Raw genomic sequence first — 230,686 nt, 5'->3', positions numbered from 1 at the left:
GCCGGCGGGCGGGGTGGGCCTGAACGTCGGCCTCCAGGACGCCATGAACCTCGGCTGGAAGCTGGCCGCGGTGATCCAGGGCCGAGCGGGGACCGAACTGCTCGACACCTATCACGCCGAACGTCACCCGGTGGGCCTGGAACTGGCCGGACACACGCTGGCCCAGGGGGCGCTGATCACCCGTTCGACGCCGGAGACGGCCGCGCTGCGTGGCCTGCTGAACGAGGCCATCACCACGGGCCCCGCCTTCTCCGGGATGCTGGCCCGCAAGCTCTCCGGCTTGGACGTCGTCTACCGGTCCGACGACCCCGCCGCCCACCCGCTCACCGGGGCCCGTGTCCACGATCCGGCGGGTGACGGAGTGTTCCCGCTGCTGCACGACGGTCGTGCCGTCCTCCTCGTCACAGGGGAGGAACCGCTGGACACCGAGGTCACCGACCGGGCGGCCGAAGCGGGCATCGCGGTCCGCGCCGGCGGCATCGCCGGCCCGGGCGGCCCCGGGTGGTCCGGAGCCACGGCGGTCCTCGTCCGGCCCGACGGACGCGTCTGGTGGGCGACCGGGACGCCGCCCGGACAGCAACTGACGGCAGAGATCGCCAAGGCGCTCACGGAGGTTCCTGCGGTCTTCTGACGCAGGCCGCCCGCGCGCGGCCGGCCCCGCCGACTGGTCGCGCGCGGCCGGGGCCTCCGGCCGGCGGGGGTGGGGCAGACGGCGGGGGAGGCGTGGAACGGGCGGGATTCGGCGCGCCACGGCCGCTCCGTGCCCGGCGGCCACAGCCCGGCCGCCGGGCCGGGTGTACCGCGCCGGGCAGGGTGTACCGCGCCGTCTCTTCCCCGGACGGTGCGTCCGGCGGCCGGACCGCCGCCTCCGGCGCGCCGGTCCGGGTGCTCTCGACGGGAAAGGCGCGCAGCCGTTCCCGGCCGGCCGTGAACACGGTCAGACGCAGGCCGGACGGCGGCAGTTCGGGAGGCCCCGCCCGGCACGCGGGCGCCGGCGCCGCATCCCCGTCCGGGGCCGGTGTGCCCTCCTCGGCCGCGGGCCAGGGCGGTCAGAACTCCAGCACCAGCCGGCCGCGGATTCCGCCGCGCTCCAGGAGACGGTGTGCGGCGACGGCTTCTTCGGCGGGCAGGGTGCGGGCCACCCGCAGGGTGAGCCGGCCCTGTTCGACCTGGATCCGCAACCGCTCCAGCCGCTCCACGTCGCCCAGGTACGAGGTGAGCACCGCCGTGCGGTTGCGGATGGCGCGGAGCCGCAGTTCCTCGGAGGACCCGACCCCCACGCTGCTGGAGAGCGTGCCGCCCTCCCGTACGGCCAGGGAGGCGCTCGCTCCGGCGCCGACGGTGTCCACGAGCCCGTCCACGCCGCTGGGCACCGCCCGCAGGATGTTGCGGCCGATGTCGCCCGCGCGCGGCACCACCAGGTGCGCGCCCAGCGAGCGCACGAGTTCCTCGTCGTCCGGCGAGGCGACGGCGACGACCGTGAGCCCGTCCGCCCTGGCCAGCTGCACCGTGTAGCCGCCCACGGCCCCGGCGCTGCCGGTGACCGCGACCGTCCGGCCCGGCGCGAGGCCGACCAGGTCCAGGGCGAGCCGGGCGGTGAGCCCGTTCATCGGCAGGGTCGCCGCCTCGGCGTGGCTGGTGCCCGCGGGAGCGAGGGCGACCTGCCGGGCGGGCAGCGCGACGTACTGGGCGCAGGCACCGCCGGTCGCGCTGGTGGGCACGGCCACCGCCATCACCCGGTCCCCGACGCGCAGACCGGTGCACGTTCCCGGGCCGATCTCGTCGACGACACCGGCGGCCTCCGCGCCGAGCACGTACGGCGGCCGGAGGGCGCAGGCACCGGTGAAGCCGCCGCGCAGGAGCCGGTCTCCGGGGTTGACGGTCGCGGCGTGCACCCTGACCCGCACCTGTCCCGGGCCCGCGTGCGGCTCGGGGACGTCGAAGACGTCGATGACCTCGGGGCCTCCGAAGCAGGTGACGCCTACAGCTTTCATGTTTCTCTCCAAGGGGACGGGCCGTGCCGGAACGCGGGGGTGACAGTCGCTGCGGTGCACGCCGTCGAGCCCGTACGTGCCCGGTGATCCGGACGGTTCCGGGCCCTGACGTCCTCGATTGTGCCGTGACCGACCGGCACACGTCCTCAGTCGGTCGACGGTGAATGTGTGTTTCTCCGCTGAACCTTGAGTTCCGGTTGCACGGCACACCGCCGGCCCTCCGTCACCCACTTTCGTCACTGGCTTGACGGGTGACGGAAGCTCCTGCCATGATTACGTCACCGCCTGAACGGGTGACACGAAGTCGAAGGGTCACCGGGGAAGGAGGCCCGACCAGCACACCCCGCGCATCACTCGCGAACCACGTACAGGGAGAACCGTCATGGCCGTCACCTACACCGCCCGCGTCGACGTCACCGGCGAAGGCCGCAACGGCGGCACCGCCCGCTCCGCCGACGGCCTGCTGGAGCACACGCTGGCCATCCCGAAGGAACTCGGCGGCGCCGGGGACGCCACCAACCCCGAGCAGCTCTTCGCCGCCGGCTGGGCCGCCTGCTTCCTCGGCGCCCTGCGCCGCGCCGCCGCCATGCGCCACGTCAGGCTCACCAGCACCGCCATCACCGCCGAGGTCACCCTCACCCACGGCGACGACGGCGAGTTCACCCTCTCCGCCGTCCTCAGCCCCGTCCTCGGCGGCGTCGACCAGCACACCGCACAGGAACTCGCCGACGCCGCCCACCAGATCTGCCCCTACTCCAAGGCCACCCGCGGCAACATCCCCGTCACCATCACCGCCACCGCCGCCGCCTGACGCGTCCCGGAAAAACCGCGGCGCTCGCGTGAACCCGCGACCCACCACCGTGCGTTTACCAGATGAAGGCTCCTGCCCCTCCGAACGGGGAGGCAGGACGCGGGAGGTCTCCACGGTTCCCCCGACCGGAGAGACCACCCGCACGGCTCCCGTCTGCTCTGAGCCGTGGGGGCGGGCAGACGGGACGGGGGCCCGGCGTTGTGCCGGGCCCCCTGCCCCTCACGACGGTACGGCGGGCGCACCGCCGCGCGGCGCAACCGTCAGCTGTGCCACCAGTGGCGGGCCAGCACCCGTCCGACGGCACCCGCCATCGCACGCTCGCCCGCCGCGTTCGGGTGCACCGGAGCGGCCGGCGTCTCCGGCGCGAACGTCTCGATCCAGCGCTCACCGGTGGGCCGGCACAGATCATGGCCGACGGTCGGGGCGTACGTGTTCACGTACTCCGCGCCGCCGCGCCGCGCCTGCCGGGCCAGCATGCCGTTCAACTCCCTCTCCTTGTCCCGGAGATAGGAGAAGTCACCGGCGGCGAGCGGCACCTTGGCGCTGGTGCAGCCGACACCGTCGTCCGGGAAGAGGTCGGGGTAACCGACGACCACGACCCGGGCGTGCGGGGCCCGGCGGTGGATGCCGCGCAGCACTTCCGCGATCTTCGGCGCGGTCCGGGCGACGGCGTCCGAGACCTGGTCGGTGCCCTGGCCGGTGAGGTACGACCGGCAGGGGGCGCCCGCGGGGTCGGAGGCCGACAGCTTCGCGCACGTGCCCAGCACGGTCGAGAAGCCGATGTCGTTGCCGCCGACGGTGAGGGTGACCAGGTCGGTCCCCCGGTCGAGGGCGTCGAGCTGCGGGGGCACCGAGCCCTGCGGGGCGGCCATGTCCGCGGTGGTCGCACCCGAGCACGTGACGTCCGTCAGCACCGCCCGCGAGGAACGCGCCACCAGGGAGGCGTAGTTCTGGTCGGAGCGCAGACACGTGCTGTCGACCTGGGTCGGCACGAGCGGCGCGGAGGCGTACGAGTCTCCGAGGGCCACGTAGTCGACGCGGTGCCGGGCCTCGTGCCGGGCGCCGTCGGAGTCACTGGCCGACGCGGTGCCGGCCGACGCCAGGGCCGAGACGGCGGCGAGCAGGGCGGCACCCGCCGTCAGGGAGCGCCGCGTGGCGGAAGCGGTAAGGAGTCTCCTCAAGATCTGTCCTTTCGTGATCGACGATCACTACTTCACACGGAGCGGAGCCCCGGAAAGTGCCGGTGGCCCAGGTAACGAATTGGTCGCCGTGCCGCGGGCGGGACGGGCGGACGTGTGCGCGCCTGAGAGTCGAATGGCTTAGGTGTGCGGCCGCCGCCCGGGTGGACGGGCGGGTGTACCTACCCGTGTCCGACCGTCATGTGACGGATGCGGGGGTCTCGGACGTGGCCCACAGTGAGGGAAACACCGAGCCTCTCGTGCGGGTCTCCGGCCAGAAGGTTCGCCCCGGTGGCGAACACGAGAAGCGTTCTGCATCAACACAGTCAGCACAGTTCGACATTCATCTGAAAGGTGATCACTCGTGATCAGCATCAAGGGTCTGCGCGGTCGGCGGTTCGTGACGGGCGTCGCGGCCATGGTCACGGCGGGTGTCGCGGTCGGTACGTTCGCGGTCACCGCCAACAGCGCGCCGGAGCGGACCGACGCCGGCCGGCAGCCCAAGCCGACCGTCGTCCTGGAACACGGCGCCTTCGCCGACGCCTCCAGCTGGAACGGCGTGATCGACAGACTCCGCGCCGACGGCTACCCCGTCGTCGCCGCCGCCAACCCCCTGCGCAGCCCCAGCACCGACGCCGCCTCCCTGCGCAGCCTCCTCGACCACATCAAGGGCCCCAAGATCCTGGTCGGCCACTCCTACGGCGGCTCCGTCATCAGCCAGGCCGCCACCGGAGACCGCGACGTCAAGGCCCTCGTCTACGTCGCCGCCTTCCTGCCCGCCCCCGGCGAGACCGCTCTGGAACTCACCAACAAGTACCCCGGCTCCACCCTCCCCGACGCCCTCGACCCGGTCCCGTTCAAGAACGCCGACGGCACCACCGGCACCGACCTCTACATCCAGCAGGACAAGTTCCGCCACCAGTTCGCGGCCGACGTCCCCCGCGACCAGGCCGCCCTCGCCGCCGCCACCCAGCGCCCCATCGCGCAGGCCGCCCTGGAGGAGAAGGCCACCACCGCCGCCTGGAAGACCATCCCCAGCTGGGACATCATCACCACCCAGGACCTCAACATCCCGGCCGCCGCCCAGCGGTTCATGGCCGAGCGCGCCCACGCCCACACGACCACGGTCGCCGCCTCCCACTCCGTCGCGGTCTCCCACCCGCACCTCGTCGCGGGCGTGATCGAGAAGGCGGCTCGCGCCACCACCCGCTGACGAACCTCCCGGCACCCGCCGGCGGTCAGCCGCGGTCAGCCGCGGCCGGCCGGACCGATCAGCCGGCTCGAGCGATCACCCGCCTCAAGCAAGCACATGCCCCAAGCAACGCAAGGAAGAGAGAACACCCCCATGGACATGAAGCTGGAAGTCGTCGTCCTGCCCGTGTCGGACGTCGACCGCGCCAAGCAGTTCTACACGGAGCGGATGGGCTTCCGGCTCGACGCGGACTTCCCCGTCCAGGACGGCTACCGGGTCGTCCAGGTCACCCCGCCGGGCTCCGGCTGCTCGGTCATCTTCGGTGACGGCCTCACCCAGGCGCAGCCGGGCACCCTGCACGGCCTGCACCTCGTCGTCACCGACATCGAGGCGGCCCGGAAGGAACTGGCGGGACGCGGCGTCGAGGTCAGCGAGCCGTTCCAGGACGTCACCGGCATCTTCCACCATCCCGGCGACGCCGACCGCGTGCCCGGACTGCACCCCGAGCGGGCCAGCTACGGCTCGTTCGCCTCGTTCGAGGACCCCGACGGCAACCAGTGGTTCCTCCAGGAGGTCACCGAGCGCGCCCCCGGCCGCTGACCCCGCCACCCAGCCCCCGAGGGGGCGGCCCGCCTCCCTGGCCGCCCCCTCGGGCCGTACCTCCCCAGGGCCCGCCCTCGCCGTGGTCCCGCCGCCCCGCACACCCGGCAACACACCACCGGAGAACCAGTGACGACCGAGAACACCCGCATCTACGACGTCGTCGTGATCGGCGCAGGACCGGTCGGCGAGAACGTCGCCGACCGCACCACCGCCGCAGGCCTGAGCACGGTCATCGTGGAGAGCGAACTCGTCGGCGGCGAGTGCTCGTACTGGGCCTGCGAACCCAGCAAGGCCCTGCTGCGCCCCGCCCTGCTGCGCGCCGACGCGGCGAAGGTCCCCGGCCTGAACCCGGCCGTCGCGGGCCCGTTGGACACCGCGGCCGTCCTCGCGCACCGCGACCGCATGTCCGCCGACTGGAACGACGACGGCCAGGTCGACTGGCTCAAGGGCGCCGGCATCGAACTGGTCCGCGGCCACGGCCGGCTCGACGGGCCCCGGCAGGTCACCGTGCACTCCCCCGATGGGGAGGTGCTGCACCTGCGCGCCGTGCACGCGGTGGCCGTCTGCACCGGCACCCGCGCCTCCCTCCCGCCGCTGCCCGACCTGGACACCCTGCGCCCCTGGAGCAGCCGCGAGGCCACCAGTTCCCCGCGCGTCCCGGACCGGCTCGCCATCGTCGGCGCGGGCGTCGTCGCCGTCGAGATGGCCACCGCCTACCAGGCCCTCGGCTCCCGGGTCACCCTGATCGCGCGCGAGGCGGGACTGCTGACCCGCATGGAACCCTTCGCCGGCGAGATGGTCGCCGAGAGCCTGCGCGAGGCGGGCGCCGAACTGCGTCTGAACACCACCGTCACCACCGCGACCCGCGAGGGCGGCCCGGACGGCGAGGTGCACCTCACCCTCTCCGACGGCAGCCGGCTCGTCGCCGACGAACTGCTGCTCGCCACCGGCCGGGCACCGCGCACCGAGGACATCGGCCTGGACACGGTCGGCCTGGTCCCCGGCGGGTGGATCACCACCGACGACTCGTTCACCGCCACCGGCGTCCCCGGCGACTGGCTCTACGCCGTGGGTGACGTCAACCGCCGCGCCCTGCTCACCCACCAGGGCAAGTACCAGGCCCGGATCGCCGGCGCCGTCATCGCGGCGCGGGCGCAGGGCGAACCCCTCGACACCGCGCGCTGGGGCCGCCACACCGCCACCGCCGACCTGGAAGCCGTACCGCAGGTGGTGTTCACCGAGCCGGAGATCGCCGCGGTGGGCCTGACCACAGAAGAGGCAGAACGCACCGGCCGCCGCGTCGACGTCGTCGACTACGACATCGGCCTGCTCGCCGGTGCCGTGCAGCACCGCCCGGACTACCGCGGCAGGGCCCGCGTCCTCATCGACCCCGAGCGCCGTACCGTCGTCGGCGCCACCTTCGCCGGACCGGGCGTCGGCGAACTCCTGCACTCCGCCACGGTCGCCATCACCAGTGAGGTCACCGTCGACCGGCTCTGGCACGCGGTCCCCCCGTTCCCGACCATCAGCGAGGTGTGGCTGCGGCTCCTCGAGACCTACCGGGGCTGACACACACCCGCCGTGTCACACGTCGTCTGTATGGTCGGTGCGGCCGGCCCGGGGCCGGCCATACACACATGTGACGCGGGGATGGAGAAACATGAACGGACTGAGGTACTGCGAGCGCGTCGACCTGGCCCTGGCGGCCGGGGACCCGCAGGCCGTGCTCGACGTGGCCGTGGCCGCCTGCGAGGCCAGCCGGGGCTTCCTCGGCATGGTCTGGGGAGAGGTCGTCGAACAGCTCGCCGGCCAGCCCGCCGCGGTGCGAGAACCGCTGGTGGCGGCCATACCCGCCCGGCTCGGACCGGCGGACCGAGGACTGCGGCACGCGCTGCTGTACCTCTCCCTCGTCCTCTCCCGCGACCTGCCCGGCGAGACGCTGGCCGCCGAACGGCGCGAGGCGCTCGCCGGCACCGGGGACCGCTGGCGGCCGCTGGGGGAGAGCGTGAGCTTCGCCGAGGCCGAACTCGACGCGGGCCGCCCGCTGCCGCCCGCCGTCGTCGCCGCCTTCCGGCGCGGGGCGGAGGACAAGTACTCCGGGCTCCAGGAACTGGCCGCCCGGATGACCGAGCCCGTGCTCGACGTCGGTGAGCAGTGGGCCGAGACGGCCATGGCCGACGTCCTGGCGCTCCGCCCGGTCTGGCGGGACCTGCTCGCCCACGCGGCCACGGCCAGGACGGCCAAGCCCACCGCGGCATGGGAGCGCAAGGGCGGCGCACTCCTCGACGAGGCCGGCCCCGAGGCGTTCCGGGCCCGCGCCCTGTCCTGGCTGGCCCTGGCCGGCCGCCCGCGCACGCTGACCCTGCGCCAGGACTTCCATGACGCCCCGGTCAACGAGCTGTTCGACCCGTTCAACGCCAACGCCCTGCGCGGCATCGCCTGGCTGCTCGCCCGCACCGAACCGTGCGAGGAGACGGCCGCCGCGCTGGGCGCCCTGGTCGACACGGCGCTGCGCGTGGTGCCCCACCACGGCCCGTGCAGTCCGAAGGTGGCCAACGGCGCCGTGTACGCGCTCGCCCGCCTCGCCGGACCGGACGCCGGCGAGGAGCTGCGGCGCCTGGCCCGGCGCACCGCCTACAAGAGCACCCTGCGGCAGATCGAGGCCGCGCTGGCGGGGATGGCGTCACAGCCGCAGTGACGCCGCCACCGGCAGGTGGTCGCTGCCGGTGGCAGGCAGCGACCAGGCCGACCGGGGACCGACGCCGCGGACCAGGATCTGGTCGATGCGGGCCACCGGGAACGCGGCGGGCCAGCTGAAGCCGAACCCGGCGCCCGCCTCGGCCTGCGCCGAACGCAGCCGGGAGGTGACGGGCGCCAGCGCCCGGTCGTCGGTGGTGCCGTTGAAGTCGCCCACCACGACGACACGTGGCAGCGGTTCGGCGCGCAGCGCACCGGCCAGCCGCAGCGCCGACGCGTTCCGGGCAGCGGCACCGAAACCCGAGGCCGGCGTGAGGCGGACCGACAGCAGATGGGCCACGAACACGGCGACCGGCCCCTTCGGGGTGCGCACGGTGGCCCGCAGCGCGCGCGGCCACGGCGCGATGTCGACCGGGCCGCCGTCGGTGACCGGGTAGCGGCTCCACAGACCGACCGTGCCGCGCACCACCGCGTACGGGTAGCGGGTGGCCAGCACCTTCCGGTAGGTGTCCGTCGCGTCGCCCAGTTCCTCCAGGGCCACCACGTCGGCGCCCGCGGCGGCCAGGGCACGGGCGGTGCCCGCCGGGTCCGGGTTGTGCTCGTCGACGTTGTGCGTCAGCACGGTCAGGTCGCCGCCGCCGGCCCGTCTGTCGACCAGGCACCCGCCGAACAGCGAGCACCACACGGCGGCGGCGACCGCGGCGGCCACCACCGCGGTCGCCGACCGGCGCAGCAGCGCGCACAGCAGCAGCACCGGCACGACGAGCGCGGTCCACGGCAGGAAACTCTCGACCAGGCTGCCGAGGTGCCCGGGCCGGTTCGGCACGAGGCCGTGGCCCGCCATCAGCAGGACCACCGGCAGAGCGGCGGCGGAGGCGATCCGGCCCCGCCGCCATCTGCGGGAGACCTCCGGGGAACCCGGGGCGTCCGGCCCGCCCGGGTCCTGCGGGGCACCGGAAGCGTCCGTGGTGTCCGATACGCACGGCGTCCGCGACGCGCTCACCGGGGCCGCCATGGCGCGGCTCACCGCTTCCCCGGCGCATTGGCCGACACCCAGGCGCGTACGCCCTCGACCAGCGAACGGCTCCTCTCCACGGCGGCCTCCAGGCCTTGCCGCGGACCGGAGCCGGCCCGCTGGTGCAGGACCACGCCCAGCACCAGCCGTTCGTGTCCGTCCCGGTCGGGCGCCTTCGCCGCCCACATCAGGTTGCCGCCCGCCGGGGTGCTGGAGCCGGTCTTCAGGCCGATCACGCCGTTCTCGCCGAGCAGTGTGTTGGTGTTCCGGATCTCCCCGGGGATCCCGGGCACGGTCGTGGACGGCATGGCGACCACCGACCGGAACGCCGGGTCCTTCATGACCTGCCGGGCCAGCCTCAACTGGTCTGCGGACGTACTGGTGTTGGCCGGGCCGATGCCACTGGCGTCGACGTACGCCGTGTTCCGCATGCCCAGCTCCCGGGCGGCCCGGTTCATCTTCGCGACGAACGCCTCCTCGGACCCGGCGTCCCAGCGGGCCAGCAGCCGGGCGATGTTGTTGCCGGAGGGGATCAGCATCAGCTCCAGCAGCTTGCGTTCGCTCAGCCGCCGCCCCGGGTCGACCCGCGCGGTCGACTCGGTCCCGGACACGGACTCGTCGGCGGCCCGCTGGTCGACCGTGATGTCGGGACCGGCCCCGTGCTCCCCGAGCGGATGGCCGCGGAGCACGACGTAGGCGGTCATCACCTTGGTGACACTGGCGAGCGGTACGGCTCCTTGCCCGCCCCGCGAGCCGAGGTCGCCCCGGGCGCCGAACCCCTCGACGGACACACTCGTCTGCCCCTCGGCGGGCCACGGCAGCGACGGCCGCACCGGGGCCGGTCCGGCCGCGGCGGTGTCCTGGAGACCCTCGCCCCCACGGGTGACGACAGCGAGCACCACCAGGGCGGCCAGCGCCGTGCACCCCGCCGCGCAGGCCGCGCCCAGGCGTCCTCGCGACAGACGCCGCGGCCGGGACGGCCGCCCCGGTCCGGGGGAGGCGAGCGCCGCGGCCGGGCGCACAGCGGGCTCGCCGCGAGGGGGGACCGGGCACATGGGAACGCACCTCCAAGGGGCAGTGCGTGACGTTCACGCATGTCAGCCACCTTGCGGGGCGAGGTTCTCCACCAGGGCGACGCGGTGTGTCCGTCGGCGCTCGCCTCTGTATCCGCCGTGTATCAGCGCCCGCCCGCACCCGTCCGGCGGCGGGTCACGGAGGCCGGTGGGGCACGGAGGGCGGCGGGGACAGGCGAGGCCGGGGGGTCAGGTGCGGGGCGGCGGGTCAGAGAGGGCGGCGGGCAGCCGCAGCGTGGCCACGGCCCCGCCCCCGGGGGCGTCGGCGAAGTCCAGCGACGCCCCGATGACCTGCGCCTGCCCCAGCGCGATGGTCAGCCCGAGCCCGTGCCCCCGGCCGCGTTCGGCGGCCCCCGTGCGGAACCGCTGCGGCCCGTGCGCCAGCAGCTCCGCGGGGAATCCGTCCCCGTGGTCGCGGACCGTCACCGTGGTGCCCGCGACCCCGACCTCTACGGGCGCCCGGCCGTGCCGGTGCGCGTTGACGACCAGGTTGGCCACGATCCGGTCCAGGCGCCGCGGATCCGTCTCGACCGGTGCCACCTCGCTCGCCGTGAACCGTGCCGCGAGGCCCGTCCGGGCCAGCGAGTCCGCCACCACCTCGGCCAGCGGCACCGGCCGCAGCTCGGCCCGCTCGGCCCCCGCGTCGAGCCGGGAGATCTCCAGCAACTCCTCGACCAGCGTCCGCAGTACCGCCACCCGGTCCCTGACCAGCTCGGTCGCCTCCCCGTCGGGCAGCAGCCCGCTCGCGGTGACCAGTCCCATCAGGGGCGTACGCAGCTCATGGGCGACGTCGGCGGTGAAGCGCTGCTCGGTCCGCAGCCGGTCCCGCAGGCTGTCCGCCATCGCGTCCACGGTGGCGGAGATCTCGGTGATCTCGTCACCGCGTCCGCGTCCGCCGCCCCCGTCGGCGGTGCGCGCCTCCAGGTCACCGGCCGAGATCCGGCGCGCCGTCCGCGCCACCCGCCGCAGCCTGCGGTGCGGCAGCTCGGCGGCGAGCGCCGACAGCGGGACGACCACGGCCAGCGCGAGCAGCGAGTACTTCCACATGTGCCGGTCCAGCGCGTTGCGGGAGAGCAGGTCGAGGGTCATGTCGACGTTCACCGCGTAGGGCTGTCCCCGGTACTCCCGCACCGCCCACATCCTGGGCCTGACCGGGTCGGGGTCGTACCAGGTGGCCACCGGCTCGTGCGGCTGCCCCTCGCGCAGCCGCCGCAGCAGTTCGCCGGGCAGGGCGTCGGCGCCCAGCACGTCCCCGTCGCCCGGGACGCCGTCGCGTGCGTAGTGCTCCAGGGCGACGGACAGCGCGTTCTGCGCCTTGACCGAACCCTCGTGCAGCGACCGGTCGCGGGTGCTGCCGTGGACCAGGACCCCGATGGTCAGGGCGACGGCGCAGCAGGCCACCGCCACCAGCAGGGCGATCCGCCAGCGCAGCGAACGCCAGTTCAGCAGCGCGCGCACACCGTCCACGTCAGCTCCGCCGCAGCTTGTAGCCGAACCCGCGGACCGTCTCGATCCGTTCGGCGCCGATCTTCTTGCGCAGCCGCTGCACGCACAGGTCGACCACCCGGGTGTCCCCGTCCCAGCCGTAGTCCCACACGTTGCGCAGCAGCGTCTGCCGGTCGAGGACCACTCCGGGGCTGGCGGCGAACTCCAGCAGCAGCCGCAGCTCGGTGGGGGCCAGGGCGACCGGCTCCCCGGCCCGGAACACCTCGAGACCCGCGGTGTCGAGGGCCAGGTCACCGAAGACCAGCCGGGTGCCGTCCGCGGGAGCGGCCGCCACGGGGGCGGCGGCCGGCGCGCCGCCGGCGCCCGCGCTCAGCGACGTGAACGCCGCGCGCCGCAGCAGCGACCGGATCCGCGCCACCAGCACGGAGGTGTCCACGGGCTTGACGACGTAGTCGTCGGCGCCCGCCTCCAGACCGGAGACGACGTCCAGCGCGTCACCGCGCGCGGACATCATCAGGATCGGCGCCGTACTGCTCTCCCGGACCCGGCGGCACAGCCCGATCCCGTCCAGGCCGGGCAGCATCACGTCCAGCAGCAGCAGGTCGTGGCCGCCCTCGCGGAACAGCTCCAGCCCGCTCAGGCCGTCCGCGGCCGGGGCCACCCGGTAGCCGTAGCGCTCCAGGGCGAGGGCGACGGACCGGCGGATCACCTCGTCGTCCTCGACGAGCAGGAGGGTGACGGGGGCCTCGGCGCCCCCGCCGACCGGTGCAACTGGCATGTTCTTCCATCCGGACGTAGGTGCGGTCCGCACCCGGCGCGGGTACGGGCCGTCCCATCATGCCGCGCGCCCGGACCTCACCGGGCCGCCGGTCCCGCCACGCGCGGTGACACCGGCCCGCCGGCCGGCGCGCGGGTCCCGGCGGCGCGGCGCGCCCTCGTCCCGGTGCACGCCACAACGGAACCCGGCCCCGCGAGGTTCACCGGACCGGGGTTTCCCGGCCCACATGTGTCCGTAGCCGAAACCTTGTCGACATGTGACTCGGAAACGTGCTCCTGAAGTGGATCACATGTGACAGGGTGCACGGTGGCCGATCGGTCACCGCACATCCGGAGAGAGACACATGCAACGTCCAAGACGCCACCCAAGACGCCGCGGCAGACGCACCGGGGCACTCGCCTCGGCCGTCGTCGCCCTCGCCCTGGCAGCGCCCGGCGCCACGGCCGCCCCCCTCGCCCGGCCCACCGTCACCGACGGCGCCGCCCGGTCCACCCCCCTCTACAAGGACACCAGCCGCTCCTTCCAGGAACGGGCGGCCGACCTCGTCTCCCGGATGACGCTGGACCAGAAGATCCGCCAGCTCATCACCAACGACGCGCCCGCCATCCCGGCCCTCGGCGTCCAGGGGTACACCTACTGGAACGAGGCCCTGCACGGCATCCAGGCCCTCGGCAACGGCAAGAACGTCGGTACCGGCAGCTCCTGGCCGATCAAGGCCACCGGCTTCCCCACCAGCCTCGCCACCTCCATGGCCTGGGACCCGGACCTCCAGTACCAGGAGGGCTCCGCCATCTCCGACGAGGCACGCGGCTTCCTGGACAAGTCGCTGTTCGGCACCGGCCAGAACAACCTCGGCTCCTCCGCGGACAACTACGGCTCCCTCACCTACTTCGCGCCGACCGTCAACAACGACCGCGACCCGCTGTGGGGGCGGCACGACGAGTCGTACGGCGAGGACCCCTACCTCCAGGCGAAGCTGGGCGGCCAGTTCGTCGACGGCTTCCAGGGCCAGAAGAGCGACGGCACCTCCCTCAACGGCTACCTGAAGGCCGCCGCCACCGCCAAGCACTACGCGCTCAACAACGTCGAGGACGGCCGCACCGGCATCAGCTCCGACGTCAACGACACGCAGCTGCGGGACTACTACACCAAGCAGTTCGCGAGCCTCATCGGCGAGGCGCACGTCGCCGGACTGATGACCTCCTACAACGCGATCAACGGCACCCCGGCGGTCGCCGACACGTACACCAACAACGAACTCGCCCAGCGCACCTACGGGTTCGGCGGCCTCACCACCTCCGACTGCGGCGGTGTCGGCACCACCTACAAGCTGCCCGACGAGGGCCACGACTGGGCGCCCGCGCCGTACACCACCAACGGTTCACGCGGCAACCCGCTGTGGATCGACGGGAGGACGGGCGACGAGGTCCGGGCCCCCGCGGGCGGCCAGGCCATGGCCCTGCGGTCGGGCAACGACCTCAACTGCAGCGGCGAGGAGATGACCACCGCCAACGTCATGGAGGCCGTCCGGGCCGGCCTGCTCTCCGAGGGCGTCATCGACACCGCGCTGGTGAAGGTGTTCACCGTCCGGATGCGGACCGGCGAGTTCGACCCGCCGGGCAGCGTGCCGTACACCTCCATCGACAAGTCCGTCATCCAGAGCGCCGACCACAAGGCGCTGGCCGCCAAGGCCGCCGACGCCTCCATGGTGCTGCTCAAGAACAGCACGCTCGCGGCGACCGGCCGCCCGCTGCTGCCCCTGAAGGCCGCCGCCGTGAACAAGGTGGTCGTCCTCGGCAAGCTCGCCGACACGGTCAGCCTCGGCAGCTACGGCAACGCACCCGACCAGCAGATCTCGATGCGGCAGGGCATCACCGACGCCCTGAAGGCCGCCAACCCGGCCGCGTCCGTCCTCTACGACGCGGCCGGCAGCAGCACCACCGGCACCGGCCCGGTGACGCTCAGCACCGCCACCCAGGCCGCCGTCAAGGCCGCCGACCTGGTCGTCGTCGTGGCCGGCACCGACCAGGACACCGCCTCGGAGGGCAAGGACCGCACGAGCCTCGCCCTGCCCGGCAACCAGAACGCCCTGATCGACCAGGTCGCCGCCCTCGGCAACCCGAACACCGTCCTGGACCTCCAGGCCGTCGGCGCGGTGGACATCGCCGCCCGCCAGTCCAAGGCCGCCGCCATCCTCTTCAGCAGCTACAACGGCCAGAGCCAGGGCACCGCGCTCGCCGACGTCCTCTTCGGCAGGCAGAACCCGCAGGGCCACCTCACGTTCACCTGGTACAAGGACGACTCCCAGCTCGCCGGGAAGAACAACTACGGTCTCACCCCGGCCCAGAGCGACGGAAAGGGCCAGACCTACCAGTACTTCACCGGCACCCCCACCTACCCCTTCGGCTACGGGCTCAGCTACACCGACTTCGCCTACTCGGCCGCACAGGTGGACAAGACCTCCCTCACCGCCGACGGCACGGTGAACGTCTCCTTCGACGTCACCAACACGGGCGACACCCCCGGAGCCACGGTCGCGCAGCTCTACGCAGCCAACTCCTTCACCGTCTCCGGGGTGACGATGCCCAGGCAGCGGCTCGTCGGCTTCAAGAACACCGGAGTCCTCGCCCCGGGCGAGAAGACCCACGTCACCCTGCCGGTCGCCGCGTCCGACCTCAGCGTCTGGAACCCCGCGACCTCCCGGCAGACCGTGTACCCCGGCGCCTGGGCGCTGCGCGTCGCCTCCGACTCCGCGACCGTGCAGAGCACCGCCACGGTGAACATCACCGGCACCCTCACCCCGAAGGTGCGCACCGTCACCGTCCAGCCCGGCCAGGTCGTCTTCCACGCGGGCGACACCCTCGACCTGACCGGCAAGAACCCCTGGATCAAGGACGACACCGACCCCGCCAGGGAACAGCGGGACACCTCGATCACCGCCGACCACATCGTCGAGGCGGTCAACAACGACCAGTCCTTCACGGACCTGTCCAAGGCGGCCGTCCAGTACTCCAGCAGCGACCCCACCGTGGCCACGGTCAGCTCCTCGGGGCTGCTCACCGCCGCGTCCGACGGCGTCGCCACCATCAGTGCCACCGTGGGCGGTGTCACCGGCTCCACGGTGATCGTGGTCAAGGACGCCCTCGCCCTCAAGACGGCCGCGCTGACCCAGCCCGGCCAGACGACGACGGCGACCACCACCCTGACCAACGGCACCGGCTCAGCGCTCACCGGCGTCACGGTGGCCCTGCCGGCCCCCTCCGGCTGGACCGTGCAGGCGACCACACCGGCCACCTTCACCAGCGTCGCCGCCGGCACCGCCGTGACGACGACCTGGCGCGTCACCGCCCCGTCGGGCGCCGCACCGGGCAACGTCCCGCTCACCGCGACCGCCACCCACACCACCGGCACCTACACGGCCGACGCCACCCTGCGCGTGCCCTTCCCGAACCAGAAGGCCGCCTACACCAACGTCGGTGTCACCGACGACGGCGCCCCCGGACCGGGCAAGTACGACGGCGGCGGCTTCAGCTTCTCCGCCCAGGCCCTGGCCGCCGAGGGCCTCGCGCCCGGCAGGTCCTTCACCCATGACGGACTGACCTACCAGTGGCCGGACGTCCCGGCGGGCAGCCCCGACGCCATCGACACCCGGGGCCAGGCGGTCGCCCTGTCCGGCTCGGGCAGCGAACTCGGCTTCGTGGGCAGCGGCACCAGCGGCCCGCTCCAGGGCGTCGGCACCATCGTCTACACCGACGGCACCACGCAGCAGTACGGTCTCAGCTTCTCCGACTGGTGGGACAGCACCAACGTCGCCCAGGGCAGCGACCTGCTCAGCAGCTTCCCCTACATCAACGGCAGCGACGGCAGGCACGACCAGAAGGTCAACCTCTTCGCCACCACCGTCCCCCTGGCACCGGGCAAGACGGTCCAGGCCGTCGTCCTGCCCACGTCGGACGACCCGAACGCCGGGGCACCCCAGGGCCACGTCTTCGCCATGACCATCGGCGGGACCGCCCACACCCCGGCCCCCCAGCCGGACGGCCCCGTCGGCCACATCACCGGCCTCGGCTCCAAGTGCGTCGGCCTGGCCGCCGGACCCGCCGCCGGAGTGCAGGTCGTCCTGCGTTCCTGCGACGACACCGCCTCCCAGCAGTGGGCCCTCGGCGCGGACAAGTCCCTGTGGAACCAGGGCAAGTGCATGACCACCGAGAACGGCGGCACCGGCAACGGCACCCGCGTCGTCCTGGACTACTGCGACGGTTCGAAGGAGCAGCAGTGGTCGGTGGATGCGGCGAACGGGTATCTGGTGAATGCCAGGTCGGGTTTCTGTCTGGAGGATGCGGACGGGAGTACGGCGGACGGCAATCCGTTGATCATCTGGGAGTGCAACGCGGGTGACGTGGGTCAGAAGTGGAAGGTGCCGTCGGATGTCCCGGTGTCGGGTCCTTCGGGGCGGATCGCGGGGTTCAACGGCAAGTGTGTCGAGGTGGCGGGGGGTGCGTCGGCGGATGGTACGGCGGTGCAGTTGAACGCCTGTGGTTCGTCGTCGTCGCAGTCCTGGACGGTGGCGGGTGATGGCTCGTTGCGGGCGTTGGGCAAGTGCATGACGGTGGCTGGTGGTGGTACCGGGGACGGTACTGCGGTGCAGTTGTCGGCGTGTTCGGGTGCGGGGTCGCAGAAGTGGCAGGTGCAGGGGAACGGGACGCTGGTGGGTGCGCAGTCGGGCAGGTGCCTGGATGCGACGGGTCCGAGTTCGGCCAACGGCACCAGGCTTCAGATCTGGGCGTGTGCGGGTTCGGACAATCAGATCTGGGGGGTTCCGTCGTCGCGTCCGACGGGTGTGGTCAGCGGGTACGGCGGTAAGTGTGCCGAGGTGGCGGGTGCTGTCTCGGCGAACGGTACGGCGGTGCAGTTGAACACGTGCGGGTCGGGCAGTGCGCAGTCCTGGACGGTGGCGGCTGATGGCACGCTGCGGGCGTTGGGCAAGTGCATGACGGTGGCCGGGGGCGGTACGGCGAACGGTACGCAGGTGCAGTTGTCGGCGTGTTCGGGTGCGGCGTCGCAGAAGTGGCAGGCGCAGGCGAACGGGACGCTGGTGGGTACGCAGTCGGGCAAGTGCCTGGACGCGACGGGACCGAGTTCCGCCAACGGCACCAAGCTCCAGATCTGGACCTGTGCGGCCTCCGACAACCAGCTCTGGAAACTCCCCGCCTGACAGCCCACCGCCCCACGGCGGCAGGCAGTACGACATCTGAGAATCGGCAGGAGAAGAGGAAACACGTGTTCTCATGGCACAGACCTGTGCCCGGTCGGCGAGGCCGCACGGTGGCGGGTACGGCACTCGCGCTCGGCCTGGTCGCGCTGACGACGCTGGGCCCGGTGGCGCTCGGCCCGGCGGTGGCCCAGGCGGCCCCGGCGGGCGCCGCCGCCGACACACCGGTCGTCGTCGACGGCGGGACCGTCCTGCCCGGCCGGGTCCCCGGCAAGGGCGGGGCGCTGGGGGTGACGTTCGGGTTCTCCGACATCACCCTGGCGGGCGGCCCCTACGAACAACCGGTCAACCACAACTACAACCGGCCGATGTACGAGCCGAAGGCCTCCGACCCGGACTCCTTCTGGGACAACTACGTCGAGGAACTCACCACCGCCGGCGTCGACTTCGTCGCCGTCGACCTGCGGGGCTTCGGCCCCGGCAACGCCGTCCCCGACGGCGCGGGCGACCCCAGGGCGCTCACCCCGCTGGTCGACGCGATCAAACGGCGCGGTGTCGCGGACCGGCTCAAGATCGCGGCGCTGGACGACACACCCGCCACCCTCACCGACAAGAAGAACCGGGCCGTCCACCACACCGGCGGCTACACACCCCCCTTCGACATCGGTGACGCGGACGGCACCGGGGAAGGCGGCTACCAGTACTTCTGGGACAACAACCAGCGCGAGTTCTTCTCCCGCATCCCGGACGACATGCTCTACAAGGTCGACGGCCGCCCGCTGATCTACGAGTGGTCGGTCAACGACTTCGCGTTCACCAACCAGGGCGACGGCAACCTGTCCAAACTGCTCCGGTACGCCCGCTCACGCGCGAAGACGGAGTTCGGCGTCGACCCGTACTACGTCGTCGACAGCAGCTGGCCGGACCGCGATCCCAGCGTGATCTCGCAGATCGACGGCATCAACAACTGGTTCGTGCTGCCCCAGGGCTCCTCGACGGCCACCTACCAGCCGGTGATCGACAACGGCCAGCTGAAGTTCGGCGACGGCTGGGACTACCGGACCTCCGACGGAGCCGGGGACTACAAGAACACCTACCAGTCGTCCTCGCAGGCGGGCGCGGCCGTCACGTACTCCTTCATCGGGACCGGCGTCCAGTACCTGGCGCGCACCGCGCCGGACCAGGGCAGCGTCGACGTCTCCGTCGACGGGCAGACCCCCGTCACGGTCAGGCTGAACACCGGCAGCGCGCTGAAGACGCAGCAGACCGTCTTCGAGAAGTCAGGGCTGACGGACGGCACGCACACCATCAAGGTGGTGAACAAGTCCACCGCACCGGCCACGGTGGACGGCTTCCGGGTGCTCACCGGCCGGGCCGCGTCGCTGAACGGCCGCCAGTACGGCATCGCCACGCCCGGCTTCCGCGTCGTCAACAGCGACACGAACATGATCATGGACGCGGACCACGGCAGGAAGCTCAGCCAGACCCTGGACGCCACGGTCAACGCGGGCGCGGACATCACCCTGGTCGAGGGTTTCACCGACTGGGAGGAGAACGCCATGCTGGCGCGTACGGCCGACGGCACGTACGAGGAGCGGCTGACCGACTACCCCAACCAGATGATCGACACCCTGCGCCGCTACTCCACGGACCCCTTCCCCACGGAGTACAAGGTCGAGGCGGAGACGGCGGACGCGTTCGCCGGGGCCACCGCGGGCAACTCGTGGAACACCTATCGCAGCGGTGACATCGATGTCCAGAGCACCGGTGACACCGGTGGCGGCTGGAACGTCGGCGACATCGCGCCCGGCGAGTCCCTCACCTGGAACAGCCGGCCGTTGCAGGGCACGGTGAAGCTCGCCGCCCGGGTGGCCACGCCGAACGACGGCGCCCAGGTCCGCTTCGTGGTGGACGGCAAGGCCGGCCCCACCGTCGCCGTGCCCAGCACCGGCGACTGGCAGAAGTACACGACGGTCGACGCGGGCACGTTCCAGCTCCCGGCCGGCAGGCTGCACACGGTACGGCTGGAGTTCCCGACCGGGTCGCTGAACGCCAACTACTGGACGGCGAGCACGATCGCCGCGCCGCCGGCCCCCGCGCCGGTGGGCCCGACCGGCCCGATCACCGGGATCGGCGGCAAGTGCGTGGACCTCGCCCAGGGCAGCGCGGCCGACGGCACCCAGGCCGTCCTGAACACCTGCGCCGGCAGCGGCACCCAGACCTGGACGCTCGCCCCCGACGCCTCCGTGCGGGTCCTGGGCAAGTGCCTCACCACCGAGAACGGCGGGACCGCCAACGGGACCCGGGCGCGGATCGCGTCGTGCGACGGTTCGAGGGAGCAGCAGTGGTCGGTGGATGCGGCGAACGGGTATCTGGTGAATGCCAGGTCGGGTTTCTGTCTGGAGGATGCGGACGGGAGTACGGCGGACGGCAATCCGTTGATCATCTGGGAGTGCAACGCGGGTGACGTGGGTCAGAAGTGGAAGGTGCCGTCGGATGTCCCGGTGTCGGGTCCTTCGGGGCGGATCGCGGGGTTCAACGGCAAGTGTGTCGAGGTGGCGGGGGGTGCGTCGGCGGATGGTACGGCGGTGCAGTTGAACGCCTGTGGTTCGTCGTCGTCGCAGTCCTGGACGGTGGCGGGTGATGGCTCGTTGCGGGCGTTGGGCAAGTGCATGACGGTGGCTGGTGGTGGTACCGGGGACGGTACTGCGGTGCAGTTGTCGGCGTGTTCGGGTGCGGGGTCGCAGAAGTGGCAGGTGCAGGGGAACGGGACGCTGGTGGGTGCGCAGTCGGGCAGGTGCCTGGATGCGACGGGTCCGAGTTCGGCCAACGGCACCAGGCTTCAGATCTGGGCGTGTGCGGGTTCGGACAATCAGATCTGGGGGGTTCCGTCGTCGCGTCCGACGGGTGTGGTCAGCGGGTACGGCGGTAAGTGTGCCGAGGTGGCGGGTGCTGTGTCGGCGAACGGTACGGCGGTGCAGTTGAACACGTGCGGGACGGGCAGTGCGCAGTCCTGGACGGTGGCGGCGGATGGCACGCTGCGGGCGTTGGGCAAGTGCATGACGGTGGCCGGGGGCGGTACGGCGAACGGTACGCAGGTGCAGTTGTCGGCGTGTTCGGGTGCGGCGTCGCAGAAGTGGCAGGCGCAGGCGAACGGGACGCTGGTGGGTACGCAGTCGGGCAAGTGCCTGGACGCGACGGGTCCGAGTTCCGCCAACGGCACCAAGCTCCAGATCTGGACCTGTGCGGCCTCCGACAACCAGCTCTGGAAACTCCCCGCCTGACAGCCCGCTTCACGGGACAGGACGGTGTGCACGGCGCCCCGGGCCATTGGCCCGGGGCGCCGCGCCATGTTCCGAAGCACCCGTCGTTTCGACGAGCGAAACATATGTATGTGAGGCAGGCAGTGGGGTTCGGGAGAAATGTGTGCGAAAGTGTGAGTCCGTAGAGAAAGGTGTCTGCCGTGGCGGGTGTCGAGCAGCGTTCCCTGAAGAGCAGCAACCCCCTGCTGTCCCGGCGGCGGTTCGAACGCCGGGGCGGGCGGAAGACGGCCGCCGGTGACCGGGGTACGCAGGTCGAGGTGGAGGCCGGACTCGCCGTGGGGCGGGAGCGGACCGGCACCGGGCAGGACACCGAGCCGGGGTCCTCGCCCGACCCCGGCCCCGAGCCGTCGCCGTGGCCCGTCGCGAACCTGCTGACCATGGACGCCGTGGTCTCCCGCGCGGCCCTCACTCTCGCGACGGCGACCCTGACCGCCGTGCTGGCCTGGACGGTGCCGCCGGTGGCCCCGGCCGGCACCGGCTGGTCGTACGGCCTCGCGGGCGCCGCCGCACTGCTCGTCCTCGCCCTGGTGCTGGTCCAGTACGCGCGCAGCCGTCCGTCGGCGGCGCTGGCCTTCACCCACGCGGTGGGGCAGGGGGCCTTTCTGGGCGTGCTGTCGAACACCGTCTGCGCCCGCGTGGCGCCCGGGGCGTGCGCGCAACTGGTGCTGGGCACGATGACCGCCTGCGCCGGTGTGCTGGCGGCCCACCGGCTGCGCTGGACGCGTATCGGGCGCCGGGGCCGCGGGCTCGCCGGGGCCGGGGCGCTCGGGCTGGTGTTCCTGGCCGCCGCGGACCTCGTCCTGCCCGCTCTCTCCGACGCGGAAGGCCTCGGTCTGCGCAGCGGTGTCCCCGGTGTCCTCGCCGGCGTGGTGGGCGTCGTCCTGGGCACGTCCTTCCTGGCCCTCCACCTGCGCCGGGTCCAGCACGCGCTCACCCGGGGGGTGCCCGCGCAGGAGGCGTGGCTCGCGGCCTTCGGCCTCACGCTGACCCTGGTGTGGCTGTACGTGGAGACCGTACGGCTGCTCACCCTCGTACCGCAGGACGACCTCTACTGACCGTGCGCGGACCCCGAGCCCGGGCCCGCGCGGGCGGTCCGGCCGTCAGGTGCCGCGCGGCCAGGAGACGGCGGTGGCGGCGGTCGCGGCGGTGACCGAGGCCAGCCGCGCGAAGTCCAGCGTCGCCGGAACGTCGGTCGCCCGGTGGTAGTGCGGATTGCGGAAGTTCGCCGTGTCGGTGAGCATCAGCGCCGGGATCCGCCGGTTCCAGAAGGGCGCGTGGTCGCTGCGTCCGAGATGGCCGGCGGGCGGGACGGCCAGGCCGATGAGCAGGCCCAGCGGGCCGTCGGGCCGCGGGTCCCGCAGCAGGATGCCGCGCACGCCGGGGGAGGCCGCCGCGGCGGCCCGCTGCCAGTGCGCGGCCGCGGCGGCCGAGGAGCGCCGGTGCACCACGAGCGTGAAGTCACCGCGCAGGCCGTCGGCGCGGGTGGCCGCCGCCGCCTCGGGGAAGGCGGTGGCGAAGCCGGGCGGGAGCCGCTGGCTGCCCGGTGTGTCGTCGAAGCATCCGACCGACTCCAGGCAGATCATCCCGGCGACGCGGCCGTCCCGGCCCAGTTCGCGGGCGGCGTGCCGGGCGCCGATGAGGCCGAGTTCCTCCATGTCGAACACGGCGAGGGTGACCGCAGGCGGCCGGGGGAGCCGGGCCAGCAGGCGCGCGGTCTCCAGCACCACCGCCACTCCGGAGGCGTTGTCGTCCGCTCCCGGGCTGCCGTCGACACTGTCCAGATGCGCGCCGACCAGCACCGTGGGCCCCGCGAGGGCGCCGGGCAGGGTGGCGATCAGGTTGGCGCCGCGCAACCGGCGGTGCAGGCGGGGTTTGAGGGCGAGCGCGCGATGTCCGTGCCGGTCGGTCGCGCCGATCCGCCACCGCAGGTCGAACGGCTGCCGCTCCACCTGCCAGCCGGCGTCGGCCAGTCGCTCACGGACGTACGCCTCGGCGCGCTCCATCGCCCGCGGCGCGCGCCGGCGGCTGCGCGGCCCGGCGGCGGTGAGGAACTCCACGTCCCGGCGCAGCCGTGCGACGTCCGCGTCCGCGAACGGCCCGGTCCCGCCCGGGGCGGGTGTGCCCTCGTCCATCACCACTCCGGGTCTCGGCAAGGTGTGTCGTACGCCGAGAAACCTAACACTCCCCGCACCGTGGGCGCCCCGCACACCTGAGTGCGGGGCGCACCCGGGAACCGGCATCTTCGGAAAGGCCCGGCTCTCACGCGCCGGTGTTCAGGGTGTCGGCGGGCCGGCGCCGGACGGCCCGCGAGGCGGGCACCGCGGCCAGAGCGGCGGCACCGGCGACCGCGGTCACGGCGAGCAGGGCCAGGAAGAGCGGGGAGGGGCCGGCCGCGATCCCGGCCCCGATGCCGCTGGAGCGTCCCTGGGCGTCGATCAGCCAGTGGGCGAGCGGCAGGCCCACGGCCGTGGCGAGCGCGACGGCCGCCAGTGCCGTGCAGGCGGTCGCCGTCACCGTGATCGCGCAGACCTGCCGGGGCGTCAGTCCGATGGCGCTCAGGGCCGGCAGGTCGCGTTCGCCCTCCCGGACGGTGCTGCCGATCGCGGCCAGCAGCTCGATCAGCCCGATCAGCGCGAGGACGCAGACGAGACCGGCGACGAGACCGCGCAGGGCGGACAGCCCGTCGGCGGGGCTGGGCACCGGGTGCACGTCCAGGTGTCCGTGCCCGGCCCTGGCCAGCGCCGCGCCGACCTGGTGCGGATCGGCGGCCGGGCGCAGGCGCACCTGGTAGAGGGTGGCGCTCAGCCCGGGGTCGTTCTCGCGCAGGGTGTCCAGGGAGGTGGAGATGACCCGTCCGGCGTTCGCCGGTTCGATGCTGCGGCCCACGATGTGCAGCACCTGCGGCCGGCCGGCCACCGTCATGCGGACCCAGTCGCCCACGTGCGCGTCCAGCAGGTCGAGCAGGCCCTGGCCGGCGACCGCCTCGTCGGGGCCGTGGGCGGCGCGGCCCTCGGCGACGCGGTACGGGTAGGGGTCCTGGCGGGTGCCGAGGCCGCGCAGGGCGATGGTGGACGTCTGCCCCGGTACCAGCGCCGCCAGTTGCACCCCCGGGTAGACGGCGGCCACGCGGGGCTCACGCCGGAGCACGGCGCGGGTCTCCCGGTCGTCCAGCGTGCCGTCCGTACGGACCGTCAGCGAGGCGGGCAGTCCGAGGCGTTCGGGGTGGCCGTGGAAGCGGTCGATGGTGGTCCAGGCGCTGGTCGCGACCACGATGAGCAGCAGCGGGAGGGCGAACCTGCCGACCGTGGCCAGGGTGCGCCGGCGGCTGGTGACGGTCCGGTGCCAGCCCAGCAGGACGCCGGGCGGCAGCCGCAGGCCGAGGGCGCGGCGCGCGGCGCCGGTCAGCCGTCCGCCGGACACCGCCGTGCGGCGCGGCACCGGTACGGGCGGTACCCGACCCGCCCGCCAGGCCGCCAGGCCGGTGACGGCGCCGATGAACAGGACGGTGCAGACCGGCACCGCGAGCAGGGCGGCGCTGTGACCCGGCAGTCCCTGCCACACGCCGACCGCGTCCCCGAGCCGCCCCGGGACACGCGGCCCCAGGCCGCGGACGAGGACCGCGGCGGCCACCGATCCGAGCACGGCGTACGCCACGTGTTGCAGCAGGAAGATCCGGACCACCTGACCGGGGGTGAAACCGATCGCCTTCAGCACGGAGATGTCGCGCAGGTGCCCGCGGATCCGGGCGCCGATCGCGCCGTGCACGGCGAGCCCGGCCGCCAGCAGCGCCGCCACGCCGAACAGGCCGAGCACCTGACCGAGCAGCCGGTCGTCGCCCTGGGCCTCGGCCCGTGCCTGCCGCCAGGTGGAGACCTCGCCGACCACACCGGCGCCCAGCACGGTCACGGCCCGCTGGACGGCGTAGTCCGTGTCGTCCGGGTCGGTCAGGCGCAGCCCGACGACCTGGCCGCCGCCGTCACCGACCGCGCCGGGCGGCGCCCACACCAGCCCCGGCTGCTCGCCCGGCCGGTAGCGGGGTGCGGCGCTCTCGGCGACGCCGACCACGGTCAGGGTGCGGGCGGTGTCGGGCAGGGTGAGCGTGTCGCCGGGTTCGGCGAGCAGGGCGCGGGCGAGGCTGCTCTCCAGGACGACGCCGCCCGCCTCCCGCGGGTCGAGCCAGTGGCCGGAGACGAGCAGGGGCCGGTCCACCGACGGCGGCGCCGGGGTCCCGCGCAGCTCGACGGAGGCGCGCACCCCGCGCAGGGACACGGTGGCGAACGTGTCGGTGTAGGGGCCGGCCACGGCCTGGACGCCGTCCAGGGAGGCGAGGCGGCCGGTGTCGGCGTTCTTGACGGTGTGGATCCACACGTGTGCGCCGCGGGACTGTGTGAACACCCGCTGCCACGGGTTGGTGGCGTAGCCGAACAGCGCGGTGGCCAGCAGCAGCGAGACGACGATGCCGGCCGTGGCCAGCACGAGGAAGAGGGCCTCACCGCGGTGGGTGCGCAGATCGGAGTGGGCCCAGCGCAACGTGGCTCGCACGGTCTCAGCCCTTCGGACGGGTCGGATGCCGGGGTGCGCCGCTCATCGCGTCCGCTCCTTCAGCTCCAGCACACGTGTGATGCCGCCGGTGCCCGGGGCGGATGTCCCGTCCAGCTCCGCGTCGTCGGCTATCCGGCCGTCGAAGAAGCTGATCACCCGGTCGGCGGCGCTGGCCAGCCGGGCGTCATGGGTGACGAGCACGATCGCCTGGCCGCGCCGGTGGAAGCGGGACAGCAGCCGCATCACCTCGCGGGTCCCCTTGCTGTCGAGGCTTCCGGCCGGCTCGTCGGCCAGGAGCAGCGGGGGGTGGTTGACCAGGGCGCGGGCGAGCGCCACCCGCTGCTGTTCGCCGCCGGACAGTTCGCCCGGCATGCTGCGTTCCTTGCCGTCGAGCCCCAGTTCGCCGAGGAGTTCCTCGCGCTCGGCGCGGGCCTGCCGGGGGGTGCGGCCGGCGAGCAGGGCGGGCAGTTCGACGTTGTCGGCGACGGACAGGCTGGAGACCAGGTTGAAGAACTGGAAGACGATCCCCACGGTCCGCCTGCGCTCCTGGGCCCAGCGGGCCTCGCTGTAGGAGTCGGTGCACCGGCCGTCCAGCCAGATGCTTCCCCGGTCCGGCCGTTGCAGCCCGCCGAGCAGGTGGAGCAGGGTCGACTTGCCGGCCCCGGAGGGCCCGGTGACCGCCACGAACTCACCCCGCCCCACCGACAGGTCGACCCCGCGCACGGCGTGCGCGGGCGCCCCCTCGCCGTAGTGGGTCTTCACCAGCTGCTCGGCCCGCAGCACGGGGGGTTCGGCGGTCTGTTCCCCGCGAGAGCGCCCGTCACTCATGGCGGTCGTTCACTCCTGGTCCTCCAGTTCCTCCTGACACCGCTCCAGCCAGTCCAGATCGGCCTGGAGGTGCAGCATGGCGCCCTCGATGAGCAGCTGGGCGATCCGGTTCTCCCGGTCCTCGGCCGCGGCCAGCCTGGACAACTGACGCATGGTGTTGAGGTACTGCCGCCGCTGCTGGTTGATGAGGGCGATCTGGTCGGCGAGGCCGGTCTGCGGGGCGAGGACGAGCTTCATGAAGAACTCGTCCCGCACCCGCGGTTCGTCCTCGGGCTCCGCGAACCAGGTGCGCAGTTCGTCCCGTCCGGCGTCGGTGAGGTGGTAGATCTTCTTGTTGGGCCGGCTGGACTGCTCGACCTGCTCCCCCTGGATCAGGCCGGTCTTCTCCAGGCGGCCCAGGGTCACGTAGATCTGGCCGACGTTCGGCTGAGGGTACGCTGAGCCGAGCAGTTGCTCAAGGTCCTGCTTCAGCTCGTAGCCGTGTGCCGGGCCGCGTGCGAGAAGGGCCAGGAGGGGCAGGCGCACTCGTGCAGTCCTCCTAGCCTTGTCATCTGCCTGTTGTGCTCCAGACTCTAGTATCGCCCATACCTAACGGGTATACATGGGCTGACGCTCGGCGAAGGTGCCGGCGCCGGTGTGCAAGGAGGAACCTATGCGGTGGATACGGGCCACCGGTAGGGGTCTTCTCGCACTGGTCGTGGTCATGACCGGCTACCTCGCCTCGGGCGCCCGCGCCGAGGAGGGCGGCGGCAGCACGCGCGGACCGCTCACCCTGGCCACCGCGGGAGACCTCACCGGCTATCTCGGGCCTCTCCTGGAGGGCTGGAACAGGACCCACCCCGCGGAGCGGGTGACGCTGGTCGAGCTGCCCGACTCCGCCGACGAGACGCACGCGCAGATGGCCACGGACCTGCGCGGCGGCGACCGCAGCCGCTTCGACGTCCTCAACATCGACGTCAACTGGACCTCGGAGTTCGCCGCGGCCGGCTGGATCCGCCCGCTGCCGGCCGGACGCTTCCCGCTGAAGTCCTTCCTGCCGCCCGTCGTCGACACGGCGACCTACGACGGCCGTCTGTACGCCGTCCCGTACGTCACCAACGCCGGACTGCTCCTGTACCGCAAGGACGTGCTCGCGAAGGAGGGCGTGCCGCCGCCGCGCACCTGGGCCGAGCTGGAACGGGACGCCAAGACCATCGCGCCCGAGTACGGGCTCGACGGCTACGCGGGCCAGTTCCTGTCCTACGAGGGCCTCACCGTCAACGCGGCCGAGGCCGTGTACTCCGCGGGCGGCACGATCCTCGGCGAGGAGGGCCGGCGCGTCACCGTCGACTCGGCCGCGGCCCGCGAGGGCATCGGCTTCCTGGCGCGCGGCCTGCGCGAGGGCTGGATCCCCCGGGCCGCGCTGTCCTACAAGGAGGAGGAGTCCAAGCAGGCCTTCCAGGACGGCCGCCTGCTCTTCCTGCGCAACTGGCCCTACGCCTACGCCGTCGCCTCCGCCGAGGGCTCCCCGGTCGCCGGGAAGATCGGCGCGGTGCCGCTGCCCGGCCCGGACGGACCCGGCACGAGTGTGCTGGGCGGATCCGACCTCGCCGTCAACACGCATGCCCGGCACCCGGAGTCCGCCGAGCGCCTGATCCAGTACCTCACCGGTGAACAGGTCCAGCGGCAGGTTCTCACCCGGGGAGCGCTGCCCCCGGTCCGGGCGGACCTGTACCAGGACCCGGAGCTGGTGCGGCGGTTCCCCTACCTGCCGACCCTGCGCGCCGCCGTGCTCGCCGCCGCGCCGCGCCCCAAGAGCCCGCGCTACGACCAGGTCAGCCTGGTGGTGCAGGCGGTCGTCCATGACGCGCTGACCGGGCAGCAGACGCCCGAGCAGGCCGTGCGCCGGCTGGCGCGGGAACTGGACGACATCACCCACCGCTAGTCACACCTCCTAGTTACTTGTTAGGTAACGCGGCCATAACACCCTGCCGTCGTACGTCCCGTTTTGGGGCGTTTTCACGGAGGTAACTTCCCAGTAGTCTCGGCCACTTCGTTGACAGCTGCCTGAAACACATACATAACATGCATGCACAACGACGGGCTTTCAGAGACAGGTCAATCATGTGAACAGGCATCGTTGGTGGCGTGACGCCGTGATCTACCAGGTGTACGTCCGCAGCTTTCTGGACAGCACCGGTGACGGCGTCGGCGATCTGGCCGGGGTCCGCGCGGGGCTGCCGTATCTGAAGAAACTCGGGGTCGACGGCATCTGGCTGAGCCCCTTCTACCGCTCCCCGCAGCACGACCACGGCTACGACGTCGCCGACTACTGCGACGTCGACCCGCTCTTCGGCGACCTCGCCGAGTTCGACCGGCTGATGACCGCGGCCCGCCAGCTCGGCGTCAAGGTCCTCCTCGACATCGTCCCCAACCACTGCTCCAGCGAGCACCCGTGGTTCCGGCAGGCGCTCGACTCGCCGCCCGGCAGCGCGGCCCGCGCCCGCTTCCACTTCGCCGACGGCCGCGGGCCCGGTGGTGCCGAACCGCCCAACAACTGGCACGCCATGTTCGGCGGCCCCGCCTGGAGCCGGGTCACCGAGGCCGACGGCCGGCCCGGCCAGTGGTACCTGCACATGTTCACACCCGAACAGCCCGACTGGAACTGGCGCACCCCCGAGGTGGCCGCCGAGTTCGACCGCGTCCTGCGGTTCTGGCTGGACCGGGGTGTGGACGGCTTCCGCATCGACGTCGCCGCCGGGCTGTTCAAACACCCCGACCTGCCCGACTCACCCGACCCCGAGGCCGACGCCCGCACCCGTGACTCGGTCAACCCGCTCGCCTGGAACCAGCCCGAGGTCCACGACGTGTGGCGGCGCTGGCGCTCCCTGTGCGAGGAGTACACCGCCCGGGACGGCCAGGAGCGGCTGCTCGTCGGCGAGGTGTCCGTACCCACCGCACGCGAACACGCCCGGTACGTCCGCCCCGACGAACTGCACCAGGCGTTCTTCTTCGACCTGCTCAGCGCCCCCTGGGACCCCGACGCGTTCCGCAAGGTCGTCTCCGAGGCCATGCAGGACATCGCCGGCACCGGCTCCACCGTCACCTGGGTCCTCAACAACCACGACCAGGTCCGCACCGTCACCCGCTACGGCGAGCCCACCCCCGAGGGCAGCGGGCTGGGCGCCGCCCGCGCCCGCGCCGCCGCGCTGCTGATGCTCGCCCTGCCCGGGGCGGCGTACATCTACCAGGGCGAGGAACTGGGCCTGCCCGAGGTCGTCGACCTGCCCGACGACGTGCTCACCGACCCGATCTTCCACCGCACCGGCAGCCGGGCCCGCATCCGCGACGGCTGCCGGGTCCCGCTGCCCTGGTCCGGACAGGCGTCCCCCTTCGGCTTCACCTCCGGCACGGAGAACGCCAAGCCGTGGCTGCCGCAGCCCGAGTACTTCGCCGAATACGTCACCGACCGCGCGCTCGCCGACACCCGGTCGTTCTGGCACCTCTACCGAGAGGGCCTGCAACTGCGCTCCGCGCTGCCGCAACTGGGCGAGGGAACGCTGCGCTGGCTCGACACCCCGCCCGGGATCCTCGCCTTCACCCGCGGCGACGGCCTGGTCTGCGCCGTCAACTTCGGTACGGCCCCCACCCCCGCCCCGGTGCCCGGCACCCCCCTGCTGGCCAGCGGGCCGTGCCCGCCCGGTGTGCTCGCCGGCTCCACCGCCGCCTGGTGGATCACCGACCCCGCCGGCCTCTGAGTTTTCCGTCAGTCAGTTCCCCACCCCTGAAGGGACATCAACGATGATGCGACGACGTACCGCACTTCTCACCGGCTGCACCGCACTCGTCCTCGCCCTCGGCGCCACCGCCTGCGGCAGCGACGACCCCGTCGCTGCGGGCGGCGGCAGCAAGGCGCTGAGCGGCCAGACGGTCACCGTGGCCGGCGTCTGGACCGGCAGCGAGCAGAAGAACTTCCAGAAGGTGCTGGACGCCTTCACCGAGAAGACCGGGGCGAAGACCCAGTTCGTCTCGACCGGCGACAACGTCTCGACCGTGATCGGCAGCAAGATCGAGGGCGGCAACGCCCCCGACGTCGTGATGGTCCCGCAGGTCGGAGTGCTCCAGCAGTTCGCCCAGAAGGGCTGGCTCAAGCCGCTGTCCGCCACCGCCCAGCAGTCCGTCGGCGCGAACTACGCACCCGTCTGGAAGAAGTACGGCAGCGTCGGCAACACCCTGTACGGCCTGTACTTCAAGGCCGCCCACAAGTCGACCGTCTGGTACAGCCCCGACGCGCTCACCCAGGCCGGCGTCCAGCCCCCGGCCACCTACGCGGACATGCTCAAGGCCGGGCACACCGTTTCCGACTCCGGACTCGCCGCCTTCGCGGTCGCCGGCGAGGACGGCTGGACCCTCACCGACTGGTTCGAGAACGTCTACCTCTCCCAGGCCGGACCCGAGAAGTACGACGCGCTCGCCGCGCACAAGCTCAAGTGGACCGACGCCAGTGTGGTCGAGGCGCTGGACACGCTCGGCAAGCTGTTCAAGGACAAGCAGCTGATCGCGGGCGGCCAGAAGGAGGCCCTGAACACCGACTTCCCCGGCTCGGTGGAGAAGGTCTTCGGCCCCAAGCCCGAGGCCGGCATGGTCTACGAGGGCGACTTCGTCGCCGGTGTCGCCCACGACCAGTTCGGCAGGACCGTCGGCAAGGACGCGAACTTCTTCCCGTTCCCGCCGGTCGACGGCGGCAAGGCGCCGGTGGTCAGCGGCGGTGACGCCGCCGTCGTCCTCAAGGACGGCAAGAACAGCAAGGCCGGCATGCAGCTCGTGGAGTACCTGGCCACCCCGGAGGCCGCGGGCGTGTGGGCCAAGGCGGGCGGCTTCCTCTCCCCGAACAAGGCTCTCGACCTCGCCACCTACGGCGACGACGTCACCCGGGCCACCGCCAAGTCCCTCATCCAGGCCGGCGACTCCGTCCGCTTCGACATGTCGGACCAGGCACCCGCCTCGTTCGGCGGCACGAAGGGCGTCGGCGAGTGGAAGCTGCTCCAGGACTTCCTGCGCGACCCGTCCAACCCCAAGGGCACCGCCGCCCAGCTGGAGGCCGCCGCGGCCAAGGCGTACCAGGGCCAGGGCTGATCCGACATGACCGCCACCACACTCACCAAGGAGACGGCGGCGGGTCCCCCGCCGCCCGCCGCCCCCGCCGCCGGTGCCCGGCGGCTGCGGCGGCGGGGGCGGATCATCGCCCTGCTGTTCGCCTTCCCCGCGCTGCTCCTGCTCGGCGCGCTCGTCGTCTACCCCGTCCTGTTCTCCATCGGACGCAGCTTCTTCGACGCCTCCGGTGACCGCTTCGTCGGCGCGGACAACTACACCGAGATGTTCCGCGACCCGGCGACGCTCAAGGCGATCCGGAACACCGTCATCTGGGTGGTCGTCGCCCCCGCGCTGCTGACCGGGCTCGGCCTGATCCTCGCCGTCCTGGTGGAGAAGGTCCGCTGGGCCACCGCGTTCAAGCTGCTGCTGTTCATGCCCATGGCCGTGTCCTTCCTCGCCGCCGGGATCATCTTCCGGCTCGCCTACGACCAGGACCCCGACAAGGGCGTGCTCAACGCGGCGGCCGTCTCCGTCCACGACGCCTTCAGCGGCACCTCGTCCTACCCGACGGCGCGGGCCCGCACCGGCCCTGGGGAACTGACCCGGGGCAGCGACGGCTCCTACACCACCGAGGCGGTCAGGCCCGGTTCCGCGGTGGCGATCCCGATGGTCGGCGTCCTGCCCAAGGACCTGCCGAAGAACGCCGCGCCGGCCTACCCGGCGAGCGCCCGCGGGCCCGTCTCCGGTGAGGTGCGCGGCGTCGTCTACCTGGACTTCACCCCCGGCGGGGCGGGCACCCCGGGCAAGGTCGACCGGCGGGAGAGCGGCCTGCCCGGGATGAAGGTCGAGGCGGTGAGCGGCGGACGCACGGTGGCGAGCGCCACGACCGCGGCCGACGGCTCCTTCCACTTCTCCGGTCTGCACACGGGCTCGTTCGTGCTCAAACTGCCCGCCTCCAACTTCGCGCCGCCCTACCAGGGCATCTCCTGGCTCGGCCCGACCCTCGTGACACCCGCCATCATCGGCGCCTACCTGTGGATCTGGACCGGCTTCGCGATGGTCCTGATCGGCGCGGGCCTGTCCACACTGCCCCGTGACACCCTGGAGGCGGCCCGCATGGACGGGGCCAACGAGTGGCAGGTCTTCCGGCGCATCACCGTGCCACTGCTCGCGCCCGTCCTCACCGTGGTCTTCGTGACGCTGGTCATCAACGTCCTGAAGGTCTTCGACCTCGTCTACATCATCGCGCCCGGCCCGGTGCAGGAGGACGCCACCGTACTCGCCACCCAGATGTGGCTGGTGTCCTTCGGCGGAGGCAACAACCAGGGCCTGGGCAGCGCGCTCGGGGTGCTGCTGCTGGTCCTCGTCATCCCCGCGATGGTCTTCAACGTCCGCCGTTTCAAGGAGAGTCAGCGATGAACGCGGTCAGGAGGGGCCTGGGCAACGGCCTGGTGCAGGCCTTCCTCGTGGTGATCGGCCTGATCTGGCTGACGCCGCTGGCGGGGCTCTTCGTCTCCTCGATGCGCTCCTCCGAGGACACCGCGAAGGGCGGCTGGTGGACGGCCCTGACCAGCCCGGGACAGCTGTCCTTCGACAACTACTCGTCCCTGCTGGGCAACGCCGGGATCACCCGCGCCTTCTGGAACACCGTGCTGATCTCGGTGCCGGCGACCGCTCTCGTCGTCGTCCTCGCCGCGCTCGCCGGGTACGCCTTCGCCTGGCTGGACTTCCCCGGCCGCGAGCCGCTGTTCCTGCTGGTGGTGGCCCTGCTGGTGGTGCCCGTCCAGATCGGTCTGCTGCCGGTCGCCAAGCTCTTCGGACAGCTCGGCCTGTTCGGCACGATCCCCGGCGTCGTCCTCTTCCACGTGGCCTACGGTCTGCCGTTCGCGGTGTTCCTGCTGCGCAACTACTTCGCCGAGATCCCCAAGGAGATGCTGGAGGCCGCCCGCATGGACGGCGGCAGCGAGTGGCGGATCTTCGTCCAGCTCGTCCTGCCGGTCGGCCGGCCGGCCATCGCCAGCCTGGCCATCTTCCAGTTCCTGTGGGTGTGGAACGACCTGCTGGTGGCCCTGCTGTTCGCCGACAGCTCCTCCCAGCCGCTGACGGTGGAGCTCCAGTCGCAGGTGCGGCAGTTCGGCAGCAACATCGACGTCCTCGCGCCGGGCGCCTTCGTGTCGCTCGTCGTACCGCTCGTGGTGTTCTTCGCCTTCCAGCGGCACTTCGTGCAGGGCGTGATGGCCGGGTCGGTCAAGTAGGAACCCGGCCCCGCAGGGGGCACGCGGTCCGGGCGGGGGCGGAGGCACACGGCCTCCGCCCCCGCCGCGTTCACCGGCAGGGCGCGGCGGGCCGCGGGCCGGTCCCGGACGCGCGGCCGCGAGGCCGCGGCTCCGCGTCGCGCGAACCGGAGTGAACCCCCGCCCCTCCGCACACGTTGATTTTGATGAGAAGGATCTTCGGTGTGCCGCACAGAGGGACAGGGAACACAGTGAAACTGCGCAACAAGCGCCTCGCCGGTATCGGTCTGACCGTGCTCGCCGCGGGCGTGACCGTGCTGGGCACGACCACGACGGCGTCCGCCAGCGAGCCGTGGCAGGTGGGTGTCTGGAACGTCGGCTCGGACTGCAACCCGTCGAAGTACGAGTTCTGCGTCTACACCGACGCCAACTACCAGGGCAAGTCGGTCGGCATCCGCTGGGGTGAGAGGGACACCTACCTCAACATCGGCACGGACATCGGCAGCTCGATGAACAACAGCATCTCCTCGGTGATCAACAACACCAACTATCCCTGGGCGATGACGGACGTGCCGAAGACGGACGGATACGTGGATCTCCGCGTGCACTCCTACCACCACCTGGCGAACCTGGCCGACTTCGGCTTCAACGACCGCGCGTCGGGGCTGTCCATCTGGAAGGAAGCGGGAGCGGGCACCTGACGGACCCGCTCCGGGCGCCCGCCCGTCACTCGCCGTCGGCCAGCTCCAGCTCGATCACGGGCAGCAGGACGTCGGGGCGGGTGACGGGCAGGGTCAGCGTGAGGGTGCCGGCGGGCTGCCCCGGGGGTGCCATGTTCACGTGCTCGTGCCCGGCGCCGTCCTGCTCGTGGAAACCGATCTCCGAACCGTCGTGCAGCAGTTGCGCGTAGCGCACCCGGCCCGCGAGCCCCGGCAGGTGGAGGTGCCTGAGCGGCCAGGCGAGCAGGTGCACGTAGAGGCGGCGTCCCGCGCGGGTGCAGAGCGTGTTGGCCGGCGCCGCCGTGCCGCTGGGCCCCGCGCCGCGCACCGAGCGCTCGTGCAGGGCCATCCAGTCGCCGATGGCCCGCAGCGTCTGCCGGGCCCGCGGGTCCAGCGCACCCCTGCCGGTGGGACCCACGTTGAGCAGCAGGTTGCCGCCGCACGCCACGGACTCCACCAGCATCCGCACCAGCAGCGCCGGGTCCTTGTACTCGTGGTTGTCCCGGTCGTACCCCCACGAGCCGTTCAGGGTGTGGCAGGCCTCCCACGTCACCGGGGAGCCGTCGCGCTCGAGCGGGCGGTCGGGCTGGTACTGCTCGGGTGTCACGTAGTCGCCGGGGATGCCCGACCGGTCGTTGACGAGAATGCCGGGCTGCAACGAGCGTGCCATGGCGAGCAGTTCCTGCGAGCCCCACTCGCGAGGGCCCTTGCCCGGGTAGGTGAAGTCGAAGAAGAGCAGGTCGATCGGGCCGTAGCCGGTGAGCAGCTCCTCGACCTGACCGTGCAGGTAGGCGCGGTAGCGGGCCATGTCCCGGGGCTCCCGCGCGGCCGGGGTGTCGCGCAGCGGGTGGTGGGCGTCGACGGTGAAGTCCGGGTGGTGCCAGTCCAGCAGCGAGTAGTACAGACCGACCCGCAGCCCCTCGGCGCGCATCGCTTCGGCGAACTCCCGCACCAGGTCGCGGCCGGCCGCACGCTGTGAGGTGTACGAGGTCAGCGCCGAGTCGTAGAGGCAGAACCCGTCGTGGTGCTTGGCGGTGAGCACGGCGTAGCGCATGCCGGCCGCCTTGGCCGCGCGGGCCAGCTCGCCCGCGTCGAACAGGTCCGGGTCGAACCGCTCCAGGTAGCGGTCGTACGCCTCCTGCGGCATGGCCTCCCGGCTGCGCACCCACTCGTGCCGGGCGGCGAGGCTGTACAGGCCGAAATGGACGAACAGTCCGAAGCGGGCGGTCTCGAACCACCCCGTGGACGCTGTGGGCACGGGCACGGCAACTCTCCTGGCACGGTCGGACGTTCTCACCGGTCCGTTGATGTCTACCATCGAACAGCTCTTCGTGCGGCCGGCCCGCGGTGCGGGCGGTGAACGGCCGGCGGCCCGCCCGGAACCCGACAGGCTCCGGGCGGGCCGCTCCGGCTCTCAGCTCGCGGGCAGCCGCCAGGTCTGCTGCGCGGAGCCCGCGCAGGTCCAGATCTGGAGCCTGGTGCCGTTCGCCGAACTCGCGCCCGTCGCGTCCAGGCACCGCCCCGACAGGGAGTTGACCAGGGTGCCGTCGGACCGCGGCGTCCACTTCTGTCCGGCCGAGGTGCTGCACACCTGGAGGACGACCGGGGTGCCGCTGGCGGTGCCGTCGCCGGACACCCCCATGCAGTCGCCGAGCGTCTGCAGCGTGCCGTCCAGGGCGACGGACCACTGCTGGGACACGCCCGTGCCGCAGGTGTTCAACTGCACCGGCGTACCGGCCGCGTTGGTGGATCCGGAGCCCGCCAGGTCCACGCACTTGCCGCCGATGCCCGTCACCCGTCCGGCAGGACCCGGTGCCGGCACCTGCCAGCGCTGGTTGTCCGAGCCCGCGCAGGCCCAGATCTGCAACGGCGTGCCGTTGGCCGAGCTGGGGCCGGTGGCGTCCAGACACGTGCCCGACTTCTTCGACACCAGCCCGTGGTCGGCGGCCTGCTGCCACTGCTGGGCGGACGAGCCGTCGCAGGCGGCGAGCACGGCACGGGTGCCGTTCGCGGTGCCGCCGCCGCTGAGGGCCAGGCACCTGCCGAGGACGCGCACCGTGCCGTCCGGGGCGAGGGTCCACTGCTGCGAGGTGCCGGTGCCGCAGGTGTTCAACTGCACCTGCGTGCCGGGCGCGTCGGTGGAGCCGGAGCCCGCGAGGTCGGCGCACTTGCCGCCGTAGCCGGCGATCCGGCCGGTGGGTCCCTGCACGGTGGGCAGCTGCCACACCTTGGCGTCGGTGACCGGACCGCAGTTCCACAGCCACATCAGCGCGCCCACGGCCGACGAGGTGTCCTTGACGTCCAGGCAGCGGCCGGACAGGTCGTTCACCACGCCGCCGTCGGGTCCCGCGTGCCACCGCTGCGCCGCCGAGCCGTCGCAGATCTCCAGTACCACCTGGGTCCCGTTGTCCGCGGTGCCGCCGCCCTCGGGCGTCATGCAGCGCGAGTCGAACAGGCGCAGCGTGCCGTCCTCGGCCACCGTCCACTGCTGGGACTCGGCGGTGCCGCAGGTGTTCAGCTGGAGCTGGGTGTCCGGCGCCGCGCTGGAGCCGGCCGAGTCGGCGCACATGCCGCCGATGCCGGTGAGGTGCCCGCGCGGCCCGGCGGGGACCGTGGGCGGATCGAACCGCTGACCGGTCACCGAGGCGTCACAGGCGCGGGTGACCAGGGGGGTGCCGTCCGCGGTCGCCGACCCGCGCACCTCGGCGCAGAGTCCGGAGGCCTGGTTGACCAGGGTGCGGCCGGAGCCCGCCCGCCACTGCTGGACCGCGGAGCCGTCGCAGGCCGCCAGCACCAGGGCGGTGCCGGGCGTCGAGCTGCGGCCCGCGGGCATCGCGCACTTGCCCTGCACCCACAGCGAACCGTCCCGGCCCGCGATCCACTGCTCGTCGGCGCTCCCGTCGCAGACGCCGGTCTGCACCGCGGTGCCGTTGGCCAGGCCGCCCGCGTGCCGCACACAGGTGCCGCCGACCGCCGCGAGGGTGCCGACGGGTCCGGCGGGCGCGGGGGAGACCGGGAAGTCCAGGCCGATCGACGTCCTGCCCAGGTGCCGGGGCAGCACCGCGGGCACGCCGCCCACCTGCTGGAAGGGGAGCGAGGTGACGGGGGCCGACTGGCGTTCGATCAGGTAGGCGTGCCCGGCGCGGGCGGGCAGGGTGAACTGCGAGCCGGCGGTGAACGGCACGACCGTGCTGCCGTCGGCGGCGTCCACCACCCCGGCCGGCTGACCGGGCCAGGGGTTGCGGGTGACGAAGGAGGCGTCCCGCCCGGCTTCGAGGACCACGGTCACCGGCGTGCCGCCGCGCGTCTGCACGTCCACCTTCGCGCCGTCGTGGACGGTCACCGTGCCGTCCACGTCCCAGTCCGCCGGGACGGCGGGGGCGATGCGCAGCACGTCGTCGTAGTCCTGCACGAGCGCCTCGTTCACCGCCGCGGCGATGACCCCGCCGCTCTCGCTGTACGGCTCGTTGCCGCGCAGCACGTTGTTGTTGGCGGCGAGACCGGAGGGGTACAGCTGGTTGGTCACGTTGTAGAGCAGCCCCTCCTCGACCGCGTCCGCCTTGCCGAGGCGGGCCGCCTGGAGGGCGTCGAAGCTCCAGTTCGCGTCGTTCGGGTACTGGCGGTGCTCGAAGGTCCGGTCGGCCAGCGTGTGCAGGTCACCCGAGTCGCCGATCAGGCCGTAGGGCCAGACCGGTTCCAGGTCCAGGTTCTCGGAGTTGTGCGTGGGCGCGGTCGGCTCGGCGGAGACGGCGATGACGTCGTCCCCGGAGGCGTCCGCGTCCGGGCCGAGGACCTTGGTGTGGGTCGCGGCGTCCGTGCGCGGCAGCGGCGGCAGCTTCTTCTGGACGGCCGTGAGCTGCGTGACGAGGTCCGCGTCGGTGCCGAGGGCCTTCGCCGCCGAGACCACCACGGGGAACAGCGCCTGCATCGCGGCGACGTCCGTGACGGGCTCCTTGACGTCCCACTGCGTCTCGTGCGCGTTGGCCCGGGTGTGCAGCAGGCCGTCGGTGCCGGTGGTGGCGTACGACAGCAGGAACCGGGCGCTGGAGCGCATCAACGGGTAGGCGTCCTGGAGGAACGCCAGGTCGCCGGTGGTCCGGTACTGCTGCCACAGCGCCAGGGAGACTTCCGCGCCGGTGCTGACCGTCTGCGCGTTGTACGAGGTCACGCTAGCCTCGCAGGAGGCGTTGCCGGTGCCGCCGTCGAAGTAGCCGTTGCCGTTGAAGCGCATCGTCTCCGGGACGCACGCGCCCGTGTGCCCGGGCATGTGGTCCTTCGTCCACGCCTCGATGGCGGCCAGGTTCGACGTGTAGAGCCGGTAGAACGGCGTGTTGAGCTGCCCGGCGCCCGAGGTGAGGTTGGCGGCGGCCTGCATCCGCAGGTTCCACCACCAATAGCTCGCCGGGGACCAGTCGTGCTTGTCGCGGGAGAAGGCGAACAGGTCCGCCACCCCCGCCTGGGTGCCCGGAAGGCTGCCCCGGTTGCTCGCCGCCGCCTGGTAGAGGTGGACCGTGCGCAGGTTCTCGACGTACGGCCCGGTGCCGTCCGCCGACTCGATCTTCATCGTCCCGGTCTTCGACCAGAAGTCGTGCCACCAGGCCAGGTGCGGATCGAGCAGGCTCGCGCCCGGCGCGGTGGCGTCGCCGCCGAGGTAGGACGTGGCCGCCGCGGTGGCGTCGCCGCCCGCCCAGTGGGGCGCGGCCACGACGACCCGGAAGCTGCCGTCGGCGGCGGGCTTGAACGACACCCGCACCGAGTCCCCGTCACGGACGGAGGACGTCACCTCGCGGCCCGAGGCCGTGATCGCGAGCAGACTGCCGTACGTGTCGCCGGTGCCGCCGGTGCCGGAGTCCTGCCAGGTCTCGGCGAGTGTGGCGAGCGGCCCCGACGCGGCGGCCGAGGGCGACCGCCCGTCCCACAGGTCCCCGTCCACCGTCTGCGGGGTGTCCGGATCCGCACCGGTGACGTCCACCACCAGCTCGTCGCGGTCCGCGCGGGTGTAGACGGTCGCCGTCATCCCGCCGCCGCTCTCCCTGAGCACCCCGTCGTACAGGTCGAGCCGGGCGGAGAAGTCGTCGGCCCCGGTCAGTGCCTTCAGCCCTGGGACGGACACCTGGCCGGGCGACTTGCGGTCCGGGAACGTGTCGGCGCGGTTGAGCTGGGCCGTGAACCCGTTCGCGGCCCAGACCGCGGCGCCCAGTACGCCGTTGCCCAGCGGCATCGACTCGGCCGGCTCGGTGCCGGGCCTGCCCAGCACCACGTCCGAGCGGCGCACGACACCGGCCCGGTCCACCTGGAAGGCGCCGTTCTGCCAGGCCGTCGTGGTGGTGGCGGCGGTCCGCGCGGTGGCGGTCCGGGCGCCGGCGGCCGTACCGGCGCCGGCGGCGGAGGCGGGCAGCAGGGCCGCCAGGACAAGGGCGGTCAGCGCGCCCGGCAGCAGAGCCGCCCGGAGTGCTCCGCGGGGCCGCCCTCGGGAGGCCTGTGTAATCTCTCTCACACCTCGTGCAACGTGTGCGTGCACGCCCGGGTTCACATCCGCCCCGCTGACGTCCGACACGTGCTGACCTGCGCGGGTACGTGCCGCCCGGCAGGACTGCTGCGTCATTTGACTGGGGGTGCCGCCCGCCCGGCGGGTCACGGTGCCCGGCCGCCGCCGAAATCGTGAGTCATCAGACGGATACCGTCCGGGCCACGGACGCCGATCCTCGGAGAGCGGCCCGGCACCGCGCGGACGGAGCCGGCCGGCGCCACCGCCGGCGCATCGCGTATCGAAGGGAACACCCATGGCGTTCATCACGGTCGGCCAGGAGAACACCACCGACATCGACCTGTACTACGAGGACCACGGCACCGGACAGCCGGTCGTCCTCATCCACGGATTCCCGCTCAGCGGCGCCTCCTGGGAGAAGCAGTCCGCGGCGCTGCTCGACGCCGGCTACCGCGTCATCACCTACGACCGCCGTGGTTTCGGGCAGTCCGGCCGCCCCACCACCGGTTACGACTACGACACCTTCGCCGCCGACCTGAACACGGTCATGGAGACGCTCGACCTGACGGACGCCGTCCTCGTCGGCTTCTCCATGGGCACCGGCGAGGTGGCCCGCTACGTCGGCACCTACGGCACCGCCCGGGTCGCCAAGGTGGCCTTCCTGGCCTCGCTGGAGCCCTGGCTGGTCAAGAACGAGGAGAACCCCGAGGGCGCGGCGCCCGCCGAGTTCTTCGAGGAGGTGTCCCGGACGGTGAAGGCCGACCGGTACGCCTACTACACCGAGTTCTACAAGGACTTCTACAACCTGGACGTCACCCTGGGCACCCGCATCAGCGAGGAGGCCGTGCGCAACAGCTGGAACGTGGCCGCGGGCGGCGGCGCGTACGCGGCCGCCGCCGCGCCGCTGACCTGGGGCACCGACTTCCGCGCCGACATCCCCAAGGTCGACGTCCCGGCCCTCATCCTGCACGGCACCGCCGACCGCATCCTGCCGGTCGAGGCCACCGCGCGGCCCTTCCACAAGGCGCTGCCCGCCGCCGACTACGTGGAGGTCGAGGGCGGCCCGCACGGCCTGCTGTGGACCCACGCCGCCGAGGTCAACGAGGCGCTGCTCGCCTTCCTCGCCAAGTAACCGGCGGACAGGGGGCGTTCCTCGCCGGCCGGCGGACAGGTCGTTCCCCGCCGGACCCTCGGCGGACAGGCAGCGGCGGGCCCGGCGCACGGCCGGGCCGGCCGCTCCCTCCCCGCCACGTGCGGACGGACCGCTCGGTGGTGCGCCGCCCCGGGGCCGTACGGCGGCCCCTTCAGACAGCAAGCACACATTCGTCAGCAGTGCGGCTGGCGCGGTGCGCGCCCCCGATCGGCGCGCGCTCCCCCCGGACGGAGAAGGAACAGCACATGTCCAAGGTCTGGTTCGTCACCGGCGGATCCCGCGGTCTGGGCCGCGCGATCGTCGAGGTCGCCCTGGAGGCCGGTGACCGCGTGGTCGCCACGGCCCGTGACACCGCACGGTTCGACGACCTCGTCACCCGGTACGGCGAACGGGTGCTGCCCGTTCCGCTGGACGTCGCGCGCAACGACGAGGTGGTCCGGGCGGTCCGGCAGGGCCTGGAGCACTTCGGCCGGCTCGACGTCGTGGTCAACAACGCCGGCTACGCCGACATGGCCTCCGTCGAGGACGTCACGCTGGAGGACTTCCGCGCGCAGATCGACACCGACTTCTACGGGGTCGTGCACGTCACCAAGGCCGTACTCCCGGTCCTGCGCGAACAGGGCTCCGGCCACATCATCCAGGTCTCCTCGGTCGGCGCCCGGGTCACCACTCCCGGACTGGCCGCCTACCAGAGCGCGAAGTGGGCGGTCAGCGGGTTCTCCACGGTCCTGGCGCAGGAGGTCGCGCCGCTCGGCATCAAGGTCACCGCCCTGGAACCCGGCGGCATGAACACCGACTGGGCCGGGTCGTCCATGACCGTCCCGCCGGTCAGCGAGCCCTACCGGCAGACGGTGGGCGCCTTCCTCGACATGCTCCGCTCCGGGGAGGCCGCCTCGCACCTGCCGTCCTCCGAGCCGCGCCGCGTCGCCGAGATCGTCCGGGACCTGGCCGGGCGCGAGGACGCCCCGGTGCGTCTCCTGCTGGGCGCGGACGCCGCCCATGTGGCCGAGAGCAACGCCCGGGACCTGGCGGCCAGCGACGCGCGCTGGCACGACGTCACCGTCTCCGCCGCCCACTGAGGTCCTGGCCGGCCGTTCGCTGGGATCGCGACCGGCCGTTCGCCGGGGTTTCGACCGGTCGCCCGCTGAGGCCGCGACCGGCCGGCTCACCCGCGGCGGCTCGGCGGGCGGTGCCGGCCGGTGACGGTGGCGGCCGGCGGGTGGTGCTGCCCGGCGGGAGCGCCCGGCCGTCGCACGCGCCTCCCGGATCCCAGGGCCGCCGTGCCGCGCGACCGGCTCGCCCAGGGCCACATCGCAGGCGGCGGCGCCCCCTCCTCGCAGGTCGGCCGTCTCACCCGTGGCCGCCTCGTCCGTGGCCGTCGCTCTGGGGGCCGGCCTTGTCCGTGGCCTTCACTCTCCGGGCCGTCTTGTGGCCTTCACTCTCCGAGCCGTCCTGTCCGTGGCAGTTCCGCCGCGCCCGCCGTCCGCCGCTCTCCTGACTGGGTGTCACGCCCCTGACCCCGTCCGCTGCTCCCCCGACTCTCCGCACCGGTGCTGACTCCGTCCGCCGGTGCGGACGTGTCTCCACCCCCGGGATCCCTCTCATGCGAGGGCACCGTCCCGGCCGTGTGCCCGCGGCCGTCCGAGTCCGTGCAGGTAGGTGCTGACCACCACGTCGGCGGCCCGGGCGGCGCTGAGGTGCGTCTGCCGGCGGGCGGCCAGCTGGATCAGCTCGGGCAGCAGCGGCCCGGCCCATCCGTCGGGCTGGTCGGGACGGAGGAGGCCTTCGTCGGTGGCGCGGTGCAGGAAGGCGTCGACCTCCTGGACCGAGCGGTCGCGGCGTTCGCGTATGCCGTCGTCGGCGAGCATGCGGGTGAGGTCGACGGGCCAGGTGCGGTTGACGGTGATGATGTTCTCGACGTAGCGGTGCAGGGCGACGGCGACGGGGGCCTCGCGCAGCCGGGCGTCCTCGATGGCGTTCTCGATGGCTTCCAGGCGGGACAGGTGGATGGCCGCGAGGAGTTCTTCGCGTGAGGCGAAGCGCCGGTAGACGGTGCGCCGGTCGACCCCGGCCTCGGCGGCGATGCTCGCGATGCTCGCGGCGGGGTCGGCGGCGAGCATCCGCGCCCCGGTGGTCAGGACGGCTTCCAGGTTGCGTGCTGCGTCGGCTCTCATTCCCTAAAAGTACCTCTAGTGAGGACTCTGATCCCTTGATTCGTCACTCTTATGCGCTGTTAACGAGAAGAAGTGCTACAGTCTAGTGACAGATAAGCGATCGACCGCAGGATCCCCGATCTCGCGGTTACCAGAAGGAGCGGATTGTGATGATCACGTACGACCGGCTGTTCGTGGCGGGTTCCTGGACCGAGCCGAGCGACCCGGAGCTGCTGGAGATCCTGTCGCCGCACGACCGGTCGGTGATCGGGCGGGCGGCGCAGGCGCGGCCGGCGGACGTGGACCGTGCGGTGGCGGCGGCCCGGGCCTCCTTCGACGCGGGTGTCTGGTCGACGGTGGCGCCCGCGGAGCGGGTGGCGGTGCTGCGCCGGTTCAACGCGCTGCGGGAGGAGAACGCGGAGCGGATCGCCGAGCTGATCTCCATGGAGAACGGATCGGCGCTGTGGTTCACCCGGGCGGGCCAGCCGGGCCTGACGCGGCAGGCCAACGCGTACCTGAAGGCGGCCGAGGAGTTCGGCTGGGAGGAGACGCTCACGCCGTCGGACCCCGCCTCCCCGTTCCGCAGCGTGGTGCGCAGGGAAGCGGTGGGCGTGGTGGCGGCGGTGATCCCGTGGAACTCGCCGTTCTCCTCGGCCACCTCGAAGATCATCCCGGCGCTGCTGGCGGGCAACTCGGTGGTCCTGAAGGTGTCGCCGGAGAACTCGCTGAGCATGGGCTTCCTGGCCGAACTGCTGGAGCGGGTCGGGCTGCCGGAAGGCGTGGTCAGCGTGCTGCCCGCCGACCGGGAGACCAGCGAGTACCTCGTCTCGCACCCGGACGTCGACAAGATCGCGTTCACCGGCTCGACGCGGGCCGGGCGCCGGATCGCCTCCATCGCCGGTGAGCAGCTCAAGCGGGTCTCCCTGGAGCTGGGCGGCAAGTCGGCCGCGGTGATCCTGCCGGACGCCGACATCGCCAAGGCGGTCGCGGGCGTGAAGTTCTCCTCGCTGCTCAACAACGGCGAGTCCTGCATCGCGCAGACCCGCATCCTGGCCCCCCGCGAGCGCTACGAGGAGGTCGTGGCCGGCCTCAAGGAGCTGGTGGAGTCCCTCCCGGTGGGCGACCCGAACGACCCGGACACCTTCATCGGCCCGATGATCCGCCCCGACCAGCAGCAGCGGGTGCGCGACTACATCCAGATCGGCATCGAGGAGGGCGCCCGCCTGGTCACCGGCGGCCCGCAGATCCCCGAGGGCCTGGAGAAGGGCAACTACGTCACCCCGACCCTCTTCGCCGACGTCGACAACTCCATGCGCATCGCGCAGGAGGAGGTCTTCGGCCCGGTCCTGGTCGTCATCGCCTACGACGACGAGGACGAGGCCGTCCGCATCGCCAACGACTCCGAGTACGGCCTGTCCGGTGGCGTCTGGTCCTCCGACGAGGCCCACGCCCTGGCCGTGGCACGGCGGATCCGGACCGGAACCGTCACCGTCAACGGCGCCTCGATCGGCTTCGACGGCCCCTTCGGCGGCTTCAAGGCCAGCGGCATCGGCCGCGAGTACGGCGCCGTGGGCCTCGGCACCTACACCGAGTACAAGACCGTCACCGTCTGACCCGTCCGGGACACCCGCGGCGCCTTCCCGGACCCCCTGCGGCGCGCGGCCGGACCGGACGACACCTCCGGCCGCGCGCCCCTCACACCTCTCCGGTCCCTCACACCTTTCCGGTCCCCACACCTCCCCGGCCCTCACCCCTTTCCCCTCCGTCCCCCTTTCCGCTCCCTCCCCGAAAGATCCTCCGATGTCCAAGGCACAGCAATCGCCCGCCCCGAGAACCCGCGGTGTCGCCGCGGCCATGAGCGCCCTCATCCTCGCGGTCCTCCTCGCCGCCCTCGACCAGACCATCGTCTCGACCGCACTGCCCCGGATAGCCGAGGACCTGAACGGGTTCGACGACATCGCGTGGGTGAGCGCCGCCTACCTGCTGGCGTCCACCGCGGTCACCCCGCTGTGGGGCAAGCTCGGCGACATGTTCGGGCGCAAGCGCCTGTACCTGGCCTCCACCTCGGTCTTCCTGATCGCCTCCGTGGCCTGCGGTCTGGCGCAGAACCTGCCCGAGCTGATCGCGGCGCGCGCACTTCAGGGCGTGGGCGGCGGCGGCATGATCGTGCTGACCTTCGCGCTCGTCGGTGACATCGTCGCGCCCGGCGAACGCGGCCGGTACCAGGGCATGTTCGGCTCCGTCTACGGTGTCGCGAGCATCGTCGGACCGCTGCTCGGCGGCATCTTCACCGACCAGCTGTCCTGGCGGTGGGCCTTCCTGATCAACCTGCCCATCGGTGTGGTCGCCCTGGTCATCGCGGCGCGGGTGCTGCCCGCCGGCACCAGGGGAGCCAGGGCCCGCATCGACTACCTCGGTTCGCTGGTCCTGGCCGCCATCGCCACCGGCATCGTCCTCGTCACCTCCTTCGGTGAACGCTGGGGCTGGACCTCGCCGGCCATCCTCGGCCTGATCCTCGCCACGGCCGCCCTGGCCGCGGTCCTGGTCCCCGTCGAACGGCGTGCCGCCGCCCCGGTCCTGCCGGTGACCATGCTCACCTCCCGTACCGTGGTGTTCTCCTCGCTGATCGGTTTCGTGGCCAACGCCGCCATGTTCAGCGTGCTGGTCTACCTGCCGACCTACCTCCAGGTCGTCGACGGCGTCTCGGCCACCCTGTCGGGTGTGCACCTGCTGCCGCTGGTCGCCGGCCTGGTCGTCAGCCAGTCCCTCGCCGGCCGCTGGGCCGCCCACGCCGGACGCCTGCGCCTGATCCTGGTCTCCGGTCTGCTCGTCAACCTCGCCGGGCTGCTCCTGCTGGGCACCATCGGCGCCGCGACCGGCACCGCCCTGCTCAGCGTCTACTTCCTGATCACCGGCGTCGGCATGGGCATGGTCCCGATGGTCGTCCTGACCACGGTGCAGAACACGGTCCCGGCCGCCGACCTCGGCGCGGCGAGCGCCGTCGTCACCTTCGCCCGGTCCATCGGCGCGGCCTTCGGCGTAGCCGTCTTCGGAACGCTGCTCTCCACCGGCTTCGCCCACGGCGCCCGCGCCCTGCCCACCGGCGGCGGTTTCGACCCGTCCCGCCCGGACACCATCGCCCACCTCCCCGCCGCGCTGCGCGACACCGCCCTGGACGCCTTCGCCCACGCGACGAGCACCGGATTCCTGTGGATCGCGCCCACCCTCGCGGTCGGGACCGTCCTCGCGCTCGCGCTCAAGCGGTCCCGGGACACCGCGGTCCCGGCGGCGGGCAGCGCCCCCGCCGAGAACGCCGACGACCGGGTGGCGGTCTCCTGAACGGACGGACACGCCCCCTGACGACAGCACGGCACGGCAAGCGGGACCGGACCCTCGGGTCCGGTCCCGCTGCCGTGGAGGGATCAGGACGCGGCGCCCTGGGACCGCCTGCCGGTGCGGGCGATCAGCCACATCAGGTAGGGGGCTCCGACCGCGGCGGTCAGGACGCCGACGGGAAGCTCCACCGGGTGGAAGAGGCGGCGGGCCAGCAGGTCGGCGACCACGACGACGAGCGCGCCCGTCAACGCCGAGGACACCAGCGGGATCTGGGAGGTCCGGGTGAGCCTGCGGGCGATCTGCGGGGCGAGCAGGGCCACGAAGTCGACGGGGCCGGTGGCACCGGTCGCGACGGAGGTCAGGACCACGCCGAGCGCGGTGAGCCCGAGCCGGACCGCGTTCAGGCGGATGCCGAGCGCGCGGGCGGTGTCGTCGCTCAGCGCAGCGCCGCGCTGGGCGCGGGCCGCCCACACCACCGCCGGGACGGAGCAGAGCAGGACCAGGGCGAGCGGCGCGGCCTGGTCGTAGCCCCGGCTGTTGAGCGAACCCGTCAGCCAGACCTTCGCCTGCTGGGCCACCACGACATCGCCCTTGGTGAGCACCAGCTGGGTCAGCGAGCCGAGCGCCACCGACACCCCGATGCCGATGAGCACGAAGCGCGAGGCGTGCAGCCCGCGCCGCCACGCGAAGACGTACACCAGCAGCGCGGCGCCGAGCCCGCCCGCGACGGAGACGTAGGGCAGCGCGTCGTACCGGACGAGGCCGAAGCTCATCGCGGTCACCGTGGCCAGTCCCGCCCCGTGGGTGACGCCGATGACGTCGGGGCTGGCCAGCGGATTGCGCGCGACCGTCTGGATCGTCGCGCCCGCGATGCCGAACGCGGCGCCCGCGAGCAGGCCGACGACGAGGCGGGGCAGCCGCAGCGTGCCGACGACGAGTTCGTCGGGGCTGGGCTGCCCGAGCACGACGCGGATCACCTCGCGCGGTGCGGTGAACGACTCACCCGTGCACAGGTACGCCACCGCCGCGCACGCCAGCAGGGCGGCGAGGCCGGCCGCGACGAGGGCCGCCCGGCGGTGCACGAGGACGCTGGCGCGCCGCGCGCGCAGCACGGCGTGTCCGGCCGGGGCGAAGGAGGCCGGTCGGGTGCGGTTCACGCGGCCACCGCCGCACGGCGTCGTACGAGGGCGATGAGGAACGGCACGCCGATCACCGCGGTCATGACGGCCACGGGGACCTCCGAAGGGGGGAAGACGATACGGCCCAGCACGTCGGAGCAGAGCAGCATCACCGGCCCGAGCAGGGCCGACAGCGGCAGCACCCAGCGGTGCGAGCTGCCGACCAGGGCGCGGGCCAGGTGCGGGACGGCGAGGCCGGTGAAGGCGATCGGGCCGACCGCCGCCACCGCGGCGCCGGTCAGCACGGTGGCCGCCAGTGCGCCCAGGGCGCGCACCCGGACCACGCGGTGGCCCAGCGCGCGGGCCGCCTCGTCACCGAGGGCCAGGGCGTCCAGACCGCGGGCGAGCACGGCCACCAGCACCGCACCGGCCAGCAGGAAGGGCCAGACCTCGGAGACGACCTCGCCGCCGCGCCCGTCGAGTGAACCGACCTGCCAGAAGCGGAACTCGTCCATGACATGGGCCCGGGTGGTGGCGACCGCGGAGACCACCGAGGCGAGGAAGGCGTTCATCGCGGCGCCCGCGAGCGCCAGTTTGACGGGGCTCGCCCCGCCCCGGCCGCCGCTGGCGACGGCGTAGACGGCCACGGCCGCCACCACCGCGCCCGCGAACGCGAACCAGACGTAGCCGCCCGTGGTGCGCACGCCGAAGAAGGCGATCGCGCACACCACCCCGGCCGCGGCGCCCTGGCTGACGCCGAGGACACCGGGTTCGGCGATCGGGTTGCGGGTGACGCCCTGCATCACCGTCCCGGCGAGGGCGAGCGCGACGCCCACCAGGACGCCGAGGACCGTGCGGGGCACCCGCAGCGCCCGGACCACCTGCGCGTCGTCGCTGGTGCCGCCGTGCAGCAGTGCCTGGAACACCGTCGCGGGGGCGATCTGCCGGCTGCCGACCGCGAGGCTCAGCAGGACGGCGCCCAGCAGCATGACCGTCCCGGCCAGCAGCCAGGCCGCTCGGCGGCGGTTGGGGGGCGACATGGGCCGCGCTCACTCTCTCTCGTCAGCGGTGCTTCACCGGCGGTCTCTCGTCGGCGGCCTGCTGCCCGGTGGTACCGGCCGCCGGCGGCTCAGCCGGTGGTGGTCTCAGCCGGGGCGGTCCGCGCCTTCGTCCGGCTCAGGCCGTCAGGTGCTTCTGGAGGTCGTCCAGGACCGAGTCGGCGGCCGTGACACCCAGTCCGAGGTACCAGGTCTCGTCCGGTACGTCGTAGGCGTGGCCCGCCTGGACCGCCTTGAGGTTCTTCCACAGCGGGTTGCCCCGGGCCTTGCTGCGGGACGTGGCGTCCGGGTTGCCGTAGACCCCGCTGAAGATGTAGTCGGCGTCGGCCTTGTCGATGTTCTCGGCGCTGATCTCGGCGGCGAGGTCGGCGATGTCCTGGTTCTTCGGACGCGGAACGCCGACGTCCTTCAGGATCGTGCCGATGAACGAGTCGTTGCCGTACAGCCGGATCACACCGTTGGGCATGTAACGCACCATGGACACGGTCGGCTTGTCGGCGCCGAGCTTGTCACCCAGGGCCTTGGCCCGCTTCTCGTAGGCGGCCAGGGCGGCCTTGGCCTGGGCGGTGCGGTCCAGGGCCGCGGCGTTCAGGAGGTAGTTCTGCTTCCAGGTGAAGCCGGGCCGGATGGAGAAGACGGTGGGCGCGATCTTCGACAGCTCGTCGTAGGAGTCGGCGGCACGCAGTCGGCTGCCCAGGATGAGGTCCGGCTTGAGGGCCGCGATGGCCTCCAGGTTGAGGCTGTTGATGGTGCCGACGCTCTTCGGCGAGCCCGCCCCCTTCAGGTACGAGGGCAGGTGCGGGGACCCTTCGGTGTACGCCACGCCGACCGGCTGGACGCCGAGGGAGACCACGTTGTCCAGCTCGCCGACGTCCAGGACGACCACCCGCTCGGGGCGCTTCGCGAGTTCGGTGGTGCCCATCGCGTGCTTGATGGTGCGCGGCCACTGACCGGGCTTGGCGTCCGTGCCCAGTGCGGCGGTCTTCTCGGCCGCGCTGCCGAAGTCCTTGCCGCCCTTGGCCACCGACTTCGATCCTCCGCCCCCGGTGCTCGAGGAGCTGGAGGAGGAGTTCTCCCCGCCGGAGGAGCCGCTGCCGCACGCGGAGACCGACAGTGCGGCGACGACAGCGAGGGCGACGGCGACGGGGGCGCGGCGGCGAAGGGACATGTGCACTCCGATGAGGACGGGTGAGCAGTAAGTAAGGATAGGCTCACCTTACAGGACCTTCCGGGTCTGCCATGAGGTGCCTGTGCCCTCTCACCTGCACACCTGCCCTCCCTGGTGCCGTTATGCGCCGTGCTTCGTCCAACTTCCCCTGGAACGACTGGAGTTCATGGCCGGTCGGCCGGCCGGCCCGGCGGGCCCGGTGACATCGCGTCCGGGCCCACCGGGGCGTCCGGGACTCAGGCCTTGGCCGGTTCCGGCTGGGCCTGGGCCTGGGTCTGGGCCTTGACGGCCGGGGCCTGCTCGGCGGCGTCGTTCGCCGTGTAGAAGACCGACGTGCCCTGCTTGGTGCGGTGGGCGTGGTTCTTGGCCACCAGCCCTTCCAGGGTGGTGCGCACGACGGTGGTCTTGATGCCACGGTCGGGGTGCGCCTGACCGAGGGCGGTGGCGACCTCCGCCGCCGAGCGCGGCTCCTTCTGCTCGCCGAGGTGACGGCGGACCAGTTCGACCAGCGTGGGCTGACCGGCGGCGGACTTGGCGGCCGTGGACTTCTCGGCCGTCTGCTTGCCGGCCGTGGTGGCCTTGCCCGCGGTGGCCTTGGCCGCGGCCGGCTTGGCGGCGGCGGACTTCTCGGCCGTCGCGGACTTGGTGACCGTCGCGGACTTGGCGGCTGCCGCGGGCTTCTCGGCCGCCGTGGACTTGGCTGCTGCCGTGGCCTTCTCGGCCGTCGCCGGCTTCTTGCTCGCGGCTGCCGTGTCAGCGGTGGCCTTCTTGGCCGTCGCCGGCTTCTTGCCCGCCGCCGGCTTGGCGGCGGACTTGGCCGTACCCGTCTTGGCCGAGCCCGTCTTTGCCGCACCGGTCTTGGCGGCGCCGGACTTGGCCGTAGCGGCCTTGGCGGTGGCCGTCTTGGCGGTGGCCGCCTTCGGGGTGGCCGTCTTGGCGGCGGCGCCGGCCTTGGCCGTGGCCGGCTTGGCCGCGGCGGACTTGGCGGTGCTCTTGCGGCGGGGCGCGGGCACCGTGCCGGTGTTCGTGCCCGCGCTCGCCCCGGTGTTCGCGGCAGGCGCCGCGGCCGGCGCCTGCGCCTGCTGCGCCGCGGACGTGCCGTTCTGGGCGAGTGCCTGCCGCATGTTGACCAGCACGTCGTGGTCACGCCGCAGGACCGACAACTGCTCCTGCAGCGAGGCGATCTCGCCGCTGACGCGCTCCTGCTCCTTGAGGTTTCGCTCCAGGTCACCGGTCACCTGGGCGGTGTACTGCGATGCCAGATCGCGTGAAGCGGTGGGTTCAGGCATGGTGTTGGCCTCTTCTCGTGTTGCCCCGGTCGGCTGGGACGCCACTTGGCGTCGAATTGTGGATTATGGGCCATGTGGCTGGTGGCAGCGTAGTGGATGGTGCGAGGAGTGGCCTTTCACAGTTGACGGGACGCCTCCCGCGGGAGGTGTCTCGACCGTTCCCCGTGCGAGGGTGAACATGCCTTCCGGCGGCCTGTGGTCAGGACGGACCGGCGGTGTCCTGCCGGTGTTCCACCGCACCGCGCGGCGCCGGGACGGACGCCTTCGCTGTGTCCTGACGTGTGGGTTCCGCGGGCCCCTCGGGGCCCCGCGCGCGGACCAGGCGCAGCGCCAGCGGCTCGGTCCAACGGGCGGTCAGCGGGCCCATGATGACGAGGATCAGCACATACGCGGTGGCCAGCGGGCCGAGCGAGGCCTCGGTCCCCGCGGTGACGGCGAGCCCGGCGATGACGATGGAGAACTCACCGCGCGCGACCAGCGTGCCGCCCGCCCGCCAGCGGCCCTTCACCGAGACACCCGCCCGCTTGGCCGCCCAGTAACCCGTGGCGATCTTCGTCAGGGTGGTCACGGCCGCCAGCGCGAGGGCGGGCAGGAGGACCGGCGGGATGTCCGCCGGGTCGGTGTGCAGGCCGAAGAAGACGAAGAACACCGCCGCGAACAGGTCGCGCAGGGGCGCGAGCAGATGGTGCGCGCCCTCGGCGACCTCACCCGACAGGGCGATGCCGACCAGGAACGCCCCCACGGCGGCGGAGACCTGGAGCTGCTGGGCGACACCGGCGACCAGCAGGGTCAGGCCCAGCACGACCAGCAGCAGCTTCTCCGGGTCGTCACTGGAGACGAACCGGGAGATGTGCCGGCCGAAGCGCACCGCGAGCAGCAGCACCAGCCCGGCGACCCCGAGGGCGATGGCCAGGGTGACACTGCCCGCCGCCAGACCGCTGCCCGCGAGCAGCGCCGTCACGATCGGCAGGTACACGGCCATGGACAGGTCCTCGAGGACGAGGATGCTCAGCACCACGGGTGTCTCGCGGTTGCCGAGCCGGCCCAGGTCGCCCAGCACTTTGGCGATGACGCCGGAGGAGCTGACCCAGGTGACACCGGCGAGCACCACGGCCGCCACGGGGCCCCAGCCCAGCAGCAGCGCCATGAGGGCACCGGGCAGCGCGTTGAGCGTGGCGTCGACGAGACCGGCCGGGTACTGGGTCTTCAGGTTGGAGACCAGGTCGCTGGCCGTGTACTCCAGACCGAGCATGAGCAGCAGCAGGATGACGCCGATCTCGGCGCCGATCGCGACGAACTCCTCACTGGCCCCGAGCGGCAGCAGCCCGCCCTCCCCGAAGGCCAGCCCGGCCAGCAGGTACAGCGGGATGGGTGAGAAGCGCAGCCGCCCGGCGAACCGGCCGAGCAGTCCGAGTCCGAGGAGGATCGCGCCGAACTCGATGAGGAAGACAGCGGTCGAGTGCATGTGCTCACTCCCGCCCGAGTATTCCGGCGGCGGCGTCCACGCCTTCCAGGGTGCCGATGACGATCAGCACGTCACCGCCGGCGAGCCGGAAGTCGGGGCCGGGGGAGGGCACCGCCTCGGCCCGGCGCAGCACGGCCACGATGGACACCCCGGTCCGGGTGCGCATCTGCGTGTCGCCGAGCACTCTGCCGTTCCAGTACGAGGTGGCGGACAGTGTGATCCGCTCGGCCACCAGCCCCAGTTCGGTGGTCGACAGCAGGTTCGGACTGTGGTGCGTCGGCATCAGCGCGTCGATGAGGCTCTCCGACTCGCCCGGTGTCAGCCGTACCGACAGCGCGCACGCGTCGGCGTCGTCCTCCCGGTACGCGCTGAGCGTCCGGGTGCCGTCCCGGTGGGCCACCACCGACAGGCGGCGTTGCTCGCGGGTCGTCAGGTCGTAGCGCATGCCGATGCCCGGCAGCGGTGTGTTGCTCATGCGTGCAGCTCCCACGCTCGTCTCCCTCGCTGGTCCCATGCGGCTTGACTATTTCTTTGCCAACCGCCCGGGACACCCTAACGACCGGCTCCGCCGCGCGGCGAGGCCGGTCGCCGCGCGCCGGAGGACCCGGGCGGGGGAGCGGGGGGAGGGAAGCGGGGGAGCGGGGGCGAGGACGTGCTCGGCCGGACTCTCAGGCGTTCGGGTCGAACGGGATGCCCGCGGGCATGGAGTGGGCGAGTGCGTACGCGAAGTCGCCGTCCCTGATCTTGATGGTGGCCGCGCCGAAGTCCGCGCCCATCAGCTTGTCGCGGAAGCCCGCGGGGTAGCCGTTCCACCCGACCAGCCGCGGGTAGAACCAGCCGCCCGTGACGTTCTCCGGGGGTTCGTCGTTGCTCCCGGCGAACCGGAAGCAGTGCGTGGAGATGCCGTCCTTGTGGTAGACGATCTTGGGGTGGGTGCCGTCGAACCGCACCGACGAGGCGGACGCCACCTGGTAACCGGAGTGCTGGGACACGGAGACGTACTTGACCTGGTTGTCGTTGATCCAGACCACGACGTGCTCCCAGTCGTGCGTGTGCCCGATCGCGGCCGGGCCGAGGGTGGCCTGGTCCTTCTCGAAGTAGCTGGCGTACATGACCGCGCACCAGCCCTGGTCGCACTTCTCCCGCGAGTAGGTGTTGGCGTTGGCCAGTTGGGCGTAGTCGTGGCAGTGGCCGTTGACGTCACCGCCCAGCCGCAGCCCCGGATTGAGGGTGCCGTCCGCACCGATGGCGGCCGTGGCGTAGCAGCCGTCGCCGTCGTAGTCGTAGGCGGGCGAGAAGGTCTGTTCGAGGCCGTCGGCGTTCTGCGGCAGCAGCGTGAGGACGGCGGCGTCGGCGTGCGCGGGGAACACCAGGGAGACCAGGGTCAGCACACCGAGCAGGGACAGGAGCGGGACGCACCGTCGGCGCATGAGGGGATTCCTCCCAACTGGCAGGAAGGGCAGGTGAGTTGGTGCCCCATCAAGCTGGCACAGGGCGGGGGGAGGTGCAAGGGTGCCCGGACGCTCCGGCGCGCCGGGCGGTGCGCGGGCGCTTAAGGTTTCTCCTGAAGCATGTTTGTATGGCACATGTTTGTGTCAGGTGTCCGCGTACTCCCAGCAGAAGGAACATGCACATGACTTCGTCACCCCCCGCCTTTCCGGCCGACCGTACGGCCGGATGCCCCTTCGACCCGCCCGCGCTGTACACGGAACTGCGGCAGCGGGAGGCTCCCGCGCGGGTGCGCATCTGGGACGGGAGCACCCCGTGGCTGGTCACCCGCCACGACGACCAGCGCGCGGTGTTAGCCGATCCCCGCTTCAGCGCCGACCCCTCCCGGCCCGGCTTCCCCTCGCCGAGCGCGGGTTTCAAGGCCCAGGGAGCCGCGGAGATCCAGGCGTTCGTCACCCAGGACGACCCCGAGCACGCGCGTCAGCGGCGGATGCTGGCCGGGCACTTCACCGTCCGGCGGGTGACCGCGCTGGCACCCCGGATCCAGGAGATCATCGACGGCCTGCTGGACCGCATGGAGGCGGCGGGCCCTCCGGCCGACCTGGTCGAGGACTTCGCGCTGCCGATGCCCTCCCTGGTCATCGGGGAACTGCTCGGGGTGCCCCCCGAGGACCAGCCGCTGTTCCAGGACGCGGCCCGCGCGATGATCGCCCGGGACAGCACCGTCGACGAGTTCACCGCCGCCCGCGCTCAACTCGCCGCCTATTTGGGTGAGTTGATTGCCTCCAAGGAGCGGTCGCCCGGCGACGACCTGCTGAGTTCCCTGGTGGTGGAACGGGTGCGCGGCGGCGAACTCGACTCCGCCCTCCTCGTGGAGATCGCCGTGTCCCTGCTGGTCGCCGGGCACGAGACGACCGCCAACATGACGGCGCTCGGCACCCTCGTGCTCCTCGGCGACCCCGCCCGGCTCGCCGTCGTCCGCGACAGCCGCGACCCCGCCCGGGTGGCGTCCGCCGTCGAGGAACTGCTGCGGTACCTCACCATCACGCACAGCGGACTGGCCCGCGTCGCCACCGAGGACGTCGAGGTCGGCGGCCGGCTGGTCCGTGCCGGTGAGGGAGTGATCCTGGCCAACGCCGCCGGCAACCGTGACGCGGCCGTCTTCACCGACCCCGACCGCTTCGACCCGGCCCGCGCCGACGTCCGCAGGCACCTCGCCTTCGGACACGGCGTCCACCAGTGCCTCGGACAGAACCTGGCCCGCACCGAACTGCAACTCGCCTACCCCGCACTGCTGCGCCGGTTCCCGGACCTGCGCGTCGCGGTGCCCGACGACGCCGTCGCGTTCAAACACGACATGCTCATCTACGGCGTCCACGAACTGCCGGTCACCTGGTGACGAGGCCCCCGCACGGAAAGGAACACATGCACCACCCCCGCACCCCCCACCAGGACCGCTCCGCGCCCGCCGGTCCGCCCGTACCCTTCGACCCCGAACTGGCCGCCTTCCTGGACGGCCCCGCCGTTCCCCCCGGCGCCGAGCCGTCCTCACCCGCCGACGTCCCCCGCTGGCGGGCCCTGCTCGCAGGCACCTCGCCCGACCCCACGGACGAGGAACTGAGCGACGGCGGCGCCTTCGACGTGCACGAGCGGCGCGTGCCCGGCCCCGCGGGAGCCCCCGGCGTCCCGCTGCTCATCGCCCGCCCCGCCTCCCTGCGCGAGGGCGCCCCCGTCGTCTACCACCTGCACGGCGGCGGCATGATCGGCGGGACGCACCGCACCGGACTCGCGGGCGTGCTCGGCGAATGGGCGGCGCCGCTGGGCGCGGTGGTGGTCTCCGCCGGGTACCGGCTCGCGCCGGAGCACCCCTACCCGGCCGGCGTGGAGGACTGCTACGCGGGCCTGGAATGGGTGGCCCGGCACATCGACGGGTTCGGTGGCGACCCGCGGCGGATCGTGGTGGCCGGAGGCAGCGCGGGCGGCGGACTCGCCACCGCCGTCGCCCTCATGGCCCGTGACCGCGGCGGTCCCGCCCTCGCCGGTGTCCTCGCCATGTGCCCCATGCTCGACGACCGCAACGACACGCACTCCGCCCGCCAGATGACCGGCCGCGGCGTGTGGGACCGGCACGCCAACGACGTCGGCTGGGCCTGTCTGCTGGGCGAGACCCGGGGCACCCCCGGCGTCCCGCCCTACGCGGCGCCCGCCCGCGCCACCGATTTCGCAGGGCTGCCGCCCTTCTACATCGACGCGGGCGCGGCCGAGACCTACCGTGACGAGGACGTGGCTCTGGCGGCGTCCCTCTGGCGGGCCGGCGGCGACGCCGAACTGCACGTCTGGTCGGGCGGCTTCCACGGCTTCGACCAGATCGCCCCGGACACCGCCGTCTCCCGGGACGCCCGCGCGGCCCGCGTGCGCTGGCTGCGCCGCGTCCTGGCACGCTGACCCGCCCGGGCGGCGTGCGCGGGGCCGAGTGCGGGGGCCGCGCGGTCGGGCTCCGTGCCCGGGTTGCGTACGCGGACTCCGTGTCCGGTCAGGACTTCAGCGCGTAGAAGTGCATCGGTGAGTTCGGACGGAAACCGATGCGCGGGTAGACGGGCGCGCCGGCGGCCGTCGCGTGCAGGGTGGCGCGGGTCAGGCCGGTGGCCCGCGCCCCCTCGTGCAGCGCCTTGCGGGTCACCGCCTCGCCGTAGCCGCGGCGCTGCCGGCGGGGGTCCGTGGCGACCAGCGCCACGAACAGCCGGCCGTCGGCCTCCACCGCCGCCGCGCACGCCACCGGCACTCCGTCGCGCAGCGCCAGGTACGCGTACGCGTCGTCCTTCCACAGCCTGGAGCCGAGGAGCCCGTCGCGGCCGTCCTCCAGCGGGAAGCCGTAGGCCCGCGAGTTGAGGTCCGCGTACGCCCGGAGCTGGTCGTCCGTGGTCACCCGTGCGAAGGTCAGGTCGGGGTGGACCGGATCGGGCAGGGGCAGGACGTCCCCGGCCATCCCCGTACCGGGGAAGGCGGGTGCGAGCCCGGCCCGCCCGGCCGCCGCCGGCAGCGCCTGCCGGGCACCCTCGTCGAGCAGGTCCTCGAAGACCCACAGGAAGCCCGGGTGCTCCTTGCCCCGCATGACGTCCGCAGCCCGGCCCAGCCGCTCCGCCAGGAGGTCCGCGTCCGCGCCGACGTCCGTCAGCGTGACGCAGTTCCAGAAGGCGAACCGGCAGTCCGCCCAGCGCACGGCGATCCCGGGTAAGTCCCGTACGTCCGCCTCCGGATCGCGGTCGAGCACCATCATGCGCCACACCGCCGCGAGCTGCTCCATGGATTCGACCGACTCGGCGAGATCCGCCACTGCCCCACTCCCTTGCCTCGACGTGCGGGAATCGTCCGAGTACAACACGGCCACCGCCCGCGCCGCGGTTCACCACGACGCCCCCTCCGGTCCACCGGCGGGCCGCGCTGTCAGTGGTGGCTGCGACCCTGTTGCGTATGGACGAGCAGGACTTCATGCGGGGCCGGGTCTACGGGGCCGACCACGAGGACGCCGCGCCCCGGCCCGGGCGCCGCTACGCGCAACTGGTGGCCGGGCCGCTGGACGGCCTGCTGCTGGACGTCACCGACCGGCCCGCGCACACCCGCGCGGACAGTGTCGTCCTGCCGACGGAGATAGGCAGGTACGGCCCCGGCGGCCGGACGGTGTACGCGCCCCGCCCCGCCGACCCCGGCCGCTTCGACTGGCACGGTGACCTGCCCTGAACCCGCGCGGGCCGGCCCCAGGCGCACCCGATCGTTGCGGGCACGGAATGTCGGGTCCGGCACCGGACCCGCTGCCTAGCGTGGTGGGCACAGGAAAGGAAGGAAGGGGACCGGGAGTGCTGGAGCGGCTCAACCAGGCCATGGAGCACATCGAGGACCACCTGTCGGAGTCCGTCGACGTGGCCGCGCTGGCGCGGATCGCGGCCACTTCGGAGTACCACCTGCGCCGGATGTTCTCCTCGCTCGCGGGCATACCGCTGTCGGAGTATGTACGGCGCAGACGGCTCACCGTCGCGGGTGCCGAGGTGCTCGCCGGACGCGACTCGCTGCTGGACATCGCGGTGCGCCACGGCTACGGCTCGGGAGAGGCGTTCGCCCGGGCGTTCCGCGCCATGCACGGCGTCGGGCCCGGCGAGGCCCGCCGTACGGGTGCCGCACTCGTCTCCCAGCCCCGGCTGTCCTTCCGTCTCACCGTCGAAGGAAGCAGCAGCATGCGATATCGCGTAGTGGACCGGCCGGACTTCGCCGTCGTCGGGTACAAGGCCCGGCTGCCCCTGGTGCACCTGGGACCCAACCAGCCCATGATCGACTTCATCCGCGGACTGGGCCGGCCGGCCCTGGAGCGGCTGGAGAAGCTGTCGGACCAGGAACCGCACGGTGTGGTCGCCGTCTGCGACGGCCTCGACCCCTCGCGCGCCGAGGGCACCGAGTTCGACTACTACCAGGGGGCGATCACCTCCGCCGCCGTCCCCGAGGGCATGACGTCCCTGGCGGTCCCGGCCGGTACCTGGGCGGTGTTCACCACCTCCGGCCCGGCACCCGAGGCCATCCAGATGCTGTGGCACGACGTCTTCACCCAGTGGTTCCCCTCCAACCCGTACCGCAGCCGCCCCGGCCCCGAGATCCTGCGCACCCGTGCGCAGGAGGGCGGGACCGGGGCGGACGCCGAACTGTGGCTGCCCGTGGAGCGGGAGGAGAGCTGAGCCGGGGCGGCGGCCGGACGGGGGCGCGCCCGTCGCGGTGAGGCCCGTGCGGTTCAGGGCAGCGGGGTGCCGCGAGCGGCCACCCACAGCTCGTACCACTCCTCGTGGGAGAGACGCGTCTCGCCGCTCACCGCGTCGGCGCAGGCACGGATGCGCTCCGGGCGGGTGGTGCCGACGACCGGGGCGATGCCCGCCGGGTGGCGCTGCAGCCACCACAGCAGGACGGTCTGCGGTGTCGTCCCCTTGCGGCGGGCCAGATCGGCGACGAGCCGGCCGGCCGGAGTGTCGTCGCCTTCGGTGAACCGGCCCCGGGCCAGCGCGCCCCACGCCTGGAGCCGGATGCCGGCCGCCGCGCAGTGCTCGACCGTCCCCGGCGGCCAGCCGGTCCCGGCCGCCGCCGGGGTGTTGAAGAGCACCCCGGCCTCCACCCAGTCCCGGTGGGCGAGGCTCATCTCCAGCTGGTCGACGACCAGCGGCACCTCCAGCCGGGCCTGGAGGGAGGCGATCTGCGGCCCGCTCATGTTGGACACGCCGAACTGCCGTACCAGGCCCTGGGAGCGCAGGGAGGTGAGGGCCCCGGCGATCTCGTCGGGGTCCGCGAGCGGGTCGGGCCGGTGCAGCAGCAGCACGTCCACCGCGTCCGTCCGCAGCCGTGCCAGGCTCTCCTCCACCCGGCGCACGATGCTCGCGGCGCGCAGGTCGTAGTGGCCCACCCGGTCACCCTCGGGCAGCCGGATACCGCACTTCGTCTGCACGGTGATCCGCTCGCGCAGCCCCGGCGCGCGGGCGAGCACCTCGCCGAAGACGGCCTCCGACTTGCCGAACCGGTAGATGTCGGCGTGGTCGAACGCCGTGATGCCCGCGGCCAGGGCCGCTTCGACGGCCGCCTCGGCCCGCCCCACGTCCTCGGCGGTGTACGGCAGGGTGTCCCAGCCGCCGCCCAGGCCCATGCAGCCGTACAGCAGCCGGTGCGCGCGGATGTCGGGGGGTGCCGTCATGGCGGTCTCCGTCGGGTGAGAGGTGACAGACAGGAGGAGGGGGACGGGAAAGAGGGATGGGGGAGGGAGGAGGGGGAGCGGTGGTCGCCGGGACGGGTCAGGCGCTCAGGGCGTCGGCGAGCATCTCGGCGGCGGCGAGCACCGGCAGCTGCGTGTTCGCGGCGGGCACCGTCGGCAGCACGGAGGCGTCGGCGATCCGCAGGTCCGCCACGCCCCGCACCCGCCCCTCGCCGTCGACCACGGCCAGCGGGTCGTCCTGCGGCCCCATGGCGCAGGTCCCCACGGGATGCCAGTAGGTGCCCACCCGCTCGCGCAGGTCCGCGTCGGACAGTTCACGCGCCGGCACGCCGCCGCCGGCGGGCGGCCCGGCCAGGGAACCGAGGGCGGCGGCCAGTTCCGCCGCCTTCTCCAGCCCCGAGCGGAGCACGGCGACATCGTGGCCGTCCGGGTCGGTCAGGAACGCCGGGTCGATCTCGGGCGGATCAGCGGGATCGGCCGAACGCAGCCGGACCCGGCCGCGGGAGACCGGCTTCAGGAGGAAGGCGGACACCCCGGCCTCGTACTCGCCCGGCGGCAGCTTCCCGAACAGCGGCGGCCCCGCCGTGGGCAGCAGGTGCAGGTCCCACGCCCCCTCGGGGCAGCGCTCGCTCGCCGCCCTGACCAGCATCCGGCTCACATAGAGTTCCCCGGCGGCCTCCTTGGCGGCCAGCGCCGCGTTCAGCGCGGCCGTCGGGGACAGCGGCAGGAACACCCCGGGCTGGTCGGACAGGTTCGCGCCGACCCCGGGCAGGTCCGCCTCGCAGCGGATGCCGTTCTCCGCCAGGTGCGCGGCCGGGCCCAGGCCGCTGCGCAGCAGCACGGCGGGCGAGCCGAAGGTGCCGGCCGCCAGTACGTACGTACCGGCCGTCAGCGTCGCGGGCCCGCCGTCCGTGTGCACCCGCACGCCGTGCACCCGGCCGCCGCGCACGGTCAGCCGGTCCACCAGGGCGCCGCTGAGCACCGTCAGGTTGGGCCGGGCCCGCGTCGCCGGGTCCAGGTAGGCGAAGGCCGCGTTGCGGCGCAGGCCGTCCACGGCGTTCAGCAGGGGCCGGCCGCGGCCGGGGCCGCCCTCGGCGGAGCCCATGTCGACCTCGGCGTAACCGAGCCGGCGGGCCGCATCGAGGGCGCCCTCGCTCCACGCGGACAGTTCGCGGTCCGGGACCGCGCGCAGCCCCATCCGCTCCACCGCCCTGCGCCGGTACGGGTCCATCGCCGGGACCGACCAGCGCTCGCCGCCCGCGCGGACCCACTCGGCGTGGTCGGCCGGTGAACCCCACGTGTTCCAGCAGCCGTTGATGCACGAGGAGCCGCCCAGCACGCGGGCGCGGATGCGGTAGAAGGCGGTGTGCCGTTCCCACACGTCGTCGCGGGGAAGGGCGCGCGCGTTGCGCACCTTCTCAGGCCAGTCCCGCTCCCGGGGACCGTAGTCCGGGCCCGCCTCCACGAGACAGACCGAGCGGCCGGGGTCCTCGCTGAGCCGGGCCGCCAGCACGCAGCCCGCCACGCCGCCGCCGAGGATGACGACGTCGTAGCCGGAGGGGATCGATGAGCTTGCCATGGCTGCTCCCATGAGGTGTCGTCGTCGGGTGAACCGCGGGGTGAACGGCGGGGTGAAGGGCTGGACGAAGGGCCCGCGGCGCCTGCGCGGTGACCGCGGGAGCCTTCGGCCGGACGGGAACGCGGGTGCTACGACCGCACAGGGCCCCTGTCCGTGCCCGCTCCCGTGTTCGCTTCCGTGTCCGTGTCCGGACCCGTGCGGCTGCCGGTGAAGGCGGGCGCCAGCAGCCGGGCCCCCTCCGCCACGCCCCGCACGGTGATCTTCTCCGTGGCCGGCAGCGCGGGCAGCACCTCACTGGTGAGGCAGGCGTTCGCCGGGCGGGAGGCGTAGCGCGTACGGGCCCGGGGCACCGGGACGACCAGGCCGGGCGGTGCTCCCAGGGCCCCGGCGATCACCGCCGCCCACTCCGCACGGGTGACCCGGTCCGGGCCGCCCAGGTGCAGCACCGCGGGCAGCGGGTCCGCGGTGCGCAGCAGGGCCGCCGTCACCTCGGCCACGTCGGGCAGGACCACCGGCGTCGTCCAGTGGTCGTCGGGGGCCTCCACGCGCTCGCCGCGCAGCAGCCGGTGGGCGCAGACGGCGAAGAAGTTGAGCCACTTGCCCGCGTCGGCGCCCTCGTGACCGTAGACCAGGCTGACGCGGAGCGCGACGGCGCCCGGGGACCCGGACAGCAGCGCCTGCTCGGCCGCGAGCTTGGCCCGGCCGTAGGCGTTGGCCGGGCTCACGGGCGTGCTCTCGGTGTTGTGCGCCGACGTGCCGTCGAAGACGTTGTCGCTGGAGATCAGCACGATCCGCGCGTCCCGGGCCAGGGCGGCGAAGTTCTCCGCCACGGCGACGTGCGCGGCCCGCGCCTGCTCGGGGTGTTCCTCGCACCAGGTGGCGTCGGAGGGGCCGTGCACCAGGACCACGCGGTCGGGGCGGACCCGGGCCAGGAGCCGGCCGCAGGACCGCCGGTCGGTGGCGTCCAGCGCCTCCCAGCGCGCCCCGTACGACTCCGGAGCCGGGACGGGGCGGCGGCGCGAGGCGAGCGTCACCGCCTCACCGGAGGGGACCAGCCGACGGGCGAGGGCGGAGCCGATCAGCCCGCTGCCCACCACGAGCGTGCGCGCCGCGCCCGCGGCGCCCGGCGCGCGGACGCTCGCGGTGCCCGGGACTGGGACGCTCGCGGTGCCCGGCGCCAGGTGACCGTCGGCGGTGCCCCTCGCGGGGCGGTTGGCGGTGCCCCCCGCGAGGCCGTTCACGGTGCCCCCTGCGAGGAGGGGACCGGCGTGCGCTCGGTCAGCAGGCGGCCCGCGCCGATCAGCCCGTGGTCGTCGTCGGCCACTCCCAGCGACACCATCGCGTCGACCTGGCCCGCGTCCAGGCCGAAGCAGCCGAGCCGGGTCAACTCGCCCACCAGGAGCCGCCGGTAGGGCTCGCCGACGGCCAGCGCGAAGCCGCCCATCAGGATGTAGCGGCACACCCCGATCGACGTGAACACCGCCGAGATCGCCTGGGCGAGGTGGGTGAGCGTGCCGCGCAGCACCTCGGTGGCGAAGGCGTCGCCCTCGCGGACCGCGCGGGCCGTCGCCCGGTTGTCGATGTCCTCGGCCCGGCCGCCGCACAGCTCGGCGAGCCGCGAGCGGCCGAACCCGGCCGGATCGGCGGCGGCGGCCCGCCGCGTGGCGGCCAGCACGCCCCGGCCCGAGGCGATCGCGCCGAGGTGACCGCGCCCCCCGCAGTCGCACGGCGGCGCGTCCGCGGAGACGTCGCACACCCAGTGGCCCAGCTCCCCGCCGTGGCCGTCGGCGTCGACGAGGACCTCACCACCGCGGAACACCTTGTTGCCGATGCCCGAACTGACGGTCAGCAGACAGAAGTCGCCCGGTTCGGTGGCCGCGTACCGCCAGGCCGCCGCCGTCAGGTCGTTGACGACGACCGCCGGTGCCCCGGTCCGTTCGGTGAGCAGGTCGCCCAGGGGCAGCGGGTCGCCGCGCCTGCCCCAGACCGTCGGGGCGGCCAGGACGAGGCCGCCCGCCGTGATGGGACCGGCGAAGGCCACCCCGAGCGCCCGGGGGACACGCCCGCCGGTGTGCGCGCCGACCTCCCGCACGATCTGGTCCACCACCCGCCGCTGGAGCACCGGCACGGGCGCGCCGGGGTCGCGGTGCATGCCCTCGACCGGCATCCGGCGCACCCGGGACAGCACGCCCGTCGCCGGGTCGTAGGCGCCGATCCGCAGCGTCGTGCCGCCCACGTCGAGCACGGTGAAGGTGTTGTCGTCACGCGTCATGGGCCCCGTCCGCCCCTTCTCCGTGCGCCGCCCCGCCGGGCCCGTCGCCCCGCTCCTCGCCCGCCGCCACCTCGAAGACGAGCAGCCGCAGGTCCTCGTGGCCGGAGTCGTTGCGCAGGCCGTGCTCCCCGTACGGCTCGTTGACGACGACGTCGCCGGGGCCCACCCGGAACTCCGTGCCGTCCCGGTACATGAGCCCGCCGCCGTCGAGCACCACGTACGTCTCCCGGTCCGCGCCGTGCCGGTGCCGGCCGATCGAGGTGCCCGGCGGCAGCACCGCGAGGTCGATGAACTCCGCGCCGGGCGAGCCGGACCGGCGGGCGAAGAGGCGGTGGGCGAGGATCGTGCCGACGCCGTCGTGGTCACGCTCCTTGCCCGTCAGCAGCTCCCGCAGATTGACCACGTTCTCGTCAGGCATCGCGCCGCTCCCCTTCCGCGCCCTCGCGCCCGGTGTCCGGCGTGCCCGCGTCCTCGGCCAGCGCGCCGAGCGCGGCCACCAGCACGTCCCCGGGCACGTCCTCCAGTTCCTCCACGAACGCGGCCTTGCCGATCCCGGTCGGCACCACCAGGTGCAGCTTGCGGCCCCGCCGCTGCCAGGACGCCCGCAGCGCCTGCGTCATCAGCTCCGGCGTGCACGTCCGCGGGTCGAACACCGGCAGCCCGATCCGGCGCAGCAGCTGGACGATCCGCTCGCAGGTCTCCTCGTCCGCGAGGCCCAGCAGCCTCGCCACGTGCGCGGACAGCGCCATGTCGACGGCGACGGCCTCACCGTGCCGGAGCCGGTGCTCGCCCGCCGTCTCCACGACGGGGCTGAAGGTGTGGCCGAAGTCGACGAGCCGGGCGAGGTCGTGCTCGCGCAGGTTCGGGCACAGCTCCTCCATCATCAGCCGCATCGACGTGCGCAGGACGTACTCCTCCAGCTCGCCGTGCGGACGGTCCGCGCCGCTTTCGCCGGCCTGCCCGCGGAACACGTCCGGGTGCCGCTCCAGCGTCCGGAAGAGGTCCTCGTCGAGGATCACGGCCATCTTCACGATCTCCGCGAGGCCGCAGCGGATCTCCCGGGACGGCAGCGTCGCCAGGAAGGCGGGGTCGTTCAGGGAGGCGTGCGCCGGGTGGTAGGCGCCGAACATGTTCTTCGTGTGCAGCGCGTTGACACCGGTCTTGACGCCCACACCCACGTCGACCTGGCCGACGAGGGTGGTGTTGACCTTGATGTAGCGGATCCCGCGCGCGTAGATGGACGCGGCGAAACCGACGACGTCCGCGACGATGCCGCCGCCGACCGCGAGCATCACCCCGTGCCGGTCGAGGCCGTCCGCCTTGGCGACGGCACACACCTGCTCCACCGAGGCGAGCGTCTTGCGGTGCTCGCCGGTGGGCAGGACGTGCAGGGTCCACTGGCCCGGCCGCACATGACGGTCCAGGTAGGCGCGTATCCGGGCGCCGTAGAGCCGGTCGACGGCCGGGCTGACGTAGGCCACCACACGGCGGCCGTCGACGGCGTCGGCGAGCAGGGTGTTGTCCGCATCGAGCACTCCACCGGCGAGGTCGACCCGGTAACGGGTGCCGTCCGGTGCCCTCAGATCGAAGCCGCCGGCGTCCTCGCGGACCCCCGCGAGCGGCTGGCCGACCCGGTCAAGAACCTGGCCTGACATCTGTCTCCTCAGTCTTCCTCGGTCTTCTCACACGTATTACTGGGTTCACATGTCTCGCGGGATTCCGCGTCACGCTGACCGAGGGCCGCGAACACCCGGGTCAGGGCCGGCACGAGGGGCCGGCCGGGAAGCTCCTCCAGCGGGACGGGGCGGCCCCGGTCGTCGCTGACGGGCAGCCGCCAGTTGGGGTGCACCGACGACGTGCCGGGGATGTTCTGCGGGCGCAGGTCACCGGTGGCGTCCGGCAGCCACACGCCGAGCAGCCGGGCCGGGGTGCGGCACAGGAACCGGTGGAGCGCGACGACGTCGCCCTCCGGGTCCGGCAGCAGCCCGAGCCGCTCCAGCTCCGCCAGCCAGCCGTCGCGCTCGGCGGCGGCCTCGGCCTTCTCCTCGGCCTCCGGGCGGGTCAGCAGGCCCAGCCGGGAGCGGAGGTCGACGTGCTCGCCGCTCAGCCAGGCGGCCGTGGTCGGCAGGTCGTGCGTGGTGAGCGTGGCCAGGCAGTCGGCGCGCCACCGCTCGGGCGGCAGCGGTCCGTGCCGCCCCTCGGAACCCCCGAGGTACTCGAACCGCTGCACGGACGTGCCGAGGACGCCGCGCGCGTGCAGGAACTCCCGTACGCCGGCCTCCACCGTGCCCAGGTCCTCGCCGATCACCGAGGCCCCGGCCCGGTGCGCCTCCAGCATGACCGTGCCCAGCATCGCCTCGGCGTCGTAGCGGACGTACGTCCCCTCCGACGGCGGGCGGCCCTCGGGAACCCACCACAGCCGGAACAGCCCCATCACATGGTCGATGCGCAGCGCGCCCGCGTGCCGCAGACCCGCGCGCAGCAGCCGTGCGGCCGGCAGCCAGCCGGTCGCCGCGAGCCCGTCGGGGCGCCACGGCGGCTGCCCCCAGTCCTGGCCGTGCGGGTTGAAGTCGTCCGGCGGTGCGCCGACGCTCATCCCGGCGGCCAGGCAGTCCGCCAGCGCCCAGGTGTCGGCGCCCTCCGGGGCCACCCCGACCGCGAGGTCGTGGATGAGCCCGATGCCCATGCCCGCGCCGGTCGCCGCGCTCTGCGCGGCGGCGAGCTGCTCGTCCGTGATCCACGCCAGCCAGCGGTGGAAGTCCACCTCGGCGGCCAGTTCCTCGCGGGCGCGGGCCACGGCGGGCGAGCGCGGGTCGCGCAGGCCGGCCGGCCAGGACCGCCAGGCACCGCCGTGCACCTGGGCCAGCGCGCACCAGGTGGCGAAGTCCGTCAGGTCACGGCCCTCGCGCGCGGTGAACGCGGCGAACGCGGCGGCCCGGCCGGGCGTCAGCGGCACCTCGTGCACGGCGCGCAGCGCCTCGTGCTTGAGCGACCGTACGGTCTCCCGGTCGATGAGCGCGTCACCGCGCAGCACGGCCTCGTTCAGCGTCCGCGCCCGCTCGGCGCACCGCCGGGCGCGGCGGTGGGCCTCGCCGGTGAGGTACGCGTACTCCGGTACCGCCTCCACCCGTACGTGCATCGGGTCGGGGAAGCGGCGGGTGCCGGGGCGGTAGGGCGACGGGTCGGGCAGCGGTCCGGGCTCGACGGCGTGCAGCGGGCCGAGCTGGACGAAGTCCGCGCCCAGGGACCGGCCCGACCAGGACGCCAGTTCCGCGAGGTCACCGAGGTCGCCCATGCCCCAGGAACGGCGCGAGAGCACCGAGTACAACTGGACGAGGAACCCCCAGTGGCGGCCCTCGGGCACGGGCAGCCGCTCGGGCACGACCAGCAGCGGCGTCGACGCGTCGCGTCCGCGCACGCTCACGTGCAGGGTGTGCCGGCCGATCGGCAGCGGGCCGGACAGGCCGGCCCGGCCGCCGCCGTCCTCCAGCTCCACCTCGGCCACCGCCCCTTCGGGCAGCGCGGGCCGGGCCGCGTCCGCGCCGCGCAGCACGACGCAGTCGGGCAGCAGCCGGGCCGCGGCGCGCGAGCGGTGGGCGGCCAGCGCGGCACCGGCCGCCGAGTCCGTCGAGGCGTCCACCCCGCAGGCGGCGAGCACGGCCACCAGCGTGTCCGGCGACACGGCGACCCGCCGGCCCCGGTCGGTGGTGTACGCGGTGGAGATCCCGTGGGCACGGGCCAGTTCGCGCAGGGCCTCACTCATGCGCCACGCTCCGGCACCGGGCGCGGACGCGGCGACTCCCCGGCCCCGCCGGTCGCACCGCCGTCACCGGTCGCACCGCCGTCACCGGTCGCACCGCCGTCACCGATCGCCCCGACGTCACGGGCCTCACGGACGTCAGCGGTTGCACCGACGTCACGAGTCCCACCGATGCCACCGGTCTCCTGCGCCGAGCCGAAGAGGCGTTCCAGGACGACGGCGACGCCGTCCTCGTCGTTGGCCGGGGCGATCTCGTCGGCCATCGCCCGCAGGGCCGGGTGGGCGTTGCCCACGGCCACCCCGTGCCCGGCCCAGGCCAGCAGGGGGATGTCGTTGGGCATGTCGCCGAAGGCGACCGTCTCGGCGGCGGTGAGCCCCAGCAGCTCCGCCGCCCGCGCCACCCCGGCGCCCTTGGTGGTGCCCGGCGGCAGCACCTCCACCATGCCGCGCACCGAGTGCACCACGGTGACCTCGTCCCCGCACAACCGCCGGGCCTCGGACTCCAGTTCGTCCTCCGGGACGTCCGGATGGTGCAGGACCAGCTTGTCGATCGGGTCGGTCCACAGCAGCCCGCGGTCGGTGGTCACGTCCCAGCCGTGCCGCACCCGCTCCCCGAACCGCGGGGTCACCTTGAACCGGCTCTCCGGCGGCGCCGTCACCACGCCCAGCTCCAGCGTCCCGAGCGCGGCCTCCACCCGCTCGACCACACTGCGCGCCAGGTCCAGGTCGAGCGAGGCCGAGGTCAGCAGCCGGTCGGCGCCGGCGTCGTAGAGCTGCGCGCCCTGCCCGCACACGGCGAGGCCGCGGTAGCCGAGCGCGGCCAGGTACTGCTTGCAGGCCGTGGCGGGCCTGCCGGTGACCACCAGGTGCCGCGCCCCCGCCTCCCGCACGCGCGCCAGGGCGCGCAGCGTCCGCGCGGACACCGTGAGGTCGTCGCGCAGCAGCGTGCCGTCGAGGTCGGTGGCCACGAGCCGGAACGGCGGCCGGGCCGCGCCGGCCGGTCCCCCGGCGGACGCGGCCCCCCGGACGGTCGTCTCGGAGCCCTCGGAGCCCTCGGAGCCCTCGGCGCCCGAGGCGCCCTCGGAGGTCACCTCGGCGGTCTCCTCCGGTCCGCCGGCCGTGGCGGCCACCTCGATGCTGTCCCAGGTGACCCGGCCCGAGGCGAGGGTGAGCATGACGAGCAGGTGCCGGCCGACGGGCGGTCCGTCCAGGGTTCCCCGGAAGACACCGTCCCCGGCCGGGGCCAGCGGGGCCAGGACGACCCCGCTGCCCGCCGGTACCGCCTCGTCGGAGGCGGCGGCCTCGGCACGGGACTCCAGGTCCGAGGCCCGCACCGTGCCGGTGACCGCCACGTCGACGTGGCGCGCGCCCGGATGCGTGTACGTGACGTGCCAGCGGCCCGCCGCGTCCTGCCGGGTCCGGCACCGCCCGCGCAGCCGCGCCGCCCAGTCCTGACGGCCCGCCGCCCGCGCCACCCGCGCGCACCGGACGAAGTCCGCCCGCGCGTACGCGGCGGCGAACAGCCGCTCGCAGGCCGCCTCGTCGAGCGGCGCGCACCGCCCGTACGCGTCCACGTCGCCGAGCGCCGCCGCCGACCGGGCCACCAGCGCCCGGTGCTCCGTCCAGGCGGCGGCGGGCAGCGCGTCGAACCAGCCGTACCGTACGGCGTCCTGGACCGGGTACGGCCTGCGGCGGCCGGCCAGCAGCTCCGCGAAGGCCGCCAGCCGCAGGTCGGCGCTGTGCCGCCAGGTGAAGGACCGCGCGGTGGCGCGGGCCCGCTCGGACAGGCGGGCGTACGCGTCGCGGTCCGTGCGCCACAGCGCGGCGGCCTCGCGTATGCGCGCGGTGAGCGCACCGGCCAGCGCCGGGTCGTCGTCGCGGAAGGAGCCCGGCAGCGCGAACCCCGTCGACGCCGGGTCCCCGGGCGGCAGGGCGTGCCCGAAGTGGGCGGTGACGGTCTGCGCGGTGGCCAGCGGCACCGCCCCGCACGCCATGGCCTCGGCCTGGGCGATGAGGAACCCGTCGAGTTCGTACTTGGAGGGGAAGACGCAGAAGTCCGCGCAGGCGGCCTGCTCGAACAGGGTGTCCTCGCCGGCCAGCCGCCAGTCCAGGTGGACCCGGTCCGGATACCGGTCGGCGACGGCCTGGAAGTGGGCGTTCGCCGGATCGGGCGCCGCCGCCCCGCCCCCGCCGGTGGCGAACCGCAGGACGAAGCTCACCTCCGGATCGGCCGCCAGGACCTCCTCGACCGCGCGCATCAGCTCCAGCTGGCCCTTGTGGTGCACCGCGTACCGGGCGGCGTGGTAGAAGACCGGGCGCGCCGGGTCGAGGCCCAGCGAGCGCAGGACCGCCGCCCGGTCGACGGCGCCCGGATCGCGGGCCAGCCAGCTGTCGGATATCCCGCAGCCGCCCATGAGCAGCTTGTCCGCCCGCTCGCGCACCATCCGCGCCAGCGGCAGCGTCGCGAACAGGCTCTCGAAAGGCGTGTCGCGGAAGGTGGCACAGTGGTCGCGCTGGCCCGGCGAGACGAAGTCGACCAGATCGGCGTGGGCCATGATCAGCGGCAGGAAGGAGACGTGGTCGGGACCGTACTCGACGTGCATGCGGGTCCCGGCCAGGGCCCGCGCCATGGTCGCCTCCGCACTGTCCTCGGCGGGCGGCCGCGCGTCCGGCGCGTCCAGGTCCGCCTCCACGCCGAACAGCGCGAGCAGCCGCTCCACCTGCGGCCGGTACACCTTCTGCGTCACCGGCGCGTTCGCCGCGACCGTGCTCACGGTGCGCAGCAGCGGGTCACCGGCGAACAGCGGCGGCAGCAGGTAGTGGTAGTACGGCTCGAAACCGTGCACCACCGCCGGGCCGCCGCCGAGACGGCGGCGGACGAAGTGGGCCCCGGCCACCTGGAAGACCAGCGGTTTGAAGTGGGCCAGGTCCCGGCCCTCGGTGCCCGGCGGCGGGTACAGCCGGTCCGGCAGCAGGTCCAGGAAGGCGTCGGACAGGAAGTAGACGTCCACGCCCTCCAGCCGCAGCCGGTGCGCCCGCGTGGTCAGGTCCAGGGTGATCTCCGAGGGGTGGCCGGGCCACACCTTCGGGTCCAGGACGAGCGGCACCCGGTGCTCGTGGACGTAGTCGAGTTCCTCGATCGCGTGGTCGCGGCGCAGCGCGCCGAGCAGCCCGTGGGCGGGCGTGACCAGCGAGACCCGGTGGCCGCGCGCCGCGTACTCGCGCGAGAGGTTCCACACCAGCGGCGACAGCCCGCCCCGCATGAGCCGGTTGTCGAACCCGCCGCACTCGAAGGCGAAGTGGATGATGTGCATCGCGTCCGCGGGCGCGTCGTGCGTCCGTGTACCGTCCGTACGCCGCTCCTCGGGTGTCCGTGTCCCGGTCGGACGCTGTGTGCCGGGTGTCCGTGTCCCGTGCATGCGCGCCCGCCTCATCCCAGTGCCGCGGCGGCGCGCGCACCGGCGGCGCGCAGCTCCGGCAGGTCGATGAACTCGGTGTGGGTGCCCACGCTGCCGCACACGAACGCGCCGGCCACCGAGCCCGCCAGCACACACTCCTCCAGCTCACGCCCCTCGAAGAGGGTGTGCAGGAACGCCGTGACGAACGCGTCGCCCGCGCCGTTGGTGTCCACCACCGGCCGCTCCGGACGCACCGCCGGGAAGTGCCGCACCCGGTCCTCGCCGCGCACCAGCAGGTGGCAGCCGTCGGCGCCGTCCGTGGCGACGACGAACCGCGCCCGGCCCTCCTCGACGACCGAGCGCAGCACCGCCTCCAGCCGGTCGTGGACCGCCGCCGCGCTCAGGAACACGTAGTCGGAGGCGAGGGCGTAGGTACGGTGGTGCGGATTGCGCCCGTCCCAGTCGTGCAGGTCCGTCGAACTGGTCACGCCCAGGCGGTGGATGTCCTCGTACATGTCCTGGTTGTGGCCGATGATCGACAGGTGGACGTGCGCGGAGCGCTCCAGGAACGGCAGGTAGAAGTCGCGCGGCAGCCTCAGCCCGGCGGGGTGCCGGCCGTCGTAGAAGGAGAACCGCCGCCCCTGCGGGTCGACGAGGTTGGCCGCGCGCGGGGTGCCGTGCGGGGAGACGACGTGGCTGAAGTCCAGGCCGTGGCGCGCGTAGTGGTCGAGCACCATGCGGCCCTGCGGATCGTCGCCGAGGAAGTCGATGAACTTGGTCCGCAGGCCGAGCGTGTGCCAGCCCAGCGCCACCCCGTTGCCGGTGTGCCCCACGTAGTCCCGCAGCGGCTCCACGAACACCGAGTCGCCCGGCGGCACCCGCAGTTCGTCGACCCGCACGATGGTGTCCACGCCCACGCCGCCGACCACCAGCACGTCGTAGTCGCTCGTACGCCGCTCGTCCGCGGCCTGTCCCGAGACGGTCATGCCCTCACTCCTTCGGTGACTTGCTGGACGTGGCCGTCCTCCAGGACGACCGCCCCGTCGATGTCCGCGCCCGGCGCCACCACGGCACCGGGCAGCAGCACACTGCGCCGCACCCGCGCCCCCGCGCCGATCCGCACGCCAGGGAACAGCACGCTGTCCTCGACCAGACCGGCGTTGACCAGGTCGGCCGGGACCAGGCAGGCACGCACACCGGCGGCCTCGGCCACCCAGTGCCGGGCGGTCGCGGGGCGGACGGTCAGCGGCATCTCGGTCACCGGCAGCGGCGCGCGCGGACCGGCGGCCAGCGCCAGGTGCGCCCGGTGGTAGCGCTCCACGGTGCCGATGTCCTCCCAGTGGCCGCGCACCTCGTGCCCGCGGATGTGCTCCCCGGCCGCGAGCATCGCGGGGATCACGTCCCGGCTGATGTCGTGCTGCCAGCCGGTGCCGTCCAGCGCGGTCAGGTAGCGGCGCAGCACGGCCGCGTCGAACACGCAGAACGCCGCGAAGACCAGGTCGGAGGTGGGGTTCTCCGGCTTCTCCACGAACTCGGTGAGCCGGCCGCGGCCGTCGAAGCCGACCATGCCGAACAGGTGCACCCAGCGCGGGTCGATGCGCTGGTAGGCGACGGTCAGCGCGGCCCCGGACGCCCGGTGCGCGGCGACCAGCGGACCGTAGTCGTAGCGGTAGACGTGGTCGGCGTGCAGCACCAGGACGTGCTCGGTGCCCTCGGTGAAGACGTACTCCGCCTTGCGGATCAGCGCGTCAGCGGTGCCGCGCTCCAACGGCCAGGTCCGGGCGGGCAGTCCACCGGGCAGGCCGCCGGCGGGGGCGGCCCGGTAGGCGCTGTCGTAGGGCCCGAAGTGCACCCGGAAGCCCGGCCGGGCGTTCCACACCCGGTGCAGGTCGTCCATCAGCAGCCGCTCCTCGTACTGCGACAGCAGCAGCACCTCCGGCAGGCCCGAGGCGCGGGCGTTGGCCAGGCTGAAGTCGATGAGCCGGCAGGCGCCGCCGAAGGGGACCAGCGGCTTGAGCCGGCCGGTGCCCAGCGGTCCCATGCGCCGGCCCTCGCCGCCGGCCAGCAGCACCGCGCGCACGCCGCGCAGACCGGCTCCGCGCGGGTCATGGGCCCGGGGATCAGACATGACGCACCTCGTCCCAGGTGACGCGGCCGGAGGAGAGGGTGAGCAGGAGCTGGGCGCCGTCGGCCGGTGCCTGGCCCGTGAAGACGCCCGGTGCGGTGCGCTCCAGGGTGGTCACCTCGGGCAGGGCCCGGTCCGAGCCCCGCCGCGCGCCGACCACTTCCACCCGTTCGGCGTGCGGCAGCCGGTACTCCAGACGGGTGCCGCTCACCCGCCGGCGCTCGCGCAGCGCGGTCACCTCCGCGGGCGGCACGGCGCCGGGGACGCGGGCGAGGACCCGCTCGCAGGCGGTGAAGTCGGCCCGCAGCCAGGCGGCGCGGAAGATCAGGCGGGCGGCGTCCGCGTCGAGCGGGGCGTGGCGCGCGTAGGCGTCGAGGTCGCCGTGGTCCACGGCGGCGTCGGCGGCGGCCTGCCGGTCGTACCCCAGGTCGTCGGGGAGCAGGTCGAACCAGCCGTGCTTCAGGGCGAGTCCGGGGGACAGGGCCGGCGGCCGGCCCTCCCACAGATCCGTGAACGCGGCCAGGTGCAGGTCGGCGCAGTGGTCCCAGGTGAAGACCCGGGCGACTGCCGAGGCCCGCCGCGACAGCTCCCGGTAGCGCTCCGGCTCCGTCGACCACAGCGCCGCCGCCTGGCGGATGCGGTCGGCGAGCGCGGCGACCAGCAGGTCGTCGTCCTCCGCGAAGGACCGGTTGACCGCGAAACCGGTGGTGGTGTCAGGCCCGTCGGCGTGCCGGAAGTGCTCCATGCCGCGCTGGTCGGTGGCGATGGGCACCGCTCCGGTGGCCATCGCCTCGCCCTGCGCGATGAGGAAGGTGTCCATCTCGAACTTGGACGGGAAGAGCGCGAAGTCCGAGGCGGCGGCGTACGCGAACACCCGCTCCTCCGGCACCCGCTCCCACTCCAGGTGCAGCCGGCCCGCGTGCCGGGCGGCGACCTCGTGGAAGTACGGGTCGTCGATGCCGGCGCCGGAGATGCAGCGGATGACGAAGTTGGCCGCCAGGCCCTCGCCGAGCACCCGGTCCACGGCCCGCACCAGCTCGACCTGGCCCTTGTGGTGGACGGCGTAGCGGGCGTTGTGGAAGAACGTGGGCAGCGCCGCATCCAGGCCCAGGCCGCCGAGCACCTCGGCCCGGTCGACCCCGGCCGGGTCCCAGGCCAGCCACTGGTCGGAGATCGCGCAGCCGCCGACGAACATCTTGTGCGCGTTGCGCCGCACCACGTCGGCGATCGGCAGCCGCCGGAACAGCGCCTCGAAGGGGGTGTCCCGGAAGGAGGCGTAGAAGTCGAGCTGGCCGGGGGAGAGGAAGTCGATCAGGTCGGCGTGCTCGGCGGTCAGCTCGTAGAGCGCCACGTGGTCCTGCGGGTAGGTGTAGTGCAGGTGGGTGAGCTGCTGGTACTGGACGACGGCGGCGGGCACGTCCGGCTCGGGGTCCGGTCCGGGCAGCTTCACGTCCACGCCGAGCAGCTCGAAGAGCCGCTCCACCTCGGGCGCGTACACCTTCTTCGCGATCGGCATGTTGCTCTGCACGTTGCTGACGACCAGCTTGGTGGGGTCCGCGCGCAGCGCGGCCGGCAGCAGGTGGTGGTAGTACGGCTCGTGCGCGTGCACGATCGCCCGTTCCTGGCCGAACCAGGCGCGCAGGAACCGCACGCAGTCCACCTGGAACACCAGCGGCTTGAAGAAGACCAGGTCCCGTCCCTTGGCGGAGTAGGGCGGGTAGAAGGTGTCCGGCAGCCGGTCCAGGTACTCGTTGGACAGGAAGTACAGGTCCACGCCGTCGAGCCGGATGCGGTGGGCGGTGGTGCGCAGCGGCAGCCGCACCTCGGACGGGAAGTCGCGCCACACCCGGGTGTCCAGGGCCACCGGCAGTGTGTAGGTGTCGTCGTAGGGCAGGTCCTCCACGTCGTAGCGGCGGCGCAGGTCGTCGAGGCGGCCGTGCGCCGGGGTCACGATGGAGACCCGGTGGCCGCGGGCGGCGAAGGTCCTGGAGAGGTTCCACAGGTAGACGGAGGTGCCGCCCTGCAGGAAGGTGTGGTCGAAGCCGCAGCACTCGAAGTACGTCTCGATGACGTGCATCCGGGGCGCGGGGGAGGTGCGGGGCGGCCGGGGCGCGTTCACGACGGTCATGTCCTCGCGGGTGTCGTCGGGGCGGGTGTCGTCGGGGCGGTGTCCGGCGCCAGCGCGAGCGCGTGGCGCAGGTCGATCGCTGCGTGGTAGGGGCGGGCGTGGTCGTGGTTGTAGCCCAGCTCGTGCAGCAGGCGGCGCAGGTAGAGCAGGCGCCGCAGCGGGCTGTCGGGGGCGGGGCCGAGCAGCAGGCGCAGCACGTGTGCGCGCCAGGTGTCGGCGGTGCGGAACACGGCGTCCACCACGGCCCGTCCGCCGGGCGGCAGACCGTGGGCACCGTCCGGGGACGCTTCGCCGGAGACCTCCAGGGAGGCGTACATGGTCAGGGTGGAGTCGATGCCGAGCCGGCGGGCGCTCTCGAAGGCGGCCTCGTCGGCCGTGAAGTACTCCAGCGCGCGCTGGACGGCGACGAGGTCCTGGAGCGGCGACTGGGCGGCGTAGGCGGGGTCGTCGGGCGACACGGCGGGCGTGGACAGGTCGATGACGCTCATCCGCCAGGGGGCGCCGTCGGTGTCCTGCTCACCGCACAGCAGGTGCGACAGGTGCAGGTCGCCGTGGCACGGTCCGGCGCCCGGCGCCGTGTCCGCCCCGGCGAACTCCTCGCCCAGCAGGGCCACTTCGCGCTCCAGGGCGGCGAAGGCGGCACGGCGGGCGGCGGACGGCAGGGGCGGCCCGTCCCCAAAGTCTCCGGCCGGGTGCTGCGCGGCGCCCGCCAGGCCGGCCAGCCGGCGCGCGGCACGCTCCAGCGCCTCGCCCACCGGATAGCCGGCCGAGGGCGCGCCCAGGAGCGCCGACAGGTCCCGGTGGAAGGCGCGCAGGAAACCGCCGGCGGCGCGCAGGTTCTCCTCCAGGGGGCGCAGGTGGGCCCGGACGAGCCCTTCCGGTGCCGCCTCCCGCCCGGTCAGCCGCGGCCACAGGGAGCGAAGGTTCTCCCGCAGCGGTACGTCGATGCCCCGGCCCGGCGCGTGGCGGTACAGGATGCCCAGCGGGTGCAGGGTGCCGCGCACCGGGTCGGTGTACGTGTAGTCGCCGGCCCACTCGGGGGTGTGCCCGGTGCCGCTCATCAGCCGCAGCAGCCCGGGTTCGCGGACGGTCTCGTCCAGCCGCCGGTAGGTCTTGTGGATGTGGGCGAGGCCGCCGATCTCCACCAGCGACAGGGCGTTGGAGGACCAGCCCTGGTCGAACGGCAGCCGCCGCACCTCGCCGGCCGGGAGGCCGGGCGCCCGCCGGAACTCCAGGACCCCGCCGCGGGCGGTGCGCAGCGGTGTCCCGGCCAGCACCCGGCGCACGGCCGCGAGCCCGGCGGTGGCGTCCCCGTCCCCGCCCCCGTCTCCGGGTCCGCCGTCCGGCCCTGCGGTCCGTACCGGGACGAAGAACCGCTGCCCGGACGCCGGGCCGCCCACGGCGGCCACCACGAGCAGCAGGTCGTGCGGGCCCAGCACCGCGTGGTCGAGCCGCTCGAAGCGGTCGGCGGCGCGGGCGTCGTGGGACATCCACGGGGCGTCGCGCAGCAGCTCCCCGAGCTGCGCGTCACCCGGCACCAGCACGCTCGCCTCACTCGGCTCGCTCGACTCGTTCGACTCGCTCAACTCGCTCAACTCGCTCAACTCCCGGTCATCTCGTAGGCGTTGACGCCGCGCCGCCAGACGGCCAGGGCGACGGCCAGGGCTCCCGCCGTCACCACCGGCAGCCACACCACCAGTCCCGTGGCGCCGGTCAGCAGGTAGACGCACGGCACGTAGGAGGTGAAGGCGAAGGGCAGTACCCAGGTCAGCAGGGCACGCAGCGAGGAGTGGTAGATGTCCAGCGGGTAGGCGGCGAACTCGGACACCTGGCTCGCCGCGTACATCGACGGCAGGCTGGTCACGGTCCAGAAGGACAGCGAGGCGAAGAACAGCTTCACCGCGGTGTGGATGAGCGCCCCGCACAGCACGAGCAGCGGCGCCACGGCCCACTGCAACGGCGTCAGGTGCAGGTCCAGTTCGCTGCCGGTCCAGCCCACCAGGGCGGCGCCGACGATCAGTTCGCCCAGGCCGTCGGGGTGGAAGAAGCGCTCCGACAGCAGCGAGAAGAGCGGGTTCACCGGGCGGATCAGATAGCGGTAGAACTCGCCGCGCTGCACGAGCTTGCGGCCCAGTTCCCACAGCTGGTCGGTGAAGAGGTGGTCCAGGCCGCGCGGCAGCAGCGAGAAGCCGAGCAGGAACAGCACCTCGTGGTAGGTCCAGCCGCCCACCGCCGGGACCTGGCGGAAGACCAGGCCCACCACAGCCGTCTGGAGTCCGACCCGCACCAGGAACGCACCCGCCCCCAGGGCGAAGTCCATCCGGTACGCGGTCAGCCGGTGCAGCCCGACACCGCCGAGGAAGAACGCCAGGCGCACGTGGCGCCACACCGTCCGGGTCATCCGCCGAGCACCTCCAGCCGGCTCAGCGAGGCCCGCCACAGCACGGTGGTGAGCACCGTCAGGGCGGCCACCCAGCCCAGTTGCCGGCCGAGCACGTCCGCCGCGCCCGTCCAGCCGTCGTAGCGGCCGAGCAGCAGGGTCAGCGGGGCGTCGACCATGCCGCGGAAGGGCAGCGCGGAGGCGAGCGCCGCGAGCGGGCCCGGCATGAGCGCGATCGGCACCAGCTGACCGGCGAAGAAGGCCACCACGCTCTGCTTCACCATCCGCACCCCCCAGGTGTTGGTGGTGAGGAAGCCGGTCATCCCGGTCAGCAGGTTCACGAAGAAGGCGAGGAGGACGGAGAGCGCGGCCGACACCAGGAACAGCGGCACGTCCGCCGGCCGGGGCACGGTCAGCGGCACCAGCAGGGCGAACAGGACGAGCACCGGCACCCCGACCAGCACGGCGTTGGCCGCGACGACCGGCAGAGAGGCGAAGAACCGCACCACGGGGTAGCTGACCGGCCGCACCAGCATGACCGCGACGTCACCGCGGTACACCTCGGCGGCGACCTCGTCGTCCACCCGGTTGGCGTGCAGCACCTGGAGGACCTGGGCCATCAGCAGGTAGGTGGTGATGCCCTCGGCGGTGAAGCCGCCCGGACCGCCGCCGGGCGGGGCGTCCGCGTACACCGCCCGCCACAGGAAGACGGTGACGGCGGCGCCGGCCGCGGCGGTGACCCCGGTCATGACGAACGTCGAGCGGTACTGGAGCAGGGACTGCAGGCCGCCGGTGGCGAAGGAGAGGTAGGGGCGGACGCGTCCCAGTGGGCCGGGGCCGCGGACCTTCCCGGGGCGGGGCGCGCGGCCGGACGCCGGGGTGTGTGCGGATGCGGGGGTGTGCCCGGGTCCGTGGCCGGACGCGGAAGCGGGTGCCGAGCCGGTCATGCCGGACCACCGTCCTCCCCGACGCCCCCGCCCGGGACGGAGTCCGTGCGCGGGACGCGGTCCGTGCCGGGGACGCCGGCCGGGACCGCCTCCCGCCGTCCGCCGCCGTAGATCTCGCGGAGCACGTCCTCCAGGTCCGGTTCGGGCGCGTAGCAGTCCGCCAGGTCGAAGCGGTCCAGGAGGAAACCCAGCACCTGCCGCGAGGTGAAGCGCTCCACCGGGTACTCCACGCGGATCCGGCCGTCCTCGCCGGGCGAGGCCGTCACCCCCGGCAGTCCCCGCTCGATGTCCGCGCAGGCCGCCGCGGGGGCGGGGCCGCCGCGGTGGTCGAACACGACCGAGCGCCGGTCGGCGCCGCGCAGCAGGTCCCGGATGCTGCCCTGGTGCACCACCCGCCCGCGGTCCACGACCAGCGCGCTGTCGCAGATCGCGGCGATGTCGGTGATGTCGTGGCTGGTGAGCACGACCGTGGTGCCCAGCTCCCGGTGGACGTGGTTGACCAGGTGGCGCACCGCGTCCTTGAGGACCATGTCCAGGCCGATGGTCGGCTCGTCCCAGAACACCACCGCCGGGTCGTGCAGCAGGCTCGCCGCGATCTCGGCGCGCATCCGCTGGCCCAGGCTGAGCTGGCGCACGGGTGTGCCGCCGAGGGCGTCGATGTCCAGGAGTTCCCGGTACAGGCCGAGGTTGCGGTGGTAGACCGCGTCGGGGATGTCGTAGATCCGGCGCAGGATGCGGAAGGAGTCCGGCACGGACAGGTCCCACCACAGCTGGCTGCGCTGGCCGAAGACGACGCCGATGCCGCGCGCGTTGAGCTGCCGGTGCCGGTACGGCTCGATGCCGCCGACCAGGCAGCGCCCGCTGGTGGGCGTCATGATGCCGGTGAGCATCTTGATCGTGGTGGACTTGCCGGCCCCGTTGGCGCCGATGTACGCCGTCTTCGTGCCGGCCGGGACGGTGAAGGACACGTCGTCGACCGCGCGCACGACGCGGTGCCTGCGGGTCAGCAGCGTGGACAGGCTGCCGGCCAGTCCGGACCTGCGTTCGGGGATCCGGAACTCCTTGACGAGATTCTCCGCGACGATCACGACAGCACCCGCTCCATGGCCTGTTCGAGCAGGCGCACGCCCTCGTCGAGCAGCGGCTCGTCCAGGGTGAACGGCGGTGCCAGCCGCAGGATGTGCCCGCCGAGGGCGACCCGCAGGCCGAGGTCGAGCGCGGTGGCGTACACCGCGCGGGCCAGGTCGGGCGCGGGGGTGCGGCTCGCCCGGTCGGTGACGAACTCCAGTCCGTACAGCAGTCCGATGCCGCGCACGTCACCGAGGTTGTCGAACCGCGCGTGCAGCGCCGCCAGCCGCTCGCGCAGCAGTTCCCCGAGGACCCGTACCCGCTCGATCAGCCGGTCGCGTTCGACGACCTCCAGGGTGGCGCGGGCGGCGGCGATGCCCAGCGGGTTGCCCGCGTACGTCGAGGCGTACGCCCCCGCCCCGGCCGCCGCCGGATGGCGCAGCAGCTCCGAGCGCCCGGCCAGCACGGCGAACGGGAACCCGCTGGCCATCCCCTTGGACAGGGTCACCAGGTCGGGTTCGACGCCGAACTGCTCGCTGGCCAGGAACGTTCCCGTGCGGCCGCCGCCGGTCAGCACCTCGTCGGCGACGAGCAGCACCCCGTGGGAGCGGCACGCCTCCGCGATCTGCTCCCAGTAGCCCGGCGGCGGCACGACCACGCCGGCGGCGCCGAGCACCGGCTCGAAGACCAGCGCGGAGACGTTCGGCTTCTCGGCGATGTGCCGGCGCACCAGCGAGGCGCACCGCACCCCGCACGAGGGGTAGGTGAGTTCCAGCGGACAGCGGTAGCAGTAGGCCGAGTACCCGAGCACGGAGTTGCCGGCGAACGCCTGGTGGCCGACGTCCCAGTGGACGAGCATGCGGGCGCCCATGGTCTTGCCGTGGAAGCCGCCGCGCAGCGCGCCGATCCGGTTGCGGCCGGGCGGCGCGGTCGCCTGCACCACGCGCAGCGCGGCCTCGACGACCTCGGCGCCGGTGGAGAACAGCGCATAGGTGTTCAGCTGTTCGGGCAGCAGCCGGGCCAGCAGGTCCAGGAGCGCGGCCCGCTCGGGTGTGGCCGAGTCGTGCACGTTCCACAGCCGGCCCGCCTGTTCGGTGAGCGCCCGGACGACCTCGGGGTGCCCGTGGCCCAGCGACTGGGTCAGGGTGCCCGCCGCGAAGTCCAGGTACTGGTTGCCGTCGAGATCGGTGAGGACGGGGCCGCGCCCCTCGGCGAACACCCGGCGCCCCACGGCCGCCTCCTCCGAGGCGCCCGGTGCCAGATGCCCGGCCTCCCGCTCCAGCCGTTCCCGCTGGTGCCGACCTGTCACGTACTGCCCCCAACTCATGTGTGCGAACTGCGCGCTGCGCCGCGCCGTTGGGCGATGCCGGTGGCGAGTCAAACACCAAAGACGCGCCCTCTGCAAGGAGTTGCTGAAAATTTCAGAAGCGTCTTGCGCTGCTCGGCACACCTCTGCTTGAGTCGGGAACAGCTCAGCCGGTGACACCGCGACCCGCGTTCGAGGAGAGATCCGTGAGACCACAGACCCAGCCCCTTGCGCGACACCGGTGGCCGGTGTGAAAGCCCTGGTCCTGGCGGGCGGCACAGGCAGCAGACTGCGGCCCTTCACCCACACACGCGCCAAACAGCTCCTGCCCATCGCCAACAAACCCGTCCTCGCCTACGCCCTGCAGGCCATCGCCGAGGCGGGAATCGAGGAGGTGGGTGTCGTGGTCGGCGGCCACGCCGACGACATCCGCCAGGTGCTCGGTGACGGGGCGGCGTTCGGCGTGCGGGTGACCTACCTGCACCAGCCGGCACCGCTCGGCCTCGCGCACGCGGTGCTGCTCGCCCGGGACTTCCTCGGCGCCGACGACTTCCTGCTCTACCTCGGGGACAACTACCTGGAGGACGGTGTCAGCGGCTTCGTGCGCCGCGCCGCGGAGGGCAGCGACGCCGCACGGCTGCTGCTCACCCCGGTGCCCGACCCGAGCGCCTTCGGCGTCGCCGAGGTCGGCGCCGACGGGCTGGTCCGGCGCCTGGAGGAGAAACCCGAGCACCCGGCCAGCGACCTGGCGCTCATCGGCGTCTACGCCTTCTCCCCGGCCGTGCACGACGCGGTGCGCGCCATCCGGCCCTCCGGCCGCGGCGAGCTGGAGATCACCCACGCGGTGCAGTGGATGATCGACCGGGGCCTGGCCGTGCGCGCCGAGACGACGACCCGGCCCTGGCGCGACACCGGCAGCGTCGACGACATGCTGGAGGCCAACCGGCACGTCCTGGACCGGATCGAGGGCCGCGTCGACGGCAAGGTCGACCCGCACAGCGTGCTGGTGGGCCGGGTCCGTGTCGAGGAGGGGGCCGTCGTCAGGGGGTCGCGTATCGTCGGCCCCGTGGTGATCGGGGCGGGAGCCGTCGTCAGCAACTCCAGCGTCGGCCCCTACACCGCCATCGCCGAGGACTGCCGGATCGAGGACAGCGCGATCGGCTACTCCGTGCTCCTGCGGGGCGCGTGTGTGGAGGGCGCCGCCCGGATCGAGCAGTCACTCATCGGCCGCGAGGCGACCGTGGCCGCGGCGCCCCGGCTCCCGCAGGCCCACCGTCTCGTCATCGGCGACCACAGCAAGGTGCAGTTGTACTCATGACATCCCGCGTTCTCGTCACCGGAGGAGCCGGCTTCATCGGCTCCGCCTACGTCCGCACACTGCTCGGCCCGGCAGGCCCGCCCGGCGTCGAGGTGACCGTGCTCGACAAACTCACCTACGCCGGCAGCCTCACCCGCCTCGACGCGGTCCGCGGGGACGGCCGGCTCACCTTCGTCGAGGGCGACGTGTGCGACCCGGCGACCGTGCGGAAGCTGGCCGCCGGGCACGACGACATCGTGCACTTCGCGGCCGAGTCCCACGTGGACCGCTCGATCGAGGACGGCTCCGGCTTCACCCGCACCAACGTCGTCGGCACCCAGACCCTCCTCGACGCCGCCCTGCGGCACGGCGTGCGCACCTTCGTGCAGATCTCCACCGACGAGGTCTACGGCTCGCTTCCCGAGGGCGCCGCCCTGGAGGACGACCCGCTGCGGCCCAGCTCGCCCTACGCGGCCTCCAAGGCCGCGGCCGACCTCATCGCGCTCGCCCACCACCACACCCACGGCCTCGACGTCCGGGTGACCCGCTGCACCAACAACTTCGGTCCCTACCAGCACCCCGAGAAGGTCATCCCGCGCTTCGTGACCGCGCTGCTGACCGGCGGGAACCTGCCGGTGTACGGCGACGGCGCGCAGGTGCGCGACTGGCTGCACGTGGACGACCACGTGCACGCGGTGGAACTGGTGCGCACGGGCGGCCGGCCCGGCCGCGTCTACAACATCGGCGGCGGCACCGCGCTGACCAACCTGGACCTCGCGCACCGCCTGCTCGAACGGTGCGGCGCGGGCCCCGACCGCATCACGCACGTCACCGACCGCCCGGGGCACGACCGCCGGTACGCCGTCGACCACGGGCGGATCACCGCGGAACTCGGCTACCGGCCCCGCGTCGGCTTCGACGCCGCGCTGACCGGGACGGTGGACTGGTACCGCGCCCACCGCTCGTGGTGGGAGCCGTTGCTGACCTCGTCCTGATCAGGACCGGGGAAGAACGGGGGAGAGGGGGAGACAGAAGCCGAAGGAGGGAGGGGTGGGGGGACTGGGGTACTCCGGCCGGCCGGCCGGGCGCGTGGGGGTGACCCGGCGGCTGACCGGCGGACCAACCCCCCGACCGGGGGCCGGAGTTCGACGAACGTAGCACCGTTGAAATTTTTGCGAAAGGTCTTGCGGCGTTCTACGGGCGTCGATCGCCTGATGAACGGTGTTTTCCGCGGGAGGGGTTGACCCACGGTAATGCGGCGCCGTACGTTCTCGGCCGCAATCTCTTGCAGCAAGAAACATCGGCGGCAAGAGTCACACGGCCTTCTCCGGCACGGCGCGTTGCCACTCGAGGCTGCTGCTCCGGTATCACCCCACCCCACGAACTGGAGAAACCATGGCCAGAAAGACCGTGGCCGCTGCACTCGCCGCCCTGGCGGGAGCCGCTGTGGCCGTCACGGCACCCACGCCCGCCCAGGCCGCGGCGCCGGGCGGCAAGGACGTCACCGCGGTGATGTTCGAGTGGAACTTCGCCTCCGTCGCCAAAGCCTGCACGGACGAGCTGGGCCCCGACGGGTACGGATACGTTCAGGTCTCCCCGCCGAACGAGCACATCCAGGGAAGTTCCTGGTGGACGGCGTACCAGCCGGTCAGCTACAAGATCGGCACCAAGCTCGGCGACCGCGCCGCGTTCAGGAGCATGGTCGACACCTGCCACGCCGCCGGCGTGAAGGTGGTCGCGGACACCGTGATCAACCACATGGCCAACGCCTCCGGCACCGGCACCGCGGGATCGCCCTTCAGCAAGTACGACTACCCGGGCACGTACTCCGCCGCCGACATGGACGACTGCACCTCGCCGGTCACCAATTACGCGGACCGCTGGAACGTCCAGCACTGCGAGATGGGCGGCCTGCCCGACCTCGACACCGGTGAGGAGTACGTCCGCAAGACCATCGCCGGGTACATGAACGACCTGCTCTCCCTCGGCGTCGACGGCTTCCGCATCGACGCGGCCAAGCACATCCCCGAGGACGACCTCGCCGACATCAAGTCCCGGCTGACCTCCCCCGGCGTCTACTGGAAGCAGGAGACGATCGGCGCGGCCGGCGAGGCGGTGCAGCCGCCCGAGTACTACGGCACCGGCGACGTCCAGGAGTTCAACTACGCCTACGACCTCAAGCGCGTCTTCAACAACGAGAAGCTCTCGGAGCTGAAGAACTTCGGCGAGGACTGGGGCCTGGTCCGCTCCGACAAGGCCTCCGTGTTCGTCACCAACCACGACACCGAGCGCAACGGCGGCACCCTCACCTACAAGGACGGCGCCAACTACACCCTCGCGCACGTCTTCATGCTGGCCTGGCCCTACGGGTCGCCCGACGTCCACTCCGGCTACGAGTTCAGCGACAAGGACGCCGGCGGCCCGAACAACGGGCAGGTCGACGCCTGTTACACCGGCGGCTGGAAGTGCGAGCACGCCTGGCGCGAGATCGCGAGCATGGTCAAGCTCCGCAACACCGCCGCCGGGACCGCGGTGACCAACTGGTGGGACAACGGCGGCAACCAGATCGCCTTCGGCCGCGGTGACAAGGCGTACGTCGCCATCAACCACGAGGGCTCCGCGCTGACCCGCACCTTCCAGACCTCCCTGCCGGCCGGCGACTACTGCGACGTGCAGAGCGGCAAGGGCGTCACCGTGAACTCCTCCGGACAGTTCACCGCCACGCTCGGCGCGAACTCCGCGCTCGCCCTGCACGTCGGCGCGAAGACCTGCGGCGGCTCCGGCAACGGCCCCGGTGACGGCGGCAGCACCGCCACCGGGGCCTCCTTCCAGGTCAACGCCACCACCCAGTGGGGCCAGAACATCTACGTCACCGGAGACAACGCCGCCCTCGGCAGCTGGAACACCGCGAACGCCCTGAAGCTGGACCCCGCGAGCTACCCCGTGTGGAAGCTGGACGTCCCCCTGCCCGCGGGCACGGCCTTCCAGTACAAGTACATCCGCAAGGACGCGAGCGGCAACGTCACCTGGGAGAGCGGCGCCAACCGCACCGCCACCGTCGGCACCGGCGGCCTGCTCGCCCTGAACGACACCTGGCGCGGCTGACCGCCGTACAGCAGGAAGCCGCCCGCCCGGGCGGCCGACCGCCGCACGGCACGAGCCGCCACCAGGTCCCGGCACGGGCCGGTGCCCCCGCAGCGAGGGGGACACCGGCCCGTGTGCCCGTACCGAGAAGAGGAGAGACCTCACGTGGCCGGCACCGTCCGCCGTAACACAACCGCCCTGGCCCTCGCCCTGTCCGCCGCACTGCTGCCGCCCCTGGCGCCCCCGGCCTCGGCCGCGAGCCCGGCCGCCCCCGCGGCCGCACTGCCGCCCGCGCCCCCGGCCCCGCCCTCGGACGCCCGGCTCGCCGCACAGTCCGCCCGCCCGGCCGACAGCAGGGAGCAGTTCTACCTCCTGCTGCCCGACCGGTTCGCCGACGGTTCCCCGGCCAACGACCGCGGCGGCCTGACCGGCGACCGCCTCACCACCGGGTACGACCCCACCGACAAGGACTTCTTCCAGGGCGGCGACCTGCGCGGCGTCATCGACCGCCTCGACTACGTCAAGGGCCTGGGCACCACCGCCATCTGGCTCGCCCCGGTGTTCCGCAACAAGCCCGTCACCGTACGCGACGGCCACGCCACCGCGAACTACCACGGCTACGCCATCACCGACTTCACCCGCGTCGACCCGCACTTCGGCACCGAGGCCGACCTGACCGAACTCATCGACAAGGCCCACCGCAAGGGCATGAAGGTCTTCTTCGACGTCATCACCAACCACACCGCCGACACCATCGACTACGCCGAACAGGCCTACGGCTACCGCAGCAAGGGCGCCTACCCCTACCTCGACACCAGCGGCCGCCCCTTCGACGACGCGCAGGGCATGCGGCCCACCGACGCGGCCGGCGCCCCCTACACCCCCCGCCCCTCCACCGACCCCGCGGACCGCAAGGTCCCCGCCTGGCTCGACGACCCGGCGATGTACCACAACCGCGGCAACTCCGCCTTCGCCGGGGAGAGCGCCCTCTACGGCGACTTCCAGGGCATGGACGACCTGTGGACCGAACGCCCCGAGGTCGTCCGCGGAATGGAGAAGATCTACGAGAAGTGGGTCAGGGACTACCAGGTGGACGGCTTCCGCGTCGACACCGCCAAGAACGTCGGCATGGACTTCTGGACCCAGTGGGCCGGCGCGCTCGACCGCTACGCCGCACAGCACGGACGCCCGCACTTCTTCCTCTTCGGCGAGGCCTTCTCCGCCGACCCCGCCATCACCGCCCCCTACGTCACCCAGGGCCGGCTCGACTCCACCCTCGACTTCCCCTTCCAGGCCGCCGCCCGCAACTTCGCCTCCCGCGGCGGCCCCGCCGACGACCTCGCCCACGTCTTCGCCCAGGACTACCGCTACGGCACCGACAAGACCAACGCCTACAGCCAGGTCACCTTCCTCGGCAGCCACGACATGGGCCGCATCGGCACCTTCCTCGCCCAGGACAACCCCGGCGCCGACGACGCGGAACTGCTGCGCCGCGACCGCCTCGCCCACGAGCTGATGTTCCTCTCCCGCGGCAACCCGGTGGTCTACTCCGGTGACGAACAGGGCTTCACCGGGGCGGGCGGAGACGTCGACGCCCGCCAGACGATGTTCGCCTCCCGCGTGCCCGACTACCTCGACGACGACGAGATCGGCACCGACCGCACCGCCGCCTCGGACTCCTACGACACCGCCCACCCCCTCTACCGGGCCATCGCGGACCTCTCCCGGCTCACCCGGCGCCACCCCGCGCTGCGCGACGGCGTCCAGACCGAGCGGTACGCCCAGGGCTCCGTGTACGCCGTCACCCGCACCGGCCTCCAGGAGCAGCGCCCCTACCTCGTCGCGTTCAACAACGCGGACCGGGCGAAGACCGTCACCGTCCCGACCGGCACCGCGAACACGGAGTTCCGGGCGCTGTACGGCACCACCGGCGCCGTGCGCGGCGGCGCGGACGGCAAGGTCACCGTAACCGTACCGGCCTGGTCCTCGGTCGTGTTCCGGGCGGCGAAGCGGCTGCCCGCACCCGCGGCCCGCCCCGCCCTCACGCTGCACGCCCCGGCCGCCGGAGCGAACGGCACCGTGGAGATCAGCGCGGACACCGGCGGCGGGGAACTCGACCGCGTCGTCTTCGCCGCCCAGACCGGCAGCGGCGCATGGCGGACGCTCGGCACCGCCGACCACGCCCCCTACACGATCACCCAGCACCTGCCCGCCGACGTGGCCGCCGGAACCCCCCTGCGGTACAAGGCGGTCGTCGTCGACCGCGCCGGACGCACCGCGAGCGCCCTGGCGTCCACCACCGCGGGCGCCGCCCCGGCGGCCGCGAGACCGACGGCGGCCCGCCACCGCGCCGTCGTCCACTACCACCGCGCCGACGGCGACTACACCGGCCTCACCCTGCGCACCGCCGACGGCCGCACCGCACAGTTCACCGGCCGCGACGCCTACGGCGCCTTCGCCTGGTTCGAACCGGCCGCCGGCACCACCGCGGTCCGATTCACCGTCGAGCGGAACGGCACCGCCGACGGACCCGCGCGCACCCTGGACTTCGCCGCCGCGGCCGAGGTGTGGACCGCCCAGGGCAGCGACACCGTGGAGGCGGCCCGGCCCACCGGCGCCTACCCGCCGCAGGACCCGGCCACGGCGGTCATCCACTACCACCGCGCGGACGGCGACTACACCGGCTGGGGCCTGCACGCCTGGACGGGCGCCGCCCACCCGCCGGAGTGGAACGACCCCATCCGGCCGGTCGGCCAGGACTCCTTCGGCCTCGTCTTCGAGGTCCCGCTGACCGCCCACGCGGGCTCCCTCAGCTACATCCTGCACAAGAAGGAGGAGAAGGACGTCCCCGTCGACGAGGCCCTCGACTTCTCCCTGTACGGGCACGAGGTGTGGCGGGTGGCAGGCGACCCGGCCTACCTGGCCCCGTCGCTCGCCGGCGCCTTCGGCCTGGACCTGACCGCCTCCGCCGCGACCTGGCTCGACGACACGACCGTCGTCTGGCAGGGCACCGGCACGGGCGTCGCCAGCCAGCAGCTCGTCTACGCCCCGCACGGCGGCATCACCGTCCAGGACGGCGCGCTGTCCGACGAGGGGTACTGGCTGCGCCTGGTCCCCACCACCCTGACCACGGCGCAACGGGCCGCCCACCCGCGGTACGCGGACCAGCAGGCCTTCACCGTCGACCCGCGCGACCGCGGCCGGATCGCCGACGCACGGGCCGCCGCCCAGGTCATCGCGACCCAGCGCGCCGACGACGGCGCCCTGCTCGCCGCCACCACGGTCCGGCGCCCCTGACCGCGCACCCCTGGCGCCCCGACCGCTCAGCCCTCCGCGTCCCCTGACCGCTCACCCCTCGGCGTCCACGCCACGGTGGCGGGACGCCAGGGGCACGCGCCGCCCCCTTCCCCGCCCGGCCCGCCCGCCGGAGCCGCCCGGCGGGGAAGGGCACGGGGTCCCGGGTCGAGTCCGGTGCGCCGCCACAGCCGTCCGCTCTCGTACCAGTGGTCGACACCGAACTGCGAGAGGCGGCGCGCCCAGATGCGGTCGCGCCGCGTGTCCAGCAACCGGGCCGCCTCGGCGTAGCCGACGTCCCGTACGGGCAGCGGCAGCCCGTACGCCCCGGCGACCCAGGTCGCCAGCTCCCGCACCGTCACCGGCACGGGATGGTTCGCGTGGAAGACCTCGCCGCCCGGGCGCGGGCGCCAGGCCGTGGTGGCCAGCGCGGCGAGGGGGCGGGCGAGGCAGTCCGCGGTGGCGACCGACACCCGGGCGCGTCCGCCGTCGATCCAGGCGGGCAGCCGGGTGAGCAGCTCGGCCAGGGCCGGGGCCACCCAGGCGTCGCCGGGGCCGACGACGAGGTGCGGGCGCAGGACGACACCGTCCGCGGCCAGGACCTCCCGCTCGGCCTGGAGCCGGGTCCGCCCGGTCACCGACGCGGGCGAAAGCTCCGGCCCGTCCTCTCCCGCGCCCCGGTGGACGCCGTCGCGGTAGACGGCCGACGTACTGAGCTGGACGATCCGGCCGACCCCGGCGCGGCGGGCCTCGGCGAGCAGCGCCCGGGTGCCGTGCACGTTGACCTCGGCGCACCGCCGCCAGTCGCCGCCGATGCGGGAGGCGAGGTGGAGGACGGTGTGCACGCCCTCGCACAGACCGCGCACGCTCGCCGGATCGGCCAGGTCTCCGGTGACGACCTCGAGACCGCCGCGGGTGACGGCGGCTTCGAGGCCACCGCTCGTGCTGCCTCCCGGGCCGGCGTCCGTCCGGTCGCCGGTCCGCAGGGCCGTGCGGTGGGTCAGGACCCGCATCGGCGTGCCGCCGGGCCGGGCGAGCAGCGCCGCCACGACCCGGCTGCCGACGAAGCCGGTGGCGCCGGTGACCAGCACCCGTGCCGGGGCGCCGGACGGACCGCCGTGGTCCTCCCGGCGCCCCGGTCCCGGCACCTCAGTCCTCCAGCAGGTGCGCCAGGTCACCCAGCGCGGCACGGATCTGGTCCGTGGTGATGTCGCCCAGGCGCAGCACCCGGAACGGCACGGTGGCGGCGGTCACGATGGTGGAGGAGGCCGTGGTGCCCTGGTGGCCGCCCTTGACGACCATGTCGACGGCCTGGCCGATCTGCTCTACGGCCAGATCCAGGTCGACCAGGACGCCGTCGGCCTGTCCGGACAGGTTGGCCGAGGTCATCGCCACCGGCCGGCCGGTGGTCTCGATCAGCCGCTGGACGGTCGGGTTGGACAGGCAGCCGATGGCCACGGTCGGCCCGCCGCACACCAGGTGGTCGGGGATGCGGGTGTTGCGCGGCAGCACGATGTTGAACGGGCCGGGCCAGAACGCGTCGGTCAGCCGCCGGACGGCCTCGCGCAGCGCCTCGGGCACCTGCGTGTACTCCTGCCACTCCTGCGGGTGGCGCACGAACAGCGTCAGCGGGGAGGTCGGCGGGCGGCGCTTGATGGCGAAGGCGCGCTCGACGGCCGCGCTGTTCCACGGGTCCATGGTCAGCGCCAGGTTGGTGTCGGACGGTGCGACCACCACACCGCCGTTGCGGACCAGCTCGCCCGCGATCTGCAGGTTGCGTTCGGTCGGGGCGACCACGTTGGCGTCGGCCGGGATCGTCGTCATGGTGTCGTTCTCCTGTGTTCCGATGGTGTGTTGCGCTTCTGAAGGTGTGTGTCGCGCGTCCGCGGGTGTGTGACGTGGTTCCGCGGGTGCGTGTCGTGATGGTGGAGACGCCGGTGGCCGTGCTGCCCTGACGGGGTGTCAGGGCTGGCGTCCCCGGGGGTTCACTTGGTGAGGCGTGTGGCCGCGTCCACCACCTCGAACCGGCGGGGCACTTCCACCGCCCGCAGCCGTCCCCGGCACCAGCGGCGCAGGGCCGCCGGGTCGACGTCCGCCGCCCCGGGCCGGGGCAGGATGCGGGCGGCCAGCACCGCCGGGTCGTCCGCCGCCGGAGCCACCCGGGCCGCGCCGACGTCCGGATGCTCGCCCAGCACCCGCTCGACCAGCCCCAGGTAGACCTTCTCGCCGGCCACCGCGGCCACCCGCCGGGACCGGCCGACCAGCCGGATCCCCCCGTCCGCGAGCCGCTCGCCCAGATCGCCGGTGGGTACCTCGGTACCGGCCGCGTACGGCACGAACAGCCCGTCCCGGTAGGTCCCGAGCTGCGCGGTCGGGGTGTGCACGACCAGTTCCCCGATGCCGTCGCGGGCCTGCGGCGAGGACCGCAGCTCCAGGCGTACGCCCGGCAGCGGCGCACCGAGGCCCTCCGGGGCGCCGCCCGCGCCCAGGGCGTTGGTGGCGACCCGGGGACCCGCCTCGGTCAGCCCGTAGGTCGTGAAGACCTCGGCACCGCCGCGGCGGCGCAGCTCACCGAGCGCCGTGCCGCCCAGCCGGTCGCCGCCGACGGTCACCTGCCGCAGCGACCCGGGCAGCGGCCGGCCGCCGTCCAGGACCCGCATCAGCAGATGGGGGGTGAGCGCGGTGTGCGTCGTCCCGGTCTCCCGCGCCGTATCGAACCAGTTCGCCGTGGCGAACGGCGGCTCGATCAGTGTGAGTCCCATGCCCCGGGCGAGCACGCCGAGCACCCCGCACACGAAGGCCGACGAGAAGAACATCGACTGGGACAGGAGGTAACGGGCCTCCGGTCCGGGTGAGCCGACGCTCTCCCAGTGCATCGCGGCGTTGCGCAGCAGTGCCGCCCTGCGGTGCACGACGGCCTTCGGCAGCCCCGTACTGCCCGAGGTGGCCAGGACCAGCGCGGGCTCCCCGCCGGGCAGGGCGCCCGCCGGGTCCGGGTGCACCGCACGGTCCGCGGCGGCCGGGCCGCCCCCGTCCAGACGGGCCAGGACGGAACCGGCGGAGGACCGCACCGTGACCGCGTCCGCCCCCCACACCCGGGCGACGGCCGGGGTCAGCCGCCCGGCGCGCGCCCCGGTGGCCCGCGCCAGGATGCGGTAGCCCTCCGGCGCCAGAGTGTCCGACAGCAGTACGGGCACCAGACCGAGTTCCCACACGGCAGCGACGTCCAGCAGCGTGCCGAGCCTGCTGCCGGTGGCCACGATCACCCGCTCGCCCACAGCCGCGCCCAGCCCGGCCCACTCCCCGGCCCGCGCCTCCACCAGGGCGCACAGGTCGGCGGAGGTCAGCACCCGGGTGCCGGACATGGTGCGTTCGGTGACGGAGGCCAGCGGATGGATCCAGCCCGCGGCCGTCCGGTCGGCCGCGGCGGACCCGCTCGTCAGGAGTGCGCTCACCGGACACCCGCCAGAACGCGCCCGGCCCGTCCGGCCGGACGGCCGAGCAGCGGGGCCACCCGGCCGACGGCCGCCAGATCTTCGGCGCCGAGCCCCTCCTGGGCCGCGCGCTCGACGAACAGCAGGCGCGGGTCGAGCCGTACCGCACCGCCCGGACCCTGTGCCCCGGCAGACCGCTGCGCACCGCCGGCAGTGTCCCCGCCGTCCCCGCCGTGCGCGGCCGCGCCGCGCCGCACCGCCGTGAGGACCGCGAGGCCCTCGCCCGACGGCAGCCACGTGACGTGTCCCGCGTACGCGCTGTCCACGGCGCCCGACGCCAGCCGCAGCGCGGCCAGCAGCAGCGCCCCGTCCAGCGTCGCGCGCCGCCCGGCGAGCACCACCGACGGCCCCTGCGCGGGCAGGCACCGGGCGACGCTCTGCGCCACGATGTTGTACCCGGAGACGGAGAACGCGGCGGGGGAGCGCCGCCCGGCCGCCAGCGCCCCGGTGAACTGCCGTACGGAGGCCTGGTTGCCGCGCCGGGAACTGATGAACACCCCGCGCGAGAAGGCGTCCCCGCCCGGCGGATGCGCCTCGGCCAGTGCGGTGGCGGCCAGTTCGCCCAGCCGCGAGGCCGGGTCGCGCCGGCCGCGCAGGTCGCCCGGGGCCACCTCGCGGATCTCCGCGCCCGCCGGGAGCAGGTCCGCGAGCCGCGCCGCGTGCCCCGCCGTGGCGAGGACGACGGCGGACGTCAGCTCGTACGCCCCCTCCAGTGCCGTGAACGTCAGTGCGGTCATGTCACATCACCTCCTGAGTGCTGACGGTGGCCGAGTACCAGGTCCGGCCGCCGACCGAGAGCCGGGTCTCCACGACGGACAGCCGCCCCGAGCGCACGACGCGCGCGTGGAGCAGCGCGGCCGGGCCGGCCCCGCCGGGGAACGGACCGTCGGCAGCGGCCGTCCCGTCCCCGCCGGCCGTGCAGTGGTGCTCCGGGTGCGTGCGCAGGCCGGCGACCTTCGCGGGCACGTTGCGCCGCACCCCGCGCACCCGCGCCGCGAGCCGGCAGGCGATCTGGTGCAGCGCCTCCGCCGCGATCAGCTGCCGCGCCGCGCCCGGCACCCCGGCCGGTACGCGCAGGGCGGCGCGGCCGGTGGAACCGGTCACGGTCAGCGGACCGCACAGGTCGAGGAACCACCCCGTGCCCGGCTCACCCATGGCCGTCGTCACCCGGCCAGGTGCCCATCACGTTGTACCCGGCGTCGACGTACACGGTCTCGCCGGTGACGCCCGAGGACAGGTCGCTGAGCAGGTAGAGCGCGGTGCCCGCCACGTCGTCGGAGGTGATGGCCCGCCCCAGCGGGCTGCGCCGGGCGCGCTGGGCCATCGAGGTGGTGAAGTTGGGCAGTCCGAAGGTGGCCAGGGTGCGCATCGGTCCGGCCGACAGGACGTTCACCCGGGTGCCGGACGGGCCGAGTTCGGCCGCCAGGTAGCGGGCGGAGGACTCCAGCGCGGCCTTGGCGACGCCGAGCACGTTGTAGCCGTGGCACACCCGCTCGGCGCCCAGGTAGGACAGGGTGAGCACCGACGCGCCGGGTGTCAGATGGGGACGCAGGGCGCCGGTCAGGCCGATGAGCGAGTAGACGGAGGACTCCATGGCGTGCGCGAAGCCCTGCCGGCTGGTGCCGGCCAGGCCGCCGGCCAGTTCGTCCTTGTCGGCGTGGGCGACCGCGTGCACGACGAAGTCGATGCCGCCGTGCCGGGCCGCGAACTCGGCGCACACCCGCTCCATGTCGCCGTCCGCCAGCGCGTCGCACTGCGCGAGGTAGGCGTCCTCGCCGGGCAGCCGGGTCACCGCGCGCTCCAGCCACTTGCCCGCGCCGGGGCTGCGGTAGGTGAAGCCCAGCTCGGCGCCCTCGTCGGCCAGGCGCCGGGCGATGGCCCAGGCGATGGAGCGCTGGTTGACGACGCCGAGGACCAGTCCCCGGCGCCCGGCCATGAGCCCGCGGCCGGGCCGTTCGGCGACGGCGGTCGCCGGACCGCCCTGTGTGTCAAGGTCGTTCATGTTCTTTCTCCCTCACTGGGTGTCGCCGGGCGCGCGGCGGCGCGCTCACAGCTGGGCTCCGCCGGCGACCGGGACGACGGCGCCGACCATCGTCGGTTTGCGGCTGACCATCGCGGCGACGACCTCCGCGACGTCGCGCGGGTTGGTGAACCGGCGCAGCGGAATCTCCTGCAGGTACTTGCGGCGGTCCTTGCCGTCGAGCATGACCCTGGTCAGGTCGGTCTCGACGAAGCCGGGCTCGACCACGTTGGCCAGCACGTCGAAGCGCGCGCCCTCCAGGGCGACGTTGGCGGCGTAGCGGGTGAGCGCCGCCTTGCTGACGCCGTACATCGTGTTGCCCACCCGGGCGTTGCGCCGGGCCTGCGAGGAGACGAACACGATGTCGCCCCGGCGGCGCCGCACCAGGTGGGGCAGGACCGCGTGGGTGAAGGTGACGGCGCTGCCCAGGTTGGTCTCCAGGAGGGCCGCCAGGTCGTGCCAGGTGACCTGGCCGGCCAGCTTGTCCACCGTGAGCCCCTGGTTGTTGACCAGGGCCTGGAGCCGGCCGTCGGCGCTGACGACCTCGATGAACGCGTCGACCTCGGCGCGGTCGCGGCCGTCGACGCGGGAGCCGCGGGCCCGGCCGCCGGTGGCCTCGGCCACCTCGTCGGCGGCTCCCTTGGAGTTGAGGTAGGTGAACTCCACGTCGAACCCGTCCTCGACGAGCCGGCGGACCACGGCCCGGCCGATGCCGCGGGCCCCGCCGGTGACCACGGCCACCGGCCGCACCCCGTCCGGACCGCCGGCCCGTGCCCGCTCCGCCCGAGCCCGGTCGGCCTGCCCCCGGTGCGGCGCTGACCGGTCTGTCTCCGTCCGGTCTGTCTCCGTCCGGTCCGTCTGTGTCCGGTCATGTGCCATCGGCTGCGAACACTCCCCTCGCGGCGACCGTGCCGCCTTCCGCGGCGACCGTGCCGCCTTCCGTTTCCCGCTGTGCCGGTTCCGGTTCCGGTTCCAGCACGGCCTCGCACCGCACCCCGCCGTCCGCGCGGCGCTCGGCGGTGAAGGTGACCCGCCCAGGCGGCACCAGGGGACGGGCGAACCGCACGTCCCTGAGCGTCCGGGCGGGCACGTCACCGCGCTGCGCGCCGCGGTCGAGTTCCCGGGCGAGCTGTGCCATCAGATGGACGACCGCCGAGCCCGGCAGCATCGGGTCACCGGGGAAGTGCTCGGCGAACACCGGCCACCGAGGATCCAGTTCGAGCCGCGCCGACACCTTGTCCGCCCCGTGGTCCCGTACCGTCTCCCAGGTCAGCGGGATGCCGAGCAGACGTGCCACGTCCGTGAGCCGCTGTTCCCCGCTCATGCCGCCCGCACCTCCTCGCGCCGCCGGGCCAGGAACTCCAGCTGGCCGGTGACGAAGGCGGCGAAGGACGCCGCATCCACGGCGGGCCGCGCCGACCGCGGCACCCTGGCGTCCAGTTCCCGGTGGTCGAAGACGAACCCGCACTCCATGAACGCCAGGTTGTCGGCGTTGACCGAGGCGAAAGCACGGTCCAGGGCGGTACGGGCCGGGCCCAGCGCGAGCACCTCGGCACCCAGCGCCTCGTTCACGGCGGCGACCGCCTCCGCATTGGTGAGCCGCTGGTCACCCAGGTGGTAGTACGCCCCGAGACCGTCACCGTCGCGGCCGTCGCCGCCCCGGGCCCGCTCGGCGAGCGCCGCGCAGCTCGCCGCGATCTGGTCCACGTGGGCCAGCGGCGGAGCGACGTCACCGGACACGTCCAGGGTGAGCGGTACGCCCCTCAGCCGCGCCTTGGCGACCATCTCGACCAGCGTGAAGTAGCCGGCCTTGTTGGCCTGCACCACCGGGTGCCGGGCCGGTCCCAGCACCGAGCCGATGCGCAGGGAGGTGACCCGGTGCCCGTGCCGGTGCCGGAGGTTGTCCAGCATGTGCTCGGTGAGCACCTTGGAGACGACGTACGGGTTGACCGCGTCGACGTCCCACACGGGCTCCTCCAGCACGACCGACGGCCGGCCCTCGCCGCCGTCACCGCCTCCGCCGCCGGGACGGGTGCGGCCGGTGGGGCCGCCGGGGCCGGTGACCCCGACGGTCGACACCTGGAAGAACCGCTCCTCGGGCCGGCAGGCCGCCAGCAGCCGCAGCGGTACGGCCGTGTTGGCCGCCACGGTGGATCGCAGTTTCGCCGGGTCGTACGACAGGGTCGCGCCGATGTTCCACACCTGGGCGACCGTGCCGTACCCGAGCCGGGCGAGCGCGTCCGCGCCGAAACCGTCCAGGGGATGGGTGTCCAGCCGGTCCAGCAGGGTGCCGTCGCCGCCGGTGACGGCCAGGACCGCCGCGATCCGAGCGCGCAGCCCGGCCGGGTCGGCCTGCCGGCCGGTCAGCACCAGGGTGCGGTCGAAGGCGGGCAGCAGGGCCGCCACCAGTTCGGCGCCGACGAGTCCGCTGCCGCCCGTGACGACCAGGTTCCGGCTCATCGCGCCGCCCCCGCCAGGACGACGCAGGAGTTCGCGCCGCCGAAGCCGTAGGTGACGCTCAGGCCCAGCGGTGCCCCGCCGAGCGGGGTCGGCCGCCCGGCGGCGACCGGGATGCCGGCCCACCGCTCGTGCGGCCGGCGCAGCCCCGCCGTCGGCGGTGCCGTGCGGTCGCGCAGCGCGTAGGCGGTGACCAGCGCCTCGACCGTGCCGGTGGCGCCCAGCGAGTGGCCGAGCGCGCCCTTGGTCCCGGAGAGCACGGCCTGCCCGTCCGGGAAGACCTGGCGGTAGACCGCGGCCTCCATCTCGTCGTTGACGGGCGTACCGGAGCCGTGGCCGTTGAGGTGGGCCACGTCCCGGGGGCCGGCCCCGGCCATGGCCAGGGCCGCGCGCAGCATCCGGGCCGCGTTCTCGCCGGACATGTCCGGCGAGGTCAGCGAGTCGATGTCGGTGCCCGCCGCCCAGCCGGCCAGGTGGGCGAGCGGCTCGCCGCGGACGTCCTCCGGCGCGGTGAGCACCAGGCAGCAGGCGCCCTCGGCCAGGGTCGTGCCGTCGGACGCCGCGTCGTAGGGGCGGCAGCGGTCGGGGGACATGGTCTTCAGCCGGGAGTGGCCCGTGAACTTGCCGGGCTCCAGCGAGTCCACCCCCACCGCGAGCACCACCCGGGCCACGCCCGAGGCGATCAGATCGGCGCCGTAGGCCACCGCGTCCGTGCCCGACGAGCAGGCCGAGGAGAGGGTGACGAGCGGGCCGGTCAGGCCGAGCGGCTGCGCCACCCGGTCCCAGAAGTGGTCGAGTTCGACGTCCTGACCGCGCTGCTCGAAGATGTCGCCGAGGCTGATCCCGAGGACCACCCAGGCGTCGGCGACGTCCTCGGCGGCCAGGCCCGCGCCGGCCGTGGCCTGCTCGACGGCCTGGCCGATCGCATGGGCGGCGAGGGCTGCCAGGCGGTCGCCGCCGTGCGTCCCGTCGTACCCGGGGACCTGTCCGGTGGTGGCGGAACGGTGTCCGTCGGCGGGGAAGAGGGTGAGCGGGCCGAGCCCGCTGCGGCCCTGGAGCAGGGCCTGCCAGGTGGTGTCGGCCGAGTCGCCGAGGCAGGTGACGGCACCCGCCGCGGCGACCGCGACACCGTACGTGCCGGCGGTCATGCCGCCTGTCCGAGCGCGAGCCGGTCGGCGATGGCCTGCGGGACCGGGAGGAGCGCGTACGGCTCCTTCCGCACGAAGACGAGGTTCAGTTCGGCGCGGGCGAGGACCTTGCCGCGCGACTCCGCCCGGAAGTTGAGCCTGAGCGAACGCCCCAGGTTCTCGGCCCGGGTGATCGACGTGGAGACGGTGTCGCCGCGAAGCGCCGAATTGCTGTACGAGGCCCGCACCCGGGCCACCCGGATCTCGACGCCCTCGCCGAAGAAGCCCGGCGGCGAGCTGTAGCGGCCCAGGAACTCCTTGAGCGCGTTGCTGTACCACTTCAGGTAGTTGGAGAAGTGGACCACTTCGAACTCGTCCACCTCGGCGTCGTGGACCGGGTGTTCCAACTTGATGATCACTGTGCTGTTCCCCCCTCTGTGCGGCCGCGTGCGTCAGGCGGCGAGCTTGGACTCGACGAGCTGGACTATGCGGCGGACGGAGGAGAAGTTCTCGGGAACGAACTCGCCGTCGCTGATCGACACGTCGTACTCGTCCTCCAGGTGCGCCATCAGCTCCGCGAAGCCGAGCGAGTCGACGCCGACCTCGGTGCCGAGGAGCGCGTCGTCCCCGATCTCGTCCGGGTTCAGGTCGATGAACAGGGCGTCCACGATGAAGTGCTTCAGGTGGGCGGCGACGGCGTCGGCGGAGAATTCGACAGCGGTGGACATGTGGGTCTCCTTGGTGTTCAGGGTTTTTCGACGGGTGGTGCTGGTGGTGGTGCGGTGCCCGGAGGCGGCCCGGCGTGGAAGGAAGGGGCCGCCTCCGGAGACTGGAGGGTCGGGAGCGGGCCGGCGTCAGGCCGCGACGGCGGCCTCGAACGCGGCGACCGCCGCCTTGGCGATCTTCACGTCGTCGGACCAGTGACCGCCGCTGACACCGATGCCGCCGACGATCTCGCCGTCCACGGTGAGGGGCAGGCCGCCGCCGAAGACGATCAGCCGGCGGATACCGGTGGGGGCGCCCGCCGCGAGGGGCGCGTCGTCCTTGATGAAGTCGTGCCACTGGTCGGTCGGCAGACCGAACCCGGCGGCCGTGTACGCCTTGTCCTGGGCGATCTCGACGGTCAGCAGACCGGCGCCGTCCATCCGCCCGAAGGCGTTGAGGTGACCGGACTCGTCCACGACGGCGACGCTGGAGGGGATGCCGAGACCGGCGGCGGCCTCCTTGGCGGCGTCGACGATCTGCTGGGCGAGTTCGTTGCTGAGCGCGGCACGGCGGCGCACCTGGGTCTGGGACATGCTGGGACTCCTTGAAGTGACGTGTGTTTCAGATGGGTTGGTCGGAGGTGTGAGGTGGAGAGGTCACCGGCCGGTCAGGCCGCGACCGGCTCGCCGTCCGGCTGCCGGGACGGCGCGGGCAGGGCCGCGACGACCGCGGTGGCGAGCGCCAGGTAGGCGACGGTCACGCCGAGCAGGACGGAGGAGAAGCCGAACCGGTCCAGGACCAGCCCCGCGAGCAGGATCAGGACGGTGTTCAGGGCCGCGAACCGTGCCTCATTGGTGCGCAGCGCCCCGGCCCTGACCGTGGCCGGCAGGCCGTCCAGCGCGTCGCCGATCGCGCCGACCACCACCGGCCGCACCGCGCCGACCCCGGCGCCCAGGGCGATGGTGGCGAGGGTCGCGCCGACCGCGTTGACCTGCCACAGCAGGATCAGCAGCCCGGCCCCGGCCAGCGCGGCACAGGCCAGCGCGGTGCCCCGGGCTCCGAACCGGTCGACGGCCCGGCGGGCGTTGCGGGCGCTGAAGTAGCCGCTGAGCGTGTACGCGCCCAGCACCAGCCCGAACACCGGCAGCGAGACGTGCAGCCGTACGTACAGCAGGTAGGGCAGGAAGCCGATGAACAGGGCGAGGACGAAGCCGCGGACGACCGCGTAGTACGTGCTCCAGCGCAGCACCGCGCCCGAGGCCGGCGCCGGCCCGCCTCCCGCGTCCGGCCCGTCGGCCGCCCGGGAGGCGGCGGGCACGGGCGCCGGTGGCGACGAGTGTGCCGTGGACCGCGACGCGGCGTGTGCCGGGGACTGTGCCGGGGCGGTGTCCCCCGGGGTGCGCGTGCCGAGTTCCCTGCCGACCGTGGTCACCATGAGCGCGGCGAGCGCCGACATGACGGCCGACAGGATGAACGGGGTGATCGAGGAGACCTGGTAGAGCAGTGCGCCGAGCACGCCGGCCACCAGCGCGGCCGTGAAGGTCAGCGAACCGCTGCGGCTCTCCCAGCTCCGCGCGTCGGAGCCGTCCTTGCGGCACACCTCGGCCAGGAGCGCGGAGTCGGTGCCGCCGGCGAGCGAGAAGCCGAGCGCGGCGACGACCTGGGCGACGACCGCCACGGGCAGCCCGCCGGGCGCGGCGAGCAGCAGCAGGCCGGCCGCCTTGAGGCATTCGCCGGCGGCCACGGCGCCGGTCAGGCCGAGCCTGCGGGCCAGCGGGCCGACGACCACGCCGGCCACGGCCAGCGTGACGCCGTAGACGGCCAGGGCCACCTCGACGACGGGCAGTGACAGCCCCCGGTCGTAGAAGAATACGAAGAGGATCGTCAGGTGGAAGTAGCTACGGGACAGGACCCGGTAGGCCGTGAATCTCTGCTGTGGGCTGAGCATGGTGTCCGGCCCTGCGCTTTCTCCGTCGTGGGACGGTCGTGGGGTGGGGCCCCCGGGGCGGGGGGCCGGTTCAGACGGGCAGGGCCGTCGGCAGCCAGGCGGGCCGCCGGGCCTCGTACGCCGCGATCTTGTCGGCGTGCCGGAGCGTGGCGTCGATCTCGTCGAGCCCTTCCAGCAGCCGCATCCGGTGGTACGGGTTCAGTTCGAAGGGGACCGTCAGGTCGCCGGCCCGCACCTGGAGCGCCTCCAGGTCGACGCCGACCGGCTCGTCCGGCCGCTCCTCGGCACGGCGCCACAGTTCCTCGACGACCGACTGCTCCAACTCGATGGTGAGCAGGCCGTTCTTGAGGGAGTTGCCGCGGAAGATGTCGGCGAAGCGGGGTGAGATCACGACCCTGAACCCGTGGTCCAGGAGCGCCCACACCGCGTGCTCGCGGGAGGACCCGGTGCCGAACTCCGGTCCGGCGACCAGGATCGACGCGCCCTGGTGGGCCTCGCGGTTGAGCACGAAACCGGGGTCGGTGCGCCAGACGGCGAACAGGCCGTCCGCGTACCCGGTGCGGGTGAGGCGCTTGAGGAAGCGGACCGGGATGAGCTGGTCGGTGTCCACGTTGCTGCGGCGCAGCGGGAGGACGCGGCCGGTGTGGGTGCGGAACGCTTGCATCGTCAGACCTCGGTGGTGGCAGGGGCGGTCAGGGCGGCGGGGGAGCGGAGGGCTCCGGCGACGGCGGTGGCGGCGGCGACCGCCGGGGAGACCAGGTGGGTGCGCGACCCGCGGCCCTGGCGGCCCTCGAAGTTGCGGTTGGAGGTGGACGCGGCCCGCTGGCCGGGGTCGAGGAAGTCCGGGTTCATCGCCATGCACATCGAGCAGCCGGCGTTGCGCCACTCGGCGCCCGCGTCGGTGAACACCCGGTCCAGGCCCTCGGCCTCGGCGGCCTGGCGGACCTGCTCGGAGCCGGGCACCACCAGCATCCGCACCCCGTCGGCCACCTTGCGGCCGCTCAGGACGGCCGCGGCGGCGCGCAGGTCCTCGATGCGGCCGTTGGTGCAGGAACCGAGGAAGACGGTGTCGACGGCGATCCCGGACAGCGGCGTGCCCGGGGCCAGTTCCATGTACTCCAGGGCCTTCTCGCAGGCGGCGCGCTGGACCGGGTCGGCGAAGGACTCCGGCGCCGGGACGGTGCCGGACAGCGGGGCGACCTGACTGGGGTTCGTGCCCCAGCTGACGTACGGGGAGAGGCCGTCGAGGTCGATGTCCACGACCCGGTCGAAGACCGCGTCGTCGTCGGTGCGCAGCGTGCGCCAGTACGCGACCGCCTCGTCCCACTGCTCGCCGCGCGGTGCGTGTGCGCGGTCCTTGACGTAGGCGAACGTGGTCTCGTCGGGGGCGATCATGCCGGCCCGTGCGCCCGCCTCGATCGACATGTTGCAGATCGTCATGCGGGCTTCCATGGACAGGGATTCCAGGACTTCGCCGCGGTACTCGATCACGTGGCCCTGGCCGCCGCCGGTGCCGATCCGGCCGATCACCGCGAGGATGATGTCCTTCGCCGTGACCCCGGGCCGCGGCCGGCCGGTCAGGTTGACGGCCATGGTTTTGAACGGCGGCAGCCGCAGCGTCTGGGTCGCCATGACGTGCTCGACCTCGCTGGTGCCGATGCCGAACGCGAGCGCGCCGAAGGCACCGTGCGTGGAGGTGTGCGAGTCACCGCAGACCACGGTCATGCCGGGCTGGGTGAGACCGGCCTCGGGGGCGATGACGTGCACGATGCCCTGACCGGGGTGGCCGAGCGGGTAGAGCGTCACCCCGAACTTCTCGCAGTTCTCCCTGATCGCGTCGACCTGGGCCCGTGAGACGGGGTCGGCGATGGGCAGGAGGATGTTCTCCGTCGGCGTGTTGTGGTCCTCCGTGGCCATGGTCAGCTCGGGCCGCGCGACCTTGCGGCCCCGGGTCGCGAGGCCGTCGAAGGCCTGCGGACTGGTGACCTCGTGGAGCAGGTGGAGGTCGATATAGAGAATGTCCGGTTCATCGGGCGCCCGATGCACCAGGTGCGCGTTCCACACCTTTTCCGCAAGCGTCTGTCCGGCCACGCCGTCTCCTTGCTCAATGAAATACCGCTCGAATGCCACATGAGATCCCGTACGGGATTCCGCACCGAAAAGAATGCGACTCGCAGGCCGGTGCGGGTGGGGGATCCGCGAGGGTCCGCGGTCCGGGCTCCGTTCGACCCGGTGTGCTGGACACTAACATACCTTCCAGAAGGAATGTTAGTACCGAGGCCGGATCGGGCATGACTGCGCCGCTCTGACCTGCGTATTTAGCGGAGAACTTGCTCAGCCTCCCTGCGGCACCTCCTGGGAGGCGAGACGCGGCGGACCTGGATGTCTCACTATGTGGACGGACGGTCATCGGGCACCAACGGGGAGAATTGCTTGCCATTGACGGCATCCGGCCGATAACTTTCGGCCGGTACGCGGCCCGCCGGATTCCGGCCGCCGCCGTCTCCACCGTCCTCCGGAACGCATCCGCGGCGGTTTTCCGCGCCCTTCGGCGCACCATTCCACAGGGGGGAACCACACCCATGTCCCAGACAGCGATGACACCCCGTTCACCGGCGGCACCGCCCGGCGCACGGGAAAGAAGGACCGACCAGGACACCGCACGGCTGCACGCCAAGGTCGCCCGGCGGCTGGTGCCCCTGCTGGGCCTGCTCTACCTCGTCAGCTACCTGGACCGCAGCAACATCGCCTTCGCCGGCCCCAACGGCATGAACGAGGACCTCGGCCTCACCGCCTCCGCCTACGGCCTCGCCTCCGGCATCTTCTTCCTCGGCTACGTCGCCCTGGAGATCCCCAGCAACATGGCGCTGCACCGCTTCGGCGCCCGCCGCTGGCTCGTCCGGATCCTGCTCACCTGGGGGCTGGTCGCCGCCGCGACCACCTGGGTCGTCAACGGCACCGAGCTGAACATCGCCCGGCTGCTGCTCGGCGTCGCCGAGGCCGGCTGCCTGCCCGGCATCGTCCTCTACCTGACGTACTGGTTCCCGGCGAAGGCCCGCACCCGCCTGAACGCGCTCTTCTTCCTGTCGCTCCCGCTCGCCACCGTGCTCGGCGCCCCGCTCTCCAGCCTGGTCATCGAGCACGCCGACGGGCTCTTCGGACTCGCGGGCTGGCGTGCCATGTTCCTCGTCGAGGGTGTGCCCGCACTCCTCCTCGCGGTCCTGGTGTGGAAGGTCCTCCCGGACGGCCCGCGCGACGCCAAGTGGCTCACCCCGCAGGAACGCGACACGCTCCTCGCGGAGCTGGAACCGGAGCAAGGGCCGTCGGACCGGCCGCAGGACCGGCCGGCGGGGCGGCGTGGGGGGACGGCGGTCCGTGAGTGGCTGGGCCCGCGCGCACTCGCGCTCGGTGTCGCCTACTTCGGCCTCATCTACGGCCTGTACGCCCTCGGCTTCTTCCTGCCCGCCATCATCGCCGGCTTCTCCAGCGCGTCGGGGCGTCCGTTCGGACTCCTGGAACGGGGCCTGATCAACGCGGTGCCGTACGCCGTCGCCGCCGTCGCCATGCTGCTGTGGTCCCGGCGGGGCGGCCGCCGTACCCGCAGTCCCGGCGTACGGGTCGCGGCGCCGACCGTGCTGGGCGCGCTCGCCGTCCCCGTCGCCCTGGAGATGCACGGCCCCCTCGCGACCATGGCGGTGGTCACGGTCACCGCCGTCGGCACGCTCTGCGCGATACCGGCCTTCTGGTCGCTGCCCACCGAGATGCTCAGCCGCCGGGCCGCCCCCGCGGGCATCGCCCTGGTCAACTCCCTCGGCAGCCTCAGCGGTTTCGCCGCGCCCTACTTCACCGGCTGGCTCAAGGACGGCACCGGGTCCACCAGGCCCGGGCTGTGGCTGGCCGGTGCGCTGATGCTGCTCTCGGCCGTGATCGTCATGGCCCTCGGGCGCGCCCGGGACACCGGTCCCGCCGCCGGCACCCCGGCCGTCCGGTGAGCGCACCTCCCGCACCCGGAACGAGGAGACCACCCACCATGCGCATCGTCATCGCAGGACCGCCCGGCGCGGGCAAAGGGACCCAGGCCGCCCGCCTGACACGGGCACTGTCGGTGCCCCACGTCTCCACGGGCGCCCTGTTCCGCGGCCACATCGAAGGCGGCACACCCCTCGGCCGGCAGGCCCGCGAACACATCGAGGAGGGGCGGCTCGTCCCCGACGGCCTCACCCTCGCGATGACCGCACAGCGCCTGGCCCGGCCGGACGCCGCCCACGGCTTCCTGCTGGACGGCTTCCCGCGCACCGTCCGCCAGGCGACCGCCCTGGACGACCTGCTCGCACACCGACGGGCCCGGCTGGACGCGGTGTTGTTCCTCGACCTGGCCGAGGACGAGATCGTCCGGCGCATCGCGGGGCGCCGCGTGTGCCGGGCCGACGGCGGACACGTCCACCACGTGGCGCACTCACCGGGTGCGGCCCGGGGCGTCTGCGACACCTGCGGGGGCCGGCTCCACCAGCGTGCGGACGACCGTGAGGAGACGGTACGCACCCGTCTCGCGGTGCACCACCGCGAGACGGCACCGCTGCTCGGCCACTACCGCGAGCGCGGCCTGGCGGTGACCGTGTCCGCCACGGGCCCGGTCGACGAGGTGACCCGCCACGCCCTCGCGGCCCTCACGGCGCTCACGGTACCTGACGAGCAGAACAGCTCCGAGCGGAACGGCTCCGAGCGGAACCGCTCCGAGCAGGGCCGTACCGAACAGGACGGCCGCGAGCAGGGTCGCACCGGGCAGGACGGCCGCGACCGGTCTGCCCCGCACCCGGTCCTGACCGGCTGACGGCACCGGCCCCCACGGGCCGGACCGGCCGGACCGGCCCGTACGACCCACCCTGGCGCGGCGCTCCTTCGTAGGGCGCCGCGCCCACCCGCACCCACCGACGCATTCGCACCGCGCGCCGGGTATGGGCCCACCAGCACCCACTGACGCATCCGCACCCCGCGCCGCGCGCGGGCCCACCGGCACCCACTGACGCATCCGCACCCCGCGCAGGCCCACCCGCACTCGCACCCGGGCCCGCACCCGGGCCCGCGCCCGCACCCAGGCCCGCACCCGGGCCCGCACCCGCCCCGCTAGGGGCACACCTTCCCGCACCCGCAGGCACATGTGCGTGCATGTGCCCCCGCATCGTCCCGTCCCGCACCCGCAGGAGGAGCAGCAGTGATCGTCGGTATCGGCAACGACGTGGCGGACATCGAACGTTTCCGGACGGCCCTGGCGCGCACCCCGCGCCTCGCCTCCCGTCTCTTCACCGCCCGTGAACGCACCGGCCCGGACGGCCGCCCGCGCGACGCGGCCTCCCTGTCCGCCCGGTTCGCCGTGAAGGAGGCCGTGCTGAAGGTGCTGGGCGCGCCGGCCGGCCTGGCCTGGGAGGGGATAGAGACCGTCACTCTGCCCACCGGCCGGCCGGTGCTGCGCGTCTTCGGCGCCCCGGCCGAACGCGCCGCCGCCCTGGGCATCCGGGCCTGGCACGTGTCGATCAGCCATGACGGGAACCTCGCGGCGGCGTTCGTGGTGGCCGAAGGAGGCGACGGGCGGCGCAGGTGCACGTGTGCGGAGGGCGGGATGGCCCTTGAAGCCGCCCGCGTGGTCGCCGGAGGAGGCGATGGGCGGCGCGGGTGCGCGGGTGCGCGGACGGCGCGGCGGCCCTTGAAGCCGCCGGGAAGGCGCGGGCCGAGGCAGCGGCGCCGGGAACCCGGGGCCGGCGTAACGGCCCGTCCGGTCAGGTGTGAGCCCCGCGTCGTTCCGGAAAGGTCTGCCCGCGTCCCACCGGGGGAGCGGCCGGCGCGGCCCACGAGTGGCGGCCCGCGTCACCACCGCGGCGGGGAAGCGGAGTCAGGCGCGCAGCGCCTCCTCCAGGATGTGCCAGACCGTGTTCATCCAGAGCAGCAGTTCCCGTTCCTGCGGTGCCAGTGCCGGGGACTGGGTGCCGAAGACGACGACCAGCAGGAGCTCGGCGACGTCCTGCGCCGCGTACCGGGGGGTCAGCGCGCCCTGGTCCTGGGCCTCGCGGACCAGGGCGGCCATGTGCCGGCGGATGTCCTGCACGAAGTGCGGCTTGACCGGCTCGGCGCCCTCCGGGGCGTCGGCGACCAGCCGCAGTGCCGCCTTCAGGCGTACCTGCTCGTGCAGGGCGCGGGTCAGACCCAGGGTGAGCGAGCGCAGGGCGGCCAGCGGATCGCGGTCGGGGCCGGTACTGGTGCGCAGGACCACGTCCCAGGCGTCCGCGCCGCACTCCACGAGCGCGTTCGCCAGCTCGGTCTTGGACGCGAAGTGCCCGTAGACGGCACCCTTGGTCATGCCGGTCCGGGCCGCGACCGCGTTGAGCGTGGTGACCGCGTAACCGTTGCGGGAGAACTCCTCCGCCGCGGTGTCGAGCACGAACTCACGTGTCCGCCTGGATCGTTCGCGCTGCATACCGCCACCACCCCTTCGTGGACCCCCGCTTCCGAAACCCGGATCCGTTGACCGGATACTGAACATACCATCCAGGAGGAATGTTTTGCGCGGACGTCATGTGTGGATCCGGCGTTCCTCCAGTGAGTGTCGTGAAGTCACCCCCCGCTCCCGGGAAACGGCGAGGGGGCGGACCGTCGGTCCGCCCCCACTGAGATCGTCAACCACCTGCCCAGACAGGCCAGTTCAGCCGCCGCGCGTGCCGGTTCAGTACCGGGTCCGCGCCCACCACGACCGCCTGCCCCACCGCCCGTAACATGGCCAGATCGCTGGAGTGGTCCCCGTAGGCGATGCAGTCGCCCGCCGCGATTCCCGACTCCGCGAGCAGCGCGCTGACGGCGTCCGCCTTGGTGTCACCGATCATCGGACGGCCGACCTCGCCCGTGAACACCCCGCCCTGGCTGAGCTGTTCGGTGCAGCACACCACGTCCGCGCCCACGTCCCGGGCCAGCGGCAGCAGCAGGGAGCGGCAGGAGCCGGACACCAGGACCACGCCGTCACCGGCCGCGCGGTGCCGGGCCAGCGCCTCGGCGGTCGCGCGCACCAGGGCCGCCGGCCGCCGCCGGTACGCCGTGTACCACCGCCGTCCGGCCGCTTCGAGCGCGGCGACCGGCACGCCCGCGTACCGGCGGTAGTAGGCGCGGTTCGCCTCCTCCCGTCCCGGCCCGTCGCCGCCGCACCCGGCCGGGACGGGAACAGGACCCGAAGCGGCGACCACACCCGAAGCAGTGGCAGGACCCGAAGCAGTGCCAGGCGCCAGATCGGTGACCGTCGCAGTGACAGGCGTCGGAACAGGACCCGAAACCGTGGCAGGCGCCAGAGCTTCCCGAGCGGTGGCAAGTGCCGCAGGTGCGGCGGGCGCCGGTGTGGCTGCCGCCTCGCCCCGCTCCCGCCGCCAGAACTCCCAGAAGTCCAGCAGGCTCTTGGCCGCGATGAGCGTCTCGTCCACGTCGAAGAAGGCGATACGGCCGCTGCGGGGCGGCCACGGGCGCACATCGCGCGGGCCGCCTCCCCGACCGCCGGCCCCCACGTCGGCCGTCGCGTCGCTCAGCCCGTCGCCCGTCGCGTCCGCCACCACGATGCGTCCCGCGTCCAGCACGCCGCCCGCTCCGCCCGCCCCGCCCACGCGGTCCACCGCGTGCACGGCGTTCACCCGGCCTCCCCGGGTGCCCCGGGCGCGGCGAACACGGCCTGCCCGTAAGCCGACGCCGCCTGTTCGAAGGCGAGCGTGGCGTGACCGGCGCCGACGACCACATCGTGCCAGCGGCGCTGCAAGGGATCGTCCTCCGCCGCCGCCCCCAGGCCCGACGCCCGCATCAGCCGGTCGACCGCGCCCGCGCACAGTTCCGCCGCCAGGGCGGTGTCCCGCCGGCACTCCCCGATCGTGACACCGTTCTCACCGGCCCGGTCGGCCCGCTCCGCCACCCGTTCCAGGAGCAGCTGGGCCGCCGCGATCTCCCCCGACGCGCGGGCCAGGACCGTCCGCACCCCCTCCTTCTCCCGAACGGGCCGTCCCCCGCCGTCCCGCGCGCCCGCCGTCCGCTCCAGCCAGGCCTGCTGGGCACCCCGGGAGGCACCGAGCAGCGGTGCGGCGAAGACGAGCCCGGCGATCATCGGGTACGGAACCGTGTGGCACCGCGCGCCGCCGGGCAGCGGGGCGAGCAGCGCGGCCAGGAGCGCGGTGTGCCCGTCCGGCACGAACACCCCGTCCGCCTCGACCGTGTTGCTGCCGGTGCCGCGCATCCCCATGGTCCGCCAGGTGTCGACGACCCGGACCCGCCCCCGCGGCACCGCGAAGACACGGTGTTCCCGGTCCCCGTCCGGGCCCTCGGCCCAGCCGCCCAGCAGCACCCAGGCGGCGTGGTCGACCCCGCTGACGGACGGCCACGCCCCGGTCAGCCGCCAGCCCAGCCCGTCCCGTACGGCCTCGCCGCGCGCCGGTACCACCGCCGCGGCGATCCGCACGTCGGGCCCGTCCGCCCACAGCTCCCGCTGTCCCTCCTCGGGCAGGTAGGCGGCCAGGCGGGCGTTCGAGGCGTACAGCGCCGCGCACCAGGCCGTCGACGCACAGCTCTCCGCCACCACCCGCACCGATGTGAGCAGTGCGGTGAAGGTCCCGGCGGCTCCCTCCCAGCGCCGGGGCACGAAGTGACGGGCGAAACCGGCCTCGACGAGCGAGTCGGCGATGTCCGCCGAGAGTCTTCGCCGCGTCCGCGTCCACTCCAGGTCGCGTTCGGCCGTCCTGGCGGCCGGCGCGACCCGTTCCCGGATCTCCTCCCACTCCACCGTGCTCAGCACGCCGCACCCCGCAGCGGGCGCACGGCCACCGCCCGCAGCACACCGGAGACGAGCGTCTGACCGCCCTGCACCGCGCTGGTGTGCACGGCCAGCCGGCCCGCGCCCGCGCCGCCCCACGGCCGGGCGGTGACGGTGACCGGCCGGTCGTACTCGCCGAACGCCTCGTAGGAGGCGGCGATCGACGCGAGCCGCCACAGCCGGGGTGCCGGGTCGTGGCCCGCGGTCTGCGCCGCGACGACCCGCGCGGCCTGCCGGAAGGACTCCAGGAGCACGACGCCCGGGATGTGGTCGCCCTCGTGGTCGAAGAGCACCGGGTGCGAGCGGTCCATCCGCAGCCACCACCGTCCGGGCTGGCCGTCCGGGTCGGACGCGAGCAGCACGTCTCGGTCGTGTGCGTGCCCGACGGCCATCGGCGGGAGCGGTACGAGGCCATCGGAGGGCACCGAAGGATCCCCGGGGGCGGGGCAGTTGCGCCGGCGCAGCACCTGGTAGCTGCGCGGGGCCAGGACCTCCCAGCTCAGCCGTGCGCGGCCGTGGACCCGTCCGCCGGCGTACAGGACGGCCTCCAACTCGACGCCGAAGCGGCGCGCGTGTCCGGGGGCCCGCAGGAAACTGACGTCGAGCGTCACCGGCAGCGCGTCCGAACCGGTGTCCGGGAGCCCCGCGAAGGAGGGCTCGACACAGAGGTCGCGCAGGACGAACGGGTGGTCCATCGGGACGTCGTAGAAGCGGTGCGAGACGTAGATGAGGGCCTGGCGCACCGTCTCGATCAGGAAGAACGGGTCGCTCTCGCCGTCCGGGGAGCGCCGGTAGAGCCGGTGGTCGGCCGGCCAGCGGGCGCCGACCGCGAACCGGTCGTCGTCCAGCCGCACCGCGTCGGTCAGCAGGACCTCGGCGGACGAGGTCTTGTGCACCAGGGTGCGCGGGACGAGGCGGGTGTGGTCGAGGAGCCCTTCCAGGCCCGGTCCGCCCCGGTCGGCGCCGGTGCCGGCCTCGGGTGCCATGTCCGGAAGAACTGGTGTTGTGGCGACGTTCACGTACGAACTCCATCCCCCTGAGAAAGCCGTGAGGTCGTGCCGGGCGGCGGTCACGCCGGGTGCCCGGACGATCATGCTGAGCAGCAGGTCGAAAATATACCTTCCGGAAGGTATATTGCAATGGTCTTCAGAAGAGGCACCCTGGACACCCCCCACGGCACGGGTGACAGCACCCCCGTCGCAGATGAAAGATGGACCACGTGACCACATCCCCTCCCCCCTCCTTCCCGGTGCCGAAGTTCACCGCCGCGCAGGGCCCGGACCCGCGGCAGGACCGGGCGATCCGGACCAAGGCCCTGGTGCTCACCGCCGCGGCGGAACTCTTCTCCGAGAAGGGCTTCAAACAGACCTCGGTCAAGGACGTCGCCGACCGGATGGGCATGACGAAGGGGGCCGTCTACTTCCACTACCCGACCAAGGAAGCACTCGCCCTCGCGGTCGTCGAGGAACTGTACGAACGCTGGCCGGCGCTGCTCGCCGAGGTCCAGGAGCAGACGTCCTCCCCGCTGCGGGCCGCCGAGGAGATCTTCAACCGGGCCGCGGTCCTCTTCCGCGACGACCCGCTCGTCCAGGGCGGCGCGCGGCTCCAGATCGAGCGCCCCCTCATCGACGCCGAACTCCCCGTGCCCTACGTCGGCTGGACCGTGATGATCACCGGCCTGCTGGTGGCCGCCCGCGACGCCGGTGAACTCCGCGAGGGCGTCGACCCGGAGGCGGCGGCCCGCACGCTGACCGCCGCGTTCTTCGGCACCCAGCACATCTCGGACGTCCAGCAGCGCTGGGCCGACGTGGTGGAACGCTGGGAGGAGGTCCGCGACCTCACCTTCTACGCGATCCGCGCCACACCGCCCGCGTGACACCTTCCGCGTGACGCCGACCGCGTGACAACTCCCGCATGTCACCCCTGACGTCGCACGTCGCATGCCGGACGCCGTGGGGGTCGTCCGGGTTGTCTCCGCGGGTACTCAAGCTCCGCTGAGTACCCGCGCCCATGTGCAGGGCGGGGACCTCGACGAGGCTGTACCGGAGTCCTTCGGTTCTCTTCGGTCCTAAAGGAGACACCAGATATGCGGAACCTCCGACGGGGAGCGGCACTCGCCGCGGTCGGCGCCCTGGCCTTCGCCACGCTCACGGCGTGCTCGATGGACGAGGCGGTGTGCGGCGGCGGCGAATACCCGGTCCAGGCGGTGGGCAGCACAGGCAGCGCGTGTACCCCGAAGGGCAAGGAGCCGCCGGCGGGCTATGTCCGTTACCCCGCGGGCAAGGAGCCCAGGACGGTCGGCGACAAGTGGGAGGAGTACTGGAACACCCACGTGATCGACAAGAACGGCAACGTCAGGAAGGCCAAGGACGGCGAGTAGCGCCGCCGGCGGACGTGCGCCCGAGGGTGCGCTCACGGACGTGTGCGGGCGGTCCCTCACGTATGCGGGCGGCCCCCATGGACGCGTGCCGGCGTCCCTCATGGACGTGTACGGGCGGCCGTTCACGGATGCGTGCGGGCGGCTTTCGCGGACGTGCCGGTGCCGGCGGGCCGGTGGCGCCGGCCGTGGGCGGAGGTCCTTGACGGCGGGCGGGTGCCTTCGGCGGCGGGCGTACGCCGCACCGGCCGGAGGGTTCTCCGGGCCGGCCGGCGGGCGTACGCCGCGCGCCCTCGGGATCAGGCCCAGCAGCCGTTCACGGTCGCGGCCAGGCCGTCCATCGCGTCCTTGATGTCGCTCGGGGCGGCCGTCGCGCCGTTCTCGACGAAGGAGAAGACCCTCCACTCGCCGCTCTCGGTCCGGGTCAGACCGCTCAGGGCGATCGCACCGGTCAGGGTGCCCGTCTTCGCCTGCACCTTGCCGACGGCGCACTGCGAGTGCGGGTCGTCGAAGCGCCCCCATTCCGGGCCGAGGGTGCTGCCGGCCTCACCGGCGACGGGCAGGCCCTCCAGGATCGAGCCCAGGGTGTGCGCGTAGCGGTCTTCGGTGAGCAGTTCGAGGAGCTGCGCGAGGGTGGCGGCGGGGATCCGGTCGGCCCGTGACAGGCCGCTGCCGTCGTGGATCTCGAAGTTCTCCAGGGACACGCCGTAGTGCCTGCTCAGCACATGGCGTACGACCTCGGTGCCGCCCTCGAAGGTGGCGGGCCGTCCCGCTCTCAGCGCGGTCATCCGCAGCAGGGTCTCGGCGATGTTGTTGTCGCTGGTCTTGAGCATCTTCTTGACGACGTCCGCCAGCGGGGCCGAGGTGTGGCGGGCGACCGGGACATCGGAGTGGCGGGCCGCGGCACGGGTGACGTCGCCGTCCACGGTGACGCCCTGCGCGGCGACCAGTTTCGCGAAGGCCTGCCCGGCGTCGACGGACGTGTCCTGGACGCCGTGGCCGTCGACGACGAGGGCGCGGACCGGGGCGACGGTGTCCGGGTAGTACCCGTCGTTCCAGCCTGTGGCCAGGGCCGGCTCGGGGAACAGGCTGTCGTCCACGGCGACCTTCACCGAGGACAGGCCCGCCTTCTTCAGCCCGGCGACCGCCGTCCGCGCCAGCTCGGCGAGGTCGTCGCCGGTGAGGGTGCGGTCACCGCCTCCGACCAGCTTCAGCGTGCCGTCGCCGTAGACGACCTTCGTGGTGAACCGGTGCTGCGGGCCCAGCACGGTCAGCGCCGCGGTCGCCGTGGCGAGTTTGGCGTTGGAGGCGGGCATCAGCGCCGTGGAGGCGTGGTGGTCCCACAGGGTGGAGTCGGAGCCGGCGTCGAGGACCACCCCGCTGACGTCGGAGCCCAGGCGCTGGTCGAGCACGCGGGCGTCGAGGTTCGCAGCCATCTGCTGGTCCTCGGTGCCGGTGCCGGTGCCGGCGGCGGGGGTGCCTCCGGCGTGGTCCGGCGCGCTGTGCCCGGCCGCGGTGTCGTTGCCCGCCGCGAAGGCCGAGGTGCCGGCGAGCGCGGCCGAGGCGACGGGCACCGCCATCGCGAGCACCACGGCCCGCCGGACACCCGTGCCGCCCTGCTTCGTCTTCCGGTGCCGACGACGGCCACCCGGGGTGTACGTGGTCATATGTGTTTCCGCTGCCGTATCACTCATGCATATCCAGATTTCGAGTACGGGAGGTCAGGTAGGACGATCGGCGCGCACCCTACCACCCGTCAGATATGACATGTCCGAGGAAAACGGCAGGACGTGGGGGCGGGGTGAAAGGTCTGGCGGCAGGTTGAACCAGGTGTGAAGAAACCATGGCAGGAGCCGGGGGAAGGCCGGAGGGAGCCCCCCCCCGGAGAGGCCGCAGCAGACGCGTGGCGGGGCAGCTCGGCCAGGTCCGGGAAGGCAGGCCGGCGGATCCCGAAGGGGCACATCGACAGGTGTTCCGGGGTGGTGCAGAAGGTGTTTCCGGGCTGTCCGTGAGGTATGCCGGGGCAGGCCGCAAAGTGTTTCCCGTGCGGGGTCGGCAGGTATGCGTTCGATCGATGCGGGCAGGCTCGGCGGGTGTGCGTAGACTGACTCAGGTTTCTTGTACGGGGACAGTGCGTGTCCGCGCCCTCCGCCCGGCACCTACGCCCGCGCACCCCCGAAGGACACGGAAAGTGGAGGCTGGCGCTGATGAGGTCCGCGCGCCGGGGATTCGTGTGGCCCGCCGCGTGCACCTGGTCCGCCGTGGCCGGACTGGCCGTCGCGGGATGCTGGTTCTACGGCCGGCACAGTGAGCCGCCGAGCCGGGCCGACCGGGTGGCCGTCGGCCGCGTGTGCCGTTCCTCCCTCCCGCGCGGCATGGAACTGTCCTGCGGCACGTACGGGTTCGGCGACGTGCGCTACGTCTGCCCAGCCGGGAGCCGGGACGGCGAGCGGTGCACGCGGACGTCGAGGGTGACGGTGCGCAACTCCGGCCGTGCCCTGGTGTACGTCACGTGCATCGCGGGCCGTGGGCAGGGCGCGCGCGAGCAGGGTCCGCAAGAGGCGGTCCGGCCGGGCCGCGAGGTGACCCTGCGCCCCGGTGGGGGACGGCTCTTGTTCGACATCACGCTGAAGGGCACGGACGGCGGCCGGAACAGCCTGGAAGTGGTCGGCTTGCGATGACGGGCACGGGAGACGACGGGACCGCGGCCGACGCGGCCGTGAGGGGGCGTACGGGTACTGACCGACGCTGACCTGGTGATTCGCGGCATACCACCTCAAAGAGCCGAACAGTAGAGCGACTTGGCCGATCCCTCGTAAGCTGCGGCGGCGCCTGACGGCTCGAACTGCCGCGCGGTTCGCCCCGGGAGGCGCGGCTCCGGCCGCGACCGCGGCCGGGGCACCGCCACAGGCGTGCTCACGCGCGCCGGGAAGACACGAGGTGGAACATGCCGGGACCGTGGACCATGCCGGGACCAAGGACGTGGGGGGTGGCCGCCGCCTCGGCGGTGCTGCTGCTCTGCACCGCCGAGGCCTCGCCCGCGGGGGCCGCCACGACCGCGCTGCCGCTCTGCCCGACGGTCTTCGGGCACGGCGGTTACCCCACCGGCGCCGACCCCTGGGACCGTGACCAGGTGCGGCAGCCGAACCACCCCAAGGGCCTCGCCCAGCAGAAGAGCTGGGGAGCGGGCGGGGTCGAGGCCGACCTCCAGCTCACCCGGGACGGCACCAAGGGGGTCATGTGGCACAACACCACGACCAACGGGCTCACCGGCACCCGCAAGCCCATCACCGAACTGTGGTGGGCGACCGGAGCCGACCAGCTCAAGGGCCGGACCATCACCCGCGGCCCCTACACCGGCGAGACCGTCTACACCTTCCGTGAATGGCTCGACAGCGCCAAGTCCAAGAACCTGACGCCCCTGGTGGAACTCAAGGGCGAGGCCGAACAGTCGCTGCTCAACAGCGACTCGGCCATCCGTGAGCGGGCGTGGGCGGAGGTGATAGCGCCCATATCGGAGCGTATAGCCTCGCAGAAGATCATGATCTACACGCACGACACCGCGCTGCAGCCCGAACTGGACAAGCGCATCAAGGCGGCCGGTCTGTCGGCCACGCTCACGGGTCACCCCAGCTGGATCGACGGGATCGGCTGGGAGGAACCGCCGCCCGCGGCCTCCGGCAACTACGCCTCCTGGCAGGCGGCCTGGACCCGGCTGGGCTCGACCACGACCTCGGTGCCCGTCGCCACCTCGTGGACGAAGGACCTCACGACGTGGCTGCAGGGCAAGTGCGTCTGACGCTCCTCCGGCCCGCGCGCCGTTCCGCGCCGGCGCACTCGACGGCGCGCACGGCGTGCGCGTCACCGGCATCTGCCACGCCTTCCGCGCATCGCCGGCCCGGAGCCGGTGGAGGGACCGAAGGGACCGAAGGGACCCGGCCCGGGAGTTGAGTGCGGGAGAGCCGGTCGAGGGCTGAGCCGGCCCGCGTACGCGGGCCGGCGCGGTCATGCGGGGACCGGCGCGGCGGATGCGGGCCGCGCGTGGCCAGGGGCCGATGGGACCGACGCGGGCCGTGCGGTGACGCGCGCCCGCACGGTCCGGAGCAGGCCGTGCGGGTGATGCGCGGGGGGCGCGGTCAGATGCGGGTCGCGAGCGGCACGGTGACCTGCTTCAGCCAGGTACCGGAGGCGAAGTCGCGCGCCTTGACCACCACCCGGTCACGGTACACCTCGACCTGGAGGCCCTGGTTGAACGCGCCGTCCACGGCGTTCTCACCACCCTGCCCGTTGTCCGTGAAACCGGTCTGCACGGCACCGGTGTTGATGACCGCGAAGCCGTCGAGGTTGGCCGTCCCCGGCACCACACGGCGCACGTACCAGTCGGACAGGCCGAGGTCCCAGTGCGTGTGTCCGCTGAAGAGGAACACGTCACGGTGGCGGCCGAGGAGGCCGAGCAGCCGGTCGGCCTGGAGGTAGTCGCTCATGTAGAGCTTGTTGCGGGTTCCGGAGACGGTGTCGGGCAGCGGGTGGTGCGTGATCACCATGACGGGCCTGCGCCGGCGTGCCCAGTACGCCAGGCGCTCCTCCAGCCACCGGAACTGCGCCTCGCTCAGCCACACCTCGTCCCACAGCTTCGGGTCGTGGTAGTGCATGTAGCGCTCGGTGCCGATCGTGAGCACCGGTATGCCGCCGAACGTCGTCTCCGCGTAGATGCTGCCGCGCTCGGCGAAGCGGTGGAAACTGCGGAACAGCGAGTCCTCGGTGGTGCCGTTGGGCCAGGTGGCCTGGGCCAGGGTGCCGGGGTCGGCCCACTTCGGCACGTAGAACTCGTGGTTGCCGATGGCCCAGGCGATCTCGCGCGGATGCGGGCTGCCCGCGAACACCTTGCGCACCTCGGCGTACTCCGCGTCGTAGCCGCGCGGGGTGATGTCACCGGCCACGGCCAGTCCCGAGCTGTGCGGGTTGGTGGCGCGCATGTCCCTCAGCGCGACGGCGAGGTCGCCGAGGTCGCCCTGGATGTCGCTGATGACGTTGAAGGCGGTCAGCGGGGCGCCGTCGCGCCGCGGGGCCGCTTCGGCGGGGACCTCGGCGAGCGCACCGAGCGCGACGGCACCGGCCGTCGCGGCGATGAGGGATCTGCGTTCCATGGAGGGATCCTTTCTGGTCCAGACCCGTTACTCATATGCGATCAACGAGTCCACGGGATGAACACCGGGCGACAGCGGTCCCGTACGGCCCGTCCGCCCGCCCGCGCCGGTCCACGGGGAGGCGTCCGGTGCCCCGGTTCCGTCGGTGGGGGAGCATGGCGTCTCGGAACAACGGATCGTTTACTTCATATCGTTGACAACAACTTGTTTGCATCGCACGATGTCGGCATGCCGATGACGCCCCAGCAGCCTGCCGACGCCTTCACCCCTCCGAGCGCCGAGGAGGCGAGGGCGCAGCGCGTGTACGCCTCCCTGTTCCGCATCGCGGAACGTCACGCCGCCACGGACGAGCAGCGCCGCCGTCAGGTCCACCCCGCGATGCTCGGCCCGCACGAGGCGATCAGGATCGTGTCCTTCCTGCTCAGCGGTGCGGCTCTGCGCGAGGAGGGTGAGCCCGAGGTGGACCGCGCGGACATCACCGCCGCGCTGAGTCTCGTTCCCCTCGCCCGCGCCGAGATGGATGAACTCGAGGCAGGGCTGCTCGCCATGGCACGGGGACGCGGTATGACCTGGCCGGAGATCGCCTTCGGCCTGGGCCTGGCCACCCCGCAGGCGGCCAGGCAGCGCTACGAGCGACTGGTCAGCCGGACCGAGACGGACGCGGAACCCGACCCGGGCCGGGGTGCCGAGAAGGGCGCGGGGCATGCCGGACACCCGGGCCGCGCCGGGCACCCCGGGTAGTCGCAGCGGTCCGGATCCCGGGCCCGGGTCACCGGCCCTCCCCGGGTGCCTCGGTCGCCGTGGCGATCACCGTGCGGAAGGGGTACGCGACCAGGAGGGCCGCCACGACGAGCAGTCCGCTCGCCCAGAGCGGTCCGAGGTCCCCGGCCGGGGTGGCGAGGGCGGTCGCGGCGATGAGCGGTCCGGCGGTGGCGCCGACGTTGAGGGCCGCCGTCGCGTAGGCGCCGGCCATCGTGGGCGCCCGCGATCCCTCGTAGAGGGCCCGCGTGATCAGTGTCCCGCCCAGCGCGAACGACAACGCGCCCAGCAGGAACACGAGGACGAGCAGAGCCGCCGGCTCGGCCGCCGACACGGCGAGGACCGGCCAGCCGACGGCCAGCGCCGGACCGCCGACCGCGACGACCCGGCCGGGCCGCCGGTCGGCCAGTCGTCCGGCGACGGTGACCCCCACGAAGGAACCCGCGCCGAAGAGCACCAGCACGAGCGGCACCCACAGTTCCCCCAGCCCGGCCGCACCGGTCACGACGGGGGCCAGGAACGTGAAACTCGCGAAGGTCGCGGCGTTCACCAGCGCACCGAGCAGCAGCACCAGCACCAGGCGTGGCCTGCGCAACTGCGCGAGTTCCGAGCGCAGTTGCGGCCTGTCTTCCTCCGCGTCCGCCCGCGCGGACCCCGCCGGCAGGGTCTTGAGGAGGCCGGCGGCCGCGGGCAGGCACAGGGCCGCGACCGCCCAGAACGTGGCGCGCCAGCCGAACAGCGTGCCCAGCACCGAGCCCCCAGGGACCCCGGCGACCGTGGCCACCGTCGTGCCGGAGAGCAGCACGGCCAGCGCCCGTCCCTTCCGGTCGGGCCCGGCCAGCGTGCCCGCCGTCGTCACCGCCACGGCGAGGAACCCGGCGTTCGCCAGCGCCGCGACGAGACGGGTGGCGCACAGGACGGGAAAACTCGTCGTGGTGGCGCCCACGGCGTGAGCCGCCGAGAACAGCAGGACGAACGCGAGCAGGACGGTCCGTCCCGAGCGGTTCCGGGCGAGGGCGGCCATGAGCGGGGCGCCGACGGCCATGCCGGTCGCGAAGGCCGAGGTGAGTGCGCCCGCCGTGCCCACCGTGACGTGGAGGTCGGAGGCGATGTCGGGCAGGAGTCCGGCGAGCATGAATTCGGAGGTGCCCATGGCGAAGACCGCCAGGGCGAGCGAGTACAGAGCGAGAGGCATCGAGTGACCCCGAGGTGAGGTGAGGAGAGGAACGGGAGGACGTCATCTCGTCACCGCGGTCAGCCCCCGCAGGGCACACTTCTCCGCCTTCTCCGGCGATCCGGGATCCGGCGATCCGGCAGGGCGGTGCCACTGCCGTCCCGGTGGTCCGGCGCGAGGGCCGGCCCCGGAGGGCCGGTGCTCCGGCGTTCCGGTGGTTCAGGGGTGCAGGGGGCTGACGGCGTGACCGAAAGCCCCCACCTCGGCTGACTCGGGGCTCGACATGGACCGCACGTTAGCGGACCGGTGCCCGCCGTCGCACGCCGGTTGCGCGCTCCCGTGCGCGCCACGCCGACCTCGCCCCCATGTGATCCACATCACCGGCGAAGTCGGCGCTCCACGTCGTCCCACCCGCAACCTCGGCACCCGCCGCACGTCTGAAGCCCATGGAGGCCCGGACTTTCCCGGCCCGCCCGCCCTGTTCCCCGAGTGAAGGATCGTCATGTCCGCATCTCATGCCGCACCGCGCGGGCCCGTGTACGCGCCCGCACCTGCGAGGACGGCCGGTGGCACGGGAGGCGCGGGAACCGGAACCGCGGGACGCGCGGGAGCCGCGAGGGCGCTGTTCCCGTACGCGGGCGCACTCCCGCGCGCCTGGGGGCGGTTGTTCCGGCGCGCACCCGAGCGGCCAGCAGCCGCCGCCGGTCCCGCCGCCGCGCCCCCCGCCATAACCACCGGTGCCTTCACGGCGCTGCCTCCCGGCGCCGACCACCCCCCGCCCCCTGGCACCGACCGCATCCCACCCGGGCCCACCCCCGACCGTCCCCGGCGAGGGGACCCCGGCCAAGGGGCCGACCTCCACCGGCTGTACCACCACCGCAGGCTCGCGCTGGTGCGCCTGGCCGTCCTGCTGGTCGACGACCTGCCCACGGCCGAGGACGTGGTGCAGGACGCGTTCACGGCGCTGCTGCGCCGTCACGGGCACCGTCTGGAGCGACTGGACGACCCGGAGGCGTACCTGCGTACGAGCGTGGTCAACGCCGCCCGCTCGGTGCTCCGGCGGCGCAGGACCGTCCGCCGGGCCGTACTCGAACGGGAGCGCCCGGCCCCGCCACCCGAGGAGTACGTCCTGCTCCGCGAGGAACACCGCGAGGTGCTGAGCGCACTGGCCCGGCTCACCCGGCGGCAGCGCGAGGTCCTGGTGCTGCGCTACTGGTCCCATCTCAGCGAGGCGCAGATCGCCGAGACCCTGGGCCTGTCCCGGGGAGCGGTCAAGTCCACCGCGAGCCGCGCCCTGGACGCGCTCAGCAGAAACCTGGAGGGCCCCCGATGACCGCCACCCGGCACGCGCACGACCCTGTCGAGGAGCGCCTGCGGGCCGCCCTGGACGCCCGCGCCCGGCTCGTCGGGCCGGGACAGCTGCGGCCCTCGGCGCTGCCCGCCGCCCGGGGCGCCGCCGCGTGGCCGCGGGTGCGCCGCGGGGCGTCGGCCCTGGTCGCGCTCGCGGCGATCGTGGCGGGCGTCGTCCTGTGGCTGGGCCAACGCCACCAGGACGCTCCCGCAGCGCCCGCCACGACCCCGTCCGTGACCGGCCCGCCGGCGCCGTCCCCGGTCCCGGCCACCGCCACGGCCCCGGCGCCGGCACCGGACGCGGCGGCCTCCGCGGTGCCCAGGCCCCTGGGCGCGGCGGCCCAGAGCCCCCGCTGAACAGGCCACCCGTCCGGCGACGGCAGCACCACCAGCCGACGACCACGCGCCCAGGCCGACGGTCACACGCCTCCCGGCGGCCGTACGCCCCAGCCGCCGGCCACACGCTCCAGCCGACGACCACACGCCTCAGTCGACGACCACACGCCCAGGCCAACCCTCAACTGGCCCAACCAACCGACCCACCCGGGCCGACCGACTCCGCGGACCACCCGACTCCGCGGACCACCCGACTGACCGGGCCAACTCACCCGGACCGACCGACCCACCCGGGCCACCCACCCACCGGCCGCGGCCCCAGAGACCACCCCGCCGCCGCCCGCCACCCCCAGCCGACCCCGGTAAAAGGAACCAAGAAACCGATGAAGACCCCCGCCCGGCTGACGGCGCCCTTCCGCGCCCTCGCCCTGTCCGCCCTCCCCGCCTTCGCCCTCTCCGTCACCCTCACCGCCCCCGCGACCGCTGCCCCCGCGACCGTCGCTCCCGGAACCACCGCCGCCGACCCCGCCGGCGCGCCCGCCGTCCTGGAGGCCCGCTACGACCTGGGCGACCAGGCCTTCCAGCCTCCTGCCTCGCTCGGGTACGTCGGGCGAAGCGAACTCGCCGCCGCCGTCTACTATCCGGCGCGCCTGGGCACCGGCCGGCACCCCCTGGTCCTCCTCCAGCACGGCTCGTGGGAGACCTGCGCCGACGCGGGCGCGGAGGCGGAGAGCGCCGCCGCGCAGGCGGCCCGCGACCGGGCGGAGAAGGCGGGCGACGAGGCCGAGGCCGCCCGTCAGCAGGCGATCGTCGAACAGGCGGCGGCGCGGCTGTGGGCGTGGCCGTGCGCGCCGGGCGTCGCGCCGATCCGCAGCAGCAGCGGGTACGACTATCTGGCGCGGGCCCTGGCCGGACGCGGCTTCGTGGTGGTGTCGGTCGGAGTCAACGGCATCAACGCCACCGCCGCCGGACAGGCCGACACGGTCTACCGGGCCCGCGCCGCGCTGATCGACCGGCATCTGAGGATGTGGCAGCGGCTGGCCCGAACGGGCGACGGTCCGTTGCGCGGCGCGCTCACCGACGTCCGTACCGGAGCCCCGGTGGCGGCCGGCTTCCGCGGCCGGGTCGACCTGGGCGACGTCGGCCTCCTCGGCCACTCCATGGGCGGCGGCGGAGTCATGCAGGAGGTCGCCGACTCCTCCCGCGCCCACTGGCCGGCCGGCGTCGACGTCAAGGCGGCCTTCGCGCTCGCCCCCACCGCCACCTGGGACGGCGAGCCGGTGACCCGTACGCCGTTCGCCGTCATGTGGGGCACCTGCGACCAGGTCAACACGGGATCGTTCTTCGAGCAGAACGCCGCAGCCAACCGGGTGCCGATCTACAAGTACACGCTCACCGGCGGCAACCACGACTTCTACAACAGGCAGTGGTCCCCGAGCAGCGGCCAGGTGGCGGCCCGCGACGACGCCCTGCCGGGGAGCCGGCCGGGCACCTGCCGGTCCCAGTACGGGGGCCAGGACCACCCGCAGGAGGACCAGATGCCGCTGACGGAGCGCACGCAGCGGCTGATCACCACCCACCGGGTGACGGCCTTCTTCGAACGCTTCCTGCGGGGCCGCACCGACATACAGCCCTACCTCACCGGCGACCGGCCGTTCCCCGGGGAGCCGGCCCACGTCGTCACGCCGTCCTACGACGCCGGAGACTGACCACCCCGGTCCACGCCCGCGCCCGCCTCGCCCTCGTCACTCCCCACGCCTTCGTCACCTTCACCGCCTTCGTCACCCTCGTCCGGCACCCAGCGCAGTACGTCGCCCGGCTGGCAGCCGAGGGTGCGGCAGATCGCGTCGAGCGTGGTGAACCGTACGGCCTTCGCGCGGCCGTTCTTCAGTACGGCGATGTTGGCGGGCGTGATGCCGACCGCGGCGGCGAACTCGCCGACCGACAGGTGACGGCGGGCGAGCTGGACGTCCAGGTCGACGATGATCGCCATCAGATCACCCCGGCGATCTCGCTCTGCAGGTCCGTCGCCTTGCGCAGCAGACCGCGCAGGACGACGACGAGCATCACGAACGCCGCTCCCGCACCCGCGCCGGTGACCGCCGAGAACAGCGCGCTGACGACGTCCATGCCGTCGTCGGGGGAGGGGATGTCGGCCAGGGCGAGGTGCCCGGCGACGCCGGTCGCCAGCAGCGTCGCCACGGCCGCGGCGCCGATGATGGTGTCGACCCACCGGAAGGCGCGCGGCGTGAAGATCGCCCCGTGATCGACCATGGCGAGCAGCTGCCACAGGGCGACGAGGCCGACCTGGACGCAGGCCACGCAGACGATCGCCACCGTCGCGTAGGGCGTGGCGAACGGGGCGTACGGGGGGAAGCGGTCCACTTCGCCGGCCGCCGTCGCCGGGATGACGACGATCTGACCGAAGAGGCCGACGAGGACCGCCGCGACGACGCCGGCCCGGAGCACGAGGATGCAGAGACGAGGCATGCATCGATTCTCGATCGATTTCTATCGAAAATCAATTGCGAACTTCCGTGCAGTGCCTAAGAGTTGCATCGAGCCGTGTCCGAATCCTTCGTTCCGTGTGTGGAGTTGTCCGATACGGGCCTGCTCGACCGGCGTTGTGGATCGGTCACTAGGATCGGGGACAAGACAACAGTTCGGCCGGTGCGCGATGGTGGGTGCCGGCCGGGGTCGCCGATGCCAGGGTCCGCTCCCCGGGCTGCGGTGATCTTCCTACCCAGGAGGACCTCCCGCATGTTCCGACGCATTGGGAACATGGTCGTCCGACATCCTGTCTGGACGATCGTGGCGTGGCTGATAGCGGCGGTTGCCATCGTCGCCACCGCCCCGAGCCTGCCCTCGAACAGTGACGAGAGCAGTTTTCTGCCCAAGAGTTACGAGTCCATCAAAGCGGCGGACCTGCAGGAGAGGGCGTTCCCCAGCGCCTTCACCCCGTCCGCCATCGCCTTGTACCGGCGTGCCGACGGCGGCACGCTGACCGCAGCCGACAAGCAGGACATCGCCCGGATCACCTCCGAACTGGGCAAGAAGCACATCGACCAGGTGCAGAAGGTCGTCCCCGGCCCGCCGTCCAAGGACGGCAAGTACGCCATGACCCTGGTCCAGATGGACAGCAAGAAGGCCGGTCAGCCCGAACAGAGCGACGCCGCCAAGGTGTTGCGGGCGGATGTCAGGCAACTGGCCAAGGGCACGCACCTGGAGGCCAAGGTGGGCGGTTCGGCCGCTCAGGCGCTCGACCAGGAGGATTCGTCCAAGCGCGGTCAGGCACTGATCGGCATCGGCACCTTCGCGATCATCCTGGTGACGCTGCTGATCATCTTCCGGGCGCCGATCCTGGCCGTACTGCCCCTGGTCCTGATCGGTCTGGTGTCCGCCATCGCCAACGGACTGATCGCCTACGCCACCAAACTGTTCGGCCTGCAGGCGAACAGCTCGATCTCGTCGATCCTGATCGTCGTGCTGTTCGGCGTGGGCACGGACTACTTCCTCTTCCTGATGTTCCGCTACCGGGAACGCCTGCGTGCCGGTGACGAACCCAAGCAGGCCATGATCAACGCGGTGGACCGGGTCGGCGAGGCCATCGCCTCGGCCGCCGGCGCGGTCATCATCGCCTTCCTCGCGCTGGTGCTGTCCACCCTCGGCTTCCTCAAGCAGATGGGCCCGGCGCTGGCCATCGCGGTCGCCGTCACCCTGGTCGCCGGCCTCACCCTGATACCGGCGGTGGTCTCGCTCATCGGACCGAAGGTCTTCTGGCCGTCCAAGTCGTGGCAGCGCGAGCCGGAGAACGCCCGCTTCGCGGCGCTGGGCCGCGGCGTCCGGCGCCGGCCGGCCGTGGCCGCCGCCGTGTCCGGCCTCGTCCTGGTCGCGCTCTCGCTCGGCTCGCTCGGCTTCAAGGCCACGTTCGACCTGGCGTCGGGTTCCATGCCCAAGACCAAGGAGTCGATGGTCGTCCAGGACGAGATGCAGAAGGCGTACTCGGCGGGCGCCGCCGCACCCACCGACGTCTACCTCTCCAGCACCGCCGGCAAGCCGCTGGACAAGGCCGCCTTCGGGGCGTACGCGAAGAAGCTCGGTGCCGTGGACGGCGTCGCCGACGCCCACCTGGCCCAGGTCAGCAAGGACGGCACCACCGCGGACTTCACCGTCACCCTCAAGTACGAGGCGTCGACGGAGAAGGCCATCGACGCCGTGGGCGAGGTGCGCGACGTCGCGCACTCCGACGCCCCGGACGGCACCGAGGCGGTCGTCGGCGGCATGTCCTCCATCTTCAAGGACATCAACACCGCGGTGAACCACGACTACCGCACGGTCTTCCCCGTCGCCGCCGTCCTGATCATGGTCATCCTCGGACTGCTGCTGCGCAGCCTGGTCGCCCCCTGGTACCTGATGGCCTCCGTGGGGCTCGGCTTCGGCGCCACCCTGGGCGCCACCGTCTGGATCTTCCAGGACGGCCAGGGGCACCCGGGACTGATGTTCATGCTCCCGGTGATCATGTATCTCTTCGTGGTCGCCATCGGCACCGACTACAACATCCTCATGATCGCCCGGCTCCGCGAGGAGGCCCGCGAGGGCCGCGAACCGCGCGAGGCGGCGGGCATGGCGGTCCGGCACGCCGGACCCACCGTGGCGGCGGCCGGCTTCATCCTGGCGGCGACCTTCGCCACCATGATGCTCGCCGGCAACTCACTGCTCACGGAGATGGGTTTCGCGGTCTCCTTCGGCATCGTGGTCGCCGCCTTCGTCATGGCGATGTTCTTCACCCCGAGCCTCACGGCACTGATCGGCCACGCGGCGTGGTGGCCGGGCCATGGGGACCGTGCGGTGCAGAAGCCGTCCGGCGCGGCCACCGGCTCAGGAACGCCGGGTGCGACGGCGCACGGCTCCGAACCGCAGGGTTCGGGAGCACACGGCTCCGGGACGCAGGGCCCGGGAGCGCTCGGCTCCTGACGGTACGGGGCGCGGGATGCGGGGCGGGGCGTGCGAGGTGCGGGGCCCGGGCGCGGCCGGCTCCTTCCGCCGAGGACGTCCGGCTGCGCGGTCCCTCCGCCGGGGCGCCGGGCGCGGGACCGTCCACCGGTACCGCGCCCGGCGCCCCGTCCCGCGCCATCGGTGAGGCCGTCGCGGCGGGGTGCCGCTCCCGGGAGGTTTCGCGCAGGCCCGGAATCCGGACTGACAGAACCTCAGCGGATGGTTAGGATGCCGGTGATGAAGAACTCCTCCTCGTACGGATTGGGGGAATCGTTCGTGTCGGGTGAGTGCTGATGGCACCTCACTCCACGAACGCGATTCCCACCCGCCTGTTGATGTGGCAGCGCGTGCGCCGGTACGCCGTGCCACCGTCCATGATCGAGACGGCGACCGCACGGCGTGCGGTCGGCGACTGGGCGGGGGCCTGTGCCGCCGCCCGGATCGACGTCGACCTCGATCTGCGCGCTGTGCGCCACCGCCACGGCACCGAAATCGCCACCCGCCTCCGCGCGGACCTGCGCCGACTGGCGCCGGATCTGCTGCGCTGGCACATGCCCCGGATCGCCCCCGACGGGCGGCTGCGGCCCGGCCTCACCGTCTCTCTGGCCCGCTACGGCGGCCCCGGCGACCCACCCCTGCGCCTGGTGGTGCGGACACCGCCGGCCTGGGCGGACGCCGGCCAGCGGATGTCCTTGGCACTGTGGGACGCGGTGGCCGGCAGGGACGGCGGGGCCGTCCACCCACCGCCCCCGCCCTCCCGGCCGCACTCACCTCCACACCGCCACACACATCCCTCCGCGTCCTCGCCGGCGCTTCCCGGTCCGCACCCGCATCCGCACCCCGACCGGCGTTTCCGGCTCGACCTGCACCGGCACCTCTGGGACGCCGGGCGGAGCGACGAACTGGCGCCGCGGTGCAGGGCGGCCGGCCCACCGCCCGGGGCGCCGCAGCCCTGGCCGGACCTGCCGGGACTGCCGGACCTTCCTGGACTGCCGGGTTTGTCGGGAGTGCCTGGGCTGGCGAGTCCGCCGGAGCTGGCGGCGCGCCGGCCCGATCGGCTCACCGTCCAGGACGTGCCGTGGGCGGTGGCCGGCTGGGCGGCGGAGGCCGAGTTGCTGCTACGGGCCGAAGGGCGCCCTCGCGGTGCCTTCACCGTGCGGCTGGGGCCACGCCACCGGGCCGTACTCGAACTCGTCGCGCCCGACGACAGCCACGCCCCCACGTTCCGGCCGTCTGCGAAGGCGCTGCTGGCCCAGGAGGCCGCCGCCCTTCCGGTGCTGCCGGAAGCCGCGGCCCGCCTCCTGCCGGATCTGGAACTGCTGCACGCCGGACTGGTCACCGTCGGGCAACTGCATCCGCTCGTCGCCCGGGCGCTGGCGGCATTCGACACGGCACCGGTGGCCGGGACCGGCCCCGCCCCCGCAGCCGGTGACCCGCACCGGGTGGAATGCCGGGGCGAGGTGCACCGGATCGCGCTGCGGGACGGTGTACTGACGGCGGTCGACCACGCTCCTGCCCAACTGCGCCGTGAGGAGCTGCTGGTGGCTCTCGGGGGGCCGGGGCTGCCCTGTCTGCGCGCGATCGACGCGGTGCACCGCGAACCGGAGGCGCTGCCCGCGGTCCGCGAACGGCTCGGGCACGGCGACGTCGCCGGGGCACTGGCGGTGGTGGAGGGCCTGCTCGGCCCGCGCGCGATCCTGCGGGACGGGCCGCTCCGGGAGGAACTGGAGGCGGCGGCGAGCCGACGCCTCGACCACGGCCTCTTCCGGTCGGGGCTGGTCCCCGCGCAGTACGCCGCGAGTGCGGCCGGCGGTGGGAACCCCTGGGGCGGGGGAAGTGCGGAGGTGAGTCACCGGTCACGGCTCGATCGGCACACGCCTCCCGAGGTGCGCCGCAAGCGCGGCAACCGGGCCAGGCCCCGAACCGTTCTTACCCGCTGACCGATAGCGGTCACCGGCCACCGGCGTTGGCCACCGACGGTTGGCAGCGGGCGGTTGGTCATCCGGTGTCGGCCACCGGGTGGGGACCACCAACCGTTGGTCACCAACCGTTGGCCTCCAGCTGTTCGCCGTCAACTGTGGGCCGTGAGCCGTCGGTCACCAACCGTTGGCGACCAACCGTTGGCGACCAACCGTTGGCCATCAATCGTTGGCCCGCCAGCCGTTGGCGGCCAATCGGTGGTCACCAACCGGTCGTCACCAACCGTTGGTCACCGACGGTTGACCAGTGACGGTTGGCCACCAACCGTTGGCCAACCACCGGCTGCCTTCATCACTTTCGCAGCCCCCCTCCTCCTCGAACTCCCCGTCCTCCTCGAAGCCCCGCCACGCACGCCCTTTCTCCTACGAACTCCTTCCAGGTGATGCCACATGCACATGACCCTGCCCACGACGTCCAGCGCTCCTCTCTCCCCGACCGAGCCCCCCGGAAGCGGAACCGAGACCGCCGCGGCCCGTCTCGCCGTTGCCGGTGACCTGCTGGCTCTCCTGCGGGCGACCACCACCGAGCCGCGCCCCGACGAACAGCTCGAAGCGCTCACCCTGGCGGTCGCGGCCGACCTGCCCGTACTGCTCTGGGGCGAGCCGGGCATCGGCAAGACCGCCGCGCTGACCCAGCTCGCCGCCTCTCTCGACCTGCCGCTGACGACGGTGATCGCCAGCGTCCACGAGCCGTCCGACTTCTCCGGGCTGCCCATCGTGGGCGACGACCCCGCGGTGCAGGGCGTGCCCATGGCGCCGCCGCAGTGGGCCGTGGAACTGGTCCGGGCCGGGCGCGGCCTGCTCTTCCTGGACGAACTCTCGACCGCCACCCCGGCCGTGCAGGCCGCACTGCTCCGGGTGGTCCTGGAACGGCGGGTCGGCGCACTCCGACTTCCCCCGGACGTACGCATCGTGGCCGCCGCCAACCCGCGCGCGTCGGCGGCAGACGGGTGGGAGCTGAGCCCGCCGCTGGCCAACCGCTTCGTGCACCTGTACTGGGCGCACGATCGGGAGGTGGTCGTGCGCGGCCTCGGCGGGGTGTGGCCCCGGGCCGAGTTGCCCCGTCTCGTACCGGAACTGCTGCCGGATGCGGTGGCGTTCGCCCGGCGCGCGGTCTGCGCCTTCCTTCAGTCCAGGCCGACACTGATCCACCGGCTCCCGACCACCGAGACACGGCGCGGCGGAGCCTGGCCCTCGCCCCGGAGCTGGGAGGCGGCGCTGACCCTGCTGGCCTTCGGCACGGCGGCCTCCGTCTCCCGGGAGGTGCTGGCGCTACTGGTGCGGGGCGCCGTCGGCGACGGGCCCGGGCTCGAACTCCTCGCCCATCTGGACCGGATGGACCTGCCGGATCCGGAGTCACTGCTGGCCGACCCGGCTGCCGCCGAGCTGCCGGTGCGCGGCGATCTGCGTCAGGCGGCGCTGGAGGCGGTGGTGGCCGCCGTCGGGGCGCGACCGGAGCGGGAGCGCTGGGAGGCGGGCTGGGCTGTGCTGGTCCGGGCGTTGGAGACGGGCGCCCCTGACCTGCTGGTCGCCCCGGCGACCTCGCTGGCCGCGCTGCGGCGTGACGACTGGGAGGTGCCCCAGGCCGTGGAGCGGCTGGCCGCGGTGGTCGGGCTCGCCCAGCGGGCGGACCGCTCGGTGAGGAGGGCCGCGGCGGCCACGTCCGACACCGACCGCACGGCGGGGGCGCACCGATGACGCGTCCGACAAAGCGCCCGGGCCCACCGGCCCCCGCCCCGCCGCGTGCCCCATCGGCCCCCGCCCCGCCGACTCCCGCCCTACCGAGCCCTGCCCAGCCGAGGCCAGCTTCGCCGTTCCCGTATCCGTCCACCCCGGTACGGTCCTCCGCCCGGGCGGCGGCCGGTAGTTCCCGTGGGGAGGCGTCCGGTGGGCGGCTCGCGCTGGACGTGGAGAAGCTGCTGGCCGCCCGGTTGCACGCGGTGAAGGTGCGGCCCTACCTGGCCGACGCGCTCTTCGCGCTGCACGTCGTCGAGGACCGGTCCGTGCCCACCATGGCGGTGGACGCGTACTGGCGCTGCTACGTCTCCCCGGGCTTCGTGGCGCGCACGCCGGTGGAGGACCTGGCGGGCGTCTGGGTGCACGAGGTCTCCCACTTGCTGCGGGACCACCACGGCCGGGGTGAGCGGTACGCGGACCGGCACGGGGAGCACGGGCCCGGCGCGCGGCTGCGGCGCAACATCGCCGCGGACTTCGAGATCAACGACGACATCTTCGGCGACGGTCTGCCCCGCCCCGCCGGCGCGGTGCTGCCGTCGCAGCTGCGGCTGTCCGGGGGGCTGCTGATGGAGGAGTACCTGCGGACGGCGTCGATGTCCGGACTTGTCGCGGACCTCGCCTGGCTGGACTGCGGCAGCGGTGCCGACGGGCAGCCCCGGCCGTGGGAACTGGGGCCGGACGGGGCGCACGGGCTCAGCAGGCAGCAGCGGGACGCGGTCCGCTTCCGGGTCGCGGAGGGCATCAAGGGCAGACCGGGGCAGGCCCCGGAAGGGTGGCGAAGGTGGGCCGACGAGGCGTTCCATCCGCCGCAGCCCTGGCGGCAGTTGCTGGGCTCGGCGGTCCGTTCGGCGGCGGGCGGACCGGGCGTGGGGGAGAACCACAGCTACCGGCGTCCCTCCCGGCGTTCGGCCGGCGTCCCCGGTGTGCTCCTGCCGAGCCTGCGCCCCACACCGCCGCGTGTCTGCGTCGTGATCGACACCTCCGGGTCGGTGAGCGACGCCGAACTGGGCAGCGCACTGCTGGAGGTGGCGGCCATCTCACGCGCGGTGGGCGGGCGGCGCGACCTGGTCTCGGTGATCTCGTGCGACGCGGCGGCCGGGGTCGCCGTGCCGCTGTGCCGCGCCGAGGGCATCGAACTGGTCGGCGGCGGCGGTACGGACCTGCGCTCCGGTTTCGGCCGGGCCCTGCGCTGCCGGCCGCGCCCGGACGTGATCGTCGCCCTGACGGACGGTCAGACACCGTGGCCCTCCGAGCAGCCGCCGTGCCGCACCGTCGTCGGTCTCTTCTCGCGTTCCGGCGGTGCCCGTGCCGTGGACGAGAAGGATCCCGACTACGTCCCGGACACCCCGCCGGCCTGGGCGCGGGTCGTCACCATCGGCTGAGGGGGCCGCGCAGCCGGAGGGCCCGTGTCACCTCACGAAGCGCAACGAGCCCAGGTTCACCGAGTGACCGACGACGCCGATCTCGACGCCGTCCGCGGTGGAGCGGGCCGCGGTGAAACCGGCGTTCTCCCGGAGGCCGGCCCGTCAGGTGGCCGTGGCCCGGGCGGCGCCGGGGACGGTGATTTCCGTGCTCCGGGCCGGGCCGAGGATGGATGCCCGCGCGGCCACCTGCGGGGTGCGGGCGGGTGCGGCTCCCCCGGCGGAGCCGCACCCCGGTGGGCAGGTCAGTAGGCGCGTGCCACGACGGCCACGTTCCCCGGCTGGTCGTCGCGTTCGGGGACCGAGCCGTCCGCGGCGACCAGGCACCGTACGGTCACGCCCTGTTCGGCCAGCCGCGCCTCGCCGTCCGGACCCAGCGCGGCCCACGGGATCCGCGCCCACCCGCTGCCCGCGGCCTCCACGGCCTCCGCGACGGTCGACACGTCGGCGGTACGCCGCTCACGGCGCTCCCGGGACTGCGCCAGCAGCAGCGCCTGGTCGTCCGCGAGCACCTCGGGCAGGATCTCCGGCAGCGCGGCGATCTCCGCCGGCTGCTTCGTCCCGGCGATACGGCGGACCAGGACGGCGCTGCCGTGGGCCAGGTCACGCGGCCCGACCTCGATCCGCACCGGCACCCCCTTGAGTTCCCAGTCCACCGCGCGCCGCCCGAACGGGGTGTCGGTGCGGTCGTCGACGTGCACGCGCACCCCGGCCGCCCTCAGCCGTTCCCCGATCGCGCGCACCTCGGTGAGCACCGCGTCGTCGTCCTTGACGGCGACGACCACCGCCTGCACCGCGGCCAGCCGGGGCGGGACGCGCAGACCGTCGTCGTCCCCGTGCATCATCACCAGCGCCCCGACCATACGGGTGGTGGAACCCCAGGAGGTCTGCCACACGTGTTCCTGTGTGCCGTCCTTCGAGAGGTACCGCGTGTGGAAGGCCTTGGCGAAGTTCTGGCCGAGTTCGTGGCTCGTGGCCAGTTGCAGGGCCTTGCCGTCACCCATCATGCCTTCCAGCGTCAGGGTGTTGACCGCGCCGGCGAAGCGTTCCCTGGCCGTCTTGCGGCCCGGTACGACGTCCATGGCGAGGACGTTCTCCATGAAGTCGCCGTAGACGGCCCGGTGGATGTGCGCGGCGTAGTCCCGGGCGTCCTCGTAGGTGGCGTGGGCGGTGTGTCCCTCCTGCCACAGGAACTCCGTGGTGCGCAGGAACACGCGCGGACGCAGCTCCCAACGCACCACGTTGGCCCACTGGTTGATGAGCAGCGGCAGGTCGCGGTAGCTCTGCACCCACTTCGAGAAGTAGTCGTTGACGATCGTCTCGGAGGTCGGGCGGACGACGACCGGTTCCTCCAGTTCCTTGCCGCCTGCGTGGGTGACGACGGCCAGTTCGGGGGCGAAGCCCTCGACGTGCTCGGCCTCCTTCGTCAGGTACGACTGCGGGATGAAGAGCGGGAAGTACGCGTTGGAGGCGCCGGCCGCCTTGATCCGGGCGTCCATCTCCTGCTGCATCCGCTCCCACAGCCCGTACCCGTACGGTCGGATGACCATGGTGCCGCGCACCGGCCCGTTGTCGGCCAGTTCGGCCTTGCCGACCAGTTCCTGGTACCAGCGGGGGAAGTCGTCCGCCCGGGGAGTGAGCACGGGTGCCTTTGCCATGCGCCGCAGGTTAGGGCGCGGCCCGGCCGCACGCCAGCGGATTACGGCGCCGTCTCCGCCGCAGGTCCCCGCCCTCTCGGGACCGGCCTCGGCGTAGATCACCAGGGTCTGGTCCGGCTGCCGAGCCACCTCCCGCGCGGCAGAGCCCGGGAGGCCAAGCGTCTCCCTGCCGGCCGACGGCGCCCCGGCCTGACACGCGACCCGGTCCGCGGCCTGGCGCGGGAGCTTCCGGGGGCCTGGTGGGCCAGCAGGAGGGGGCCGGCGTCGGCCGCGGACCTGGACCACTCCACCGTGTCCTGCGGTCACTTCATGGCCGAGGAAGCCCCCCCAGGACATCACGAAGGCACTGCGGGCGCTGATGAAACGCTGACGCTTCACCTCCTCGAACTCCCCTATACCGCCAAGCTTTACGCGCCTGCAATCCGGGTCACCCGAAGGTGTGGAACGGTGGCCGCGGGAACTGACGGCATATGCCCGACTGCCGTACTGTCACGTCCCTGCCCGCAAGTCGGGTGGAAAACCGCTGGCCATAAAGGGGAGAGGACGGCGCCGGGGTGGTTTCGGACAACGAGGAGTGGGGCGAGCTGGCGGCCTGCCGGACCGCCGACCCTGACGAGCTGTTCGTTGAGGGGGCCGCTCAGAACAGAGCCAAGATCCTGTGCAGCGGATGTCCCGTGCGCACCGAATGCCTGGCGCACGCCCTCGACAACCGTATCGAGCACGGGGTCTGGGGCGGCATGACGGAACGGGAGCGGCGCGCCCTGCTGCGGCGCCGCCCCACGGTGACGTCCTGGCGGCTCCTGCTGGAGACGGCCCGAACGGAGCACGAACAGCAGGGCCGCGGGACGGACCGCCCGCGCTGGGCGGAGCGCTGGGCCGCGACGGGCTGACGCGCCGACAGGCAGGCAGGCAGTCCGACGGGCTCACGGACTCGCACGCTCACGGGATCCTGGCTCACGGTCTCGCACGCTCACGGGATCCTGGCTCACGGTCTCGCACGCTCACGGGATCCTGGCTCACGGCCTCGCACGCTCACGGCTCCCGGGGCTCACGGGAAGCGTGCCGAGTCACGAAAGAGACCGAACTCGCCCTTTCCAAGCGGGCGTTGGCGATGCCTAATGGTTCCCACACGGTCATGGAGTCGCATGGCGTACGGGGGACTTGTGGAGACGAAGGGGACCTGGGGGCCGCCGGCGCTGCCGCCGGTGCCGTCGCGCGAGGGGAGGAGTGTCGATCTCCGCGTCGACAAAGGAGTGCTCTGGCTGGGAGAGGCCGCCTATCCGCTGCACAACCTCGTGCGGGTCTACACCACCGAGTTCAAGCCCCGACGATGGGAGGCGTTCGCGTACCTGGCGCTCGGGGGCGGCCTCGCGTACGCGGTGGCGAGGGCGCAGCCGGAGGCGCGGGGCGTCTGCCTGGTCGCGGTGATCCTGCTGTTCGGACGGTTCCTGAAGGTGCTGTCCTCGTCGAGCAAACACGTGCTGGCCATCGAGACGGCGGGCAACGCCAGCGCCCTGGTGACACTGCCGGACCGGGAGGAGCTGCGCGGGATCGTCCACGCCATCATGGAGACCGTCGAGAACCCGGAGAAGAAACTCCACGTGTGGGTGGAGAGCGTCCAGTTCAACCGCAGGGAATACCACTTCGGCGACACGGTCAACATGTACGGCGGCCTGGGAAACACGGGGGTGTTGAAGAAGTGAGCGGCGACACCGTCAACATGTACGGCGGGAACCACAACACCGGGATCGTCAAGAACCAGTACGCGGGGACGGCGCAACCGGCGCCCCCACAGCTCCTCGTGGCGATCGAGGAACTGTCGCTTCTCCTGCGGGAGCTGCGCGGCAGGGTCGCGCCCGCGACCGGGCGGGTCATCGACGACGCCTTGCCGGTGATCTCCTCCCGGGCGAGCGCCCCGCAGGAGCGGCACCGCGCCCTGATCGCCGTGGCCACCATCGCCGCGACCGTCGGAGCGCTGGGTCAGCCGGTGGCCGAAGCGGTCAACAGGGTCCTGGAGTTGCTGGGGGCCCTGTAGGGCGCGCGGCTGGGGATCCGCCAGGGCGCGCGCGAGCGGGCACGGCGTGCTGCCGGTCGTCCGGCGGGGTCCTGGCCCCGCTCAGGCCGGTTTCCGGCTCAGCTCAGGTTCCGGTTCTGGCTCCGGTCCCTGCCCCCGGTCTTCGTGGGCCACGGTGATGTGGCGGTCGCGGCCGGGGGTCTCCAGTTCGTCGACCACCGCGACGGCCAGATCCTCGGCGCTGATCCAGGACCGGCCGCCGGCACCGGTGAGCAGGGTGTCGGTGCCACGCCGGTAGCGGCCGGTCCGGATGCCGGGCCGCAGCAGGGCCGGCGGGCTCAGGTAGACCCAGTCGGCACCGGTGTGCGCCTGGCAGGCCCGCAGTTGGGCGACGCCCGCGGCGGCCACGTCGCGCAGCCCGGCGGGTACGTGGACGGGGTCGTCCGCCACCAGCGGTCCGTCCCCGCCGGGGCTGCGCAGCGCACCCGCGCCGCCGACCACGAGGACCCGGATGCCGAGCGGGGCGGCGGCGTCCAGCACCGTACGGGTGGCGCCGACCAGGAACTCCGCGTCTGCGGGCTCGGTCCGTACGGCCAGGACGACGACGTCCGCGACGGGACTCACCGCGGGATCAGGCGCGGCAGGATCGCCCACCGCGGGATCGCGCACGTCAGCATCGCGCACCGCCACGACGTGGGGCGCCGCGCCGTCCGCGGCGTGGCCGGTGAGGGCCGCGCGCACGGCGTGCGCGTCCCGCACGTCGACCGCCAGCGGCGTCACGTACGAGGAGGGGTGCGCGGGTACGCGCGGGGGCGTGCGGGACATGGCGAGCACCTGGTGCCCGCGGGCGCCGGCCTCGGTGATCACCCGGCTGCCCACCATCCCGGTGGCGCCCAGCACGGCGATCGTCATACGGGTCCTCATCGTGTCCGCCCTTCGGCCATCGGGTGAGCGGGTGCCCGGCCCGCTCGTGGCAGGAGGTCCGCTCGTGCGCGGCGGGGTGCCGGCCGTCCGCCGCGTCGGCGGATGCCGGACAGGTCCGGGGGACTGAGCTGTGCCGCGAGCAGGGCGGCCAGCGCCAGCAGGAAACCGAGGACCTGCGGCAGGCTGAGCGACTCGCCGAGGACAAGGCCGACGACGGTCGCCACCAGCGGGGACAGCAGCACCAGCGGTGCGGACGCGCCGACCGGGAGGCTGCCGATGCCCCGGAACCACAGCGTGTACGCGATCAGCCCGCCCATGCTGCCGAGCCACAGGTAGCCGCCGGCCGCCCCCGCGTCGATCCGCTGGGGCACCCCCTCGATCGCGAGGGTCAGCGGAAGCAGCAGCAGCCCGCCGGCCGTCAGTTGCCAGCCGGCCAGGGCCAGGGGACCGACGCCCGCGGGACGGCCCCAGCGTTTGGTGAGGACGACCCCGCACGCCATGGTCGCCGTACCGCCGAGGCCCGCGAGGACCCCCACGGCGTCCAGCCGGGCCTGCGGCCCGAGGACGACCAGCCCGACGCCGATCACGCCGATCACCCCCCAGACCAGGCGCCACGCCGAGGGCCGGTCGCGCAGCACCGCGACGGCCAGCGCGGCGACCAGCAGCGGCTGGGCGGCGCCGAGGGTGGCGGCGACACCCCCGGGCAGCCGTTCGGCGGACAGGAACAGCAGCGGGAAGAACGCGCCGATGTTGAGCACGCCGAGGACGGCGGCCTTCCACCACCAGGTGCCGCGCGGGAGCGCGCGGGTGAGGGCGAGCGCGATCAGCCCGGCCGGCAGGGCGCGCATCAGTCCGGCGAACAGCGGATGCCCCGGGGGCAGCAGCTTCGTGGTCACGGCGTACGTCGTGCCCCAGGAAGCGGGGGCGAGTGCGGTCAGTGCGAGGGTCACCAGCTGCCCGGGCCGCGGCTGCGAGGTCCGCGGGGGTCCCGGTGACCGTTGGGTCGAGGAATGCATGGAGCGAGTCTCGGACCGCACACACCATGATTCCAAAGCATGCTTGTCATCGCAGCCATGAACGATGACGATGAATGGATGGACCTCCAGCAGATGCGGTACGCCGTCGCCGTCGCCGAGACCCGCAACTTCACCCGCGCCGCCGAGCGCTGCTCCGTGGTGCAGTCGTCCCTCAGCCACCGGATCGCCGGCCTGGAACGGGAACTGGGGGTCAGGCTGTTCGCCCGGACCAGCCGCCGGGTCGAACTGACCGGCGCGGGCGAGGCGTTCCTCGCCGCCGCGCGCGAGTGCCTGGCCGCCGCCGACCGCGCGGTCGCCGACGCCGCCGCCGCGACCGGTGTGGTGCGCGGGCGGCTCGGCGTCGGCGTGATCGTGACCACGGCCGCGGTGGACGTGCCCGAGGTGCTCCAGCGGTACCGCGCCCTGCACCCGGACGTCCACGTCGTGCTGCGCTCCGGGCGCAGCGACGACCTGGTGGCGGCGATCCGCGACGGCGACCTGGACATCGCCTTCCTCGGCCTGCCCGAGGGCGAGCGGCCCTCCGGAGTGGAGAGCCTCGTCCTCGACCACGACGAGCACGTGCTGGTGGTGCCCGCCGGTCACCGGCTGGTGGGCGCCTCCCGGGTGACGTTGAGCGAGATCGCCGGGGAGACGTTCGTGGACTTCGTGTCCGGGACACCCGGCCGGGCCCAGACCGACCAGGCGTTCACCGCCGCGGGCCTGGTCCGCGAAGTCGCGTACGAGGCCGCGCTCGTCGAGCTGATCATCCGGCTGATCGCACGCGGCCTCGGCGTGGCACTGCTGCCCTCGGCGTTCATCGGCCCCGCGGCCGCCGCCGAGCCCGGACTCGCGCTGGTGCCGGTGGTCGACGGCCCGCACCGCGTGGAACACCTGGCGTGGAGCCGGTTCAACCCCAGCCCGGCCGCCCGCGCGATGCTCCGCGTCCTCGGTGTCGGCCCCCGGACGCAGGGCCCTTCCGGTGGTTCTCCGCGGGAGAAGGAAGCCGGCCGTACCGGAGCCGGAGCCGGGGCAGGGGAGGGCGAGGACGCCGGGGAAGCGGACGTCCACCGCCCGCTGACAGCTCCCTGACAGCGAGCGGACGTCGAGGGCACGGCGACCGACCGGCGGCGGGACACCGGCAGGACATCTCCGTCCTACCGTCCTGGCCAGTCAGGCAGTTCTGGTCGTCCGCCCCGGACGTCAGCCCTGGTCCTCGGTTCCGACCGCCCGTCCTCCGGGCTAAGGGAGAGCGATTCCATGCCATCGCGCCACCTACTGAGCTGTGCCGCCGTCGGCGTCCTGTGCGCCGGGCTGCTCGGCGCCACCCCCGCCGGCGCCGTCCCAGGCGGCACCGTCTCCGCACGCGCCGTCTCCGCACGCGCAGTCGCCGCCGGTGCCCCCGCCCGCGTCCCGGCCCCGCCGGCCGTCACCGCGCAGAGCGTCATGCCGTACCTGGAGGAACTCCAGGCCATCGCCGACCGCAACGGCGGCAACCGGGCGCACGGCACGCCGGGCTACCGGGAGTCGGTGACGTACGTGAAGCGGGTGCTGGAGCGGGCGGGGTACCGCACCGTTCTCCAGCCGTTCACGCACGACGGTGCCACGGGCTACAACATCATCGCCGACTGGCCCGGCGGGGACCCGCGGAACACCGTCATGGTGGGCGCGCACCTCGACAGCGTCCTGGCCGGTCCCGGCATCAACGACAACGGCTCCGGCTCGGCCGCCGTGCTCGCCACCGCGGTCGCCGTGGCCCGCGCCCACCTGCCGGCCGGACGGCACCTCCGCTTCGCCTGGTGGGGCGCGGAGGAGGGCGGCCTGTTCGGGTCGGCGCACTACGTGAACACCCTGTCCCCGGCCGGGCGTTCCTCGATCCGCAGCTACCTGAACTTCGACCAGGCCGGTTCCCGGCACACCACGACGTGGCTGGTCACCCACGACCCGTCCGGGGCCGACGGCGCCGTGGAACCCACCGAGGACTTCGAGGGGTACTTCGCGGCCCGTTCCGTCCCGACCTTCGACATCGGCGACACCGGTTCGGACGACCAGTCCTTCGCCGCCGCGGGCATCCCCGTGGCCGGTTTCACCACCGGCATCTCCGACTGCATCCACAGCGCCTGCGACGACATCCACAACGTGGACCCGGCCGTCCAGACGCTCAGCACCGACGCCGTGCTCCACGTGACCTGGCAACTCGCCACCGCCGGGGACCGCCGATGAAGCGCCGCTGGATCCCCCCGCTCACCGCGCTCGCCCTGTGCGTGCTCACGAGCCTGGCGCCCGCGTCGGCGGCCGACGGCGGTTCCGGCCGGGGGGACCCGTACTACCCCGAGGACGGGAACTCCGGGTACGACGTCGCCGGGTACGACGTGCACATCGCCTACGACCCGGCGCACCCCGGCCACCTGGACGGTGACACCACGGTCACCGCGCGCGCCCTGGAGGACCTGGACCGCTTCCACCTGGACCTGACGGGCTTCGACGTCTCCTCCGTCACCGTCGACGGCACCGACGCCCGCGCGGTGGCACGCGAGGGCGAGCACGAACTGGTGATCACTCCGGCCCGGCGGCTGCGCAAGGGCGCCGGCTTCACCGTGCGCGTACGGTACGCGGGCGAACCGGTCGGAGCCGGCTGGCACCCCCTGGCCGACGGCGGCGCCGACGTCACCGGCGAGCCGCACGCCGCCACCGCCTGGTTCCCCGCCGACGACCACCCGTCCGACAAGGCCACCTTCCGTCTCGCGGCCACCGTCCCGGACGGCTGGACCGCCATCGGCAACGGCCGGCCAGGCCCGGTGACCGACGACGGCGCGGGCCACCGCACCTTCCACTGGTACGAGGACCGCCCCCTCGTCACCTACGCCGCCACCGTGGCCATCGACCGGTTCACCGTGCACACCGACACGCTGGACGACGGCACCCCGGTCATCAACGCCTACAGTCCCGGCGCGATCGTGGACCCGGACGCCGAGACGCTGCAGAAGGACGTCATCGGCTTCCTGGCGTCCCGCTTCGGCCCCTACCCGTTCTCCTCGGCCGGGGCCGTCGCGGTGACCGGCCGCACCCGCCCGGGGCCCGCCGACCTGGAGACCCAGAGCCGCCCGACCTACGACACGGGTCTCTTCGACGTCGCGATGGCACACGAGATCACCCACCAGTGGTTCGGCGACAGCGTGTCGTTCACCGACTGGCGCGACGGCTGCCTCGCCGAGTGCTTCGCCCAGTACGGCCAGTGGCTGTGGTACGAGCACCAGGGCGACGACATCGACCACGACTACTACCTGCCCCAGGTCCGCGAGCACCGCGCCGACCCGGAGTTCTGGCGCGTCCCGCTCTACGACCCCGGTCCGGGGCGCGAACTGGACTCCGCGCTGTACGACCGCGGGCCGCTGATGCTGCACGCCCTGCGGCGCACGGTCGGCGACGACGTGTTCTTCGGCATCCTGCGCACATGGACGGCAGCACACCGCTACGGCAACGCCTCCTGGCCGCAGTTCGAGGCGCTGGCGGCCCGGCTCTCCCACCAGGACCTGCGCGGGTTCTTCACGGCCTGGGCGCACGGCACCGAGGTCCCCCCGGACCGGTACCTGTATCCGGGCGCACTGGCAGGCTGACCGAGAAGACCGATCCCGTGCCGGGCACGCTCGACGCGTGCGCGCCGCCGCCGTGCGCCTCGGCGAGTCTGCGGACGATGGACAGGCCGAGACCGCTTCCCCCGCCCTGCCTGCTCCGGGACTTCTCCGCGCGCCAGAAACGGTCGAAGACCCTGGGCAGGTCCTCCCCGCCGATGCCGGAGCCGGTGTCCTCGACGCTGAACACCACCTCCTCGCCCGCCGCCCGGGCGGACAGGGTGACCGTGCCGCCGGCGGGGGTGTGCCGCAGGGCGTTGGAGACCAGGTTCCCGATCGCCTGGCGCAGCCGCACCGGGTCGGCGTACAGGGTCGGCACCTGCCCGGCCCGGACCCGCAGCCGGACCCCGGCGGAGGCCGCGTTGCCCTGGTGGGCGAGGGCGACCTGCGCGAGCAGAGCGGCCGCGTCGACGTCCTCGGGGTGCAGCCGGAGCGCCCCTGCGTCGGCCGCAGACAGGTCCCGCAGGTCGTCGATGACGTGCTGGAGCAGCATCGCCTCCTGGAGCAGCGAGGAGACGACGCTCTCGTCCGCGGGCACCACACCGTCCTCGACGGCCTCCAGCCAGCCGCGGACGTTGCTGAGCGGGGCGCGCAGTTCATGGGCGACGTCGCTGACCAGCGCGCGCCGCATCTCCTCCAGCTGCTGCCGTCTGCTCGCCATCAGGTTGAACGCCGCGGCGAGCCGGCCGAACTCGTCGTCGCCGGCCACCTCGACGCGCGCGCTCTGGTCCCCCTGCGCCATCCGCCGGGCCGCACCGGTCAGGGCGCGCAGCGGTTCGACCATGCGCGTCCCGGCGACGAACGTGACCGTCACGGTGACCAGCAGGACCGCGACGGCCGCCCCGGCGATCCTCGCGCGGTTGGCGCCGGACAGGTCGAAGAAGGTGGCGATGCGCCGGCCGGGGGCGGTGGCGAAGAGCAGGGCGGGCGAGGCCACGTAGGGCGCGAGCTGTTCACGCCGGGCGGTGGACAGACAGCTCTCCACCGCCCGGGTGTCCGGGGCGCCGCGAGCGGTGGAGGGCGTCCAGGACAGGTCGTCGGCGAGCCGGATCCGCGGGGCGTGACGGCCGGTGAGGCAGTCGTCGACGAGGCGGGCCAGCTGAGCGAGCGCCCCGCGCTCCGTGGCGGTGCGCCGGTGCAGGTCGTCGAGCCCGCACCGGTCCCCGCCCTCCAGGGCGAGGCCGCCGCCCACGATCTCCGGCCGCCCGTTCGGGGCCCGCCTGATTCCGATCTCCGGGTGGCCGCCCGGGGTCCGGGTGGTGTCGGACGCCGGACGGCTGTCGGGGGCCGGAGGAGTCTCGGTCTCCGGGCGGCCGTGGGAGGTCCGGGAAGTCCCGGTGTCCCGGCGGCCGTTCGGGGTCGGGTTGGTGTCGGTCTCCGGGCGGCTGTCCGGGGTCCGGGTGATCCGGACGTCCTGCCGGCTGTCCGGTGCCCGCGTGATCCCGGTGTCCTGCCGCGGTCCGAGGGCGCGCAGGCAGGTCGCCGCCCGGGACGCCGCGGCGTCCAGCGCGGCCCGTTCCGGGCCGGTCAGCCGGAAAGGACCGACGGCGCGCGGATCGATGCCGTCGGAGCGCGTCCCGGCGCGGCGGGGCGCGAGCGCGGTGTCCACGGCCAGCGCGTCGACGGTCGCCGACGCCGTCGAAGGCAGCGGTGCGGCCGCGCTCCGGCCGCCTTCCCCGGAGTCCGCCAGCGGACGGCGGTCCGCGTCGGTCAGTGTGATCCGGCGGCCGGTCTGCCGGGCCAGGGCGCGGACCGTCGGCCCGGCCCCGCTCCAGTCCGGGTGCGTGGCGGCGAAACCGACGAGCGTGTCGTAGATCCGTGCGTCGTCGGCGAGGACCTGGCCGCGCTCCCGTCCGATGGCGACGGCGGTGAGGCTGACGACGAGCCAGGCCGTCGCCGCGACCGAGCAGAGGGAGACCAGCGCCGACAGCCCCAGCAGCCGCGCCCGCAGGCTTCTGCGCAGCGGTGTGTCACCTCCCACGGGAACCGGAACCGGTCTCGCGTCCGGCGGGATCGGCAGCCCTGCCGGAGGTGTCAGGGGAGCGGACGTCGGCGAGCTTGTAGCCGACGCCATAGACGGTCAGCAGCCGTTCGGGCCGGACGGGATCGGGCTCGATCTTGCGGCGCAGGTTCATGACGTGCCCGTCGACCGTGCGGGTCGTGACGTAGCGGTCGATGCCGTGCAGGTGCTCCAGTATCTGCTTCCTGGTGAACACCCGGCCCGGCGCGGACGCCAGCATCTCCAGCACGCGGAACTCACCGGGCGTGCAGTCGGCCGTCCGCCCGTCCACCCGGACCTCGAAGCGAGCGGGGTCGACCACGAGCGACCCCACGGCGAACACCGGTTCGGCCGGCCGGACGGCCCTGGGAACGGAGACGGCCCCGGGAAGAGGCGTGGCCGAGGGAACAGGCGGAACAGGCGTGGCCGAGGGAACAGAGGTGGCCGCGGTGCGGGAACGCCTCAGCAGGGTACGGACGCGGGCGACCAGTTCGCGGGGGCTGAACGGCTTGGTCATGTAGTCGTCCGCGCCCAGGTCGAGGGCGAGCAGCAGGTCGTCCTCCTCCGCACGCGCGGTGAGCATCAGGACCGGGACCTCGGATTCCCGCCGCAGCACCCGGACCACGTCCAGCCCGTCCGTGCGCGGCATCATCCAGTCCAGCACCACGAGATCGGGCAGCCGGCGCCGGATCTCCTCCAGGGCGGCCCGCCCGTCGTGGACGACACCGACCGCATGGCCCTCCCTCTCCAGGTAGCGGCGGATGAGATCGGTCTGTTTGGGATCGTCGTCGGCGAGCACGATGTACGCACACATGGGGGCCATCGTAGGAAGCGCGGCAGGTGACACCCACCGCTGCCGCACATGTCGGCGAGGGAGCACCGGACGGCGACAGGAATCCGACAACTTCCTGACATCCGGCGGGAGAAGAGACTCAGATCCAGGTGTCGAGCCACATCCTGGCGAGCCAGTCGGCGTACGGGATCGTCTGCCCGGTGTAGAGCGGCAGGAAGCAGAGGAAGTTCCCGACGACGAGCACGACGAGCACACCCGCGGCCGCCGCCCCCGCCGCGCGGCGCCGGCCGGTGGCGCCCGGCGGGCCGGCCAGGGCACCCAGCAGCATCGTCACGGCCAGACACAGGTACGGCACGAAGACGACCGCGTAGAAGGAGAAGATCGTGCGGTCCTGGTAGAGGAACCAGGGCAGATAACCGGCCGCCACCGCGCACAGCACCGCACCGGCGCGCCAGTCGCGGCGCAGCGCCCAGCGGTGGAGCAGGTAGACGAGGGCGCAGCAGGCCGTCCACCACAGGAGCGGAGTGCCGAGCGCGAGGACCGTCTGTGAGCAGCCTGCCGCCGTGTGGCAGCCGTCGTGCCCGGCTTTCGGTGACTGGTAGTGGAAGAGCACCGGGCGGCCCAGGACGAGCCAGCTCCACGGGTTGGACTGATACGTGTGAGGGGTGTGCAGGCCCACGTTGAACTGGTAGACGGCGTCCTCGTAGTGCCACAGGCTGCGCAGCGGGGCGGGGATCCACGACCAGGTACCGCCGCGGCCGTCGGCCCAGTGACGGCCGTAACCGCCGCCGGACAGGAACCAGCCGGTCCAGGTCGCCAGGTAGGTCACTGCGGCCACCGGGACCAGGGACAGGACGGAGCGGACCAGCTCCTTGCGCAGCACCGCACGCCAGGGGCGACGGGCCCCGGCGACGCGGCGCGCCCCCACGTCCCAGAGCACGGTCAGGGCCACGAAGAACGCCAGCACGTACAGGCCGTTCCACTTGGTCGACGCCGCGAGCCCCAGGAAGAGCCCGGCCGCGATCCGCCAGGGCCGTACCCCTGTCCCGGCGCGGTCGCCGGTGTGCGCGTCCGGGCGCACCCGGCCGTCCGCACCGGTGGGCAGGGCCGCCGCGAGCCGGGCCCTGGCACGGTCGCGGTCGATGAGCAGGCAGCCGAACGCGGCCAGGACGAAGAACATGACGACGAGGTCCAGCAGCGCCGTACGGCTCATCACCACGTGCAGTCCGTCCACCGCCATCAGCAGGCCGGCCAGGCAGCCCAGCAGCGTCGAACGGAAGAGGCGGCGCCCGGTCCGGCACAGCATGAGCACCGACAGGGTGCCGAGGGCCGCCGTCATGAAGCGCCAGCCGAACGGGTCCAGACCGAACATCCACTCACCGAGGCCGATCACCCACTTGCCCGCCGGCGGGTGAGCGACGAAGGCCCCGGTGTCGGAGAGCTGGACGGCCTGCGGGTGGGCGAGGATCCGCGGGTCGGCGACCTTGCGGTCCGGCCAGGTGCTCTCGTAGCCGAGCCGCAGCAGGGACCAGGCGTCCTTGGCGTAGTAGGTCTCGTCGAAGACCAGGCTGCGCGGCCGGCCCAGGTGCCAGAAGCGGATCGCCCCGGCCAGGACCGCGACGAGCACCGGTCCCAGCCAGTCCATCACCTTCGCGACGCGGTACGCCCGTGCCGGGCCGACACCCAGCAGCTCCCACACACGTGTCGAGGGCCGCGCGAACGGCGGAACCAGCCGCTCACGGACGTCGGTTCCCGGCCGTGCCACGTATCCGAAGCGGCGAAGCCGTTCCGGCCGGCCGCCGGGGTCCGTCGCCGTCACCCTCGCCGTCGTCGCCCTTGTCGTGGTCGTCGCCTCAAGTGGGCTGTCAGGGACAGGGGAACGGGGCACGTGGTCGTCGCTGCTCGTCACCGGAACACGATAGGCGCTGTCGCCGCCGGGACCGCAATGTGTCTCGGCCGGCCGAGCGGTACGAGCGACCAAGTGTTTCGCCCGGACACGAGTGTTTCGACCGCGCGAGCGTCTCACCGGACAGAAGTGTTTCGACCGGAACGGGCTTTCTCGGTGGACGCCAGTTGTTCGACCAAGACATGAGTGACCGGCGCGAGTGTTCCGGTCCGGTTATGTGTCCTGACCGGCCAGGTGTCTCACCGCCGGCGATGTGCTTCCTCAGTCCGGTCGGCGGGGCTCGGTCAGGCCGTCGTCCCGGGCCGCCGCGTGGCGGGCCGCCGCATGGCGGGGCGCGGCCGGTGCGAGGGCCGCCGCGGCGAGGAGCGCGAGCTTGTCGGCGCTCCCGCTGCCGGCGTCGGGGTGGTAGACGACCAGCATCTGCCCGGCGGTGCCGCCGATGCCGAGTTTCTCGCGGTTCAGCTGGAGGTCACCGACCTGCGGGTGGTCGATGCGCATGGGTGCGCCCTCGCGTGCCCGGACGTCGTGCCGCGCCCAGAGCTGCCGGAAGCGGGGGCTGGCCAGGGAGAGTTCACCGACGAGTTCGATGAAACGAGGATCGTCGGTGTCGGCGCCGACGGATTCCCGGAAGCCCGCGACCAGGCCCTGCGTGGCCTCGGTCCAGTCCGGGTACAGCTCCTGCTCGGCGGGGTCGAGGAACACGTCGCGCAACCGGTTGCCGCCCGCCACCAGACGGGGCGAGAGCGCGGTCGCCAGGGCGTTGGCGGCGAGGACGTCGAAGTAGCGGCCCTCCACGAACGCGGGCAGCGGGAGGGTGGCGAGGAGTTTGGCGATCCCCGTCGGAACCCTCTCCTTCCTGGGACGGCGCCGTGAGCGCCGTGGCCGGTCCGCTGCGAGACCGAGCAGGTAGGCCGTCGCGTCCTCGTCGAGGAGGAGCACGCGGGCGAGGGATTCGAGGACCTGGACGGACGGGTTGCGGTCGCGGCCCTGTTCCAGGCGCAGGTAGTAGTCGGCGCTGATGCCGGCGAGCATCGCGACCTCCTCACGGCGCAGCCCCGGCACCCGCCGCACACCCAGGACGGGGATCCCGGCCTGTTCGGGAGTGACGAGTTCACGGCGGGCCCGGAGGTACTCACCCAGCGGATTCGGCTCGTCGCTCATGCGCCCCACCGTAAGTCACGGGAGGGCGGACGTGCCTGGCCCTGTCACTCCCAGCCAGAAGCCAGAAGCCAGAAAACCCAGACAGCGGGCCGCCGGCAACAGGCACCGGGCACCAGGCACCAGGCAGCAGGCCCCCCGGGTGGTCCGGTGCGCTGCGGTGGCGGTGGGGTGTGCTGAACAGCGCGCGCGCCCTGTCAGCGCCGGGCCTCAGCGCCGGCGGCGCCCTCCGCTTCCGCGCCGCCGAAGTCGGGCACGCCCGACAGCAGGTGTTCGGCGCTGCCCTCGAGGGCGGCGGCCGTCTCGATCGAGCGGGGGAGCATGGTCTTCTCGTAGTCGCGGACCGCGTCGTCGACGGTGGCCGCACCGGCGAGGGCGAGCGCCAGTTCGCAGGCGTCGAGCATGGCGAGGTTGACGCCGACGCCGAGCGGGGGCATGAGGTGGGCCGCGTCGCCGAGGAGGGTGACCGCCGGGTGGTGCTCCCAGGCGTGCGGGACGGGCAGGGCCAGGATCGGGCGGTGGACGTAGGGGCCGTCGTTGTCGCTGATCATCTGCCGCAGGCGGGGTGACCAGTGGGCGTACTCGTCGAGCAGCAGGGCGCGGAGGGCGCCGGTGTCGTCGGCGGTGAGGCCGCGCTGGGCGATCCGGTCGACCGGCACCCGCCGGATGAGGTACACGCGGATGTGGCCTCCGCTGTTGCGCTGGGCGAACATGCCGCGCTCGCCGTCGGCCGCCGCGGCGCTGCCCGGCCCGACCAGGTCGGCGATGTCCGGGTGCCGGTTCTCGACGTCGGAGAACCACGCCTCCAGGAAACTCACCCCGGTGTACCGGGGCACGGCGGCGGAGACGGCGGGGCGCACCCGGGAGAAGGCTCCGTCGGCGCCGATGACCAGATCGGCCTCGGCCGTGGTGCCGTCGGTGAAGCGCAGGTGCCGCGGTCCGTCGGCGGGGCCGCTGATCGTGTCCAGCGTCCGGCCCCAGCGCACGGTTCCCGGACGCAGCGAGCCGAGCAGCAGGTCGCGCAGCTGACCGCGGTCGATCTCCGGCCTGAACCGTTCGCCGGCCGCTGGGACCTCGTGCAGGACGAGGGTCCCGTCCGGGTCCATCCGGCGCATTTCCTGCCCCTCGGGGCGGGACAGCTCGAAGAACCGGTCGAGCAGGCCGGCCTCGCGCAGCGCGATCTGGCCGTTGTCGGCGTGCAGGTCGAGGGTGCCGCCCTGGTCGCGGGCGCCCGGGCCGGCGTCGCGTTCGTGGACGGTGACCGCCATGCCGTGCCGCTGGAGGATGCGGGCACAGGTCAGCCCGCCGGGCCCGGCACCGATGATGCTGATCCTGGCGCGGGCGGGGTGGGGTGAGGCCGCTGCGGCTGCGGCGGGGGTGGTCTTGGCGGCGGGGGTCTTCGGCGCGGCAGGGGTCGCGGTCATGACGGTTCTCTTTCATCGGGGTTCGGCCGAGGCGACTTCAACGGATCCGGACTGTCGGCTGATCGCTTGAGCGCCCGAGGGGCTGATCACTCGATGGGCTGATCACCCCATGGGCTGACGCCCGGTCGGCTCGGTGGCTCCAGAAAAGCAGAACCGATAAAAAAGTGCAACGAGTCAACTTAAGCATCGATGCCACTCTCGGCTATGCTCGGCACATGACCGTGCCTCCCGTCAGCCGCCGCGAACGCAAGAAGGCGGCCACCAGGCGAGCGATCGCCGACGCCGCGCTCCAGCTCTTCCTGGAGCACGGCTACGACCAGGTGAGCATCCGGGACATCGCCGACGCGGCCGACGTGTCGACCACCACGGTGTTCAAGCACTTCACCGGCAAGGAAGCCCTGGTGTTCGACCAGGACGAGGACCGGGAGGCGGAACTGGTCGCCGCGGTGCGGCAGCGGCCGGCGGGGCGGAGCATCCTCGACGCCCTCCGGCAGCATGTGCTCGACACCTGGCTGCCCGTCGCGGAGCACCCGCAGCGGGCCGGCTTCACCGGCCTGGTGGACTCCACACCGGCGCTTCGCGCGTACGCCGAACGCATGTGGACCCGGCACACCGACGCCCTCAGCGCGGCCATCGCCGACGAGACAGGTGCCGGCCACGACGACCTCGCGTGTGTGGCCCTCGCCCGGTTCGTCCTGGAGATCCCGGCCCTCGCGGGCGGTCGGGAGGACCGCCGGGCCGCGGTCGAGGAGATCTTCGGCATCCTCGCCCACGGCTGGAAACCGCCGTCCGGCGCGACGGCGGCGCGCGACGCCTGACCACCGGTCAGGGTCCCCGGCGCCCGCCGCGGCACCGCCGCCGACGAGGCGTCGTTCACGCTGCGGGCCCCCGGTGGCGAGATCCCCGGCACGTCCGTCGCCGACGGCAGGCCCGGCGTGGCCCCCGGCACCCTCGTCGGCCCGGTGCGGCGAGGGGTCTGACCGTCGCTTTCCGCCACCGCGCCGGCACGTCGCTCAGGGGCCCCGCTGCTCGCCGTGCCCGTTCCCGGGCCGGCCCGCGGTGGCGGCGAGGGTGCGGGCCGTCTCGATCACGGTGGTGCGGCGGCGGGCGAGGGCGTCCCGGTAGGTCGGCTCGTCCAGGGCCATGCGGCACATTCCGGGCACCGCGAAGTTCCAGGCGATCAGTCCCATGAGGGTGAACAGCAGGTCCTGGGCGGCGCGGAGACGGGCGTCCTCGGGCAGCCCGGGTGCCACGCCGCCGCCCCCGCTGCCGTCGCCCATGAGCCGGTGGGCCTTCTCGCGGAACGCGTCACGGAACTCCCTTTCGCGTTCCCCGTCCCGCTCCCCCTCGTCCTCGAAGCCTCCGTCACCGTCGCCGCCCGTCCGTGCGCCCGCGGCCTCGTCCCCGCCGTCGCGCGCCTCGTCCCCGCCGTCGCCCGTCTCCAGCGCCTCCCAGAGCAGCAGCCGGATCAGCTCCGGGTGGTGCTGGTACCAGTCGAAGAGCTGCCCGACCGACTCGGCCACCGCGTCGGGATCGACGGAGATGCTGACGCTGATTTCCGCCAGCTTCGCCCGCAGGACGGCCGCGAACAGCCTCTCCTTGTTGCCGTAGTAGAGGTAGATGGCCTGCTTGTTGGCCCTGGCGGCCGCCGCGATCCGGTCCACCCTGGCTCCGGCCAGGCCGCGGTCGGCGAACTCGGCAGCGGCGGCGGCGAAGATCCGCCGTCTGGTGTCCTCCGCGTCATAGGCCATGGCACGAATTAAACCATCCGGTTGACTCGGCGCCCTCCGGAGGGCAGCATCGGTCGCGGAGTAAAACAACCAGATGGTTTATTACTGATGCCGTCCTCCGGTGTCCGTGATGCCGTCCTCCGGCATCCGTGTGGCGTCCGATTCGTCGAAAGGCTCTCCCATGAGCACTGCCACCCCCGTCCCCGCGGCCCCCGTCCCCGTCCGATCTCCGCTGCCCAGCGCCCTGGCCGGCACGACCGCCGTCCTGGTCGGCGCAAGCTCGGGCATCGGGCTGGCGGCGGGCGAGCTGCTGCGCTCGGTGGGCGCCCGCGTCGTGCTGGTGGGGCGCGATCCCGACCGCCTGAAGGCCGCCGTCGCCCGGGTGCGCGGCGCCGGCCCGGCCGAGGACCCCGACGACAGCGTGCTGGCCGTGGCGGGCGACAGCGCGGACGAGGGCACCCTGGCCGAGGCCTTCGACGCGGCGGGCCACGTCGACCACGTGTTCGTCACCGCGGGCGGCATCGGCGGCGCCGGTCCCGTGACCGAGCTGTCGGCCGAAGACCTCCGTACGGTCTTCGAGTCCCGCGTGCAGACGGCCTTCACCGCCGCCCGCGCGGTGGCGACCCGGCTGCCCGCCGGCGGCTCGCTGACCTTCACCTCCGGGATCCTCGTGGTCCGCCCCCTGCCCGGGATGAGCAGCCTGCTGTCGGTCGCGGGCGCGGTGGAGACGCTCACCAGGGCCCTCGCCGTCGAATTCGCCCCCGCACGCCTGCGGGTGAACACCGTCCGCTTCGGCCGGATCGACACCCCGCTCCTGCGCTCGCGGCCGGGAATGGGCTCCGACGACGCGGTCGCCGCCGCCGGGGCGAGCGCTCCGCTCGGCCGCTTCGGGACCGCGGCCGAGGCCGCCGCCTCGGCCCTGTTCCTCATGGCCAACACCTACGTGACCGGCCAGGTCCTCACCGTCGACGGGGGTGAGACCCTCTTCTGACGCCGGGCTCGGGCGGGCGCCACTCCGGCCGTCGGCGTCCTCAACGGCCGGTCGCGCCGTCGATCAGCTCGCGCAGGATGTCCGCGTGACCGGCGTGCCGGCCGGTCTCCTCGATCAGGTGGGTGAGCGCCCAGCGGACGCTGGGAGCGGGGCGGCCGGACCGGGGACGGGGGACCGGTGCGCCGAGGTCGGCGCACGTGTCGAGTACGCCGTTCGCCTGCGCGACCGACTCCCGGTAGCGGGCGACGACATCGGCGACGCCGTCCCCGGGGGCGGCGTGGAAGGTCGCCTGCCAGTCGGTCACCTGCTCCCCGAGGAACGTCGCCCGCTCGACGCAGGTGAGGTGGTTGAGCAGACCGAGCAGGTTCGTGCCCGACGGCACCCCGGCGGACCGCACCGCCGGTTCGGGGGCGCTCTCCACCTTCGCGGAGACCGACTCGCGCAAGTAGTCGAGGAAGCCGCGCAGCACCTCGCTCTCGCTGCTTCCGGTGCGGGGCGGCGGCGTGTCGCCACGGCGTCCGCGGCGGGGGGAGGTGGTCCTGCCCATGGAGACTCCTCGCGGGAGCCGCACCGGTTCCAGCGGTGCGGCGGACGGTCGGGGACGGAGGCGCGGTGCCTTCACGCAGGGGCGTGGTGCCTGGCCACGGAGGGGAGCCGCGGTGCCTGGTCACGGGGGGCGGTGCGCCGTCCGGTCAGGAGAGGGTGGTGCGGCGGATGAGCAGGACGTGGTCGGTGACCTCCGCGGTGCGCCCGTCCGGTCCGGTCGCGGTGCGGCGGGGCGAGTCGGCCCGCTCCACCGCCCACGTGACGGGGTCGAGGCCGATGTCCGCGGCGACCTCCCGCGGATCCGGGTGGCGGAGGCCGGGATCCTGGTTCCACGACCACGGGGCCGTCGACCCGTGGTCGACGACCAGCAGCCGGCCGCCCGGGCGCAGCGCGTGCGCGGCCGAGCGCAGGACGGCTGCCCGGTCCAGGTCAAGGGGAGTGTGCAGGTAGTGGGCGCTGACGAGGTCGTACGCGCCCCGCGGGAACGAGTCGCGCAGGTCGTGCTGCGCGGCGGTGACGCGGTCGCCCAGACCGCGTGAGCGGGCGAGGCCGGTGAGCCGCTCGACGGCCACGGCCGAGACGTCGGCGGCGGTGACGCGCCACCCCTGGCCGGCGAGCCACAGCGTGTCGCCGCCTTCGCCGCACCCGAGGTCGAGCGCGTCGCCGGGCGGCAGGCCCGTGACCGTCTCGGTGAGCCGTGCGTTCGGCCGCGGATCGGTGGCGGCCGGCCGGGCCGCGTAGACGTCGTCCCAGAAGGTGACCGGGTCGGTGGTGCTCATCAGGGCGCTCCTTGTGCCGGGGAACGCGTCCGAGTCTTGCCCTGCTCCCCGCGATCCGGCACGGCTTGTTGCCGTTTCGGCAAGTAGGCCCGGACGGCCCTGAGTTCGCAGGCCGGCGGCGGCCGGACGGGCGTACGGCCGCCGCCTGTGCCCGGGGGACGACGGGGGCGGCCGTAGGGTTACGGGGTGTTCGACACGCCCGACTTCGACCTGGCACCGTACGCGGATCTCGACACCGGCGGGCTCGTGCGGCGTACCCACTGCAGCTGGCACGCCGCGGGCTGGCGGTCCCTGCTCGTGCAGTGCTTCACCCATGCCCGGGAAGTGGAGTCCTTCGCGCTGCCGGGAGTGGCGGACCTGCATCTCGTCCTGGCCGTCGGCGGGGAGACGGTGATGCGGGTGCGGGACGGCACGGGCCCCGGACCCGGCACGGGCACCGGCGCCGGTGCGGGGAGGGCGGTGCGGCGGCGCTGGGCCCCCGGCCGCCTGGAGCTGATGGTGCCCGGCCGTCCGACCACGCGCAGTTACCGTGCCGCCTCGGCACCGGCGATGCGGAGCATCCAGGTGCACGTGCCGCGGGCCACCGTCGAGCGGATCGCGGCCGAACTGGGCGGCCCGGCACCCGACTTCGCGGCGATCGGGGCCGGGCTGGCCGCGGGGGACGAGGTCGTCGAACAGGTCGTGCGCGCCCTGCCGGCCGCCCCGCACGCCGGTGACCTGTACGCGGAGTCAGCCGCCGCCTTCCTCGTGACGCACCTGCTGACGCGGGGACGGGCGGGCCGGGACCACCGCCTCCCGGGCCCCGAGCACCGGGCCGTCCGCGCAGGTCTCGCGATCATGCGGGAGCGCCTCGCCGATCCGCTGACGCTCGCGGACATCGCCGGCGAAGTGCACCTGAGCGTCTACCACTTCGTCCGCGTCTTCCGCGACGCCACGGGTCAGACACCGCACCGGTACCTCACCGGCCTGCGGATCGAGCGGGCACGGCAGCTGCTGTCCGGCACCGGCCTCACCGTCGCGCAGATCGCCGAACGCTGCGGGTTCTCCGGCCCGGGCAGCCTGTCCTCGGCGTTCCTGGCACACGTGGGCGTCAGGCCGTCGGCGTACCGCGCGAACAGCGGCACGGGCCGGCGGCAGGACTCCGGTTCCTGAGAACTCCGAACGAAAGAGGCGCCCGGCCCGTGAAGCCTGGCAGGCGCGCACGCTCGCGGCGTTGCCGGAACGTCCTGGTGGCTCCGCTACGCGGGCCTTCCGGTGCCTTGCGATCGCACGCGCCGGAAGCCGGGAGCCGATCGGACTCCCGTTCCGCTCGGGGTTCTTACTCCTTCGGGGTTCTTACTCCTTCGGAGGCTTGACGGCGATGTCCAGGTAGAAGGCGTCGATGCTGCGGACGGCCGCCTCGAACTCCTCCAGGTTCACCGGCTTGGTGACATAGGCGTTGGCATGGTGACGGTAGGCGCCGGAGACGTCGTCGGGCGCGGACGAGGTGGTCAGCACGACCACCGGGATCGTCCGCAGCTCGGGGTCCTCCTTGACGACGGCGAGGAACTCCCGCCCGTTCATGCGGGGCATGTTGAGGTCGAGCACGATCAGGTCGGGGCGCTCGTTGCCCGGGTCACGCAGGTAGTCCAGGGCCGCGATGCCGTCGGGGACCTGGGTGAGATTGCGGGTGCCTCGCTCGGCGAGGGCGTCCTGGATGAGCATCGCGTCGGCGATGTCGTCCTCGACCAGCAGCACGTCGTGGGGGCGGGTTGCGGCGGCAGCCATGATTCACGAGCTCCGGGGTGTGGGGCGGTGGGCGGGGGGTGCGCTGGCGGTGATCAGCCCGGGCCAGCGGCGCCGGGCTCCTTGACGGCTGATACTGATGGCCCGGCCGATCTCGGGGTATCCGGCTCCGCCGGCGGCCGCGGTGCGGGCCGCCTGGTCCTCCAGCTGCCGGAGGGCCTGCTTCACGCCGGTCAGCAGCCGCAGCCGTTCCAGCGCCCGGCGGCGGGACTGGTGGGCCGCGTCCGGGGAATCGGCCTGCGAGGCGACGGCACGGGGGTCCGGTGCCAGACGCCGGGCGAGTTCGTCCACCATCTGAGTCACCAGCGCGACCGTCTCTTGCGAGAGCTGGGGAGGCGGAGCTGAACCAGGCATGGGCCCAGGCTACGGCGTTGATCTCCCCCGGGACAACATACGTTGTCGGAGCGTGGGTACAGTGAGCATGCCGTGAGCCTGACCGGGACCGGGACTGCCGAGGGAGAGACGCGAAGCGGGATGCAGAGCAAGCCGTCCTACACCGAAGGTGCGTTCTCCGGCTGGACCACCCGGCGCTGGCTGCGTACCGGCGTCGCGACCGCGGCGGTCGTCCTCGCCGTGCTGGGTTCGCTCGGCGGCTGGGCCATGTGGCGTACCTCTCAGGTCACCGCGGACCTGGTCGACCGGCGTTCCCCCGCCCTGACCCAGGCCATGCGCGTGGAACAGGCGCTGGTCAACCAGGAGACCGGCATCCGCGGTTACGGCCTGTCGGGCCGCTCCGACTTCCTCCAGCCCTACGCCCAGGGCGTGAGGGACGAGAAGACCGCCCTGGGGCGCCTGCGCCCCCTCGTCGAGGGCGACCCCGAGGCCGCCGCCGACCTCGCCGAGGTCGAGAAACTGGCCGGGACCTGGCAGCGGCGGATAGCCGGCCCCGTCTCCGCCGCGTCCGCCGGCGACGCCGTGAAACTCGCCACGGACCGGGCGGCGGAGGGCAAGAACTCCTTCGACGCGCTGCGGCACGCGATGACGCGGCAGCAGGCCCAGCTGGAGCAGGAGCGGGCCACCGCCGCCCGGGAACTGCGGAAGACGGAGACGCTGCGGAACTGGATGTTCGCCGTCATCGCCGTCGTCATCGTGCTGCTGGCGGTCCTCGTCTTCGAGGGGCTGCGCCGCGGCATCACCGGCCCGCTCAGCCGGCTCGGCTCGGAGGCCAGGGACGTGGCGGGGGGCCGCTTCGACCTCTCCTTCACCGGTACCGGCCCCGCCGACCTGCGCCGGCTGGCCGCCGACGTGGAGTCGATGCGCCGCCGCCTGGTGGAGGAACTGCAGGTCAGCGAGGAGGCCCGGCAACTGGTCGACGAACAGGCGGAAGACCTGAAGCGGTCGAACACGGAACTGGAGCAGTTCGCCTACGTCGCCTCGCACGACCTGCAGGAACCGCTGCGCAAGGTGTCCAGCTTCACACAGTTGCTGCAACGGCGGTACGGAGGACAGCTGGACGACCGCGCCGACCAGTACATCTCGTTCGCCGTCGACGGCGCCAACCGCATGCAGAACCTCATCAACGACCTGCTGGCCTTCTCCCGCGTCGGCCGCGTGCACAACGACCACCGGGCCGTCGACCTGGAGGAGATCGTGAGCCGGGTGCTCGACGATCTCAGCGTGACCGTCGAGGAGACCGGCGCCGAGATCACCCACGACCCGCTGCCCACCGTCGTCGGCGACCCCACCCAACTGGGCACGCTCTGGCAGAACCTGCTGTCCAACGCCGTCAAGTTCCGCAGCCCCGACCACGCGCCGCACATCCACATCAGCGCCGCGCAGGACGGCGACACGTGGGAGTTCGCCGTCAGCGACAACGGCATCGGCATCGCCGCCGAGTTCCAGGAGAAGGTCTTCATCATCTTCCAGCGCCTGCACACCAAGGACGCCTACCCGGGTACCGGCATCGGCCTGGCCATGTGCAAGAAGGTCGTGGAGTTCCACGGCGGGAGCATCGGGATCGACCCCGACTACAAGCTGGGCACCCGCGTCGTCTTCACCCTCCCGGCCGCCGGGACGGAGCCGGCGTCCGAGGAGAGAGAGCCGCTGCCGTGACCGACCGAGCCGCGGACAGCGTGGACCAGTTCCGGATCGTCCTCGTGGAGGACGACGACGGCGACGCCCTCCTGGTCGAGGAACTCCTCTACGACACCGACCTGCCGCACACCCTCACGCGCTGCCGCACCGCCGCCGAGGCCCGCCGCACCCTCGCCGCGCACCCCTGCGACTGCGTCCTGCTCGACCTGCACCTGCCCGACGCGACCGGTGTGGAGACGGTCCACGCGATCGAGGCGGACACCCACGCCGCGATCATCGTCCTGACCGGGCTGGACGAGCCCCGCGCCGGGGTCGACGCCCTCGCCGCCGGCGCCCAGGACTACCTCGTCAAGGGCAAGGTCGAGCCCGACCTGATGCAGCGCGCCGTGCGCTACGCCATCCAGCGCAAGCAGGCCGAGCGCGCCAACGCGGCCCTCCAGATCGGACGCCTGCGCGCCGAGGAGAACGCCCGCCTGGAGCGCGGCCTGCTGCCCGAACCCCTCCTGTCCTCCACCGCCGTCACCGCGTCCAGCCGCTACTACCCGGGACGGGCCCAGGCCCTGCTCGGCGGGGACTTCCTCGACGTCGTCCAGACCGACGACGGGCAGGTCCACGCGATCATCGGAGACGTCAGCGGTCACGGCCCCGACGCGGCGGCGCTCGGCGTCTGCCTCCGCATAGCGTGGCGCGCCCTGACCCTCGGCGGCCACCGCGACCAGCACCTGCTCCACCTGCTGGAACAGATCCACATCGCCGAGCGCACCGGCAGCGACCTGTTCACCACCTGCACCCTCATCACCCTGGACCCGGACGCCGCCACCCTCACCCTGCACCTGGCCGGCCACCACGAACCCCTCCTCGTCACGGACGACGGCACCCGGCAGGTGACCGCCGCCCACGGCATCGCCCTCGGGATCGCGCCCGGACTGGGCAAGTGGACCGCCACCACCCTCGCGCTGCCCGCCCGGGGCGGGCTCATCGCCTACACCGACGGCCTCATCGAGGGATTCGCGGACAGCACCGACGAACGGCTCGGAGCGGACGGCCTGCTGCGCATCATCGACACGCTCCAGGCCCCCGACCCCGGCACCCACCTCGACCGGCTCGTCGCCCGGACCCGCACCCTCAACGCCGACCGTCACACGGACGACCTGGCGGTCCTGCGCCTGGACTGGGACCTCGCCGCCGCCGGCCGGCCGGACGCCCGCAGCGGCGAGCGCTGACTTCGCGGGGCGGTACAGCAGCCCCGACCGCTGACCCGGCGGGCGGGCGGTCAGGGCCGGGAAGCCCATCAGGGAGGTCCCATTCCGCTTCCTGTCGCTCTCCTGTGACAGTTCGGGCGACAAACCCTCGAAGCAGGTTCCGTACCCTTCCTGTTGTCGCCCCCCACCCTCACCGGCCGGCCCGTACCGCCGGGTGAGACGCGGCATGAACTCCTTCCTCTTTCCGTCTCCGCTTCCGTCCGCGTCTCGTCAGGAGCCACTTTCATGCCTACCGTGTCCGCGCGCCGTTCCGCCATCGCCGCCGCCGCGCTCGTCAGTGCCCTCGGCGTCACCGCCGTCCTCCCGGCCGCGTCCGCCTCGGCCACGGGCCGGACCGCCCACGCCGCCGTCATCACCGACCCGGCCGCCCGCTACGCGGGCAAGGCCGTCTCCATCGGCCCGAACCTGGTCGCCGTCCTGCGCAACGACCCGGACGCGGGCGGCCCCGAGGCCTGGATCCGCGCCGTGTCGGCGAACTGGAAGCCGGGCGACGCCTACATGTTCCGCGTCCTCGACGCGCTGGACAGCGGCCACCGCACCGCCGAGCAGGGGAACCTGTCGCTGAAGCTGACCGGCGTGGGCGGCTCCGCCCCCGCGCTGCAGGTGCAGAGCGGCAAGGGCACCAAGACCTTCCCGCTCCCCAAGGCCGGCACGCCCGACGCACGCGGCTGCACGATCGTCAAGGAGGCGTCCATCGGGGCGGGGTCCCTGGCCGTGCTCAGCAACGGCCCCGGGGGCCCGCGCGCCTTCTTCGAGGACGCCGACGACCACACCCGCTTCGGCGGCGTCGTCGACCGCGGCCACCCCGGCCTGCCCGAGAGCGCCGGCTTCCTGGCCCGCATCGACGGCGCCAACGGCCCGGCGCCCAAGCTCGTCACCAACATGGAGGGCGGCGGCCACCCCGCCACCACGACGGCCTTCCCGGCCCCCGGCTGCCTGAAGTGACGCCGTAGCGGCGGGACGGCGACGGCACGGCGACGATAGAGACGGCAACGCGGCGGCGCCCCCACGGACACGCGGCGGCGCGCCCCGTGCGACGGCACGGTGGTGCGCCGACGCGCCCGTTTCCCGCGGTGGTGCGTCACCGGGCCCGTACCCCGTAGCGGTGCGCCGCCGGATCCGCCTTCCCGTGGTGTGCGCGGCCGGATCCGTCCCGGTGGTCACCAGGGCACGGGCGTTCCGTCCCAGGAGAAGAAGGCGCCGGTCGGGCCGTCGTCCGGCAGGAGTGCCAGGCGCAGGGCACCCTGCGCGGCCTCCGCCGGATCCCCGCCGGGTGAGGCCGCCCGGGAGTTGAGATCGGTGGCCCGCCGGCCAGGGGCGAGCGCGTTGACCTTGAAGCCCTCCCCGGCCAGGGTCTGCGCGTACAGGAGGGTGAGGGCGTTCAGGGCGGCCTTCGACGACCGGTAGGCGGCCGCGCCGCCGCTGCCCGGGACGAACTGGGGGTTCGGGTTCGTGCTCCACGTCAGTGACCCGGTCCCGCTGGACACGTTGACGATCCGGGGGTGCGGCGAGCGGCGCAGGGCGGGCAGGAAGGCGTTGGTCACCGCCACGACCCCGAACACGTTGGCCTCGTACGTACGCCGGAACTCCTCCGTGCCGGTCTCGGTCGGCGGAGCGAGCGAGGGCAAGGTGCCCGCGTTGTTGACCAGGACGTCGAGGCGGTCCACCTGCCCGGTGGCCGCGGCGATGCCGTCCGGGTCCGTCACGTCGAGGACCAGCAGCCGCGCGGCGCCCCCGATCTCCTCGACGGCCCGCCGCCCGCGCCCGGCGTCGCGGGAGCCCACGTACACCGTGAAACCCTCCGCCGCGAGCAGGCGGGCGATGTGCTTGCCGATGCCCTTGTTGGCACCCGTGACCAGTGCTGTGCGATCGTTCATGACAGCCACGGTCCCCTGGCGGTGTCCGCCGTACCAGGGACAACCTGTACCAGGCGAGCGGGAGGAGCGGCGATGGCGCGGCAGGAACTGGCGCGTTTCCTGCGGGAGCGCCGCGCGGCCCTGCGCCCGCGCGAACCGGGCCTGCCCTCCGGGCGCCCGCGCCGCACGCCGGGCCTGCGCCGGGAGGAAGTGGCCGAGCTGGCCCACATGTCCGTCGACTACTACACACGCCTCGAACAGGCCCGCGGGCCCCGTCCCTCGCCCCGCATCCTCGACGCGCTGGCCCAGGCCCTCCGTCTCACACCGGCCGAACGCAGCCACCTGTTCCGCCTGGCCGGCACGAGCGCGCCGCCGCCCGCCGCCGGCGCCGTACGGCGCGTGCGCCCGCACGTGGCCCGGATGCTCCGGCGCCTGCCGGACACCGGAGCGGTCGTCACCGACGCGACCTACGGCGTCGTCGCCTGGAACCCGCTGGCCCAGGCCCTGCTGGGCGACCACCTGGCCACGGGCACGGTGAACCTGGCCCGCCGCCGGTTCCTCGGCGGGGGAGCGGTGCGCGAAAGCTCCGGGACGGAGGAGTTCGGGCACATCGCGGTGGCGCGCCTGCGCCGGGCCGCCGACCGCTACCCGCACGATCCGCGGCTCGCCGCGCTGCTGGCCGAACTGCACGCGGGCAGCGAGGAGTTCCGCCGGCTCTGGGAGACCCGCCCGGTGCACGCCCCGGGCCACCGCACCAAGACCGTCGACCACCCGACGGCGGGCAGGCTCCGCCTCAACTGCGACGTCCTCCTCGTCCCCGAGGACGACCAGGAAGTCGTCCTGATCACCGCCGACCCGGGCTCCCCCTCGGCCCGCACGCTGAGCAGGCTGAACGCCCAGGCCGGGCCGACCGCGGAGGCATAGCCGAGGGCCGGGACGCAGCCGACCGCCGAGGTGTAACCGCCGGGCAGGCACAGTCCGTTGCCGGAGATCCGTGCGGGTCCCCGCCGGAGCACTCTTGCGGGTCCTCTCCGGAGCACCCCTGCGGGTCCGTTCCGGAGCACCCCCGTGGGTCCCGTCCGGGCACCCTGCCGGTCCCGTCCCGACACCGCCGGGCCCCGCCCGGCACCTTGCGGGGCGGGGCATGCGGGACCTGCGGGACCTGCGGGGCGTGCGGGGCGTGCGGGGCGTGGCGGGGCGTGCGGGAGGTTGACGTGAGCGTGACCATCACCCGGTCGGCCGCGTTGGACCACTCGCGCCGCCGGCCACGTCCGGCGGCCTGGTCACTCCGGAAGGAACCCCGCGTCATGAGCGCCCCCGCGCCCTTTCCGCGTCTCGTCGCCGCCACCGTCGGCGTCCTCGTAGTCCTCGCCGCAGTCGGGATCCTGGTGGCCGCGTTCGGCGGTGCCGGCGGCAGCGCCACCTCCGGACCCGGGCCGTCGCCCACCCCGACGCCCCGGGCCGTCCCGGGCCCGTCCTCCCACCCCACCAGCCGGCCCACGACGCCGGCCCCGGTGGCGAGCTGCCTGCTCTACGACTTCGAGTGCCAGGCGGAAGGCGGCGAAGGCGGTCCGGTGCCGCAGCCGTCCACCACGCCGGGCAGGGCGTGAGGCCCCCAGCGAAACGGTGAGGACCTGACCGCGCCGCGCCGACGCGGGCCGGGAGGGCGCCGTCGGGACACCCCGCCCCGCGCCACTGCCGGTGACGGTCCTCGGCCATCCCGCCCGGGACCGTACGGGATGCTCGCGACCGCCCATGTGCGCCCGTGCCATGAGTGCGGCTCCAGCGGTCATCCGTTCCGGCAACCCGGGGTCACGGCGGGCGCGGAGTCGCAGGAGGCCGACCGGCGGCAGCGGGCATGAACCGGACGGTCAGCTCCCGCCGTACCTTCCACGGCGCGGTTGATCACTGGCCCACTCGGCCGTCGATCCGCTCGCGCAGCAGGTCGGCGTGGCCGCAGTGCCGTGCGTACTCCGCGATCTGGGCCACCAGGATCTCGCGGAGCGGCGCCTCCCCCGTCCGGGTGCCGAGGTCGGCGAAGCCGGCCATGAAGCGGTCGGTCACCTCGCTCTCGGTCCGCCACCGCTGCCAGGCGTCCGCCACGACCGACGGCTCGGCGATCGCGCCGTTCCAGTCGCCGTCACGGTCTTCGGCGGTGCGGTAGATCCTGGGCACGTCCTCGCCGGCCATCCGGCGGAAGTGCCGTTCGTCCTCGGCCATGTGCCGCACCAGCCCGAGCAGGGACATCGTGGACGGCGGTACGGAGCGCCGGGCCATCTGTTCGGCGTCCAGGCCCGCGCACTTCATCTCGATGGTCAGGCGGAAGTGGCGCAGACTGTCCAGCAGCGTGCCGCGTTCGCCGACCGGCCCGGCCGCGGTCTCGCGCGGATCGTCGTCCGGGTCGACCCACATGTCGGGGTAGCGGGTGGAAGGAGTCCACCGAGTCACCGCTGCTTCGTCATCGCGCGCGCCTGAGTCCATGAGCGGATCGTGGGGCGCATCGCTTCCGTTCCGCCACTGAATTCCGGTGGCGGATCCTACGGCCCGCACGGCCCGCACGGCCCGCCGGGCCCTGTGGCCGGCGGCCCCGCACCCGTCTTCGACCGGGCCGACGCCATCCTTCCCCGGGGCGCGAGCGACTCCTGAAGCAGAGGGGCCGGTTCGGGGGGTGTTGCGGGGAGGGCGCCACCGCCCGCGTCGCTGCGGGGCGAGGCCGTCAGGCCGCCTGGTACGGGATCGTGTCCTGGCTCAGGGGCGTTGCCCGTGGGGCGGGGGTGGCGTGGACGCAGAGGCGTCGCTGAACACTTCGTACGTGCCGGTCAGTTGGAGCAGGTGGGCGGGCTGGGGCTGGAGGCCGCTGATCGTGAGGCGGCCGCCCTTCGCCTGGAGGCGGCGGCGGAGCAGGACCAGCAGGTTCAGTCCGCTGGAGTCCATGAAGGACACTCCGGACAGGTCGAGGTGGAGTGTCTCGTTCTCTGTGGCGGCGATGAAGGCGGCCTGGGCCAGTTGTGGACAGGTCTGCAGGTCCACCTCCCCGCTCACGGCGATCGTGGTGCGGTCGGTGTGCTGCTGCGTGAGGACGGTGAAATCGTTCAAGGTCGCCCCTCGATTCCGTGGGGTCGGGCCCATCACACCCCCGGCGAAGCGGGGGCATCAAGCACGCGGCATGGGGCCGCGTACAGCCGAGCGAGACAACCCGTACCGCGCCCCGACCACGGATGGTGACCTGCAAGGGCGGCGCGGGGCCCCTCACCAGACCAGGCTGGTTGTCATGGCAGCCTGGCACACACGACCCCCCTCCCACCACCCCGTCCGTATCTGACTGTGAGCAGAACGCCACTGTGCGCCCCTGCGAGCGGGGGAGGCCGTGCCCGCGTACGGCGGACAGCCGCGGGCCGCCCTGGCACGGGACCGCACCCCGGATCCGTCCGCCGCGGCAGACGCGCCGCACGGCGGCAAGGCGGAACCTCGAGTGCCTCGTCCCGTCCTGCCGGAGGCCGCGGCGCCCTGGCCGTGTGCGCCGTTGTGCGCTGACACGTCCAGGTGAACTCCCGCCTGCCCACCCGCTGTCGGCGCCATCACCTTCTTCCGATCGCTTCCAGGGCCGGCCCTGTCGGTCTCTCGGACGGTGCACCCACCGTCTCGGGTCGGTGCCGGTCGCCTCCGGACGCGGTTGCCGGGCCTGCGGCCGCCGGACGAGTGCATTGCCGATGGCGTCCAGGATCCCCCGCGTCGGGGGGCCGTCCACCGCACGCCGGTGCGAACCTGTACGCATGAGCAAGTCCGCACTGATCGTCATCGACATGATCAACACTTACGACCACAAGGACGCCGACCTCCTCCTCCCCTCGGCGCGTACCGTGGTGCCGGCCGTGGCCGGTCTGCTGCGGCGGGCTCGCCGCGCGGACGTGCCCGTGATCTACGTCAACGACAACTTCGGCGAATGGCGCTCACACCACGGCGAGCTCCTCGAGCACGCCCTCGCCGGACCCCACGCCGACCTCGTCGAACCGCTCCGGCCCGACGATTCGTCGCTGTTCGTCCTCAAGGCCCGCCACTCGGTCTTCTACGACACCCCGCTGGCCTATCTGCTGCGTGAGCAGGGCGTGGACCGGCTGGTCCTGTGCGGGCAGGTGACGGAGCAGTGCGTGCTGTACTCGGCGCTGGACGCCCACATCCGCCACCTGGACGTGGTCGTCCCGCGAGACGCGGTGGCGCACATCCACAGCGATCTCGCCGACGCCGCCCTGTGCATGATGGAGCGCAACATGGGCGCCCACGTGTGCGACAGCGCCGAGTTGTGGCCGTAGAGGGCGGGGGCGCGGCGCAGAGCCCGCCGGTGACTCCATGGCCGATCCGGCTCACTTCGAGCGCGCGCATCCGGAGCGCGCGGATGAAGTGACACCGGCACGGTCCGGCGGTCAGAAGCCCGGTCGCGGGGTGGCGGAAACGAAGACACCGGAAAGGGCCTTCCCTGCGAGGGTGAGGCCCTTTTCCGATGACCGGGTGAAACGAAGGGACGTCAGTGCTTGAAGGCGTCCTTCGCCTTCTCCTTGGCCTCACGGGCGTCGCCGGTGCTCTTCTCGGCCTGTCCCTCGGCGGCCATCCGGTCGTTGCCGAGGGTCCTGCCGACGGCTTCCTCGGTCTTGCCCTTGGCCTGCTCGGTCTTCGCCTTGGCCTTCTCACCGGCACTCATGTCCTGAGCCTCCTCAGAGCGTCTGTTCGCTGTATCGGTGAGCGGCTTGTGCCCTGGCTCTTCCGTCACAAACAAAGGCGCGAGCGAGGAATGCACTCCGCAATGCAGGGCAGCCGGAGGTCAGGAGGTCGATAACCATGGTTCCCCTTTTGCTTGTCCTGCTTCTCGCGCTCATCCTTTTCGGCGCCGGCTTCGCCCTCAAGATTCTGTGGTGGGTGGCGCTGATCGTCCTGGTGGTGTGGCTGCTCGGGTTCGTCATGCGCTCCACCAACGCCGGAGGCGGCCGCGGTCGCTGGTACCGATGGTGACCTGACACCGCACACACGCCTCGCAGGGCCCGGCCGGGAACACGGTCGGGCCCTACAGGCCTGCACAGGAGCAGGTCAGAGGTCGCATCGGGCGAATGCGTCCCAAACGGGATCCGGGGTAGGCGCGTTGCAGCCGGGGGCGGGGACGGACCCGCGCGACAGGAACCCGCGCGGCCTCCAGGTCACGTCCTCGCCCCCGGCGTGACCCGCCCGCTCGACGACCGGGCTGCCCCGGGCCGGGCCGCGGTTCCCGGGCCGGGGCCGGAGCGCGCGGATGCGGCGCCGACGGCCCTTCCCCAGGCAGGGGTGAGCGTGCTGCCGGTGACAGTGGTCAGGTGAGGAGGCCGAGGCGTGGACCTCCCCCGTCGCGCAGTCGTCTGAAGAAGGCCAGCACGCCCGCCGAGCCCCCGGCCCAGCCGGCGCTCGGCCCGGTGAGACCGGTGTCGGGGAACACGGGCCGGGACCAGGTGCCGCCGCTGCGGCTCAGGACGAGCAGGGCGACGGTCTCGGCCGCGTCCCGGAACTCCTCGGCCCCGGACGCCTCCGCGACGTCCACCATCAGCTCGCCCACTCCGGCCAGTCCACAGCACTGTGTGACCAGCGGCATCCGCGGTGCCAGTGCGGCGCAGGCGCGCGCGGCCCGCGCGGCGAGGTCGAGATACCGGGGCTCGTCGAGGAGTCCGGCGGCCCGGACGAGTACGGTCCCGATGCCCGCCAGGCCCCGGCACCACGAGCCGTAGCGGCGTGTCGCCCCCGGCTCGGCGGCCGCCGCGATGATGTCCGGTGTCACGGCGGCCAGGCGCGCGGCGGCCCGCGCGGAGCGGCTGATCGCGTCTTGGTCCCCGCTCGCGTCCCCGTATTCCAGCAGGAAGCAGGCGACGCCCGCCTCGCCGTGCGCGATGCCCTCGCTGAGCGCGGCGCTGCCGGCCGTGTCCGGACCGGCCGGGGTCAGCCGGGCGGTGCCCGATGCCAGCATCCGGTCGCAGCCGGCGGCGACGGCGAGGTGCCCGTCCGCGGTGCGCCGGTCACCGGACCGGAGGGCGTGCCGGGCGAGCAGCAGCCGGCCCAGGCCGACACCGGCGGCGCCCGCGATCAGGTCCGCCTCCGGCGGTCCGCCGTCCGGTGCGCGGTCGGGCAGGACGGGGAGGGGATGTCCGGACCGCGCGTCCGCACCCGGTACCGCTTCCCACCCCGCCTCGGCGAGGAAGAGTTCCACGCCGGTGCGCCCCGTGTAGAAGGCCGGGGGGAGGTTCCTGGACTGCTGTGCCGTCCACCGTGCCAACGCGGTGACGGCCGACCGCACGTCAGGCCGGTGCGCGTGGTGGAGGAGTTCCAGCCCGAGTCCGGAACTGCCGCCGTAGACGTCGATCGAGGTGGGGACGTTCAGCCGGGCGGCCCGTACCGGGTCCACGATCGCGTGTGCTTCACCGACGCAGAACGCGGTCGTGTGCTCGATGATCTCGTCCAGCCGGTCGCTGTCGATCCGGGGGCGTGCGGGCCGGTGTGCGGGCCCGGCCGCGCCGGTGCGCAGGCGGCTTGCGGCGGCGGTCCGTACGGCCGGGTCGAAGCTCAGGAGGCCGGTGATCGACGACCGGATCCGCCGGTGCGCGCGCCCGGGCAGTGCCCGGGCCAGGCAGGCCAGAGTCCGGTCCCGGTTGACCCCGTGGTCGGCGTCGACGATCACCGGGTCCATGCCGGTGGCGGCGAAGAAGAGGGTCGCCCCGAGGGCGTAGAGGTCGTCGGCGGGGGCGGCCGGTCCGGTCGCGCGCAGAACCGGCGCGCTGTATCCGGGGGTCGCCCCTCCCGGCCCGGTGCCGTCCCGCTCGCTGATCCCGAAGTCGATCACATGGCAGTGGCCGGGGCCGGAGTCGTCGAGCACGACGTTGTCGGGCTTGAGATCGCGGACGACCACGTTCCGGTCGTGGATGGCGTCCAGGACGCGCAGGAGCCGGGTGGCGAGGACGGACAGGGCGCGCGCCGGCCGGGTGCCGTCGTCCCGGTAGGGGCCGTTGCGCAGGACCTCCCGGCGCAGATCCCGGTCGCCGCAGCTGCTCATCACGAGGTATTCGTCGGTCCGGTGAGCGAAGTAGTCCAGTGCGCGGGGCACGCCGGGGACGCCGTCGAGCGCGGTGAGGACCGTGCGTTCGTTGCGCAGCCGGTGGCGGGCGTCCGTGCCGGATTCGTCCTCGCCCACGAAGGCCCTCGCCTGTTTGACCACCACGGGCCGCCCCACAGTGCGGTCGACCGCGCGGTAGACGTTGCCCCGGGGGGAGCGCCTGATGCCCGCGGTGACCGTGTAGCGTCCGCCGCCGAGGCCGGGCACGGACGGCTCGTCACCGCGTCCGGAGCCGGGTGCGAAAGGGTCCTCGGCCCAGGGCGGGCACCGGTAGCGGCCGGCGGCCAGGCCGTCGAAGATCCGGCCGTCCGGCCCGGTCATGACGGATTCGAGCCGCCCGCTGCGGCCGGTCCGGTAGTCGCCCGTGAAGGGACCGTAGCGGTAGTAGACCGGGGCCCTCGGGTCGACCCGGCGGTCGCTGACGACCCGTGGGCCCTCCCGGTCCCGCAGCACGGCGACGAGTTCCCGGGCGATCTCGGCCACGGTGCCGGCCAGCGGGTAGACGGTGATCGCCTTGCCGACGACCGCGGGGCTCACCACTCCGGAGTTGATGCGGCGCAGCGTCTGGGGGTCCCGGGCGAACTTCGCGTGGCAGACGTGCCGGGACAGCACCGGCAGGACGAGCCCGGTCACGGCGTCGAGGTCGCCGGGGCGCGCCGAGACGTGCAGTTTCCAGCCGTGTTCCATCGCCGGCATCCGCGGGTCGTTCAGGTACGACCACGTGTCGTCGGACCAGCCGCTGCGGCCGGCGATGGACACGGTCACCGTTACGAGTTCAGGTCACACGCGAAGCGGGTGGTGGCGGTCACCCACGGGTCGGAGAGGCACGCGGTGGGCTCGCGGTCGCCGCGGTCGTCGTCCTCGAACTCGATCGCCTCGTCGTCGACCTCCAGCGGACCCGCGTCGCGGAATCCGTCGGTCTCCAGAAGTTCCGGCACGGCTACGGGCATGTGACGCCTCCATGGTCTGTCGTGCGCTGAGGAGCAGACAATTGCCGTCGCGGGCCGGTGGCCCTGCCGGGCCAATGACTCGCTGCACAAAGGTAAGGAGGGCCGAACTCGCTGACAAGGGGTCAGCCGGCACCACTCCCCGAGATGCCGCGGGCGCCGTGCCGAGGTCGCCCCAGGGCGCTCCGTCGACGGATCACGTGTGGGCGCGGACGCGGGAGAGCGGAAGCCGAACAGCCCGGCCGTCCGGACGACGGGCGCCGGCGCGGCCGCCGTCGCCGGTCATCCGCTTCGTCCCAGCGGACGCTCAACCGGACTGCGGAGGACAGGAGCGCGCCCCCATCCACTGTTCAGCGCCCCACTCCTGGAACCGCCGCACCTCGGCGAACCCCAGCTTCGCCGCGAGGCGCATCGAGCGGTCGTTGGCGGTCTGGGTGCAGAGCACCACCGGCTCGCCGGGAAACACCCCGGCGAACCAGCCGAGTGCCGCCGCGCACGCCTCGGCGGCGTACCCGCGCCCCCACGCCCGGGGCAGGAACAGGTAGCCGAGTTCGGCCTCCCCGGCGCCCGGCCGGTCCCGGCCGCCCGGCTCCGCGTCACGGCGGTTGAACTCGACGGTGCCGGTCATCGCTCCGTCCAGCTCGACCACGAAAAGACCGGAGCGCGACCCGGGCACCGCCGGCAACGTGTCTTCCAGCGCGTCACGCGACCGAGGGCCGCCGAGATAGGTGTGCACCTCCGGTGAGGCGAGCAGCTCGATGAACGTCGCACGGTCCCGGGCCTCGGCCTCGCGGAGCACCAGCCGCTCGGTCCTGATCGGGGCAGGTGGCCAGGCGAGGGGTCCGAGTCCGGTCATGCCGGGCAACCTATCGCACGCTCGCCTCTCGTGTGACCGGTGTTCCCGGCCGCGCCCCCAGCCCTTCCGGCCCTGCCTCCCGACCTGCCTTCAGCCCGTTCCGCAGCGCTCCGGCGCGGCCCGAAGCCGGTCGAGCCCTCCGCTCTCCAGCGGCTCCGGCCGGGCCGGCCGGCCCGGCGCCGGGCCGAGAACCTGATGGCGGACGCGGTCGAGCGCATCCTCGTCGCGGGCTGACCACGGGGTCCGGGACCGCTGCCCCGCCCTGCCTCGCGTGCTCGGCCGGGCGGACCGGTGCCGCTCAGTCCTCTTCCATCGCCGTGTCGCAGTCCCCGCAGACCCGGTCCGCGTACCGGGGGCCGCACCAGGGGGCACCCGGGTGCTCGGAGGGCACCCACGGGGCCGCCTCCATGGCGAAGGTGTCCTTGCCGCAGAAGGTTCGCGGCCCGGGGGAGGCGGTGGTGCCGGGAGCCGCGGGTGCGGCGTGCACCCGGCGGACCGGCGCCTCGTCCGTACGGGCACCGCCGCCGACGGCGCCCGCGGTCATCGACCTGTCCAGCTCGTACACGACGACGATCCCACTCATGGCCCGACAGTACGGCCTGCGGACCGCCGGACGGCGCAAGCGGCCTCCGCCCCGCTCGTGGCGGCGCGGTCGCGAGGACGGGCGGGGCGGCAGCGGCGCCGGGGGGGCGCCCGACCGGCCCGGTCCGCCGGGCGGGCACCGAGGGTGTCGCCTGAAGGCCACCGGGTGCGGCCCCGCCGCCGGGCGCGCCCGATCCGGGTGACGCCATAGGAATCCCCTATAGGGCCTCATGGAATTTCGTCTTTGCCTCTCCTTCTTTTCCGGCCGTACCGTGAAACGAACCCGACGGGGTGCATGGCCGCCGCGATTCCTTCCACGGATCCGCGCACTGTGCGCCGGGGCGTTGATGCCTTTTTCCGTCGGGCGATGAACACGCGATCGAGAAGGAATTCTGGAATGACCTCGTACGAGAACGGCTCGGTGACGCGGGAACTCGCGGGCAAACGGGCGCTGGTCACGGGTGGTACGCGCGGGATCGGAGCGGCCGTCGTGCGCCGGCTCCTGGACGCGGGCGCCCAGGTGCTCACCACCGCACGGTCGGCGACGGGCACGGCGCCGCAGGGCGCCGCCTTCGTGCAGGCCGACGTGAGCACCCGGGCCGGGGCCGAGGCGCTCGCGTCGGCCGCGGAGGAGGTGCTCGGCGGGGTGGTGGACATCGTGGTCCACAACGCGGGCGGGGCGCGCCCTCACGAAGGCGTCCTCGCCATCACCGACGAGGACTGGCAGGACGCGCTGGACCTGAACTTCCTGGCGTCGGTGCGGCTGGACGCACTGCTGGTGCCGGGCATGCGGGAACGGCGTTCGGGCAGCATCGTGCACGTCTCGTCGGCTGCGGTCCTCACCCCCGTAGGACCGTTCCTGCACTACACCGCGGCGAAGGCGGCGCTGGAGAACTACAGCCGGGGGCTGGCCCAGGAACTGGCTCCGTCCGGGATCCGGGTCAACACCGTGACGCCCGGCAGGGTCGCCACCCCCGGCGGCGAGGCGACGCGGGAACAGTGGGCGCGCCTGAACGCGGCACCGGGCCAGGTCAACGCGGACGACACCCCGCCGCTGGGGCGCGACGGCCGGCCCGACGACATCGCCCACGCGGTGGTGTTCCTCGTGTCCGACCGGGCGAGCTGGCTGACCGGAACCAGTCTCGTGGTGGACGGCGGCGAATTCTCCCGGGGGTGACACCGGCCGACGGAAGGGGGTGCGGGGAATTCTGATGCGGTAATTCCGGTCGCGGGGATCCGGATGCGGAAAATTCCGGTACGGGAATTCCGGCCGGAATCAGGGTGCAGCGGTGTTCCGGTGCGGCGGAACCCGGGGCACCGGTTCCTGCCGGCCGTCAGGACACCGGTGAGGGGGCGGCGGAGGAGGCGGACCCGGACCAGTTCTCCTCGCGCAGAAGGTCGAGCAGGGCCGTCTCCGCCGGACCCGGGTTGTGGCGGAGAACGGCGATGACGGGCTGCGACACGGCCGGGGAGACCGGGCGGGCGAAGTGCTCGTGACCGTGCGGCACGGCGGAGGCCGGGACGAGCGTCACGCCCAGCCCGTTCGCCGCCCAGCGCACGGCCGTCGCCGTCTGGGACACGCGAGCGGCCGTGGCCGGGGCCGGACCGCTGTCCAGCAGCACGTTCGCGAGGACGCCGTCGAGCGCGCTGGCGCGGTCGAACCTCACCCACGCCTCCCCTTCCAGCTCCCGCAGCTCGACCCGGTCCGCGGCGAGTCGGGGGTGCCCGGCGCCCAGCACCACGACGAAATCCTCGTCGCCGAGGTGGTGGGCGTCGGCGGGGCTCCGCTCGCACGCCGCCATCAGGGCGAGGTCCACCACGCCCCGGCGGCACAGCCGGTCCAGCTCGGCGGAGCTGGGCTCCTCGAAGACGGTGATCTCCAGCCGCGGGAAGCGGCGGCGCAGCGCGCTGAGCGCGCGCGGCAACTGCCGTGCGCCGAAGCCCATCTGCACCACGACCACCAGCTCGCCCACCAGTTCGTCGGCGCCGGCCCGCGCTGTCGCCCTCGCCCGCCGTGACGCGCTCACCGCGACCTGGGCCTCGCGCAGGAACGCGCGGCCGACCACGGTGGGCACCAGCCCGGTCGGCGTGCGGGCGAACAGTTCCACACCGAGTTCCCGCTCCAGACCGCGGATCTGCTGGGACACCGAGGGCTGAGCGACGTGCAGCAGCTCCGCCGCGGCCGTCACCGAGCCCGCCTCGGCCACGGCCAGGGCGTACTCGAACTGGCGAAGGCTCATCGGCTTTGTCTCCTCCCTGCGCCGGCGCGAGCGCCGCTCCGTCACCGCTGTGGCAACCCGGTTCGGCCCGCGCGGATTCCCGCGGGGACCGGGACCGCCGCGCCCCGGCCGGCAGCGGCGGCGGGCCGCGTCACCGGCCCAGCCACTCCCGCAGCAGCTTCTCCCGCTCCGCCGTCCGGGGCGTGCCGTCCGCCCGGGTGCGGCCCCACTCCGACATCGCCGCCAGCGTCGTGGACATGGTCGCGGCGCCCTCGGTGAGGCGGGACAGGAGGGCCTGGGAGAGGTCGACCTCGGTCGCGGAGTAGCCGACGGCCGCGGCCGCGTAGGCCCCCAGTTCGTGCTCCCCGGCGGACGACTGCACCCGTACCGTCATCATCGGGGGCGCCTCGTCCGTCCGGCCCGGGCCCGCGGACAGGGCCAGGGTCATCACCGTGTCCACGGTCAGGTCCTTGACCACGCCGACCCGCCGCAGCAGGGACTTCACGGGGACGTCCGCGACCGTCAGGGCCCGCACGTCCTCCCACAGGTGCAGGCCCGCCTGCCCGTCGCCCAGCGCCACCACGCCGTCGGGGGTCAGACGCACCCCGGGAGCCAGACCGGACGGCTTCGCGCCCACGTACACGTCGCCCTCGGCGATCCAGAACAGGCCCACCATGGCCATGGCTTGCTCACTTCCCCCGACGCCGGCACCGCCGCCGCGTCACCCATCACGGAACAGGTCGCCCTCCGCAGCGCGCGCAGGGTCCGGGAAGACACCGCTTCCCGGCCGCAAACACGCTACCCGAACGACGAGGGGGATGTCTCTCCGGACCACCCGCCGGGCCACCCGCCGGACCGCCTCCGGGCTGCCCGCCGGTCACCTCTCCGGGCGCCCGGCGAGCCGCCGTTCACCGCGTGCGGGCGGCCGGCGCCGAAGCGGTCAGCAGGGGATCACCGGGTCGGTCTCCGAGCTGATGGAGGTGTCCTTCATGAAACCCCAGACGCCGTTGTCGGCCTTGGTCAGCAGCCAGCGGTAAGGGTGCGGCCCGCCGACGTACGCGCCGTTGTCCACGCGGCAGCTGAACCAGCTGTACGTCGTGTACATGCGGCCGACGATCGGGCCCGGGTTGTCGAAGCCGTTGTAGACGGCGGCACCGTAGACGTTGTGGCAGTAGTAGGCGGGTCCGTTGACGACGCAGGCGTCGGCGGCCGAGGCCGTGGGGGCGGACACGCCGACGAACGCCAGCGCGGCGCCGACGGCGACGGCGGCAGCGGCCCTGCGTGAGGGGTTGCGCACGGTTTTCTCCTTCGGGTGGGCGGGACGGCGGAGCGGTCAGCAGCGGGCGGAGACGGGCAGGTTGGCGTACTCGTCGCCCTTGAAGTAGACGGCGCTGCTGTAGCCGTCGGCGAAGCCGATCCAGATGTCGTTGGTGATCCCGTGGTCGGTCACCGTGTCGCCGCGCGTCCAGCAGTAGGCCGTGTACGTCCTGCCCGCGGTGAGCGTGGCCAGGTAGGCGCCGTTCTTGCTGGGAAGTTTGCGAACGTTGACGTTCTCGTACGGTACGACGGCGTAGCCGGCCGCGACGGCCGCGGGCAGCGCGGCGGCCGAGTGCCCTGCCGTGGTCAGCGGCTGGGCGTGACCGACACCGCCGGTGGCGGCGAGCAGTCCGACGGCGGCCGAGAGGCCGACGAGTCCTGTGCGTACAGCGTGCTTGGCCATGGTTCTCCTTGCCGATGGGGCTCCGGTACCGGAGCGGAAGGGACGTCGCACGGGGGAGAGGCACGACCACGCCCCGGGGGGCACGGGCCGTTCGGGCGTGGGTCGTTGGCGTGGGTCGTTCGCGCGTGGGCCGTTCCAGCGTGACACGGTCTCGGGCATCGGTCGCTTCGGACAACAGCCGTTCCGCGCCCCGGTCGTTGGGCGCGCGGCCCCGGCCCCAGCCCGGGCCGCGCCGGTGCCGGGCCGGATTCCGCCCACCCCCGTGGGGCGGCGCCCGCCGGCGCCGGCGCGGCCCTGCGGCCTGGACCGACACGCGCCGCGGCCCGTTCCTCGGCCGAGCCCTTCCCCCGGCGGCGTCCTCGGTCCCCACCAAAGTCCCGCACCGGCCCTGCAAGGACCTTGATATCTTCTTGCAACGGCGGGGCGGCCGGCGAAGAGCCGGGTCCGGCCTGCGGTGCCGCTCCGAGGGCCACACGGACGAAGGGCCTATGGGTACGCGATTCAGACTCCTGGGTGACGTCGTCATCAGCCTCGACGGATCCGACCTCGTCCCCGGCACCCCGCGCCAGCGCTGCGTCCTCGCCGTGCTGCTCCTGGAGGCCAACCGGCCCGTCCCCGTGGACGCGTTGGTGGACCGGGTCTGGGGCCAAGAGCCGCCGCCGCGCGCGGTCGCCGCCCTCTACAGCTACGTGTCCCGCCTCCGTGCCCTGCGGACCTCCCTGGCCGGACGGGCGCAGGAGTGGGACATCCTCCGCACGACGGCCGGTTACGTGCTGCGCACCGACCCGTCGACCGTCGACCTGTTCCGCTTCCGCGACCTGGTCGGGCAGGCGCGCGAGGGAGAACCGGAGGAGGCCGGTCCGAAATACGAGCAGGCGCTCGCCCTCTGGCGGGGACGGCCCTTCGCAGGTGTGAACTCCGCATGGCTCGACCGGTACCGCCTCACGCTGGAGGCCGAGCACCTGCACGCCACCGTGGCGCGGCACGATCTCCTGCTCGCCCAGGGCCTCCACGCGGAAGCCGTCCGCTCCCTGGAGGCGCTCACCGGCGACCACCCGCTCGACGAACGCCTCGCCCACCAGCACATGCTCGCCCTGTACCGCAGTGGACGGCCCGCCGCGGCCCTCACCGTCTACGAGCGGCTGCGCGGCGACCTCGTGGAGCAGATGGGAGCGGACCCGGGCCCGCCCCTCCAGGAGCTGTACCAGCGCATCCTCGCCTTCGACGACGCCCTGCACCTGCCCGCGCCCGGCCCGGCAGCCGCCACCGGTGTTCCGCCGGGCCGTGCCCCGGCGCGGGTCCCGCGCCAACTGCCCGCCGTACCAGTGGGTTTCGTCGGGCGCCAGGACGCGCTGCGGCTGCTGGACGCCCAGGCCGCACGGACCGGCCCTGACGCGCCGGGAGTCTGCGCGATCACCGGCATGGGCGGCATCGGCAAGACTTGGCTGGCCCTGCGCTGGGCCCACCAGCACATCGAGGACTTCCCCGACGGCCAGCTCCACGCCCAGCTCGACGGCTTCAGCCCGCACACCCCGCCCGCCCGCCCGGCGGACGTCCTCCAGGCGTTCCTCATGGCCCTGGGCGCCGCCGCCCACGAACTGCCCCCGGACCTGGAGGGCCGGGCGGGGCTGTACCGCACCCTCATGGACGGGCGGCGCGTCCTCGTCGTCCTCGACAACGCCCGCGACACCTCCCAGGTACTGCCGCTGCTGGCCGGGGGCGCGGGCTGCCGCACCCTGGTGACCAGCAGGAACACCCTGAGCGGTCTCAAGGTCCGGTGCGGCGCGGACTCCGTCCGGCTCGGTGTCCTGCCCGAAGCGGAATCCTCCCGCCTCTTCGCCCAGCGCGTCGGCGCCACCCGCGCGGCCCGCGAACCCGCGATGCGGGACATCGTCCGCGCCTGCTCGGGGCTGCCCCTCGCCCTCGACATCGCCGCCGCCCACGCCGTGGACCTCTCCCCGGCCTCGCTGGACCAGCTCGCCCAGGACCTGCTCGACCCCCGCACCCGCCTCGACGCCCTCGACGCGGGCGACGTGTCCCTCAACCTGCGCGCCCTGTTCACGTCGTCCGAACAGGCCCTGGAACCCCCGGCCGCGCGCCTGCTGAACCTGTTCGGGCTGGTACCCCACCAGGACGTCTCCCTCGCCGCGCTCGCCCATCTGGCCGGCCGCACGCCCGCGCACACCCGGGGCACCCTGCGCAGACTGGAGGAGGCCTGCCTGGTACGGGAGAACCGCCCCGGGCGCTACCAGATGCACGACCTGGTCCGGCTGTACGCGCGGGAAGGGGCGGCCCGTCTGGCGGCCGGCCGGCGCGACGAACTGACCGGGCGCCTGGTCGGCTTCTACGTCCGCACCGCCCACGCGGCGCACAGCGCCCTGGACCCGCACCGCACCGCGCAGGACCCGCTGGGCGTCGCGGACCAGGGCCCGGCCCCGCTCTCGTTCGACGACGCCGACAGCGCCCTGGCCTGGTTCGAGGACGAGTACGCCTGCCTCCAGGAGATCGTCACGACGACCCGGCGGATCGGGGCGCACCTGCAGCTGTGCCGGCTCGTCTGGTCGCTGCACACCTTCCGCTGGCGGCGCGGACTCTTCGCCGAGAGCATCCAGGCCTGGCACCTGGCCCTGGACGCGGCGCGCGCGATCGAGGACGCCTCCCTCACCGCGCACACCCGCCGGCGGCTGGCCGTCGCCCTGGCCCAGGCCGGACGCCACGAGGAGGCCCTGCCCCATCTCGACGCCGCCCTGGTCCACTTCACCGACCACGACGACCTGCCGGGGCGCACCCGGTCGCACCACGCGCTCGCGGAGGTCCACGTGCGCCTCGACGCCCACGAGAGGGCCCTGCCGCACTTCGCGCAGGCGGTCGAGGGGTACCGGCGGCTGGGGGACCAGGTCGGTGAGGCCAACGCCCTCAACGGGACCGGGTGGGCCCTCGCCCGCCTCGGCCGGTACACCAGCGGCGAGGAGCACTGCCTGCGGGCGCTGCCCCTGCTGCGGCTCCACGACGACGGCGAGGGCCAGGCCGCCACCTGGGACACCCTGGCCCACATCGCCTGGCGCACCGGACGGACGGAACGCGCCTGCTACGCCTACCGCCAGGCCCTCGCCCACTTCCAGGCCATCGGGAACGCCAACCGGGAGGCCGACACCTGGTCCGACCTCGCGGACATCCACGCCGAGCGCGGCGACCTCGTACAGGCCCGCGCCGCGTGGACCACCGCGCTGCGGCTCTACCGGAGCCAGCACCGCGCCGACGACGCCCGGCGCGTCGCCGCGCACCTGGCCGAGCACGCCGGGCAGTGAGCGGCCCAGGGGGCCGGGCGACCGGTCACCCCCGTCCGCGGGCGGGCCGGCCCGGGTGAGCCGGCCGCCCCGCCGTGCCGGTCACTTCCGCCAGAAGAGGTGGTGCGTCACGCCGCTCGGGCTCGGTACGACGTCCAGGTGGTAGCGGTCGAGCAGTTCCTCCGGCGACTCCCACAGCCGCAGCCCGGACCCGAGCTTCACCGGGGAGACCGCCACGTGCAGGGTGTCGATCAGACCGGCGTCGAGGAACTGGCGGACGGTGGTGACCCCGCCGCCGAGCCGTACGTCCTTGCCCCCGGCCGCCTCCCGCGCCCGCGCGAGCACCGTCGCCGGGTCCCCCTCGACGAAGTGGAAGGTGGTGTCGGAGAGCGTGAAGGAGGGACGCGGGTGGTGGGTCAGGACGAACACCGGTGTGTGGAACGGCGGTTCGTCGCCCCACCAGCCGCGCCACTGGTCGTCCTGCCAGGGCCCGCGCTGCGGCCCGAACTTGTTGCGGCCCATGATCTCCGCGCCGATGTTGTGCGAGAAGTCGCGCGTCAGGTAGTCGTCGAGGCCGCGGCTGCCTCCGGGCTCGGTACGCACGGGCCAGCTCGCCGTGGCACCGGCCCACGCGAACAGCCGCCTGTGGTCGACGTGGCCGAACGGCCGCTCCAGGCTCTGGTCCTCACCGGCGGCGACGCCGTCGCTGGAGACGTTGAAGTTCTGGACTTTCAGCAACTGGGTCACGTGTTCCTCCTGGGCGGGCGATGACAGGGACGAAGACTCTCCGGACGGCGGAATCTCATCGCTGCCTCACCGGCCGGGGTGCACCGCCTGCACTCCGGTGCCGGAGTACGCCTTCGGGGTCAGGGTCAGGAGGAAGCGCCCCGTGGGGTGGGCGGCCGACGGCCGGGCGGCGTGGATGGCGTGGACGGTGGCCCACGGGTGGCCGAAGCGCAGCAGTTCGGTGGCGGTGACGGCGGCGTCGGTGTCGAACGCCTCCAGCCGGATGAACCGCAGCCCCTTGATGTAGCTGAACAGGCCGGGCCGCTCGGCGTCGCCCGCCGTGAGCGACAGGACCGGCGCGTACAGGCTGCCGAGGCCGCCGGACGCCTGGACGTAGAAGGCGGCGACGGCCTCGTTGAACGGGTCCTTCGGGTCGTACAGGGCCGTGGCGGTGGTGTGGTCCAGGACGACCGCGATCGCCGCCACTACGCGGCGGCCTGCGGGCTGTGCGGTCCTGCTCCCAGCCGCTCCAGCAGGGCCCGGGCCCTCGCCTCGGCCTCGGGGCTCGGCGCGCTGCCGAGGGCGGAGGCCAGCTCGGCGCGGGCCAGCTCGGCGCGTTCCGCGTACTCGGCCTGGGTCGGAGTGCCCTGCGCCAGCTCCTCGACCAGGCTCCGGATGGTCGTCCCGTGCTCGGCGGCGAGCCGGGCGAGCCGGTCCCGCGCGGCGGTGCTCACCTTGATGCTCGTCTCGTCTGCTGCCATGCCCCGAGTCTACCGCGATCCTCTACCAGGAGTAGAGGATCGCGGTGGGGGTGGGGGTATGGGGCCGGTGGCCGCGGTGGAGAGTGAGGAGGGTGAGGTGCCGGAGGGGCTGGTCGGTCTCGTCGGCCCCGGCCTGCGCGGCGGCAGCGGCGCGTTCGTCCACCGGCTGCTGCCCGCCGGCTGCGGGCGCGCAGTCGTGGCCGGCGCCGCCGGCGCCGTCGGCCGCGGGCCTTCGGCGCGCCGGGACCGCACCGCCTGCGCGTCACCCGCTCCGTGGCCGCCCTGGCCTCCTGCGGACTCCTGCCGCGTCGCGGTCGAGGCCGGATCAGCCGGATCGCCCGTGGACCCCCGTGATCGACCGCGGGCCCCCGTCGATCACTCGACGGCTGCCGGGTCGAGCTGCTGCCGGTACTTCCGGGCCGTGTCCATCAGCGCGTCGAGCGCGTCCCGGGTGTGCAGGAGGTCGGTGATGTGCTCGTTGAGCCGTTCGCGCTCCTCGGCCATGCGCTCCAGTGCGGCGTCGGAGTTTTCCAGGCTGGGTGCCTCGACGCACGGCAGCAGGCCGGCGATGGTCCGGCTGGACAGGCCCGCGGCGTACAACCGCTGGACGAACTCGACCCGTTCGACCTCCTGCTGCGTGTAGTGCCGCTGCCCTCCGGCGCTGCGGGTGCTGCGCAGCAGTCCCTGCTCCTCGTAGTAGCGCAGGGATCGCACGCTCACTCCCGTGCGCGCTGCCAGCTCCCCGATCCGCATGCGCCCCTCCTGGTGTGACCTGCACCACAGCTCTTGCATCTGACATGGATGTCAGGTTCTAGCGTAACTGCCGTGCCCGAGATCCGGGCACGGCGGATCGCTACGGAGTCCTGACGTGACAACCCTTTTCGACAGCTACCGGCTCGGTGACCTGACGCTGCCCAACCGGGTGGTGATGGCCCCGATGACCCGGGTCCGGGCCGCCGCCGGCGGGCTGGCCACCCCCTCGATGGCGACGTACTACGCCCAGCGGGCCACGGCAGGGCTGATCGTGACCGAGGGGGTGCAGCCCAGTGTGATCGGGCAGTCCAATCCGGGCACGCCGGGACTGCACACCGACGAGCAGGTCGCCTCCTGGCGTCCGGTGACCGCGGCCGTGCACGCCAACGGCGGCCGGATCTTCGCCCAGATCATGCACGGCGGTCGGGTCTCCCACCCCGACACCACCGGAACGCGGCCGGTCGGACCCTCGGCCTTCCCCGCCACCGGCGAGGTGTTCACCCCGAGCGGGCCCCAGCCCGCGCCCGTCCCGCGCGCCCTGGACACCGCCGAGGTGCCCGGGCATGCCCGGTCGTACGCCGAGGCGGCCCGGCGCGCCGTCGACGCCGGCTTCGACGGCGTGGAACTGCACGGCGCCAACGGCTACCTGATCTCGCAGTTCCTCTCCTCCAACGCCAACCTCCGCACGGACCGCTACGGCGGCCCGGTGGCCAACCGGATCCGGTTCGCGGTCGAGGCGGTGTCCGAGACCGTCGAGGCGGTGGGCGCCGCCAGGACCGGCATCCGTCTCTCCCCGGGCGGAACGTTCTGGGGCGTCGAGGAGACCGACGTGCCCGAGCTGTACACCGCGCTCCTGAGCGAACTGGCCCGGCTCCGGATCGCCTACGTCCACCTGGAGGCCACCGCCGACGAGGACGTGCTGCTCGGTCTGCGCCGCGCCTGGCCGGGCACCCTCGTCATGAACCCGGTGCTCCCGATGGGGCCCAAGCAGACCGGCCGCACCGACGCCGACCACTGGCTGGGCCTGGGCGCCGAACTCATCAGCTTCGGCCGCGGCTTCATCGCCAATCCCGACCTGGTGGAACGCCTGCGCACCGGCGTCCCCCTCGCCCCCGTCGACGAGGCGACGTACTACCAGGGCGGCGACGCCGGCTACCTGACGTACCCGGCCTACCAGTACACGGTCTGAGCGCACCCGCCGCACCGGCACAGCCGTCCGCCGCCCGCGGCGCCGGCCGGGGGAAGGCGGACGGCCCCGAGGGAGCGGGGGTAAGGTGCGGCCGTGGAACGGATCTTGGTGGTGGGCTCCACGGGCGCGGGCAAGTCCACGCTCGCCCGTGCCCTCGGGGTGCGCCTGGGGCTGCCGTACCACGAGATGGACGCGCTGTACTTCGCCGGCCCCGGCTGGGCCGTCAACGGGGAGCTGGCCGAGGACGTGGCGCGGATCACCGCCGGGCCGTACTGGATCACCGACTCCCTCGGCTGTCCGGAAGTCCGTGACCTGCTGTGGGGCCGGGCCGACACGGTGATCTGGCTGGACTATCCCCGCCGCGTCATCATGCCCCGCGTCCTGCGCCGGTCCGTCCGCCGCACCGTCACCGGCGAGCTGCTCTTCGGCGGCAACAAGGAGACCTGGGCGGGCTGGCTGAGCCGGGAACACCCGGTGTGGTGGTCCTGGTCCCAGTACCGCACCCGCCGCCGCGACATCGCGCTCCGCCTTCGCGATCCGCGTTTCGCGTCCCTGCGGACCCTCCGCTTCAACCGCCCCGAGGAGACCGCGGCCTGGCTGGCCTCCCTCTGACCTCGGCCCACGCCGGCGCGCGTACGCCCGCCCCCGTGGAGGGGCAGGCCGGGAGCCGGCCGGCGGCCGGTCTGCCGGGCGAGTCCGGCGGGGCGGGGATCAGCGGCGGGCCGCGTCCGCGCAGGGCCGGTTCACCGGCGGCCCGGGAGCGTCGCGAGCGCCTGCGACCGCTGGGCGACCAACTCGTCGTAGGTGCCGTCGCGTTCGGCCCACCGGTGCATCAGGACGCCCTGGACGAGTACTTCGCGCGGCGTGGGCTCGGCGGCGAGCAGGTCCATCACCTCGCCGGCGAACTCGGCCAGTCCGAGCGCGCGGGGGTTGAGCCGCGCCTGCTCCGGGGTGGTGGCGACCGCCGGAGGGACGAGTTCGCAGACCTCGACGCCGGTGCCGTCCAGTTGCGCGCGCAGCGCCTCGGAGTAGGCGTGCACGCCGGCCTTCGAGGCGGCGTAGGCCGGCAGGAGCGGGAACGGCAGGAACCCGATGCCCGAGGTCACCGTGACGAAGGTGCCCGCGCCGCGGCCGATCAGGTGCGGGGTGAACGCGTCGACGACGCGGATGGTGCCGAGGAGGTTGGTGTCGATGGTGCGCTCCGTGACGCTGAAGTGCGCGGGGTCGCGCAGATCCTCGGGGAGCATGACGCCGGACATCGTCACGACGGTGTCGAGGTCCGGGTGACCGGCCAGGACCGTGTCGCGGGCGCGGTCGACGCTCTCCTGGTCGGTCACGTCGACGGGAACGGTGGCGAACCCCTCCGCCGAGAGCCGGTCGAGCAGGTCGGTGCGCCGTCCGCCGATGACGACGGTGCTGCCGGCCGCGGCGAAGCGGCGGGCGAGTTCGAGGCCGATGCCCGAGGTGGCGCCGGCGATGAGGACGGTGCGGCGGGTGATGTCCATGGACTGTGCTCCTGCTGGGGTCGCCGGCTGCGGGGAACCGGTGTCCGCGGTCGATGAGTGCGGGTGATGCTCCCCAGCGTGCACCTGATCTCCGGCCGCAGGCAGTGCCCCCGTCTCCCTGGGTCCTGCCAGGGCCACCCTCCGACGCGAACGCAGGACCGCGAACGCAGGACCGCGAACGGAGGGCCCCGCTCAGGGACTCAAGGGACTGTCTTCCGGGGTGCGGGCTGTGACCTCAGCCGGTGAAACCCCTGCCCCGGCTCGGGCACGCCTCAGAGCTGCGAATGAAAGCGGACCCCGGCGGGCGGCGCCCGGCACGCGCTTCGCCGCGTTGCCGGAAGGTCCTGGTAGCTCCGCTACGAGGACCTTCCGGCGCTTTGCGAACGCACGGACCGGACACCGCCCGCTGACCGGAACCCACTTCTGTTCGCAGCTCTTGACCGCGCGGCGTCCGGACGAGCGGTAAGTCGCCGGGAACTCTGTTCCCGATGATGCCAACGCCCCTTCCGAGGTCCGTCAGCAGCCTTTGTTCTGCGCACTGCACATGCTCAGCGCGGAGGCTCTCCTGGCTACGGCAGCACACGTCCGGGGGATCACGGACGACGCCTCGGCCGGTGTCCGACGTCAAGCATCAACTCAGCCCATTTCCTGCACCTTGCTGACCTGTTCCGGCATCGCCGGGACCGACGCTGGGGTCAGGAGTCCGCGTTCCTTGAACACTTCGCGCACGGTGTGCATGGCGTTGAGTGAGCGCGCGAAACCGCTGTACACACACGTGTGCACAACCGTCTCAATGATTTCAGACGGAGCGACACCCTGGTTGAGGGCTCCGTTCACGTGAGCGGTTATCTCTTTTGCGCAGTCGCCCATGGACGCCAGAATGGCGAGGGTGATCAGAGATCGCTTTTCGGCAGAGAGACCTGGCCGTGAGTAGACGTCCCCGTAAGCGAACTCTGCCACATACCGGGAGAGATCGGGTGCTATTTCGGAGATGGGGCCGAGTACGGCATCCGCCTGGACGCCGAAAGTCCTCTCGATGATCTCCGTCCCTCGCGTGAAGCGCTGTGCACTCTCATTACCGGACACGTTCCCCTCCTACTTATTCCTGTTGTTCGACAGCCTAGAACTACAGATGTGACTGCCCGGCGGCGAGGTTGTCTAGTCGCGGGTTTCCGCCCAGTTCCTGCCATGGATCCACCGGCACGCGCACAAGAAGCGAAGCACTCTTTTCGTAACAGCGTCCGATGATTTCATCGAAGTTCGAGAGGTCCGGTTCGAGATCCACCGCGTCCCACCCGTACGCGCGTGCCGCTGCGACGTGGTCCACCCTTTTAAGGGTTCCATGCCACTTTCGGGGCGCGGTGTCCGGCATGATCCGCACCAGCCCTTGATTGACGATCGCGTACGACTGATTATCGATGATGAAAAGACGCAGCCCGAGTCCCGCGCACTGCGGGAGGGCGCCGGCATACATCTGATAGCACCCGTCTCCCGAGAAGCAGAAGACTGTACGGTCGGGAGTGGCAAGCTTCGCGCCCACAGCCATACCGAAGGCTCCACCCATGGCAGATCCCTGATATGCCGAGTAGAACCGAATTTTCGGGTTGCGGCGCTGGGTCACGTATTGCCGGTCTTTATAGGCGAGGCACACGTCATCGAACCCGATGGAGTTCGGCCGTGCTGTCTCGTGGATCCGCGTCAGGAACGCCGCGAAGTCGACGTTTCCCGGAGCGGGTTCCGGGCGTTCTTTGGCCGTGTTCAAGGATGCGGGGGCAGTCTGGGCGGTGGCGGGGGCGCAGCGCTTTCTACAGTGGGCCAAGAGCGCTCGCAAGAGAGCACCGATGTCACCTCGTACCCGACGGTACTCATGGTTGCATCGGCGTGAGAAGTCGCCGTCCACCGCGCCGTACGGAGACTCCCAGCTGGTGAGGTGGTACACCACTCCGGCATCTATTTTCTGCAGGTTGAGGATGTACTCGCCCGGCTCGAACCCGAGGCTCAACACCACGTCGTCGGGTCCGAGGGACGCCCACAGCGCATTTGCTGAATCGTTTCCTCCAAACCCTATGTGACCGTACCCGAGATCATTTTCCGGATCTGTCCCCCAGGCGCCGTTCACGGTCCACACAAGCGGGGCGCCGAGGGCCTCGGAGGCGAGGCTCGTGAGTATCGGCATCTCCGGGTGACGAGCTGCTTCGTCAGTCACCAGTATGACCACGCGTCGTCCCTCGGCCGACCTGACGAAGTCTTCGGGGAACGATGAGGGCGGGACACTCGTCCTCGTGTCCGCCGGCTGGGCGGAGCTCGCCATCTCCTTGAGGGGCGGACAGGGCCGGCTGAGCACATCGGGGTGGAACGCGACGACGACGGGCCTGCTCCTGTCCAGGGCCGATTTAATATGCCTCACGTGATCGAGAAGGTGTTCAGGATCCGCATCCTTCACGTGAATGCAGTCGTCTCCGAACTCGGCACGCAATTGTTTCATAATTGACATGCCGTGGATCGATACATCCTGTAGCGGAGATTCCTCTTGTGTGGACTTGGAGTTCAGGGCGACCAGGTAGACAGCCGGCACGTTATGAAATTTCGCATCACTCATCCCGCTGCCGGCAAGTTTGGTCGCCGCTCCGGTGGTGGTGATGCAGGATGAAACCCTGCCTGAAGCTATGTGATAGCCCAGGGGAACAAATCCCGCAACGTACTCGGGGATGGTGAAAAAGTGCGGAACGCCCCTCTCGGGTACTTGGTCATCCACAGGTTCGAGCATCCGGGTGAGGTGAATGACACCGCCCCCGTTCACACCCGCATAACACTCCACACCCAGCTCCCGCAAGGCGTTCACCAGTTCCGAAAATCCAGTGCCTGGCTCGGGCTCCTCGATTGGACGAGTGATTCTGGGTGGCGTATCCCGAACGCTGATGAGTGACAATTTAAGTTGACCTCTCGGGTGTTTCGCACACGTCCTGAAAAAGGCTGGGCCGTCTGAAAGTGATTATCTATCACTGAGGGGGTCCGTGCAAGAGTGTTGTTTGTTAAACTTGTGTTCTTCGGTGGTCCAAGTGAATGATCGCGATTGCACACCAGGGTGACAGAAGTGTCCTTTGAGGTGCTTTGGTCGAAATTGCGAATCGACTTCCGGTGGGATGCGGTTGCTTACGAGGTTTCTGTGCCCTTGACGCATTTGCATTTCCCTGTACCGGTATCACGCTGCAACTCGGTGCCGCGGAGAGGCAGGGGGCTGCAGCCGGTGCTCAAGGCAGCGGCCGTGCTGTCACCATGTCGGGCCGGATCCGCTCCGCGGCGGACAGGGCGGACCGGGAGAGCGGTGTCTTCATGCGGGGGGATTGTTCCCTGCGGCGACCCGGCGACGGTCCCACGGGGCCGGCCCGTTCAGGCGGCCGGTGCGCCGAAGGCGCGTGCCGCGGCGAACATCGCCTCCACGGCCCGCTCCACGCTGATCTGGCCGTTGCCCGCCACGATGTGCAGGCCGTAGGCGTCCTCCAGGGCCACGAGGTTCAGGGCGGCCGTCGACGGGTCCAGGGTCAGGCGGAAGGCGCCGGCCTCCACGCCCCGCTCCAGCACCGTGCGGTACGTGGCCAGTTGCCGCTCGTACATCGACTCGACCAGGGTGCTGTGCAGCGGCGAGCTGCCCGCCACCACGTCGAACTCGTACAGCAGGCGCATCAGCGCGTCGTCGGGGCCCGTCGGCAGCCCGGCGCGGATCGTCTCGCCCAGCAGCCGCGCGGGGTCCTCGACGGTGTCCCGCAGTGCGTCCCGCCGGTCGCAGAAGCGTTCCATGCCCGCGCGGTAGGCCTCCCTCAGCAGGGCGTCCAGGTCGTCGTAGTAGTACAGGACCGCCCCGCGCGTCAGTCCCGCCCGGCGGGCCACGTCCGCGAGCGAGAGGGAACGCAGCCCGGTGCTGGCGGTCGTGTCGATCACCGCCTGGATGAGGTGGGCGCGGCGTTCTTCCTGGTTCTTGGGGCGGGCCATGCCTTGACAGTAGCCGAGATCCTCATGACACTCGACCCATTCTTTGACGCCTGTGACAAATAATGCGCGCACCGTCTCGGCGTGCTCCGCCACCCCTGCGTGGCGTGCCCCCGCCACCCCCGCGTGGCGTGCCCCCAGAACCGAGGACCACCATGCTCGACACCCTGATCACCGGCGCTCGTGTGCGCACGTTCGACGACGCCCGCCCCTGGGCCGGCGCCGTCGGCATCACCGGCGGGCGCATCGCCTTCGTCGGCGAGGAGGCCGACGCTCCCGCGGCCCGTGAGCACCGCCGCCTGGACGGCGGCCTCCTGACCCCGGGCATCATCGACAGCCACAACCACCTGCTGCTCGGCTTCGACCTCGACGCCGTCAGCCTCGAAGGCGCCGAGACCCTCGAAGAGGTCCGCCGCCGCATCGCCGAACTCGCCGCCGCCCGCCCGGACCTGACCTGGATCTGCGCCGAGAACGCCGTGTACTCGGTGGTCCCCGGCCGCCGCCCCGCCGCCCGCGACCTGGCCGGCCTCACCTCCCGCCCCGTCTTCGTCACCACCTACGACCAGCACTCGGTGTGGCTCAACGACGCGGCCGTGCGCGCGCTCGGTCTCGACGACGGGGGCGACATCCCCTGGGGCCGCCCGGAGCGCGACGCCGACGGCCGCGCGACCGGCTGGGTCACCGACTTCTACACCAGCGCCATGACCACGGCGGGCCTGGCCGGGCTCCAGCGCGACATCCCCATGTACTCGCCCGAGCGGCGCTACCGCAAGCTGCTGGGCAGTCTGGAGATGGCCACCGCCGCCGGCATCACCACCGTGGTGGAACCCCAGGTCCCGCTCGCCGAGACCGGCCTGTTCCAGCGCGCCCGGGACGAGGACCGTCTCAGCTCCCGCGTCATCGCCGCGCTCTTCCACCCCATGGGCTCCGACGGCGCGTTCCGGCAGCGGCTGCGCGCGGCGGCCGACGCCGCCCCCGGCGGCGACCGCCTGGCGTTCGGCCCCGTCAAGCTCTACGCCGACGACGTCATCGAACCCCACAACGCCTGGATGCTGGAGGACTACGCCAACCGGCCCGGACACCGCGGCCACCCCTCCGCGCCGCTCGGTGAACTCACCCAGGTCATCACCGAACTGGACCGCCTCGGCTTCCAGACCCACACGCACGCCACCGGCGACGGCGGCATCCGCCTCGCCCTGGACGCGATCGAGCACGCGACCCGGACCAACGGCACCCGCGACCGACGGCACGGGATCGTGCACGTCGAGTGCCTCGCGCCGGAGGACCTGCCGCGCTTCGCCCGGCTCGGCGTCACCGCCGCCATGCAGCCGCGCCACTGCTCCCCGGACCTCGTGGCCGGGACCTGGATGGAGAACATCGGCGAGGCCCGCTGGGACCGCGCCTGGCGCCTGCGCTCGCTCATGGCCTCCGGCGCGCACGTGGCGCTCTCCAGCGACTGGCAGGTGGGGGAGATGGACCCGCTGGTCGGGTTCTACTCCGCCCTGACCCGGGCCGGGCTCGACGGCAGGGACGCCTGGACCCCGCAGGAGCGCCTGGGGCTCGACGACACGCTGCGCGGTTACACCGCCGAAGGCGCCTGGGCCTGGCACCGCGAGGCCGAGTACGGCATCGTCCGCGAGGGCGCCAAGGCGGACCTCGTCGCCTGGTCCGCGGACCTCTACGCGCTCGAAGGCGACCCGGCGGCGCTGCTCCAGCAGCGCGCCGAGGTCACCTGGGTGGGCGGCGAGGTCGTCCACGAGGCCGCCACGGCGCGCGCCACCGCGGGCCACTACGGCGCGCCCACCTCCTGCTCCGCCCACTCCACCCACGCCGAAGGCGGCCATGCCCATGCCTGACGTCCCCGCCGAACCTGCCTCGCGGGCCGCCGAACCCTCCTCGCGGACCACCCGGCCCTCCTCGGGGCCCGCCGATCTCTCCTCGCCGGCCAACGGTCTCCCGCACCGGGCAACCGGCTTGTCCGCGCGGACCACCGGCCTTCCCCCGCAGACCGCCGGGCCCTCCTCGCACACCCAGGGCTCCTCCCCGCAGGCCGCCGAAGGCACCGCGGCCCCCGCGGGCCGGTCCCGGGGCGGCGAGGGCGGTGCGCTGCTGCGCCGCACCCTGCGACTGCGCCACATCGTCTTCCTCGGCCTGGCCTTCATGGCGCCGCTCGCGGTGTTCGACACCTTCGGCCTGGTCTCCGAGGCGACCGACGGCCATGTGCCGCTCGCCTACCTCACCGTCCTCGTCGCGGTCGGGCTCACCGCGCTCAGCTACGCGCGGATGGCCCGCCGCATCACCTCCGCCGGGTCCGTGTACACCTACGCGGGCAAGGCGCTCGGGGCGCCCGTCGGCTTCCTGGTCGGCTGGTCCGCCACGCTGGACTACGTCCTGCTGCCGATGCTCAACGCCCTGCTGGCCGCGATCTACATGGGCGCGGTGGTGCCCGGCGTCCCGGCGTGGGTGTGGGTGCTGTCCACCGTCGTGGTCTGCACCGCGCTGAACCTGGTGGGCGTCCGACTGGCCGCCAAGGTGAACGTGGCGCTCGTCGCCGTCCAGGCCGCCGTGGCCGTCGCGTTCCTCGTTTTCGCCGTACGTGCCGTCGTCACCCACGGCGAGTCCTTCGGGACCACCGGGTTCCGCCCGACCACGGTGCCGCTGCCCGACCTGCTGAGCGGGGCGTCGCTGCTGGCACTGTCCTTCCTGGGGTTCGACGCCGTCTCGACCCTGTCCGAGGAGGCCGAGCGGCCACGCCGGGACATCCCGCGGGCCATCCTGCTCATCGTGGCCGCCGCCGGGGTGTTCTTCCTGGCCGTCACCTACGTCATGCAGACGCTGTTCCCGGACGTCTCGGCCGTGGGCGACATCGTGGGCGCCTCTCCGGAGATCGCCGAGTACATCGGCGGTGCCGCGTTCCAGGCGGTCTTCGTGGGCGGTTACCTCACCGCGGTGCTCGGGTGCGGACTGACCCAGCAGATGAGCGCGGCACGGCTGCTCTTCGCGATGGGCCGTGACGGCATGCTGCCGCGCGCGGTCTTCGGGCGGCTCGATCCGCGCACCGGCGTCCCGGCCGTCAACGTGGTCCTGGTGGGCCTGGTCGCCGCCTCCGCCGTCTTCCTCGACCTCGGCAGCGCCGCCTCGCTGATCAACTTCGGTGCCTACGTCGCCTTCGCCGCGGTCAACGTGGCGGTGATCGGGTTCTGGGTGCGCGACCGGCGCGCGGGGCGCCCCGAGGCACGCGGAGCCGTTGCCGCCGCGCTGCAAGTGCTGCTGCCGGCCCTCGGGTTCGTCGTGAACGTAGCGCTGTGGATCAGCCTGGACACCCCGGCCAAGACCGTGGGCATCGTCTGGGCGGTGCTGGGCGTGGGGATCCTCGCCCTGCGCACGGGCGGGTTCCGCCGCCCCGCGCGGACGGTGAACCTGGAGGAGTGAGCGGCGGGCCGGACGGCCCGTCACCGGCGAACAGGCGTCGCGCGCCGGTGGTCGTCCGACGGCGGCCGGGTGCGGGTGGCGGGCAGAGGCGCCGGGAACCGGCTGCCCCGCCGACCGCCGACCGCCGACCGCCGGACACCGGCCGCCCTGCTCCGGGTCTCCCGCCTCCGGATGTCCGGTGCTCCTGGGCCTGTCGTCACATTCCCGCCTGCCCCGCGACGCCCGGCACGCCCTCTCGCCGCACCGCGCGAAAGCCCGAGTACGCCCAGTACGAGGACTTCCGCCCGGCACGCCGAGAGCACGCACCGGACGCCGCAGGCCCGCCCTCCGGGCGACGACGGGAATGTGACGACAGGCCCAGGCCGGTGAGCCGGTGGCGCCCTTGCGCCGGCCGAGTCCCCTGTAGTGGGGTGTCGCCCATGACAAGGAGAAGCATCGCGGCAGTGGCCGCGGCCATGACGGTGGCCGCCCTCCTGGCGGCGGGCGTACACGGACAGCGCGCGCAGGCCGCCGAGCCGGGCGGCGGTGACGCGCCGTCCCCCGCCGGCGCGCCGCTCCTGCGCGGAGTGGACCTCGACACGGTGACGATCCCCGAATTACAGGCCCGGATGAAGCGCGGGTCGCTGACCTCGACGGCGCTGACCCTGGCGTACCTGCGACGGATCAGGACCGTCGACCCGAAGATCAACGCGGTGCTGCGGACCAGCCCGACGGCCCTGTGGCAGGCGGCGGCCAGTGACGTCCGGCACCGCCGCGGCACGGTCCGCGGTCCGCTCGACGGCATCCCCGTCCTGCTCAAGGACAACGTGAACACCCGCGACATGCCGACGACGGCCGGCTCGCTGGCGCTGGCCGGGAAGCCGCCGGGCACGGACGCGGACCTCGTCCGCAAGCTGCGGGCGGCCGGCGCGGTGATCCTCGGCAAGACCAACATGTCCGAGTGGGCCAACTTCCGCGCCGCGAAGCCGACATCGGGCTGGTCGGCGGTGGGCGGGCAGACGAACAACCCGTACGTCCTGGACCGCAACCCCTGCGGCTCGTCCTCGGGTTCGGCCGCCGCGCTCGCCGCCTCCCTGGCCCAGGTGGCGATCGGCACGGAGACGGACGGCTCCATCGTGTGCCCGGCCGGGATGAACGGGGTGGTCGGTCACAAGCCGAGCCTCGGGCTGGTCAGCCAGGCGGGCGTCGTCCCGATCTCCGCCGAGCAGGACACGGCCGGCCCGATGGCGCGCAACGTGACCGACGTCGCGCTCACCCTCGCCGTGCTCTCCGGCGACGACACCGCCCGCACCGCGGACGCCGCCCGCCTAACGGACCCGGCGTTGCGGACCGCCGGGCTGCGCGGCAAGCGGATCGGCCTGTGGCGGCTGCCCTCGCTCGGCACGGACGTGGACGCCCTGATGACCCGCACGGCGGCGCGGCTGCGCGCGGCCGGAGCGGAGGTCGTCGAGGTGACCCCGCCGTACCAGGACCGTCTCGCGGAACTGGAGTTCCCGGCGCTGCTGAGCGAGTTCCACCGGGACATCGACGCCTACCTCGCCACCCGCGAGGGGCCGCGCGACCTGGCCGCGCTGGTCGAGTTCAACCGTACCCACCCCGCCGAGCGGTCCTGCTTCGCCGGACAGGAACTGTTCGAGCAGGCGCTGGCCGCACCGGCGACCACCGATCCGCGGTACCTGGCCGTGCGCGCCGAGCTGAAGGACCTCTCCCGGCGGTCCATCGACGAGACACTGGCCGCGCACCATCTGGACGCCATCGCCTCGCCGACGAACCCGCCCGCCTGGACGACCGACTGCGCGCGCGGCGACAACGACGTGATCCCGTCCTCCACCCCGGCCGCCGTGGCCGGTTACCCGTCCCTGTCCGTGCCCGCCGGGTTCGTGGGCGAACTGCCGGTCGGTCTGCTCCTGATGACCGGGGACCACCGGGACGCCGAACTGCTGTCCCTGGGAGCGGCGGTGGAGCACCGTCTGGACGGCCGGCGGCCCCCGCGCTACCTGCCCACGGCACCGGCCGGCGCCGCCGGCTGACCGGCACGCGAGGCCGGCGCCCGCTCACCGACGGGGCGCCGGCACCGCGGGAACGCCGCACAACCGGGGGTTTTCCCCATGGGAGGCGGAGACGGTGCTGCGTAGGATCGCGATGACCGAACACCGGCCGTCCGACACGGATGACCGGACATCATCCGATCCGGATGACCCGGCGCCCGTCATCCGATCCGGATGACCGGTCACCGGTCGTCCGACTCGCTCCGTACGGGGGATCTCATGCGACGCCGACCGGCACACGCCGTCACCGTGGTGGCCTTGGCCGCTCTCGCGGCAGGCGGGCTCTGCGCCTGCTCGGCCATCGGGCAGAAGAGTTTCGAGGACGACGCCCAGGTGCCTCAGAAAGTCACCTCCGTCCGCCTCGACAACAGCGACGGCGGGGTGAAGGTGGGCACTTCGGCGGGCGTCTCCACCGTCACCGTGCACCGCCGGGTCTCCTACCGGGGCGACAAGCCGAAGGGCACGTCCGTCCGGGTCGTGGACGGCGTCCTGACCCTGTCCGGCTGCGGCAGTCACTGCGGCATCGACTACGTCGTGACCGTGCCCGCCGCGCTCCCGGTGAGCGGGGGAACGTCCAACGGCGGCCTCACCCTGACCGGCATGAGCGCGGTCGACGTGCACACGAGCAACGGCCGGATCACGGTGGACGGCGCGAGCGGCCCGGTGAAGCTGCTGACGTCCAACGGTGAGGTCCGTGTCAAGGGCACCAGGGGCGGCGTGGACGCGCGGACGTCCAACGGCGGGGTGACGATCGAGACGGCCACACCGCAGAACATCAGGGCCCGCACGACGAACGGCAGCCTCAGCGTCACCGCCCCGCCCGCCAAGTACCAGGTGCGGGCGGACAGTTCGCACGGCGAGCGGAAGGTGGCCTTCGCGAACGACCCGTCGGCCACGTACCGCCTGGACCTGTCGACGACGAACGGTGACCTGACGGTGAAGCAGGCCGGTTAGCGGGCCGGCCGGACGGACGCGCAGGCACGGCCGGCCGCAGGGCCGTCGGACCGTCAGGGGTGAGGTCCCCGTCCAGCCTCTGGAGATGCTCAAGTCGCTTGCCGCGGGGCGTGCGTAGCGGGCACGGTGAAGCGCATGGCAGGACTCACGGGACTGAACAAGAAGCAAGACTTCGTGCTGGTCATCAGGGACGCCGACGTGGTCGGGGCGGCACTGCGTCAGGCACTGGCCGAGGCCTCGCCCGAGGAGCGCCCGGGACTGGAACGCGCCGCCGCGCTCGTACGGTCCACCGCCGCCGCCACCGAGAGCGCACTGCGCGCCGACTGGGTCCGATCCCGGCTGGCCGAGGTCGGCTTCACCGGGGACATCGGCTCGATCGCGGCGGTGAAGGCGCTGCGGCAGGCGGAGCCGAAGCTGAGCCTGGTGGCGGCGGTGAGCCTGCAGAAGGATGCCGTCGGCCACCCGGAGTGACCCGCGCCCGGACCACGGCTACAGCAGGGCCGCCTGCGGGGACTCCTCCACCAGGCGGGCCAGCGCCCGCTCGTCCGCCTCGGAGGCGGGCATGAACACCACCAGATGCTGGCCCGGCGCCTCCGCCACGTCCAGCTTGGTGTAGTTCAGGTCCAGCCGCCCGGCCGCCGGGTGGCTGAAGCGCTTCATGGTCGGCCGGAACGCCCGCACCGGATGCTCGGACCACAGCGCGCGGAACTGGCTGCTGGACGTGGTCAGGGTCTCGATGAGCGCGGCGGTCCGCGGATCGTCGGGCTGCCGGCCGACGGCGATGCGGAACTGGCCCAGGATGTCGCGGACCTCGTTCTGCCAGTCGACCAGGAGCGACTGCATCTGCGGGCGGGTGAACAGCAGCCAGATGCTGTTGCGTTCCTCCTGCGGCAGCTGTTCCAGGCCCCCCACCAGGGAGGCGTAGGCGCGATTGGCGGCCAGCACGTCCCAGCGGTCGTTGATGACGTGCGCCGGATTGGGGTCGAGCGTCTCCACCAGCTTGCGCAGGGTCGGGTTGACCACCGCGGGCTCGGGCCGCTCGGCGGGCAGGGCAGTCTCCGCCAGCGTGAACAGGTGCCGCCGCTCGGCCGGGGTCAGCTGGAGCGTCTGGGCGAGCGCTTCGAGGACCTGCCGGCTCACCCGGATGTCCCGGCCCTGCTCCAGCCACGTGTACCAGGTCAGGCTCACCCCGGAGAGCTGCGCGACCTCCTCGCGGCGCAGGCCCGGCGTGCGGCGCCGCGGCCCGGGGTTCAGCCCCAGCCGTTCGGGGGAGAGCGACTCCCGCCGGGATCTCAGGAACGCCGCCAGAAGCTCTCGCTGCATGCCGGCCATCAAAGCATCCCCCTCCGGGCGGTGTCCTGGTGCTCATTACACCAGCATGATTGGCCCTCTGTACCCCCTTCGCGCGAGGCGCCACTCTCTTGGTGTGACCACAAAATCGACCACCCCGGGAACGAACAGCCCCACCGCGGCACCGGCCTCCGCACCCGCCTGGGGAAAGCCCGTCGCCGTCCTCGCCCTCGGCTCCTTCGCCATGGGCACGGACTCCTTCGTCCTGGCCGGCATCCTGCCCCAGATCGCGGGCGGCCTGCACGTCTCCACCGGCGAGGCCGGGCAGACCATCACCGCGTTCGCCCTGACCTACGGCCTGGCGGCGCCCTTCCTGGCCGTCCTGACCAGCCGGCTGCCCCGCAAGCCCCTGCTGGCCGTCGCGCTCGCGCTGTTCGTCCTCGCCAACCTCGCCTCCGCCGCCGCACCCAATCTGCCGCTGCTGCTGGTGGCACGGGTCGTCGCCGGCCTGGGCGCGGCCCTGTACACGCCGAACGCCTCCGCGGCGGCCGCGGCGCTCGCCGGGCCCGCCGCCCGCGGACGGGCCCTGTCGGTGATCCTGGGCGGCCTGACCGTCGGCACCGTCTTCGGCGTCCCCGTCGGTACGGCCATCGGACAGCACGTGTCCTGGGAGGCCAGCCTCGTCTTCGTCGCCGCCGTCGGCGCACTGGCACTGCTCGGCGTCCTGGTGGTGCTGCCCGGCCTGCCGATCCCGCCGGCGATCCCCCTCGCCCAGCGGTTCGCCGTCCTGGCCAACCGCCGGGTCGTGACCATGGTGGTATTCATGCTCCTGGCCAGCGGCGCCAGCATCATGGTCTACACCTACACCGCGACCGTGCTCGCCGAGATCGCCGGCATCCACGGCACGGCACTCGCCGCGGCGCTGCTCGCCTGGGGCTTCGGCGGCATCTTCGGCTCCTTCGGCAGCGGCTTCCTCACCGACCGCCTGGGAGCCGCACGCACCCTCACCTGCGCCGTCGCCCTGCTCATCGTCACGCTCGCCCTGCTGACGGTCTGCACCTCGCTCGTGCCCGTCATCATCGTCATGGCCCTCAACGGGGCCGCCGGCTGGGCGGTGGCCACCCCGAACAACCACCGGCTGACCGAGCTGGTGCCGACGCTGCCCAGCGTCGTCATCTCCTTCAACTCCTCCGGCATCTACCTCGGTCAGGCGCTCGGTGCGGCCCTCGGCGGCATCCTGGTCGACCACGACATCTCGGCCCGGGCCCTGTGCCTGACCGGCGTCGGCATCGCGGTGGTGGCCGGCGTGGTGCACGCCCTGATCCCCCGCCAGGTTCCGGAGCCCCGGAACTGACGGCCGCCCCGGGCGTCCACGCGAAGAAAGGGCCTCTCGCGGCTCGGCGGACTCGATGTCCGCGAACCGCGAGAGGCCCTCGTCGTCATGGGGCGGGCCGGCCGGCCCGCCCGTCGACGGCCCCGGTCAGGAAGGGCTGTTGTAGCGCTCGATCATGTGGACGCGGCTGAAGGTCCAGTTGCCCTTGGCCGCCGACCAGCTGCCGGCCGGGCCGTTGAGGGTGCCGTCGGCCTTGGCGGTCCAGGTGATGGTCTTGACGCTGCCGTCGGAGTAACCGTAGAAGGTGGCCAGGTCGTCGCGGCCGTCACCGTTGTAGTCACCGGTCACGAGCTGCATGTTCTCGCGGTAGTAGTTGCCCGCGGGCGTGGACCACAGCTCGGTGCGGCTGCCGAACACGCCGTCCGCGCCGCTGGGGGTGAACCCGATCAGCTTGTCGCTGCCGTCGGCGTAGTCGTACCAGGCGGCGACGTTGTCACGGCCGTCCCCGTCGAAGTCGCCCGAGACGAGGGTCGCGCGGGCGAACTCCCAGCCGGTGGGCGAGTTCCAGCCCGCCACGGGCTCGCCGAGTCCGCCGTCGGGCCTGGCCGGGAAGGTGAAGAGCTTGACCTCGCCGGTGGCATAGCCGTAGAGCGCGGCGAGGTCGTCGCGGCCGTCGCCGTTGTAGTCACCGGTGGTGAACTTCATGTGGGTGACGTCCCAGTTGCCGCTGGCACGGTCGAACGAGGTGAAGGGGTTGGCGAAGCCGCCGTCGGGCCGGGCCAGGAAGGTGTGCAGCGTGTCGTGGCCGTCGGCGTAGTCGTACCAGACGGCCACGTCGTCGCGGCCGTCGCCGTTGAAGTCACCGGAGTTGACGGTCATCCGGGAGAAGGTCCAGCCGGAGGTGACCTTCCAGGAGTGCAGGGGCCCGGCGAAGGTGCCGTCTCCCTTGCCGAGCCAGGTGATCAGGCCGACCTCGCCCGTCGAGTAGCCGTAGAAGGTGGCCACGTCCGCGATGCCGTCGCCGTTGAAGTCGCCGGTGAAGCGCTTCATGTTCTCGGCGTAGTAGTTGCCGGCCGCGGTCGACCAGGCCTCGGCCGGGCTGCCGAAACCGCCGTCCGCCTTCGCCGGGAACGTGTGCACCGAGTCGTGGCCGTCGGCGTAGTCGTACCAGTCGGCCATGTCGCTGCGGCCGTCGCCGTTGTAGTCGTGACGGACCGTCGTGCCCGCGGCCCACTGCGCCTCGCCCTTGGCGTTGCGCAGGACCAGGTTGCCGCGGTCCTGGAGGACGAGCGAGCCGCCGGCCGCGCTGGTGCCGCTCTGCCACAGGACGGTGGTCCCGTCGCTGGCGACCACGGCCAGGTTGCCGTTCGGGTCCAGCCGCGCCCGGGCGCCGGGGTGACCGCCGGTCTTCGTCGACCAGCGGGTCTGCCCCGAGTCGGAGACGACGACCAGGTCGCCGTCGTCCTGCATGGTCAGACGGGCGGAGTTCGACGTCAGGGTGTCCCCGGGCAGCAGGACGCCGCCGGAGGCGAGGACGTTGCCGCGGGCCACGTCGTCCAGGCGGGTGGAGACGGCGCCGTTGCGGGTCTCGGCCGGGTCGGTGCCGAAGCAGCCGCCCTGCCAGGACTGGCTGCTGACGGCGACCAGTTCCGTCTTCCCGTCCTTCTGGCGCACGACCGGGCCGCCCGCGTCACCGGCGCAGACGGCGTCCGCCGCGGTCTTGCCGTGCAGGGCGAGCGTGCCGCCGTTCACCGCGTCGACGCTGAAGGTCCCGGTGTGCAGCTTGAGCGGCGCCCACTCGTCCCTGGTCCGGCCGAAACCGGCCACCGTGACCTCGTCACCGGCGGCCGGCGGGGTCGTGGCGAGCGCCACCGGGGTGATGCCGGTGGCCGGCGAGGCCAGGCGCGCCAGGACCAGGTCGCGGTCACCGCGCGGGACCAGTTCGACGACCTCACGGACCTGACCGGCGGTGCCGGTCAGGTCCGTACGGCCTATGGTGGCCGTCGTCTTCCACTTCGGCTTGCCCGTGGGCACCTGCCCGGCGCCGTCCTCGGCGAAGCAGTGCGCGGAGGCGGCCAGCCACTGCGGGGCCACCAGCGCCGCCGAGCAGGCACGCTGACCGTCGCCGATGTCCAGGCGGGCGGCGAAGGCGAAACCGTTGTCGGTGGCCGCCGGGCCGGTGACGGCATGCGCTCCCGACACGGTCAGACAGCCCGCCGCGAGGGCGGCGGCGGCCAGCAGACCGGCGCTCCTCGCGGAGGTCGAGCGGGATCTTGACACGATGAACCTCTCCCGTTGGGGTCGCGGTGCGCGGGGCGGCCCCGGCCGGAGCACTGGGACGGACCGGGGGACCGGCCGCGCGAGTAGGAGGACGAGGGCGGACCCGGCCCGGGGCGCCCGGTCGGGGCGGCGGGCCGGGCGGGCTGTCAGCCGGTGACGCGGAGGCCGGCGATGCCGGGGCCGGGCTTCCGCGCGCCGGTGCCGGCAGCGGTGACCGCGGTGGCACCGGCCGCCGTGACGCTCCGGGCCGATGCCCCGGCACCGGCGATCGCGGCGTTCCCGGCCGGACGCTCCGTCAGGAAAGGGGCGACTTCCAGCAGTTGCGCCCCACAAGCACGGCGAACACGGCGTATCGCCATGTGTTTCCCTTCTCCGAACCGAGGGGGAACCGAGCGCCCCCACACTGTCCAGGCCCAAGAGCCCCTCGTCCGGCGAAAGTAAAGCACATGTAAGGGTCCCGTGAAACGGGAGTCCCATACCCTTTCACCAGGGCAGACATGACCACCGCGCAGCCGGGAACGAGCAGTTGGAGGCCGCTCCCGCCCGCCGTCCGGGGCGCCGGAGGCAGGCCCGCGCCCGCCGCGGCGAGCGCCGCACCCCCTCCGTAGCACGCCTCCTCCCGCGTGCTCACCGGGCCCGCCGCGGTTCGCCGGCTCGTCAGCTCGTCAGCAGGGCCGCGTCCCAGGTGGGTGAGGTGGCGGTGCGAGGAGGCCGCGCGTAGGTGGCGAGGGCGAGCGCGACGCCGGTGGCGCCGTCGAGCAGGGCGCAACTGTCCAGGTGCGCCGGGGGAGTGGTGCCCTGGACCGGACGCCGGTAGCCGAACGCGGCCCCGGGCGAGTAGGCGGCCAGGAGCGCGTCGGCCAGGCGGTCGGCGCCGGCCCACAGGTCCCGGTCGCCGGTGGCGGCGGCCATCAGTGTGGTGGCGTGCAGGATCCCGGCCAGGCCGTGGCACAGGCCGGGATCGTCGTCGGGGACGAGTGCGCCGGGCGGGCTGTGCAGCAGGCCCCGCAGCGCGTGGGCCGCCGTCCGGACCACCGCCGGGTCCGCGAGGGCCCGGCCCGCGAGGTGCAGGGCCCCGGCGATGCCGGAGGTGCCGTAGCACCAGCCGGGCCGGATGCGGGCGGGACGCGCCGGTCGGGTCGCGGCGGCCCGCCGTGGCCGTCCGGTACGGCGGGCGGTCTGCTCCTCGTAGGAGATCCGGCCCGGCCACTGCGGTGCGCCCCCGGGGCCGGGGTGGGTGTGGTCGGTGAGCCAGTCGACCACGCGCCGGATCGCCTCCGCGTCGCCCGGTACTCCGCGCCCGGACAGCCTGGCCAGGGACAGCAGCGCCAGCGGGCCGCAGATGCCGTGCGCGGCACCCGCGTTGAAGTCCCCGCGCGGGAAGGTCTCCCGGTCGCGGGGCACCAGGTAGTGCTCCGGGGCGCACCACCAGCCGGGCACCGGGACGCCGTCCACCTCGGTCGGCCGCGTCAGCTCGACCAGATGGGTGAGGACGTCGGCGAGGACCCGGGCGGCTCCGGCATGGCCGGTGTCGGCGGCCAGCAGCAGGATCCGGCCGTGCCGGGCGAGGCCGGTGATCGCGTCGTAGTGGTGGTAGGCCTGTCCGCCACTGCCACTGCCACTGCCACTGCCACCGCCACCGCCACCGCCACCGCCCCCGCCACCGTCACCACCGCCGGCGCGCCGGCCGGGGGCGGCCCGCGACCGGGCGGTGCGGGCGGCGAGTGCGGCGGTGTGCGCGTCCATGGCCTGGCCCGCCGGTCCAGCGCCGGTACCCGTGTGCCGCAGGTACAGGAGGAGGGGCAGGACCAGGTCGCCCGCCGAGGCGGGGCGGGCTCCCGTAAAGGCCGCGGCCGCCGCCCGGAGGTGGGCGCGGGCGGCGGCGAGCGCGTCCGGATCGTGCTGGGCGCAGCGCAGTTGCAGCAGGCTGACCCCGCTGTGACCGAGGAGCACCGAGGAGGCGTGCCAGGCGGGGAGCATCAGCTCCGCGGGCAGCCGGGCGAGACCCGCCCGTGTGACGGCCGCGGCGTGGGCCGGGTCGCGCAGGGTGCGGGCGACTCGGTGGGCGGTGTCGAGTGCCGGTCCGCCGAGGCGGGGTCCGGGGTGGTGTGGGGTCATCGGCCGTCCGGTGCGGTCGGTGCGGGCGTGGGAGCGGGAGCAGGAGTGGGCTTCGGTGTGGGGTGGGCGTCGGCGGGGGAGGGGTGGAGTCCTTCGCGGGGTGGAGGCGGGCGGACGGATGTGCGTCGGAGGCGGTGGTGGTCCTGCGGCCGGGGCGGCGGCGGGCGGTGCGGCGCGCCGGTCCGCTCGGGGGTCACCGGCCGTGCCGGGTGCGGTCGAGGCGCAGGCGCAGGCTTTCGCGGGCCGTGGCGTGAGCCCGCAGGTCCATGACGCGGTCGGTGCCGAGGAGCCGGTTGCAGTGCAGGTGGGCCAGGCTCAGGGCGACGGACGCCCGGCTCCGCGGGGCGAGCACCGTGCGCAGGCGGTCCAGCGCGGCGGAGCGGCTGCGCCACGCCGGCGGTGCCTGCGGTGCCCCGGCCGGCGTCAGGGCGGATGCCACGGCCTGCTTGTCCGCTCGGGGGACGTCGGCGCGGTGGGCCAGGACCTCCGGGCCGCTCAGCCACTCCAGTGCCTCCGCCGGTGCGCCCAGGCAGGTGAGGATGTGCAGGATTCCGGAGGCGGCGTCGGACTCGGCGGAAGGTGTGGCGAGTTGGCCGAGGACGGTCGCGCTGTCGGCCGCGAAGACCCGTTCCGCCTCCGGGAGGGCCCGCGGACCGCCGTAGCGTTCGGTCTCGGGTTCGTACGTGTCGAGGACGAGACGGTCCATGAGCCCGGCCTCGCGCAGGGTCCCGGCCCAGTCGCGCAGTGCGGGCAGGAAGACCGGCCACAGGCCCTGGGGTGTGCCGTGGACGCGCAGGCGCAGGTGCGGGTCCGGGTCCGCGTAGCGGAGGAAGAACCACCGGTCGGCGCCCGCTTCGCCGAGCAGGTCCGGACGCAGCAGGGTGGGCAGGTGCCGGGCGAGGACGTCGCGTTGCAGGGCCGCGGGCACGTACAGCTTGGCGTAGAGCCACTCCCCGCCCGGGAGTTCGGCACGGCGGGCGGCCGGGGGACGGACGACTGGATCGGCGGCCGGGGGACGGACGGCGCGGCGGGCGGCCGGCGGGGCCGGTGGCGCGGGGGCGGGCCGGGGTTCCGGTGCGGGAGGTCCGGGGGCCGGTGTGGTGGGCCCGGGTCGCGGTGCGGGAGGCCGGGGGTGGGGCGCGGTGGGCCGGGGCTCCGGGCGGGGGTGGCGGGCGAACAGCGGCAGGGTCAGTTCGGCCGCGTGCGCTCCGTGCGGCCCCTGGAGCCAGCGGCAGCCGGCGGGGCCGCCGTACCACTCCGTCATCGCCGCCGGTACGGGCCGCCGCAGCTCCTCGTGCAGCAGGAGCAGGTGCAGCGGGTCGTCCAGGTCCAGGGTCAGGCGGTGGTCGGCACGGGTGAGCCGCAGGTGGCGGGGGACACGCCACCGGTCGCGCCAGCGGGCGACCTCGCGGTGCCAGCGCCCGCCGGTGCCCTCGTTCCGGCGGGCGGCCTCGCGCAGCGCCCGGTCGGGCAGCCAGCGCGCCGGGGACAGGACGGTCCGTCCGTGGCGGACGCGCGGCAGGGCCGGTGCCTGCGCCCACGGGCCCCAGTCCCAGGGAGCGCACCAGCCGCGCCCCTCGTGGCCGAGGTCCAGCAGGAAGCGGGCGGTGTCGGGCACATGGCCGGAGGCCGGGTTGAGCATGCAGTACGACACCGGCCGTACGAGGGTGCCGGTCGGCGTGTGGACCAGGCGCAGGCGCTCCGTGTCGGCGTACACGGCCAGGTCCTCCAGCCGCAGGTCGCCGGCCTGGTCCGCCGCCGCGGGGCCGACGCCGAGGGGAATGCGGTGCGGCAGCCACTGGGGGACGGCGGTGACGTTGGCGGACCGGACGACTCGCGGGCGGTAGGCGACGACCGCGGGTGTCTCGGGCACGGGCTCCTGACGGGCGGTCGTCGTCTCGCCGTGCAGGACGGTGTGCCGGACGTCCGCTTCTTTGCCGTCGAGGACGTGGACGAAGCGGCCCGAGGTGGCACCGGCCCGGGGGGAGCCCGTAGGAGCGCCGAGCACCAGGGTGAACCGGCCCGCGCACAGTTCGTCCCAGCCGGTGGCCGCCAGCTCGGCCCCCAACTCCAGGGAGGGTGGCGGCCGGTGGGGCGGCTCGGGGGCCAGCGCGGTGACCGTGGCGTCGTCGAGCAGGATCTCACCGGACCCGGAACGGGCCGCATCCAGCAGGAGTTCGGCGAGAACGCCCTGCCGGGTGGCCGCGCCGCGGGCGGCCGGGTCCCGGGCGAGGAGGTCGCGGGCTGCCGATCCGGCCGGTCCGCGCTGTCCGCCCTGGCTGTCCTGCTCGCCTTGTCCGTTCGCTCCGTTCGGATCCCCGCGCTCGGCGGCGCCCGCGCGCGTCCGGTACGCGGCGGGCAGGCCGAGTCCGCGTGCCTCGTCGAGGAGTTCGCGGACCGGTACGGCGCGGCCGGTGCCGTAACGCTCCAAAAACCGCCGGTGGTACGGCCGCAGAGCGGGCGTGCCGGGCTCGTGCCGGGTGAGCCGCCACAGGACGCCCGCCGCGCGCTCGGCCTCCTCTCCCACCGCGGCCGGCAGCACCAGCCGCGCGTCGAAGGCGAGGTCGCACTGCACCAGGTGGCCGGACGGCGCGAGAGCGCGCATGCGCTCGGCCACCTCGGCCAGTCGCGGCCCGCGCGTGGTGAGCGGTGCGGCGTCCAGTGCGCGCAGCGCGCCGCGTACCCCGGCCAGGGCCTCGGCGTGGGGGTGGCCCGAGCCGTCGAGGCGTTCCAGGACGTGGTCGAGCGGGGTGAGGCAGTCGGGCGGCGGAACCAGGTCGCAGAGCACGAAGCGTCCTGCCACGAGCCGGCCGACGACGTGGCCGACCTCCTCGCGCGTGGCCTGCGGGAAGTCGTCCTGGAGCCGTTGGACGAGCGCGGGGAAGGCGATGGGCCCGGCGGCGTACCGCAGCACGCTGCCGACGAGCCGGGTGTGGCGCACGGAGTGGACGCGGCGCCGGGCGCCGTCCGCGTCGTGGTGGTCGACCAGGACGACCCTGCCGTCGCGGACGACGTGCAGGGGATCGGCGACCAGCCGCGAGCGGGCGACGAGGCCGGGGTGGTCGAGCAGGCCGTCCAGGACGGTGTCGAGCCAGGCGGCGTCGGGCCGGCTGATCGTGCGGTGGGCGGCACCGACCGTCCGGTGGGGCACCGGTCCGAGGGAGGCGGCCGCGACACCGGCGAACAAGCCGAAGGGCGTGGGGCGGTGGGTCATGCGCAGGTGGTACTTCAGTACGGAGAGCAGGACCCGCCGCAGCCTGCGGGGCGTGACCGTCCCCGGCGCCACGACGCCCGGCGCGGCTGTCTCCAGGTCTGCCGTCTCCGGCGCGACCGTCTCCCGGTCTGCCGTCTCCCGGTGTGCCGTCTCCGGCCCCGCCGGCGTCGGACCTGCCGTCACCTGTCCCGCCGCTCTCGGACCCGCTGTCTCCCGTCCTGCCGGCGCCGGACCCGCCGTCACCTGCCCCGCCGGCGCCGGGACTGCGGTCTCGGGCGTTCCCGCCTCCGGTGCCGCCGTCTGCGCCGCCGCGCACTTCGACAGGTCGTCGGCGAGGCTCGGGCTGGCCAGCCGGACCGCCGCGGTGAAGAGCGGGTCGGCGGCCAGCCGTGCGAGCCGCGCACGCAGGGCGGCGGGGTCGTCCAGGTCGTCGAGGTCCCCGGGGGCCGGCTCCGCGCGGAGGTCTTCCCGGTGCGAACCGGGCAGCGGGAGCGCCGCGGCACGCAGCAGGACACTGCTGCCTGCCGCGAACACGTGGGTGTCGTTCATGGGCGGGCCTGCCTCCATCCTGGCCTGGTCGGGGAACCACCGCCGGCCCGGCGGGAGGGACCGGAACCGGTGTCCGGCATCAGCCCTCCCGCCGGACTCACCACGGGGGTTCAGCAGTTGTAGTAGGTGGGCGGGCAGGCCAGGCAGGTGCCCGTGCCGGTGAAGGTCGCGGGGTGCGGTCCGGGCCCGGCCACGTCCTCCGCCTCCACGTCCAGCCGCAGGTCGATGTCGAGGTCGAGGTCCAGGTCGAGGTCCCGGTCCAGGGCGGGCTCCGGGCTCACGGTGCGGGCCATGTCGTTTCCTTCCTGAGAGGTTCCCGAAGGTCTCGGAACGAGCGGCAGCGATGCTAGGAGCCTTCGGCTTCGGTTCCGGCCGAAGTGTGTTCCATCCGCTGTCATGGATGCGTTTTGCGCCAAGTTCCCGGGAAGCGTCCGCTGTAGTTGTCAGCGACGGACCAGCCGTGCTTATGCTCACCAACGGCACCATCCGCTGTAGCGAATGGCCGTCGAGTTCCTCGACCGCTCGAGTCCATCGAGTCCGTCGAGCACATCGGGGCCGTCGAGTTCATCGCGTTCACCGAGCCCGTCCGGTACTCGCGAGCACACAGCGAGTACCTGGCGAATGCCCAGCCAACACCCACGCCGAAATGGTCAAGGGGGCCGTGCCGTCCATGGACGAGTTGCAGATCGTCGCCGTCGGGGACGTCTTCGTACACCGGGAACGACCCGAGGAGGCGTTCCAGCACGTCAGCAGCGCCTTCCGACAGGCGGACACGACGTTCGCGAACCTCGAGGGCGTCTACTGCACCACGCAGGAACGTGCCCCCAGCGCGGGCGTCCCCGTCATCGCCGATCCCTCCCACGCGCGCGGTGTCGCCGGTGCCGGCGTCGACGTCGTCTCGCTCGCGAACAACCACAGCCTCGACGGGGGGACCCTCGCCCTGCTGGAGACCCGCGCGCTGATGCGGGGCTCAGGTGTGGCCACGGCGGGGGCCGGGGAGAACCGGGAGGACGCGCACCGGCCGGCCGTGCTCGACACCGGCCGGGGCCGTGTCGCCGTCCTCGCCTACGCCTCCGTCTTCCCCTGCGGGTACGAGGCCCGTCCCGGAGTCCCGGGACTCGCCCCGCTGCGGGCGAGCACCCTCTACACCCCGTGGGAGACCAACGAGTGGAATCCGGGGCTGCTGCCCCGGGTCACCACCGTGCCCGACGAGGGGGACATGGAGGCGCTGCGCGAGGACGTGGCACGCGCCCGCGACCAGGCGGACGTGGTCCTCGCCAGCTTCCACTGGGGCGACTTCACCCGGCCCTACGTCCTCACCGATCACGAGACGCGCACCGCGCGCGCCGCCATCGACGCGGGCGCGGACGCCGTCCTCGGCCACCACCACCACCTCTTGCGCGGCATCGAGTTCCACCGCGGACGGCCCATCTTCTACGGCCTGGGGCACTTCGCCTTCGACCTGCCCGGCCTGGAGGAACGGCTGCGGAAATCCGCCTACCTCGGCCGCGGCGACGCCCGGCTGCGCCGCGAAAGTGCCCGGCGTTTCGGCGAGTTCCGCATCGGTCCCCGTGAGGGGCACCCGCTGCTCCCCTTCCATCCCGACGGCCGGCTCACCGGCTTCGCCCTCATCGGGTGGGCCGACGGCTCGATCCGCGCCGGGTTCGCCCCGTGCGTCCTCGGCCCGGACAACAGTCCCCGCCCGGTGGCCGCCTCCGCACCCGAGGGGAAGGAGGTCATCGACTACCTGGAGCGCGCCTGCGCGTACGAGGAACTGCCCACGCGCTTCGAGCGGGACGCCTACACCTTCCACGGCATCCACGTCACGGCCGTACGGCCCGGCGACTGACCGGCCGCGCCGCACACCTCGCGGCCTGAACGGCACACATCCCCCGCGCCGCGCACCTCGCCGACTGAACGGCACACACCAGCCGCGCCCGCACCCGGGCCCGAACGGCACACACCAGGCACCGACACGTCCACACGGCACGGCACACCAGGCACCGAACACCAGACACCAGACACCAGACACCAGACACCAGACACCGGAAAGGTCATCCATGTCGGATCGCAAGCGCTACACCGCCACGGAAACCGGCGAGGACTACTACTGGCAGCGGGTCCGCCGCAACCTGGGCTGGCTGGGCAACACCCTGGAGGAGCAGAAGGAGCGCCAGCTCAAGCTGAAGAACGCCGTCATAGGCATCGCCGGTGTCGGCGGCATCGGCGGGGCCACGGCGGACCGTCTGGTCCGCATGGGTGTGCAGAACCTGAAGCTGGCCGACCCGGACTCCTTCGAGGTCTCCAACATCAACCGCCAGTACGGCGCGAGCATAGACACCGTCGGCCGCAACAAGGCCGAGGTCGTCGCCGAGGCCGTCTACCGGACCACCCGCGACGTCAACATCGACGTGTACCCCGAGGGCATCACCGAGGACGTCGTCGACGAGTTCTTCGAGGGCTGCGACTACGTCCTGGACAAGATCGAGATCTACGAGATCGAGGCCCGTTACACGCTGCACCGGGCCTTCCGCCGCTCCGAGCGCTGCCGGTTCATGATGTGCACGCCGGTGTTCGGACACCGCACGTTCTTCTTCAAGTGGACGCGGGACTCCATGACGGCCGAGGAGTACTTCGGCGTGCCCGAGGGCGAGGAGATGAACGAGAAGAACGCCGAGCAGCTCATCAGCAGGTTCATCCCGGAGATGCCGGACTACCCGGACCGGTCCGTGCTGGACGACTGGTTCGTCAAGGAGCGCGAGTGCCCGATCTTCGCGGGCACCCCGCCACTGGCCCAGGGCATGCTCGCCTCCCGGCTGGGACAGGCCATCACGGGCCTCGACGAGCTGCCCGGCTCCGTGCCGCTGCCCGTCATGCCCGGTTACGCGATGCTCGACACCCAGAAGTGGGTGGCGAAGACGGTGGAGGGCCAGTGGTGGTGACGCAGCAGCTGATGTCCGCCCAGGCGCCGCCCGCGCCCCCCGCCACCGGCCTGCCGCGGCACGCCGTGTCACTGTCCTCCTGGCGGCGCGCCGACTACGAGCGGGTGTGGGAGCGGGCCGAGTGGATGCTCGGCCGCTCCCCGGAGACCCTGGCCCGCACGGCCCCCGGCGCGCTCCTCGGCGTGCTCTTCTACCAGAACAGCACGCGCACCCGGCTCAGCTTCGAGGTGGCGGCCCGGCGCATCGGCGGCTCGTCCGTCGGCTTCTGCGACGTGGCGGTCACCCGGGCCGGCGACTTCTACCAGGAGTCCCTGGAGGACACCGTGCGCGTCATAGGCTCCTACGCCGACATCCTCGTGCTGCGGCACACCGACGACGACGCGGCGGAGCGGGCGGCGGCGGTGTCACCGGTGCCCGTCGTCAGCGCCGGCACCGGCGACCGCGAGCACCCGACCCAGGCCATGCTCGACCTGTGGGTGCTCCGCTCCAAGCTGGACAGCCTGACGGGCGTCACCGTGGGCTACGTCGGCGACCCGGCCTGCCGCTACGCCCGCTCGCTCGTGCACGGGCTCGCCACGTTCCACGCCGCGGGCATCGTCTTCCTCTCCCCGGACGGCACGCACGTCCCCGACGACGTGCGGGCCACCCTGGCCAGGGCCAGGATGACCTGGCGTACGGCGGATTCGGCCACCGAACTGCTGCGCGCCGTGGACGCGGTGACCATCATCCCGTTCGAACTGTCCGACTTCCACGAGAGCGCCGTACGCTCCCACACCCGGTCGGCGCGGCTCGACCAGCGGTTCGTGTTCGATGCCGGGCTGCTCAGCCGGACGGGCACGGGGGTGCCGCTGATCCACACCGGGCCGCGCGGTCCGGAGCTGCCTCCGGAGACGGACGACCTGCCGAACGTGCACTACTTCGAGGGCGTCACCAAGGGTGTCCACCTCCGCGCGGCCCTGCTGGCCGAACTCCTCGCCGGTCACCGCCGCCGGTAGCGCCGCGTCCCGCGCCGCCGGTACGGCGGCGGACCGCAACGGGCCGTGCCGGGGCAGCCTCCCCCGGCACGGCCCTACCGTTGCCCGCCACACCCCTCCCGACGAGGAGAACTCCCCATGTCTGAAGACCCGTTGGGCGACACCCTCACGGCGGCGCTGCGCGTTCGCGTCCCGCAGTGCCGCGTGCTGACCGGCGCGGAGGTGACCGAGGGCCATCTGCACGACGAGGCGGCGGGAGCACCCTTCGGGCGGCCCCGGGCCGTGGCGCTGCCCCGGGACACCTCCCAGGTGTGCGCCGTCGTGCGCACCTGCGCCGAACTCGGTGTGCCGATCGTTCCGCGCGGGGCGGGCACGGGACTGTCCGGCGGCGCCAACGCCGTCGAGGGCTGTCTGGTGCTCGCCACCGAACGGATGGACCGGGTGCTCCGCGTCGACGTGGACGACCACACCGCGACCGTGCAGCCGGGCGTCGTCAACGACGACCTCAAGCGGGTCTGCGCCGAGCACGGCCTGTGGTACCCGCCCGACCCGGCGAGTTCCGCGTGGTCGACGATCGGCGGCAACGTCGCCACCAACGCCGGGGGCATCTGCTGCGTGAAGTACGGCGTCACCCGCGACTACGTCCTGGGGCTGGAGGCCGTCGTCGCCGACGGTACGGCGGTGCGTCTGGGCGGCCGGACGGTCAAGGGCGTGGCGGGATACGACCTGCGCGGGCTGTTCACCGGCTCCGAGGGCACCCTCGGGGTGATCACCGAGGTGACGCTGCGGCTGCGGGTGCGCAGGCCCGAGCCGCCGGTGACGGTGGTCGGCTTCTTCGACGAGCTGACCGCGGCCGGGCGAGCCGTCGCGGCGGTCGCGGCCCGCGGACTGACCCCCGCCGCCCTCGAACTCGTCGACCGGCACTGCCTGCGGGCCGTGGACGAGTGGAAGCGCACGGGGCTGCATCCCGGCGCCGCGGCCCTGCTGCTCGCCCGCAGCGACGCCGGCGGGGGTGCCGCCGAGGAGGAGGGCCGCGCCCTGCTCGACTGCTTCCGGGGCGCGGGCGCCACCTGGGCCGACGTGTCCACCGACCCGGTCGAGGCCGACGCCCTCTTCGAGGCACGGCGGCTGGCGTACCCCGCTCTGGCCCGCCGCGGGCCCGTCCTCACCGAGGACGTGTGCGTGCCCCGCAGCCGCGTCCCCGAGATGCTGGAGCGCATCGCCGGGATCTCCGCCTCCCGGGGCGTCGCCGTGGCCAACATCGCGCACGCCGGGGACGGCAACCTGCACCCTTTGATCATCGTGCCCCGCCCCGGCGAGGCGGCCCTCGCCCGCGTGCACGGCGTCTTCGAGGAACTGATGGACGCGGCGCTCTCACTGGGCGGCACCGTGACCGCCGAGCACGGGGTCGGCCTGCTCAAACGCGCCGGTCTGCGGCGCGAGTCGAGCACAGCCGCCCTCGCCCTGCAGCACGCCGTGAAACACGCGCTCGACCCCCGGGGCCTGTTCAACCCCGGCAAGGTCCTGGCCACGGACCGGCCGTGGTCGCCCGGCACGGCGAGCTGAGAAACGCCCGCACGGTGAGTACCGAGGGCGCGCCCGCACGGTGAGTACCGAGGGGCGCGCCCGCCCAGTGGGTGCTGAGGGTGCGCCCGCACGCCGCGCACCGAGGACGTGCCCGTACGGGTGCGTGCTGAGGACGCCCGGACGGTGCGTGCTGAGGACGGCCCCGCACCGTGCGCCGGGCCCGGCGCACGCGGACGCCGCCACCGTGCAGGGGCCGAGGGCGGCCCGCCGCGTGCCCGCCCCCGACCGGGAACTCGTACTCAGGCCGCCGCGCGGGTACGCAGTTCCTGGAGGTCGAGGCCGAGCCAGTCGCGCAGGCCGCGGGCCCCTTCCTCGGGGACCCTGATCACCCGGCTGCCGGAGGCCCGGACGACCCAGCCCAGTTCCAGGAGCCGGTCGAGCAGCGCGGCACCCACCGCGCCCGCGAGGTGGTGGCGCTGTTCGGTCCAGTCCACGCAGTAGCGCACGGTGGGCCGGGCCGTCCGCGGCGGTTTCACACCGACCTCGTCCAGGATCCGCCAGCCCTCCTCCGTGACCTCGTAGACGAGGTCCCAGCCCGGCGCGGACAGCCGGTCGCGCACCGAGCGGGCGGGGTCGTGCAGTCCGTCGCCGCCGACCAGGATCCGCCGCTCCAGCAGGGCCCGCATCACGCCGACCCCGAGGTGGCCCGCCAGATGGTCGTAACAGGTGCGGGCCAGGCGCAGGGAGGCGGCCCGTGTCCCGGACCGCAGAGACCGCGGGGTGAACGGGCGCGCCAGGTTGGCGAGGGACTCCAGCGCGTGGGCGACCTCCGCCGAGGCGAGGCTGTAATAGCGGTGGCGGCCCTGTCTGCGGACCGTCAGCAGTCCGCCGTCGACCAACTGGCCCAGATGGCCGCTGACCGTCGACGGCGCCACGCCGGCCTCCGCCGCGAGCATCGTCATCGGAAGCGCCCGCTGGTCCAGGAGGGCGAGCAGGATCCGGGCCCTGGTCTGATCCCCGATGAGGGAGGCCGGAGTGAGGAAATTCGCGTCTCCCGCCAAGTCGCGCATGACTCTCCCGAACAGTCGGTGCCGTGGCCTTCTCCGGTGTCCATGCTGTCACCGATCAGGGCGCGACCGAACCGCCGGAACGTTTCGCGCGTCGATTTTGCGCCGCCTTTCCCTCTGTTCCGGGCGGGGCCCGCACCGGCCGCCGGCTGCCCCGCGGCAGTGCGCCGGACGGTCGCTGCCAGCACATTTCGACCTGGCCCGAAGCTTTACGGCACTAGATTGGCCAGTGACCGCTTCCCCCTGGTGCGGACCGCCCCGGCAGGCCGGGAAAGCGGGTCCGCGGGGTATCACCGTGATTTCGTGGAGGTGCTGATGGGCCGCGAGCTGATCGTCCGGGGAAAGGTGCCCGGCTACCGCTATTCGCCGGGTGTCGTAGTCGGTGACACCGCCTATCTGGCGGGCCATTTCGGCGTCGACGGCGACGGGAAACTGGTCGCGGACGAGGTGGCCGGACAGGGGCGCCGCGCGCTGGAGAACCTGCGGTCCACCCTGGAGGCCGCCGGGATGGGCCTGGGGGACGTGGTGAGCATGCGGGTCTGGCTCACCACCTACGACGACATGCCGGCCTTCGACGCCGTGTACGGCGAGTTCTTCGAGACGGACCCGCCCGCCCGTACGGCCTTCATGGTGGAGCGGCTGCCGCTGGGCGCGGCCGTCGAACTCGACGCGATCGCCGTCCGCGACTCGGCCGAGGTGAAGGCACGACTGGCCTGATGCCGGGCCCGGAACGAAACGAAGGAACGTCGATGTCCCTGGACGACGTCAACCCTCCCGCCGCGGTCGCCACCGCGGACCCCCGGGCTCCGAAGACCGCGTCCCGGCTTCCGCTGGTCGCGCTCTGCCTGGGCTTCTTCATGGTCATGCTGGACGCGACGATCGTGACGGTCGCGCTGCCGCCCATCGGCAAGGACTTCGGCACCGGCGGAGACCTGACCGGCGCCCAGTGGGTCGCCGACGGCTACACCATCGTGTTCGCCGGGCTGCTGCTCTCGGCCGGCTCGGTCGGCGACCGGCTGGGCAGCAAACCGGTGTTCCAGGCCGGGCTCGGCCTGTTCGTGCTGACCTCCGTGGGCTGCGGCATCGCCCCGTCCCTGTGGTTCCTGGTCGTGATGCGCCTGCTCCAGGGCCTGTCCGCGGCGCTCGTGGTGCCCACCTCCCTGGCGCTCATCCACGCCTCCTACGACCGCAAGGAGGACCGTGCCCGCGCCATCGGGGTGTGGGGCGGCATCGGCGGCATCGCGGCGGCGTCCGGGCCGGTGCTCGGCGGACTGCTCGTCTCGGCGTTCGGCTGGCGCTCGGTGTTCTACGTGAACCTCCCGTTCGGCCTGCTGGGGCTGATCCTGACGGCCCGTCACGTGATCGCGCCGAGGCCGCGCGGCGAACGCGGGCTGGACCTGCCCGCCCAGATCCTCGGCATCCTGGCCCTGGGCGCCCTCACCCTCGCCATCATCGAGGGCGGCCACCGCGGCTGGTCGGCCCCGCTGGTCGTGGCCGCCTTCGTCCTGTTCGCCGTGTGCGGGGCGGCGTTCCTGCTGGTCGAGGGACGGGTGAGCAATCCCATGCTGCCGCTCTCCCTGTTCCGCCACCCCTCCTTCTCCGGGGCCACGGCCGTGGGCCTGCTGCTCAACATCGGGTTCTACGGCCAGTTGTTCGTGGTCACCTTCTACTTCCAGCAGTACCGGCACTACGCCGTGCTGTGGGCCGGGCTCGCCATCCTGCCCCAGACCGCCATGGCCGGCCTCGCCTCCGCCCTCGGCGGACGGATGACGGCCCGGACCGGCCCGCGCACCCCCATGACAGTGGGGCTGCTGGTCGGCACCGCCGGCTTCTTCGCCCTCCTGGTCGCCGGGAGCTCGACCCCCTACTGGGTGCTGGTGCTGCCGCTGGCCGCGATCGGCTTCGGTACGGCGTTCACCATGCCCGCCGCCGTGGCCGCGGTCGTGGAATCGGCGCCACCGGAGCGGTCCGGCGTGGCGTCGGGCGTGCTCAACGCCAGCCGCCAGGTGGGCAGCGCGGTCGGCGTCGCCCTGCTCGGCTCGCTCGTCGCCACCCAGGCGCACTTCGAGACCGGCATGCGCGTCGGATCCGTGATCAGCGGCTGCTGCTTCCTGGCGGGCGTCCTGGTCGCTGTCACCACGGTGGGACGGAACCCCGGCAGGCAACCGGGCGCCGCCTGAGCCCTGTCGGGGCCACTGTGGCCCCAGGCACGGGGGAGGCGGGCCGCACCGGCCGTCCTGTCCGCTGTCGCGGACCTTCCACTCCGTCAGCCGGTAGCATCGACCGGTACAGCGGACGGTCCCGGCCGGGGCCGAGTCACCAGCGGAGGACGGCTGATGAAGGAGAGCGACCTTCCCCGGGGCCAGGGCGGCCGGCCGCTGCTCGCCCGGTTCGACGAACGTCTGCGCGCCCTGATCGTCGCACTCTATCCGGATGAAAGGCAGCGGCCGGGGTACGCGAGACTTGCCGCCCAGATAAGACAGACCACGGGCGGCACGATCTCCGCGACCTACCTGTGGGAGCTGGCCACCGGCAAGAAACGCAACCTCACCCTGGAGCAACTCGACGTCCTCGCCCAGTTCTTCGGTGTCCCGCCGGAGTACTTCTTCGACGACGAGGCCGCCGAACGTGTCAGCGCGCAGCTCAAGCTCGCCTCCGCGCTGCGGGACGCGCGGGTGCGCAACCTGGCCCTGCGCGCCGACGGGCTGTCCCCGCAGACACTGGACGCCCTGCTCACCATGGTGAACGAGGCGCGCCGGATCCAGCAGCTGCCGGATGTCGCCGCACCGGGCGAGAACGAGCCGGACAGTTGACATCCCCGCGCCCGGACCTGAGCGCGGACCCGCGCCCGGACCTGCGTCGGGACGCGCGTCCGGTCCGGCCGCGGCTCGCCGGGACCGGTGGCCGGGTGGCCGGATCCCACCGGGAGCGAAGATCACCCGGTTGACCCGGTTCGGTGTCGTGCCGAAGCATTTGCGGGTCCGGACGATTCGAAGAACGAGCGACTCGGAGAGTGCACCCTTCCCGTCACCGTCCCCCACACGAGGCGAAGGCACCCGCATGCCGCACTACTTCAGTACACTCCGCCGCCGCTGTCAGGCAGTGGTCGACACCCTGGACCTCCCTCGGCCGTTCTCCGCCGACACCTTCTGCGCGCACCTGTCCCGGCAACGCCGACGGCCCATCAACGTGCACGCCTTTCCCCCCGCCGCACTGGGCAACTCGGCCTGCGGACTGTGGCTCGCCACCGAGACCGACGACCACATCTTCTTCGAGACGCGCACCACACCGCTGCACCAAGAACACATCATCATGCACGAGATCGCCCATCTCCTCTTCGACCACGGCTCCTCCCCCACCTCGCCGGCGGCCGGCCTCGCGGACGTGTTCACCGACCTCAGCCCGGGCACCGTGCGCCGGCTCCTGGGACGCACCAGCTACACCACGGTCCAGGAACAGGAGGCCGAGATGCTCGCGAGCCTCATCAAGACCGCCGCCGACCGGCCGCGCAGCTCGCCGTCGGCGGGCGTACTGGGCAACCTCGAAGCTGCCCTGGGGGTCGGCGGTCCCCATGCGCGCTGATCTGGCCTCGGCCGCCGGCCTCGTCGAGGACGCGGGGGTGGCGGCCATCTGGATCGCGGTCCTGCTGCGGATACCGGCGGCCCGGCGCGACCCCCGGCAGCGCGGTCTGTGCCTGGCGGTCGCCGCCGCCGCGGCCGCCATGGCCCTGCGCCTGGGCCCGGTCGCCAGGGCCATCGACCTCGTCACCGGCGACCCGCGCGCCACTCAACTGGCCATGCACCTGCTGGGAGCGCTGTCCGCCCTCGTCGTCCTCGACTTCCTGCTGACCGTGACGGGCGGCGGCCCACCGCGCCTCTGGCTGCACCTCGGCGGTGTGTTCTGCCTGCTGACGCTGCTGTACCTCGACGTCTCGGCACCCGCGCACACCCAGGACGTCATCGGTCCGCACGGCGCGCCCGAGCCCTCCCTGGTCTTCTGGCTCACCCTGGTCTGCATGCACCTGGCGGCCGACGGCACCTGCGTCGTGGTGTGCCGGCGGTACAGCCGCCGCGGCAGCGCCGGGCCGTCCCGCACCAGCCTGGCGCTGTTCGGCCTGGGCACCGCCTTCGCCGGCCTGTTCTGGGTCGCCGACCTGCTGTACATCCAGGTGCGTTCACCGTGGATCCCGGTCTGCCTCTCCGCGACGATGGGACTGCACGGACTGCTGCGGGCCGCCTCGATCGCCGTACCCACCCTGCTCGACGCGCACCGGGCAGTCGGCGACATCAGGGTGCTGCGCCGACTGGACCCGCTGTGGCGGGATCTGATCGCCGCGGTGCCCTCCGTCGCCCTGTGCGCGCCGCGGCACCACCTCCTCGAGGTCCTGTGGCCGCGAGGTCCCAGGGACCTGATCGTCTACCGGAAGATCGTGGAGATCCGCGACGCGATCCTCGTGCTGCGCGAGTACGTCCCCTCGGACGGGTTCGTGCCCGCCGGGGACCCCGAGTCACCGGCGGGTCCGGACGCCCGCCCGGCCGGTCCGGACGCCCGGCAGCTCGCGGCGCGCGGTGAGGACCGCGAGGCGGTCATCGTCGCACGCATGCTGCACACCGCACGGCGTGCCAAGCTGGCGGGCCGCCCGCCGCTCGCCCACTCCGCCCGGCTGCCGCAGCCCGGTTGCGCGGACGTGGCGGCGGAGACGGACTTCCTGACGCGGGTCGCCGACGCCTACCGTCGCCGCCCCCTGCCCCCGTACCCCCTGCCGGCCCGGGCCGCGAGCCGCCCCGCCGCGTGACGGCGTCCGGACGCGTCCGGACCGCGCGCCCCGCGCGATGACCGTGCGCACCGGGCGCCCCCCGTGCGGTGGCCTTCCGCACCGGGCACCCCGTGCGGTGACCGTCCGCGCCCTCATCCGCGCTCGCGCAGGTACGTCTCCAACCCGGCGGCCCCGGCCAGCATCGCCCGTGCGCGGGCGGACAGCCGGCCGTGCCAGTCGCCCAGTGCGGCCTCCAAAGGCTCCAGGCCGCCCGCGGCGCGCACCTGCGCGATCAACTGCGCGATCTGCTCCAGCGGGCAGCCGCCCCGCCTGAGCTGACGCGCCAGCAGGACGTCCCGTACATCGGCGTCGTCGTAGATGCGGTACCCGGTCCGCGCGTCGCGGCGCGGGCGCACCAGCCCGGCCTGCTCCCAGGCCCGCAGTGTCGCGGGCCGGATCCCGAGCTTCCGCGCCAGCGGTCCGATGAACGTGCCGCCGGAGCCGGCGCCGGAAGCGGAAGGGGAGATGGAACCGGGAGCCGAAGCGGGTCCGGCCCCGGTCCGGGCCCCGGCCACCGCGGCGGGGTCCAGGTCGCGCAGGGCGCTCTCCACCGCCTCCAGGGTCCGGCGGTCCTCCAGGAGCTGGGCGTGGCTGACGTCGAGGAGACGCAACGCCTCGTCGACCGCTCCCTGGTGCACGGCCCGCATGACCGACGCCGCCGTCCCGTGGCCGTGGCCGGGCACCAGCGCCAGGAACGCGCGCAGCGCCACCGCGTGCAGCGGCGTGTAGACGCGGTAGCCGTGGGGTGTGCGGCCGGCGGCCGGAAGGATGCCGGCCTCCTCGTAGTTCCTGACCGCCTGGGTGGACAGCCCGTGCTCACGTGCCAGATCGACCGGCCTGAGCCGACCCTCCGTTTGAAGGTTCCGCGCCATGTCCCGCGCTGTTCTCCCGCCATTGCCACGAGAATCCGAGAAAAGTCTCAACCGAAAGTTCAACGATAGCGTGGAAGCCATGGCTACCGACATCCAGGACACCGCCCATGCCGTCGATGCCGCCGCCGTCATGGCGCTGCTTCCGTCCCGGCCCCGGCTGCTCGCCCTCGGCGAGCCCGTCCACGGCCAGGACGCCCTGCTCGGCCTGCGCAACGACGTCTTCCGGCAACTCGTCGAGCAGGAGGGCTACCGGACCATCGCGATCGAGAGCGACTGCATGAAGGGCCTGCTCGTCGACGACTACGTCACCTCGGGCACGGGCACCCTCGACGACGTCATGGAACGCGGCTTCAGCCACGAGTGGTTCAACGTGTCCGCGCCCAACCGGGACCTGGTGCGCTGGATGCGCGCCCACAACGAGGGCAGGCCCGCCTCCGAGCGGATCCGCTTCGCCGGTTTCGACGGCCCGCTGGAGATGACCGGCGCCGCGAGCCCCCGCCAGGCCCTCACCGCACTCCACGGCTACCTCCGCGCCCACGTGGCCGCGGACCTGCTCCCGTGCACCGCGCAAACACTCGACGGGCTGCTCGGCGCCGACGACCGGTGGACCGACGCCGCCGTGATGACGGACCCCGCCCGGTCCGTGGGACGGTCGGCCGAGGCCGGCCGGCTGCGGCTGCTCGCCGACGACCTGGTGGCGCTGCTCGACGAGCAGACGCCGCACCTGCTCGCGGCCACCTCGCGCGACGACTGGGACCGGGCACGCCTGTACGGGCGCACCGCCACGGGCCTGCTGCGCTACCACCGGCGGACGGCCGACACCTCCCCGGCCCGCATGGCCCGGCTGTGCGCGCTGCGGGACGCGATGATGGCCCGCAACCTCCTCGCCCTCGCCGAACGGGGCCCCGTGCTCGTCCACGCCCACAACTCCCACCTCCAGCGGGAGAAGAGCACGATGCGGATGTGGGAGGGGCCGATCGCATGGTGGAGCGCCGGGGCGCTGGCGGGTGCCCGGCTCGCGGAGCAGTACGCCTTCGTGGCCACCGCCCTCGGCACGCTCCGGCACGAGGGGGTCGACGCACCGCCGCAGGACACCCTCGAAGGACTCCTGTACGCGCTCCCCGAGGACCGCTGCCTCATCGACACCCGGCGCCTGGCCACCGCCCTCGGCGACAGCCGTCCCGTGCCCCGCCGGTCGCCGTGGTTCGGCTACGCCCCCTTCGACCCGGTCCACCTGGCGTCCACCGACGGCCTCGTGTTCGTCAAGGACGTACCGCGGCCGTAGTGCGGGACGCAAACGGAAGCCGAAGCGGAAGCCGAAGCCGGAACCGAGGCCGCGGAGGAAGCGGACGACTGTGGGAGGCTTGTGCCCCATGGGGGAGACGTCAGGGGCGGGGCCGGACTTCCGGACGACGGGCGGCCGTGTGCGCGGCAGGCGGCCGGTCGACGGCGTGGTGGCGGTCCTCGGTGTCCCGTACGCCGCCCCGCCCTTCGGCCCCCACCGTTTCCGGCGCCCGCGGCCCGCGCCCGGCTGGAGCGGGACGCGTGACGCCACGGACTTCGGGCCCATCGCTCCGCAGTCGGCGCGGCTGCCCGGTGCGCCGGTGTGGCGCCCCGGCGACGAGGACGTGCTCACCGTCAACGTGTGGGCGCCCGAGGACCGGGAGGGCGGCCCGCTGCCGGTGCTGTTCTGGATCCACGGCGGTGCCTACACCTTCGGCTCCTCCGCCCAGCCCGACTACGACGGCTCAGCGCTCGCCCGTGCCGGGCTGGTCGTGGTCAGCTGCAACTACCGGATCGGCTTCGAGGGGTTCGGCCACGTGCCGGGATTCCCGGACAACCGAGGGCTCCTCGACCAGGTGGCCGCCCTGCGCTGGGTGCGGGAGAACATCGCCGCCTTCGGCGGTGACCCCGCCGCCGTCACGGTCGCCGGGCACTCCTACGGAGCGGGCTCGGCCGCCTGTCTGATGGCCATGGAGCAGACGCGCGGGTTGTTCCGCGGGGCCATCGCCCACAGCGTGCCCAGCGCCTTCTTCACCCCCGCCGTCGCCGCCGCGGTCACGTCGAGGATCGCGGGCGAGGCCGGGGTCGCCCCGACGGCCGAGGGCCTGCTCTCCGCCTCGCCGCGGCGCCTGGTGGCGGCCTGCGACGAGGTCGCCCGGCAGTGCGCGGACGATCCCGCGACGGCGGTCCAGGCGTACGAGCCGGTGCTCTTCCAGCCCGTCCTCGACGGCGAGGTGCTGCCCGTCGACCCGCTCCGCGCACTCGCCACCGGCGCCTGCCGCGACGTCGGCCTCCTGGTGTGCCACGCCCTGGAGGAGTACTGGTTCCTGCACGAGATCGCGGGCGTGCGGGAGGTCACCTCCGAGTCGGGACTCCTGGAGTTCGCCGCGGCTCTCGGCCTCCCCGCCCGGCTGGTCGCCGGGTACCGGGCGCTCAGGCCCGGCGCCCCGGTCCTCGACCGGTACCTCGCGCTCTTCGGTGACGCCCGGTTCGGCGAGTACAGCAGCCGGCTCGCCGAGCACCACGCGCGCGCCGGCGGACGGGCGTACCTCTCCCGTTTCGCCCGCAGGCGCCGCACACCCAGTGGCGAGACCCGGCCCTGGCACACCGCCGACGTCCCTTTCGCGTTCGGCAACCTGGACGCGGACGGCGCCGCCTTCCTCGTCGGCGCCGTCCCCGACGAGGAGGACCGTGCCCTGTCCCGGCGGATGCTGCGCGCATGGGCGGACTTCGCGGCCCGCGGCGACCCGGGCTGGCCTGCGGTCACCGCCGAGGCCACCCCGGTGAAGGCCTGGGCCGTCCCGGACGACCACCTGAGCGATGACGCCGCTTGCGCCGTACGCGCCCTGTGGCGGGGGGTCCCGTTCGGGCCGTACGAGGCCGCGCCCGCCGCGGGACGCTGAGAAGAACGCCCGCCGTCACGCGGTGTACGACCAGCAGTAGGCCGGGGTCCGGTCCGGCGGGGCGGCGGGTCCCGGCGGCCCGCGCCACCGGGCGGCCGGGTCCGCTTCAGCGCCGGGCCAGCGCCAGCACGCTCAGACCGAACATCAGGACACCCAGGGGGAGATGGACCGACGGGACGTGCGCGATGCCCAGCACCACCTGCGCCGAGGCGAGGACGAGGAATCCCGATGCCTGCCACACCGGGCGGGACGAGCCGCCGCCCGGCTTCCACGCCAGTACCGCCGCGAGCACGTACAGCATCGACGCCCCGTACATCACACGGGCCCCGACGCTGTGCAGCGTCTCCCCGTAGGACGCGCTCAGCAGCAGTCCGGCGGAGACCGCCTGGAGGAAGATGGTCAAGGTCTGCAGGGCGACCGCGACCTGCACGAACGAAGAGCCGCGGCGTGCGTCCGTCGTCACCTCAGTGGCCATGTCACAGTCCCCTTTTCCGCCCTCGGGCAGTGGATCGATAAGGTCTCACCAGCCCGACGACGCGGGCCTGCGAAAGGTAAGGCGAGGGGGCGGCCGCACGCATGGGGACTGTCGGGACCGGTAAGGACGGGATAGCCGGCGAGCGCCGCCAACTGATCAACGTCGCCTACCGGTTGCTCGGATCGGTGACCGAGGCCGAGGACGCCGTGCAGGACGCCTACGCACGCTGGTACGGGCTGCCGCCCGGCCGGCAGGAGGAGATCCTGTCCCCCGGCGCCTGGCTGACCACGGTGACCGGCCGCATCTGCCTCGACCTGCTCGGCTCGGCGCGGGTCCGTCGTGAACGCTACGTCGGCGCGTGGCTCCCCGAGCCGCTGCCCGACCGCGGGGAGTGGGCCCACGCGGGCGGCACCGGCGCCACCGGCCCCGCGGACCCCGCCGACCAGATCGTCCGCGACGAGTCGGTGACCATGGCCTTCCTCGTCGTCCTGGAGTCGATGACGCCCGCCGAGCGGGTGGCGTTCGTCCTGCACGACGTCTTCCGTTACCCGTTCGCCGAGATCGCCGGCGTGCTGGACCGGTCACCGGCGGCCTGCAAGCAACTGGCGGCCTCCGCCCGGCGGCGGGTGGGCGCCGCCCGCGCTCCGGTGACGGCGCCCGGACAGGCCGCCGTGGTGCGGCACGTCAAAGAGGCCTGGGAGACCAAGAACATCGCTGCGCTCATCGGTGTGCTCAACCCGGCTGCCGTGATGACCGCCGACGGCGGCGGCCTGGCCGGCGCCGTCCTGCGCCCGGTCGAGGGCGGCGCGCGCATCGCCCAGTACATGGTCGCCATCGCCGAGCGGGCCCCGGGGCTCGCACTCCTGGAGCGGTCGGTCAACGGCACGCCGGGGCTGGTGGCCGAGCGGGACGGCACCGTCATGACCGTGGCCTCGTTCGACGTCGCGGACGGGCGCGTCACGCGGATCTGGGTCGTCCGCAACCCGGAGAAACTGCGGCTGTGGTCGGCGGAAGCGTAGGGGAGCCGGTTCCTGGTCCCGGCCCCGTGCCGTCCCGGCCCCCGGCCGCGCCCTCGGCCAGACCCTCAGCCACGCCCCGGGCCCCGGCCTTCCTCCGCAGCCCCGGTTCCGTCCCCGTCCCTCTCCGCAGCCCCGGCTCCGTTGCGCCCCTCTTCCGCAGTCCCGGCTCCGTCCACGTCCACGTCTTCGAACAGCGCGTGCATCGCGCCGAGGACCCGCAGACAGGCGTCGACGTCCGCCATGCTGAGACCACCGTCCACCCGGCGCAGCAGGGCGTGTTCGCGAGCCCGTACCGCGCCGATCGCCGTGCGGCCCTCGTCGGTCAGTTCGATGAGCGAGGAGCGGCGGTGCGCGGGGTTGGCGACGCTGCGCACCAGGCCGCAGCGCGCCGCGTCGTTCACCATGCGCTGCACGAACTGCCGGCTGAGCGCCTGCGCCCGCCCCATCTGCGGCACCGTCATCGGCCCGCCGGTACGCAGGAGATCGAGCACCGCGCGCACCCCGACCGACAGGCCGGCGTCCGGCGCTGCCTGTTCCACCTTGCGGTGGACCCGCCGGTAGAGCGGTCCGACCAGGTCGAAGACCTCCGTGAGGCGCTCGGCCAGCTCGTCCGGGGAGGGCGCGGCGGGGGCCGCGGTGCGTTCGTCCGCCATGACTTCATGATGACACCCCGGTTGCCAAGGTGCACGGGAACTGACACCTTGGTTGTCATGAGCGCCGATCTCTCAGCCGTTCCGATCCGTTCACTGCAGATTGCCGGAGGCCGTCTCGCCTACCGGGAGGCGGGTTCCGGGCCGCCCCTGGTTCTCCTGCACGGCGGCTTCCTCGACCACCGCATGTGGGCAGAGCAGATCCGGGCGTTCGCCCCGCGCCACCGGGTCATCGCCTTCGACGCCCGCGGACACGGCGGCTCCGACAACGCGACCGGCCCGTACCGGCTCGCCGACGACGTCGCCGCCCTGCTGCACGCCCTGGACGCCGCCCCGGCCGTGCTCGTCGGCGTCTCGATGGGCGGGGCCACCGCCGTCGACTGCGCACTGGAACACCCGGACCTGGTCCGCGCGGTCGTCGTCAGCGGCGTCGGCACGAGCGAACCCGTCTTCGAGGACCCGTGGGCGCTGGACGTCCTCGCCGCCCAGGAGCGGGCGCTGGCCGCCGGCGACGTGCCCGGCTGGGCCGACGCGCTCCAGCGTTTCACCGCCGGTCCGCACCGCGACCTGGCCGACGTCGATGCCGATGTCCTGCGCAGGGTGCGGGAGATGGCACTCGGCACGCTCGGCAAGCACACGGCGGGTGAGCCGGACCACCGGGTGCCGGTCACGGCCACCTGGGAGCGGGCGCCCGGTATCACGGTGCCCGTGTGCGCGGTCAACGGCGCGCTGGACGCACCGGACCACCTCGCCATGGCCGGCCGCCTGGCCGGACTCGTCCCCGACGGACGCACCACCGCCGTGCCGGACGCGGCGCACTACCCGAACATGGAGCACCCGGCCCGCTTCGACGCCGAACTGACCTCTTTCCTGGAGACCGTGTGACCAGCGACCGTCCGGTCGACGACCGTCCGACTGACGGCCGTTCGTCCGAAAACCGCGTGCCCGCTGACCGTACGACCGGTGACCGACCGACTGACGGCGACCGTCCGACTGACGGCGGCCGTACGAGCAGCGCCCTCCTCGTGATGGACGTCCAGCGGGCCGTCGTGGACATCGCCGACGACGGCTCCGGGTACCTGCCGCGCCTGCGCCGGGCCATCGACGCCGCCCGGGCCGCGGACATCCCGGTGATCTACGTGGTCATCGCCTTGCGCCCGGGCTTCCCGGAGGTCAGCCCGCGCAACAGAGCCCTGACCGCCGTGGCGCGCGCCGGGCTCCACGTCGAGGGGGACCCCGGCACGGCCATCCACCCCGACGTCGCGCCCCTGCCCGGCGAGGTGGTGGTCACGAAGAGACGGGCGAGCGCGTTCTCGGGCAGCGACCTCGACGTGGTGCTCAGGGCGCGCGGCATCGACAGCCTCGTCCTGACCGGCATCGCCACCAGCGCCGTCGTGCTGCACACCCTGTGCCAGGCCAACGACCTGGACTTCGGCCTCACCGTCCTCGCCGACGCCTGCCTGGACCTCGACGCCGAGGTCCACCGGTTCCTCACCGAGAAGCTGTTCCCCCAGTGGGCGGACGTCGTCAGCGTCGAGGAGTGGGCCGGGGGCGTGACATCCCGGTAGCGGTTCCACCACGCGACGGCACCTTCGCGGCCCGTAGGAGGACCGCGGCGACGGGAGTGCTGTCCGGAGGGTGAGAGATCTGACGCACCATCAACTCAGCTCATAGGCCGGGGAGTCCGGTGCGAAGGTTCTGCCGGTGGCCCGTTCGACGAGCGGGCCACCGGGGACTGTCAGTGGGTGGTCCTAGTCTTTCGTCGTCGTCGCAGAGCAGCGGGCAGGCCCGGACCGTCCGGTGCGCTGCGGCGCCTTCCGGACGCGAGGGACGAGAGAGAAGGCAGGGCTACCCATGGGCTGGCTGGCGGCGGGCGAGGACCACGAGATCGCCCTTGTCGGGGGGCGGGTGGTGGCGCGGTCCGCGTCCGGGCCGTCCGCTGCGGTGCGGTCGCAGACCCTGCCGGCGGAGTTGCGGGACCGACCCGAGGTGATCGAGCTGCAGCGGCTCGCCGAGTGGCTGGACCGGCACGCCGCCGCCTGCGCGGCACAGGTCGACACCTGGATGGTGTCGTCCCTGCCGGTGCCGACGATTCTGCTCGCCCAGGTGTGGCCGGACGAGGCATGGAGGGCGGCGCTGCGTGACCTCGTCGTGGCCGGTGAACTCCCCGGCGACATCGGTTTCCTGCGCGACGTTCACGCCTCGGGCACCCTGCGGCTGGAGACCGCGGACGGCGCATCCGTCCACCTCTGCGCCCGCACCGTGACCGTGCCGCACCCCGTCCTGCTCCCGGACCTGGAGGCCCTGCGCGCCCGCGCCGCCGAAGTGGGCGCCGTCCAGGGCGTCGAACAGCTCCGGCGTGCCGTGTGGCGCAAGCCCGAGGTGCTCGACCCCGGCGCCCGTGCGGTCACGGAGTTCGCCGACGCCGAGTACAGCTCCTGGTTCCGCCTCTCCGCCCGCGCCACCGCGCTCGGTTACAAGGTCACGGGGCAGTACGCCACCGACCGCATACGCGAGGCGGGGCGGACCCTCACCGCGTCGGTCGCCATCGGCGATCCGTACACCGAGGAGAAGGCCTGGACCCGCGGACTGACCTGGGGCCTTTGCCCCGGCGACGGGATCCCGTGGGCCGAAGTCGGCCCGGTGGCCTGGTCCGAGGGCATGCGCATGGCCGCCGCCCTGCACGCCGGCGGCCGTACCGCGGCCGCGGCGGACACGCCCTGACCGGCTCGGCGCACATGGAACACAGGCACCGCCGGCAACCCGCCCAGGCACCCGAGGCAACGGGGACACCGAGCGCAACGCGGGCACCGAACGCAACGCGGACAGCGCACGGAATGCAGGCACCCCATGGAACGCACGGAACGCAACACACGGCACGCACGGCATGCACGGAAGGCGTGAAGTCATGAACGGCTCGGTCACCGAGGACGGACCCACGGCGGAGGCGGTGGCTGAGGCGGCGGAAGAGCTGCTGCGGGCCGGTGCGGTACTGCCGCCCGGGGCGGCCACCGCGGGCGCGCGCGCCGTGGCGATGCTCACCCAGGCCTACCGGCATCCCGCCCTGGACGACCGGCTCGTCGTACGCCTGGTCGCCGCGGAACCCGGACAGGACCCCGGCACCGGCTTCCTCGGCCTGGAACCGGAGGGCGAGGCGGTCCAGGTCGGTCTCGGACGGCCCCGGGCACTCGGCTTCCCGGAATGGGTGCTGGTCCACCACCCCTCGGACGGCCACCTGGCCATGTCCGTGGCCGACGAGACGGACAGGATCGCGCGGACCGCCCGGTCCCGGCCGAAGAAGGCACGCGCCGCCTACGAGGCGATCGGTGAACGGCTCGCGGGAGCGGTGCCGCATTTCCTGCCGACCTTCTACGAGCAGGCGGGACGGGTGTTCCTGGCCGCGGACGAGCAGCGGTACGCGTCCCTCATGTTCGTCAACGCCCGCAAGGCCGAGACCGCTTACGCGCTGCCGTTCGACGAGGAGCGGATGGACGCGGTGTTCCTGGAGTTCTCCCTGGCCGGGGCCGTGCCGGCGAACATGCTCTCCAGCTACGCCAAGGGACTGTCCTCCCGGGTCACGCCGGAGACCGCCTTCCGGCACCTGCGCGGGCTCTTCGTCCGGCTCGCGGAGCACGGGCTGGCTCCGTCGGGCCCGGGAGCGGGCGAACTGCGCCGGCTGGCGAAGGAGGTCGCGGGCAAGGACGCGCTCACCCAGGAGACGGTTCATCTGCGCGAGATGCTGGTGCAGCCCGGCACGGAGAAGGCGCCCCCCGGCTGGTGGAAGGCGCACCGGCGGGCGCTGCTGGAACTGACCCGCGAGGAGCCCGCGTTCCATGGTGTCCTGCTGGGGCTCATGCCCGCCGGGTGGGAGAGGGACGAACTGCCGCAGTGGCTGGCCCTGCTGGAGGACACCGGCGCGACCGCCGGTCTGTGCGACACCGCGCTGCCCGCCGAAGTGCGCCCCCCTGACGGGGCGTCCGGGTGGGCCCGCAGACTGCTGCGGCTGGTGGGGACGCACACGCCGGCCGAGGTGCATCCGCTCATCGACCGCATGGCCGACGCGCTGCGCACCGAAATGCGGACCGATTCGCACACCGCACCGCACCGCGCGGCGCACCCCGAGCCGAACACCGGCCTGCGCCCCGGCCAGGATGCGGGCCCGGATGCGGAACTGAACGCGGAACGGAGTGCCGGACCGGATGGGGAACCGGATGCCGGACCAGGTGTCCGAGGCGAACCCCTGCCCGCCGTCCATGACGTGAACCTCCTCGACCGGTTGCTGGCCCTCGGCGTACCGGTGGCGGACCCCGGGCCCAGGCACTCGCTCTCCCTCGCCCGGTGGGCGGCCGACGAGAACCGGCGCGACCTGCGCGCGCTGGAGGCCGACCCCCGCTTCCGCCCGGCGTTCCGGCGCAGTTGCCCCACCGTGGGGGGGAAGGACGACCTGCGGACCCTCACCGCCCTGGCCGCCTCGCCCGGCGGACGCCCGATGCTCGCCGAATGGACGGCAGAGGTCGCCCGCCGGTACATCCCCGTGGAACTGGCCGGGTTCTCCGCCTCGTACGCCCGGCCGCTCCAGCCGCTCGACCGGCTGCCGGGAGAGACCCTGGCACTGGCCGAGGAAGCCGTACGGGAGGCCCTGAGCACCGGTATGGCCCCGGCGCTCGCCCGCAGCCTGCGCTCGGGGATCATCGACGAACTGGGCTGGCCCGCCTGGGAGGAGGCCGTCGCGGCAGCCGGCGAGGGGCAGCGGACGGGCGGCGTCCACGTCACCGACGCCTGGCCCCACCTCGTCGTCCTGACCGGGACACACGCCCGGGTGATCGATGCGCGGGGCACCGTGCACACGCACGAACTGCGCTTGCCGCCCGAGGTGACGGACGAGCGTGCGGTCCGGGGACTGGGCGCCGTCGGCTGCCGCTACGTGGACGGCGAGCTGTTCGTCTGGTGGAGCCCGCCGTGGCCGGCCGACAAGCAGGGCTACTGGGAGCGCAGCGCCCCGGCCCCGTTCCCGGCCGACCCTGCCGCCGTCCGCTGCGACTCCATGCGGGAGTACGGCCGCCACATGCCCCCCGTCGCCCTACCGCTGCCCGGCGGCGGCCTGACCACCGGTGCGGGGGTGCTGCGCCCGGGGGACACCGCCGTACCGGAGCAACTGCCGGTGATCAGCGACGGGACGTCCTACTGGGCGCGGTCCGACGGCTGGCACGCGTACGACCCGTTCACCGGCAGGTGCGGCGCACCGGCCATGCCCGAGTGGTTCGCGCAGGGTCTGCGCGACGCCCCGCCCGGGAGCGTCCTCGCGAGGAACAGCCGCCTGCTGCCCGCCCCTTCGGCCGCGCCCGGCCCGCTGTGCGCCCCGGTCGACGGGCTGGTCGGCTGGCGGGTGGTGCAACTGCCCGACGGCTCCCTGCGGGGTGAGGACCTGGCCGGACGCTCGGTCGTCGTGCGGCAGACGCCACCCCACCGGATCACCCGGGAACTGTGGCACGCGCTCCAGTTCCCCGGCACCGACCGGCCGGTGGCGGTGGTCCAGGACGGCGCCCCCATCAGCCTGTACGACGCCGACGGCACGCTGATGGCCGAGTTCCCGGAGCAGACCCCCTCGGCACCGGCACAGGGCCGCGGGGCGGGATTCGCCGCAGGCAGCGCGCTGCTGCCGCCCCTGCGCTACTGGCACCTGCTCCAGCCGCGCGACCCGCGGGGTTCCGCGGCGCTCCGCGGGCTCGACGAGGACACCGCGGCGGAGCTTCTGGCAGCGGCCGTGGCGGAGCCGTCCGAGGGCGACGCCCCCGAGGCGGGGGGCGGCCCGGACCGGCAGCAGGCGGGGGCGGCCGGCCGGGACCGGCTGTCCGGGCTGATCCGCACGCTGCTGCCGCAGGTGACCCATGAGGCACTGCGCGCGGGCATCGCCGGCGTGGTACGGCTCGCCGCCATCCACCAGCGCACCATCGACGCGGCGCGCACCCGGCTCGATACGGCGGTCGCCCGGCTCGCCCCGGCGGCCGGTGGCGCCGGGGGAGGGGAGGACACGGACGGGGACCGGACGGCGCCGAACGAGCGCCCGGGGGAGAAGGACCTCCGGAACGAGCAGCCGACCGGCCCGGGCCCGGCCCCCGGCCGCGCCCCCGGCACCGATGCCGCCCCCGCCCTCGCCCTCACGTCCACCCCCGGCACCGATGCCGCCCCCGTCCCCCGAGAAGTCCCCGGCGACGCGACGCTCGCCGCCGTGCTGGACGGCCTCGGCCTGCTGGGCACCTTCATGGGCCGCAGCGTCTACTACGACCACAGCCACCACCTGGTGGACGCGCTGCGGCTGATCGGCCGCTCGCTGCGCGGCCGCACCGAGCCGGTCCCGGCCGGCCAGGTGCACGTCACCATGGCCCGGACGGAGCCGCTGGACCGCCTGAACTGGTGGGGGCTGTCCACCCTGCCCGCCACCGTGGCGCTCCGAGCCGCTTCGGCGGCCACCGCGGACGACGACCGGAAGGTGCTCGACTGCTTCCTCGCGGAACTGGACGACCAGAACCTGTCGGCACCCGACCCCGGCCACTGGCGCCGCGCCCGGCTGCGCCTGGCCGACCACCTGTTCGAAGGCCCGGGTGCCCTGCCGCCGGCTTCGTCCTCGGCCTCCGTGCTCGACCTGGGAGGCGGCGAGTTCCTTCTCTTCCCCGGCCGGTGGTACAGCTTCCCCGACCGGCCGCCCCTGCCCGCCACGGAGGGCCGCGAGTACGACGTCATCCACCACGACCCGGAAGGCCGGTTCCGGGTGCCCGCTCCCTACACCCTGGTGCACGCGGAGCCGTTCACCGCCGGGCCGGCGCGCGCGCCCGGCTGGCTCGCGGCCTTCCGGGCCGGCCTGGCCGGACGCGGCCCGGCACCGTGGCAGCCGCGGGCCGCCGAGGAGTTCGCCCGCCTCACCGGGGTCACCCCCACCATGGCCCGCCTGGTCGTCGCCGGACTGCCCATGATCGACGACGAGCGCGAGCCCGTCCCCGCCGGGACGCTGAAGAGCATCGGCGTGAAGGCGGCCGACGCGCAGATCGCCAAGGACATCCTCAGAACCGTCGACGGCGCCACGCGCCGGGCCGTCGTGGCGGCGCTGCTGCCCGCCGAACCGTCCCGGCTGTGGACGGACGGCCCCGACGCGAGCGCCGCGGCCAAGGTGTGGAACGAGCGGGTGGGCCGGCGCACCCCCCTCGACGAGGACGTCCTGCACGACGCGGTCCGCGCCGTGTCCCCGTCCTGGTGGGATCCGTACGAGGCGCTGCACGCGTTCCTGCACGCCGACCGCGAACCGAAGCTGACCCGCGACCTGGAATGGAGCATGACCGGCTACGGCGGTCCGTCCGCCGAGGGCTGCGGCTTCGGCTCCGCGGAGCTGAAGGGCGCGGTGGCCCTGGCCGCCTGGCTCGCCCACCGTCTCCCCTCCGGCGACCCGCTCCGCGCCACCCTCCCGCGGGTCCTGGCCGCCGTACGCGAGCGACTGGCCCATCCGGGCCTGCTGATCCGCACGGACAGGTGGAACGGTCTCGACGACTTGCGGCGGATCCTCGGTGAGCCCACGGAGACCGGCGAGGACTTCGAGCGCTACGGCGCGGTCGTGCTCAGCACCCGCATCCTCAACACCGGGAGCCAGGCGGTCCATCCGGCCGTCCGTCCGGTACTGCTGGACGAGACCGGCAGCGACCCGCGTCTGCCGCTGCTGTTCCCGGGGGAGGGCCCGACCGCCGAGGAGACGGCGCTCCGCGTGGTCCACGACGAGCGGTTCGCGAAGCTGCTCGCCGATCCCGGGGGACCGGCGGCGGGCGGACGCGGCGAGGACGGCCCGTGGTGGCCGCAGAACCCGGCCCTGTCCGTGCCCGACCTGGTCGCCGACGCGGCAGGGCGGTACGGCATCGGCGAGGACGCCGCCGTCCTCTACCTGATGCTGCTCGCCCTGCCGGACCCGACCGACCGCAACACCGCCCGCTGGACCGGCTGGTCGCAGCAGCGCGGCGGGACGGCCCGGCTGCGCGCCGCCCGCGCCGGACTGGCCGCGACCGGTCTCGTGGTGCAGGGCACCCGCACCCGAGCGGGACGTTCCCTGTTCCTGCCCGGCGGCTGGCTGGCCCTCGCCAGACCGCACACACCGCTGGAACGGTGGAAGCTGCCGTTGTACGACCTGCTCCACGGCGAGAAGACCCCCCTCGGTGTCGTGGTACCCACCCGGCCCGTCGCCGATCTCTACCGCCAGGCCTGGCAGCGGGTCCTGGACGGGGACGAGCCCCGCCTGGAGGAGATCGACGTACCGCGCCCGCGCGACCGCCGGAGCCGCCCCTGACCCCGCCCTGCGCACCGAGGCACCGCGCGGGAGGCCGGCCCGACTCGGACCTCCGGACGCAGCTTCCGGCCGGAAGGGGCGCCCTCGGCGACGCGGCGCCCGGCACGCACGCGCGCCGCGTCGCCGAGGGCGCCCGCCGTCTCCCGGTGGTGTGATGCTTCTGCGAAGGCCTCACCCCGCCGCTTCGGGGGCCGGCCGCCGGAGCGTTCCCGTTCCGTATGGTGGTCCGTGAACTTCTGGGCGACCGAGGGGGGCACGTGCCGCTGCACAAGGAGGACCCGCGGTCCGTCGGCGGCTACAGGCTGGTCGACCGGATCGGGGCCGGCGGCATGGGCATGGTCTACCGGGCCAGGGCGCGTTCCGGGCGCGAGGTCGCCGTCAAGGTGGTGCACGCGGAGTACGCGCAGGACTCCGTCTTCCGGACCCGGTTCCGGCACGAGATCGAGGCCGCCCGCCGGGTCAGCGGTGCCTTCACCGCCGCCGTGGTGGACGCAGACCCGGAGGCCGCGTCGCCCTGGATGGCCACCCAGTACGTGCCCGGACCGTCGCTCGCCGCCCGGATCCGCGACCGGGGCCCGCTCCGCGTGACCGAACTGCGGCCCCTGGCCCTGGGCCTGGTGGAGGCGCTGCGCGACATCCACCGTGCCGGGGTGGTGCACCGCGACCTGAAACCGGCCAACGTACTGATGGCCCCGGACGGTCCCCGCGTCATCGACTTCGGCATCTCCCGCGCCGCGAGCCACCACACCCTCACCGAGACCGGGCAGGTGATCGGCACCCCGCCCTTCATGTCCCCGGAACAGTTCACGGACGCGCGGACCGTCGGCCCTGCCTCGGACGTCTTCTCGCTGGGCGCGCTGCTCGTGTACTGCGTCACCGGCCGCGGCCCCTTCGACGCCGACAGCCCCTACCTGACCGGTTACCGGGTGGTCCACAACCAGCCCGCACTGGACGGGGTCACCGGGTCCGTGCGCGCGGTGCTGGAGCGGTGCCTGGCCAAGGAACCGGCCGACCGGCCCGGAACCGACGAACTCGCACGCGAGTTCGCCCGGGTCCTGCCGGAGCCGTCGCCGGGCGAACCGGAGACGATGACGCTGCGGCTGCCCGTCGGCGCGTCCCCGGCCGGTCCCGGCACCTCCCCCTTCGCGCGGGCGGGCGGCTCCGGCTCCGCGCGGACCGGCAGACCGGCGCCCGCACCCGGAGGCGGCCCCTCCCTCGCCGACACGGCGGCCGTCACCCGCCGCCCCCGCCGGCGCGGGCCGCGGCTGCTGCCGGCCGTGGCCGTGACCGGCGCGCTCGCCGCGGCCACGGCCGGCTACCTCCTCCTGGGCCCGCGCGGCGGTGACGAGGCGGCACAGGCGACCTCGGCGGTCGCCGGCCGCTGGGGCACGCTCCCCACCGGCTGGAAACCGTGGCAGACGACCGCGTCCGCCCCCGCGGCCAAGGGCGTGAAGAAGGCGCCGGGGTACGAGGGGAACAGGTCACCTGCCTGCGTACCGGACGCCGGCGCCCTCTACTGCGCGGGCAGCGCGCTGCTGCCCGAACGAATCGACGCCACCACGGGACGTACCCTGTGGCGCTCCGGCATCGCACCGGCCGGGCTCCCGGCCGACCGCTACGTCACCACGGTCCTCGGTGCCCACGAGGGCGTGGTGCTCGTCGAACTGACGGTCACCGGTGAGGACGGCAGGGGACAGGCGCAGTCCGTCCTCGCACTCGACGCCGTGAGCGGCGCCGAGGTCTGGTCCCACCCGGTGCGCACCGACAGCCTGGGTTCGGTCTACGCCGCGGGTGTGACGCTGACGCAGGAGGGCGACGGCCGTACGGTGACCGTCCGCTCGGCGCGCGACGGCGCCGTACGCGGCAGGACCCCCGTACCCGCCGGGTACGACTGCCTGCTGCTCGCGGTCGACGACCGCCCCTACGCGGAGTGCGCCGCCCAGGCGGAGGGCGTGCACGACACGAGGTTCCTCGTCGTCGATCCCGCCGACGGCTCGGCGCGCGCCCTGGCGTCCCCCGCCCAGCCCAGGAGCTTCGTCGGGGCCGGGGACGGAAAGCTGGTCTTCGTGGAGGCGGACGACCGTCCCGTGACCAACAGCCCCGACCAGGTCTACACCCGGATCGTGCGCGTCGACCCGCGCACCGGCACCCGCACGCCGACGCCGCTGCCCCAGCGGTACCGGGGAGGAACCCCGGCCCTGGCGCACGGCACGCTCTACTTCGTCACCTCCAGCGGCCTGGTCACGGCCGTCTCGCCGGTGACCGGGGCCCGGCTGTGGCAGAGCCACACGAGCCTGGAGACACCGGGCCCGGCCTCGGTCGACCCGAGCGGGCGCACGGTCTACCTGGCGGGCGGGAGCGGCCGGGTGGCCGCCCTCGACACGGCCCGCGGCACCCTGCTGTGGGAGTCGTCCGCACGCGCGGAGGTGCTGGACAACGGCCTCCTGCCGACCGTGTGGTTCAACCAGGGCGCCCTGGTGCTGGCGGCCTCCGACGGTACCCTCTTCACCCTCGACCCGGCCCACCCGAGGCGGAGACCCACCCCGGCCTGACCCGCCGGCCGCCCCGCTCCCCGGCAGTCCTGCGACCGCCCGCTCCCGACGCGCCTGCTGCCTGCGCGCGGTGAAGTGTGGCCGTCCGGGCGGCTGGAGACGGGGACGCCGGGCACTCGCAGCGGATGGGTGTCCTTCTCGCGCTGGCTTCCGCGGTCTGCTACGGCTTCGTCGACTTCGCCGGCGGACTGCTGTCCCGCCGGGTCCACTTCGCCGTGGTCACCTTCCTCGGACAGAGCGGGGGCCTGCTGCTCGCGCTCGCTGCCGCACTTCTGGCACCCGCCGAAGCGGTCCGGGCGTCCGACGTGATGTGGGGTGCGCTCTCCGGGGCCGGGAGCGCCATGGCCATGCACTTCCTCAACCGCGGTGTGAGCCGCGGAGCCATGAGTGTGGTGATGCCGGTGAGTGCCGTCACCGGGGTGGCCCTGTCCGTGTGGGGCGGGGTGTTCTTCCTCGGTGACCGTCCCACGCCCCTGGCCTGGGTGGGTATTTGCGTCACCGTGCCCGCCCTGTGGCTCGTGTCCGCCGGCGGCAGCGGCGGTGGGGACGGCGCCGGGACGCGGTCCGCGCCGGTGCTGACGGACGGGCTGGCCGCAAGTGCGGGGGTGGCCGCGCAGTACATCGGCCTGGCCCAGGCGGATCCGGCGAGCGGTCTGTGGCCCGTGGCCGTCGGCCGCCTCGCGGCTGTGCTGTTGCTCCTGCCGGCCACCTGGCGGCACACCTGCGAGTTCAGGCGGTCCGCCGGGCAGGCCGGCCGGGCGGTCCTGATCGGAGCGGGAGCCGCCCTCGGCCTCATCCTCTATCTCTGGGCCACCCGGGAGCAGATACTGGCCGTCGCCGTCGTCCTGGCCTCCCTCTACCCCGCTGTCCCGACGGTCCTCGCCCTCGTGGTGCTGCGCGAGAAGGTCACCCGCGTGCAGGCGACAGGACTGGTGAGTTCGGCCGCCGCCGTCATCCTGCTCAGCCTGGGGTGAACGCCGGGCTCACCGACGGCGTCCCGGTTCCGCGGAGGTGCCGTCGGGGACGAGGACGACCTTGCCCAGGGGGTGGTCGTGTTCCAGGTGGGAGCACATCGGCAGCATCCTCGCCAAGCTCGATCTGCCTCCGGGGACGGGACTCACCGCAGGGTCCTGGCCGCCCTCACCTGCCTGCGGGCCCCACCCCGGTCCTGCGCGCCGGACCGCCCGCCTGAGCAGCGGCTGCCTGGTGGGGCAGCTACGGTGTCCTGCTTCCACGTCTGCCTCCGCGCCCGCACCAGCCCCCACATCCCTCGGTCTCGTGCCGGCCGTCATGGTCGGGGACGTAGCTGGGCGCGTGACAAGGGACGCGGGGTCCGCACCGCTGCCCCCGGTCACTGAGGCATGCCCTGTCCGGCACGCACGGTGAACCGGTGGCCGGCCGGGCCGCCTGCCGGAGGGTGCGCTTGCGGAGCGGGAGGGCGCGTGTACGGAAGCTCCGGAGGGGCGCATACGGAGTGCGGGACGGCGTGCGTACGGAGTGCGGGATGGCGTGGGTACGGAAGTGTGTGCGCGGCCGGGGCGGGTAGGCGCCGCAAGCGGATCAATTGAT

At 73.4% G+C, this 230,686-nt stretch carries 188 protein-coding genes and 3 pseudogenes (1 of these 191 running past the window's edge); 86 read left to right on the top strand and 105 right to left on the bottom strand.

Features of this window, described 5'->3' with window-relative positions:
* Positions 1-631, top strand: the end of a protein-coding gene (locus AC6I72_RS35170; protein ID WP_498005551.1) for an FAD-dependent oxidoreductase. Its footprint begins 869 nt before the window's first position; the window shows 631 of its 1,500 coding nt (coding positions 870-1,500); its start codon lies off the left edge, out of view; its stop codon occupies positions 629-631.
* A gap of 418 nt (positions 632-1,049) precedes the next feature.
* Here AC6I72_RS35170 and AC6I72_RS35165 read toward each other — a convergent pair whose 3' ends face one another.
* Entirely contained in the window at positions 1,050-1,994 is a 945-nt protein-coding gene (locus tag AC6I72_RS35165) for an NADP-dependent oxidoreductase (protein WP_498005550.1), read from the bottom strand.
* A 382-nt stretch (positions 1,995-2,376) separates the two neighbouring features.
* Here AC6I72_RS35165 and AC6I72_RS35160 point away from each other — a divergent pair, with 382 nt between their 5' ends.
* Positions 2,377-2,805: an organic hydroperoxide resistance protein gene (locus AC6I72_RS35160; RefSeq protein ID WP_498005548.1), complete on the top strand. Its 429-nt coding sequence runs from the start codon at positions 2,377-2,379 to the stop codon at positions 2,803-2,805.
* A gap of 260 nt (positions 2,806-3,065) precedes the next feature.
* Here the strand turns inward: AC6I72_RS35160 and AC6I72_RS35155 are convergent, their stop codons facing one another.
* A complete protein-coding gene (locus AC6I72_RS35155; RefSeq protein ID WP_498005546.1) occupies positions 3,066-3,986 on the bottom strand; it encodes an SGNH/GDSL hydrolase family protein in 921 nt (306 codons plus the stop codon).
* 361 nt (positions 3,987-4,347) lie between these two features.
* Between AC6I72_RS35155 and AC6I72_RS35150 the strand changes: the two genes are divergently transcribed.
* The 4 genes from AC6I72_RS35150 (at position 4,348) to AC6I72_RS35135 (ending at position 8,476) form a co-directional block, all read left to right on the top strand.
* Entirely contained in the window at positions 4,348-5,196 is an 849-nt protein-coding gene (locus AC6I72_RS35150) for an alpha/beta fold hydrolase (RefSeq protein ID WP_498005545.1), read from the top strand.
* A gap of 132 nt (positions 5,197-5,328) precedes the next feature.
* Positions 5,329-5,775: a VOC family protein gene (locus AC6I72_RS35145; RefSeq protein WP_498005543.1), complete on the top strand. Its 447-nt coding sequence runs from the start codon at positions 5,329-5,331 to the stop codon at positions 5,773-5,775.
* 129 nt (positions 5,776-5,904) lie between these two features.
* A complete protein-coding gene (locus AC6I72_RS35140; protein WP_498005542.1) occupies positions 5,905-7,347 on the top strand; it encodes a dihydrolipoyl dehydrogenase family protein in 1,443 nt (480 codons plus the stop codon).
* 91 nt (positions 7,348-7,438) lie between these two features.
* Positions 7,439-8,476, top strand: a complete 1,038-nt coding sequence (locus AC6I72_RS35135; protein WP_498005540.1) for a hypothetical protein — start codon at positions 7,439-7,441, stop codon at positions 8,474-8,476.
* Here the strand turns inward: AC6I72_RS35135 and AC6I72_RS35130 are convergent.
* From AC6I72_RS35130 to cseB, 4 genes are all read right to left on the bottom strand, one after another.
* Positions 8,462-9,319 (bottom strand): endonuclease/exonuclease/phosphatase family protein, encoded by an 858-nt coding sequence (locus AC6I72_RS35130; RefSeq protein WP_498006445.1) that lies wholly within the window; start codon positions 9,317-9,319, stop codon positions 8,462-8,464. The two genes, AC6I72_RS35135 and AC6I72_RS35130, sit on opposite strands and share 15 nt — an antisense overlap.
* 179 nt (positions 9,320-9,498) lie before the next feature.
* Positions 9,499-10,545, bottom strand: coding sequence for a D-alanyl-D-alanine carboxypeptidase family protein (locus AC6I72_RS35125; protein WP_498005538.1), 1,047 nt, complete (start codon positions 10,543-10,545; stop codon positions 9,499-9,501).
* A 207-nt stretch (positions 10,546-10,752) separates the two neighbouring features.
* Positions 10,753-12,030: an ATP-binding protein gene (locus AC6I72_RS35120; RefSeq protein ID WP_498005537.1), complete on the bottom strand. Its 1,278-nt coding sequence runs from the start codon at positions 12,028-12,030 to the stop codon at positions 10,753-10,755.
* Between the two features lies 1 nt (position 12,031).
* Positions 12,032-12,787, bottom strand: a complete 756-nt coding sequence (gene cseB, locus AC6I72_RS35115; protein ID WP_498005535.1) for a two-component system response regulator CseB — start codon at positions 12,785-12,787, stop codon at positions 12,032-12,034.
* A gap of 343 nt (positions 12,788-13,130) precedes the next feature.
* Here cseB and AC6I72_RS35110 point away from each other — a divergent pair, with 343 nt between their 5' ends.
* The 3 genes from AC6I72_RS35110 to AC6I72_RS35100 all read left to right on the top strand — a co-directional run bounded on the left by AC6I72_RS35110 (position 13,131) and on the right by AC6I72_RS35100 (position 22,377).
* The gene (locus AC6I72_RS35110; protein WP_498005533.1) at positions 13,131-18,002 is read left to right on the top strand and encodes a ricin-type beta-trefoil lectin domain protein; all 4,872 of its coding nucleotides are present in this window, start codon (positions 13,131-13,133) and stop codon (positions 18,000-18,002) included.
* A gap of 110 nt (positions 18,003-18,112) precedes the next feature.
* The gene (locus tag AC6I72_RS35105; protein ID WP_498005532.1) at positions 18,113-21,283 is read left to right on the top strand and encodes a DUF5010 domain-containing protein; all 3,171 of its coding nucleotides are present in this window, start codon (positions 18,113-18,115) and stop codon (positions 21,281-21,283) included.
* Between the two features lie 179 nt (positions 21,284-21,462).
* Positions 21,463-22,377 carry a Bax inhibitor-1/YccA family membrane protein gene (locus tag AC6I72_RS35100; protein WP_498005530.1) on the top strand — a complete coding sequence of 305 codons (915 nt, stop codon included), beginning with the start codon at positions 21,463-21,465 and terminating at the stop codon, positions 22,375-22,377.
* Positions 22,378-22,422: 45 nt separating this feature from the next.
* Here the strand turns inward: AC6I72_RS35100 and AC6I72_RS35095 are convergent, their stop codons facing one another.
* The 4 genes from AC6I72_RS35095 to AC6I72_RS35080 form a co-directional block, all read right to left on the bottom strand.
* Positions 22,423-23,454, bottom strand: a complete 1,032-nt coding sequence (locus tag AC6I72_RS35095; protein WP_498005528.1) for a M28 family peptidase — start codon at positions 23,452-23,454, stop codon at positions 22,423-22,425.
* Between the two features lie 127 nt (positions 23,455-23,581).
* Positions 23,582-25,864 carry an FtsX-like permease family protein gene (locus AC6I72_RS35090; protein WP_498005526.1) on the bottom strand — a complete coding sequence of 761 codons (2,283 nt, stop codon included), beginning with the start codon at positions 25,862-25,864 and terminating at the stop codon, positions 23,582-23,584.
* Positions 25,865-25,906: 42 nt separating this feature from the next.
* Positions 25,907-26,692: an ABC transporter ATP-binding protein gene (locus AC6I72_RS35085; protein WP_498005524.1), complete on the bottom strand. Its 786-nt coding sequence runs from the start codon at positions 26,690-26,692 to the stop codon at positions 25,907-25,909.
* 9 nt (positions 26,693-26,701) lie between these two features.
* Positions 26,702-27,217 (bottom strand): PadR family transcriptional regulator, encoded by a 516-nt coding sequence (locus AC6I72_RS35080; RefSeq protein ID WP_498005523.1) that lies wholly within the window; start codon positions 27,215-27,217, stop codon positions 26,702-26,704.
* 127 nt (positions 27,218-27,344) lie between these two features.
* Between AC6I72_RS35080 and AC6I72_RS35075 the strand changes: the two genes are divergently transcribed.
* The 6 genes from AC6I72_RS35075 (at position 27,345) to AC6I72_RS35050 (ending at position 34,700) form a co-directional block, all read left to right on the top strand.
* Entirely contained in the window at positions 27,345-28,616 is a 1,272-nt protein-coding gene (locus AC6I72_RS35075) for an ABC transporter substrate-binding protein (RefSeq protein ID WP_498005521.1), read from the top strand.
* A 181-nt stretch (positions 28,617-28,797) separates the two neighbouring features.
* Entirely contained in the window at positions 28,798-30,429 is a 1,632-nt protein-coding gene (locus AC6I72_RS35070) for a glycoside hydrolase family 13 protein (protein ID WP_498005519.1), read from the top strand.
* A 43-nt stretch (positions 30,430-30,472) separates the two neighbouring features.
* Complete coding sequence (locus tag AC6I72_RS35065; RefSeq protein ID WP_498005517.1) at positions 30,473-31,807, top strand: ABC transporter substrate-binding protein; 1,335 nt, start codon at positions 30,473-30,475, stop codon at positions 31,805-31,807.
* 6 nt (positions 31,808-31,813) lie between these two features.
* The gene (locus tag AC6I72_RS35060) at positions 31,814-33,184 is read left to right on the top strand and encodes a carbohydrate ABC transporter permease (RefSeq protein ID WP_498005515.1); all 1,371 of its coding nucleotides are present in this window, start codon (positions 31,814-31,816) and stop codon (positions 33,182-33,184) included.
* Positions 33,181-34,020 carry a carbohydrate ABC transporter permease gene (locus AC6I72_RS35055; RefSeq protein ID WP_498005513.1) on the top strand — a complete coding sequence of 280 codons (840 nt, stop codon included), beginning with the start codon at positions 33,181-33,183 and terminating at the stop codon, positions 34,018-34,020. The genes AC6I72_RS35060 and AC6I72_RS35055 overlap by 4 nt, the downstream gene beginning before the upstream one ends.
* 230 nt (positions 34,021-34,250) lie before the next feature.
* Positions 34,251-34,700, top strand: coding sequence for a peptidase inhibitor family I36 protein (locus AC6I72_RS35050; RefSeq protein WP_498005512.1), 450 nt, complete (start codon positions 34,251-34,253; stop codon positions 34,698-34,700).
* 25 nt (positions 34,701-34,725) lie between these two features.
* Here AC6I72_RS35050 and AC6I72_RS35045 read toward each other — a convergent pair whose 3' ends face one another.
* The gene (locus AC6I72_RS35045; protein WP_498006444.1) at positions 34,726-35,976 is read right to left on the bottom strand and encodes an alpha-L-fucosidase; all 1,251 of its coding nucleotides are present in this window, start codon (positions 35,974-35,976) and stop codon (positions 34,726-34,728) included.
* A gap of 156 nt (positions 35,977-36,132) precedes the next feature.
* Entirely contained in the window at positions 36,133-40,215 is a 4,083-nt protein-coding gene (locus AC6I72_RS35040; RefSeq protein WP_498005510.1) for an RICIN domain-containing protein, read from the bottom strand.
* A 286-nt stretch (positions 40,216-40,501) separates the two neighbouring features.
* Here AC6I72_RS35040 and AC6I72_RS35035 point away from each other — a divergent pair, with 286 nt between their 5' ends.
* Complete coding sequence (locus AC6I72_RS35035; RefSeq protein ID WP_498005509.1) at positions 40,502-41,338, top strand: alpha/beta fold hydrolase; 837 nt, start codon at positions 40,502-40,504, stop codon at positions 41,336-41,338.
* Positions 41,339-41,604: 266 nt separating this feature from the next.
* The gene (locus AC6I72_RS35030) at positions 41,605-42,438 is read left to right on the top strand and encodes an SDR family NAD(P)-dependent oxidoreductase (RefSeq protein ID WP_498005506.1); all 834 of its coding nucleotides are present in this window, start codon (positions 41,605-41,607) and stop codon (positions 42,436-42,438) included.
* A gap of 522 nt (positions 42,439-42,960) precedes the next feature.
* Here AC6I72_RS35030 and AC6I72_RS35025 read toward each other — a convergent pair.
* Positions 42,961-43,479: a TetR/AcrR family transcriptional regulator gene (locus AC6I72_RS35025; RefSeq protein WP_498006441.1), complete on the bottom strand. Its 519-nt coding sequence runs from the start codon at positions 43,477-43,479 to the stop codon at positions 42,961-42,963.
* Positions 43,480-43,682: 203 nt separating this feature from the next.
* Here AC6I72_RS35025 and AC6I72_RS35020 point away from each other — a divergent pair, with 203 nt between their 5' ends.
* Together AC6I72_RS35020 and AC6I72_RS35015 are read left to right on the top strand one after the other, a co-directional pair.
* A complete protein-coding gene (locus AC6I72_RS35020) occupies positions 43,683-45,125 on the top strand; it encodes an aldehyde dehydrogenase (protein WP_498005504.1) in 1,443 nt (480 codons plus the stop codon).
* A 187-nt stretch (positions 45,126-45,312) separates the two neighbouring features.
* Entirely contained in the window at positions 45,313-46,851 is a 1,539-nt protein-coding gene (locus AC6I72_RS35015; protein ID WP_498005502.1) for an MDR family MFS transporter, read from the top strand.
* An 83-nt stretch (positions 46,852-46,934) separates the two neighbouring features.
* Here the strand turns inward: AC6I72_RS35015 and AC6I72_RS35010 are convergent, their stop codons facing one another.
* The 7 genes from AC6I72_RS35010 to AC6I72_RS34980 all read right to left on the bottom strand — a co-directional run bounded on the left by AC6I72_RS35010 (position 46,935) and on the right by AC6I72_RS34980 (position 54,376).
* Positions 46,935-48,005, bottom strand: coding sequence for a FecCD family ABC transporter permease (locus tag AC6I72_RS35010; protein WP_498005501.1), 1,071 nt, complete (start codon positions 48,003-48,005; stop codon positions 46,935-46,937).
* On the bottom strand, positions 48,002-49,006 hold the full coding sequence (locus AC6I72_RS35005; protein ID WP_498005500.1) for a FecCD family ABC transporter permease: 1,005 nt from the start codon (positions 49,004-49,006) through the stop codon (positions 48,002-48,004). Before AC6I72_RS35005 ends, AC6I72_RS35010 begins: the two co-directional genes overlap by 4 nt.
* Before the next feature lie 136 nt (positions 49,007-49,142).
* On the bottom strand, positions 49,143-50,192 hold the full coding sequence (locus tag AC6I72_RS35000) for an ABC transporter substrate-binding protein (protein ID WP_498005498.1): 1,050 nt from the start codon (positions 50,190-50,192) through the stop codon (positions 49,143-49,145).
* A gap of 236 nt (positions 50,193-50,428) precedes the next feature.
* Positions 50,429-51,481, bottom strand: coding sequence for a BlaI/MecI/CopY family transcriptional regulator (locus AC6I72_RS34995; protein WP_498005496.1), 1,053 nt, complete (start codon positions 51,479-51,481; stop codon positions 50,429-50,431).
* A gap of 199 nt (positions 51,482-51,680) precedes the next feature.
* Positions 51,681-52,946, bottom strand: a complete 1,266-nt coding sequence (locus AC6I72_RS34990; RefSeq protein ID WP_498005494.1) for a cation:proton antiporter — start codon at positions 52,944-52,946, stop codon at positions 51,681-51,683.
* A gap of 4 nt (positions 52,947-52,950) precedes the next feature.
* The gene (locus tag AC6I72_RS34985) at positions 52,951-53,421 is read right to left on the bottom strand and encodes a cation:proton antiporter regulatory subunit (RefSeq protein ID WP_498005492.1); all 471 of its coding nucleotides are present in this window, start codon (positions 53,419-53,421) and stop codon (positions 52,951-52,953) included.
* Between the two features lie 193 nt (positions 53,422-53,614).
* Positions 53,615-54,376, bottom strand: a complete 762-nt coding sequence (locus AC6I72_RS34980) for an NPP1 family protein (RefSeq protein ID WP_498005491.1) — start codon at positions 54,374-54,376, stop codon at positions 53,615-53,617.
* 203 nt (positions 54,377-54,579) lie between these two features.
* Here AC6I72_RS34980 and AC6I72_RS34975 point away from each other — a divergent pair, with 203 nt between their 5' ends.
* Positions 54,580-55,794 carry a cytochrome P450 gene (locus AC6I72_RS34975; RefSeq protein ID WP_498005489.1) on the top strand — a complete coding sequence of 405 codons (1,215 nt, stop codon included), beginning with the start codon at positions 54,580-54,582 and terminating at the stop codon, positions 55,792-55,794.
* Between the two features lie 26 nt (positions 55,795-55,820).
* On the top strand, positions 55,821-56,840 hold the full coding sequence (locus AC6I72_RS34970) for an alpha/beta hydrolase (RefSeq protein WP_498005487.1): 1,020 nt from the start codon (positions 55,821-55,823) through the stop codon (positions 56,838-56,840).
* An 88-nt stretch (positions 56,841-56,928) separates the two neighbouring features.
* On the opposite strand, the gene AC6I72_RS34965 is transcribed toward AC6I72_RS34970, so the two are convergent.
* Positions 56,929-57,729: a GNAT family N-acetyltransferase gene (locus tag AC6I72_RS34965; protein ID WP_498005485.1), complete on the bottom strand. Its 801-nt coding sequence runs from the start codon at positions 57,727-57,729 to the stop codon at positions 56,929-56,931.
* 137 nt (positions 57,730-57,866) lie between these two features.
* Here AC6I72_RS34965 and AC6I72_RS34960 point away from each other — a divergent pair, with 137 nt between their 5' ends.
* Positions 57,867-58,133: a hypothetical protein gene (locus tag AC6I72_RS34960; protein ID WP_498005483.1), complete on the top strand. Its 267-nt coding sequence runs from the start codon at positions 57,867-57,869 to the stop codon at positions 58,131-58,133.
* Positions 58,134-58,249: 116 nt separating this feature from the next.
* The gene (locus tag AC6I72_RS34955; protein ID WP_498005481.1) at positions 58,250-59,116 is read left to right on the top strand and encodes an AraC family transcriptional regulator; all 867 of its coding nucleotides are present in this window, start codon (positions 58,250-58,252) and stop codon (positions 59,114-59,116) included.
* A gap of 53 nt (positions 59,117-59,169) precedes the next feature.
* Here AC6I72_RS34955 and AC6I72_RS34950 read toward each other — a convergent pair whose 3' ends face one another.
* From AC6I72_RS34950 to AC6I72_RS34875, 16 genes are all read right to left on the bottom strand, one after another.
* Entirely contained in the window at positions 59,170-60,114 is a 945-nt protein-coding gene (locus tag AC6I72_RS34950; protein WP_498005480.1) for an aldo/keto reductase, read from the bottom strand.
* Between the two features lie 97 nt (positions 60,115-60,211).
* Positions 60,212-61,711, bottom strand: a complete 1,500-nt coding sequence (locus AC6I72_RS34945) for a GMC family oxidoreductase (protein ID WP_498005479.1) — start codon at positions 61,709-61,711, stop codon at positions 60,212-60,214.
* Between the two features lie 128 nt (positions 61,712-61,839).
* On the bottom strand, positions 61,840-62,952 hold the full coding sequence (locus AC6I72_RS34940) for an SDR family oxidoreductase (RefSeq protein ID WP_498005478.1): 1,113 nt from the start codon (positions 62,950-62,952) through the stop codon (positions 61,840-61,842).
* Positions 62,949-63,983, bottom strand: a complete 1,035-nt coding sequence (locus AC6I72_RS34935; RefSeq protein WP_498005477.1) for an ROK family protein — start codon at positions 63,981-63,983, stop codon at positions 62,949-62,951. Before AC6I72_RS34935 ends, AC6I72_RS34940 begins: the two co-directional genes overlap by 4 nt.
* Entirely contained in the window at positions 63,973-64,401 is a 429-nt protein-coding gene (locus AC6I72_RS34930) for a cupin domain-containing protein (RefSeq protein WP_498005476.1), read from the bottom strand. The genes AC6I72_RS34935 and AC6I72_RS34930 overlap by 11 nt, the downstream gene beginning before the upstream one ends.
* Positions 64,394-65,638 carry a sedoheptulose 7-phosphate cyclase gene (locus tag AC6I72_RS34925; protein ID WP_498005475.1) on the bottom strand — a complete coding sequence of 415 codons (1,245 nt, stop codon included), beginning with the start codon at positions 65,636-65,638 and terminating at the stop codon, positions 64,394-64,396. The genes AC6I72_RS34930 and AC6I72_RS34925 overlap by 8 nt, the downstream gene beginning before the upstream one ends.
* Before the next feature lie 8 nt (positions 65,639-65,646).
* Entirely contained in the window at positions 65,647-67,746 is a 2,100-nt protein-coding gene (malQ, locus tag AC6I72_RS34920) for a 4-alpha-glucanotransferase (protein ID WP_498005474.1), read from the bottom strand.
* Positions 67,743-71,057 (bottom strand): Cof-type HAD-IIB family hydrolase, encoded by a 3,315-nt coding sequence (locus AC6I72_RS34915; protein WP_498005473.1) that lies wholly within the window; start codon positions 71,055-71,057, stop codon positions 67,743-67,745. The genes malQ and AC6I72_RS34915 overlap by 4 nt, the downstream gene beginning before the upstream one ends.
* Before the next feature lie 116 nt (positions 71,058-71,173).
* Positions 71,174-72,127, bottom strand: a complete 954-nt coding sequence (locus tag AC6I72_RS34910) for a carbohydrate kinase family protein (protein WP_498005472.1) — start codon at positions 72,125-72,127, stop codon at positions 71,174-71,176.
* Entirely contained in the window at positions 72,124-73,269 is a 1,146-nt protein-coding gene (locus AC6I72_RS34905) for a sugar phosphate nucleotidyltransferase (protein ID WP_498005471.1), read from the bottom strand. Before AC6I72_RS34905 ends, AC6I72_RS34910 begins: the two co-directional genes overlap by 4 nt.
* A complete protein-coding gene (locus tag AC6I72_RS34900) occupies positions 73,262-75,394 on the bottom strand; it encodes a glycosyltransferase (protein WP_498005470.1) in 2,133 nt (710 codons plus the stop codon). The genes AC6I72_RS34905 and AC6I72_RS34900 overlap by 8 nt, the downstream gene beginning before the upstream one ends.
* Positions 75,391-76,998, bottom strand: coding sequence for a hypothetical protein (locus AC6I72_RS34895; protein WP_498005469.1), 1,608 nt, complete (start codon positions 76,996-76,998; stop codon positions 75,391-75,393). Before AC6I72_RS34895 ends, AC6I72_RS34900 begins: the two co-directional genes overlap by 4 nt.
* Positions 76,995-77,795 carry an ABC transporter permease gene (locus AC6I72_RS34890; RefSeq protein ID WP_498005468.1) on the bottom strand — a complete coding sequence of 267 codons (801 nt, stop codon included), beginning with the start codon at positions 77,793-77,795 and terminating at the stop codon, positions 76,995-76,997. The genes AC6I72_RS34895 and AC6I72_RS34890 overlap by 4 nt, the downstream gene beginning before the upstream one ends.
* The gene (locus tag AC6I72_RS34885) at positions 77,792-78,721 is read right to left on the bottom strand and encodes an ABC transporter permease (protein WP_498005467.1); all 930 of its coding nucleotides are present in this window, start codon (positions 78,719-78,721) and stop codon (positions 77,792-77,794) included. The genes AC6I72_RS34890 and AC6I72_RS34885 overlap by 4 nt, the downstream gene beginning before the upstream one ends.
* Positions 78,718-79,809, bottom strand: a complete 1,092-nt coding sequence (locus AC6I72_RS34880) for an ABC transporter ATP-binding protein (RefSeq protein ID WP_498005466.1) — start codon at positions 79,807-79,809, stop codon at positions 78,718-78,720. The genes AC6I72_RS34885 and AC6I72_RS34880 overlap by 4 nt, the downstream gene beginning before the upstream one ends.
* Positions 79,806-81,098, bottom strand: a complete 1,293-nt coding sequence (locus tag AC6I72_RS34875; RefSeq protein ID WP_498005465.1) for an aspartate aminotransferase family protein — start codon at positions 81,096-81,098, stop codon at positions 79,806-79,808. Before AC6I72_RS34875 ends, AC6I72_RS34880 begins: the two co-directional genes overlap by 4 nt.
* Positions 81,099-81,345: 247 nt before the next feature.
* Here AC6I72_RS34875 and AC6I72_RS34870 point away from each other — a divergent pair, with 247 nt between their 5' ends.
* The 4 genes from AC6I72_RS34870 to AC6I72_RS34855 all read left to right on the top strand — a co-directional run bounded on the left by AC6I72_RS34870 (position 81,346) and on the right by AC6I72_RS34855 (position 88,773).
* A complete protein-coding gene (locus AC6I72_RS34870; protein ID WP_498006439.1) occupies positions 81,346-82,413 on the top strand; it encodes a glucose-1-phosphate thymidylyltransferase in 1,068 nt (355 codons plus the stop codon).
* Positions 82,410-83,387, top strand: a complete 978-nt coding sequence (gene rfbB / locus AC6I72_RS34865) for a dTDP-glucose 4,6-dehydratase (RefSeq protein WP_498005464.1) — start codon at positions 82,410-82,412, stop codon at positions 83,385-83,387. Before AC6I72_RS34870 ends, rfbB begins: the two co-directional genes overlap by 4 nt.
* A gap of 400 nt (positions 83,388-83,787) precedes the next feature.
* The gene (locus AC6I72_RS34860; RefSeq protein ID WP_498005463.1) at positions 83,788-85,497 is read left to right on the top strand and encodes a carbohydrate-binding module family 20 domain-containing protein; all 1,710 of its coding nucleotides are present in this window, start codon (positions 83,788-83,790) and stop codon (positions 85,495-85,497) included.
* Positions 85,498-85,641: 144 nt separating this feature from the next.
* Entirely contained in the window at positions 85,642-88,773 is a 3,132-nt protein-coding gene (locus AC6I72_RS34855; RefSeq protein ID WP_498005462.1) for an alpha-amylase family glycosyl hydrolase, read from the top strand.
* Positions 88,774-88,799: 26 nt separating this feature from the next.
* On the opposite strand, the gene AC6I72_RS34850 is transcribed toward AC6I72_RS34855, so the two are convergent.
* The 16 genes from AC6I72_RS34850 to leuC all read right to left on the bottom strand — a co-directional run bounded on the left by AC6I72_RS34850 (position 88,800) and on the right by leuC (position 102,612).
* Complete coding sequence (locus tag AC6I72_RS34850) at positions 88,800-89,918, bottom strand: NAD-dependent epimerase/dehydratase family protein (RefSeq protein ID WP_498005461.1); 1,119 nt, start codon at positions 89,916-89,918, stop codon at positions 88,800-88,802.
* A gap of 1 nt (position 89,919) precedes the next feature.
* On the bottom strand, positions 89,920-90,594 hold the full coding sequence (locus tag AC6I72_RS34845) for an L-threonylcarbamoyladenylate synthase (RefSeq protein WP_498005460.1): 675 nt from the start codon (positions 90,592-90,594) through the stop codon (positions 89,920-89,922).
* 161 nt (positions 90,595-90,755) lie between these two features.
* Complete coding sequence (locus AC6I72_RS34840; RefSeq protein WP_498005459.1) at positions 90,756-92,225, bottom strand: class I adenylate-forming enzyme family protein; 1,470 nt, start codon at positions 92,223-92,225, stop codon at positions 90,756-90,758.
* A complete protein-coding gene (locus tag AC6I72_RS34835; RefSeq protein ID WP_498005458.1) occupies positions 92,222-93,001 on the bottom strand; it encodes a hypothetical protein in 780 nt (259 codons plus the stop codon). The genes AC6I72_RS34840 and AC6I72_RS34835 overlap by 4 nt, the downstream gene beginning before the upstream one ends.
* 1 nt (position 93,002) lies before the next feature.
* Complete coding sequence (locus AC6I72_RS34830) at positions 93,003-93,419, bottom strand: hypothetical protein (RefSeq protein ID WP_498005457.1); 417 nt, start codon at positions 93,417-93,419, stop codon at positions 93,003-93,005.
* Entirely contained in the window at positions 93,412-94,266 is an 855-nt protein-coding gene (locus tag AC6I72_RS34825; protein WP_498005456.1) for an enoyl-ACP reductase FabI, read from the bottom strand. Before AC6I72_RS34825 ends, AC6I72_RS34830 begins: the two co-directional genes overlap by 8 nt.
* Positions 94,267-94,311: 45 nt before the next feature.
* On the bottom strand, positions 94,312-95,025 hold the full coding sequence (locus AC6I72_RS34820) for an SDR family NAD(P)-dependent oxidoreductase (RefSeq protein WP_498005455.1): 714 nt from the start codon (positions 95,023-95,025) through the stop codon (positions 94,312-94,314).
* 127 nt (positions 95,026-95,152) lie between these two features.
* Positions 95,153-95,608 (bottom strand): ApeI family dehydratase, encoded by a 456-nt coding sequence (locus AC6I72_RS34815; protein WP_498005454.1) that lies wholly within the window; start codon positions 95,606-95,608, stop codon positions 95,153-95,155.
* The gene (locus AC6I72_RS34810; RefSeq protein ID WP_498005453.1) at positions 95,605-96,744 is read right to left on the bottom strand and encodes an NAD-dependent epimerase/dehydratase family protein; all 1,140 of its coding nucleotides are present in this window, start codon (positions 96,742-96,744) and stop codon (positions 95,605-95,607) included. The genes AC6I72_RS34815 and AC6I72_RS34810 overlap by 4 nt, the downstream gene beginning before the upstream one ends.
* Positions 96,741-97,889, bottom strand: coding sequence for a beta-ketoacyl synthase N-terminal-like domain-containing protein (locus AC6I72_RS34805; RefSeq protein WP_498005452.1), 1,149 nt, complete (start codon positions 97,887-97,889; stop codon positions 96,741-96,743). Before AC6I72_RS34805 ends, AC6I72_RS34810 begins: the two co-directional genes overlap by 4 nt.
* Positions 97,886-98,287 carry an acyl-CoA thioesterase gene (locus tag AC6I72_RS34800; protein WP_366723186.1) on the bottom strand — a complete coding sequence of 134 codons (402 nt, stop codon included), beginning with the start codon at positions 98,285-98,287 and terminating at the stop codon, positions 97,886-97,888. The genes AC6I72_RS34805 and AC6I72_RS34800 overlap by 4 nt, the downstream gene beginning before the upstream one ends.
* 33 nt (positions 98,288-98,320) lie before the next feature.
* Entirely contained in the window at positions 98,321-98,596 is a 276-nt protein-coding gene (locus AC6I72_RS34795; protein ID WP_366723185.1) for an acyl carrier protein, read from the bottom strand.
* Positions 98,597-98,722: 126 nt separating this feature from the next.
* Positions 98,723-99,166 (bottom strand): GlcG/HbpS family heme-binding protein, encoded by a 444-nt coding sequence (locus tag AC6I72_RS34790; protein ID WP_498005451.1) that lies wholly within the window; start codon positions 99,164-99,166, stop codon positions 98,723-98,725.
* 74 nt (positions 99,167-99,240) lie between these two features.
* Complete coding sequence (locus tag AC6I72_RS34785; protein WP_498005450.1) at positions 99,241-100,521, bottom strand: hypothetical protein; 1,281 nt, start codon at positions 100,519-100,521, stop codon at positions 99,241-99,243.
* A gap of 70 nt (positions 100,522-100,591) precedes the next feature.
* A complete protein-coding gene (gene leuD / locus AC6I72_RS34780; protein ID WP_498005449.1) occupies positions 100,592-101,185 on the bottom strand; it encodes a 3-isopropylmalate dehydratase small subunit in 594 nt (197 codons plus the stop codon).
* Between the two features lie 2 nt (positions 101,186-101,187).
* A complete protein-coding gene (gene leuC, locus AC6I72_RS34775; protein ID WP_498005448.1) occupies positions 101,188-102,612 on the bottom strand; it encodes a 3-isopropylmalate dehydratase large subunit in 1,425 nt (474 codons plus the stop codon).
* 491 nt (positions 102,613-103,103) lie between these two features.
* On the opposite strand from leuC, the gene AC6I72_RS34770 reads away from it, so the two are divergent.
* From AC6I72_RS34770 to AC6I72_RS34760, 3 genes and pseudogenes are all read left to right on the top strand, one after another.
* Positions 103,104-104,513, top strand: a complete 1,410-nt coding sequence (locus AC6I72_RS34770) for an MFS transporter (RefSeq protein ID WP_498005447.1) — start codon at positions 103,104-103,106, stop codon at positions 104,511-104,513.
* 38 nt (positions 104,514-104,551) lie between these two features.
* Positions 104,552-105,190, top strand: a pseudogene (locus tag AC6I72_RS34765) (adenylate kinase); the annotation flags it as partial.
* A gap of 489 nt (positions 105,191-105,679) precedes the next feature.
* Positions 105,680-106,087, top strand: a pseudogene (locus tag AC6I72_RS34760) (holo-ACP synthase); the annotation flags it as partial.
* A gap of 321 nt (positions 106,088-106,408) precedes the next feature.
* On the opposite strand, the gene AC6I72_RS34755 reads toward AC6I72_RS34760, so the two are convergent.
* The 4 genes from AC6I72_RS34755 to AC6I72_RS34740 form a co-directional block, all read right to left on the bottom strand.
* Positions 106,409-106,990: a TetR family transcriptional regulator gene (locus AC6I72_RS34755; RefSeq protein WP_498005446.1), complete on the bottom strand. Its 582-nt coding sequence runs from the start codon at positions 106,988-106,990 to the stop codon at positions 106,409-106,411.
* 199 nt (positions 106,991-107,189) lie between these two features.
* Positions 107,190-108,182, bottom strand: a complete 993-nt coding sequence (locus tag AC6I72_RS34750) for an HAD family hydrolase (protein ID WP_498005445.1) — start codon at positions 108,180-108,182, stop codon at positions 107,190-107,192.
* Positions 108,179-109,327, bottom strand: coding sequence for an acyl-CoA dehydrogenase family protein (locus tag AC6I72_RS34745; RefSeq protein ID WP_498005444.1), 1,149 nt, complete (start codon positions 109,325-109,327; stop codon positions 108,179-108,181). The genes AC6I72_RS34750 and AC6I72_RS34745 overlap by 4 nt, the downstream gene beginning before the upstream one ends.
* Positions 109,321-110,364, bottom strand: a complete 1,044-nt coding sequence (locus AC6I72_RS34740; RefSeq protein WP_498005443.1) for a ScbA/BarX family gamma-butyrolactone biosynthesis protein — start codon at positions 110,362-110,364, stop codon at positions 109,321-109,323. Before AC6I72_RS34740 ends, AC6I72_RS34745 begins: the two co-directional genes overlap by 7 nt.
* Before the next feature lie 200 nt (positions 110,365-110,564).
* Between AC6I72_RS34740 and AC6I72_RS34735 the strand changes: the two genes are divergently transcribed.
* Together AC6I72_RS34735 and AC6I72_RS34730 are read left to right on the top strand one after the other, a co-directional pair.
* Positions 110,565-111,221 (top strand): ScbR family autoregulator-binding transcription factor, encoded by a 657-nt coding sequence (locus AC6I72_RS34735; protein WP_498005442.1) that lies wholly within the window; start codon positions 110,565-110,567, stop codon positions 111,219-111,221.
* A gap of 210 nt (positions 111,222-111,431) precedes the next feature.
* Positions 111,432-111,725, top strand: a complete 294-nt coding sequence (locus tag AC6I72_RS34730; protein WP_498005441.1) for an SCO0607 family lipoprotein — start codon at positions 111,432-111,434, stop codon at positions 111,723-111,725.
* A gap of 296 nt (positions 111,726-112,021) precedes the next feature.
* Here AC6I72_RS34730 and dacB read toward each other — a convergent pair whose 3' ends face one another.
* The gene (dacB, locus tag AC6I72_RS34725) at positions 112,022-113,416 is read right to left on the bottom strand and encodes a D-alanyl-D-alanine carboxypeptidase/D-alanyl-D-alanine endopeptidase (protein WP_498005440.1); all 1,395 of its coding nucleotides are present in this window, start codon (positions 113,414-113,416) and stop codon (positions 112,022-112,024) included.
* A gap of 513 nt (positions 113,417-113,929) precedes the next feature.
* On the opposite strand from dacB, the gene AC6I72_RS34720 reads away from it, so the two are divergent.
* Positions 113,930-114,403: a hypothetical protein gene (locus tag AC6I72_RS34720; RefSeq protein ID WP_498005439.1), complete on the top strand. Its 474-nt coding sequence runs from the start codon at positions 113,930-113,932 to the stop codon at positions 114,401-114,403.
* A gap of 308 nt (positions 114,404-114,711) precedes the next feature.
* Entirely contained in the window at positions 114,712-115,521 is an 810-nt protein-coding gene (locus AC6I72_RS34715) for a PI-PLC domain-containing protein (RefSeq protein WP_498005438.1), read from the top strand.
* Positions 115,522-115,858: 337 nt separating this feature from the next.
* Here AC6I72_RS34715 and AC6I72_RS34710 read toward each other — a convergent pair whose 3' ends face one another.
* Positions 115,859-116,869, bottom strand: coding sequence for a metallophosphoesterase family protein (locus tag AC6I72_RS34710; protein WP_498005437.1), 1,011 nt, complete (start codon positions 116,867-116,869; stop codon positions 115,859-115,861).
* Between the two features lie 228 nt (positions 116,870-117,097).
* Here AC6I72_RS34710 and AC6I72_RS34705 point away from each other — a divergent pair, with 228 nt between their 5' ends.
* The gene (locus AC6I72_RS34705; RefSeq protein WP_498005436.1) at positions 117,098-117,610 is read left to right on the top strand and encodes a DNA-binding protein; all 513 of its coding nucleotides are present in this window, start codon (positions 117,098-117,100) and stop codon (positions 117,608-117,610) included.
* A 28-nt stretch (positions 117,611-117,638) separates the two neighbouring features.
* Here AC6I72_RS34705 and AC6I72_RS34700 read toward each other — a convergent pair whose 3' ends face one another.
* A complete protein-coding gene (locus AC6I72_RS34700; RefSeq protein WP_498005435.1) occupies positions 117,639-118,823 on the bottom strand; it encodes a Cmx/CmrA family chloramphenicol efflux MFS transporter in 1,185 nt (394 codons plus the stop codon).
* Positions 118,824-119,304: 481 nt separating this feature from the next.
* On the opposite strand from AC6I72_RS34700, the gene AC6I72_RS34695 reads away from it, so the two are divergent.
* The 3 genes from AC6I72_RS34695 (at position 119,305) to AC6I72_RS34685 (ending at position 122,197) form a co-directional block, all read left to right on the top strand.
* Positions 119,305-120,135: an RNA polymerase sigma factor gene (locus AC6I72_RS34695; protein ID WP_498005434.1), complete on the top strand. Its 831-nt coding sequence runs from the start codon at positions 119,305-119,307 to the stop codon at positions 120,133-120,135.
* Positions 120,132-120,509 (top strand): hypothetical protein, encoded by a 378-nt coding sequence (locus AC6I72_RS34690; RefSeq protein WP_498005433.1) that lies wholly within the window; start codon positions 120,132-120,134, stop codon positions 120,507-120,509. The genes AC6I72_RS34695 and AC6I72_RS34690 overlap by 4 nt, the downstream gene beginning before the upstream one ends.
* Before the next feature lie 362 nt (positions 120,510-120,871).
* Complete coding sequence (locus AC6I72_RS34685) at positions 120,872-122,197, top strand: alpha/beta hydrolase (protein WP_498005432.1); 1,326 nt, start codon at positions 120,872-120,874, stop codon at positions 122,195-122,197.
* Here the strand turns inward: AC6I72_RS34685 and AC6I72_RS34680 are convergent.
* Entirely contained in the window at positions 122,179-122,481 is a 303-nt protein-coding gene (locus AC6I72_RS34680) for a helix-turn-helix domain-containing protein (protein ID WP_498005431.1), read from the bottom strand. The two genes, AC6I72_RS34685 and AC6I72_RS34680, sit on opposite strands and share 19 nt — an antisense overlap.
* The gene (locus AC6I72_RS34675; protein ID WP_498005430.1) at positions 122,481-122,978 is read right to left on the bottom strand and encodes a DUF2975 domain-containing protein; all 498 of its coding nucleotides are present in this window, start codon (positions 122,976-122,978) and stop codon (positions 122,481-122,483) included. The genes AC6I72_RS34680 and AC6I72_RS34675 overlap by 1 nt, the downstream gene beginning before the upstream one ends.
* Before the next feature lie 270 nt (positions 122,979-123,248).
* Between AC6I72_RS34675 and AC6I72_RS34670 the strand changes: the two genes are divergently transcribed.
* The 4 genes from AC6I72_RS34670 to AC6I72_RS34655 all read left to right on the top strand — a co-directional run bounded on the left by AC6I72_RS34670 (position 123,249) and on the right by AC6I72_RS34655 (position 130,581).
* Positions 123,249-125,462 (top strand): MMPL family transporter, encoded by a 2,214-nt coding sequence (locus tag AC6I72_RS34670; protein ID WP_498005429.1) that lies wholly within the window; start codon positions 123,249-123,251, stop codon positions 125,460-125,462.
* A 314-nt stretch (positions 125,463-125,776) separates the two neighbouring features.
* A complete protein-coding gene (locus AC6I72_RS34665) occupies positions 125,777-127,423 on the top strand; it encodes a hypothetical protein (RefSeq protein ID WP_498005428.1) in 1,647 nt (548 codons plus the stop codon).
* Between the two features lie 435 nt (positions 127,424-127,858).
* Entirely contained in the window at positions 127,859-129,160 is a 1,302-nt protein-coding gene (locus tag AC6I72_RS34660) for an AAA family ATPase (RefSeq protein ID WP_498006437.1), read from the top strand.
* A 209-nt stretch (positions 129,161-129,369) separates the two neighbouring features.
* Complete coding sequence (locus tag AC6I72_RS34655; RefSeq protein ID WP_498005427.1) at positions 129,370-130,581, top strand: vWA domain-containing protein; 1,212 nt, start codon at positions 129,370-129,372, stop codon at positions 130,579-130,581.
* 284 nt (positions 130,582-130,865) lie between these two features.
* Here the strand turns inward: AC6I72_RS34655 and proS are convergent, their stop codons facing one another.
* A complete protein-coding gene (proS, locus tag AC6I72_RS34650) occupies positions 130,866-132,278 on the bottom strand; it encodes a proline--tRNA ligase (RefSeq protein ID WP_498005426.1) in 1,413 nt (470 codons plus the stop codon).
* A gap of 554 nt (positions 132,279-132,832) precedes the next feature.
* Here proS and AC6I72_RS34645 point away from each other — a divergent pair.
* The 3 genes from AC6I72_RS34645 (at position 132,833) to AC6I72_RS34635 (ending at position 134,313) form a co-directional block, all read left to right on the top strand.
* Positions 132,833-133,168, top strand: a complete 336-nt coding sequence (locus AC6I72_RS34645; RefSeq protein ID WP_037860399.1) for a WhiB family transcriptional regulator — start codon at positions 132,833-132,835, stop codon at positions 133,166-133,168.
* Positions 133,169-133,423: 255 nt separating this feature from the next.
* Entirely contained in the window at positions 133,424-133,981 is a 558-nt protein-coding gene (locus tag AC6I72_RS34640) for a DUF6232 family protein (protein WP_498005425.1), read from the top strand.
* Entirely contained in the window at positions 133,978-134,313 is a 336-nt protein-coding gene (locus AC6I72_RS34635; protein ID WP_498005424.1) for a hypothetical protein, read from the top strand. The genes AC6I72_RS34640 and AC6I72_RS34635 overlap by 4 nt, the downstream gene beginning before the upstream one ends.
* Before the next feature lie 81 nt (positions 134,314-134,394).
* Here AC6I72_RS34635 and AC6I72_RS34630 read toward each other — a convergent pair whose 3' ends face one another.
* The gene (locus tag AC6I72_RS34630; protein WP_498005423.1) at positions 134,395-135,204 is read right to left on the bottom strand and encodes an NAD(P)-dependent oxidoreductase; all 810 of its coding nucleotides are present in this window, start codon (positions 135,202-135,204) and stop codon (positions 134,395-134,397) included.
* A gap of 8 nt (positions 135,205-135,212) precedes the next feature.
* The gene (locus AC6I72_RS34625) at positions 135,213-136,232 is read right to left on the bottom strand and encodes an EamA family transporter (protein WP_498005422.1); all 1,020 of its coding nucleotides are present in this window, start codon (positions 136,230-136,232) and stop codon (positions 135,213-135,215) included.
* 78 nt (positions 136,233-136,310) lie between these two features.
* On the opposite strand from AC6I72_RS34625, the gene AC6I72_RS34620 reads away from it, so the two are divergent.
* From AC6I72_RS34620 to AC6I72_RS34610, 3 genes are all read left to right on the top strand, one after another.
* Positions 136,311-137,321 (top strand): LysR family transcriptional regulator, encoded by a 1,011-nt coding sequence (locus AC6I72_RS34620; protein ID WP_498006436.1) that lies wholly within the window; start codon positions 136,311-136,313, stop codon positions 137,319-137,321.
* Positions 137,322-137,489: 168 nt separating this feature from the next.
* On the top strand, positions 137,490-138,452 hold the full coding sequence (locus AC6I72_RS34615) for a M28 family peptidase (RefSeq protein WP_498005421.1): 963 nt from the start codon (positions 137,490-137,492) through the stop codon (positions 138,450-138,452).
* A complete protein-coding gene (locus tag AC6I72_RS34610) occupies positions 138,449-139,846 on the top strand; it encodes a M1 family metallopeptidase (protein ID WP_498005420.1) in 1,398 nt (465 codons plus the stop codon). The genes AC6I72_RS34615 and AC6I72_RS34610 overlap by 4 nt, the downstream gene beginning before the upstream one ends.
* On the opposite strand, the gene AC6I72_RS34605 is transcribed toward AC6I72_RS34610, so the two are convergent.
* From AC6I72_RS34605 to AC6I72_RS34585, 5 genes are all read right to left on the bottom strand, one after another.
* Positions 139,776-141,842 (bottom strand): sensor histidine kinase, encoded by a 2,067-nt coding sequence (locus AC6I72_RS34605; RefSeq protein WP_498005419.1) that lies wholly within the window; start codon positions 141,840-141,842, stop codon positions 139,776-139,778. The two genes, AC6I72_RS34610 and AC6I72_RS34605, sit on opposite strands and share 71 nt — an antisense overlap.
* Positions 141,832-142,674, bottom strand: a complete 843-nt coding sequence (locus tag AC6I72_RS34600) for a response regulator transcription factor (protein WP_498005418.1) — start codon at positions 142,672-142,674, stop codon at positions 141,832-141,834. The genes AC6I72_RS34605 and AC6I72_RS34600 overlap by 11 nt, the downstream gene beginning before the upstream one ends.
* 118 nt (positions 142,675-142,792) lie before the next feature.
* Positions 142,793-144,472: a dolichyl-phosphate-mannose--protein mannosyltransferase gene (locus AC6I72_RS34595; protein ID WP_498005417.1), complete on the bottom strand. Its 1,680-nt coding sequence runs from the start codon at positions 144,470-144,472 to the stop codon at positions 142,793-142,795.
* A gap of 348 nt (positions 144,473-144,820) precedes the next feature.
* Positions 144,821-145,720 (bottom strand): helix-turn-helix domain-containing protein, encoded by a 900-nt coding sequence (locus AC6I72_RS34590; RefSeq protein ID WP_498005416.1) that lies wholly within the window; start codon positions 145,718-145,720, stop codon positions 144,821-144,823.
* 194 nt (positions 145,721-145,914) lie between these two features.
* Positions 145,915-147,141 carry an FAD-dependent oxidoreductase gene (locus AC6I72_RS34585; RefSeq protein WP_498005415.1) on the bottom strand — a complete coding sequence of 409 codons (1,227 nt, stop codon included), beginning with the start codon at positions 147,139-147,141 and terminating at the stop codon, positions 145,915-145,917.
* Between the two features lie 215 nt (positions 147,142-147,356).
* On the opposite strand from AC6I72_RS34585, the gene AC6I72_RS34580 reads away from it, so the two are divergent.
* Positions 147,357-147,959, top strand: coding sequence for a TetR/AcrR family transcriptional regulator (locus AC6I72_RS34580; RefSeq protein ID WP_498005414.1), 603 nt, complete (start codon positions 147,357-147,359; stop codon positions 147,957-147,959).
* 195 nt (positions 147,960-148,154) lie between these two features.
* Here AC6I72_RS34580 and AC6I72_RS34575 read toward each other — a convergent pair whose 3' ends face one another.
* Complete coding sequence (locus tag AC6I72_RS34575; protein WP_498005413.1) at positions 148,155-148,892, bottom strand: TetR/AcrR family transcriptional regulator; 738 nt, start codon at positions 148,890-148,892, stop codon at positions 148,155-148,157.
* 160 nt (positions 148,893-149,052) lie between these two features.
* On the opposite strand from AC6I72_RS34575, the gene AC6I72_RS34570 reads away from it, so the two are divergent.
* Positions 149,053-149,862, top strand: a complete 810-nt coding sequence (locus tag AC6I72_RS34570; protein WP_498005412.1) for an SDR family NAD(P)-dependent oxidoreductase — start codon at positions 149,053-149,055, stop codon at positions 149,860-149,862.
* 40 nt (positions 149,863-149,902) lie between these two features.
* Here the strand turns inward: AC6I72_RS34570 and AC6I72_RS34565 are convergent, their stop codons facing one another.
* Both AC6I72_RS34565 and AC6I72_RS34560 read right to left on the bottom strand, forming a co-directional pair.
* Complete coding sequence (locus tag AC6I72_RS34565) at positions 149,903-150,409, bottom strand: DinB family protein (protein WP_498005411.1); 507 nt, start codon at positions 150,407-150,409, stop codon at positions 149,903-149,905.
* A gap of 145 nt (positions 150,410-150,554) precedes the next feature.
* On the bottom strand, positions 150,555-151,187 hold the full coding sequence (locus AC6I72_RS34560; RefSeq protein WP_498005410.1) for a class I SAM-dependent methyltransferase: 633 nt from the start codon (positions 151,185-151,187) through the stop codon (positions 150,555-150,557).
* A gap of 186 nt (positions 151,188-151,373) precedes the next feature.
* Here AC6I72_RS34560 and AC6I72_RS34555 point away from each other — a divergent pair, with 186 nt between their 5' ends.
* Positions 151,374-152,339, top strand: coding sequence for a helix-turn-helix domain-containing protein (locus tag AC6I72_RS34555; protein ID WP_498005409.1), 966 nt, complete (start codon positions 151,374-151,376; stop codon positions 152,337-152,339).
* A 183-nt stretch (positions 152,340-152,522) separates the two neighbouring features.
* Here AC6I72_RS34555 and AC6I72_RS34550 read toward each other — a convergent pair whose 3' ends face one another.
* Together AC6I72_RS34550 and AC6I72_RS34545 are read right to left on the bottom strand one after the other, a co-directional pair.
* A complete protein-coding gene (locus AC6I72_RS34550; RefSeq protein ID WP_498005408.1) occupies positions 152,523-152,954 on the bottom strand; it encodes a response regulator in 432 nt (143 codons plus the stop codon).
* 3 nt (positions 152,955-152,957) lie between these two features.
* Positions 152,958-153,326 carry a hypothetical protein gene (locus AC6I72_RS34545; RefSeq protein ID WP_498005407.1) on the bottom strand — a complete coding sequence of 123 codons (369 nt, stop codon included), beginning with the start codon at positions 153,324-153,326 and terminating at the stop codon, positions 152,958-152,960.
* Between the two features lie 120 nt (positions 153,327-153,446).
* On the opposite strand from AC6I72_RS34545, the gene AC6I72_RS34540 reads away from it, so the two are divergent.
* From AC6I72_RS34540 to AC6I72_RS34530, 3 genes are all read left to right on the top strand, one after another.
* A complete protein-coding gene (locus AC6I72_RS34540) occupies positions 153,447-155,024 on the top strand; it encodes a sensor histidine kinase (RefSeq protein WP_498005406.1) in 1,578 nt (525 codons plus the stop codon).
* On the top strand, positions 155,021-156,229 hold the full coding sequence (locus AC6I72_RS34535) for a PP2C family protein-serine/threonine phosphatase (RefSeq protein ID WP_498005405.1): 1,209 nt from the start codon (positions 155,021-155,023) through the stop codon (positions 156,227-156,229). Before AC6I72_RS34540 ends, AC6I72_RS34535 begins: the two co-directional genes overlap by 4 nt.
* 264 nt (positions 156,230-156,493) lie before the next feature.
* Positions 156,494-157,213, top strand: a complete 720-nt coding sequence (locus AC6I72_RS34530) for a hypothetical protein (protein WP_498005404.1) — start codon at positions 156,494-156,496, stop codon at positions 157,211-157,213.
* A 215-nt stretch (positions 157,214-157,428) separates the two neighbouring features.
* Here the strand turns inward: AC6I72_RS34530 and AC6I72_RS34525 are convergent, their stop codons facing one another.
* A complete protein-coding gene (locus AC6I72_RS34525) occupies positions 157,429-158,145 on the bottom strand; it encodes an SDR family oxidoreductase (RefSeq protein ID WP_498005403.1) in 717 nt (238 codons plus the stop codon).
* 72 nt (positions 158,146-158,217) lie between these two features.
* Between AC6I72_RS34525 and AC6I72_RS34520 the strand changes: the two genes are divergently transcribed.
* The gene (locus AC6I72_RS34520) at positions 158,218-159,048 is read left to right on the top strand and encodes a helix-turn-helix transcriptional regulator (RefSeq protein WP_498005402.1); all 831 of its coding nucleotides are present in this window, start codon (positions 158,218-158,220) and stop codon (positions 159,046-159,048) included.
* Positions 159,049-159,431: 383 nt separating this feature from the next.
* Complete coding sequence (locus tag AC6I72_RS34515; RefSeq protein ID WP_498005401.1) at positions 159,432-159,734, top strand: hypothetical protein; 303 nt, start codon at positions 159,432-159,434, stop codon at positions 159,732-159,734.
* Positions 159,735-160,029: 295 nt separating this feature from the next.
* Here the strand turns inward: AC6I72_RS34515 and AC6I72_RS34510 are convergent, their stop codons facing one another.
* Both AC6I72_RS34510 and AC6I72_RS34505 read right to left on the bottom strand, forming a co-directional pair.
* A complete protein-coding gene (locus AC6I72_RS34510) occupies positions 160,030-160,605 on the bottom strand; it encodes a DinB family protein (protein WP_498005400.1) in 576 nt (191 codons plus the stop codon).
* A gap of 267 nt (positions 160,606-160,872) precedes the next feature.
* On the bottom strand, positions 160,873-161,220 hold the full coding sequence (locus tag AC6I72_RS34505; RefSeq protein WP_498005399.1) for an STAS domain-containing protein: 348 nt from the start codon (positions 161,218-161,220) through the stop codon (positions 160,873-160,875).
* A 677-nt stretch (positions 161,221-161,897) separates the two neighbouring features.
* Here AC6I72_RS34505 and AC6I72_RS34500 point away from each other — a divergent pair.
* Positions 161,898-162,434, top strand: a complete 537-nt coding sequence (locus AC6I72_RS34500; protein ID WP_498005398.1) for a cysteine hydrolase family protein — start codon at positions 161,898-161,900, stop codon at positions 162,432-162,434.
* 212 nt (positions 162,435-162,646) lie between these two features.
* Here AC6I72_RS34500 and AC6I72_RS34495 read toward each other — a convergent pair whose 3' ends face one another.
* Positions 162,647-162,820 carry a CsbD family protein gene (locus tag AC6I72_RS34495; protein WP_498005397.1) on the bottom strand — a complete coding sequence of 58 codons (174 nt, stop codon included), beginning with the start codon at positions 162,818-162,820 and terminating at the stop codon, positions 162,647-162,649.
* Positions 162,821-162,957: 137 nt separating this feature from the next.
* Here AC6I72_RS34495 and AC6I72_RS34490 point away from each other — a divergent pair, with 137 nt between their 5' ends.
* Positions 162,958-163,128: a hypothetical protein gene (locus AC6I72_RS34490; RefSeq protein ID WP_027758556.1), complete on the top strand. Its 171-nt coding sequence runs from the start codon at positions 162,958-162,960 to the stop codon at positions 163,126-163,128.
* A 331-nt stretch (positions 163,129-163,459) separates the two neighbouring features.
* On the opposite strand, the gene lanL is transcribed toward AC6I72_RS34490, so the two are convergent.
* From lanL to AC6I72_RS34470, 4 genes are all read right to left on the bottom strand, one after another.
* Positions 163,460-166,009, bottom strand: coding sequence for a class IV lanthionine synthetase LanL (gene lanL, locus AC6I72_RS34485; RefSeq protein ID WP_498005396.1), 2,550 nt, complete (start codon positions 166,007-166,009; stop codon positions 163,460-163,462).
* A gap of 2 nt (positions 166,010-166,011) precedes the next feature.
* Positions 166,012-166,194 carry an SflA family class IV lanthipeptide gene (locus AC6I72_RS34480; RefSeq protein ID WP_037860365.1) on the bottom strand — a complete coding sequence of 61 codons (183 nt, stop codon included), beginning with the start codon at positions 166,192-166,194 and terminating at the stop codon, positions 166,012-166,014.
* Positions 166,195-166,498: 304 nt separating this feature from the next.
* On the bottom strand, positions 166,499-167,047 hold the full coding sequence (locus AC6I72_RS34475; protein WP_498005395.1) for a GNAT family N-acetyltransferase: 549 nt from the start codon (positions 167,045-167,047) through the stop codon (positions 166,499-166,501).
* A gap of 298 nt (positions 167,048-167,345) precedes the next feature.
* Positions 167,346-167,630, bottom strand: a complete 285-nt coding sequence (locus AC6I72_RS34470) for a hypothetical protein (RefSeq protein ID WP_498005394.1) — start codon at positions 167,628-167,630, stop codon at positions 167,346-167,348.
* Between the two features lie 396 nt (positions 167,631-168,026).
* Here AC6I72_RS34470 and AC6I72_RS34465 point away from each other — a divergent pair, with 396 nt between their 5' ends.
* Positions 168,027-168,806, top strand: a complete 780-nt coding sequence (locus AC6I72_RS34465; RefSeq protein WP_498005393.1) for an SDR family oxidoreductase — start codon at positions 168,027-168,029, stop codon at positions 168,804-168,806.
* Positions 168,807-168,963: 157 nt separating this feature from the next.
* Here AC6I72_RS34465 and AC6I72_RS34460 read toward each other — a convergent pair whose 3' ends face one another.
* The 4 genes from AC6I72_RS34460 to AC6I72_RS34445 form a co-directional block, all read right to left on the bottom strand.
* On the bottom strand, positions 168,964-169,869 hold the full coding sequence (locus tag AC6I72_RS34460) for a LysR family transcriptional regulator (protein ID WP_498005392.1): 906 nt from the start codon (positions 169,867-169,869) through the stop codon (positions 168,964-168,966).
* Between the two features lie 130 nt (positions 169,870-169,999).
* A complete protein-coding gene (locus tag AC6I72_RS34455; protein WP_498005391.1) occupies positions 170,000-170,530 on the bottom strand; it encodes a hypothetical protein in 531 nt (176 codons plus the stop codon).
* A gap of 258 nt (positions 170,531-170,788) precedes the next feature.
* On the bottom strand, positions 170,789-171,145 hold the full coding sequence (locus AC6I72_RS34450) for a hypothetical protein (protein WP_498005390.1): 357 nt from the start codon (positions 171,143-171,145) through the stop codon (positions 170,789-170,791).
* A 36-nt stretch (positions 171,146-171,181) separates the two neighbouring features.
* The gene (locus tag AC6I72_RS34445) at positions 171,182-171,568 is read right to left on the bottom strand and encodes an SH3 domain-containing protein (RefSeq protein WP_498005389.1); all 387 of its coding nucleotides are present in this window, start codon (positions 171,566-171,568) and stop codon (positions 171,182-171,184) included.
* A 488-nt stretch (positions 171,569-172,056) separates the two neighbouring features.
* Between AC6I72_RS34445 and AC6I72_RS34440 the strand changes: the two genes are divergently transcribed.
* Positions 172,057-174,876 (top strand): AfsR/SARP family transcriptional regulator, encoded by a 2,820-nt coding sequence (locus tag AC6I72_RS34440; RefSeq protein WP_498005388.1) that lies wholly within the window; start codon positions 172,057-172,059, stop codon positions 174,874-174,876.
* A gap of 81 nt (positions 174,877-174,957) precedes the next feature.
* Here AC6I72_RS34440 and AC6I72_RS34435 read toward each other — a convergent pair whose 3' ends face one another.
* From AC6I72_RS34435 to AC6I72_RS34415, 5 genes are all read right to left on the bottom strand, one after another.
* Positions 174,958-175,602 carry a dihydrofolate reductase family protein gene (locus AC6I72_RS34435; protein WP_498005387.1) on the bottom strand — a complete coding sequence of 215 codons (645 nt, stop codon included), beginning with the start codon at positions 175,600-175,602 and terminating at the stop codon, positions 174,958-174,960.
* A 66-nt stretch (positions 175,603-175,668) separates the two neighbouring features.
* Positions 175,669-176,067 (bottom strand): PIN domain-containing protein, encoded by a 399-nt coding sequence (locus tag AC6I72_RS34430; protein ID WP_498005386.1) that lies wholly within the window; start codon positions 176,065-176,067, stop codon positions 175,669-175,671.
* Positions 176,067-176,342 carry a hypothetical protein gene (locus tag AC6I72_RS34425; RefSeq protein ID WP_366723119.1) on the bottom strand — a complete coding sequence of 92 codons (276 nt, stop codon included), beginning with the start codon at positions 176,340-176,342 and terminating at the stop codon, positions 176,067-176,069. Before AC6I72_RS34425 ends, AC6I72_RS34430 begins: the two co-directional genes overlap by 1 nt.
* Positions 176,343-176,364: 22 nt before the next feature.
* Positions 176,365-176,505 (bottom strand): hypothetical protein, encoded by a 141-nt coding sequence (locus tag AC6I72_RS34420; RefSeq protein WP_498005385.1) that lies wholly within the window; start codon positions 176,503-176,505, stop codon positions 176,365-176,367.
* Between the two features lie 212 nt (positions 176,506-176,717).
* A complete protein-coding gene (locus tag AC6I72_RS34415; protein ID WP_498005384.1) occupies positions 176,718-177,095 on the bottom strand; it encodes a MerR family transcriptional regulator in 378 nt (125 codons plus the stop codon).
* A 115-nt stretch (positions 177,096-177,210) separates the two neighbouring features.
* Here AC6I72_RS34415 and AC6I72_RS34410 point away from each other — a divergent pair, with 115 nt between their 5' ends.
* Positions 177,211-178,284 (top strand): alkene reductase, encoded by a 1,074-nt coding sequence (locus AC6I72_RS34410; protein WP_498005383.1) that lies wholly within the window; start codon positions 177,211-177,213, stop codon positions 178,282-178,284.
* A 93-nt stretch (positions 178,285-178,377) separates the two neighbouring features.
* Positions 178,378-178,896 (top strand): P-loop NTPase family protein, encoded by a 519-nt coding sequence (locus AC6I72_RS34405; RefSeq protein WP_498005382.1) that lies wholly within the window; start codon positions 178,378-178,380, stop codon positions 178,894-178,896.
* Between the two features lie 131 nt (positions 178,897-179,027).
* On the opposite strand, the gene AC6I72_RS34400 is transcribed toward AC6I72_RS34405, so the two are convergent.
* From AC6I72_RS34400 to AC6I72_RS34385, 4 genes are all read right to left on the bottom strand, one after another.
* Positions 179,028-179,789 (bottom strand): SDR family oxidoreductase, encoded by a 762-nt coding sequence (locus AC6I72_RS34400; protein WP_498005381.1) that lies wholly within the window; start codon positions 179,787-179,789, stop codon positions 179,028-179,030.
* Positions 179,790-180,425: 636 nt separating this feature from the next.
* The gene (locus AC6I72_RS34395; protein WP_498005380.1) at positions 180,426-180,875 is read right to left on the bottom strand and encodes a carboxymuconolactone decarboxylase family protein; all 450 of its coding nucleotides are present in this window, start codon (positions 180,873-180,875) and stop codon (positions 180,426-180,428) included.
* A gap of 40 nt (positions 180,876-180,915) precedes the next feature.
* On the bottom strand, positions 180,916-182,631 hold the full coding sequence (locus AC6I72_RS34390) for a thiamine pyrophosphate-dependent enzyme (protein WP_498005379.1): 1,716 nt from the start codon (positions 182,629-182,631) through the stop codon (positions 180,916-180,918).
* Between the two features lie 548 nt (positions 182,632-183,179).
* Positions 183,180-183,779, bottom strand: coding sequence for a TetR/AcrR family transcriptional regulator (locus AC6I72_RS34385; protein WP_498005378.1), 600 nt, complete (start codon positions 183,777-183,779; stop codon positions 183,180-183,182).
* Between the two features lie 152 nt (positions 183,780-183,931).
* Between AC6I72_RS34385 and AC6I72_RS34380 the strand changes: the two genes are divergently transcribed.
* From AC6I72_RS34380 to AC6I72_RS34360, 5 genes are all read left to right on the top strand, one after another.
* Entirely contained in the window at positions 183,932-185,632 is a 1,701-nt protein-coding gene (locus tag AC6I72_RS34380) for an amidohydrolase (protein WP_498005377.1), read from the top strand.
* Positions 185,625-187,208, top strand: coding sequence for an APC family permease (locus AC6I72_RS34375; protein ID WP_498005376.1), 1,584 nt, complete (start codon positions 185,625-185,627; stop codon positions 187,206-187,208). The genes AC6I72_RS34380 and AC6I72_RS34375 overlap by 8 nt, the downstream gene beginning before the upstream one ends.
* 419 nt (positions 187,209-187,627) lie before the next feature.
* A complete protein-coding gene (locus tag AC6I72_RS34370; protein WP_498005375.1) occupies positions 187,628-189,238 on the top strand; it encodes an amidase in 1,611 nt (536 codons plus the stop codon).
* Positions 189,239-189,475: 237 nt separating this feature from the next.
* Positions 189,476-190,210: a DUF4097 family beta strand repeat-containing protein gene (locus tag AC6I72_RS34365; protein ID WP_498005374.1), complete on the top strand. Its 735-nt coding sequence runs from the start codon at positions 189,476-189,478 to the stop codon at positions 190,208-190,210.
* A 135-nt stretch (positions 190,211-190,345) separates the two neighbouring features.
* Entirely contained in the window at positions 190,346-190,681 is a 336-nt protein-coding gene (locus AC6I72_RS34360) for a hypothetical protein (protein WP_498005373.1), read from the top strand.
* Between the two features lie 18 nt (positions 190,682-190,699).
* Here the strand turns inward: AC6I72_RS34360 and AC6I72_RS34355 are convergent, their stop codons facing one another.
* Positions 190,700-191,533 (bottom strand): helix-turn-helix transcriptional regulator, encoded by an 834-nt coding sequence (locus AC6I72_RS34355; RefSeq protein ID WP_498005372.1) that lies wholly within the window; start codon positions 191,531-191,533, stop codon positions 190,700-190,702.
* Between the two features lie 103 nt (positions 191,534-191,636).
* Here AC6I72_RS34355 and AC6I72_RS34350 point away from each other — a divergent pair, with 103 nt between their 5' ends.
* Complete coding sequence (locus AC6I72_RS34350; protein ID WP_498005371.1) at positions 191,637-192,854, top strand: MFS transporter; 1,218 nt, start codon at positions 191,637-191,639, stop codon at positions 192,852-192,854.
* Positions 192,855-192,980: 126 nt separating this feature from the next.
* On the opposite strand, the gene AC6I72_RS34345 is transcribed toward AC6I72_RS34350, so the two are convergent.
* The 4 genes from AC6I72_RS34345 to AC6I72_RS34330 form a co-directional block, all read right to left on the bottom strand.
* Positions 192,981-195,113 (bottom strand): FG-GAP-like repeat-containing protein, encoded by a 2,133-nt coding sequence (locus AC6I72_RS34345; RefSeq protein WP_498005370.1) that lies wholly within the window; start codon positions 195,111-195,113, stop codon positions 192,981-192,983.
* Between the two features lie 657 nt (positions 195,114-195,770).
* A complete protein-coding gene (locus AC6I72_RS34340; protein WP_498005369.1) occupies positions 195,771-197,231 on the bottom strand; it encodes a lanthionine synthetase C family protein in 1,461 nt (486 codons plus the stop codon).
* Between the two features lie 193 nt (positions 197,232-197,424).
* Positions 197,425-200,994, bottom strand: a complete 3,570-nt coding sequence (locus AC6I72_RS34335; RefSeq protein WP_498005368.1) for a lantibiotic dehydratase — start codon at positions 200,992-200,994, stop codon at positions 197,425-197,427.
* A 110-nt stretch (positions 200,995-201,104) separates the two neighbouring features.
* Positions 201,105-201,287 carry a hypothetical protein gene (locus tag AC6I72_RS34330; RefSeq protein ID WP_366723101.1) on the bottom strand — a complete coding sequence of 61 codons (183 nt, stop codon included), beginning with the start codon at positions 201,285-201,287 and terminating at the stop codon, positions 201,105-201,107.
* Positions 201,288-201,664: 377 nt separating this feature from the next.
* Here AC6I72_RS34330 and AC6I72_RS34325 point away from each other — a divergent pair, with 377 nt between their 5' ends.
* From AC6I72_RS34325 to AC6I72_RS34310, 4 genes are all read left to right on the top strand, one after another.
* Positions 201,665-202,843: a CapA family protein gene (locus tag AC6I72_RS34325; protein ID WP_498005367.1), complete on the top strand. Its 1,179-nt coding sequence runs from the start codon at positions 201,665-201,667 to the stop codon at positions 202,841-202,843.
* A gap of 211 nt (positions 202,844-203,054) precedes the next feature.
* On the top strand, positions 203,055-203,936 hold the full coding sequence (locus AC6I72_RS34320; RefSeq protein ID WP_498005366.1) for a ThiF family adenylyltransferase: 882 nt from the start codon (positions 203,055-203,057) through the stop codon (positions 203,934-203,936).
* A complete protein-coding gene (locus tag AC6I72_RS34315; protein WP_498005365.1) occupies positions 203,933-204,931 on the top strand; it encodes an aspartate carbamoyltransferase in 999 nt (332 codons plus the stop codon). Before AC6I72_RS34320 ends, AC6I72_RS34315 begins: the two co-directional genes overlap by 4 nt.
* 117 nt (positions 204,932-205,048) lie before the next feature.
* On the top strand, positions 205,049-206,476 hold the full coding sequence (locus AC6I72_RS34310; RefSeq protein ID WP_498005364.1) for an FAD-binding oxidoreductase: 1,428 nt from the start codon (positions 205,049-205,051) through the stop codon (positions 206,474-206,476).
* 260 nt (positions 206,477-206,736) lie between these two features.
* Here the strand turns inward: AC6I72_RS34310 and AC6I72_RS34305 are convergent, their stop codons facing one another.
* Positions 206,737-207,507, bottom strand: a complete 771-nt coding sequence (locus AC6I72_RS34305; RefSeq protein WP_498005363.1) for an ArsR/SmtB family transcription factor — start codon at positions 207,505-207,507, stop codon at positions 206,737-206,739.
* 300 nt (positions 207,508-207,807) lie between these two features.
* Here AC6I72_RS34305 and AC6I72_RS34300 point away from each other — a divergent pair, with 300 nt between their 5' ends.
* The 5 genes from AC6I72_RS34300 (at position 207,808) to AC6I72_RS34280 (ending at position 212,299) form a co-directional block, all read left to right on the top strand.
* Positions 207,808-208,221 carry a RidA family protein gene (locus tag AC6I72_RS34300; RefSeq protein WP_051813452.1) on the top strand — a complete coding sequence of 138 codons (414 nt, stop codon included), beginning with the start codon at positions 207,808-207,810 and terminating at the stop codon, positions 208,219-208,221.
* 32 nt (positions 208,222-208,253) lie between these two features.
* The gene (locus AC6I72_RS34295) at positions 208,254-209,684 is read left to right on the top strand and encodes an MFS transporter (protein ID WP_498005362.1); all 1,431 of its coding nucleotides are present in this window, start codon (positions 208,254-208,256) and stop codon (positions 209,682-209,684) included.
* A 156-nt stretch (positions 209,685-209,840) separates the two neighbouring features.
* The gene (locus AC6I72_RS34290) at positions 209,841-210,317 is read left to right on the top strand and encodes a hypothetical protein (RefSeq protein WP_498005361.1); all 477 of its coding nucleotides are present in this window, start codon (positions 209,841-209,843) and stop codon (positions 210,315-210,317) included.
* A 289-nt stretch (positions 210,318-210,606) separates the two neighbouring features.
* Positions 210,607-211,086: a hypothetical protein gene (locus AC6I72_RS34285; RefSeq protein WP_498005360.1), complete on the top strand. Its 480-nt coding sequence runs from the start codon at positions 210,607-210,609 to the stop codon at positions 211,084-211,086.
* Entirely contained in the window at positions 211,076-212,299 is a 1,224-nt protein-coding gene (locus tag AC6I72_RS34280; RefSeq protein WP_498005359.1) for an MAB_1171c family putative transporter, read from the top strand. The genes AC6I72_RS34285 and AC6I72_RS34280 overlap by 11 nt, the downstream gene beginning before the upstream one ends.
* Before the next feature lie 113 nt (positions 212,300-212,412).
* Here AC6I72_RS34280 and AC6I72_RS34275 read toward each other — a convergent pair whose 3' ends face one another.
* Entirely contained in the window at positions 212,413-213,192 is a 780-nt protein-coding gene (locus AC6I72_RS34275) for a TioE family transcriptional regulator (RefSeq protein ID WP_498005358.1), read from the bottom strand.
* 79 nt (positions 213,193-213,271) lie between these two features.
* Between AC6I72_RS34275 and AC6I72_RS34270 the strand changes: the two genes are divergently transcribed.
* A complete protein-coding gene (locus AC6I72_RS34270) occupies positions 213,272-214,477 on the top strand; it encodes an erythromycin esterase family protein (protein WP_498005357.1) in 1,206 nt (401 codons plus the stop codon).
* Between the two features lie 88 nt (positions 214,478-214,565).
* A complete protein-coding gene (locus AC6I72_RS34265) occupies positions 214,566-216,098 on the top strand; it encodes a carboxylesterase/lipase family protein (RefSeq protein ID WP_498005356.1) in 1,533 nt (510 codons plus the stop codon).
* Between the two features lie 106 nt (positions 216,099-216,204).
* Here AC6I72_RS34265 and AC6I72_RS34260 read toward each other — a convergent pair whose 3' ends face one another.
* Positions 216,205-216,573, bottom strand: coding sequence for a hypothetical protein (locus AC6I72_RS34260; protein ID WP_498005355.1), 369 nt, complete (start codon positions 216,571-216,573; stop codon positions 216,205-216,207).
* A gap of 101 nt (positions 216,574-216,674) precedes the next feature.
* Between AC6I72_RS34260 and sigJ the strand changes: the two genes are divergently transcribed.
* Positions 216,675-217,592, top strand: a complete 918-nt coding sequence (sigJ, locus tag AC6I72_RS34255; protein ID WP_498005354.1) for an RNA polymerase sigma factor SigJ — start codon at positions 216,675-216,677, stop codon at positions 217,590-217,592.
* Positions 217,593-217,762: 170 nt separating this feature from the next.
* Here the strand turns inward: sigJ and AC6I72_RS34250 are convergent.
* Positions 217,763-218,245 (bottom strand): annotated as a pseudogene (locus AC6I72_RS34250) (MarR family winged helix-turn-helix transcriptional regulator); the annotation flags it as partial.
* A gap of 57 nt (positions 218,246-218,302) precedes the next feature.
* Between AC6I72_RS34250 and AC6I72_RS34245 the strand changes: the two are divergent.
* The 6 genes from AC6I72_RS34245 (at position 218,303) to AC6I72_RS34220 (ending at position 230,091) form a co-directional block, all read left to right on the top strand.
* The gene (locus tag AC6I72_RS34245) at positions 218,303-219,127 is read left to right on the top strand and encodes an alpha/beta fold hydrolase (protein ID WP_498005353.1); all 825 of its coding nucleotides are present in this window, start codon (positions 218,303-218,305) and stop codon (positions 219,125-219,127) included.
* A 140-nt stretch (positions 219,128-219,267) separates the two neighbouring features.
* Positions 219,268-219,810, top strand: coding sequence for a cysteine hydrolase family protein (locus tag AC6I72_RS34240; RefSeq protein WP_498005352.1), 543 nt, complete (start codon positions 219,268-219,270; stop codon positions 219,808-219,810).
* 286 nt (positions 219,811-220,096) lie between these two features.
* On the top strand, positions 220,097-220,966 hold the full coding sequence (locus AC6I72_RS34235; protein ID WP_498005351.1) for a DUF4132 domain-containing protein: 870 nt from the start codon (positions 220,097-220,099) through the stop codon (positions 220,964-220,966).
* A 184-nt stretch (positions 220,967-221,150) separates the two neighbouring features.
* A complete protein-coding gene (locus AC6I72_RS34230; protein ID WP_498005350.1) occupies positions 221,151-226,565 on the top strand; it encodes a DNA-binding protein in 5,415 nt (1,804 codons plus the stop codon).
* Between the two features lie 257 nt (positions 226,566-226,822).
* Positions 226,823-229,117, top strand: coding sequence for a serine/threonine-protein kinase (locus tag AC6I72_RS34225; RefSeq protein WP_498005349.1), 2,295 nt, complete (start codon positions 226,823-226,825; stop codon positions 229,115-229,117).
* A gap of 125 nt (positions 229,118-229,242) precedes the next feature.
* Positions 229,243-230,091: an EamA family transporter gene (locus AC6I72_RS34220; RefSeq protein WP_498005348.1), complete on the top strand. Its 849-nt coding sequence runs from the start codon at positions 229,243-229,245 to the stop codon at positions 230,089-230,091.
* The last annotated feature ends 595 nt before the right edge of the window (positions 230,092-230,686 follow it).

It is taken from the genome of Streptomyces sp. Xyl84 (assembly GCF_059731885.1).
Note: the sequence above shows the minus strand (reverse complement) of the source record. Positions and strands in the feature narration are given on the sequence as shown.

Bases quoted from the DNA above. Each gene is read 5' to 3' on its own strand.
- AC6I72_RS34335 (WP_498005368.1), bottom strand. From the start codon at position 200,994: ATGAACGACACCCACGTGTTCGCGGCAGGCAGCAGTGTCCTGCTGCGT.
- AC6I72_RS34910 (WP_498005472.1), bottom strand. From the start codon at position 72,127: ATGACCGTCTCGGGACAGGCCGCGGACGAGCGGCGTACGAGCGACTAC.
- AC6I72_RS34340 (WP_498005369.1), bottom strand. From the start codon at position 197,231: ATGACCCCACACCACCCCGGACCCCGCCTCGGCGGACCGGCACTCGAC.
- AC6I72_RS34640 (WP_498005425.1), top strand. From the start codon at position 133,424: ATGGCGTACGGGGGACTTGTGGAGACGAAGGGGACCTGGGGGCCGCCG.
- AC6I72_RS34380 (WP_498005377.1), top strand. From the start codon at position 183,932: ATGCTCGACACCCTGATCACCGGCGCTCGTGTGCGCACGTTCGACGAC.
- AC6I72_RS35020 (WP_498005504.1), top strand. From the start codon at position 43,683: ATGATCACGTACGACCGGCTGTTCGTGGCGGGTTCCTGGACCGAGCCG.
- AC6I72_RS34935 (WP_498005477.1), bottom strand. From the start codon at position 63,983: ATGACGCGTGACGACAACACCTTCACCGTGCTCGACGTGGGCGGCACG.
- AC6I72_RS34585 (WP_498005415.1), bottom strand. From the start codon at position 147,141: ATGACCGCGACCCCTGCCGCGCCGAAGACCCCCGCCGCCAAGACCACC.
- AC6I72_RS34510 (WP_498005400.1), bottom strand. From the start codon at position 160,605: ATGGACTCAGGCGCGCGCGATGACGAAGCAGCGGTGACTCGGTGGACT.
- AC6I72_RS34670 (WP_498005429.1), top strand. From the start codon at position 123,249: ATGTTCCGACGCATTGGGAACATGGTCGTCCGACATCCTGTCTGGACG.
- AC6I72_RS34355 (WP_498005372.1), bottom strand. From the start codon at position 191,533: ATGCAGCGAGAGCTTCTGGCGGCGTTCCTGAGATCCCGGCGGGAGTCG.
- AC6I72_RS34495 (WP_498005397.1), bottom strand. From the start codon at position 162,820: ATGAGTGCCGGTGAGAAGGCCAAGGCGAAGACCGAGCAGGCCAAGGGC.
- AC6I72_RS34900 (WP_498005470.1), bottom strand. From the start codon at position 75,394: ATGACCGTCGTGAACGCGCCCCGGCCGCCCCGCACCTCCCCCGCGCCC.
- AC6I72_RS35015 (WP_498005502.1), top strand. From the start codon at position 45,313: ATGTCCAAGGCACAGCAATCGCCCGCCCCGAGAACCCGCGGTGTCGCC.
- AC6I72_RS34960 (WP_498005483.1), top strand. From the start codon at position 57,867: ATGGACGAGCAGGACTTCATGCGGGGCCGGGTCTACGGGGCCGACCAC.
- AC6I72_RS34490 (WP_027758556.1), top strand. From the start codon at position 162,958: ATGGTTCCCCTTTTGCTTGTCCTGCTTCTCGCGCTCATCCTTTTCGGC.
- AC6I72_RS34455 (WP_498005391.1), bottom strand. From the start codon at position 170,530: ATGGCCATGGTGGGCCTGTTCTGGATCGCCGAGGGCGACGTGTACGTG.
- AC6I72_RS34700 (WP_498005435.1), bottom strand. From the start codon at position 118,823: ATGCCTCTCGCTCTGTACTCGCTCGCCCTGGCGGTCTTCGCCATGGGC.
- AC6I72_RS34975 (WP_498005489.1), top strand. From the start codon at position 54,580: ATGACTTCGTCACCCCCCGCCTTTCCGGCCGACCGTACGGCCGGATGC.
- AC6I72_RS34465 (WP_498005393.1), top strand. From the start codon at position 168,027: ATGACCTCGTACGAGAACGGCTCGGTGACGCGGGAACTCGCGGGCAAA.
- malQ (WP_498005474.1), bottom strand. From the start codon at position 67,746: ATGAGTGAGGCCCTGCGCGAACTGGCCCGTGCCCACGGGATCTCCACC.
- AC6I72_RS34570 (WP_498005412.1), top strand. From the start codon at position 149,053: ATGAGCACTGCCACCCCCGTCCCCGCGGCCCCCGTCCCCGTCCGATCT.
- AC6I72_RS34925 (WP_498005475.1), bottom strand. From the start codon at position 65,638: ATGTCAGGCCAGGTTCTTGACCGGGTCGGCCAGCCGCTCGCGGGGGTC.
- AC6I72_RS34540 (WP_498005406.1), top strand. From the start codon at position 153,447: ATGCAGAGCAAGCCGTCCTACACCGAAGGTGCGTTCTCCGGCTGGACC.
- AC6I72_RS35030 (WP_498005506.1), top strand. From the start codon at position 41,605: ATGTCCAAGGTCTGGTTCGTCACCGGCGGATCCCGCGGTCTGGGCCGC.
- AC6I72_RS34835 (WP_498005458.1), bottom strand. From the start codon at position 93,001: ATGACCGCACTGACGTTCACGGCACTGGAGGGGGCGTACGAGCTGACG.
- AC6I72_RS34360 (WP_498005373.1), top strand. From the start codon at position 190,346: ATGGCAGGACTCACGGGACTGAACAAGAAGCAAGACTTCGTGCTGGTC.
- AC6I72_RS34295 (WP_498005362.1), top strand. From the start codon at position 208,254: ATGTCCCTGGACGACGTCAACCCTCCCGCCGCGGTCGCCACCGCGGAC.
- AC6I72_RS34980 (WP_498005491.1), bottom strand. From the start codon at position 54,376: ATGCGCCGACGGTGCGTCCCGCTCCTGTCCCTGCTCGGTGTGCTGACC.
- AC6I72_RS34440 (WP_498005388.1), top strand. From the start codon at position 172,057: ATGGGTACGCGATTCAGACTCCTGGGTGACGTCGTCATCAGCCTCGAC.
- AC6I72_RS34720 (WP_498005439.1), top strand. From the start codon at position 113,930: ATGAGGTCCGCGCGCCGGGGATTCGTGTGGCCCGCCGCGTGCACCTGG.
- AC6I72_RS34590 (WP_498005416.1), bottom strand. From the start codon at position 145,720: ATGAGCGACGAGCCGAATCCGCTGGGTGAGTACCTCCGGGCCCGCCGT.
- AC6I72_RS34445 (WP_498005389.1), bottom strand. From the start codon at position 171,568: ATGGCCAAGCACGCTGTACGCACAGGACTCGTCGGCCTCTCGGCCGCC.
- AC6I72_RS34945 (WP_498005479.1), bottom strand. From the start codon at position 61,711: ATGGCAAGCTCATCGATCCCCTCCGGCTACGACGTCGTCATCCTCGGC.
- AC6I72_RS35165 (WP_498005550.1), bottom strand. From the start codon at position 1,994: ATGAAAGCTGTAGGCGTCACCTGCTTCGGAGGCCCCGAGGTCATCGAC.
- rfbB (WP_498005464.1), top strand. From the start codon at position 82,410: ATGACATCCCGCGTTCTCGTCACCGGAGGAGCCGGCTTCATCGGCTCC.
- AC6I72_RS34690 (WP_498005433.1), top strand. From the start codon at position 120,132: ATGACCGCCACCCGGCACGCGCACGACCCTGTCGAGGAGCGCCTGCGG.
- AC6I72_RS34550 (WP_498005408.1), bottom strand. From the start codon at position 152,954: ATGGCTGCCGCCGCAACCCGCCCCCACGACGTGCTGCTGGTCGAGGAC.
- leuD (WP_498005449.1), bottom strand. From the start codon at position 101,185: ATGCAAGCGTTCCGCACCCACACCGGCCGCGTCCTCCCGCTGCGCCGC.
- AC6I72_RS35005 (WP_498005500.1), bottom strand. From the start codon at position 49,006: ATGTCGCCCCCCAACCGCCGCCGAGCGGCCTGGCTGCTGGCCGGGACG.
- AC6I72_RS34230 (WP_498005350.1), top strand. From the start codon at position 221,151: ATGAACGGCTCGGTCACCGAGGACGGACCCACGGCGGAGGCGGTGGCT.
- AC6I72_RS34325 (WP_498005367.1), top strand. From the start codon at position 201,665: ATGGACGAGTTGCAGATCGTCGCCGTCGGGGACGTCTTCGTACACCGG.
- AC6I72_RS34235 (WP_498005351.1), top strand. From the start codon at position 220,097: ATGGGCTGGCTGGCGGCGGGCGAGGACCACGAGATCGCCCTTGTCGGG.
- AC6I72_RS34545 (WP_498005407.1), bottom strand. From the start codon at position 153,326: ATGCCTGGTTCAGCTCCGCCTCCCCAGCTCTCGCAAGAGACGGTCGCG.
- AC6I72_RS34785 (WP_498005450.1), bottom strand. From the start codon at position 100,521: ATGCTCAGCCCACAGCAGAGATTCACGGCCTACCGGGTCCTGTCCCGT.
- AC6I72_RS34320 (WP_498005366.1), top strand. From the start codon at position 203,055: ATGTCGGATCGCAAGCGCTACACCGCCACGGAAACCGGCGAGGACTAC.
- AC6I72_RS34710 (WP_498005437.1), bottom strand. From the start codon at position 116,869: ATGGAACGCAGATCCCTCATCGCCGCGACGGCCGGTGCCGTCGCGCTC.
- AC6I72_RS34730 (WP_498005441.1), top strand. From the start codon at position 111,432: ATGCGGAACCTCCGACGGGGAGCGGCACTCGCCGCGGTCGGCGCCCTG.
- AC6I72_RS34385 (WP_498005378.1), bottom strand. From the start codon at position 183,779: ATGGCCCGCCCCAAGAACCAGGAAGAACGCCGCGCCCACCTCATCCAG.
- AC6I72_RS34265 (WP_498005356.1), top strand. From the start codon at position 214,566: ATGGGGGAGACGTCAGGGGCGGGGCCGGACTTCCGGACGACGGGCGGC.
- AC6I72_RS34245 (WP_498005353.1), top strand. From the start codon at position 218,303: ATGAGCGCCGATCTCTCAGCCGTTCCGATCCGTTCACTGCAGATTGCC.
- AC6I72_RS35145 (WP_498005543.1), top strand. From the start codon at position 5,329: ATGGACATGAAGCTGGAAGTCGTCGTCCTGCCCGTGTCGGACGTCGAC.
- AC6I72_RS34665 (WP_498005428.1), top strand. From the start codon at position 125,777: ATGGCACCTCACTCCACGAACGCGATTCCCACCCGCCTGTTGATGTGG.
- cseB (WP_498005535.1), bottom strand. From the start codon at position 12,787: ATGCCAGTTGCACCGGTCGGCGGGGGCGCCGAGGCCCCCGTCACCCTC.
- proS (WP_498005426.1), bottom strand. From the start codon at position 132,278: ATGGCAAAGGCACCCGTGCTCACTCCCCGGGCGGACGACTTCCCCCGC.
- AC6I72_RS34970 (WP_498005487.1), top strand. From the start codon at position 55,821: ATGCACCACCCCCGCACCCCCCACCAGGACCGCTCCGCGCCCGCCGGT.
- AC6I72_RS34885 (WP_498005467.1), bottom strand. From the start codon at position 78,721: ATGACCGGCTCGGCACCCGCTTCCGCGTCCGGCCACGGACCCGGGCAC.
- AC6I72_RS34220 (WP_498005348.1), top strand. From the start codon at position 229,243: ATGGGTGTCCTTCTCGCGCTGGCTTCCGCGGTCTGCTACGGCTTCGTC.
- AC6I72_RS35000 (WP_498005498.1), bottom strand. From the start codon at position 50,192: ATGTCCCTTCGCCGCCGCGCCCCCGTCGCCGTCGCCCTCGCTGTCGTC.
- AC6I72_RS34705 (WP_498005436.1), top strand. From the start codon at position 117,098: ATGCCGATGACGCCCCAGCAGCCTGCCGACGCCTTCACCCCTCCGAGC.
- AC6I72_RS34630 (WP_498005423.1), bottom strand. From the start codon at position 135,204: ATGACGATCGCCGTGCTGGGCGCCACCGGGATGGTGGGCAGCCGGGTG.
- AC6I72_RS35110 (WP_498005533.1), top strand. From the start codon at position 13,131: ATGCAACGTCCAAGACGCCACCCAAGACGCCGCGGCAGACGCACCGGG.
- AC6I72_RS34520 (WP_498005402.1), top strand. From the start codon at position 158,218: ATGGCGCGGCAGGAACTGGCGCGTTTCCTGCGGGAGCGCCGCGCGGCC.
- AC6I72_RS34810 (WP_498005453.1), bottom strand. From the start codon at position 96,744: ATGAGCCGGAACCTGGTCGTCACGGGCGGCAGCGGACTCGTCGGCGCC.
- AC6I72_RS34600 (WP_498005418.1), bottom strand. From the start codon at position 142,674: ATGTGTGCGTACATCGTGCTCGCCGACGACGATCCCAAACAGACCGAT.
- AC6I72_RS34825 (WP_498005456.1), bottom strand. From the start codon at position 94,266: ATGAACGACCTTGACACACAGGGCGGTCCGGCGACCGCCGTCGCCGAA.
- AC6I72_RS34370 (WP_498005375.1), top strand. From the start codon at position 187,628: ATGACAAGGAGAAGCATCGCGGCAGTGGCCGCGGCCATGACGGTGGCC.
- sigJ (WP_498005354.1), top strand. From the start codon at position 216,675: ATGGGGACTGTCGGGACCGGTAAGGACGGGATAGCCGGCGAGCGCCGC.
- AC6I72_RS34270 (WP_498005357.1), top strand. From the start codon at position 213,272: ATGGCTACCGACATCCAGGACACCGCCCATGCCGTCGATGCCGCCGCC.
- AC6I72_RS34415 (WP_498005384.1), bottom strand. From the start codon at position 177,095: ATGCGGATCGGGGAGCTGGCAGCGCGCACGGGAGTGAGCGTGCGATCC.
- AC6I72_RS34470 (WP_498005394.1), bottom strand. From the start codon at position 167,630: ATGAGTGGGATCGTCGTCGTGTACGAGCTGGACAGGTCGATGACCGCG.
- AC6I72_RS34525 (WP_498005403.1), bottom strand. From the start codon at position 158,145: ATGAACGATCGCACAGCACTGGTCACGGGTGCCAACAAGGGCATCGGC.
- AC6I72_RS34620 (WP_498006436.1), top strand. From the start codon at position 136,311: ATGGACCTCCAGCAGATGCGGTACGCCGTCGCCGTCGCCGAGACCCGC.
- dacB (WP_498005440.1), bottom strand. From the start codon at position 113,416: ATGAGTGATACGGCAGCGGAAACACATATGACCACGTACACCCCGGGT.
- AC6I72_RS35125 (WP_498005538.1), bottom strand. From the start codon at position 10,545: ATGTGCCCGGTCCCCCCTCGCGGCGAGCCCGCTGTGCGCCCGGCCGCG.
- AC6I72_RS34260 (WP_498005355.1), bottom strand. From the start codon at position 216,573: ATGGCCACTGAGGTGACGACGGACGCACGCCGCGGCTCTTCGTTCGTG.
- AC6I72_RS35065 (WP_498005517.1), top strand. From the start codon at position 30,473: ATGATGCGACGACGTACCGCACTTCTCACCGGCTGCACCGCACTCGTC.
- AC6I72_RS34660 (WP_498006437.1), top strand. From the start codon at position 127,859: ATGACCCTGCCCACGACGTCCAGCGCTCCTCTCTCCCCGACCGAGCCC.
- AC6I72_RS34675 (WP_498005430.1), bottom strand. From the start codon at position 122,978: ATGCCTCGTCTCTGCATCCTCGTGCTCCGGGCCGGCGTCGTCGCGGCG.
- AC6I72_RS34890 (WP_498005468.1), bottom strand. From the start codon at position 77,795: ATGACCCGGACGGTGTGGCGCCACGTGCGCCTGGCGTTCTTCCTCGGC.
- AC6I72_RS34565 (WP_498005411.1), bottom strand. From the start codon at position 150,409: ATGGGCAGGACCACCTCCCCCCGCCGCGGACGCCGTGGCGACACGCCG.
- AC6I72_RS34515 (WP_498005401.1), top strand. From the start codon at position 159,432: ATGAGCGCCCCCGCGCCCTTTCCGCGTCTCGTCGCCGCCACCGTCGGC.
- AC6I72_RS34625 (WP_498005422.1), bottom strand. From the start codon at position 136,232: ATGCATTCCTCGACCCAACGGTCACCGGGACCCCCGCGGACCTCGCAG.
- AC6I72_RS34560 (WP_498005410.1), bottom strand. From the start codon at position 151,187: ATGAGCACCACCGACCCGGTCACCTTCTGGGACGACGTCTACGCGGCC.
- AC6I72_RS35075 (WP_498005521.1), top strand. From the start codon at position 27,345: ATGCGGTGGATACGGGCCACCGGTAGGGGTCTTCTCGCACTGGTCGTG.
- AC6I72_RS34845 (WP_498005460.1), bottom strand. From the start codon at position 90,594: ATGACGACGATCCCGGCCGACGCCAACGTGGTCGCCCCGACCGAACGC.
- AC6I72_RS34755 (WP_498005446.1), bottom strand. From the start codon at position 106,990: ATGCAGCGCGAACGATCCAGGCGGACACGTGAGTTCGTGCTCGACACC.
- AC6I72_RS34915 (WP_498005473.1), bottom strand. From the start codon at position 71,057: ATGCACATCATCCACTTCGCCTTCGAGTGCGGCGGGTTCGACAACCGG.
- AC6I72_RS34930 (WP_498005476.1), bottom strand. From the start codon at position 64,401: ATGCCTGACGAGAACGTGGTCAATCTGCGGGAGCTGCTGACGGGCAAG.
- AC6I72_RS34805 (WP_498005452.1), bottom strand. From the start codon at position 97,889: ATGACCGCCGGCACGTACGGTGTCGCGGTCGCCGCGGCGGGTGCCGTC.
- AC6I72_RS34310 (WP_498005364.1), top strand. From the start codon at position 205,049: ATGTCTGAAGACCCGTTGGGCGACACCCTCACGGCGGCGCTGCGCGTT.
- AC6I72_RS34305 (WP_498005363.1), bottom strand. From the start codon at position 207,507: ATGCGCGACTTGGCGGGAGACGCGAATTTCCTCACTCCGGCCTCCCTC.
- AC6I72_RS34770 (WP_498005447.1), top strand. From the start codon at position 103,104: ATGTCCCAGACAGCGATGACACCCCGTTCACCGGCGGCACCGCCCGGC.
- AC6I72_RS34680 (WP_498005431.1), bottom strand. From the start codon at position 122,481: ATGGCGATCATCGTCGACCTGGACGTCCAGCTCGCCCGCCGTCACCTG.
- AC6I72_RS35025 (WP_498006441.1), bottom strand. From the start codon at position 43,479: ATGCTCGCCGCCGACCCCGCCGCGAGCATCGCGAGCATCGCCGCCGAG.
- AC6I72_RS34995 (WP_498005496.1), bottom strand. From the start codon at position 51,481: ATGCCTGAACCCACCGCTTCACGCGATCTGGCATCGCAGTACACCGCC.
- AC6I72_RS34815 (WP_498005454.1), bottom strand. From the start codon at position 95,608: ATGAGCGGGGAACAGCGGCTCACGGACGTGGCACGTCTGCTCGGCATC.
- AC6I72_RS35160 (WP_498005548.1), top strand. From the start codon at position 2,377: ATGGCCGTCACCTACACCGCCCGCGTCGACGTCACCGGCGAAGGCCGC.
- AC6I72_RS34460 (WP_498005392.1), bottom strand. From the start codon at position 169,869: ATGAGCCTTCGCCAGTTCGAGTACGCCCTGGCCGTGGCCGAGGCGGGC.
- AC6I72_RS34375 (WP_498005376.1), top strand. From the start codon at position 185,625: ATGCCTGACGTCCCCGCCGAACCTGCCTCGCGGGCCGCCGAACCCTCC.
- AC6I72_RS34830 (WP_498005457.1), bottom strand. From the start codon at position 93,419: ATGGGTGAGCCGGGCACGGGGTGGTTCCTCGACCTGTGCGGTCCGCTG.
- AC6I72_RS34610 (WP_498005420.1), top strand. From the start codon at position 138,449: ATGAAGCGCCGCTGGATCCCCCCGCTCACCGCGCTCGCCCTGTGCGTG.
- AC6I72_RS35095 (WP_498005528.1), bottom strand. From the start codon at position 23,454: ATGGACGAGGGCACACCCGCCCCGGGCGGGACCGGGCCGTTCGCGGAC.
- AC6I72_RS34365 (WP_498005374.1), top strand. From the start codon at position 189,476: ATGCGACGCCGACCGGCACACGCCGTCACCGTGGTGGCCTTGGCCGCT.
- AC6I72_RS34530 (WP_498005404.1), top strand. From the start codon at position 156,494: ATGCCTACCGTGTCCGCGCGCCGTTCCGCCATCGCCGCCGCCGCGCTC.
- AC6I72_RS35135 (WP_498005540.1), top strand. From the start codon at position 7,439: ATGAACGGACTGAGGTACTGCGAGCGCGTCGACCTGGCCCTGGCGGCC.
- AC6I72_RS34400 (WP_498005381.1), bottom strand. From the start codon at position 179,789: ATGGACATCACCCGCCGCACCGTCCTCATCGCCGGCGCCACCTCGGGC.
- AC6I72_RS34860 (WP_498005463.1), top strand. From the start codon at position 83,788: ATGGCCAGAAAGACCGTGGCCGCTGCACTCGCCGCCCTGGCGGGAGCC.
- AC6I72_RS35085 (WP_498005524.1), bottom strand. From the start codon at position 26,692: ATGAGTGACGGGCGCTCTCGCGGGGAACAGACCGCCGAACCCCCCGTG.
- AC6I72_RS35035 (WP_498005509.1), top strand. From the start codon at position 40,502: ATGGCGTTCATCACGGTCGGCCAGGAGAACACCACCGACATCGACCTG.
- AC6I72_RS35060 (WP_498005515.1), top strand. From the start codon at position 31,814: ATGACCGCCACCACACTCACCAAGGAGACGGCGGCGGGTCCCCCGCCG.
- AC6I72_RS34500 (WP_498005398.1), top strand. From the start codon at position 161,898: ATGAGCAAGTCCGCACTGATCGTCATCGACATGATCAACACTTACGAC.
- AC6I72_RS34990 (WP_498005494.1), bottom strand. From the start codon at position 52,946: ATGCACTCGACCGCTGTCTTCCTCATCGAGTTCGGCGCGATCCTCCTC.
- AC6I72_RS34280 (WP_498005359.1), top strand. From the start codon at position 211,076: ATGCGCGCTGATCTGGCCTCGGCCGCCGGCCTCGTCGAGGACGCGGGG.
- AC6I72_RS34475 (WP_498005395.1), bottom strand. From the start codon at position 167,047: ATGACCGGACTCGGACCCCTCGCCTGGCCACCTGCCCCGATCAGGACC.
- AC6I72_RS34580 (WP_498005414.1), top strand. From the start codon at position 147,357: ATGACCGTGCCTCCCGTCAGCCGCCGCGAACGCAAGAAGGCGGCCACC.
- AC6I72_RS34790 (WP_498005451.1), bottom strand. From the start codon at position 99,166: ATGTCCCAGACCCAGGTGCGCCGCCGTGCCGCGCTCAGCAACGAACTC.
- AC6I72_RS34425 (WP_366723119.1), bottom strand. From the start codon at position 176,342: ATGGCAGCAGACGAGACGAGCATCAAGGTGAGCACCGCCGCGCGGGAC.
- AC6I72_RS34695 (WP_498005434.1), top strand. From the start codon at position 119,305: ATGTCCGCATCTCATGCCGCACCGCGCGGGCCCGTGTACGCGCCCGCA.
- AC6I72_RS34795 (WP_366723185.1), bottom strand. From the start codon at position 98,596: ATGTCCACCGCTGTCGAATTCTCCGCCGACGCCGTCGCCGCCCACCTG.
- AC6I72_RS34275 (WP_498005358.1), bottom strand. From the start codon at position 213,192: ATGGCGCGGAACCTTCAAACGGAGGGTCGGCTCAGGCCGGTCGATCTG.
- AC6I72_RS35055 (WP_498005513.1), top strand. From the start codon at position 33,181: ATGAACGCGGTCAGGAGGGGCCTGGGCAACGGCCTGGTGCAGGCCTTC.
- AC6I72_RS34685 (WP_498005432.1), top strand. From the start codon at position 120,872: ATGAAGACCCCCGCCCGGCTGACGGCGCCCTTCCGCGCCCTCGCCCTG.
- AC6I72_RS34985 (WP_498005492.1), bottom strand. From the start codon at position 53,421: ATGAGCAACACACCGCTGCCGGGCATCGGCATGCGCTACGACCTGACG.
- AC6I72_RS34290 (WP_498005361.1), top strand. From the start codon at position 209,841: ATGAAGGAGAGCGACCTTCCCCGGGGCCAGGGCGGCCGGCCGCTGCTC.
- AC6I72_RS34905 (WP_498005471.1), bottom strand. From the start codon at position 73,269: ATGTCTGATCCCCGGGCCCATGACCCGCGCGGAGCCGGTCTGCGCGGC.
- AC6I72_RS34575 (WP_498005413.1), bottom strand. From the start codon at position 148,892: ATGGCCTATGACGCGGAGGACACCAGACGGCGGATCTTCGCCGCCGCC.
- AC6I72_RS34950 (WP_498005480.1), bottom strand. From the start codon at position 60,114: ATGACGGCACCCCCCGACATCCGCGCGCACCGGCTGCTGTACGGCTGC.
- AC6I72_RS34480 (WP_037860365.1), bottom strand. From the start codon at position 166,194: ATGCCCGTAGCCGTGCCGGAACTTCTGGAGACCGACGGATTCCGCGAC.
- AC6I72_RS34615 (WP_498005421.1), top strand. From the start codon at position 137,490: ATGCCATCGCGCCACCTACTGAGCTGTGCCGCCGTCGGCGTCCTGTGC.
- AC6I72_RS35130 (WP_498006445.1), bottom strand. From the start codon at position 9,319: ATGGCGGGCCACGGCCTCGTGCCGAACCGGCCCGGGCACCTCGGCAGC.
- AC6I72_RS34330 (WP_366723101.1), bottom strand. From the start codon at position 201,287: ATGGCCCGCACCGTGAGCCCGGAGCCCGCCCTGGACCGGGACCTCGAC.